Annotated in this window: 239 protein-coding genes and 5 pseudogenes (2 of these 244 cut by a window edge); 73 read left to right on the top strand and 171 right to left on the bottom strand. The window is 48.8% G+C overall.

Going from position 1 to position 230,686, the window contains the following annotated elements; genetic code table 11:
• On the top strand, positions 1-263 hold the 3' end of the coding sequence (locus tag C8J48_RS01770) for an NAD(P)H-dependent oxidoreductase (RefSeq protein ID WP_107724671.1). The gene continues 298 nt to the left of window position 1, outside the view; the window shows 263 of its 561 coding nt (coding positions 299-561); the start codon falls outside the window, past its left edge; it ends in the stop codon at positions 261-263.
• Between the two features lie 86 nt (positions 264-349).
• On the opposite strand, the gene C8J48_RS01765 is transcribed toward C8J48_RS01770, so the two are convergent.
• The 10 genes from C8J48_RS01765 to C8J48_RS01715 all read right to left on the bottom strand — a co-directional run bounded on the left by C8J48_RS01765 (position 350) and on the right by C8J48_RS01715 (position 9,628).
• Positions 350-709 (bottom strand): winged helix-turn-helix transcriptional regulator, encoded by a 360-nt coding sequence (locus C8J48_RS01765; protein WP_107724670.1) that lies wholly within the window; start codon positions 707-709, stop codon positions 350-352.
• A 421-nt stretch (positions 710-1,130) separates the two neighbouring features.
• On the bottom strand, positions 1,131-2,153 hold the full coding sequence (locus C8J48_RS01755) for an NADH:flavin oxidoreductase/NADH oxidase (RefSeq protein WP_107724669.1): 1,023 nt from the start codon (positions 2,151-2,153) through the stop codon (positions 1,131-1,133).
• Positions 2,154-2,406: 253 nt separating this feature from the next.
• Entirely contained in the window at positions 2,407-2,832 is a 426-nt protein-coding gene (locus C8J48_RS01750; protein WP_170105063.1) for a MarR family winged helix-turn-helix transcriptional regulator, read from the bottom strand.
• A 289-nt stretch (positions 2,833-3,121) separates the two neighbouring features.
• A complete protein-coding gene (locus C8J48_RS01745; RefSeq protein ID WP_107724667.1) occupies positions 3,122-3,433 on the bottom strand; it encodes a PTS sugar transporter subunit IIA in 312 nt (103 codons plus the stop codon).
• A gap of 194 nt (positions 3,434-3,627) precedes the next feature.
• Entirely contained in the window at positions 3,628-4,674 is a 1,047-nt protein-coding gene (locus C8J48_RS01740; RefSeq protein WP_107724666.1) for an NAD(P)-dependent alcohol dehydrogenase, read from the bottom strand.
• 176 nt (positions 4,675-4,850) lie between these two features.
• Complete coding sequence (locus C8J48_RS01735) at positions 4,851-5,270, bottom strand: MerR family transcriptional regulator (protein WP_107724665.1); 420 nt, start codon at positions 5,268-5,270, stop codon at positions 4,851-4,853.
• 253 nt (positions 5,271-5,523) lie between these two features.
• The gene (locus C8J48_RS01730) at positions 5,524-6,150 is read right to left on the bottom strand and encodes a flavin reductase family protein (RefSeq protein ID WP_107724664.1); all 627 of its coding nucleotides are present in this window, start codon (positions 6,148-6,150) and stop codon (positions 5,524-5,526) included.
• Positions 6,143-6,802, bottom strand: coding sequence for a bifunctional transcriptional activator/DNA repair enzyme AdaA (locus C8J48_RS01725; protein ID WP_107724663.1), 660 nt, complete (start codon positions 6,800-6,802; stop codon positions 6,143-6,145). Before C8J48_RS01725 ends, C8J48_RS01730 begins: the two co-directional genes overlap by 8 nt.
• 248 nt (positions 6,803-7,050) lie before the next feature.
• On the bottom strand, positions 7,051-8,406 hold the full coding sequence (locus C8J48_RS01720) for a GntP family permease (protein ID WP_107724662.1): 1,356 nt from the start codon (positions 8,404-8,406) through the stop codon (positions 7,051-7,053).
• Between the two features lie 19 nt (positions 8,407-8,425).
• Positions 8,426-9,628 carry a glycerate kinase gene (locus C8J48_RS01715; RefSeq protein ID WP_245891037.1) on the bottom strand — a complete coding sequence of 401 codons (1,203 nt, stop codon included), beginning with the start codon at positions 9,626-9,628 and terminating at the stop codon, positions 8,426-8,428.
• A gap of 289 nt (positions 9,629-9,917) precedes the next feature.
• Here C8J48_RS01715 and C8J48_RS01710 point away from each other — a divergent pair, with 289 nt between their 5' ends.
• Entirely contained in the window at positions 9,918-10,769 is an 852-nt protein-coding gene (locus C8J48_RS01710) for a hypothetical protein (protein ID WP_107724661.1), read from the top strand.
• A gap of 12 nt (positions 10,770-10,781) precedes the next feature.
• Here the strand turns inward: C8J48_RS01710 and C8J48_RS01705 are convergent, their stop codons facing one another.
• Complete coding sequence (locus tag C8J48_RS01705; protein ID WP_107724660.1) at positions 10,782-11,444, bottom strand: GntR family transcriptional regulator; 663 nt, start codon at positions 11,442-11,444, stop codon at positions 10,782-10,784.
• Between the two features lie 198 nt (positions 11,445-11,642).
• Positions 11,643-12,560: an arginase family protein gene (locus tag C8J48_RS01700; RefSeq protein WP_107724659.1), complete on the bottom strand. Its 918-nt coding sequence runs from the start codon at positions 12,558-12,560 to the stop codon at positions 11,643-11,645.
• Between the two features lie 112 nt (positions 12,561-12,672).
• On the opposite strand from C8J48_RS01700, the gene C8J48_RS01695 reads away from it, so the two are divergent.
• Positions 12,673-13,224 (top strand): CGNR zinc finger domain-containing protein, encoded by a 552-nt coding sequence (locus tag C8J48_RS01695; protein ID WP_170105061.1) that lies wholly within the window; start codon positions 12,673-12,675, stop codon positions 13,222-13,224.
• A 158-nt stretch (positions 13,225-13,382) separates the two neighbouring features.
• Here the strand turns inward: C8J48_RS01695 and C8J48_RS01690 are convergent, their stop codons facing one another.
• The 6 genes from C8J48_RS01690 to C8J48_RS01660 all read right to left on the bottom strand — a co-directional run bounded on the left by C8J48_RS01690 (position 13,383) and on the right by C8J48_RS01660 (position 17,940).
• Entirely contained in the window at positions 13,383-14,381 is a 999-nt protein-coding gene (locus C8J48_RS01690) for a pectate lyase family protein (RefSeq protein ID WP_107724657.1), read from the bottom strand.
• Positions 14,382-14,777: 396 nt separating this feature from the next.
• Complete coding sequence (locus C8J48_RS01680; protein WP_107727534.1) at positions 14,778-15,125, bottom strand: DMT family transporter; 348 nt, start codon at positions 15,123-15,125, stop codon at positions 14,778-14,780.
• A gap of 46 nt (positions 15,126-15,171) precedes the next feature.
• Positions 15,172-15,489 carry a DMT family transporter gene (locus C8J48_RS01675; RefSeq protein WP_107724655.1) on the bottom strand — a complete coding sequence of 106 codons (318 nt, stop codon included), beginning with the start codon at positions 15,487-15,489 and terminating at the stop codon, positions 15,172-15,174.
• Positions 15,486-16,031: a TetR/AcrR family transcriptional regulator gene (locus tag C8J48_RS01670; protein WP_425430437.1), complete on the bottom strand. Its 546-nt coding sequence runs from the start codon at positions 16,029-16,031 to the stop codon at positions 15,486-15,488. Before C8J48_RS01670 ends, C8J48_RS01675 begins: the two co-directional genes overlap by 4 nt.
• A 207-nt stretch (positions 16,032-16,238) precedes the next feature.
• On the bottom strand, positions 16,239-16,442 hold the full coding sequence (locus tag C8J48_RS01665) for a Gfo/Idh/MocA family oxidoreductase (RefSeq protein ID WP_281261210.1): 204 nt from the start codon (positions 16,440-16,442) through the stop codon (positions 16,239-16,241).
• 277 nt (positions 16,443-16,719) lie between these two features.
• Entirely contained in the window at positions 16,720-17,940 is a 1,221-nt protein-coding gene (locus C8J48_RS01660; protein WP_107724653.1) for a cytochrome P450, read from the bottom strand.
• Positions 17,941-18,038: 98 nt separating this feature from the next.
• Here C8J48_RS01660 and C8J48_RS01655 point away from each other — a divergent pair, with 98 nt between their 5' ends.
• A complete protein-coding gene (locus C8J48_RS01655; protein WP_107724652.1) occupies positions 18,039-18,554 on the top strand; it encodes a PadR family transcriptional regulator in 516 nt (171 codons plus the stop codon).
• A gap of 49 nt (positions 18,555-18,603) precedes the next feature.
• On the opposite strand, the gene C8J48_RS19010 is transcribed toward C8J48_RS01655, so the two are convergent.
• A complete protein-coding gene (locus C8J48_RS19010; RefSeq protein WP_245891036.1) occupies positions 18,604-18,783 on the bottom strand; it encodes a LysR substrate-binding domain-containing protein in 180 nt (59 codons plus the stop codon).
• Between the two features lie 65 nt (positions 18,784-18,848).
• Here C8J48_RS19010 and C8J48_RS01645 point away from each other — a divergent pair.
• Positions 18,849-19,289, top strand: a pseudogene (locus C8J48_RS01645) (alpha/beta hydrolase family protein); the annotation flags it as partial.
• A gap of 153 nt (positions 19,290-19,442) precedes the next feature.
• On the opposite strand, the gene C8J48_RS01640 reads toward C8J48_RS01645, so the two are convergent.
• On the bottom strand, positions 19,443-20,849 hold the full coding sequence (locus C8J48_RS01640) for a NucA/NucB deoxyribonuclease domain-containing protein (RefSeq protein ID WP_170105059.1): 1,407 nt from the start codon (positions 20,847-20,849) through the stop codon (positions 19,443-19,445).
• A gap of 242 nt (positions 20,850-21,091) precedes the next feature.
• A complete protein-coding gene (locus C8J48_RS01635) occupies positions 21,092-21,541 on the bottom strand; it encodes a glycosyl-4,4'-diaponeurosporenoate acyltransferase CrtO family protein (RefSeq protein ID WP_107724650.1) in 450 nt (149 codons plus the stop codon).
• A gap of 414 nt (positions 21,542-21,955) precedes the next feature.
• Here C8J48_RS01635 and C8J48_RS01630 point away from each other — a divergent pair, with 414 nt between their 5' ends.
• Positions 21,956-23,173: a multidrug effflux MFS transporter gene (locus C8J48_RS01630; protein ID WP_107724649.1), complete on the top strand. Its 1,218-nt coding sequence runs from the start codon at positions 21,956-21,958 to the stop codon at positions 23,171-23,173.
• 144 nt (positions 23,174-23,317) lie between these two features.
• Here C8J48_RS01630 and C8J48_RS01625 read toward each other — a convergent pair whose 3' ends face one another.
• From C8J48_RS01625 to C8J48_RS01605, 5 genes are all read right to left on the bottom strand, one after another.
• Positions 23,318-23,929: a LysE family translocator gene (locus C8J48_RS01625; protein ID WP_107724648.1), complete on the bottom strand. Its 612-nt coding sequence runs from the start codon at positions 23,927-23,929 to the stop codon at positions 23,318-23,320.
• A 416-nt stretch (positions 23,930-24,345) separates the two neighbouring features.
• Positions 24,346-24,630, bottom strand: coding sequence for a hypothetical protein (locus C8J48_RS19265; RefSeq protein ID WP_342748205.1), 285 nt, complete (start codon positions 24,628-24,630; stop codon positions 24,346-24,348).
• A 216-nt stretch (positions 24,631-24,846) separates the two neighbouring features.
• Positions 24,847-27,579, bottom strand: a complete 2,733-nt coding sequence (acnA, locus tag C8J48_RS01615) for an aconitate hydratase AcnA (protein WP_107724647.1) — start codon at positions 27,577-27,579, stop codon at positions 24,847-24,849.
• Between the two features lie 14 nt (positions 27,580-27,593).
• A complete protein-coding gene (locus C8J48_RS01610; protein WP_107724646.1) occupies positions 27,594-28,730 on the bottom strand; it encodes a PrpF domain-containing protein in 1,137 nt (378 codons plus the stop codon).
• 352 nt (positions 28,731-29,082) lie between these two features.
• Positions 29,083-29,943, bottom strand: a complete 861-nt coding sequence (locus C8J48_RS01605) for a LysR family transcriptional regulator (protein ID WP_107724645.1) — start codon at positions 29,941-29,943, stop codon at positions 29,083-29,085.
• 108 nt (positions 29,944-30,051) lie between these two features.
• On the opposite strand from C8J48_RS01605, the gene C8J48_RS01600 reads away from it, so the two are divergent.
• Entirely contained in the window at positions 30,052-30,684 is a 633-nt protein-coding gene (locus C8J48_RS01600; protein ID WP_107724644.1) for an RraA family protein, read from the top strand.
• Between the two features lie 395 nt (positions 30,685-31,079).
• On the opposite strand, the gene C8J48_RS01595 is transcribed toward C8J48_RS01600, so the two are convergent.
• Positions 31,080-32,486, bottom strand: a complete 1,407-nt coding sequence (locus C8J48_RS01595; RefSeq protein ID WP_107724643.1) for a cytochrome P450 — start codon at positions 32,484-32,486, stop codon at positions 31,080-31,082.
• Between the two features lie 147 nt (positions 32,487-32,633).
• On the opposite strand from C8J48_RS01595, the gene C8J48_RS01590 reads away from it, so the two are divergent.
• The gene (locus C8J48_RS01590) at positions 32,634-33,248 is read left to right on the top strand and encodes a TetR/AcrR family transcriptional regulator (RefSeq protein WP_107724642.1); all 615 of its coding nucleotides are present in this window, start codon (positions 32,634-32,636) and stop codon (positions 33,246-33,248) included.
• A gap of 314 nt (positions 33,249-33,562) precedes the next feature.
• Here the strand turns inward: C8J48_RS01590 and C8J48_RS01585 are convergent, their stop codons facing one another.
• Positions 33,563-34,423 carry a hypothetical protein gene (locus C8J48_RS01585; RefSeq protein WP_107724641.1) on the bottom strand — a complete coding sequence of 287 codons (861 nt, stop codon included), beginning with the start codon at positions 34,421-34,423 and terminating at the stop codon, positions 33,563-33,565.
• A 238-nt stretch (positions 34,424-34,661) separates the two neighbouring features.
• On the opposite strand from C8J48_RS01585, the gene C8J48_RS01580 reads away from it, so the two are divergent.
• Positions 34,662-35,360 carry a DUF421 domain-containing protein gene (locus tag C8J48_RS01580; RefSeq protein ID WP_107724640.1) on the top strand — a complete coding sequence of 233 codons (699 nt, stop codon included), beginning with the start codon at positions 34,662-34,664 and terminating at the stop codon, positions 35,358-35,360.
• A 36-nt stretch (positions 35,361-35,396) separates the two neighbouring features.
• On the opposite strand, the gene C8J48_RS01575 is transcribed toward C8J48_RS01580, so the two are convergent.
• A complete protein-coding gene (locus tag C8J48_RS01575) occupies positions 35,397-35,840 on the bottom strand; it encodes a YhcN/YlaJ family sporulation lipoprotein (RefSeq protein ID WP_146160432.1) in 444 nt (147 codons plus the stop codon).
• Between the two features lie 100 nt (positions 35,841-35,940).
• On the opposite strand from C8J48_RS01575, the gene C8J48_RS01570 reads away from it, so the two are divergent.
• Genes C8J48_RS01570 through C8J48_RS01545 form a run of 6 tightly spaced genes read left to right on the top strand, consistent with a single transcriptional unit; the run spans position 35,941 to position 39,586 of the window.
• The gene (locus tag C8J48_RS01570; RefSeq protein ID WP_107724638.1) at positions 35,941-36,147 is read left to right on the top strand and encodes a DUF1657 domain-containing protein; all 207 of its coding nucleotides are present in this window, start codon (positions 35,941-35,943) and stop codon (positions 36,145-36,147) included.
• Positions 36,148-36,164: 17 nt separating this feature from the next.
• On the top strand, positions 36,165-37,022 hold the full coding sequence (locus C8J48_RS01565; RefSeq protein ID WP_107724637.1) for a DUF421 domain-containing protein: 858 nt from the start codon (positions 36,165-36,167) through the stop codon (positions 37,020-37,022).
• Between the two features lie 18 nt (positions 37,023-37,040).
• Complete coding sequence (gene spoVAC, locus C8J48_RS01560; protein ID WP_107724636.1) at positions 37,041-37,523, top strand: stage V sporulation protein AC; 483 nt, start codon at positions 37,041-37,043, stop codon at positions 37,521-37,523.
• A complete protein-coding gene (gene spoVAD / locus C8J48_RS01555) occupies positions 37,524-38,540 on the top strand; it encodes a stage V sporulation protein AD (RefSeq protein ID WP_107724635.1) in 1,017 nt (338 codons plus the stop codon).
• Positions 38,537-38,887: a stage V sporulation protein AE gene (spoVAE, locus tag C8J48_RS01550; RefSeq protein ID WP_107724634.1), complete on the top strand. Its 351-nt coding sequence runs from the start codon at positions 38,537-38,539 to the stop codon at positions 38,885-38,887. The genes spoVAD and spoVAE overlap by 4 nt, the downstream gene beginning before the upstream one ends.
• A gap of 30 nt (positions 38,888-38,917) precedes the next feature.
• Positions 38,918-39,586 (top strand): DUF421 domain-containing protein, encoded by a 669-nt coding sequence (locus tag C8J48_RS01545; protein ID WP_107724633.1) that lies wholly within the window; start codon positions 38,918-38,920, stop codon positions 39,584-39,586.
• Between the two features lie 41 nt (positions 39,587-39,627).
• Here the strand turns inward: C8J48_RS01545 and C8J48_RS01540 are convergent, their stop codons facing one another.
• The 4 genes from C8J48_RS01540 to C8J48_RS01525 form a co-directional block, all read right to left on the bottom strand.
• Complete coding sequence (locus C8J48_RS01540; RefSeq protein WP_107724632.1) at positions 39,628-39,831, bottom strand: DUF1657 domain-containing protein; 204 nt, start codon at positions 39,829-39,831, stop codon at positions 39,628-39,630.
• Between the two features lie 72 nt (positions 39,832-39,903).
• Positions 39,904-40,569 carry a L,D-transpeptidase family protein gene (locus tag C8J48_RS01535; protein ID WP_107724631.1) on the bottom strand — a complete coding sequence of 222 codons (666 nt, stop codon included), beginning with the start codon at positions 40,567-40,569 and terminating at the stop codon, positions 39,904-39,906.
• A 247-nt stretch (positions 40,570-40,816) separates the two neighbouring features.
• The gene (locus C8J48_RS01530; protein WP_107724630.1) at positions 40,817-41,485 is read right to left on the bottom strand and encodes a permease prefix domain 1-containing protein; all 669 of its coding nucleotides are present in this window, start codon (positions 41,483-41,485) and stop codon (positions 40,817-40,819) included.
• The gene (locus C8J48_RS01525; RefSeq protein WP_107724629.1) at positions 41,472-41,825 is read right to left on the bottom strand and encodes a PadR family transcriptional regulator; all 354 of its coding nucleotides are present in this window, start codon (positions 41,823-41,825) and stop codon (positions 41,472-41,474) included. Before C8J48_RS01525 ends, C8J48_RS01530 begins: the two co-directional genes overlap by 14 nt.
• 209 nt (positions 41,826-42,034) lie before the next feature.
• Here C8J48_RS01525 and C8J48_RS01520 point away from each other — a divergent pair, with 209 nt between their 5' ends.
• A complete protein-coding gene (locus C8J48_RS01520) occupies positions 42,035-42,391 on the top strand; it encodes a winged helix-turn-helix transcriptional regulator (RefSeq protein ID WP_107724628.1) in 357 nt (118 codons plus the stop codon).
• Between the two features lie 310 nt (positions 42,392-42,701).
• Positions 42,702-44,060, top strand: a complete 1,359-nt coding sequence (locus tag C8J48_RS01515) for an amidohydrolase family protein (RefSeq protein ID WP_107724627.1) — start codon at positions 42,702-42,704, stop codon at positions 44,058-44,060.
• A gap of 186 nt (positions 44,061-44,246) precedes the next feature.
• On the opposite strand, the gene C8J48_RS01510 is transcribed toward C8J48_RS01515, so the two are convergent.
• Entirely contained in the window at positions 44,247-44,828 is a 582-nt protein-coding gene (locus tag C8J48_RS01510; protein ID WP_107724626.1) for a hypothetical protein, read from the bottom strand.
• Between the two features lie 337 nt (positions 44,829-45,165).
• Between C8J48_RS01510 and C8J48_RS01505 the strand changes: the two genes are divergently transcribed.
• The gene (locus C8J48_RS01505; RefSeq protein WP_107724625.1) at positions 45,166-46,335 is read left to right on the top strand and encodes a S1C family serine protease; all 1,170 of its coding nucleotides are present in this window, start codon (positions 45,166-45,168) and stop codon (positions 46,333-46,335) included.
• A 105-nt stretch (positions 46,336-46,440) separates the two neighbouring features.
• Here the strand turns inward: C8J48_RS01505 and C8J48_RS01500 are convergent, their stop codons facing one another.
• The 5 genes from C8J48_RS01500 to C8J48_RS01480 all read right to left on the bottom strand — a co-directional run bounded on the left by C8J48_RS01500 (position 46,441) and on the right by C8J48_RS01480 (position 53,462).
• Positions 46,441-47,673 (bottom strand): sensor histidine kinase, encoded by a 1,233-nt coding sequence (locus C8J48_RS01500; RefSeq protein WP_107724624.1) that lies wholly within the window; start codon positions 47,671-47,673, stop codon positions 46,441-46,443.
• A complete protein-coding gene (locus tag C8J48_RS01495; protein WP_107724623.1) occupies positions 47,673-48,347 on the bottom strand; it encodes a response regulator transcription factor in 675 nt (224 codons plus the stop codon). Before C8J48_RS01495 ends, C8J48_RS01500 begins: the two co-directional genes overlap by 1 nt.
• Before the next feature lie 456 nt (positions 48,348-48,803).
• On the bottom strand, positions 48,804-50,135 hold the full coding sequence (locus tag C8J48_RS01490) for an MFS transporter (protein ID WP_107724622.1): 1,332 nt from the start codon (positions 50,133-50,135) through the stop codon (positions 48,804-48,806).
• A complete protein-coding gene (locus C8J48_RS01485) occupies positions 50,132-52,690 on the bottom strand; it encodes a PEP/pyruvate-binding domain-containing protein (protein ID WP_146160431.1) in 2,559 nt (852 codons plus the stop codon). The genes C8J48_RS01490 and C8J48_RS01485 overlap by 4 nt, the downstream gene beginning before the upstream one ends.
• A gap of 196 nt (positions 52,691-52,886) precedes the next feature.
• Complete coding sequence (locus C8J48_RS01480; RefSeq protein WP_170105057.1) at positions 52,887-53,462, bottom strand: TetR/AcrR family transcriptional regulator; 576 nt, start codon at positions 53,460-53,462, stop codon at positions 52,887-52,889.
• Between the two features lie 188 nt (positions 53,463-53,650).
• Here C8J48_RS01480 and C8J48_RS01475 point away from each other — a divergent pair, with 188 nt between their 5' ends.
• Positions 53,651-54,112, top strand: coding sequence for a macro domain-containing protein (locus tag C8J48_RS01475; RefSeq protein ID WP_170105055.1), 462 nt, complete (start codon positions 53,651-53,653; stop codon positions 54,110-54,112).
• Positions 54,113-54,209: 97 nt separating this feature from the next.
• Here C8J48_RS01475 and C8J48_RS01470 read toward each other — a convergent pair whose 3' ends face one another.
• Entirely contained in the window at positions 54,210-54,734 is a 525-nt protein-coding gene (locus tag C8J48_RS01470) for a hypothetical protein (protein ID WP_107724618.1), read from the bottom strand.
• A 294-nt stretch (positions 54,735-55,028) separates the two neighbouring features.
• Between C8J48_RS01470 and C8J48_RS01465 the strand changes: the two genes are divergently transcribed.
• Positions 55,029-55,547: a divergent PAP2 family protein gene (locus C8J48_RS01465; RefSeq protein WP_245891035.1), complete on the top strand. Its 519-nt coding sequence runs from the start codon at positions 55,029-55,031 to the stop codon at positions 55,545-55,547.
• Between the two features lie 5 nt (positions 55,548-55,552).
• Here C8J48_RS01465 and C8J48_RS01460 read toward each other — a convergent pair whose 3' ends face one another.
• Positions 55,553-56,116, bottom strand: a complete 564-nt coding sequence (locus C8J48_RS01460) for a GNAT family N-acetyltransferase (protein WP_107724617.1) — start codon at positions 56,114-56,116, stop codon at positions 55,553-55,555.
• A 59-nt stretch (positions 56,117-56,175) separates the two neighbouring features.
• Between C8J48_RS01460 and C8J48_RS01455 the strand changes: the two genes are divergently transcribed.
• Entirely contained in the window at positions 56,176-56,982 is an 807-nt protein-coding gene (locus C8J48_RS01455; protein ID WP_107724616.1) for a cobalamin-binding protein, read from the top strand.
• A 99-nt stretch (positions 56,983-57,081) separates the two neighbouring features.
• On the opposite strand, the gene C8J48_RS01450 is transcribed toward C8J48_RS01455, so the two are convergent.
• Complete coding sequence (locus C8J48_RS01450; protein ID WP_245891034.1) at positions 57,082-57,345, bottom strand: YuiB family protein; 264 nt, start codon at positions 57,343-57,345, stop codon at positions 57,082-57,084.
• Positions 57,346-57,617: 272 nt separating this feature from the next.
• Between C8J48_RS01450 and C8J48_RS01445 the strand changes: the two genes are divergently transcribed.
• Entirely contained in the window at positions 57,618-58,388 is a 771-nt protein-coding gene (locus tag C8J48_RS01445) for a chlorite dismutase family protein (protein WP_245891033.1), read from the top strand.
• 432 nt (positions 58,389-58,820) lie between these two features.
• Here C8J48_RS01445 and C8J48_RS01440 read toward each other — a convergent pair whose 3' ends face one another.
• From C8J48_RS01440 to C8J48_RS01435, 3 genes are all read right to left on the bottom strand, one after another.
• On the bottom strand, positions 58,821-59,273 hold the full coding sequence (locus C8J48_RS01440) for a VOC family protein (RefSeq protein ID WP_107724615.1): 453 nt from the start codon (positions 59,271-59,273) through the stop codon (positions 58,821-58,823).
• A 164-nt stretch (positions 59,274-59,437) separates the two neighbouring features.
• Positions 59,438-59,575 carry a YuiA family protein gene (locus C8J48_RS18595; RefSeq protein ID WP_170105053.1) on the bottom strand — a complete coding sequence of 46 codons (138 nt, stop codon included), beginning with the start codon at positions 59,573-59,575 and terminating at the stop codon, positions 59,438-59,440.
• A 160-nt stretch (positions 59,576-59,735) separates the two neighbouring features.
• On the bottom strand, positions 59,736-60,926 hold the full coding sequence (locus C8J48_RS01435; protein WP_107724614.1) for an NAD(P)/FAD-dependent oxidoreductase: 1,191 nt from the start codon (positions 60,924-60,926) through the stop codon (positions 59,736-59,738).
• Positions 60,927-61,357: 431 nt separating this feature from the next.
• Here C8J48_RS01435 and C8J48_RS01430 point away from each other — a divergent pair, with 431 nt between their 5' ends.
• The 3 genes from C8J48_RS01430 (at position 61,358) to C8J48_RS01420 (ending at position 62,908) form a co-directional block, all read left to right on the top strand.
• The gene (locus C8J48_RS01430) at positions 61,358-62,356 is read left to right on the top strand and encodes an NAD(P)/FAD-dependent oxidoreductase (protein WP_107724613.1); all 999 of its coding nucleotides are present in this window, start codon (positions 61,358-61,360) and stop codon (positions 62,354-62,356) included.
• 97 nt (positions 62,357-62,453) lie between these two features.
• Positions 62,454-62,651, top strand: coding sequence for a hypothetical protein (locus C8J48_RS01425; RefSeq protein WP_107724612.1), 198 nt, complete (start codon positions 62,454-62,456; stop codon positions 62,649-62,651).
• Positions 62,651-62,908: a hypothetical protein gene (locus C8J48_RS01420; protein ID WP_107724611.1), complete on the top strand. Its 258-nt coding sequence runs from the start codon at positions 62,651-62,653 to the stop codon at positions 62,906-62,908. The genes C8J48_RS01425 and C8J48_RS01420 overlap by 1 nt, the downstream gene beginning before the upstream one ends.
• A gap of 175 nt (positions 62,909-63,083) precedes the next feature.
• Here the strand turns inward: C8J48_RS01420 and C8J48_RS01415 are convergent, their stop codons facing one another.
• From C8J48_RS01415 to C8J48_RS01395, 5 genes are all read right to left on the bottom strand, one after another.
• Positions 63,084-63,593 (bottom strand): DUF2179 domain-containing protein, encoded by a 510-nt coding sequence (locus C8J48_RS01415; RefSeq protein ID WP_211316572.1) that lies wholly within the window; start codon positions 63,591-63,593, stop codon positions 63,084-63,086.
• A 112-nt stretch (positions 63,594-63,705) separates the two neighbouring features.
• A complete protein-coding gene (locus C8J48_RS01410; RefSeq protein ID WP_107724609.1) occupies positions 63,706-63,987 on the bottom strand; it encodes a hypothetical protein in 282 nt (93 codons plus the stop codon).
• A gap of 268 nt (positions 63,988-64,255) precedes the next feature.
• On the bottom strand, positions 64,256-64,609 hold the full coding sequence (locus C8J48_RS01405; protein ID WP_107724608.1) for a HesB/IscA family protein: 354 nt from the start codon (positions 64,607-64,609) through the stop codon (positions 64,256-64,258).
• A 98-nt stretch (positions 64,610-64,707) separates the two neighbouring features.
• Entirely contained in the window at positions 64,708-64,932 is a 225-nt protein-coding gene (locus tag C8J48_RS01400) for an aspartyl-phosphate phosphatase Spo0E family protein (RefSeq protein ID WP_107724607.1), read from the bottom strand.
• A 282-nt stretch (positions 64,933-65,214) separates the two neighbouring features.
• Positions 65,215-65,475, bottom strand: a complete 261-nt coding sequence (locus C8J48_RS01395; RefSeq protein WP_107724606.1) for a DUF1450 domain-containing protein — start codon at positions 65,473-65,475, stop codon at positions 65,215-65,217.
• Between the two features lie 181 nt (positions 65,476-65,656).
• Between C8J48_RS01395 and C8J48_RS01390 the strand changes: the two genes are divergently transcribed.
• Positions 65,657-66,298 (top strand): class D sortase, encoded by a 642-nt coding sequence (locus tag C8J48_RS01390; protein WP_107724605.1) that lies wholly within the window; start codon positions 65,657-65,659, stop codon positions 66,296-66,298.
• 28 nt (positions 66,299-66,326) lie between these two features.
• Here C8J48_RS01390 and C8J48_RS01385 read toward each other — a convergent pair whose 3' ends face one another.
• The 4 genes from C8J48_RS01385 to C8J48_RS01370 form a co-directional block, all read right to left on the bottom strand.
• Positions 66,327-66,629: an HPr family phosphocarrier protein gene (locus C8J48_RS01385; protein ID WP_170105051.1), complete on the bottom strand. Its 303-nt coding sequence runs from the start codon at positions 66,627-66,629 to the stop codon at positions 66,327-66,329.
• 220 nt (positions 66,630-66,849) lie between these two features.
• On the bottom strand, positions 66,850-67,179 hold the full coding sequence (locus tag C8J48_RS01380; protein WP_107724603.1) for a YuzD family protein: 330 nt from the start codon (positions 67,177-67,179) through the stop codon (positions 66,850-66,852).
• Positions 67,180-67,195: 16 nt separating this feature from the next.
• Complete coding sequence (locus C8J48_RS01375; RefSeq protein WP_107724602.1) at positions 67,196-68,332, bottom strand: bifunctional cystathionine gamma-lyase/homocysteine desulfhydrase; 1,137 nt, start codon at positions 68,330-68,332, stop codon at positions 67,196-67,198.
• A 5-nt stretch (positions 68,333-68,337) separates the two neighbouring features.
• Complete coding sequence (locus C8J48_RS01370) at positions 68,338-69,261, bottom strand: PLP-dependent cysteine synthase family protein (protein WP_107724601.1); 924 nt, start codon at positions 69,259-69,261, stop codon at positions 68,338-68,340.
• 348 nt (positions 69,262-69,609) lie between these two features.
• Between C8J48_RS01370 and C8J48_RS01365 the strand changes: the two genes are divergently transcribed.
• Entirely contained in the window at positions 69,610-69,831 is a 222-nt protein-coding gene (locus C8J48_RS01365; protein ID WP_107724600.1) for a NifU family protein, read from the top strand.
• A 193-nt stretch (positions 69,832-70,024) separates the two neighbouring features.
• Here C8J48_RS01365 and C8J48_RS01360 read toward each other — a convergent pair whose 3' ends face one another.
• The 6 genes and pseudogenes from C8J48_RS01360 to C8J48_RS01335 form a co-directional block, all read right to left on the bottom strand.
• Positions 70,025-71,026 (bottom strand): ABC transporter ATP-binding protein, encoded by a 1,002-nt coding sequence (locus C8J48_RS01360; RefSeq protein ID WP_107724599.1) that lies wholly within the window; start codon positions 71,024-71,026, stop codon positions 70,025-70,027.
• A complete protein-coding gene (locus C8J48_RS01355) occupies positions 71,023-72,057 on the bottom strand; it encodes an ABC transporter ATP-binding protein (RefSeq protein ID WP_107724598.1) in 1,035 nt (344 codons plus the stop codon). Before C8J48_RS01355 ends, C8J48_RS01360 begins: the two co-directional genes overlap by 4 nt.
• Positions 72,058-72,075: 18 nt before the next feature.
• Entirely contained in the window at positions 72,076-72,996 is a 921-nt protein-coding gene (locus C8J48_RS01350) for an ABC transporter permease (protein ID WP_107724597.1), read from the bottom strand.
• Between the two features lie 6 nt (positions 72,997-73,002).
• Positions 73,003-73,933, bottom strand: a pseudogene (locus C8J48_RS01345) (ABC transporter permease).
• A gap of 126 nt (positions 73,934-74,059) precedes the next feature.
• The gene (locus C8J48_RS01340; protein ID WP_107724596.1) at positions 74,060-75,676 is read right to left on the bottom strand and encodes a peptide ABC transporter substrate-binding protein; all 1,617 of its coding nucleotides are present in this window, start codon (positions 75,674-75,676) and stop codon (positions 74,060-74,062) included.
• 338 nt (positions 75,677-76,014) lie between these two features.
• Positions 76,015-77,640: a peptide ABC transporter substrate-binding protein gene (locus tag C8J48_RS01335; RefSeq protein ID WP_245891032.1), complete on the bottom strand. Its 1,626-nt coding sequence runs from the start codon at positions 77,638-77,640 to the stop codon at positions 76,015-76,017.
• A gap of 282 nt (positions 77,641-77,922) precedes the next feature.
• On the opposite strand from C8J48_RS01335, the gene C8J48_RS01325 reads away from it, so the two are divergent.
• The 4 genes from C8J48_RS01325 (at position 77,923) to C8J48_RS01310 (ending at position 81,920) form a co-directional block, all read left to right on the top strand.
• Positions 77,923-78,288, top strand: a complete 366-nt coding sequence (locus C8J48_RS01325; RefSeq protein ID WP_107724593.1) for a DUF3899 domain-containing protein — start codon at positions 77,923-77,925, stop codon at positions 78,286-78,288.
• A gap of 439 nt (positions 78,289-78,727) precedes the next feature.
• On the top strand, positions 78,728-80,137 hold the full coding sequence (locus C8J48_RS01320) for an FAD-binding oxidoreductase (RefSeq protein ID WP_107724592.1): 1,410 nt from the start codon (positions 78,728-78,730) through the stop codon (positions 80,135-80,137).
• Positions 80,138-81,529 (top strand): (Fe-S)-binding protein, encoded by a 1,392-nt coding sequence (locus C8J48_RS01315; protein ID WP_245891031.1) that lies wholly within the window; start codon positions 80,138-80,140, stop codon positions 81,527-81,529. It abuts the gene before it with no gap.
• Positions 81,504-81,920 (top strand): DnaJ family domain-containing protein, encoded by a 417-nt coding sequence (locus C8J48_RS01310; RefSeq protein WP_107724591.1) that lies wholly within the window; start codon positions 81,504-81,506, stop codon positions 81,918-81,920. The genes C8J48_RS01315 and C8J48_RS01310 overlap by 26 nt, the downstream gene beginning before the upstream one ends.
• A 314-nt stretch (positions 81,921-82,234) precedes the next feature.
• Here C8J48_RS01310 and C8J48_RS01305 read toward each other — a convergent pair whose 3' ends face one another.
• The gene (locus C8J48_RS01305; protein ID WP_107724590.1) at positions 82,235-82,531 is read right to left on the bottom strand and encodes a HesB/YadR/YfhF family protein; all 297 of its coding nucleotides are present in this window, start codon (positions 82,529-82,531) and stop codon (positions 82,235-82,237) included.
• A gap of 107 nt (positions 82,532-82,638) precedes the next feature.
• On the opposite strand from C8J48_RS01305, the gene C8J48_RS01300 reads away from it, so the two are divergent.
• The gene (locus C8J48_RS01300) at positions 82,639-82,893 is read left to right on the top strand and encodes a PD-(D/E)XK nuclease family transposase (RefSeq protein ID WP_107724589.1); all 255 of its coding nucleotides are present in this window, start codon (positions 82,639-82,641) and stop codon (positions 82,891-82,893) included.
• 227 nt (positions 82,894-83,120) lie between these two features.
• On the opposite strand, the gene abc-f is transcribed toward C8J48_RS01300, so the two are convergent.
• From abc-f to C8J48_RS01265, 8 genes are all read right to left on the bottom strand, one after another.
• Positions 83,121-84,767, bottom strand: coding sequence for a ribosomal protection-like ABC-F family protein (abc-f, locus tag C8J48_RS01295; protein WP_245891030.1), 1,647 nt, complete (start codon positions 84,765-84,767; stop codon positions 83,121-83,123).
• Between the two features lie 87 nt (positions 84,768-84,854).
• Positions 84,855-84,977: a hypothetical protein gene (locus C8J48_RS19165; RefSeq protein ID WP_281261180.1), complete on the bottom strand. Its 123-nt coding sequence runs from the start codon at positions 84,975-84,977 to the stop codon at positions 84,855-84,857.
• Between the two features lie 79 nt (positions 84,978-85,056).
• Positions 85,057-85,758 carry a DNA/RNA nuclease SfsA gene (sfsA, locus tag C8J48_RS01290; protein ID WP_107724588.1) on the bottom strand — a complete coding sequence of 234 codons (702 nt, stop codon included), beginning with the start codon at positions 85,756-85,758 and terminating at the stop codon, positions 85,057-85,059.
• A gap of 46 nt (positions 85,759-85,804) precedes the next feature.
• Positions 85,805-86,380 (bottom strand): YdcF family protein, encoded by a 576-nt coding sequence (locus tag C8J48_RS01285; protein WP_107724587.1) that lies wholly within the window; start codon positions 86,378-86,380, stop codon positions 85,805-85,807.
• A gap of 282 nt (positions 86,381-86,662) precedes the next feature.
• Positions 86,663-88,174 (bottom strand): class I adenylate-forming enzyme family protein, encoded by a 1,512-nt coding sequence (locus C8J48_RS01280; protein ID WP_107724586.1) that lies wholly within the window; start codon positions 88,172-88,174, stop codon positions 86,663-86,665.
• A gap of 161 nt (positions 88,175-88,335) precedes the next feature.
• Positions 88,336-89,190 carry an arylamine N-acetyltransferase gene (locus C8J48_RS01275; RefSeq protein ID WP_107724585.1) on the bottom strand — a complete coding sequence of 285 codons (855 nt, stop codon included), beginning with the start codon at positions 89,188-89,190 and terminating at the stop codon, positions 88,336-88,338.
• A gap of 51 nt (positions 89,191-89,241) precedes the next feature.
• Entirely contained in the window at positions 89,242-91,002 is a 1,761-nt protein-coding gene (locus C8J48_RS01270) for a Rieske (2Fe-2S) protein (RefSeq protein WP_107724584.1), read from the bottom strand.
• A complete protein-coding gene (locus C8J48_RS01265; RefSeq protein ID WP_146160429.1) occupies positions 90,972-91,151 on the bottom strand; it encodes a hypothetical protein in 180 nt (59 codons plus the stop codon). Before C8J48_RS01265 ends, C8J48_RS01270 begins: the two co-directional genes overlap by 31 nt.
• A 260-nt stretch (positions 91,152-91,411) precedes the next feature.
• Here C8J48_RS01265 and trhA point away from each other — a divergent pair, with 260 nt between their 5' ends.
• The gene (gene trhA / locus C8J48_RS01260) at positions 91,412-92,059 is read left to right on the top strand and encodes a PAQR family membrane homeostasis protein TrhA (protein WP_245891029.1); all 648 of its coding nucleotides are present in this window, start codon (positions 91,412-91,414) and stop codon (positions 92,057-92,059) included.
• Between the two features lie 207 nt (positions 92,060-92,266).
• Here the strand turns inward: trhA and C8J48_RS01255 are convergent, their stop codons facing one another.
• Genes C8J48_RS01255 through C8J48_RS01245 form a run of 3 tightly spaced genes read right to left on the bottom strand, consistent with a single transcriptional unit; the run spans position 92,267 to position 93,681 of the window.
• Complete coding sequence (locus C8J48_RS01255; RefSeq protein WP_107724582.1) at positions 92,267-92,881, bottom strand: DUF4291 domain-containing protein; 615 nt, start codon at positions 92,879-92,881, stop codon at positions 92,267-92,269.
• Positions 92,882-92,900: 19 nt separating this feature from the next.
• Positions 92,901-93,308, bottom strand: coding sequence for a nucleoside 2-deoxyribosyltransferase (locus C8J48_RS01250; protein ID WP_107724581.1), 408 nt, complete (start codon positions 93,306-93,308; stop codon positions 92,901-92,903).
• Positions 93,309-93,333: 25 nt separating this feature from the next.
• Positions 93,334-93,681 (bottom strand): winged helix-turn-helix transcriptional regulator, encoded by a 348-nt coding sequence (locus tag C8J48_RS01245; protein WP_107724580.1) that lies wholly within the window; start codon positions 93,679-93,681, stop codon positions 93,334-93,336.
• Positions 93,682-93,947: 266 nt separating this feature from the next.
• Here C8J48_RS01245 and C8J48_RS01240 point away from each other — a divergent pair, with 266 nt between their 5' ends.
• Entirely contained in the window at positions 93,948-94,691 is a 744-nt protein-coding gene (locus C8J48_RS01240) for an SDR family NAD(P)-dependent oxidoreductase (protein WP_107724579.1), read from the top strand.
• 5 nt (positions 94,692-94,696) lie between these two features.
• Complete coding sequence (locus tag C8J48_RS01235; RefSeq protein ID WP_107724578.1) at positions 94,697-95,014, top strand: DMT family transporter; 318 nt, start codon at positions 94,697-94,699, stop codon at positions 95,012-95,014.
• 272 nt (positions 95,015-95,286) lie between these two features.
• Here C8J48_RS01235 and C8J48_RS01230 read toward each other — a convergent pair whose 3' ends face one another.
• The 10 genes from C8J48_RS01230 to C8J48_RS01185 form a co-directional block, all read right to left on the bottom strand.
• Positions 95,287-96,099 carry a YwqG family protein gene (locus C8J48_RS01230; protein ID WP_107724577.1) on the bottom strand — a complete coding sequence of 271 codons (813 nt, stop codon included), beginning with the start codon at positions 96,097-96,099 and terminating at the stop codon, positions 95,287-95,289.
• Positions 96,100-96,309: 210 nt separating this feature from the next.
• Complete coding sequence (locus C8J48_RS01225) at positions 96,310-96,810, bottom strand: glutathione peroxidase (protein ID WP_107724576.1); 501 nt, start codon at positions 96,808-96,810, stop codon at positions 96,310-96,312.
• A gap of 184 nt (positions 96,811-96,994) precedes the next feature.
• Entirely contained in the window at positions 96,995-97,633 is a 639-nt protein-coding gene (locus C8J48_RS01215; RefSeq protein ID WP_107724575.1) for a response regulator, read from the bottom strand.
• A complete protein-coding gene (locus C8J48_RS01210; RefSeq protein ID WP_107724574.1) occupies positions 97,630-99,255 on the bottom strand; it encodes a sensor histidine kinase in 1,626 nt (541 codons plus the stop codon). The genes C8J48_RS01215 and C8J48_RS01210 overlap by 4 nt, the downstream gene beginning before the upstream one ends.
• Before the next feature lie 39 nt (positions 99,256-99,294).
• Positions 99,295-99,462 carry a hypothetical protein gene (locus tag C8J48_RS18590; RefSeq protein ID WP_170105048.1) on the bottom strand — a complete coding sequence of 56 codons (168 nt, stop codon included), beginning with the start codon at positions 99,460-99,462 and terminating at the stop codon, positions 99,295-99,297.
• 97 nt (positions 99,463-99,559) lie between these two features.
• Positions 99,560-100,660: a phosphotransferase gene (locus C8J48_RS01205; RefSeq protein WP_107724573.1), complete on the bottom strand. Its 1,101-nt coding sequence runs from the start codon at positions 100,658-100,660 to the stop codon at positions 99,560-99,562.
• Between the two features lie 66 nt (positions 100,661-100,726).
• Complete coding sequence (locus tag C8J48_RS01200; protein WP_107724572.1) at positions 100,727-101,527, bottom strand: SDR family oxidoreductase; 801 nt, start codon at positions 101,525-101,527, stop codon at positions 100,727-100,729.
• 165 nt (positions 101,528-101,692) lie between these two features.
• Complete coding sequence (locus tag C8J48_RS01195; protein ID WP_107724571.1) at positions 101,693-102,652, bottom strand: MBL fold metallo-hydrolase; 960 nt, start codon at positions 102,650-102,652, stop codon at positions 101,693-101,695.
• 57 nt (positions 102,653-102,709) lie between these two features.
• Positions 102,710-104,098 (bottom strand): sensor histidine kinase, encoded by a 1,389-nt coding sequence (locus C8J48_RS01190; protein WP_107724570.1) that lies wholly within the window; start codon positions 104,096-104,098, stop codon positions 102,710-102,712.
• Entirely contained in the window at positions 104,095-104,781 is a 687-nt protein-coding gene (locus tag C8J48_RS01185) for a response regulator transcription factor (protein ID WP_107724569.1), read from the bottom strand. The genes C8J48_RS01190 and C8J48_RS01185 overlap by 4 nt, the downstream gene beginning before the upstream one ends.
• Before the next feature lie 206 nt (positions 104,782-104,987).
• Between C8J48_RS01185 and C8J48_RS01180 the strand changes: the two genes are divergently transcribed.
• Positions 104,988-105,500 carry a hypothetical protein gene (locus C8J48_RS01180; protein ID WP_107724568.1) on the top strand — a complete coding sequence of 171 codons (513 nt, stop codon included), beginning with the start codon at positions 104,988-104,990 and terminating at the stop codon, positions 105,498-105,500.
• 278 nt (positions 105,501-105,778) lie between these two features.
• On the opposite strand, the gene C8J48_RS01175 is transcribed toward C8J48_RS01180, so the two are convergent.
• From C8J48_RS01175 to C8J48_RS01165, 3 genes are all read right to left on the bottom strand, one after another.
• Positions 105,779-106,549, bottom strand: a complete 771-nt coding sequence (locus tag C8J48_RS01175; RefSeq protein WP_107724567.1) for a TIGR01457 family HAD-type hydrolase — start codon at positions 106,547-106,549, stop codon at positions 105,779-105,781.
• Entirely contained in the window at positions 106,546-107,277 is a 732-nt protein-coding gene (locus C8J48_RS01170; protein ID WP_107724566.1) for a class I SAM-dependent methyltransferase, read from the bottom strand. Before C8J48_RS01170 ends, C8J48_RS01175 begins: the two co-directional genes overlap by 4 nt.
• Positions 107,278-107,612: 335 nt before the next feature.
• Entirely contained in the window at positions 107,613-108,044 is a 432-nt protein-coding gene (locus C8J48_RS01165) for a DUF86 domain-containing protein (protein ID WP_107724565.1), read from the bottom strand.
• A 131-nt stretch (positions 108,045-108,175) separates the two neighbouring features.
• On the opposite strand from C8J48_RS01165, the gene C8J48_RS01160 reads away from it, so the two are divergent.
• From C8J48_RS01160 to C8J48_RS01135, 6 genes are all read left to right on the top strand, one after another.
• The gene (locus C8J48_RS01160; RefSeq protein WP_170105002.1) at positions 108,176-108,418 is read left to right on the top strand and encodes a hypothetical protein; all 243 of its coding nucleotides are present in this window, start codon (positions 108,176-108,178) and stop codon (positions 108,416-108,418) included.
• A 12-nt stretch (positions 108,419-108,430) separates the two neighbouring features.
• Complete coding sequence (locus tag C8J48_RS01155) at positions 108,431-108,784, top strand: spore coat protein (RefSeq protein ID WP_107724564.1); 354 nt, start codon at positions 108,431-108,433, stop codon at positions 108,782-108,784.
• A 263-nt stretch (positions 108,785-109,047) separates the two neighbouring features.
• On the top strand, positions 109,048-110,127 hold the full coding sequence (locus tag C8J48_RS01150) for an acyltransferase family protein (protein WP_170105046.1): 1,080 nt from the start codon (positions 109,048-109,050) through the stop codon (positions 110,125-110,127).
• A 180-nt stretch (positions 110,128-110,307) separates the two neighbouring features.
• Positions 110,308-110,967 (top strand): MerR family transcriptional regulator, encoded by a 660-nt coding sequence (locus C8J48_RS01145; RefSeq protein ID WP_107724562.1) that lies wholly within the window; start codon positions 110,308-110,310, stop codon positions 110,965-110,967.
• A gap of 61 nt (positions 110,968-111,028) precedes the next feature.
• Entirely contained in the window at positions 111,029-111,301 is a 273-nt protein-coding gene (locus tag C8J48_RS01140; RefSeq protein ID WP_107724561.1) for a DUF3055 domain-containing protein, read from the top strand.
• Positions 111,302-111,357: 56 nt separating this feature from the next.
• Positions 111,358-111,624, top strand: a complete 267-nt coding sequence (locus tag C8J48_RS01135; RefSeq protein ID WP_107724560.1) for a hypothetical protein — start codon at positions 111,358-111,360, stop codon at positions 111,622-111,624.
• 52 nt (positions 111,625-111,676) lie between these two features.
• On the opposite strand, the gene C8J48_RS01130 is transcribed toward C8J48_RS01135, so the two are convergent.
• Positions 111,677-112,027 carry a YutD family protein gene (locus C8J48_RS01130; RefSeq protein ID WP_107724559.1) on the bottom strand — a complete coding sequence of 117 codons (351 nt, stop codon included), beginning with the start codon at positions 112,025-112,027 and terminating at the stop codon, positions 111,677-111,679.
• Between the two features lie 176 nt (positions 112,028-112,203).
• Here C8J48_RS01130 and C8J48_RS01125 point away from each other — a divergent pair, with 176 nt between their 5' ends.
• Positions 112,204-112,884: a YhcN/YlaJ family sporulation lipoprotein gene (locus tag C8J48_RS01125; protein ID WP_107724558.1), complete on the top strand. Its 681-nt coding sequence runs from the start codon at positions 112,204-112,206 to the stop codon at positions 112,882-112,884.
• Between the two features lie 140 nt (positions 112,885-113,024).
• On the opposite strand, the gene lipA is transcribed toward C8J48_RS01125, so the two are convergent.
• Positions 113,025-113,912, bottom strand: coding sequence for a lipoyl synthase (gene lipA, locus C8J48_RS01120; RefSeq protein WP_107724557.1), 888 nt, complete (start codon positions 113,910-113,912; stop codon positions 113,025-113,027).
• Positions 113,913-114,762: 850 nt separating this feature from the next.
• Here lipA and C8J48_RS01115 point away from each other — a divergent pair.
• The 3 genes from C8J48_RS01115 (at position 114,763) to C8J48_RS01105 (ending at position 117,311) form a co-directional block, all read left to right on the top strand.
• Entirely contained in the window at positions 114,763-115,785 is a 1,023-nt protein-coding gene (locus tag C8J48_RS01115; protein ID WP_107724556.1) for a M23 family metallopeptidase, read from the top strand.
• Positions 115,786-115,955: 170 nt separating this feature from the next.
• Positions 115,956-116,510: a DUF6385 domain-containing protein gene (locus C8J48_RS01110; protein ID WP_107724555.1), complete on the top strand. Its 555-nt coding sequence runs from the start codon at positions 115,956-115,958 to the stop codon at positions 116,508-116,510.
• A gap of 15 nt (positions 116,511-116,525) precedes the next feature.
• Positions 116,526-117,311 carry a hypothetical protein gene (locus C8J48_RS01105; protein ID WP_107724554.1) on the top strand — a complete coding sequence of 262 codons (786 nt, stop codon included), beginning with the start codon at positions 116,526-116,528 and terminating at the stop codon, positions 117,309-117,311.
• A gap of 250 nt (positions 117,312-117,561) precedes the next feature.
• On the opposite strand, the gene C8J48_RS01100 is transcribed toward C8J48_RS01105, so the two are convergent.
• The 8 genes from C8J48_RS01100 to rplK all read right to left on the bottom strand — a co-directional run bounded on the left by C8J48_RS01100 (position 117,562) and on the right by rplK (position 124,421).
• On the bottom strand, positions 117,562-117,669 hold the full coding sequence (locus C8J48_RS01100; RefSeq protein ID WP_107724553.1) for a MetS family NSS transporter small subunit: 108 nt from the start codon (positions 117,667-117,669) through the stop codon (positions 117,562-117,564).
• Positions 117,669-119,186: a sodium-dependent transporter gene (locus C8J48_RS01095; protein WP_107724552.1), complete on the bottom strand. Its 1,518-nt coding sequence runs from the start codon at positions 119,184-119,186 to the stop codon at positions 117,669-117,671. Before C8J48_RS01095 ends, C8J48_RS01100 begins: the two co-directional genes overlap by 1 nt.
• Before the next feature lie 146 nt (positions 119,187-119,332).
• Entirely contained in the window at positions 119,333-119,455 is a 123-nt protein-coding gene (locus C8J48_RS01090) for a MetS family NSS transporter small subunit (RefSeq protein WP_107724551.1), read from the bottom strand.
• The gene (locus C8J48_RS01085; protein ID WP_107724550.1) at positions 119,455-120,951 is read right to left on the bottom strand and encodes a sodium-dependent transporter; all 1,497 of its coding nucleotides are present in this window, start codon (positions 120,949-120,951) and stop codon (positions 119,455-119,457) included. The genes C8J48_RS01090 and C8J48_RS01085 overlap by 1 nt, the downstream gene beginning before the upstream one ends.
• Positions 120,952-121,598: 647 nt before the next feature.
• Complete coding sequence (locus C8J48_RS01080; protein ID WP_107724549.1) at positions 121,599-121,829, bottom strand: glutaredoxin family protein; 231 nt, start codon at positions 121,827-121,829, stop codon at positions 121,599-121,601.
• Between the two features lie 22 nt (positions 121,830-121,851).
• Entirely contained in the window at positions 121,852-122,811 is a 960-nt protein-coding gene (locus C8J48_RS01075; protein ID WP_425430436.1) for an MBL fold metallo-hydrolase, read from the bottom strand.
• A 377-nt stretch (positions 122,812-123,188) separates the two neighbouring features.
• Entirely contained in the window at positions 123,189-123,944 is a 756-nt protein-coding gene (locus C8J48_RS01070; RefSeq protein ID WP_107724548.1) for a MerR family transcriptional regulator, read from the bottom strand.
• A 51-nt stretch (positions 123,945-123,995) separates the two neighbouring features.
• Positions 123,996-124,421, bottom strand: a complete 426-nt coding sequence (gene rplK / locus C8J48_RS01065; RefSeq protein ID WP_107724547.1) for a 50S ribosomal protein L11 — start codon at positions 124,419-124,421, stop codon at positions 123,996-123,998.
• A gap of 147 nt (positions 124,422-124,568) precedes the next feature.
• Here rplK and C8J48_RS01060 point away from each other — a divergent pair.
• Both C8J48_RS01060 and C8J48_RS01055 read left to right on the top strand, forming a co-directional pair.
• Positions 124,569-124,679 (top strand): annotated as a pseudogene (locus tag C8J48_RS01060) (ABC transporter permease); the annotation flags it as partial.
• A gap of 110 nt (positions 124,680-124,789) precedes the next feature.
• Positions 124,790-125,788, top strand: a complete 999-nt coding sequence (locus C8J48_RS01055; protein WP_107724546.1) for a ketoacyl-ACP synthase III — start codon at positions 124,790-124,792, stop codon at positions 125,786-125,788.
• A 25-nt stretch (positions 125,789-125,813) separates the two neighbouring features.
• On the opposite strand, the gene nikC is transcribed toward C8J48_RS01055, so the two are convergent.
• The 6 genes from nikC to yunB form a co-directional block, all read right to left on the bottom strand.
• On the bottom strand, positions 125,814-126,716 hold the full coding sequence (nikC, locus tag C8J48_RS01050) for a nickel transporter permease (RefSeq protein WP_107724545.1): 903 nt from the start codon (positions 126,714-126,716) through the stop codon (positions 125,814-125,816).
• A 5-nt stretch (positions 126,717-126,721) separates the two neighbouring features.
• Complete coding sequence (locus C8J48_RS01045; RefSeq protein ID WP_107727524.1) at positions 126,722-127,732, bottom strand: ABC transporter permease; 1,011 nt, start codon at positions 127,730-127,732, stop codon at positions 126,722-126,724.
• A gap of 274 nt (positions 127,733-128,006) precedes the next feature.
• Positions 128,007-129,617 carry an ABC transporter substrate-binding protein gene (locus C8J48_RS01040; RefSeq protein ID WP_107724544.1) on the bottom strand — a complete coding sequence of 537 codons (1,611 nt, stop codon included), beginning with the start codon at positions 129,615-129,617 and terminating at the stop codon, positions 128,007-128,009.
• Positions 129,618-129,830: 213 nt separating this feature from the next.
• Positions 129,831-130,808, bottom strand: a complete 978-nt coding sequence (locus C8J48_RS01030) for an ABC transporter ATP-binding protein (RefSeq protein ID WP_107724542.1) — start codon at positions 130,806-130,808, stop codon at positions 129,831-129,833.
• A complete protein-coding gene (locus C8J48_RS01025; RefSeq protein WP_107724541.1) occupies positions 130,783-131,790 on the bottom strand; it encodes an ABC transporter ATP-binding protein in 1,008 nt (335 codons plus the stop codon). Before C8J48_RS01025 ends, C8J48_RS01030 begins: the two co-directional genes overlap by 26 nt.
• Positions 131,791-131,996: 206 nt before the next feature.
• Entirely contained in the window at positions 131,997-132,797 is an 801-nt protein-coding gene (gene yunB / locus C8J48_RS01020) for a sporulation protein YunB (protein WP_107724540.1), read from the bottom strand.
• Between the two features lie 303 nt (positions 132,798-133,100).
• Between yunB and C8J48_RS01015 the strand changes: the two genes are divergently transcribed.
• Positions 133,101-134,591 carry an FAD-dependent thymidylate synthase gene (locus C8J48_RS01015; protein WP_170105044.1) on the top strand — a complete coding sequence of 497 codons (1,491 nt, stop codon included), beginning with the start codon at positions 133,101-133,103 and terminating at the stop codon, positions 134,589-134,591.
• A 199-nt stretch (positions 134,592-134,790) separates the two neighbouring features.
• On the opposite strand, the gene C8J48_RS01010 is transcribed toward C8J48_RS01015, so the two are convergent.
• Both C8J48_RS01010 and C8J48_RS01005 read right to left on the bottom strand, forming a co-directional pair.
• On the bottom strand, positions 134,791-135,867 hold the full coding sequence (locus tag C8J48_RS01010) for an acyltransferase family protein (RefSeq protein WP_170105042.1): 1,077 nt from the start codon (positions 135,865-135,867) through the stop codon (positions 134,791-134,793).
• A 189-nt stretch (positions 135,868-136,056) separates the two neighbouring features.
• A complete protein-coding gene (locus C8J48_RS01005; RefSeq protein ID WP_107724537.1) occupies positions 136,057-137,001 on the bottom strand; it encodes a helix-turn-helix transcriptional regulator in 945 nt (314 codons plus the stop codon).
• Between the two features lie 360 nt (positions 137,002-137,361).
• On the opposite strand from C8J48_RS01005, the gene C8J48_RS01000 reads away from it, so the two are divergent.
• On the top strand, positions 137,362-138,276 hold the full coding sequence (locus C8J48_RS01000) for a LysR family transcriptional regulator (protein ID WP_170105040.1): 915 nt from the start codon (positions 137,362-137,364) through the stop codon (positions 138,274-138,276).
• Between the two features lie 212 nt (positions 138,277-138,488).
• Here C8J48_RS01000 and C8J48_RS00995 read toward each other — a convergent pair whose 3' ends face one another.
• A complete protein-coding gene (locus C8J48_RS00995; RefSeq protein ID WP_107724535.1) occupies positions 138,489-138,797 on the bottom strand; it encodes a hypothetical protein in 309 nt (102 codons plus the stop codon).
• A 105-nt stretch (positions 138,798-138,902) separates the two neighbouring features.
• The gene (locus tag C8J48_RS00990; protein WP_107724534.1) at positions 138,903-139,253 is read right to left on the bottom strand and encodes a YunG family protein; all 351 of its coding nucleotides are present in this window, start codon (positions 139,251-139,253) and stop codon (positions 138,903-138,905) included.
• 203 nt (positions 139,254-139,456) lie between these two features.
• Between C8J48_RS00990 and C8J48_RS19160 the strand changes: the two genes are divergently transcribed.
• The gene (locus tag C8J48_RS19160) at positions 139,457-140,812 is read left to right on the top strand and encodes a M20/M25/M40 family metallo-hydrolase (RefSeq protein ID WP_281261179.1); all 1,356 of its coding nucleotides are present in this window, start codon (positions 139,457-139,459) and stop codon (positions 140,810-140,812) included.
• A 179-nt stretch (positions 140,813-140,991) separates the two neighbouring features.
• On the opposite strand, the gene C8J48_RS00980 is transcribed toward C8J48_RS19160, so the two are convergent.
• Positions 140,992-141,786 (bottom strand): glucose 1-dehydrogenase, encoded by a 795-nt coding sequence (locus C8J48_RS00980; RefSeq protein WP_107724532.1) that lies wholly within the window; start codon positions 141,784-141,786, stop codon positions 140,992-140,994.
• A 191-nt stretch (positions 141,787-141,977) separates the two neighbouring features.
• Between C8J48_RS00980 and C8J48_RS00975 the strand changes: the two genes are divergently transcribed.
• Both C8J48_RS00975 and C8J48_RS00970 read left to right on the top strand, forming a co-directional pair.
• The gene (locus C8J48_RS00975; protein WP_107724531.1) at positions 141,978-143,960 is read left to right on the top strand and encodes an elongation factor G; all 1,983 of its coding nucleotides are present in this window, start codon (positions 141,978-141,980) and stop codon (positions 143,958-143,960) included.
• 274 nt (positions 143,961-144,234) lie between these two features.
• Entirely contained in the window at positions 144,235-145,041 is an 807-nt protein-coding gene (locus C8J48_RS00970) for an alpha/beta fold hydrolase (RefSeq protein ID WP_107724530.1), read from the top strand.
• Between the two features lie 90 nt (positions 145,042-145,131).
• On the opposite strand, the gene C8J48_RS00965 is transcribed toward C8J48_RS00970, so the two are convergent.
• From C8J48_RS00965 to C8J48_RS00945, 5 genes are all read right to left on the bottom strand, one after another.
• A complete protein-coding gene (locus tag C8J48_RS00965) occupies positions 145,132-145,368 on the bottom strand; it encodes a ChaB family protein (protein WP_245891159.1) in 237 nt (78 codons plus the stop codon).
• Between the two features lie 273 nt (positions 145,369-145,641).
• Complete coding sequence (locus C8J48_RS00960) at positions 145,642-146,205, bottom strand: suppressor of fused domain protein (protein WP_107724528.1); 564 nt, start codon at positions 146,203-146,205, stop codon at positions 145,642-145,644.
• Between the two features lie 423 nt (positions 146,206-146,628).
• Positions 146,629-147,195 (bottom strand): isoprenylcysteine carboxyl methyltransferase family protein, encoded by a 567-nt coding sequence (locus tag C8J48_RS00955; RefSeq protein WP_107724527.1) that lies wholly within the window; start codon positions 147,193-147,195, stop codon positions 146,629-146,631.
• A 13-nt stretch (positions 147,196-147,208) separates the two neighbouring features.
• Complete coding sequence (locus C8J48_RS00950; protein WP_107724526.1) at positions 147,209-148,333, bottom strand: type III polyketide synthase; 1,125 nt, start codon at positions 148,331-148,333, stop codon at positions 147,209-147,211.
• A gap of 276 nt (positions 148,334-148,609) precedes the next feature.
• Complete coding sequence (locus C8J48_RS00945; protein WP_107724525.1) at positions 148,610-149,110, bottom strand: GNAT family N-acetyltransferase; 501 nt, start codon at positions 149,108-149,110, stop codon at positions 148,610-148,612.
• A gap of 172 nt (positions 149,111-149,282) precedes the next feature.
• Here C8J48_RS00945 and C8J48_RS00940 point away from each other — a divergent pair, with 172 nt between their 5' ends.
• Both C8J48_RS00940 and C8J48_RS00935 read left to right on the top strand, forming a co-directional pair.
• Positions 149,283-150,617, top strand: coding sequence for a purine-cytosine permease family protein (locus C8J48_RS00940; protein WP_170105037.1), 1,335 nt, complete (start codon positions 149,283-149,285; stop codon positions 150,615-150,617).
• Positions 150,610-151,347: a hypothetical protein gene (locus tag C8J48_RS00935; protein WP_107724523.1), complete on the top strand. Its 738-nt coding sequence runs from the start codon at positions 150,610-150,612 to the stop codon at positions 151,345-151,347. The genes C8J48_RS00940 and C8J48_RS00935 overlap by 8 nt, the downstream gene beginning before the upstream one ends.
• A 263-nt stretch (positions 151,348-151,610) precedes the next feature.
• Here C8J48_RS00935 and C8J48_RS00930 read toward each other — a convergent pair whose 3' ends face one another.
• The 12 genes from C8J48_RS00930 to C8J48_RS00875 all read right to left on the bottom strand — a co-directional run bounded on the left by C8J48_RS00930 (position 151,611) and on the right by C8J48_RS00875 (position 162,445).
• The gene (locus tag C8J48_RS00930; protein WP_107724522.1) at positions 151,611-152,069 is read right to left on the bottom strand and encodes a hypothetical protein; all 459 of its coding nucleotides are present in this window, start codon (positions 152,067-152,069) and stop codon (positions 151,611-151,613) included.
• Positions 152,070-152,188: 119 nt separating this feature from the next.
• Positions 152,189-152,890, bottom strand: coding sequence for a response regulator (locus C8J48_RS00925; protein ID WP_107724521.1), 702 nt, complete (start codon positions 152,888-152,890; stop codon positions 152,189-152,191).
• Complete coding sequence (locus C8J48_RS00920; protein ID WP_107724520.1) at positions 152,883-154,523, bottom strand: ATP-binding protein; 1,641 nt, start codon at positions 154,521-154,523, stop codon at positions 152,883-152,885. Before C8J48_RS00920 ends, C8J48_RS00925 begins: the two co-directional genes overlap by 8 nt.
• A gap of 60 nt (positions 154,524-154,583) precedes the next feature.
• Positions 154,584-155,600, bottom strand: a complete 1,017-nt coding sequence (locus tag C8J48_RS00915; protein WP_245891026.1) for an ArsA family ATPase — start codon at positions 155,598-155,600, stop codon at positions 154,584-154,586.
• On the bottom strand, positions 155,543-155,821 hold the full coding sequence (locus C8J48_RS00910; protein WP_245891025.1) for a cory-CC-star protein: 279 nt from the start codon (positions 155,819-155,821) through the stop codon (positions 155,543-155,545). The genes C8J48_RS00915 and C8J48_RS00910 overlap by 58 nt, the downstream gene beginning before the upstream one ends.
• A gap of 14 nt (positions 155,822-155,835) precedes the next feature.
• Positions 155,836-157,530, bottom strand: a complete 1,695-nt coding sequence (locus C8J48_RS00905) for a carbon starvation CstA family protein (RefSeq protein WP_107724518.1) — start codon at positions 157,528-157,530, stop codon at positions 155,836-155,838.
• Between the two features lie 304 nt (positions 157,531-157,834).
• On the bottom strand, positions 157,835-158,566 hold the full coding sequence (locus C8J48_RS00900) for an SIS domain-containing protein (RefSeq protein WP_107724517.1): 732 nt from the start codon (positions 158,564-158,566) through the stop codon (positions 157,835-157,837).
• A gap of 79 nt (positions 158,567-158,645) precedes the next feature.
• Positions 158,646-159,392: a creatininase family protein gene (locus C8J48_RS00895; RefSeq protein WP_107724516.1), complete on the bottom strand. Its 747-nt coding sequence runs from the start codon at positions 159,390-159,392 to the stop codon at positions 158,646-158,648.
• A 15-nt stretch (positions 159,393-159,407) separates the two neighbouring features.
• The gene (locus tag C8J48_RS00890; RefSeq protein ID WP_107724515.1) at positions 159,408-160,400 is read right to left on the bottom strand and encodes a phosphotriesterase family protein; all 993 of its coding nucleotides are present in this window, start codon (positions 160,398-160,400) and stop codon (positions 159,408-159,410) included.
• Positions 160,401-160,415: 15 nt separating this feature from the next.
• Positions 160,416-161,714 (bottom strand): PTS ascorbate transporter subunit IIC, encoded by a 1,299-nt coding sequence (locus C8J48_RS00885; protein ID WP_107724514.1) that lies wholly within the window; start codon positions 161,712-161,714, stop codon positions 160,416-160,418.
• Positions 161,715-161,738: 24 nt separating this feature from the next.
• Positions 161,739-162,005: a PTS sugar transporter subunit IIB gene (locus C8J48_RS00880; protein WP_107724513.1), complete on the bottom strand. Its 267-nt coding sequence runs from the start codon at positions 162,003-162,005 to the stop codon at positions 161,739-161,741.
• On the bottom strand, positions 162,002-162,445 hold the full coding sequence (locus tag C8J48_RS00875; RefSeq protein ID WP_107724512.1) for a PTS sugar transporter subunit IIA: 444 nt from the start codon (positions 162,443-162,445) through the stop codon (positions 162,002-162,004). Before C8J48_RS00875 ends, C8J48_RS00880 begins: the two co-directional genes overlap by 4 nt.
• Before the next feature lie 142 nt (positions 162,446-162,587).
• On the opposite strand from C8J48_RS00875, the gene nagB reads away from it, so the two are divergent.
• Together nagB and C8J48_RS00865 are read left to right on the top strand one after the other, a co-directional pair.
• Complete coding sequence (gene nagB / locus C8J48_RS00870) at positions 162,588-163,349, top strand: glucosamine-6-phosphate deaminase (protein WP_107724511.1); 762 nt, start codon at positions 162,588-162,590, stop codon at positions 163,347-163,349.
• Complete coding sequence (locus C8J48_RS00865) at positions 163,339-164,064, top strand: GntR family transcriptional regulator (RefSeq protein WP_107724510.1); 726 nt, start codon at positions 163,339-163,341, stop codon at positions 164,062-164,064. The genes nagB and C8J48_RS00865 overlap by 11 nt, the downstream gene beginning before the upstream one ends.
• A gap of 258 nt (positions 164,065-164,322) precedes the next feature.
• Here C8J48_RS00865 and C8J48_RS00860 read toward each other — a convergent pair whose 3' ends face one another.
• From C8J48_RS00860 to C8J48_RS00835, 5 genes are all read right to left on the bottom strand, one after another.
• The gene (locus C8J48_RS00860) at positions 164,323-166,131 is read right to left on the bottom strand and encodes an ABC transporter ATP-binding protein (protein ID WP_107724509.1); all 1,809 of its coding nucleotides are present in this window, start codon (positions 166,129-166,131) and stop codon (positions 164,323-164,325) included.
• Positions 166,132-166,143: 12 nt separating this feature from the next.
• Positions 166,144-167,889 carry an ABC transporter ATP-binding protein gene (locus C8J48_RS00855; RefSeq protein ID WP_107724508.1) on the bottom strand — a complete coding sequence of 582 codons (1,746 nt, stop codon included), beginning with the start codon at positions 167,887-167,889 and terminating at the stop codon, positions 166,144-166,146.
• 824 nt (positions 167,890-168,713) lie between these two features.
• A complete protein-coding gene (locus C8J48_RS00845) occupies positions 168,714-169,580 on the bottom strand; it encodes a lipoate--protein ligase family protein (RefSeq protein ID WP_107724506.1) in 867 nt (288 codons plus the stop codon).
• A gap of 421 nt (positions 169,581-170,001) precedes the next feature.
• On the bottom strand, positions 170,002-170,211 hold the full coding sequence (locus C8J48_RS00840) for a hypothetical protein (protein WP_107724505.1): 210 nt from the start codon (positions 170,209-170,211) through the stop codon (positions 170,002-170,004).
• Between the two features lie 196 nt (positions 170,212-170,407).
• Positions 170,408-171,385: a metal ABC transporter substrate-binding protein gene (locus tag C8J48_RS00835; RefSeq protein WP_211316571.1), complete on the bottom strand. Its 978-nt coding sequence runs from the start codon at positions 171,383-171,385 to the stop codon at positions 170,408-170,410.
• A gap of 374 nt (positions 171,386-171,759) precedes the next feature.
• Here C8J48_RS00835 and C8J48_RS00830 point away from each other — a divergent pair, with 374 nt between their 5' ends.
• Both C8J48_RS00830 and C8J48_RS00825 read left to right on the top strand, forming a co-directional pair.
• The gene (locus C8J48_RS00830) at positions 171,760-172,851 is read left to right on the top strand and encodes a permease (RefSeq protein WP_170105035.1); all 1,092 of its coding nucleotides are present in this window, start codon (positions 171,760-171,762) and stop codon (positions 172,849-172,851) included.
• Between the two features lie 15 nt (positions 172,852-172,866).
• Positions 172,867-173,706, top strand: a complete 840-nt coding sequence (locus C8J48_RS00825; protein WP_107724503.1) for a TIGR03943 family putative permease subunit — start codon at positions 172,867-172,869, stop codon at positions 173,704-173,706.
• A gap of 78 nt (positions 173,707-173,784) precedes the next feature.
• Here the strand turns inward: C8J48_RS00825 and C8J48_RS00820 are convergent, their stop codons facing one another.
• From C8J48_RS00820 to pabB, 4 genes are all read right to left on the bottom strand, one after another.
• Positions 173,785-174,444, bottom strand: a complete 660-nt coding sequence (locus C8J48_RS00820) for an SCO family protein (protein ID WP_107724502.1) — start codon at positions 174,442-174,444, stop codon at positions 173,785-173,787.
• Positions 174,445-174,476: 32 nt separating this feature from the next.
• A complete protein-coding gene (locus C8J48_RS00815) occupies positions 174,477-174,908 on the bottom strand; it encodes a FixH family protein (protein ID WP_211316570.1) in 432 nt (143 codons plus the stop codon).
• Between the two features lie 132 nt (positions 174,909-175,040).
• Positions 175,041-175,982, bottom strand: a complete 942-nt coding sequence (locus C8J48_RS00810) for an aminotransferase class IV (RefSeq protein WP_107727521.1) — start codon at positions 175,980-175,982, stop codon at positions 175,041-175,043.
• On the bottom strand, positions 175,955-177,319 hold the full coding sequence (pabB, locus tag C8J48_RS00805; protein ID WP_107724500.1) for an aminodeoxychorismate synthase component I: 1,365 nt from the start codon (positions 177,317-177,319) through the stop codon (positions 175,955-175,957). Before pabB ends, C8J48_RS00810 begins: the two co-directional genes overlap by 28 nt.
• 420 nt (positions 177,320-177,739) lie before the next feature.
• Here pabB and C8J48_RS00800 point away from each other — a divergent pair, with 420 nt between their 5' ends.
• Positions 177,740-178,888, top strand: coding sequence for a DUF3238 domain-containing protein (locus tag C8J48_RS00800; RefSeq protein WP_107724499.1), 1,149 nt, complete (start codon positions 177,740-177,742; stop codon positions 178,886-178,888).
• A gap of 1,246 nt (positions 178,889-180,134) precedes the next feature.
• Here C8J48_RS00800 and queC read toward each other — a convergent pair.
• The 6 genes from queC to C8J48_RS00765 all read right to left on the bottom strand — a co-directional run bounded on the left by queC (position 180,135) and on the right by C8J48_RS00765 (position 184,672).
• Complete coding sequence (gene queC / locus C8J48_RS00790) at positions 180,135-180,824, bottom strand: 7-cyano-7-deazaguanine synthase QueC (RefSeq protein ID WP_107724497.1); 690 nt, start codon at positions 180,822-180,824, stop codon at positions 180,135-180,137.
• Between the two features lie 2 nt (positions 180,825-180,826).
• A complete protein-coding gene (locus C8J48_RS00785) occupies positions 180,827-181,555 on the bottom strand; it encodes a 7-carboxy-7-deazaguanine synthase QueE (RefSeq protein ID WP_107724496.1) in 729 nt (242 codons plus the stop codon).
• Complete coding sequence (gene queD, locus C8J48_RS00780) at positions 181,548-182,024, bottom strand: 6-carboxytetrahydropterin synthase QueD (RefSeq protein WP_107724495.1); 477 nt, start codon at positions 182,022-182,024, stop codon at positions 181,548-181,550. The genes C8J48_RS00785 and queD overlap by 8 nt, the downstream gene beginning before the upstream one ends.
• Positions 182,025-182,397: 373 nt before the next feature.
• Positions 182,398-182,979, bottom strand: coding sequence for an RNA 2',3'-cyclic phosphodiesterase (gene thpR / locus C8J48_RS00775; RefSeq protein ID WP_107724494.1), 582 nt, complete (start codon positions 182,977-182,979; stop codon positions 182,398-182,400).
• Between the two features lie 148 nt (positions 182,980-183,127).
• On the bottom strand, positions 183,128-183,643 hold the full coding sequence (gene tpx / locus C8J48_RS00770) for a thiol peroxidase (RefSeq protein WP_107724493.1): 516 nt from the start codon (positions 183,641-183,643) through the stop codon (positions 183,128-183,130).
• A gap of 150 nt (positions 183,644-183,793) precedes the next feature.
• Positions 183,794-184,672, bottom strand: a complete 879-nt coding sequence (locus C8J48_RS00765) for an SDR family oxidoreductase (protein ID WP_107724492.1) — start codon at positions 184,670-184,672, stop codon at positions 183,794-183,796.
• A gap of 145 nt (positions 184,673-184,817) precedes the next feature.
• Between C8J48_RS00765 and C8J48_RS00760 the strand changes: the two genes are divergently transcribed.
• Positions 184,818-185,546 (top strand): hypothetical protein, encoded by a 729-nt coding sequence (locus C8J48_RS00760; protein WP_107724491.1) that lies wholly within the window; start codon positions 184,818-184,820, stop codon positions 185,544-185,546.
• A 79-nt stretch (positions 185,547-185,625) separates the two neighbouring features.
• Here C8J48_RS00760 and C8J48_RS18585 read toward each other — a convergent pair whose 3' ends face one another.
• From C8J48_RS18585 to C8J48_RS00730, 7 genes are all read right to left on the bottom strand, one after another.
• A complete protein-coding gene (locus C8J48_RS18585; protein WP_170105033.1) occupies positions 185,626-185,766 on the bottom strand; it encodes a hypothetical protein in 141 nt (46 codons plus the stop codon).
• Positions 185,767-185,799: 33 nt separating this feature from the next.
• Positions 185,800-186,639 carry a gamma-glutamylcyclotransferase family protein gene (locus tag C8J48_RS00755; RefSeq protein WP_245891158.1) on the bottom strand — a complete coding sequence of 280 codons (840 nt, stop codon included), beginning with the start codon at positions 186,637-186,639 and terminating at the stop codon, positions 185,800-185,802.
• A 33-nt stretch (positions 186,640-186,672) separates the two neighbouring features.
• Positions 186,673-187,404: an SIR2 family NAD-dependent protein deacylase gene (locus C8J48_RS00750; protein WP_245891024.1), complete on the bottom strand. Its 732-nt coding sequence runs from the start codon at positions 187,402-187,404 to the stop codon at positions 186,673-186,675.
• A gap of 328 nt (positions 187,405-187,732) precedes the next feature.
• Positions 187,733-188,338, bottom strand: coding sequence for a class I SAM-dependent methyltransferase (locus C8J48_RS00745; protein WP_107724489.1), 606 nt, complete (start codon positions 188,336-188,338; stop codon positions 187,733-187,735).
• 112 nt (positions 188,339-188,450) lie between these two features.
• Positions 188,451-188,999: a DUF420 domain-containing protein gene (locus C8J48_RS00740; RefSeq protein WP_107724488.1), complete on the bottom strand. Its 549-nt coding sequence runs from the start codon at positions 188,997-188,999 to the stop codon at positions 188,451-188,453.
• A 217-nt stretch (positions 189,000-189,216) separates the two neighbouring features.
• Positions 189,217-189,945 carry an FxLYD domain-containing protein gene (locus C8J48_RS00735; RefSeq protein WP_107724487.1) on the bottom strand — a complete coding sequence of 243 codons (729 nt, stop codon included), beginning with the start codon at positions 189,943-189,945 and terminating at the stop codon, positions 189,217-189,219.
• A gap of 146 nt (positions 189,946-190,091) precedes the next feature.
• Positions 190,092-191,099 carry an acrylyl-CoA reductase family protein gene (locus C8J48_RS00730; protein ID WP_107727519.1) on the bottom strand — a complete coding sequence of 336 codons (1,008 nt, stop codon included), beginning with the start codon at positions 191,097-191,099 and terminating at the stop codon, positions 190,092-190,094.
• 123 nt (positions 191,100-191,222) lie between these two features.
• Here C8J48_RS00730 and C8J48_RS00725 point away from each other — a divergent pair, with 123 nt between their 5' ends.
• Together C8J48_RS00725 and C8J48_RS00720 are read left to right on the top strand one after the other, a co-directional pair.
• Complete coding sequence (locus tag C8J48_RS00725; protein WP_107724486.1) at positions 191,223-191,558, top strand: hypothetical protein; 336 nt, start codon at positions 191,223-191,225, stop codon at positions 191,556-191,558.
• Complete coding sequence (locus C8J48_RS00720; protein ID WP_107724485.1) at positions 191,555-192,124, top strand: YdcF family protein; 570 nt, start codon at positions 191,555-191,557, stop codon at positions 192,122-192,124. Before C8J48_RS00725 ends, C8J48_RS00720 begins: the two co-directional genes overlap by 4 nt.
• Before the next feature lie 59 nt (positions 192,125-192,183).
• Here C8J48_RS00720 and C8J48_RS00715 read toward each other — a convergent pair whose 3' ends face one another.
• Positions 192,184-192,615: a DUF309 domain-containing protein gene (locus C8J48_RS00715; protein WP_245891023.1), complete on the bottom strand. Its 432-nt coding sequence runs from the start codon at positions 192,613-192,615 to the stop codon at positions 192,184-192,186.
• 168 nt (positions 192,616-192,783) lie between these two features.
• Here C8J48_RS00715 and C8J48_RS00710 point away from each other — a divergent pair, with 168 nt between their 5' ends.
• Positions 192,784-193,014, top strand: coding sequence for a DUF1128 domain-containing protein (locus C8J48_RS00710; protein WP_107724484.1), 231 nt, complete (start codon positions 192,784-192,786; stop codon positions 193,012-193,014).
• A gap of 6 nt (positions 193,015-193,020) precedes the next feature.
• Here the strand turns inward: C8J48_RS00710 and C8J48_RS00705 are convergent, their stop codons facing one another.
• The 3 genes and pseudogenes from C8J48_RS00705 to C8J48_RS19300 all read right to left on the bottom strand — a co-directional run.
• Complete coding sequence (locus tag C8J48_RS00705; protein WP_107724483.1) at positions 193,021-193,425, bottom strand: acyl-CoA thioesterase; 405 nt, start codon at positions 193,423-193,425, stop codon at positions 193,021-193,023.
• Positions 193,426-193,593: 168 nt separating this feature from the next.
• Positions 193,594-194,716 (bottom strand): annotated as a pseudogene (locus C8J48_RS00700) (RNA-guided endonuclease InsQ/TnpB family protein).
• A pseudogene (locus tag C8J48_RS19300) lies at positions 194,709-194,963 on the bottom strand (recombinase family protein); the annotation flags it as partial. The pseudogenes C8J48_RS19300 and C8J48_RS00700, both read right to left, overlap by 8 nt.
• A 243-nt stretch (positions 194,964-195,206) precedes the next feature.
• Here C8J48_RS19300 and C8J48_RS18580 point away from each other — a divergent pair.
• Positions 195,207-195,362: a hypothetical protein gene (locus C8J48_RS18580; protein WP_170105031.1), complete on the top strand. Its 156-nt coding sequence runs from the start codon at positions 195,207-195,209 to the stop codon at positions 195,360-195,362.
• A gap of 376 nt (positions 195,363-195,738) precedes the next feature.
• Here C8J48_RS18580 and lpdA read toward each other — a convergent pair whose 3' ends face one another.
• The 6 genes from lpdA to C8J48_RS00665 form a co-directional block, all read right to left on the bottom strand.
• A complete protein-coding gene (gene lpdA, locus C8J48_RS00690) occupies positions 195,739-197,151 on the bottom strand; it encodes a dihydrolipoyl dehydrogenase (RefSeq protein ID WP_107724482.1) in 1,413 nt (470 codons plus the stop codon).
• A gap of 1 nt (position 197,152) precedes the next feature.
• Positions 197,153-198,433 carry a dihydrolipoamide acetyltransferase family protein gene (locus tag C8J48_RS00685; protein ID WP_170105029.1) on the bottom strand — a complete coding sequence of 427 codons (1,281 nt, stop codon included), beginning with the start codon at positions 198,431-198,433 and terminating at the stop codon, positions 197,153-197,155.
• Positions 198,434-198,453: 20 nt separating this feature from the next.
• Positions 198,454-199,434 (bottom strand): alpha-ketoacid dehydrogenase subunit beta, encoded by a 981-nt coding sequence (locus tag C8J48_RS00680; protein WP_107724480.1) that lies wholly within the window; start codon positions 199,432-199,434, stop codon positions 198,454-198,456.
• A 3-nt stretch (positions 199,435-199,437) separates the two neighbouring features.
• Positions 199,438-200,523, bottom strand: a complete 1,086-nt coding sequence (pdhA, locus tag C8J48_RS00675) for a pyruvate dehydrogenase (acetyl-transferring) E1 component subunit alpha (protein WP_107724479.1) — start codon at positions 200,521-200,523, stop codon at positions 199,438-199,440.
• 482 nt (positions 200,524-201,005) lie between these two features.
• On the bottom strand, positions 201,006-201,875 hold the full coding sequence (locus C8J48_RS00670; RefSeq protein ID WP_107724478.1) for a DUF6612 family protein: 870 nt from the start codon (positions 201,873-201,875) through the stop codon (positions 201,006-201,008).
• Positions 201,876-202,003: 128 nt separating this feature from the next.
• Complete coding sequence (locus tag C8J48_RS00665; RefSeq protein ID WP_107724477.1) at positions 202,004-202,435, bottom strand: ferritin-like domain-containing protein; 432 nt, start codon at positions 202,433-202,435, stop codon at positions 202,004-202,006.
• A gap of 125 nt (positions 202,436-202,560) precedes the next feature.
• Between C8J48_RS00665 and mnmL the strand changes: the two genes are divergently transcribed.
• Together mnmL and mnmM are read left to right on the top strand one after the other, a co-directional pair.
• Positions 202,561-203,559: a tRNA modification radical SAM protein MnmL/YtqA gene (mnmL, locus tag C8J48_RS00660; protein ID WP_107724476.1), complete on the top strand. Its 999-nt coding sequence runs from the start codon at positions 202,561-202,563 to the stop codon at positions 203,557-203,559.
• Complete coding sequence (gene mnmM / locus C8J48_RS00655; protein WP_245891022.1) at positions 203,559-204,122, top strand: tRNA 5-(aminomethyl)-2-thiouridylate-methyltransferase MnmM; 564 nt, start codon at positions 203,559-203,561, stop codon at positions 204,120-204,122. Before mnmL ends, mnmM begins: the two co-directional genes overlap by 1 nt.
• 295 nt (positions 204,123-204,417) lie before the next feature.
• Here the strand turns inward: mnmM and C8J48_RS00650 are convergent, their stop codons facing one another.
• The 7 genes from C8J48_RS00650 to C8J48_RS00625 all read right to left on the bottom strand — a co-directional run bounded on the left by C8J48_RS00650 (position 204,418) and on the right by C8J48_RS00625 (position 213,249).
• Positions 204,418-205,962 (bottom strand): protein kinase domain-containing protein, encoded by a 1,545-nt coding sequence (locus C8J48_RS00650; RefSeq protein ID WP_107724474.1) that lies wholly within the window; start codon positions 205,960-205,962, stop codon positions 204,418-204,420.
• 112 nt (positions 205,963-206,074) lie between these two features.
• The gene (locus C8J48_RS00645; protein ID WP_107724473.1) at positions 206,075-207,595 is read right to left on the bottom strand and encodes a protein kinase domain-containing protein; all 1,521 of its coding nucleotides are present in this window, start codon (positions 207,593-207,595) and stop codon (positions 206,075-206,077) included.
• Positions 207,596-207,868: 273 nt separating this feature from the next.
• The gene (locus tag C8J48_RS18505) at positions 207,869-208,114 is read right to left on the bottom strand and encodes a hypothetical protein (protein ID WP_146160427.1); all 246 of its coding nucleotides are present in this window, start codon (positions 208,112-208,114) and stop codon (positions 207,869-207,871) included.
• Between the two features lie 213 nt (positions 208,115-208,327).
• Complete coding sequence (locus C8J48_RS00640; protein WP_107724472.1) at positions 208,328-208,897, bottom strand: hypothetical protein; 570 nt, start codon at positions 208,895-208,897, stop codon at positions 208,328-208,330.
• 237 nt (positions 208,898-209,134) lie between these two features.
• A complete protein-coding gene (locus tag C8J48_RS00635; RefSeq protein WP_107724471.1) occupies positions 209,135-210,982 on the bottom strand; it encodes a protein kinase domain-containing protein in 1,848 nt (615 codons plus the stop codon).
• 240 nt (positions 210,983-211,222) lie between these two features.
• Positions 211,223-212,683: a protein kinase domain-containing protein gene (locus C8J48_RS00630; RefSeq protein ID WP_107724470.1), complete on the bottom strand. Its 1,461-nt coding sequence runs from the start codon at positions 212,681-212,683 to the stop codon at positions 211,223-211,225.
• A 194-nt stretch (positions 212,684-212,877) separates the two neighbouring features.
• Complete coding sequence (locus tag C8J48_RS00625) at positions 212,878-213,249, bottom strand: S1 RNA-binding domain-containing protein (RefSeq protein ID WP_107724469.1); 372 nt, start codon at positions 213,247-213,249, stop codon at positions 212,878-212,880.
• A 213-nt stretch (positions 213,250-213,462) separates the two neighbouring features.
• Here C8J48_RS00625 and pckA point away from each other — a divergent pair, with 213 nt between their 5' ends.
• A complete protein-coding gene (pckA, locus tag C8J48_RS00620; protein WP_107724468.1) occupies positions 213,463-215,046 on the top strand; it encodes a phosphoenolpyruvate carboxykinase (ATP) in 1,584 nt (527 codons plus the stop codon).
• A 44-nt stretch (positions 215,047-215,090) separates the two neighbouring features.
• Here pckA and C8J48_RS00615 read toward each other — a convergent pair whose 3' ends face one another.
• On the bottom strand, positions 215,091-215,558 hold the full coding sequence (locus C8J48_RS00615) for a thermonuclease family protein (RefSeq protein WP_107724467.1): 468 nt from the start codon (positions 215,556-215,558) through the stop codon (positions 215,091-215,093).
• A gap of 309 nt (positions 215,559-215,867) precedes the next feature.
• Here C8J48_RS00615 and C8J48_RS00610 point away from each other — a divergent pair, with 309 nt between their 5' ends.
• The 3 genes from C8J48_RS00610 to C8J48_RS00600 are packed head-to-tail and all read left to right on the top strand — an operon-like array spanning position 215,868 to position 219,789.
• Positions 215,868-217,457: a spore germination protein gene (locus C8J48_RS00610; RefSeq protein ID WP_107724466.1), complete on the top strand. Its 1,590-nt coding sequence runs from the start codon at positions 215,868-215,870 to the stop codon at positions 217,455-217,457.
• Positions 217,450-218,658, top strand: a complete 1,209-nt coding sequence (locus C8J48_RS00605) for a Ger(x)C family spore germination protein (protein ID WP_170105027.1) — start codon at positions 217,450-217,452, stop codon at positions 218,656-218,658. Before C8J48_RS00610 ends, C8J48_RS00605 begins: the two co-directional genes overlap by 8 nt.
• Before the next feature lie 6 nt (positions 218,659-218,664).
• Entirely contained in the window at positions 218,665-219,789 is a 1,125-nt protein-coding gene (locus C8J48_RS00600; RefSeq protein ID WP_107724464.1) for a GerAB/ArcD/ProY family transporter, read from the top strand.
• Here C8J48_RS00600 and C8J48_RS00595 read toward each other — a convergent pair.
• The 6 genes from C8J48_RS00595 to C8J48_RS00570 form a co-directional block, all read right to left on the bottom strand.
• Positions 219,749-219,967, bottom strand: coding sequence for a YczF family membrane protein (locus C8J48_RS00595; RefSeq protein WP_107724463.1), 219 nt, complete (start codon positions 219,965-219,967; stop codon positions 219,749-219,751). The two genes, C8J48_RS00600 and C8J48_RS00595, sit on opposite strands and share 41 nt — an antisense overlap.
• Positions 219,968-220,183: 216 nt before the next feature.
• Positions 220,184-222,295 (bottom strand): heavy metal translocating P-type ATPase, encoded by a 2,112-nt coding sequence (locus tag C8J48_RS00590; RefSeq protein WP_107724462.1) that lies wholly within the window; start codon positions 222,293-222,295, stop codon positions 220,184-220,186.
• A 20-nt stretch (positions 222,296-222,315) separates the two neighbouring features.
• Positions 222,316-222,642 carry an ArsR/SmtB family transcription factor gene (locus C8J48_RS00585; protein WP_107724461.1) on the bottom strand — a complete coding sequence of 109 codons (327 nt, stop codon included), beginning with the start codon at positions 222,640-222,642 and terminating at the stop codon, positions 222,316-222,318.
• 275 nt (positions 222,643-222,917) lie between these two features.
• On the bottom strand, positions 222,918-224,318 hold the full coding sequence (locus tag C8J48_RS00580) for a PTS fructose transporter subunit IIC (RefSeq protein WP_107724460.1): 1,401 nt from the start codon (positions 224,316-224,318) through the stop codon (positions 222,918-222,920).
• A gap of 96 nt (positions 224,319-224,414) precedes the next feature.
• On the bottom strand, positions 224,415-225,362 hold the full coding sequence (gene pfkB, locus C8J48_RS00575; protein ID WP_107724459.1) for a 1-phosphofructokinase: 948 nt from the start codon (positions 225,360-225,362) through the stop codon (positions 224,415-224,417).
• Positions 225,359-226,135, bottom strand: a complete 777-nt coding sequence (locus tag C8J48_RS00570) for a DeoR/GlpR family DNA-binding transcription regulator (RefSeq protein WP_107724458.1) — start codon at positions 226,133-226,135, stop codon at positions 225,359-225,361. The genes pfkB and C8J48_RS00570 overlap by 4 nt, the downstream gene beginning before the upstream one ends.
• 153 nt (positions 226,136-226,288) lie before the next feature.
• Here C8J48_RS00570 and udk point away from each other — a divergent pair, with 153 nt between their 5' ends.
• Together udk and C8J48_RS00560 are read left to right on the top strand one after the other, a co-directional pair.
• Positions 226,289-226,924 carry a uridine kinase gene (gene udk, locus C8J48_RS00565; protein ID WP_107724457.1) on the top strand — a complete coding sequence of 212 codons (636 nt, stop codon included), beginning with the start codon at positions 226,289-226,291 and terminating at the stop codon, positions 226,922-226,924.
• Positions 226,925-227,006: 82 nt separating this feature from the next.
• Positions 227,007-228,173 carry an iron-containing alcohol dehydrogenase gene (locus C8J48_RS00560; protein WP_107724456.1) on the top strand — a complete coding sequence of 389 codons (1,167 nt, stop codon included), beginning with the start codon at positions 227,007-227,009 and terminating at the stop codon, positions 228,171-228,173.
• 79 nt (positions 228,174-228,252) lie between these two features.
• Here C8J48_RS00560 and lhgO read toward each other — a convergent pair whose 3' ends face one another.
• Both lhgO and C8J48_RS00550 read right to left on the bottom strand, forming a co-directional pair.
• Entirely contained in the window at positions 228,253-229,455 is a 1,203-nt protein-coding gene (gene lhgO, locus C8J48_RS00555; protein ID WP_107724455.1) for an L-2-hydroxyglutarate oxidase, read from the bottom strand.
• 80 nt (positions 229,456-229,535) lie between these two features.
• Positions 229,536-230,686 carry the 3' portion of a (Fe-S)-binding protein gene (locus C8J48_RS00550; RefSeq protein WP_107724454.1) on the bottom strand. It continues 133 nt past the right edge of the window, so the window shows 1,151 of its 1,284 coding nt (coding positions 134-1,284); the start codon falls outside the window, past its right edge; its stop codon occupies positions 229,536-229,538.

The raw sequence follows: 230,686 nt of genomic DNA, 5'->3' as shown, positions 1-230,686 counted from the left end.
ATCGTAAAGTTGCTTTAGGGGTATCTGCAGGAATCAAAAAAGAGGACTATAGCGAAAACGGAAGATATCGGTATACACTTGAGCAAATATTAGTTCCGTTTGAAACGACATTCCTGTATTGCAATGCAGATTATCGTTCGTTCTTTGCAAATTATGGCAAAGAAAGTGCACCAGGTGGAAGCGAAGAGGAAGAAAATGAGTTGGGTACAAGCGAATTGGAAAAAAGCGCTCAGGAGTATTTAAATTTTATTGACAACCTGTGATTAGTAGCTTATTAAAGCCACAAAAAAGGAGTATCCCTTGAATAGGGGAATACTCCTTTTGATTGAAACAAAATAACTAACGAAGCCTACCGCTGTTCAGCTTCCAAAACTGGCAAACGGTTTTTCTCTCCCCACTCGCACATCATATTTAACAGTGGAATAAGAGAACGTCCCCGATCCGATAATGAATATTCAACTTTTGGAGGTATTTGGGGAAATTCCTTACGTATGATCAGGCCATCTGCCTCCAGCTCTTTTAACATCATGCTTAGCGTCTTAAATGAAATGGTACCGATGCTTCGCTGTAGTTCATTAAATCGCATCACCTTATTTTCAGACAGCCAATACAGAATGATCATTTTATATTTACCGCCTACTAGGGACAACGTATATCCAAAACCGGTCTCTTTTAGATTCACACCACTCGGAACACAGGTTTCGCGCATCAGTTACACTCTCCTTTCGGTAAGTAACCATCGACGAACTCCTAGTCCTCAATATAAATAGGAAATCATCCCTTTGCAAACTTTTTTTTCATTTTACATAAAGTCTTCATGCACGATCGATTAATAACAATCGATAATGGTAAATGGTGGAGATCACCAGTTTCGAGAAGATAACAATTCCGAAATGGTTATTCATACACAAAAGCCCTCCACTCTTTTAATGACGGTCGGAGGGCTTTTGTTCATATCAAATGAGATCCCTTAGCTGCTTCGCTAAGCCGATCCCCCTCTTCTTCGATGGCAATCAACTGGCTGATTAAATCATCGGCAGGATGTCGACGTTTGTCGGCCACTAGCTGCGCCGTATATTCGCCGAAGGCTCGTAAATGCTCCGCGACTCTCGGCTTTTGCAGTCAAAACATCAAAAAGCTCGTTCGTATTGTCGGGGGAGCACCGGGTCGTGACCCAACTCGATAGCAGCTTCATTGGCCCAGTAAGGATTTCGCAGCATGCCTCTGCCGATGGCCACCATATCCGCCTGTTCATTTTGCAATACCATCTCGGCCACCTTGGGATCATCCAGATTGCCCACGGCGATCACCGGCACGTTAACAGCCTGCCGGACCGCTTCGGCAAACGGAACCTGGTAACCCGGCAAGGAGGTGCGAATCGGCCCAGGGCCGCCAGGCGCTTCACCTCCGGAGCTGAGGTCGAAGGCGTCCACTCCCAACTCCCGAAACAATCGGACCCGTTCGATCGTCTCTTCCAGATCGTACCCTCCTTCCGCATACTCCACGGCGGACAAACGCATCAACAGCGGCATCTCCTCGGGAATCCGTTTCCGGATCGCCTGAATCACCTCGGAAGCGAATTGATTGGCTTCCCCATATTTATCCGTCCGTTTATTGGAAATCCGAGAGATAAACTGATGGATCAAATAACCGTGCGCTCCGTGGATTTCGATTGTGTCCGCACCCGCCTGGACAGCTCTTTCCGCTCCCTGGGCAAATCGTTCCACCATCGCTTCCACTTCGTCCTGACTCATTTCATGGGGAACGCGAAACTTCTCACTAAATGGGATCGCCGAAGGGGCGGAGGGATTGAGGCTTTCCGATTCCGCCTTTCGACCCGCGTGGGCGATCTGGATGCCTACCTTGGTCCCGTATTCTTTGCATGCTTCAATCACGCGACGGAAAGCGGGAATATGATCGTCGGACCATATCCCCAAGTCCCGGTCGGAGATCCGGCCATCGGGATGAACATCGGTCATCTCTATCATAATCAACCCTGCCCCACCGACAGCCCGGGAAACATAATGGACATAGTGCCAATCCTCCGGTCGCCCATCCCTGGCCTCCACGCTATACTGGCACATGGGAGACATCATAATCCGATTCTTTACGGTAAGTCCTTTAAAGGTAAAGGAATCAAACAACCCTGGCATCTTCAATCACTCCTACTCTTTTTGATCGGTTTCTAAAGTGAAGAGAGGATGGCGCTTTGCTTTGATATTCCCTTTGGAGCCGCTTCAAACAACACCGAAATAACAATGATGCATAACCAAATTTGCATGCACATGCATATACTAAACTCCAGTATAAATAAACCACTTCCATTAGTCAAACCCCCTAGATAGAACAGAATCATCCGTCTTGGAAAAAATAAAGGTTGGTAAGGAAGGGTTGAAAAAGATCGGCTTACTCTTGGTTTGGATTCATCAACAACAAGAGATGGTCAATTTCTTCTTGGGAAAAACATTCCCTCAACGTTTGGTTGACCGTATTCATGATTTCATTGATACGAACCTCTCCCCGATCCGTCAGGACCGCACATACTCCGCGTTTGTCATCATCGTAACCACTCCTTCGTATGACACCACATGATTTTTGTTCCATACGCGCTGCAAGTCTGGACATGGCACTCTGACTAAGCCCCACCATCTGTTGCAACTGGGAAAGGCGCAGCTTTTGGTCCGGCGCTTCAGAGAGAAAGAGCAACACATAAAACTCTTTTAATGCGATCTGATATTGTTTTTGTAGGACATGATCCAGCTTTCGCTGAATTTTTGTATGAAAGTTAGTAAATTGCAACCAGGACTTAATAATATCATCATGCTTATTCAACTCTATCGCCTTCCCGATTCGATGATGCCCTTAGTATACCCCATTCTTATTAAGGGTGTACAATTCCACTCTCCGTTCAGGAAGCATCATCTACCTCGTAAAAGTACAAAAACTGCACCTTTGTGGCGCGGTTCCTTCTCAATGCAAAGCCGATTTAGCACTTCGTTACGATAAAGGAGAAGAATGTACAGGGGCTATCTGTATTGAAGGGACAGTCATCGTGTATAAACCCTTTCATCGGCTCGGAAATCCACTGCCCCCCACCACCAAACGGCTAACTCTCATGATCTCATCCTTTAGATGATTGGAGGCTCTCATGCAATTCAACAATCTCGTTTGCCAGATCCTTCATGGTGATGGCATTCATCAGATGATCCTGAGCATGAATCATCAACAGGGAAATATCACTTTTACCCCCGTTTATCTCCTCTTGGATCAAAGAGGTCTGGTATTGATGCGCTTTGTGCAGTTCCTCTACAGCTTGTACCAGCTTCTCTCTCGCTTCCGTAAATCTTCCCTCTTTAGCTGCTCCGATCGCCTCCATGGCAAAACTTCTGCCGTTTCCTCCGTGCACGATGATCTGAAGGGTTATTTCCTCCATGTTTTCGATGGGTATCTCCCCCTAACCGCTCCTTGATTATGGCGCGGCTTCGATCATATTTCTCCATCCGTGACACTACGGCAAGCGTACTCATGTAATCATGGTAGACTCTTCCTGTTCGCTGGGGTTTCACAGGCGTCTATTACAGCTTTAACTCCTCAGCACGGTACATGAGGCCGGCATTGGTAGCATGGTTAAGCCGTCATTGTGATGATGTCGATCACAAAGCGATACCGCACATTGGAAGCCAGTACTCGCTCATATGCCTCGTCGATCTCGTCGGCGGAGATAACTTCGATCTCGGCGCCGATGTTGTGTTTGGCGCAGAAGTCCAGCATTTCCTGAGTCTCGCGGATGCCACCGATCATCGAACCGGCGAAGGACCGACGCTGGTCGAGGAGATTGAACACATTGAGTGACAACGGCTCCGCCGGTGCACCGACGTTGACTAAAGTGCCGTCCAGCGACAACAACGAAAGGTAAGCATTGACGTCGACCTTCGCACTTACCGTATTAATGATGAGGTCAAAGGTCCCGGCCAGTTTCTCAAATGTTTCCGAATCGCTCGCGGCATAGTAATGATCCGCACCAATCCGTAAACCGTCCTCTTTTTTCTTCAGGGATTGTGACAGGACGGTGACCTCAGCACCCATGGCGTGTGCAATCTTAACGGCCATGTGTCCAAGCCCGCCGAGGCCAACAACCGCTACCTTTTTGCCGGGGCCCGCATGCCAGCGGCGTAGCGGCGAGTACGTTGTGATGCCAGCGCACAGCAGTGGTGCGGCAACGTCAAGTCCAACTCCCTCAGGGATTTTGAGGACGAAATCTTCGGTCACAACGATGTGGGTAGAATAACCGCCCTGAGTACGCTGGCCGTATTTGTCGACGTCAGCGTAGGTAAGGGTATTTCCATTGAGGCAGTACTGCTCCTCACCCTTCTGACAGTTTTCGCATTCACGGCAGGAATCAACCATACAGCCGACACCGACCCGGTCACCGATGGCAAACTTCGTAACCTTGGAACCGACCGCGGTGACAATTCCAGCGATCTCGTGGCCGGGAACGAGGGGATAGTTCACTGGCCCCCATTCGCTACGAGCAGTGTGAATGTCAGAATGACAGATACCGGCGTACTTAATCTCGATGAGGACATCATGAGGGTCGAGATCACGGCGATCGATCGTGGTCGCTTTGAATGCATCACTCGGGCCATAGACAGCGCGTGCATTGGCAGTAATCATATAAAACGAAACCTCCTTAGCTGATTCTATAGAGGAGTTTATAACTTGGAGTTAACTTCAAGTCAATATACAGCTTTAATTTTTAAATTATCTTGAGTGTATCCTATCGTTCACAAACAAAAAAATATGCCTACGATCATAAGGCTAAACGACTTTGTCCATAGACGTTCTACCCTTCATTCCTCCTTGGACGAAAGATCCCGTGCGTTAATCCTCCCCGGTATTTTTAGTGTTTTTTCTGTTTTAACGACGTTCTCTTCATAACTTGCAATTTTATTATCCAAGCGCTCCAACGTTTCCTGCATGTCTTCCAGTCTTTTTAGCAGTTGTTTGCGCTGCTCAATCAAGAGATCTTTTCTTGCCTCAATCGTTTCATCACCCTGTTGAAACAATCCAACATACTCAATTAACATTTCAATCGGAAGCCCTGCCCCGCGCATACAGAGGATAAATTCGATCCACTTACAATCCTCTTCCGAATAGTCTCGGATTCCGCTTTTATTGCGACTGACACGAGGAATCAGTCCGATGCGTTCATAATAGCGGAGTGTATCTGGTGAAATATTGAATTTTTCGCTTACCATTGCAATCATCATTTGGATGCACCTCCTGACACGGTATTATTACACTTGGAGTTAACTCCAAGTCAAGAGGATGCGATTGACAAAAACCAATCAGAAATGGTTTATTCTTTAAACGCTAAAACCCTCCACCTTTCAGTGATGTAGGAGGGTTTTGTTCATGATTTTAGGTCTATGGCCATTTGAAAAGTGTAGTGATCAAAGGGATTGTGGGGAAAATAAACGACATACTACCTTCACAATCAAGTCAAGAAACTCCCGGATATGTTCAATTGTTATAAGCTGCATCCATAAAAGGTTTCGCTAACTTAGAAGGGTGCAGCTTAGATCCGAGACTGAAGAACTCACAAAAATTCATAATCAGAGGTTTCCATTCATCGGGGTTGATATAGTTCTTCTCTCTACCCGTCAGGAGTTTTTCATCAATATGCACACGGAGTATCTTTACCTCCATGGCTACTAACGAGCTAGGCTCTTCAAAGGAATGGCTTTTCACCAGTTGCGCTTCCAACTGAACAGGACATTCTTTAACAAGTGGGGCCCGAACCAAATCCGATGAAATCGGAGTAAGTCCAGATGCACCAAATTTATCGGGTTCATATCGATATCCCATTTTTCTTTTTTTCTCGGGGACCGGATTCTTCCCGGTTAGCAATGCTAGTCGGTCGACAGCACTGACAAGTTCTGACGATGGCAGGTTTAAGACACATTCTCGCTCCCGTTTCAAGTTCTGAATGGTTTGTGAATTGGAACTCATTCCAAGCATACAAGACTGATTAAGCCACCATGCAGATGACATCGGTGCCAGATTTGCTGATCCGTTTTCGTTCATTGTGCTGATAAGAACAACAGGGGTTCCAAAATACAAAATTTTAGGTTCAATCGTTTTATGCATTTTTGATACTTCCTTCACCTTCATGATAACTTCTTTCCTTCTCTTTCATTCTTCGGCGATACTCGGTTGGTGTAAGGCCCAATTTTTTTTGAAATAGTGTTGAAAAATGAGCAGCATTTGGAATGCCTACGGAAACGGCAATATCCATAACAGAGTGATTGCTGGAAGAGAGATGCTTCATGGCCGTGGAAATTCTTATCTGTTGCACATATTCGGCAACCGTTCTTCCCTTGATACGCTTGAATGTGCGATGCAGGTGGTAGGGACTAACATGGAACCGCTCTGCAAGGTTTTGAAGTGTCAAGGTTTCATGATAGTGGCAATCAATCCATTTTACAATCTGATTTATCCACTCCTCATCTGGAAGTTGTATTTCATCCGGTCTGCACCGTTTACAGGGACGAAAATGCTCCGCCAGTGCTTGTTGGGCATGTTTAAAAATCCGTACGTTCTCTCTGTTTGGAACCCTCGATTTACACGAAGGACGACAAAATATACCAGTGGTTTCTACAGCGTAAAAAAAAGTTCTATCGAAAGCTGAGTCATTTTGGATAATGGCTTGCCAATATTCTTCGTTGACAGCATCTTGATTTTCATCGAGGTTGGGCTCATTTTGCACATTCCTCTGAGATTGCTGATTCTCAGTTGCCATGAAAATCACCCCCATGGACATAGTATAACCCCAGATTAAGGCGAATGTCAGTCTCTGGGAATGGGAGAGCAAGAATACAAAAGCGACACAGATGCGAGAAGTAACCCGCACACCTTTGCCAAGGGACGGGTTACCTCTTTTTAAGCGCCTGATACTCGGTATAAACAGAACACGGCTTTACACTTCTTCTCAACAAACAACCCCCCCACAAATCCGGAGGGTTGTTTGCTACTCAATCATATTCCGCTTTAAACCAAGATCACCCACAAAATAAATACCGTCACAAACGCCGTGATACCTTGTAATAACGTCGCTGCGGTTTGTGCGCGATAGGCGTCTGTCACTTTCATGCCGCTAAACTGGGTCACCACCCAGAAATAGCTGTCGTTGACATGGCTGACAGTCATCGCACCGGCTCCAATCGCCATCACAACCAGTGCCAGCGGCAAAGCACCATCAATCCCCACTTCTACCAGCAAGGGGGCAACCAGTGCAGAGGTGATCACCAGAGCGGCGGTGGAAGAACCTTGCGCTGTCTTTAAAGCGGCGGCAACACCAAAGGGAATCAATAAGAACAGAGCGCCGCTCCATGTACCTCCTTCCGCTAATCCTTGAATTAGATCAGTTACCGGCGTCTCCCGAATCACCGCTCCAAACGCACCGCCGGCACCGGTGATCAACAAGATACCGGCTGCGTCTTTTAAGGCATTGCCCACCCATCCGGTCAAGGTTTCCTCATTCCATTTCGGCAATAAGGCGAAAGAAGCGAACACGCCGAGCAGCAACGCTACGGTGGGTGAACCCAAAAAGAGAAGTAGGGTTGCTAAACCGCCTTCCCATCCGACAAAAGTAGTGACGGTTCCAAGCCCGATGAGCAAAATGGGCAATAGGATCGGAGCAAAGGATAAAAAGGATGAAGGCAGATGTCCAAACTCTTTTACAATTTCGTCATAGTCCAGCCCCTCATGCTCTCCTTCGATCCGAATCCGACTGGCAAACCGCGTCGCCCACAGATAGCCCACAACTACGGTAGGTACAGCAACAATCAACCCCATCAAAATCACGGTGCCTAGATAAGCTTCCGCTCCGATGTTACCAGCTGCCGCTATCGGGCCGGGTGTCGGTGGGATCAAGGTGTGGGTGGCGTATAAGCCCGTTGCTAATGCGACCGCCATCGAAGCCAGGGGGACCATGGCTCGCTTGGCCAACGCTTTTTTTAAGCTGGATAAGATCACATACCCCGAATCACAAAAAACGGGAACACTGACGATAGAACCGATGAGCGACATCGCTAACTGTGGCCGCTTTTCTCCTACCAGGCGCAGCACCACTTCCGCCATGCGCAAAGCCGCTCCTGTTTTTTCTAAAATATGACCAATGATCGTTCCCGCTACAATTACAATGCCGATCGATCCCATCAATCCCCCAAACCCGTCATTGACGGCGGTAACCACGTCCGGCAGCGGCATTCCCACTGCAATCCCCACAGCAAAAGCAGCCGTCAGCAGAGCCAAAAACGGATGTAGTCTCCACTTAGCTGTCGCAAACACAATAAATAAAACACTACACAATAAGACCAAAAAGAGTAGCGGTCCACTCAACATGACATCTTCCCCCTCACCATTAACGGTTCGTCTCCACTACCCGAATCAGTCTCCCAACCTCTCTGGCCGTTTCAAATAACAACGATTCGGCGTTTTCTATGGCTTGCTCCAGTGACATCGGCCGTCGAACAATGGCATGCATGCTTACGAAGTACGGATACAAGGGTTCCACGTCGGACCCGATGCTGCCGGAAATTAGGAGTGGTTTGGCCCCGTGTCTTTGCGCCATCTTTGCAACTGTGATGGGTAACTTACCGTACTGTGTCTGATAATCGGTCTTCCCCTCCCCAGTGATCACCCAGTCGGCGTGACGAATTTTCTCTTCCAGTCCCGCTGCCTCCGCAATCAACTGTGCACCGGGAATCAGCTTTGCACCTAAAAACAGCAGAGCAAAACCCAACCCACCTGCCGCTCCTGCACCAGGGAAATCCCGTAGGGATTCTCCCCGATTCACTTCCAATAATTGAGCAAAATGGGCCAATCCACGATCCAACTGCCGAATCTGCTCCGCTGTCGCCCCTTTCTGGGGACCAAATACCTTAGAACTTCCTTGCTCTCCGCAGAGGGGGTTGGTAACATCCGTTGCAACGAGGATTTCGCATTCCCTGAGGCGGGGATCGAGAGAGTTCAAGTCGACACGATCGATTTCTCTGAGAGAACCTCCTACCGGGATAACCGTTTGGCCGTTTTGATCATGAAAGTCAGCACCGAGGGCCTGTAACATTCCCAAACCGCCATCGTTGGTGGCGCTTCCGCCCAAGCCGATAATAAAGCGGCGATAGCCCTGATCTAGGGCGTGTGACCAGACTTGGCCTACACCAAAAGTGGAAGTATGAAGCGGATTTCTCTCCTCCTTTTTCACCATGGTTAAACCGGCGATGTTGGCCACTTCAAGGACAACCGTCTCCCCGTCTCCCAAGATTCCATAACCCGTATCAACCGGCTGTAACAACGGCCCCTTCGTCTGTACCGTTTCAATCCTCCCATTCATCGCAAAGACGAGCGCTTCCATCGTCCCTTCTCCTCCATCTGCCATCGGGACGAACGTAATCTGGGCTCCTTCCAGCTCAACCGCAAGCGCTTTCAAAATGGTGCCGCCTACCTCTTTCGCTGTTAAGCTGCCCTTATAGGAATCCGGTGCAACAACGATATTCAGTTCTTTTGTGTGCTTATATTTGTTATCCATAGTTTGATAGTACAACACTTTGGTTGATAGGGTCATGATAACGCTACCTTTTTTTCTGTTAGCGCTTTCATTCTTTGTCGGTTGCGCTGATGGTGTTGAGAGAATCTTGATTGTTTTGAACCCCTATGCTATTCTGTGGATGGAAACCATAACGGCGGCAGGTGGATCCCTACCACCAACCTAACATAAATGAGCGGCTAATAATGCAAGAAGAAGTAACCCGCAATCCTTTGCCGAAGGGAGGCGGGTTACTTTCTTTTTATACGGCACATACCAACCATTTTTTGTATCATTTCATATCAAACTTTCATAAGGGAGATTAAACATGTTGAATCGTATTCTTATATTTTTGATATCCATGGTTTTAGTGTTGACCACCCACCTTCCCAGTGCGTCCGCAGAAAATAAGGAATCGATTCGTCATGAAGTCAAATACCGTATAATATCCGACGATTTGGTAGAAGTCCAAATGATTGTACATGCAGAAACCGATGGAGAATGGACGCTTTCCATCAATGGTGTAGAAGCTGATAAGATCGAAAGAGGAGGAGAGGATGGCCATAATAGCTGGGCAAAGGCCCAGATTCCCGTGAGGAAGACAAAGAATGATCAATACCGTATTCACACCCAATATACCGGCGGCGTTGATCCCTATTTCGACGGGGCATTTGCGGAAGTTGTTACGCTGGAGAATGAACTTACCTTCAGTATGAAGGATTGGCAATTTGAATTTGAGCCTATTGTGGTCGAAAAAAACAGACTGGGCGGCAAGTTTATTGATGCAGATCAGGTTAAGGGCAGTTGGTTTATACACGTTTACGAACCGGATGTGGAAATCAAAGCCGGAGTCGGCAGCATTTGCGCCGGTGGAAAACGTGATTACTCAGGTACCCAGTTCAGTACACCTTTTTATTGCTGGAAAAACGAAAACAAGCCCGGAAAATACCGAATGCAGGTTATGTTTGACGGAAAAGTGGATGGACAAGACATCTCACTGAAAAAAAGCCGCCTTATTCTTGTTGATGAGGATGGGGAAATCTTTTATGCCGATGGGGAGCCGAAGGAGTCAGATCCTGACCCTGACTACAACTATTCCCTTCTTGTTTTAACAGGGCTTCTCGTCACAGTCCTAGGAGTGATGGGGTGGTGGTGGCTAAGGAAAAGGTCCCATCAATGAGCCGAAACAACATCAGTCATTACGTTCAGACAAGATTTCCACTAAATGATCAAGATCCAACTGTAAATGCTCAACCATGGCTTTCGCCGCCTGTTCATCATTTCTGTGTTTGATATGATGAAAGATTTGACGGTGTTGTTCCAAAATGTCTTCGGCACGTTTTTCCCCTTCAAAATTTAAAATACGGAAGTAGTATATCAACCCTTTTAAATCATAAAGCTGTTTTCGCAATCGATTATTTCGGGTGTATTGAATGATCAACTCATGGAAGCGTTCATTTAACTCGATGATAGGATCGGGATCGATTGCTTGTTGAATAGCTACTTCCGTCTTTTGCAGGACGTCCTCGATTTTACCCAATTCCTCAGCCGATGCGCTTCTCGTCGTTAACCCTGTCGCAAAGGATTCCAGTGCCATACGACAAAAGTAAATCTCTTCAACATCCTTTATCGTCGGTTTATAAACCATCACTCTTGAGTCAATGGTCACAAGTCCCTCTTTTTCCAGAACCCTGATCGCTTCTCTTAAGGGGCTTTTACTGACACCCAACTCCTTAGCCAGCTTCGCTTCCGCGATTCGTTCTCCGGGCTTTAATTTTCCTTCAAATATCATTTGTTTAATGACACGATAAGCTTGTTCATAATATGGAACTGGCTTCTCAATCACTTCTCTCATCCTTATCAACCTGTTTTTCCGGCCGTTTATTTTTGTCTCAGCCTTGCAACAATCTCTTGGATATGGAATCCGGTCGACTGAATCCATTTAATATGCTATCAGTAACCAATGGATTTGACAAGTCATATTTTTAATTGTTCGAAAAGGGATAACAGATCAAGGGGAGAATGCTCCCTTATTTCCCGGTTCTTTTCCTGATTAAAAACTAGGAATGCGATCCGCCCTCAACACGTTGGTTAATAACTCAGAAAAAGTTTGCGTCACCTTACGCATAGGGTCCAGATCAGGATCCAAAATAGTTACATCCATCCCGATTACTTTGGGTGAAGATAGTAGTAGTTTCAGCAGGAGAGTTAATTCTTTCCACAGTAGACCATGGGGTTCCGGGCAATCAACACAAGGCATGATCGTGGCATCCAGTATGTCGGCGTCCAAATGAATCCAAAAACCGGCAACTTCCGTTCGATTGATGAAATTTATAAAGTCTGTTGCTACTTTTTCACTTCCAAGTTGATGCAATCTGGCCGCACTCCAACAGGTAATACCAGCGGCGATTGCTTCCTGTATGATCTCCTGTTCAGGATCCGTTTCACGGTAACCAAAACTGATGATGTCCTCACCGTGTACGTATGGTCTTCGATTTTCAAGGTTTGTGAGAATTTCCGTTCCTTTACCCGAAACTATTGCCAAAGCCATTCCGGCCACAGCCGCTTGATTTCGATTATTTTTATGATAGTAATCTGGATGGGCATCAAGATGAATCAGCCCGTATCTACCTTTACGCTTTAAAGCCAGGGCACTCCCGACGAGAATACTGCAATCCCCACCCAACACAAGCGGAAACTCTTGGCACGTCAACGCTTTTTCCACTTCATCAGCCAGTGTAATCGAAAAAGGAGCGATGTGGCGACCGTTTAAAGCACCTTCATCAAAATGGTCATATGCCGGATAGTCCGGTTGAGGGAGTTTGATCACGGCATTGGGTTCAATTGAACGATGCAAACCGCTTCTTTCAAGAGCTTCCGGCAGCTTACCGCACCCTCGCTCTTTACCGTCAGCATGTCTTCTTAAACCGAGATTGATCGGGGCATGAATGATGCGAATATTCTTTCCCATAAGCTCACTTCCCTTTCAATTTTTTCGAATCGGGGTTGCCTTACCTATTTGTAATACTTAAAATGTACTCTGGGTATTACATTATAACAAGACCATGAAGGAGTCAATAAAAATGAAGTACGATAGAGAACAGTGGCTCGCATTTACTTGTCACATGCTAAACACATATGATCCCTTTTTTAAACAACCGGAGTTGCTTGACAGCCCGAAACAGTTGAAAGAACTTCTAAACAAATACGGGCTGTTTGCAGGAATACCGATTTCGGCAGACGAGCTTCAAAGAACACGATCCTATCGGGATCAACTCAGAAATCACATCGCTCTGGAAAATGATACAAAACTGGTCCAACTCTTGAATGGTTTTGAAAAACGATCTCCGGTACAACCCCGCTTACAGATCAAGGGAGATGGATCATTCGATTATCTGTTTGAACAGCACCACGACAGTAAAAGTAGTTTGGCCGACCGCATCGGTGCGATCTGTGCGTTCACATTGGGAAGAATGCTTGTGGAATACGGAAGAGCACGGCTCAAAATTTGTACTTCCTCTCCCTGTGAGGAGATCTATGTAGACCGATCAAAAAACGGGTTGCAGCGATTTTGTAGCAAACGCTGCGCCACCCGTTTTCATGTAAAAAAACACCGACAGTCTAATAAAACCTAGCGGCTGTGTCATCATGCACTTGAACTGTCATTGACATCGTTCAAACAAAAAGGCACCCTTTGGGTGAAGCCTCACAGAATCGGTATCCACTACAAATTGTGAACAATTACAAAAATACCCCAGAGCTATTTGGCTCCAGGGTATTGATCGATTTCAATTCAGTTGATCACACCGACACCCGCATTTCGCATGACGATGGATTTCACGTCTTCCGTCGCATCCAGCTCATATGCATAAGGCACGGTATAGTTCGTCGTAGAAGAAGTGGGCTGACTGCCGGTGCAATTTTGATAAATATTACCGGACAGGTTCCAATAGCCCACTTCATCACTGTACTGGGAAGAGATCGGATCATTCACGTTTTCAAAGTAATTGTTTTCAATCAATAATTCCGCGCCCATGCGGGCGTTAATGGCCGAGCTTTCTATATTGTTGAAATAATTGTTGAAGAGATGGGCTTTTCCAAATCGATAACTGGGTACACGGGAGTTAAGGTTTTCAAACCAGTTGTGATGGTACGTAATGTTGCGATCATGATTGTCTCCGTCCGAAGATCCGACCAGCATCGTTTTCCAGCTGTCGTGTACACGATTCCAGGAAAACGTGATGTTGCGGGAGTCCCCCTTTACATCAAACAAACCGTCATAATAATCTTTGTCTACCCCTTGGTATTCGTTGTACAGATCATTGTGATCCACCCATACATTTCTGACGTCGCCCTCAATCCCAATCGCATCTTTATCTCCCTGGTTCACATGATGGATGGTCAGATTGCGAACAATAATATTGCTGGCACGCCATATTTTGATACCGATCCCATTTAGTTCACCGTTTGTACCGACACCGATAATGGATACATCGTCGACATCTTTGACATCGATTTTATTGGCGTCGGTATTGGAGGCATTGATCGTTCCGTCCACATATATGGTTAGAGGCGTATTCGGATCTTTATTTTTTAATGCGTTTACCAGATCGTTTCCATTATTGACAGTGATGGTGTCTCCGCCTGCACCACCAGTCGTTCCGCCATCCATCGTCGCAAAACCGACCATACCCTCTTGCATGATCACACTCTCAGCAGCATTCCCCTGCGCTGGAGAAAACAAAGCCACAGTCATACAGAACACAAAAAATAGACTAAGCCAACGTTTCATCCCATACACCCTTTCATTTTATTTATTTGATGGCCTGACGCCTTTTTTTAGCTCCTTAAAATCTATTCCATGAAGAATAGTGATTAAAGAGCAAAACATGAACTTGCAAACCCTCCTTTTTGACCATCAGGCCAGCCAAACCAACTGATTGGAAAGATACAGAGCAAATTGACCCAATTTTAGAATATCTGGGTCAAGAGTGGGATTATTTTCGCGCATCAAAATGACAACGTTTTCATTTTGGTGTATACCTAAAATAACATTAAAACGGTCGAGATTCCATATCAAAAAAGCATTTTTTTTGCCGAATGTTGTCGCTCTCAATAGACGAGAACAAAAAACACCCCCAACCGCACAGAGGGTAATTTTTAACAGATTAGACATATAGCAAAAATGTTATTTTTGACCTTCTATTGCACTTCCTGGGCGCTTAGCGGAATTTACGACGACGACGCCCGCGATGATTAACACGATTCCAAAAGCTGTCATAACGCTAAAGGGCTCTTTCCATATCAATAAACCGATCAACGCCGTTAAAGCCGTCCCTACTCCCGCCCATATGGCATAAGCGGTGCCTAACGGAATCACTTTCAAACTAATGGATAGAAAATAAAAGGCAGTTCCAAAACCTAACATAAAACCAATGGAAGGAATCACATTTGTAAACCCCTCCGATAATTTAAGCATGGAGGTGCCGACAACTTCTCCAATAATTGCAATTGCTAATGGGATGTACCCTTTCATCAAATCGCCATCGCCTCTCATCATAATCTCCTCTTTTCTATTGATTTCACCCGGCGAGTTTTATAATCACAACGCCACCAATAATGAGGACCATACCAAAGAATTTTTGGACATGGAAACTCTCCTTCCAAAATAAAACGCCCACCAATGCCGTTAAAGCCGTCCCTACTCCCGCCCAGATGGCATAAGCGGTACCTAATGGAATACTCTTTAGAGCCAAAGAAAGACAATAGAAAGAAGATCCCATGCCAACAACAACCCCGATAGAAGCAAATACTTTCTGAAAACCATTTGATAGCTTAAGCATGGAGCTACCAAAAATTTCACTTAAAATAGCAGCCGCCAATAAAATATATGGATTCAAGATGATATCTCCTCACTCGTCATCTCTTTCAAATATCGGATTACTTTTTCCCGTAATTCCTCATCCAGATTTCCCATTCCAAATATCTCTGCAAACCATAAACCATCTGCTGCTAATCGGACAATCGTTGACCGTACTTGGTCAATTCCGTCGTTCTCGATATTTTTTTGCCAAAGGAAATACTCCTTTTGTTGTTTAGCGAGCAATTCCGGATTTGAAAACAATGTAGCGATCAAAGCGGTACTAAGTTTATTTCCTTCCCTCACATCTTCAACAGTAGCTTCCAGATATGCGCGGCTCCATCTGCCATTGTCAGTAGTCTTAGTCACCCTGTCATGAATGTCTGCCACAAAATCGTTTACCGACTCTTCTACCATGGCTTTGATCAATGCATGTTTATTGGGAAAGTGATAAAGCAAACCACCCTTACTAATCCCCGCTTCTTTTGCAACTGCCTCCAGTGTCAGTTTTTCAACACCATCGGTTTTTACGATCAATAAAGCAGCGGATAAGATATTCATCCGTTTGGAATTACGATTCACTTGGTTCACCTCTAGAATTAGTATACCGTCTGGACGGTTTTTTCGTCAATGAAATGGAACGTGAAACCAGCATACCCGATCGTGAAACGACGGGTTGGTCCAGAAAAAAGCATATGAAGGAACAATCGAAAATAAAAAACCGCACAATCATGCGGTTGCATGAGTATTCTTGGCTTGAATGCCACTCCTGGGACGTCGATCCACCCATCACACGGTTGATTTTACCGATTGAACCTCGCTGATTTTTACCGGTCGTCCCTCTTTTAATGATCGATTTGCCGCATGGGCAATCAGCTCCGCTTGTAAACCATCGTTCCCATTGGCAAGAACTTCTTGATTATCCGTAATCGACTGAATAAATGCTCTCATTTCCGCTTGAAAGGCATCGTGATATCTTTCAAGAAAAAATATTTGGGCCTATTCCGATAGATCCCTTGCTCCGTGCTTAATACTGCCGTGTGATGAAAGTCATTGCCTACTACTATACTCCCTTTTGACCCAAACACTTCCACCCGCTGATCATAGCCATACACAGACCAATCCGACGATTGGTCTATCCAAAAACCCCCCTATCAATTACGACAGGGGGGTTGGACTGTTTACGGTACGTTGGCGTACCATTTATACTAAATCAGGCTACACCTAGCCTGTATGGAGAGTTAGCTAATTATCACACTTCGCCCTTATTTCATCCTTGTTCTAATCGAATGGGGAAGCTTTCGAGTGATTGCCCGATCGCTGAATCGATTAGATGCTCCGTCACTTCAAAGTTCTCCACCAGACCAATGTCGGCAAACCGCTTCACAAATGAAGTTAAAGCGATGTTCGCCTCCATGCGGGCAAGGGGAGCACCCAAACAGAAATGGGGGCCGGCTCCAAAGGTGAGGTGGCGTTGATTGCCCGGACGGTGGATGTCAAACTCTTCGCCATGGGCAAACTGTGCCTCATCCCGATTGGCAGCGCCAACCCAGGCCACAACCACTTGTCCCTGCTTCATCTCAGGCCCGAAGACATCCGTATCTTGCGCCACTTTGCGGTCCATAGCCGCCGGAAAGCGGAAGCGGAGCACCTCTTCGGTCAGCTTGGGTACCAATGACTGATCCGATCGCAATTCCTGATAAACACCAGGTTTGTCCACCAACATCGAGTAGAACATGTTGGAAATAAGCATTGTCGTAGTTTCATTTCCCGCACCCAGCAGTCCGATCCCCGACAGTACCACTTCTTCGTCGTTCAATCGTTCGCCATCAAGCTCGGCCTTGGTCAAATCAGAGAGGATGTCATCCGCGGGATGCTTCCGCTTTTCCTTTACGATAGGAAGCAAGTACTCATGAAACTCCTTCATAGCCTGTGCTTTCTCTGCGACAACGTCGCTATAGGTATCTTTGGCGTAGGGCATAAAGAGAATGTCCGACCAGGATTTGATCTGATGCCGGTCTTTGGTAGGGGCTCCCAACAATTCAGCGATGACAGTCACCGGCAAAGGAATCGCCAGCTCCTGTACGATATCCACGGTATCCCGGCCTTCCATTTCCGCGATCAATTCATCGACAATCATATGGATACGGGGTTCCCACTCTTTGAGATTGCGAGGAGTAAAGGCTTTAGCGAGAAGGGCGCGTCGATTTCGATGTTCCGGTGGATCGACAAAGTTAACATTGGCACGGTTATCTTCTCGGGGTGTGGGAATCAAACTTCGCTCTTTTTTGTTGGAGAATAACGCATGGTCAAACAATACACGCTTGGCATGATCATACAAAAACACATTCCATACATCTTGTTCAGCATCATAAAACACCGGATTATTTTCCCTCATCTCTTGATACCAAGCAAAAGGGTCCCATTGCGCTTCCTTTGTTTGAAGCTTCGATATTTCATGCACAAGGATGGTTTGACTCGCCGCCTTCACAACAACCCCTCCTTATAGGTTAATCTTACATATGTTATTTTAACATATGGAAAAAGACAACGACGCGTTTTCACAAAAATTACACAAAGGTGATGCCGATGTATGCGGAGATTTTAATATTAAGCCAGCTGCTCTCTGGCCCTAAACACGGTTATGAAATCAAAAAAAACATTCAAGAAGCCCTCGGAGAAGAGTTTGAAATCAATAATAATCTGTTGTATCCCACGTTGCGCCGTTTTCTGGAAATGGGCGCCATCACCAAAGAAGTCGTAACCTCCGTAGGAAAGCCCAATCGCCATGTCTACCTGTTGACGGATATGGGGGAAGAGATCTTTAATGAAATGATCGGCGATTTTCCACGCAAATTGGCTACCAACCAACTTGAATTTCTGGTAAGGGTAGCATTATTCGACCGCTTGGAATTGGACAAGCAGCAGGAGATTTTGCAAAAGAGGCAGGAAGTATTGGAAGAGAAATTACGCCATTGTCACCATATCGAGAATACCCGTCCGCGAAATCCCTTTACGGTAGAGGTTTTTCATTTTCAAAAGTCTCAGCTTGAAAACGAACTAGCCTTGATTGCAAACTTAAAAAACAAAGTGAATCCGATATAGCAAAAATGGCAGGAATAAAGGATATAGCCTTTACTCCTGCCATCTTCGATTAAAGCTGCTCCTTGGATGGAAAGCTACAGATGGTTCGTGCAACATCTAAAAACGCGTTGATCGCAGGCGATAGCCATTTTTCTTTGTGCCAAACCATTTGTGTCACAATACTTAGGTCCGGCATTTCCCACGGCAGTGAAACCAGTTCACCGCGCTCCAGTTCGGTCTTTACCGCCATCTCTGGGAGAAAGGCTACGCCGATTCCGGCGATCGCGCACTGTAAACGAAGCGGAATCTTCCACCACCGGGCTTCGAGCCGTTGGACGCGTCTATGCCGGATGGGGTTTCTCCCAGGCATTTTATCACGAAGAGCAGTTCCGTCAATTGGGCTATCCGACGCTGGATGAATTTCTTACCGGCTTCTGGGAAAATAACTTTGTCAGCCTGGATCCTCATAACCTGCTGTCCATGCTCTGGACCGGGCAACACGGCGATATCAGCACCAATGCCATGTACGATGGCGACTTTGAGAAAGCACTCGGCAGCATTAAAGCCCGAGCGGTCGTCATGCCGGGGGCAACAGACCTGTACTTTACCCCGGAAGATAGCCAGTATGAGACAGAACGGATGCCGAACGCCATCTTTCGTCCCATCCAATCTGTTTGGGGCCACTTCGCCGGCCGTGGCATCAACCCGAAGGATACGACATTCATTGACGACCAATTGAAACAATTGCTTGCTTAATTCAACGAGTCCTCTCTGCAAAACAAACCGTCTCCGGGTTCAAAGTTCCCAGCCGAAAAAATAGCTTTTGCTTTTAAAAAAACACTCCCTTAGGACAAGTGCCCTGACGGAGTGTTTTTATAATGGGAACAGCATGAGTTGCTAGTAGCTGTTCTATTGATTTACTCTCACATGGAAATACTCACCGGGATACGTCCTTCCATCGATGATACGGTCATAAGCATACCAAGCCCCCAACCATCTGCCGGCTGCATTATTATCATCAGCTGAAATCATGCGGATGGAGAAGTTACCGTCAGCAAAAGCAGTACCCTCCCACGTTGAGGCAAAAGGGAACTCGTCGCATTGGTTATTTTCTGGTCTATCCGGGAACCATCGATCACACTCGGATCGCGTCCGATTCCGATTTTGATTATATTCATCAGGATGGTGCCGGCGGGTCAACCGATGAAGCGGTCGATCCCCCTCCGCTCCAGGTATCTGTTTGTTTACCTTTGGTGGAACAGTGGAACCGGGCCGCTCCATTGCATCCTTATAATGCTGAGCTGCTTCGTTCATCGCCGGTTCACTGAGCGAATATTGGAGAACGGGCTTTGCGCGAGGAAAGATGGCGCCGTGTGGGAAATATTGTCTCGGATAAAAAACAAACATATACCGAGCCGAATCAAACCGGACTTCTTCTCTCGGACTGTCCTGTGTTCGTGTCGGTAGACCGGAAGGAGAAACCGTTGACCGAGCCCAGAACTCCAAATATCCCAACCGATCGGGGTTATAGTCTGTTATTTCAGGAGGGATGGAGTACAGTTTCTTCGTTCCAAAGCCATTATTTTTCCATTGGGCAACCGTTCGTTCAACGGCAGGAGTGCTCGCATCCTCGCGACAATCCCCTGGATTGACCAAGGCAGCACAGTTGACATCAATCTTCAGTTTGGCCCCATTCATCCGGGGATGAGTCACTTGAATGTTATCCACATAATAGTCAAACTGCGCTTCCCGTTTTCCGTTTGAGCCAAAGCCAATTAGTGTCAATCGGTATTGAACCCCATAAGTAGTACACCTTATAAACGGCCACCATCCCCGACATTGCACCTCTACATAGCTAAAGTTACCCGCTCGACAAAAGGCATACCGGTTTTTAGCCCAGCCTTCTAAAGTACCGCCAGCTGGATTATCCAAACACTCCTGTTTAGCAATATAGTCGTACCGAAATTGTGGAGGATTCCAAGTGTCGGCCGTCTTGACAGGGGGATCCATATTCACGGTGTACGGTTGTTTCTTTTGCTTGGACTCCTCCTGTATTTCTTCCAACGTTCGTAACGGTTCTGATTTCGATTTTCCTTGTAACAAGCCCAACTCTTCCGGTGATTTCCCCTCTTCTAGCTGCCGTTTAATCTCCTCTTCGTTTTCTAAATCCATGGGGAGATAAGTAAACGAGCCGTGAGAATCAATCTCTTCTGCAGTATCCGGCTTCTTCGCTTCCACCTCCGCACTTGGTGCAATGAGCAAAGTGAGCAGAAGCACAACGATCAGCATTTGTTCCCACATCTTTTTTCGGTGCATCGGATCACTCCTTTCGGAAGATAAGGTTATATTTTCTAGATTTAATTGATGAAACCTTCCAAAAAACAAAAAAATACGTTTCATATTGACGAAACGGTTTCAGTAAAGAAGTGATTTTGCCCGTAAACAAATAAACCGCCAATTTTAAAAGGTCGGCGGTATTAATCGACGATACATTTCACTTTGGCGTGAGTTATTCTATAAAAGTACGGACACCCCAGATATTTTGCAGTCTAAAAATCTTAAATATCGTAACATCGGCGCTTATTCAAAAGTTGATTGATTCTTATTCGATTGTATCTTTGCAAACAAAAGGGGTATATATTGATGATGATATTTAGTAAGAGAAAAAACAGCAAAAATAGAACATCAAAAATGCCGTTTATAAACATCGCTATTCGAAGCGTATACAATAACATCACTACTGCTATGAGCAGATGAGCCCTTTCACTCTTCCTGGTTTTTCTTTCAAATGCTTTTAATCCGTCAATCGAATATTCGGTTAAAAAATAGTTTTTAAACGGAAATTCGTTTCTTCTTTTTTTAGCAATAAGCAGTAGTTTCTTTTTAAAATGATTGATTCCGATCGATTCATAAATCTTCCCTTCTTGTTCCCACCGTTTAACCCTAAAATACTGATCGCCAAATATTATATCTAATATTTTTTTAGGATGTCGATTCGGATCTTCCATCAGGTCACATCCTTTTTCGGGAAGTTGGTAGATGTAACAAAGCTAAGCTTAACCGAAAAAGTAACCGAAGGGAAATGCGTTTGCTCTCGCTGAAACAACAACTGAAGCGCATAATATCCTTAGGAGTTGGAAATCGAGCCGACGGTTCGGTTTTTCTTCGCACATCCTCACCATCTCAGCCAATCAGTCCGTTTTAAATCGGGTCAAATGGGAAACCGCCGATCTTGAACGGATCGGCGATTTATTTATTTTCTAACCCTAATTATTTCCGTTGCGAAAAAATAACGATTCCCCTTATAATTGATCACATGTACTTTTGCCACGACACTTCGCTGCCAGTCGGCAAAAAGGCCGGTTTAAAGCGGAGGTTTTTTATATTTTTATCCAAGAAGGTATGTAGAAAGGTTGTATATCATGCAAACGCAAGTATCCACAAAACCGCTTATCCAGCAAAGCCGAGGGATGATGGCACTCATCCTGGGAGCGCTGTGCGCTTTTGGACCTCTCTCCATCGATATGTATCTCCCTTCACTACCGGAGATTGCAAACCAACTGCATACCGGGACTTCCCTGGTTCAGGTAAGTTTGACGGCCTGTCTGTTGGGGTTGGCTTTGGGACAATTGGTCGCCGGTTCCCTCAGTGATACTCATGGCCGCCTCACCCCTTTGAAGATCGCATTGATCGTTTATGCCATCGCTTCGATTCTTTGCGCCGTCAGCCCTTCCATCGAGTTATTGATCGCCTTTCGATTCATCCAGGGAACGGCTGGCGCTGCGGGTATTGTGATCTCCCGGGCCGTCGTCCGCGATCTCTATTCGGGGGTGGAGATGACCAAATTCTTTACTCTTCTTATGCTGGTTAACGGTTTGGCCCCGATTTTCGCCCCTATATTGGGAGGGGCTTTACTGATGGTGACCTCCTGGCGAGGGGTATTTGTCGTATTGGGACTCTTCGGTATCCTAATGCTCCTGGTTGTCACCACCTCTCTTCCCGAGACACTTCCGCAAGAACGCCGATCCGCTGGCGGCATCCGAGAAACCGTATCCATTTTTAGCCGCCTGCTGAAGGACCGCATGTTTATGGGGTACACCTTGATACAAGGATGTGCCATGGCCGCCGTCTTTGGCTATGTATCCGGCTCTCCCTTTGTGATGCAAGAAATCTTCGGAGTATCTCCCCAGGTATTCAGCCTGCTCTTCGGCATTAACGGTCTTGGCTTAATCATTGTCAGCCAGATCACGGGCCGCCTTGCGGGTCGAATCCCTGAGAGGAACATTCTAGTCGCTGGCCTGTGCTGCGCCCTTTGCGGCGGTCTGGGCTTATTGATCACCGTTTTGGCAGGAGGAGGGATCTTTCTGGTTGCGCTGTGTCTTTTTTTCGTCGTCGCCAGCGTCGGATTTATCAATCCGACAGCCTTCTCCCTAGCAATGCAGGAACAGGGACAATCAGCAGGCAGTGCCGCCGCTTTGCTGGGTATGTTCACTTTTATCACCGGCGCCTTGTCGGCACCTTTGGTCGGCCTCGGCGGCAGCGGTACAGCAGTCCCGATGGGCATCGTAATCGCCGTCGCCGAAGTGGGGGCCGTGCTGTCCTACCTTTTATTAATCCGACGTGAGTTGAAAGCGTCTTGATTCGTCCCCATTCAGCCAAATGGATACTTATCCGTAGCCAAACAGCCCTTCCAAAGTGGAAGGGCTGTTTGCTTCTGACAAGGTTAAACGTTCGTCGAAAAAATGATACACCTTTACACAAGAACCGTCTTTCTAAGGTTTCGTTCAATTCCGTTGTTGAAAAGCCATTTGTACACCTAAACCGAGGTAGACAGAACCAACTACCTTACCTTGCCAGCGAGCAATCCTTTGATTCCGTGACAGCCATTTTACAAATGATCCGGCAACAATGGCTATCAAGGTTGTATACAATATGCTCAAGACAACAAAAGTTATCCCAAGGAACAATAATTGAGTGACGATTGGTCCTTTTTCCGGATGAACAAATTGAGGGAGAAACGATAGGAAAAATAAAGCCGTTTTGGGATTTAGGATTTCAGTTAAAACCGCTTGATGAAAAACCCGTCGGCCATCAACGCGATGGATTGATGCGATGTGGATACTTTCCGTTTTTTGAAGAAAAGTACGCATTCCTAAATAAACCAGATAGGCTGCACCTAGATATTTTATAATCTCAAAGGCAGTGGCGGATGTCATTATAATAGCAGAAAGACCAAGCACTAAAGCGATTGTATGAATCAAATCACCGACACCGATTCCAATCCCCGTAAATATTCCACTCTTCCTCCCTCCATTCACACTTTGAGCAAGTGTTAACATCACGGCTGGACCAGGGATTATAAGTAGTGCCAATACAACCAATACAAATGTAACCATGATAATTCTCCTTCATGACATTTACTATGATATATCGCAATTATCTTACCACATACAATAACATAACCACCGTGTTGTATAGATGGCGATTTAATGCCTCATCCCCTTCACAAACCGATGTTTTTTCCATTATTAACGCCGTTACCATCAAAATCACTTACCAATCCTGAGAATATGATATGCTCCTGGCAGAAAGCGAAAATCCGTAGGTATTAGCTCCACCGTGACGCCTTGTTGTTTGAAGGTATCCATCAATTTATCCAAATGCGGATACGGTTCTCTTTTGAATCCGACCAAGGGATAAAGGCGAATTTCACCACCCTTACGGCAGATCCGGATTAACTCACTAATCGCTTCCAAATGGTAGGTATAATCAAATTGCTCTTGGTATAAAAACAAAAAATGGCTACAAAGGATCAGTGAAGATGTTGGATTTGATCGATTTTTTCAGTAGTTGAGACGATCTCATCTCCTCCCCGTTCCTTTATCTCCTCACTGCTCAGTTTATAGAGTGGATCCACGGCAAAAGCCGCATACCCCCTGCCGTTGGCTTCCGCCACAAAGGAGGAAGCCCCCGCTGCCACATCCAGTATTTCCCCTTGTGACATCACGCCATGGTCCAAAGCAAACATCGTTTGATACTCATCAAAGGAACGGCAGGTCATGGCTACCCCGATTTGCTCGTAGTGTTCTGTACTCATAATACTTCACTCCTCCCACCTCAACATGGCACCTTAATTGGATTATATCACCATGGAAACCAACACAGTAAAAGTATAAAGTGTACCGTCAACATAAAAGGGGGTGGGGGTGAAAACGGCAGCAAACAACCAAAAAACCCCTCGGTCAATCGCTGGGTTCCCCTACCAACACAAAAAAAAGCACCCTTTGTTGGATGCCTCTCTGCGTCGCGATCATCATTTCTTTTCTTCTTCTTTTGCCAAGTGCTTTCGTAAAACCATCGGCAACACACCGCCATGACGATAAATATCCACTTCCGCTTCTGTGTCAAATCGGATCATCGCTTCAAACGCTGTCCGACGTCCCTCTTCATCCACAGTGGTCACGGTTATCGATTGATGCGGCTGGAGATCTGCACCGATGGGGATGTCGTAAGACTCCCTTCCTGTTAAGCCTAGACGATCCGCATTTTCTCCCTCTCTAAATTGCAGCGGAAGCACCCCCATCAAGGCGAGGTTGCTGCGATGAATCCGTTCAAAACTCTGAGCGAGCACGACCTTTACACCGAGGAGTTGCGTCGCTTTTGCCGCCCAGTCCCGTGAACTTCCCATCCCGTAGTCCAACCCGGCGATAATGAGCAGTCCGGTTCCATCTGCTTGATATTTCATCGCCGCCTCATAGATAGACAACACTTCTCCAGTCGGAAAATGGGTGGTAAAACCCCCTTCCGTTTCCGGAGAGATCTGATTGCGGAGGCGGATATTGGAGAAGCCCCCACGAATCATCACATGGTGATTTCCGCGACGAGCGCCATAAGAGCTTAACTCCTCTCTTGGAACCTCTTTTTCCAATAAATATCGACCGGCTACACTGTTTGCCGGAATCGTCCCTCCCGCCGGGGAAATATGGTCAGTCGTGATGGAATCCCCCAGTTTGGCGAGCACCCGTAACCCTTGAAGTGGTCGGATATTACCCGGATCTCGTGTTAGGTTTTGAACGTATGGCGGATTTTGCAAATAAGTAGAGGTTTGCTCCCACTCATACAGAGGGGTATGGCTCGCTTCCAACCGGTTCCAAGAGCGATTTCCGGTAAAGATTTTCTCTTTTTGAGCAGCAAAGAGATCAGGCGTAACCGCTTCCGCTATCGCTTTCTGAATCTCAGCCGCCGTCGGCCACAGATCCGCCAAGTATACCTCATTGTCGTCTTGATCCTGTCCAAGCGGTTGATGCTGAAGGCCAATATTGACCGTCCCGGCAATGGCGAAAGCGACCACAAGCGGCGGGGAGGCGAGGAAATTGGCCTTGATGAGCGGATGGATCCGGCCTTCAAAGTTGCGGTTGCCGGACAAAACACTTGCGACAATCAACTCTTGCTCCAGAATGGCATTAGCCACTTCTTCCGGTAGCGGACCGGAGTTGCCGACGCATGTTGTACATCCGTATCCAACCAAATAAAATCCCAGCTTCTCCAGGTATGGTAAAAGATTCGCCTTTCGTAAATACTCCGTCACCACCCTAGAACCTGGTGAAAGGCTTGTCTTGACATAAGGAGGAACCGTTAACCCCTTTTCCACCGCTTTTTTCGCCAGCAGACCCGCTCCGATCATCACATGGGGATTGGACGTATTGGTACAGCTAGTGATCGCAGCCAAGACGATGGATCCGGTTTTCAGGGTAGAGGTTATCCCATTTTGATGGGCGATGACCGCTGTTTTATCGATTTCATTGTCATTCAGACCGTATCCATGATTGCCTGCTTTATGGGTGAGCGCCTGTTGAAATGAATCCTTTACATCCGATAGGCGAATTAAATCTTGGGGACGTTTGGGACCGGCAACACTTGTTTCAATCGTCGACAGATCGATCTCGATCACATCGGAATAAACCGGTTCTTCCGCATCGGGGGTAAAGAACAACCCGTTTGCTTTGCAATAAGCTTCCACCAACCGTACATGCTCCTCCGATCTTCCGGAGAGGCGGAGATAATGTAACGTCTCCTCATCGACGGGAAAAAACGTGACGGTTGCCCCATTTTCCGGAGACATATTGGAAACCGTCGCTCTGTCCGCCAAGGATAAGGTAGAGACTCCTTCGCCGAAAAATTCCACAAATTTATCCACTACCTTTTTCTTACGAAGAAGGTGGGTGATCGTAAGCGCCAGATCGGTGCCCGTTGTCGTAAGCGGCAATTTTCCTTTGAGCCGAATCCCGATCACTTCAGGCGCCGGAAAGCGGGAGGGCTGACCCAACATCGCCGCTTCCGCTTCAATTCCGCCGACTCCCCAACCCAATACACCTGCACCATTGATCATCGGTGTATGAGAATCGGTACCAAAGCACGTATCCGGGAAAGCCAGATATTCTCCTGACTCCTCCTCCCGACAATGGACCAAGGAAGCCAAGTATTCCAAGTTGGCTTGATGAATGATCGATGTCGACGGAGGCACCGCTCGAAAATGCCGGAAGGAATGAGTGGCCCATTTAAAAAATCGATAACGCTCCTCATTCAATTGAAACCCGCGATCCACATTATATTGCAATGCATCGGGGGTCCCAAACCGATCGACCTGCTCCGCATGATCCATCACCAAGTCCACCGGAATTTCCGGATTGATCTGTTCGGGATCTCCCCCCATGGCCGCCATCGCCGTTCGTAGCGATGCCAGATCGACGACAACGGGTACCCCTGTAAAATCCTGCATCACGATGCGGGCCGGCCGAAAGGGCACATCTACATCCTTTTGTGCCTGATCGCTTCCCCATCTTACCAAGCTTTCGATATGTTTGCGTGTAATCATCGATCCGTCATACTGACGCAGTACCGACTCCAACAAGATCTTAATCGAGTAGGGCAAGCGGGAGACATTCCCTACTCCTGCCTCCGCTAACGCTTGCAAGCGATAGTAGTAAACGTTCTTCCCGTTGACCGAAAAAGTTGAACGAGCATGGAAAACATCCTTTTGTGCCATCACGGTCTCCCCCTTTATGCGGGAATATACAACTCACCCTTCATAATTCGCCTCGCAGTTCGATCGATGCCGACCAAAGCTACATCGCTGCCATCTTCCATCAAAGCGGCACGAACTTCCGTCACGCCTTCTGGATGCCCCATGCGAATCAGGGCTGTCCCCGTCGCGTCCGCCTTTTTCGTGTATCGGTTCGGGATCGTACCCAGAATCAAAGCCGCAGCCGCGATGCAATAAAAACCACTTCCCGCAAAGGTGCGATGAAATTTCCCCATTGACAACATCTTGGCAACCACATCTACATCCTCCGCTTTGATCGCTTTTCCCGCTGATGTGGTGTAATCTTGCGGATGAGTCACAAGCGCGATTTTAGGAATGGCAGGGGTTTGTTTCGCTTCTTCCGCCGTCTGCGCCATTCCAGCGGCAACTGCTGCTTGGAGGCGGATATTCTCTAGCTCTTGTAAAAGTGCGGCATCCGCTGCCAGGGCGCTATTGGGCTCTGTTCCCTTCAGGCCGAGATCCGCAGCGGATACAAAGACAAACGGATTTACAATATCGATAAAGGAGACTTCATAGGTCCTCGATTCCGTCGCGATCGTCGCCTTTACCCCCAACGGCAGGGTACTCCCGGTTTTACCACCGCCGGGTGACAGGATATCGACGGAATACTTGGCTCCGGCTTGATGAAGACCCGGCATCAAAAAATTTCCCGTTACCTTGGCTTTGCCATTAACCACCGGAACCGTAATGTGTAACGTCTTTCCGATGTTGGTGTTAAAGATGGAAACCTTCACTTCACGGTCGGAAGGATCAACTTGTACATAGCCTTCATCAACGGCAAAAGCACCGACACCGGCCATCAGGTTGCCACAAGTCCCTCTGTCATCCACCACCTCTTCACCGATGCCGATCTGGTAAAACGTGAAATCGACATCAGCTCCCCCCATCGTCGAAGGAGAAATGACACACACCTTGCTGGAATGGGACGTACCCGCTCCCAAGCCGTCAATTTGCGAGGGATTATACGCATCGATCCCAGCCATAAAAATCTTCTTTTGTTGTACCATCTCTTCAGGTAAATCATGCTTATGAAAAAAGAGACCCCGGCTTGTTCCACCACGATAAACGGCACATGGCACCGTAAATTGAGACATTCCTATCCCTCTCCCATCATGATGTTTAATTTGATTATAAGCCAACGTTAGATCCCAAAAAAAATATCGATATCTGATACTTAACCATAACCAATGGGAATGGCTCATCGATATTAAAGAGCTGTTCTCAACCGCTAGAGGGAAATTTTAAGAAGCAAAGTATCTACGGATTACATAAGCGAGAAGTAGTAGACGGTCTGTTCCGACCCATGTACAAAATTGGCATGTTGCTTGCTTAGGGATTCTGATATCTCCCGATCTTTGATCGAGTGTATGAGCAAACCCTGATACACCCAGAAGTGTCTGCACTCCTTAGACCACAAACCTCCTCCCTTCGCGTTGGGCGGGAAGTTCATTCCTGAGTATCCGTCATAAATCGGACAAAGGCCCGTACGGAATGGAGGTGTAGCGATTCTTGATAATAAAACATCCATGTTTGCCTTAATAAAGGGTTTCCCGCTGCATCCGTAATGTTTATCTTATTTACATCCGCTACTCCGTCCAACATCGCTCGGGGGACAATCGCGTATCCTAGGCCATTGATAATCATTTCCCGACACGTATCCACCTTGTCCACATTCATGCCGACGAGGGGTGGTTCGGTGTAATTTTCCGTCCACCAGTTATCCATCAACTTCTGAAACGGAGATTCCGTTTGATAGTTAATTCGCGGGTGTGTGGGAAGCTCTTTTAGATCGATCGTTTCAACCGATGCGATACAGATGGGTTCCTCAAACAGCAGATGCTTTTGATCGGGCCAGCTGTAATCCCCGCGTACAAACCCAATGTGAACCTCACGGTTATATACCAACTGATGCACTTCCCGGGACCAACCGGTGGTTACTTGAAACTCAACCTGAGGATATCGACTTTTAAACGCTTTCAATATACCCGGCAATTTAAACTTGGTAAAGTAATTAGAAACTCCTAATCGCAGAGGTCCGGCGACCTTGTCATCAATATTTTGTACCTGTTCTTTAATTTGGCGAAGATTAAACAGCATCTCCTTTGCAGCCTTTGCCAAGTACTCTCCCTGCGGGGTAAAGTGAACACCCCTTCTCCCTCTCTGTACAATTTTCACTCCCAATTCTTTCTCGATGTGACGCAGCCGTTTAGTCAATGAAGGCTGGGATATAAATAATGCCTGAGCGGTTCGTGTAATATTTTTGTATTTGTAGAGCTCTTGTAACACCACCCAATCGCGATCCTCCATCGCTCGCCCATCCCTCCTTACTATTCGTGAGATGCAAATCGGTTATAACCAACCATCACCATTATATATTTTATAAATAAACAATTTTATATTACATTTGCTCATAAGATGAAGGAGGGATCCACTTTGACAAACATCATAAGCCAGTTCGGTAAAATCCCTACCCCCTGCATTTCCGACGCAATGCAAGGCTTAAATAACATGAACTCCTCCATTAAACCTTTAAAAGAGAGCCATAAGCTTGTCGGAAGAGCGTTTCCCGTCAAAATGCCGGTGGGAGACAATCGTGTCGTTCTGCAAGCCATTCGTGAAGCGCAACCGGGAGACGTTCTTGTCATTGACGCAAAAGGAGATACGTATCGAGCAGTTGCCGGTGACTTTGTTGTAGGAATGGCACAAGCGTTGGGAATCAAGGGACTAATCGTGGATGGTGTCATTCGTGATATTCAAGGAATCAAGGAGCTAGACTATCCCGTCTTTTGTAAAGGGACCACTGTAGCAGCCAGCGGTAAAGCCGGGGCGGGGGAGATCAATGTTCCCATTTCCTGCGGTGGAGTCACCGTTCACCCCGGCGATCTGATCGTAGGGGATGTTGACGGTGTAGTAGTGGTCCCACAAACAAAAGAACAATCCATCTTGGCAAAAGCAATGGAGAAAATGGAAAAAGATCAGAAACGGGCCACTCTACTCTCTTCACATCCCGATGAGATCCGAAAGTATCTTGATGATTTGCTTGGATGATATCAGAAATAACAGGTTAAAGATCAGTTAAAACTTGTGTAGAAATAATAACGGCGGTAAGGGAAATCCCTACCGCCGATCGTATGTAACCGCCATCCTTTTATTTCTATTCATTATCGTATCTCTCCCTACACCCTATAAAAGGAGATACCCGTCTACTTCCACTTTCGCGAATTTGGCTGTTGAAACCCGTTTACTTCCGATTCATTCGATTGAAAGGGAATTGGCTTAATATTTCAGCGGTGAATTAACCGTCTTTCAAATGGTGAGCTAGGCGGTTATGGCGGCGGTCTAACACGCAAAAAGTGGCTGATTGCTCATGAAAAACGCGAAGGATTAGCTTGAAAAAAATGATCCACATCAACGTGGATCATTTTTTCGTTTTCACACCCTACTCAAAAATCGATCCAGCGATGAATCGTTCCTCGGACAGGAACGCGTTGGAACTGTCGGTCTTGGGGAACGACATGCATCGGCATCCCATGAACGGGTCGCATCATCAGATTGGGAGAGATTTTGGCGTTGTGAACCGCCGAGAAGCGATACCGTTGGAGCAAGATGGCCAGCACCACCTTCATCTCTTGTGTGGCAAAGTTCCAGCCGATGCACATATGTTCCCCTGCACTAAAGGGTAGATATTCAAAAGGGGTTCGTTTCATCGTGCTCCAGCGTTGCGGTTTAAAGCGATCAGGCTCATCGTAAAGGTCCGGCAAGCGGTGGGTAACCATTTGACTGAAGTAAACATTGGTCCCTTTCGGGATCTCATACCCGCCTAACTCACACGTATCAGCAGTGATACGAACACCGATCCCCGCCGGTGGTAATAAGCGTAAGCTCTCCTTTATCACACTGTCGAGCAATGTTAAGGAAGCAAGCTTTTCCAAGGTGGGATCGCTACCACCCAGTGCCCCATCCAATTCTTCCAGGAGATCCGATAGTATATCTGGATGCTGACTGAGTAAAAAAATGGACCATGTTAACGCATTGGCGGTTGTTTCATGCCCTGCGACATATAACGTAAAAGCATGACCCACCAGCTCATCATCCGTGAGAAAAGAACCATCCTCATCACGCGCTTGAACCAGGGATGCCAATACATCGGTTGCATCGGTTTCCGCTCGTTTTTTTGTAATCATGGACCGAATATGATGATTCAGTTGTTCGGCGATTCGCAATGCGCGGCGATAAGGCGTTCCAGGGAGGTTAATGGGTGCAGCCGTTGCAAATACCAACGACTTCGTCAACCCATCGATCAGCTTACCCATCCGCTCCAATTCCGCTTCATTATACAAGCCAAAGAGCGTTTTCACCGCGATGTATTGGGTCAACTTCTTCATCTCATGATTCAGTTCAACCTCCGCTTGCCCCTGCCAACTGTCACTGATGCGATGGGTTAGTTGCACCATGTCTTCACAATACGCTCGGATCTGTTGCCGATGAAAAGCGGGTTGCATCAGCCTGCGATGTTGCCTGTGCTTCTCTCCCGTCATTAATAAGAGGTTATTAAAATACATTCGTCCCAGTACGGTATCTCTCGGTATCTTGACAAGTGAATCACTCGCCCCAAACCGATCCGGATCGGTGAGAATCTGTTTATTTAGTTCCGGTCCAAAGGCGAACACATGGGAAGGCTTTTTGCTCGATCCCAAAGCGACCACGTTGCCGTAGGTTTGATACAACCAACGGGAATACACCAATGGATTTCGATAAAAACGAACCATATTCATCTGCGCACCGAATATTGATCGTGGACCCGGAATGCTTTTCTGTATGGCCGTGCGATCCCCTTTGATTTCACCCATGTGAACACCCTCTTTTTAATAAAATGAAATGTTTACATCTTTATTATTCATTTTATAGCGAAAGAGCATCAGATGTAAATATCTTTTTGGATGAAATTGATTGATTGGTTACAAATCATTTAGTATAGTATTGCTGAGGTGACAAACATGGATGGATATCAACTCCGCACCGAAAAGAAAAAAGAACAAATCCTAAAAACAACCTTTGAGCTGATCTGTACCTTTGGCGCCAACAAGACAAGTATCGCTGAAGTCGCCAAAAAAGCGAATGTCTCACCGGTTTCCATTTATAACTATTTTGGTAGCAAAGATCAATTGATTCAAAAGTCATTGCTGCGCTTTGTGGAGAAAAAAATCGAGGAATATGAAGCGATCTTGGAGCAAGATATTCCCTTTTCACAAAAGATGGATCAAATCATGTTTGATGGTGGAGAGGCCGCCAAAAATATCGAGCAAGATCTATATCGGGCAAATATCGATGATACCGTGATCCAAGCGTACATCGAAGAATGTTACCAAACAAAAACGATCCCTTTTTTTAAGAAGCTGGTGGACCAAGGAAAAAAAGAGGGCGTAATCGATCCGCACCTTTCGTTGGAATCGGTCTTGCTCTTTATCCAAATGTTTAAAGAGGCATTCGCCCGACCTGGATTTTTTGCCCATGCCACCCCAGCAATGCTGCGCGATATCGAGCACCTGTTATACTATGGCCTGATCGGCAAAGCACAGATGGACCAAAACAATCCTCATTCAGAAGGATGAACCCTGCCATCGGACTATGTTCGAGTATCTCACATGACAAACCCGGCTTCCCTAACAATCAGAAGCCGGGTTGTTCATATAAAAACAAGACACCTAATTACGGGTGTCATTGTTTTTCGCTTAGTTGTTCTTGTAAATCCAACAACCGCCGTTCCAGATCGTTTATACGCCGTAGGAGAGGTAGCCCTGGCGCACCAGACTTTAAACCTACTTTTACTTTTTGTTTGGGATTTTTGATTTGATACAAATAAACAAAGGTATCTATCAATTTAAGCAGATACCTTTGTTTATACCGTCATTTTAGCATGCTGGTTTTAAAACCCGTTAACTTGCGACATAAGTTGGAGAGGATCCGACGCAGCCATCGATTCCATGCCACCATATGTCCAGGAAGAGCGCAGATCGGCACGCCAGCCGTTGTTGGGGAAATAGTTATGGATGATAAAAGCAGGGCCCATGCCTTTGGCCAATATGTTATCCCGTTCGATCCTCAATTCCATCGGCCCGCCGACGTTTCCATTGTCATTGTTGTCTTTCCACACCTCGTATTGCTTGATGCAGGTTTGGTTTTGAAAGTATTTGTTTTCGCAGTTACCCGGTGGGAACCAAACTTGCTTGTGATAGAAGTCGACGTTTGTTCCATTGGGGATGATGATTTCTCCCCACGCCTCCAGGCAGTATGGCTCAGACTGGATGTCCCATTTCACATAATGCTGCTTTCCACCCTCAACCTCAGGCAGGGGCTGCATATTTTCACATTTGACATCTCCAATCTGCTCACGGGTAACACGCTGTTCCAAAAAACCGCTATGATTGCCAAATCCGTCAAGCAAAACCCATTCTCCGTCATCACTCAGTTCAAATTTCTCATAATCTTTCGGTGGCCAATGGTCAGGATCTCCCCATCGAATGTACGACACACCGTCACCCTGAGGCTCCCATGCCCACTGATTGCGCCACGTGTCGGCCCAAAATTGTCCTGCGCTCTGCTCAAACATACGGGAATAATCCCCATAAGTTCCCAACGATTCTGCCTGGGCACTTTCAGCGGAAAAGCCGACCAACAATACGGTTACCACAGAAAGAATCGCCATCGCTTTTATCTTCATTCTGCCAAAAACCTCCTTGTCGTTCCATACCGGCTTCTCTTCTTGTTCACCTGCCGATCCTTCCACCCAAACCAAGCCTCTTGCTTAGGTGTTACTATTCGGGAGTATTTTCCCATTACCGCCAATTTTGAAGCTTCATACTTCCCTTGTCAATGCATGGAGTCTCTTTTTAAACTAGTGAATTATCCCTACTAATACCTTGGAGTTAATCGCATGCATATCAAAAATTCATTCCAACTTACTTTTTATGTATAAAACCAAAACAGAAAACCAATACAAAAGTTAGGAAAAAAGGGGGCGTTAGATGGAATACTTACAAATCCTTTTGCAAACCGTAATCGCTTTTGCCACCATTTTGGTAATCACCATGATCTTAGGGAAGCAACAAATTGCCGAAATGACTTATTTTGAATATGTCAACGGCATCACCTTCGGTTCCATTGCAGGTACCCTTGCTACCGATTTGGATCATAGTATGGGCTACCATTGGGTTGGGTTGGTTGCGTTTGGAGTCTTAACCTTTACGATGTCCTATCTCGCTATGAAAAGCCGAAAAGCGCGAAAGTGGCTGGAAGGAGAGCCCTTGGTCGTCATTTCCGGTGGTAAAGTGATGGAAGACAATATGCGAAAAACCCGCTTTACCATGGGCGAAATCATGCAGTTATTGCGGAAGAAAGAAGTATTTGATCTGTCCCAGGTACAGTTTGGCATCTTGGAAAACGACGGCTCCCTGTCAGTATTGATGAAGCCGGATTACCAACCGACCACTCCAAAGAATATCTTTCAGCCATCTAACGTTCCCCAGCTTCCCATCGAATTGGTGATCGACGGTCAGATCATCCAAGATGGTCTGCAAAAATTGGGACAGTCGGAACAGTGGCTACTTGAGCAGATTCAAAAACAAAAATCCGTCCATTCCATTGAGGAAGTGTTTTACGCCCGCATGGAAACTGACGGAAAGCTAAAAGTGGATTTACGGGACGATGGCAAGAAAAAACATTAAACCTGTCCCCCATGATACAGGGGGACAGGTTTTTTATTACCCTTTCATATCCTCATTTATTTTTTTCAGCTTTTGTTGTGCAGCTTTTGTACGGTATGAAGGATTTTTCCTCTGTTCGGACTCCATTTTTTTTAGTTCAGCAAATAACTTGTTATCGGTGGTGACCTGTATTTGGTATGGCTTAGGAAACTGTTTTTTTAGGCGATCATGATTCTCTTTACGAATGCGTTTAAGGAAAAAGCGATTAAAGTTACTAACCTTCAAACCGACGGAAAGCTCATGATCCACAATCACCGCTGTCGCTTCATCTACCCGTTGATCCTGGCGGACGAGCCGTTTTGCCGTATCCATTCGCTGAAGATCGTCATTCCCTTTTGCAGCGATGGAATGAGGAGCAGCGGGCTGCAATTTTTCCTGTGACTGTTGCGCACAACCGGTCACGATGAAAAAAACGATCATCCCCATACAAAACCACTTCAAGCGATCCACTTCCTCCTTGGCCAAAACTTTTTCCTTTAGTATGTCCCAGGTATAAAATCATCTGTTCAATACCAAAATTTACATTTAGAGGGGTGATTGCATGACCACCTATTCCAAAGTGAAACAAACCCTGGTCAGCCTGCAAGGAGCCAAAGCTACGATGGAGTCATACGCCCAATTGGCCCAAGACGAGGGGACTCGAAAATCCTTCCGTCGAAATGCTGAACGCTTGGATGAAGTTTTGGCAAGACTAAAACGGCGGATTCAATCCATGGAATTTGAAGAACCGCAATACAAAGGATTTTAAATCAAGGGGGGAAGGCAATGCCGGATTGGCTTCAGATCATTTTACGATCACTGGGGGTCATCATCGTATTAGTCGTTTTGATGCGATTGCTGGGCAGAAAGATTGCGGCTAGAATGACCTTTTTTGATGTAGGCTACACCGTCGGCATTGGAGTGATCGCCGCCGTGTTATCGTTAAATCTCGTACACCCCCCGCTGTTGGGATGGATGGCCCTGTTGACATGGGGGTTGACAGGGATCGTTCTCAGTTTTCTCTCTCTTAAAAGCAAAATGGTGCGGGAGTGGATCCATGGACAGGAGAGCGTGGTTATTAAGCATGGGAAGGTGATGGAAGACCAATTAAAAAAAATGCGATACTCTCCCGAGGATCTGCTGCAACAACTGCGAAGCAAACAGATTTTCAACCTGGCTGATGTGGAGTTTGCCGTTATGGAAGCCAATGGAGAGATTAATGCCTTGTTAAAAGCCAATCGGCAACCCCTTAACGCCAAACATCTCGGTGTGGAAACTTCACCGGAAACCGGAACCCAGACTGTGATCATAGATGGAAACATGATGGACGAACCGTTGGCTACCATGGGATTAAATCGGGGATGGCTGCAGACGGAATTGGATAAAATCGGCGTCTCGCCGGAAAATGTTTTTCTGGGACAAGTGGATGCGATGGGAGAGCTATATGTCGATCTGTTTGATGATGCCATCCAAGTACCAAAACCGACCACACGCCAACTCTTATTGGCCACCTTGGAAAAAGCCAAGGCGGATCTGGATTCCTTCTCTTTGGATACCGACAATCCCAAAGCAAAAAAGATGTACCAGCACAGCGCCAAAGAAGTGGCTTCGATCCTTTCCGATGTACGGTCGCTGTTGAAATAAATCCAAGGAGGAAACGAGATGTCCGATAAAAAGAAGAAAAAGTTGACACCGACCCAGCAAGAGTATCAGGCATTTGTAAAAAAGCGGGAGCCACAGCGGCCCATCGTGCGAAACTGCATTTTGGCTTTTTTGTTCGGAGGGGCGATTTGTATGCTTGGCCAGCTGATTTCTCTCTTTTACACCCATTACTTTGATTTCACCGAAAAAACAGCGGGAAATCCCACAGTCGCCACGCTGATTTTTGTGTCGGTCCTGTTAACCGGACTGGGAGTGTACGACCATATTGCGCAATGGGCCGGTGCCGGTACCGCCATCCCGGTTACGGGCTTTGCCAACTCCCTCGCTTCAGCCGCGATTGAACACCGTTCAGAAGGGTTTGTGCTGGGAGTGGGCGGCAACATGTTTAAATTAGCCGGTTCGGTGATTGTATTTGGAACTTTTTCTGCGTTTGTAGTAGCCATCGTAAAGGTGTTGATCTTAAAGGGGATGGGAGGGTTTTAAGTGATTCAGGGACGGACTTGGCTGTTTCATCGTCAACCCGCCATCGTTTCTTCAGCGACGGTCGGAGGCCCGTTTGAAGCGAAAGGCCCCTTAGCCAATGATTTTGATTTACTCCATGAAGACTTATGGCTGGGGCAAGACAGCTTTGAAAAAGCCGAAAAAAAAATGCTGGAACAAGCCTGTGAACGGGCCGTCGATAAAGCGGGATTAAAAAAAGAAGATATTCAGTTTTTGCTGGCAGGCGATCTCATGAATCAGATCATCTCCAGCAGTTTTGCCGCTCGTACCTTGGCTACCCCTTACCTCGGGCTGTTTGGCGCCTGTTCCACCTCGATGGAAAGCCTGGCATTGGGAGCGCTGTTGGTAGACGGGGGTTATGCGCAACGCGTACTGGTGGGAACCTCCAGCCATAACGCCTCTGTAGAAAAGCAATTTCGCTATCCGACGGAATATGGGTCGCAAAAGCCTCCTACTGCCCAATGGACCGTCACCGGCGCCGGGGCTGCGGTCGTCTCAGCGGAGGGAGAAGGGTTAAGCGTTACTGCAGCCACCATCGGCCGGGTAGTCGATATGGGCATCCAAGATCCCTTTAATATGGGAGCAGCAATGGCGCCAGCCGCCGTTGATACGATTGAAGCTCATTTTCGCGATTTGCGTATCTCCCCCTCATCCTATGATCTCATTTTAACTGGGGATTTAGGGGAAATCGGGCACCGCACGGCGGCGGATTTACTGGAGAAGCACGGGCTAAAACTGCCGCAAGATCGCTTTGGCGATTGCGGTTTAATGATTTACGACAAAAATCAGCCGGTCCAAGCCGGAGCCAGCGGCTGTGCCTGTTCCGCCTGTGTCACCTATGGACATGTATTGAATCGGATGCGCAAAGGTGAATTGCATAAAGTGCTAATTATCGCTACGGGAGCTTTACTTTCTCCCCTTAGTTTTCAACAAAAAGAGAGTATCCCCTGTATTGCCCATGCTGTCGCGATTGAATCAAAGGAAGGAGAATCCACATGATCTTCTTATGGGCGTTTGTAGTAGGCGGTTTATTTTGTGTGATTGGTCAGCTCTTGATGGACGGACTGCGGCTGACGCCAGCCCACACCGTCAGCTCAATGGTGGTGGCCGGGGCGATCTTGAGTGGGCTCGGTCTGTATGAACCGCTGATCGACTTTGCCGGAGCAGGAGCCAGTGTTCCCATCACCAGCTTTGGCAATCAACTAGTCCACGGCGCGATGGCTGAAGCGGAACAACACGGCCTCGTCGGGGTGATCACCGGCATTTTTGAAGTAACCAGTGCCGGCATCTCCTCCGCCATCGTATTTAGCTTTTTGGCGGCATTAATTTTTAAACCAAAGGGGTAATGCCTCTATTTTAAGGATCGGTGAGTTTTTATGGTCTACGTTTTAAAAGTAATCACCTTATTTACCTTGGCCATTACCGTTTTACGTTTTATGGGGAAATCAACGCTGGCACAAGTCACTCCACACGATCTGATGGCGATTGTGATTATTGCGGCGTTAGCCACCAATCCCATCCTGGTGGATGATTACGTCAAAACAGTGCTGGCGATAATCCTGGTGGCTGTGATCCATATTCTCTTCGCCAAACTAACCCTGTATAAATGGGTCAATCGGCTCATCCTCGGGGAACCTACCATTTTAGTTAAACACGGCAAAATCATTAAGCAAAACCTGCGTCGCTGTGAAATCTCTCTCACAGAATTACTAGCGGATATCCGAGCCAAGGGATATCCGGATATCCGTGAGGTACAGTATGCCATTCTCGAACCGACAGGCACCATCAGCATCTTGCCGCGGGATGACCTATATCCAGCAACACCAAAGGATTTAAAGATCGAAGTTCCTTATCGGGGATTGGCCCTTTCTCTTGTCGTCGATGGACGAATCCAAAAGCAGAACCTTAAACTGATCGGAAAAAGCAACTACTGGTTGCAAGAAGAATTAAAAAAGAAAGGATATCACAATGTGAACAACGTGATGTATGCTGCAACCCGAGACCATGAGCCAAATATCTTCGTCGACAATGGAGCCGGGCGCTAAACAAAAAAATCCGGGTAGGGTCTCCCCGCCCGGATTCGTGGTTATTGATTGTATTGCGGCTCTTCAGACATTACCTGTTGTTCGCGTGTTTTCAACTGTTGTACAATGGAATCCATGTTTTGCGCCAGTTGATTGTACACCTGTTTTGCCTGTTGATTATCCGTATCCAATGCAAAGGTTTTCAGGCTTGCCGCCACACTTTCCGCACTGGCAATCGTTTGCTTAATTTTTGTTCCAACCGTCATTGAGTTAACCCCTTTCTCACTTTGTATGATTCAAGCAGTATCATGTACATACTGGCAGAAAATATTCATGGACTATTCCAGTAAGCCGAATTGAAGATATTCGGGGAGATGAATTTGGCCTGTTACAGACAGATGATGATCCCGTTGATATCGCTTAACGGCTGATTCCAACGTACGCCCAAAGATGCCATCAAAGGGACCTTGATAATAACCGGCGGTTCCTAGCCGATTTTGGACCAACATCACCAATGTACCCCGGTCCCCTTTTACGAGCGGTTTGAACTTCCAATCTTCTCGACCGAAAATAGGCCCTTCGATGTGAACGGTCGCTCCCACCGGAATCCGCTGATACAGTTGTTCAACATCGGGATTTAACATACGAATACAGCCATGGCTGGCATCGCGACCGATCGAAGCCGGCCGGTTTGTACCGTGTATCCCATACATGCCCCAAGGAACATTTAGACCGAGCCAACGGGTGCCAAAGCCACCTCCCCAGCCCTTCGATTTTTTGATGATCTTCCACTTTCCGATCGGCGTAGGAAACTGTTCCCTTCCCGTTGCAATCGGGAAAGCTTCCAGAATCCGATCTCCTTCCACGATATAGAGCCTTCGTTGCCATAAATCAATTTTTACCCATCGATCTTTCTCAATATCGGGTTTACCAAGAGCATGCACTGGAACAATCGCAAATAACAAATAGGCAAATGCCGCCCATCCCACTAGCCATCGTTTCATCCTTTCCACCTCCTTCTCATGATCGTGGTTTTTTGTTTTTTCTATACCAGTCGGCCAGCAGTATTTTTTCCCATACCGTTATTCCACCAATAGGTATACTTGTATGTAGAGGCCATTCTCTTTTGAGGAGAATACTAAAACCCCCTCTCAAGTGAGAGGGGATGAGATTGAACGAAGGAGACCCGAGTCCCGATTATCAGGGTTTGTTATTAATCTGAGGGGCAAAATGAAAGGATTTATCGCCTTTTCACCGGTCAGTTTGATTTTTACGCCGATCCGTTCCCGTCAGGATCAAGCTTAACAACAAACCGGCTCCGCCGAGAAAGAAGACCATTGTTGCGGCAATTGCACTATATGTTTCACCGGTGGCAAATCTTGTGATCAGACCGGTAAACAGGCTGAAAAGGAGAAGCCCCACTGCCAATGCATAAAAAGCTGCCCGTATTTTGTTCATACCAAATCGTTTGCGCGTCTCTCTTGTCAATACGCTGTAAGTGAATAGCGTTCCGCCTGCTACGACGAAAATGCCGCTCCCGATCACTTCATTTCCAGACAGATTCATAAAATACAACATCGCAGAAGTAAAGAGCCCAAATAATATCAGCAACACTCCTGCAACAGTTCCAGCGGTAGAAATACGTGCCGTCATCGTCGAATAAACCGCTTGCTTCGCCGTATCCTGTCCCCGTTTACGCATATCCTCCACCAATCCGCTCAAATCCCCCATTGAGATGACAGCCTCTTTAAAAGCTTGCTCCCCTTCCATGCCCCGCGCATGATAGTCCGCAATTTTTTCTTTCATATTGGTCGCAAGCTCTTCTTTGAGATCAAACAGCTGCTGTGTTTCTCCAACCCCGGAAAACAGATTGTCAATGTACGCTTTTACTTTGCCGTCGATCGGTTTATTTTTTTTCATCCTCTAACCCTCCCTTAATCAAACGATCCAACACCTCTTTGGCAAAGTCCCAACCTTGTCTACGCTCTTCATATTGTTTCTTTCCTTCATCAGTAATACGGTAATATTTGCGTCTGCCCCCCTGTGTTTCATCGCCCCAATAGGAGAAGATATAACCCTCCTTCTCCAAACGGCGAAAAGCGGTATACAAGGTGGCTTCCTTCAATTCATACTGATTACCGCTTAAAGCGATGATGGTTTTGTATATCTCGTATCCATAGCTGTCACCTTGACGCAGGATGTTTAAAATCACCGTATCGGTATGACCGCGGATCAAATCGGTTGAAATCGTGGAACTCATCATACCCCCCCTTCCACAATACATCCTACACCATATTACTATGTATGTCAAAGTAATATGGTGATTAAAAATATCGGCTAGTGGGCGTTATGGATGATCGACGATTTTTCTGGGAGTCGTGCTTGAAGTTCATATCCTGATACAACATGAGTGTAAGTAGAATTAAATATTGTATAGTAGACACAAAGGCACGACGATGAGGTGGTAAAGTGGAGTGGAATAAAGAAAATCCAGAACAATGCAAAGTGGTTGTCGCTCTCGATGCAGTCGTCGGTAAATGGAAGCCTCTTATTCTCCTCCATCTATTGAGTAAAGGAACATTGCGATACAATGAAATAAAAAGATTAATTCCGGATGTTACACAAAGGGTGCTTACCCTACATCTACGTCAACTAGAAGAGCAGGGGATTGTAAAGCGAGTCGTCTACCGCCAAGTGCCACCAAAAGTGGAATATTCATTAACCGAACATGGCCAAACATTAAAGCCGGTTTTGGAAGCCATGCATGCATGGGGCCTTTCCCATCTAGAGCATTTGGAAAACTTCAAGAACACTCAATCGGAGTAACACAGGACTGATTTCCAACGAAATCAGCTTAAAATTTAGAACAAAGCCCTGACGCTTTTCAGCGCAGGGCTTTGTTCGGTTATCAAAGACAGACTTTATTATCGAAACCCTTTAGTATACTTTTTTATCCTATCCCACTTTTATGTGCGTACTTAATAAAAGTGGGATATTGAATTTATAATGATGGGGCAACGTCATCTAGGAGGTTTTTTAATATGAATATTAGAAAATATCGTGATATACGGAAGTAAACTCAAAACTAAAATATCCGTGTGCAAAAACATTATGAAAAATCAGTGGAGGGATAAACATGTCAAAAAGAACATTGTTCAAAAACGGAATGGTGATTACTCTTGACAATACAATTGGCGACTTTAAGCGAGCGGACGTCTTAATCGAAGGAAATAAAATTGTAGCGATACAACCCGATCTATCCATAGACGATTGTGAGATCATTGACGCGGAAAACCAGATTGTGTTGCCCGGTTTTGTCGATACCCATCGCCACACCTGGGAATCCCTGATCCGCAACATCGGGGCTGATTGGTCGTTGAATACTTACTTACAAAATATATACTTCGGAAATATCGGCAGCCGCTTACGTCCGCTTGACGGATATATCGGCAATTGGATCGGGTCATTGGAAGCACTGGAAGCGGGTGTAACCACCATTTTGGACTGGTCGATGATCGAGTCACCGGAACATGCGGATGAATGGATTCGGGGATTGCAGGAAGCGGGAATCCGGGCTGTGTTTGCATATGGTATTTCTGGAGATGGTGAGTATTGGAACCGAGAGAGTAAACTGCGCCACCCCGAAGATAGCAAACGGGTCAAGCAGCAGTATTTTTCCTCTACCGATCAATTGCTTACCATGGGATTGGCGATTCGCGGACCTGAATTTAGCCACTGGGAAGCAGCCGTATCCGATATTCAGTTGGCACGGGAGTTAGATATCATCTGTTCCATGCATTTGGGCTTTGGAACATGGGGTTCAGTCGATCGATCGATTGAAAAGCTGCACAAAGCCGGTCTATTAGGACCCGATCTTAACTTTGTCCACGCCAATACCATCCATTACGACGAGTTTAAGATGATTGCCGCTTCAGGTGCGTCGATATCCGTCACACCAGAAGTGGAAATGATGATGGGACATGGCTATCCGGCTACCGGTTTATTTCTGGAACAAGGAGGAAGGCCCACGATCGGTGTCGATGTCGTGACATCGACGGGCGGTGATCTGTTTGCTCAGATGAAGTTCACCCTGCAGGCGGAACGCTCCCGCATCAACGAACAGCTTCTAAAAGAGGGAAAAATGCCGGAACAACTGGCGCTCTCCGCGCGGGATGTCCTGGAATTTGCCACGATTGACGGCGCGCGTGCGTTAGGTTTGGATCACAAGATCGGCTCATTAACACCAGGGAAAGAAGCGGATATCGTGATGATCGATCTGACGCATTTAAACCTGTTCCCCCTCAATGACCCCGTAGGTGCGGTGGTACAATGCGCAAATACCCATAATGTCGATTCGGTGTTTGTGGCTGGAAAAGCGATCAAACGGAGAGGAAAGATGTTGGATATCGATATGAATCGACTCCATCAACGGGCCGCAGAATCCCGTAACCATCTCTTAACCGAAGCGCCTGTTGGATATCAGACAAACAAATAATCAATCTACTACAAAAAACAGGTTGATCCAAAAGGGCACTTCAGTACCCTTTTGGATCAACCCCTTTTCACAACAACTCGCCTCAGCTTACTGCTGATTTGTGATACACGATAGAACACACGTTTACAAAGAAGGGTTTCAACATTTGTCATTCAAAGCATCCCCTCGAACTGCACTCGTTCGTTCTTATAAAGTACCAGCCACTTTCACTCGAATTCGAACGGCGTTACCGGGGAGGTAAGCCAATGGAATATCCTCCATATCGACAATGGCGACAGTTTCCGGATCCGCTCCGGCCTGAACCGCGTCCTGTATCGCCGTTTTTTTGGCATATTCCATTGCTTCCTCTCTGCTCTGTTTATCCAAGGCAAAGACGCGATCCACTTGTCCACTTACTTGGCCGATGGCGGCACCGATGGCATTAGCCACATCGTAGTCACCATGGCGGATCACCTCTGATACCCCTTCCAATCGATCCGGCAATAAAATACTGCCACCACCTACCAAAATAGCCGGCACCGGAGCGGCACTCGTTTTCATCCGGTCAATCGCCTCTTCTACTGTTGCCACCATCTGCTGATACGCCTGTTCGCACCAGCGGATATCCGCTGTAACCAGCTGTGAATCTGCCCACTCTACCCGCCCTAAGGCGACGGCCACATCGGTGGCGGTCCAGGTATCACCACCAGAAACACGTGCGTTGGGATATAGACGGTAACCAACGCTATCCGGCCCCAATACAATCGATCCCAACTCTCCCCGGACCACCGTTCCACCACCCGGTAACTTACCATGATGGCCCCCTTATTTTGTAATCGTTCTTCGTTTGGATCACTTTTGTTCATCTGGACACAGATATCTTTTGCCTCCTTGCCCATTCTACCGAAAAAAAATCTAGTCAGGCCTCTTTTTCTTGAAAAATGGAAATACTATCGATATAACTTTTCAAAGGAAAAACCAAGATTGTTCCTTCATCATTGGTAATGTTCCCGATTGCAATGGTGTGTGTTATACCGAAGTGGGAGATGGAGTGTCGAAGGAAAAACCACCGTTGCTACGGGTTACTTATAATCGCGAAAGTTAAAAAGATCAAGGAGGGTAACTCATGGGTTATTACAAGAGTTCCAAAAGCTTTCCCCTCGCCATCGTTTTGGTGACCGCCTTGATTACCGGTGTTGTCAGTTCCATCTTAACCCTAACCATTTCCCCCGCTTTTACCGGAGAAGGGATCTTCTCTAGGAATCATTCCAGCACGAATTCCAACCAACCCGCAGAAACCGTAGACACGCAACCGGTTAGCGTCGATGTAAACAGTGATGTGACCAAGGCAGTGGAAAAAGCGTTGCCTGCGGTGGTTGGTGTGATCAATGTTCAAGACAGCGGAGATCCTTTTAGCCCTCAAGAGCAAGATCGCGGAAGTGGCTCCGGTATCGTCTATGCCAAAGAAAATGGAAAAGCCTTGATTGTAACCAATCACCATGTTATCGCTGGAGCAAATGAGGTTCGTATTGTGCTCTCTGATGACAAAAATGAAAAAACCGTCACAGCCAATGTGTTGGGTAGCGATGAGGCGACTGATCTAGCGGTTTTAGAAATCCCCGATGACGGGGTAGGGGCTGTAGCCGAATGGGGAAACTCCGACACCATTAAAGCCGGAGAACCTGCGATTGCGATCGGCAATCCCATTGGGATGCAGTTTTACCAATCGGTTACCTCTGGGATCATCAGTTCTCCCAAACGACAAATCTCCATTTCCAGCAATCAAACGATGGACGTGATCCAAACGGATGCTGCCATCAACCCCGGTAACAGCGGTGGAGCCCTGGTCAACGGTGCCGGTCAAGTGATCGGGATCAACAGCATGAAGGTCGCACAAACGGGGGTTGAGGGAATCGGATTTGCTATCCCCATTAATGAAGCCAAACCGATTATCCAAGATCTGATCCAACACGGCAAAGTACAGCGGCCATTTATGGGAATCGCAATGCGGGATCTGGATACCATTTCTGAAAGTGATCGAGAATCAAAGCTAAACCTCCCCACTTCCGTTACCCAGGGGGTTGTGCTGCTAGAAGTATCGTCCGGAAGTAGTGCCGCCAAAGCAGGGCTGAATCGTCTCGATGTCATCGTGGAGCTGGATGGAAAGAAAGTGCAGAGCGCAGCTGATGTCCAATCCTACCTGTGGAAGGAAAAAGAGGTGAGAGACAACATCAAAATCTCGTACTACCGTGACGGCAGTAAGAAAACTGCCTCCACCGAACTGCAGGAAAGATAAGTATCCCTAAAAATGGGTTCCCTCGTATCGAGGGAGCCCATTTTTTGCAGAGCGTCGGTTTGTCGACAGTCTTTTGATATCAAACCAATCGGTTTGATCTCTTCTTCACCGCTCGACGGCGGCCGCCAGCTTTACCGTCACTGTCGTCCCATTCTCAGGAATGCTTGCTACCGAGATCTGACCGCGGTGTTCATCCACAATCCATTTGGCGATGCTCAAGCCTAAACCGGTTCCGCCATGTGCACGACTTCGTGCCTTATCCCCACGGTAAAAGCGCTCAAAAATTTTGGGCAGATCTTTTGCAGCGATCCCTGTACCAGTATCCGTTACTTCAATCGTAAGGGTGTTTCCCTTTTTTGCACAGGAGAGTTGAACCGTTCCCCCACTAGGTGTGTAAGTAATCGCGTTATCCAACAAAATAACGAGTAACTGATGAATTCTTTCCCGATCCCCGTAGCACCATAAATTCGATTCAATCCGGGTATGGAAGGAGAGATCTGCCAGTGCCGCCAATTCGGTAAAGTGTTGGGATACTTCCTCTGCCAGTTCATCCAACCGAAACCGCTTGCGTTCGATTTGCAGTTGGTCGGAATCACTACGGGCCAATGTAAGTAAGTCGGCCACCAGTTTTCGCATGCGGCGGGTTTCGCGATAGATGGTAGAGATATCATCGCTGTTTTCCCGAATCAATTGCTCAGGGTTTTTCAGCATCAGCTCCGTCCTCATCTGAATGACGGAAAGCGGTGTCCGCAATTCATGGGAAGCGTCCGCCACAAATTGCTGTTGGGCTTCCCAGGAGCGGCGGATGGGTACCAATGCCCGTCGAGCCAGGGTATATCCCGCCACCACGGCCACGATCGCCGCCAGGATACAACCGATGACGATGTTGGTGCGCATCGCTTGCAAGGTCATCATTTCAGCGTCGATATTGCGGAGGGCTTGGACGGTCCAGGTACCGCTGGTGGTTTCAACGGAAATAGCCAAGGAACGAAAAGTAAACCCTTCAACTTGAAGGGTGTGCACTTTTCCATCAGCTTTTTGCGGATACAGCTGTTCAATTTTCTCCAAAAACGCAGCCGGCATACGACTGTAGACCACGCCGTGCTCCTCATCCCAGATGATTTTGCCGATGAGCGGGTCCAAGGTTTTATCCGCAGCCAGATCCACTCCCAGCATGCGCGCTTCCTCTAATTGCGCTTGCAACAACAGAGCGCGATCAATTTTATCGTATGATTGCTTCTCCATATACCAATAAAAAGAAGCCCCGAAAATACTGATAATCAGCAAAAAGACAGCGGCATTTTGCAGGGTTAACATCAGCTGTGTTTTACGAAACATCACACGTCTTCCTTTAACATATAGCCCACACCTCGGATGGTATGAATCATTCCACTCACACCGTGTTTGGACAATTTTTTGCGCAGGTAATGAACATACAATTCCACAATGGAGAGGGATGTAACCGCATCAAAGCCCCATACCCGGTCATACAATTGCTCACGGGTTAAAATCTGCTCCGCATTTTGCAGCAAATACTCCAACATCGAAAACTCTTTTACCGTCAGCTGCAGCGGGGAACCGTCAACATACCCCTCCTGCTCCTTTAAGCGCAATTGAATCGGTCCGTATTGTAAGAGGCCCTCCTGCTTAAGGCTACCCTTGCGGCGCAGAAGGGCGCGTACCCGGGCCAGCAACTCCGGCATGGCAAAAGGTTTTACCAGGTAATCGTCAGCCCCTCGCTCCAACCCGGTCACCCTGTCCTCCACACTGTCCCTGGCGGTCAACAATAAAACCGGAACCTCGATGTTCTGTTTGCGTAAAGCGGTTAAAATATCCAAACCATCGATTTCCGGCAGCATAATATCGAGAACGATACAATCAACAATATCCTGCTCAGCCAAATACAACCCTTCATCCCCGGATGTCGCCGTCTCCACCTCAAATTCCGTCGCCAATATCCGTTGTAGCGATTCCAATAGGGGACGATCATCCTCGATAATTAAAATTTTCATCCCAATCCCCCTCCACCAAGGGAGCTGTTATTTTATTGATACCGAAAGTGTCGATCAAATTCAAGCACAAAGGAATGCAATCCTAGGGTATCGACTCTTTCTTGGTATTTTCTTAGAATGACCACAAAAAAATCCCCTTTATAGAGAGGGGGCAGATAGATGACAAACCTTGATCACGGGAGGAGGGGAGCGATTTCCGGTGTAGCGACCTTTGCACTAAAGTACAAGTCTCGCTATAGTCACTTCGTTCCTTAGTCTCGCACTGCCGACTACCCAGCGGAGTCTCCGTAGACCCCAACCGTTAGCGGCCACATATGCTTTTCTTTTGGCCGCTGGTTGGGGACGGAGGAGATGGAGCGGACAGCCCCACATCCTTGAAATGGAAAGTGGAGCGAAACGGAAATCGGGACCCGGGCCCACTTTGTCATCAAGCTGATCCTTCGTATAGAGGGGGATTTACGCCGCTCGTTGTGATTCGGCCGACGGATGTTTTCTGATTCCTAGAGAAATGACGATCCCAGCGAATGCGGCGGCCACAAAGCAGCCGAACAAAAATGATGATCCTGCGGTAATGGCGATAAGCGCGGAAGCGATCATGCTGCCGAAGTAGCGGAAGGTGGAAAAGATCCCTGAAGCGATGCCCGATTTTTCCTGTTCCACCGCATCCAAAGAGGAAAGTTGCATCGCCCCCATCCCGATACCACAACCAACCCCAGCCACGACCAAGGAAACAACCACCAGGGAGAGTGAGCCCATCGGGATAACCACCCAAAGCAAAACGGCAGCAATGGTCGTCAATACAAAGGAGGTGATTACCATCGGCCTTTTTCCCAGCCGATCCGTTAAGTAGCCACCCAATGGGGAAATGAGCGTCATCGACAGAGTAAGTGCAACCAAGACATAGCCGATTTGGCTCTCATCCATCTGAAATTGACTCTCCAACAACAATGGCATCGCCAATAAAATTCCGTACATCACAAAATTGCTGCATAGGATCGAGAGATTTGCACTAACAAACGGAAGGCGTTTAAACAGCGCAAAATCGATCAGTGGCTCCGATATCCGTCTCTCGTGCCGAGTAAATAGAACAGCGGAGATGAGCAAACCCAACACCATCAACAGTGAGACAAAGCCACTCTGTCCTTTGAAAAGCAGAATCAAAAGCGTAAACCCCACCGCCAGATAGACCGATCCCAGGAGATCCAAAGGAACGCGATCCTTCCGAGCAGTAGCGGGTAGTGCCCAGATACAGGCGAGGATCGAAAAGACTAAAAAGGGAACATTGACCCAAAACATCGATTGCCAGCCCCAGGTACCGATTAAGAGGGAACCAATCAGAGGACCAGCAGCCGCCCCAAGACCCGCTGTCAATCCAAACGTCCCCATTACGGTCCCTAAACGCTCCCGTGGAACCGTAAAGCGGATCAGAGCAATCGCATTTGGTGTCATTAATGCCCCACCCAATGCCTGCACACCCCGAAACACAATCAACCACAGCGGATGAAACGAGAATGCACAGGCGATGGATGCGACTAAAAAACAGACTAAACCTGCCATCAAAACCTTTCCGTTGCCATAAATATCCCCCAGTTTACCGGCGATCGGCTGCGTCACAGCCATCACGATCAAATAAACCGTTACCACCCAGGAGATTTGTGACAGGCTTTCCCCAAAGGTGGAGGCAATCGCAGACAGACCGACGGCGATGATGGTTGAATTGACTGGAACCAACATTGATGCCGCCAAGATGGCGGCAATCATTGTCCATTCCTTACCTGTCAGTTTCAACGACGCTCCTCCCGTCTTACTGCTACTGTGGCAGCCGCTTCATTTAGAACCGCCTCTACCACCGTGACGGTGCCGTGGGTACCATCAACCATCACCTTATCGCCATCTTGCAGCCTTTGCGTCGCCACTTTTGTTCCCAACACCGCCGGCAGGCCGTATTCTCGGGCGATAATGCCGGTGTGGGAGAGAACACCGCCTCCGTCAGTCACCACCGCCCCCGCCGTAGCAAAGAGGGTCATCCATGTCGGGGTAGTCGTTTTACAAACCAAAACTTCCCCCTCTTGCAACTTCCCAAACTCCGCCGGACCCTGGATCACTTTTACCACACCGGTGTAAGTTCCGCTCGATGCGGCGTTACCTACAATCAAATCATCTGTACTTTTCACTTCGATCGAGCCAAAAAGCTCCTTCATCATCGGGTTCTCTTTTAATGCCGCCGGTATTTCACCAAAGTAGGAGGGAAGAGATCGATGTTGATTTTGGTGATGCTCTTCTTTTCGCCTCTCTACCTCTTCTACCATCGATTGTGGTTTTTGCAAGCAATCGAGCAGTTCATCCCAATACAGATACAGGATATCTTGCGGAGCGGCCAACACCCTGTGCCGAACCAGTGTCTTTCCGACATTGAGCAAAAAGAGATGGGAGTACGCCGGTAGCATCGCATCGATATAAAAATGATGGTCATCTCGGACGCAGGCGGCATCCAACGCCCACTGATGCAACTGCATAAACCGTTGCTTTCCTTCCCCTTCCGGTATCCTGCGCAACACTTCCTCTACCCGAGCTTGGCGCTTCTCCACTCCCTGTTGAAACTCTGCGTCAAAATCATAATCCCTCTCCACATAGCTGGCGATCGCTCTCATGGCATGGGTTGGGTTTTCCACCCAGGTTTCACTGATGCGATGATCATGGATGGGACGATAGCCATAAACCGAGAGAAAATCTTTGACAGCGGCCAGAAAGGATTCACCCTGTGCAGAGTTGGAAAGGAGCGACCACAACTTCTCCGGTTCATTCTCGCGGAAAAGCGCGTATAATTCAGGTTCCGCCTTTACCTGTTCAGCCAGTTTGCACAGCTCTCGCTCCGTTTCCAGGAACTTATTCATCGTCCCTGTCAATAATTCGTGGACTGCGGTTGTATCTTCTTCTCCCAACAGTTCCTGGTAAGTTTTCGCCAAAGCCATATTGAGGGCACCCTGTGGTATAACGACTTCAAAATGGACCTGCCACGCTTTCTTGTGAAATTCATATAGCTCCTGCACCTTCTTCCATGCTTCCTCCAATGCGAGCGGGTTGTGCGCTTCTTCTTCAAAGCGGCGGTATTGCGGGAGCAGATGGGTGTTGATCGCATCCATCATCCGTTGCTGCAAATGGGGAAACAAAGGGGCCATCTTTTTATACTGTTCCGCCATCATTTTTTCCATATCCATTTCCTCTGCCCCTGGTGGCGGGCTCATGAAAGTGTAAACATGACCCTTGTACAATTTCATTTTCATCGGCATCGGTTGATTTTCCGCTTGCATGGCCACTGGCACGATTGGAATGAGGAAAGAAGCATCCAAAGGGGTAAGCGCCCCCGTCAGATTGTCAAACTGAACCCAGCATCCATCCTGTCTCTCCGCTTCTCCCAGTGTGATCGACTGTTGAAATTCAGAGAGGGGCTTTGCAGTTAAACCAGTGATTGGACGCGCCTGCAACAGATAGATTTGACCATCTTTAAGGGCAAACTCCACATCGACAGCATGTCCGTATAATTCCTCTATCCTTTGTGTCAACTGCACCAATGCAAAAATCGGTTCCTCCTCCAGGCAAAATCGGTCCCGATCCTCCAACGGAGTCGCTAGCGTTTTCGTTCCCCTAACATCCGGATGGATTTCTACTTCTTTACTACCTAATTCTTTCGCGATCGTTGTTCCATCCTCTTTCCTTACCGTCCACAGATCGGGGGAGACCACACCAGAAACGATCCCTTCCCCCAAGCCATAACTGGCATTGATCATCATTTCCTCAGCGTTATTGGAAACCGGATTGGTGCTAAATATAACACCAGACACATCTGATTTTACCAACCCTTGAACGATGACACCCATCGGCAATACAGTGGTATCCATCTCCATCTGCTGTAGATATTGTACAACCGCTGGAGCAAACATCGACGCCCAACATGCCTTTAATTTCTCCTGCAATTCTGCAAAGGTACGGATATGGAGAAAGGTTTCATACTGTCCCGCAAACGAAGCTCCTTCTAAATCTTCCGCTTCAGAAGAGGAGCGAACAGCGACAGAACCGTAAGTATCCAGCAACGGTTGAAAAGCGTTTTCCAACTCTGTTTGCACTTCTAATGGAATCTGAAGTGTTGAAAGTTTTTGACCCCATTCCTCCGTATTCTCAAAGCAGAGCTCGTTTTCTTCTAATACCCGGAGGAAGGCATCCATCGTTACAACAAATCCAGCCGGAACCGGAAAACCATGCTCAACCAAAAACGAGAGATTTTCTGCTTTTGCCCCTACTTTTGCATCAGTCTGACCGATGTCACCAAAGGATACGGTGTACACAACAAACAACCCCTTTTTTGTATCCAGCTTTTTTATATATCCTTACTGCTAGTGGGTACTAACTATCAGTAAGGACGGAAAAGAGCGAACCTTTTTTATCGAAACGGAACAAACCATCCGAAAAAACATTCACAGATGGACGTTTCACTTTAATATCAGGCTCGCTCTAGCTCCCGAGGTTATTTCAGCTATTGGCTTATGGCGTAAGCCCTCTGGCAAAAATTTTGATGTTATCAGTGATGAAATGATCGGCGGTCACATCTGTGAAAAGCATTTCCACATCAAACGTTCCGACTACGCACAGGGAAACCACTGCCATCGCAGGCACTTCTGGGGCGGTTTGAATCATCTTCCCCATCTCCTGCATCCGTGTAAAATAATCGACCAACAATCGCCTGAGCTTTTGGGGATTTTTGCATATCATTTTATCCTCCAGATCAGGAAAATGTCTAATCTCTTGTATGATTATACGAAACGCTTTTTTATTCTTCTTCATCAGTTTTTGACACTCTTGACTAAACATCAACAGATCCTTTTCTAGATCCCAAGTAATTTGTTCCTGAAAAATTTTTTGCATGGGAACATCATGAGAAAATTTATCGATGGCATAATCCAAGATGTTTTTTTTAGTGCCAAAATGACGGAAAACCGTCATTTCACTGACGGAAGCTCTCTTGGCGATTTCAATTGTGGTAACGGCACGAAAACCTTTCTCGGCAAACAAATCGATAGCTGCAAACAAAATTTTGTCCCTTGTTTTGATGGCATCCATAACCGATGAAACCCTCCACGACCGAATGTTAGTATTCACTAACATCAATATGATGGTATCAATATTTTTCTCCACCGTCAAATGAAATTATAATCCCCAAAAGTTCATCGAATCCATATTTCTCAACTGTTATATTAAAATGAATTGATATCGATTGACCACTTTTAAACATGATCGGAGTGAGGAAAGTGCTTTCTATCCATCACGGTGATCTTCTGCAAAGCGATTGTACCGTTATCGGCCATCAGGCCAATTGTTTCGCTACCATGGGGGCAGGCATCGCCAAACAAATCGCCAAACGTTACCCTGAAGCGTTTCAAACGGACAAAGAATACCCAGTTCCAGTCGGCTCGCGAGAACGGTTAGGGAGTCTCTCCTATGCTTGGCACCGCGATCAGCGACTCATCTTTAACCTTTACGGTCAGTATCACTATGGCCGCGGTAAACAGACCGATTATGAAGCATTCCGCTCTGCGCTTCGCTCGATGTTTCATCACTTAGAAGGAATGGAAGACCAAGATTTTATCAAAGTCGGCCTTCCCTATAACATCGGGTGCGGATTGGCCGGTGGGGATTGGAAGAGAATAGAATCAATCATTTACTCCGTATCAGAGCAATTTCAGCGCGGTGTTCATTTATATAAGTTGTAACGATATTTTTGGCCGGGAAAAAGAAACCCGGCCTTTTCCATCAACCATCTTGCGGAGGAAGGAGAGATTCTTGAGTCAACATGTTATTGCAATGCTGTTATTCGGACATTTTTCGCATCAGGAAGACGGGAGTGCCGGTACTTTTCACTTGGCGAATAATCGCCTCCCGTTCTTGATCCGCCAATCCTTCCAACCATGAAGCAGCCGACTCATTTGGGATAAAACCGCCGCTACCGACCCATTTCCCATCGGCGTATACCCGGACCTCTCCACCTTGGTCATAGCCCTTTAGTCGTTTGAGTCCCTCTCCTACTGCTTGTTGAATTATCCCTGGTTCCGATTGAGCGATGGAAATATGAAGACGAACCCAACCCGGTCTCGTTTCCATCGTCTCTTTTTCAATCGACAACGGCAAGCTTTTCCCGGTGGATAACCCGGTTCTTCCCGACAACTCTCCTTCTCCAAACCACTCCCAGCTGTCGTCGCTGCCGGATGGAGTCGCAACCGTTTGAATTTCCGAGCTGGAGTCCATCCTGGAATTAAGTTGAAATAATACCCAGATGATTACCGCTAACAAACTCAATACTGTCAACAATCCGATCATAAGCCAAGATAGGGACATAACCCCCCACTCCTTCTCTCTTTTTAAGATTGGATCAGCACTGTTGGAAAAATACACCCTTCCATTTTTGTATGGAGCTTTGAGGCGGCTCTTTATTTGGATTATCGCCTACTTTGAGACTAGTCAAAGGCAGAGCACCGGTCAAGAAAAAGGAGAAGGGGACTGGAGATAATCGGTTCAATTGCGATAAACTGAAGTATAAGGTTGTAATTATGGACTTCATACCTCCCTAAATAGCTGTCCATCCCATAAATCTCAGCGTAAAATGTGCAAAAAACTGAGGGGATAACGTTCATGTCGGAGGGAGAATCGAGAAAGGACGAGAAGAAACGCATGTTGGAACTACTTAACAATTATCCATTGTGGGCGTCTCTCACCGCCCTCACCCTAGCCCAATTCCTTAAAGTACCATGGAACTACACGATTACGCGTCGATGGGATTGGAATTGGCTCTTTAACACCGGCGGTATGCCTAGTGGGCATACCGCCGCCGTCACCTCCCTAGCTACAGCGATCGGCATCTGGGAAGGATTTGGGTCTCCTTTATTTGCGATTACTACCATCCTCGCCCTGATTGTGATGTATGACGCCACTGGCGTACGGCGTCATGCCGGGATGCAGGCTCAGGTGCTCAACCAACTGGCGGAAGACTTTGCGGTAATGCTGTCCGAAATCCGCCACATCAAAGAAAAAAACCCGCAGGAAACACGGGTTAAGTTAAAAGAAATTCTCGGCCATCAGCCGATTGAAGTGTTTATGGGGGCATGGTTTGGTATCGCCATCGCCCTGCTGATGTTTTGGTTGTGGGTATAATTCAGTTACAAAAACAAACTCATATAAACTTCATCCACATACTTCCCGTGAAGAATCGCTTGTTTACGCAGACGTCCCTCCACCTTGAAACCGTATTTTTTATACAGTTCAATCGCGCGATCATTGGAGGACCAGACATCAAGATTGATTTTTTCCACTTCCTGGGTGCGGGCCCAAGCAATCGTATATTCCATCAATTTTCTTCCTAAACCCATTCCACGATAACCAGGGGTGAGCCAAGTGCGGAACCGTGCCGTATGACGGCTAATCCCTCGGTTTCCCCTTTTTAGAATGGCAGCACCGGCAATCTCTCCATCCACTTCCACTACCGTATACATACCGCCGGCATCCTGAATTTCCTGGATCTCTTCTTTTTTCTCCTGTTTATCGGGAAGGGAATCGGGCGTTTCATCCAAATAGACACCCTCGCGCACAACACGGGCCAATCGCCGCCGTAACTCCTCTGCATCACGAGGGATTGCAGGGCGTAACATTACCTGTCTTCCTTTGGCTTTCATTTTTTGCCGTTCCGAAAAAGGTGCCGTTCTCTCTTTTACATCAGCAGCCATATTAGGTTGGAAGCTCCTTTCAACTTTTTAAACTCTTCTTTCTCAAGGAGGCGAGTTCCATGCAACGAATCGTTTCCATCTGTCCCAGCAATACTGAACTTCTGACAGCACTGGATTTGACGGAATGCTTAGTCGGATTGGACAATTACTCAGACTGGCCTTCCACGGTCCAAAACCTCCCCCGAGTGGGACCGGATCTCAATATTGACATGGAAAAAGTGAAAGCGTTAAAGCCGGATTGGGTATTGGCGTCTGTTAGTGTTCCCGGAATGGAAAAAAACATTGAGGCTTTGGAGCAGGAAGGCATCCCTTATCTTGTTCTTTACCCCGATCGCATTCAAGGTATCCCTCAAGATTTTATACGGGTAGCGGAACGGGCGGGAGTAGCCGAACGGGGGCATGATTTGGCACATCGTTTTTGGCTAAAATTGGATGAGATAAAAAGCAAAATCCCAGCCGATCAACACGTACACCGGCTTTATTGGGAATGGTGGCCCAAACCCGTCTTTACCCCAGGGCGAGATAATTGGCTCACCGATGTAAGTGAATGGGTGGGCGGAGTCAATGTATTTGGAGAAGAGAAGGGGCAAAGTGTGCAGACCGATTGGGCAGAAGTCGCTCGCCGACAACCGGATCGGGTACTCGCTGTCTGGACCGGGGTTCCCATGAATCGCGTCAAAAAGGAAAAGATTCTATCACGGCCCCCATGGCAAGGAAAACCGTTTGCGCAGCCTGATCGAATTCATATTTTAGAAGAAGGTTGGTATTGTCGACCGTCACAGCGAATTTTAACCGGCATCGAATACCTGGCCCATCTCCTTTATCCGGATCGATTCGATCCGCCTGATCCCGACCGGCCCATCTAAAAAACCGCTTATCCTTTGGATAAACGGTGAAGTGATTACCAACTGAAAGCGGGAGTGCAGAGCCGGCTCTCCGCCTTTAGACCACTGCTGCTCCCGCGTTTAAAACATCCGATATCCCTTTTTACGCAAATATTGAATCGCCCAACTGCCGATCCCGATTCCTATCAGTCCGATGAAAAGCATCAGCCAATCCCCAGTTTTGATACTTTCCATCCGAAAGACGATCACGCCCACCAGGATGACATAAAGTGCCATCGGCAACCAGGTCGTCTTTAGGATCATATTCAAAATAAAAGAGATACCAAATCCCAAAAAAGCGAATAGCGGAACCGCCACTAGATATTGTGGAATATACATATCCATCAACCCTCACCCTCCGATGGAACCCTTTTTTATCCCGATCCATCCGTTCTACCCTTAAAATCCATTCACGGGGATTATAAGGGTTCTTATCAACGCCACTTACATTATACCAGCCGCGTTTCTACTTGCAACTGAACCGATTTGCTGTCTTTGCGACATTCTCGTGAACAGTAGGGATATGTGGCGGTCTTCCGACACTTGTACCGTTGGTTTGCGACTGCTATTTCATTTGGATACAATGAAAGGGAAGCGTTCACAAGGAGGAAAACTGCATGCGACCACAAACCGGAGGAAGACCTCCCATGGGACGGCCCGCGAGCAATCCGTCCGGCGGTGACGGCCAAGCCAAACCAAAACTGCCGACCCAGTTTGTCAATTTTCTCTTCTTGAAAGTTGACCCCGCCTGGCGCCGACTGAGCCAAGAAGAGCAAGAGCGTGGCAAACAGGAATTTGCCGATGTGATCAATGAATACCACGGCAAAAACGGGATGATGGTCCTTTCCTATTCTACCGTCGGCATTCGCGCTGACGCCGATCTCGTACTGTGGCGAATCGCCAAGGATGTGGAATCCTTTCAAGCGATGAGCCATAAACTGCTACACACCGGCTTAGGGAAATATTTGGAGATTACCTACTCCTATCTTTCCTTCACCAAGCGAAGTGTGTACGTCGATAAAATGGACCCCGAACATCAGAATCCACGGGTTTATATCATCCCAGGGGCGAAAAAATATCTGTTCGTCTATCCCTTTATTAAGACGAGGGATTGGTACCAGCTCTCCTACCCCACTCGCCAAGGTATGATGGACGAGCATATCCAAGTGGGAAGCAAATACCCGTCGGTAAAGTTAAACACCACCTACAGCTTTGGTATCGACGACCATGAATTTGTCGTCGCCTTTGAAACGGATGAAATCACCGATTTCTCCCTGTTGGTGCAGGAGCTGCGCGAATCGGAAGCAAGCCGCTACACCCTGCGCGATGTGCCGATGTTCACCTGTATCCATCACAACGAGATCATGGATGCACTAAATACCCTGTAACCAAGCACCCCCGGCTGTTAAAACCGGGGGTGTTTTAATACAAAGGCTATGTTAAATCCTGATGTTGATTTTTACGATAAGAAAACCGCCTCGTTGAAGAGGCGGCTTATTGAGCTATTGTACCCGTTAGAGTTGAGTCCCTTTAATTTGGTTTTGCATTGATTTCCGTTAAAGTTCATGCATCACGATGTCCCACCGAGTTAAGGCAGCTTGCTGCCGACCGCGATGCGGTTAGTCGGCGCGGATGTGTCCCGGCAATTACTTCCTCGTTCCTTGTTTCCGGGACCGAGGGTCGCCCAGACCCCGAGCGTGAATGCGGTGTTTATGTGATTGATGCACCCGACTTCTTCGAGATACTTTCACACTGCTTTTCTGTTTCTATTTTTTACTCTAGTAATGTATATTTCAGTTAAGTCTTCTTTTAAACGTCACTTATTTATTACTGACTTGTTCCGCCAAACCGATTAGAAGTCCTTCAATTCCACGAATGTAGCAGAGCCGATACGAGTCCTCGTACTGAACCACTTCGCCAACGAGCTGAGCACCATACTTAGTGAGTCTGGATACCATTTCGTCAATGTCTTCAACTGTGAACATGACGCGTAGATAACCGAGGGCATTTACAGGAGCAGTTCGGTGATCTGATATAGTAGGTGGGGTGAGAAATCGCGAAAGTTCAAGTCGACTGTGACCATCTGGGGTAACCATCATAGCAATCTCTACACACTGTGAACCCAGCCCGGTTACGCGACCAGCCCATTCACCTTCGACAGTAGCTCGCCCTTCGAGCTTCAAGCCAATCTCCTCGAAGAAAGAGATTGCTTCATCAAGGGATTCTACAACGATGCCAACATTGTCCATTCTTAGTAATTTGTTTTTTGCCATAATTTTTATCTCCTTATGTGTACAAATTTATTACCTGATCATCTTCATATTTATTTTATTCAATAATTACTAATTACCCCCAAACAATTAAAATATCAACACCAAAGTATAACATAGCCAATACAAAAAGACGCCAAATATCTTGACGCCATTTATTGCGACCATTACTTTTTCTGCTTCGATTTGCCCGTACCCTTGCAATGTTGACAAGTTTCCGAACCGCCCAGCAACAGTTGATTATATCCATCACCGCCACAATATTGGCAAGTATCTTCTGTTGTTGTGACAATGTGCGTTGCCATGAGGATCAATCCCCCTTCTGTTGTTGTCACTATTTTTTGTTTATTAGTTAATCATGATAACCGATTTTTCACAAAAAGGGAATAGGGAAAAGATGTAAAAACTAATCAACCTTTCCGATAAAAATAAAAAACCCCGTCAAAGACGGGGAAAATCAACGGTTTAGAACTTCATCTTCTTAAACATGAGCGAGACGCCACCCAGTAAAAAGAACCACCTTAAGTCGTTGGCTTTTTTCAGGAAAGACGCGACTTTACCGTATACCTTCTTTGTACCCACCAGTCCCATCGCAGTGCTGCCTCCCAAGGAAGCCAATGTCCCTTTACTTTCAAACCGGAAAGACTTCATCTCCCCACCGCGCAATTGGGCCAACAGGTTTTTGGCCAATAGCTGCCCCTGTTGGGTTGCCATTTGGGCCGTCGGTGGATAAGGACGTTCTTGATCATTGAAAATCAGCGAGCTGTCTCCAATCACAAAGATATTCTCATGCCCAGGAACACGTAGATATTCATCTACTTTGACCCGACCGCGCATTGTCTCGATCCCGGACTCTTCCAGCAATACATGACCGCGTACCCCTCCGGTCCAAACCACCAGGGAAGATTGAATCTCCTCTCCCCCTTTGAGAACGACACCTTCTGGTGTGCACTCTTCAATCGGGGTGTTGATCTTAAATTCGACGCCTTTTTCTTCCAGGTATTTCACCGCGTAATCAACTAAGTCTTTGTCAAAACCAGGCAATACCGTCGGTGCCGCTTCAATATTGATCAGTCGTACCTTTTCCTGCGGGATGCCATGTTGTGCACAAAGCTCAGGAATCCGATCCACCAATTCACCCACATACTCGATTCCAGTAAAGCCTGCACCACCTACAACGATATTAAGCGGCTCATCCGACCCATCTTGGGGTTTATACTGGGTAAATAGTTGCTCCATCCGTTCCCGAATCACTGCGACTCCATCCAAGTTGCGAATAAAATAGGCGTTTTCCAGCAACCCTTTGATGCCAAAGGTTTCCGGTGCACTCCCCAAAGCGAATACAAGGGTATCATAGGGGAGAGGATCGCCTTGTTCTAGCTGCACCTGCTTGTTCTCCACATCCAGCTTGGTTACCCGATCTTGTACAAACTTTACTTTGTTCGGGTTGATAACCTCATCCAAAGAAACGCGAACGTATTCCGGATCCAGCGTCCCTGCAGCCGGTTCATGCAGCTTGGTGGTCACATAATGATACGGGTTTTGATTAACCAGCGTCACTTCGGCTTCTTCTAGATTCAGTTGTTTTTGGAGACCGACGACTGTCATTAGTCCACCATAACCGGCCCCCAACACGACAATTTTAGGAAGACCCATCTGTACCACATCCAATTAAGTGTATGTTAAAAAAATCACAAATAAAGCTGTAAGCCCGATAAGACACATGCACTAGTTATCATGATAAAATTATCGCTTCTATTTGACAAGGGGTCTATTTGTTTTCATTGTACCCTTTTGTCGATTCCTCACCCATGGCACAAGTTGGTGAAATTCGTCACAATAATAGTCCCAATTTGAACGAATGGATAAAAAACTTGTAGCATCACGGGAGTAACTATACAATGATGGAGGGAAGGAAAGGTGACACAATGCCTCCACCTTGCCTTTATACTGCCAATCTCTAGTAAACATCCCTCATTCGTGATAAAATACGGCTGGAAAATGATAACCACTTACACAATTATATAAAAAGCCTTAAGCCTTACTCAAACCTAATCTCAAGCATAGATTCTCGGAGGTGCATCTCATTGGAAACGATCCGGTCCCAAAACATCCCAGATATCACCATCATCGGCGGAGGACCTGCCGGCCTGTTTGCCGCCTTTTACGCAGGCATGCGCAATGCCAGTGTAAAAGTAATCGAAAGCATGCCACAGCTGGGGGGACAGTTGTCGGCTCTTTACCCCGAAAAATATATCTATGATGTCGCCGGCTTTCCTAAAGTACTGGCACAGGATCTCGTCGACAATCTCATCGAACAGTGCAAACTGTTTGAGCCCCAGTTTTGCCTTGACGAAAAAGTACTTCAGGTAAGTAAAGATGAGGATGGAATTTTTACGATCACTACCGATAAGGATACACATTTATCCAAAACCATCATCATCACAGCTGGTTGTGGCGCCTTTCAACCACGTAAATTGGCGCTTCCGGATATGGAGCGCTTTGAAGAGAAGAGCCTTTTCTACTTTGTCAAAGATTTAAAACAATTTACCGGAAAACGGGTTCTGATCGCCGGTGGTGGGGATTCTGCCGTTGACTGGGCCAATATGCTGGAACCGATAGCTAAAAAGGTTACCGTCATCCATCGGCGAGATAAATTCCGCGCTCATGAAACCAGTGTTGACCAGATGCGGAGCTCTTCCGTCGATGTGCGTACTCCCCGTGAAATCTTCGCCTTACAGGGATCCGATTCCATCCAAAAGGCGATTATCGGTGATAAGAAAAGTGGTGTAAAAGAAGAGTTGGATGTCGATGCGGTCATCGTCAGCTTTGGATTTGTCTCTTCTCTCGGCCCGATCCAGGAATGGGGACTGGAAATCGAAAAAGGCTCCATCGTGGTCAACTCCCGTATGGAAACCAATATTCCCGGTATTTATGCCGCCGGCGATATTGCAACCTACCCTGGCAAAGTAAAATTGATCGCTGTCGGTTTCGGAGAAGCGCCAACAGCCGTAAACAACGCCAAACAATACATCGATCCCAAAGCTCGGCTGCAGCCTGGTCACAGTTCCAACATGAATTTATAATCAATACACACCAACGCTCCCAAAAGGGGCGTTTTTTTATGTATGAACCACTGAAATGAAGATCACGCTAACATTATACCTTGGAGGTGATTGTGAGATGGATCGGACGCGCACAATCCCATTGCTTTACCATTTGCTGCTGATCTTGTCCACTGTAGGAATTCCACTCTTAATTCTATTTGCATTTCAAGGTTCTGGTGCTTACGCCGGCTACGGTTGGATAGTCGCCGCTGCATCGTTTCTCGTTTTATTGGCTTATACCCTGATCACCAATCGAAACCGGAGACAATCCTGATGAATACGTCAACGGGCTGCCCCATCTGTAACGGTTTTGATCTGTTAGAAGCGATGTGCCCCCATTGCGGGGAAAGAATGGAAGATTGCGGTCGCTCTTTTGACTTGTTGGCAGACTACAGCCCTTACCGTCCCATCGATGATATGAAGCACAACGACGGGTTATTGGATTTAAACCCACAACGCTGTCCTCATATTTTGTATTGTCGCTCTTGTGGCTATGATGAGCACCACCTGGTGAATGAACAGCCTCTATGACTATCCCAGGGTTGTTCAATCCCAAACATTTCGCTATAGGCCGCTTGATCCTCGGAAGAACTGCATCGATCCAACCTTAAAATGTCGCTTCCCTCGACTTCGCCGATGATTTCCTTCTGTATTGACAGTGACGTTTCATTTTTACCGGATCAACCACATGGGGCCTTTTATAACATCACTGCGTTCGCCGTACCCAAAATCCACCGATGAAGGTTTTGGGCTCCGAGGAAACAACAAACGCTTGACTGTCAATCTCTTTTATTTTATTAACCAGCTCCGCTTGACGCCGCCGCTTGGTTAATACCATCAACACCAGCCGCTCCCCGCTAAGGCCTTCTCCCAGCCAAGAGGTTACACCAAAGCCTGCGTTGCGCAACTGCTGTGGCATATCGGAATCTTCTTTGCGGGTGATCACTTGCACGGTGACATAGCCCATCGCCATCTTCTCTTCAATCAGGGAGCCGGTATAAACCCCTAAGGCAAAGCCAAAACAGTACACAACGACATTTAGCCAATTGTCGATGTTGTCCAATACCGTCGCTAAGCCCAGCAAATAGATAAAGACTTCTCCAAAACTGATGATGGAAGCTAGCTTTGCATTCCCTTTCATCATGACAATCAAGCGTAAGGTAGAAGTGGTCACATACGCGATTTGAATGAAAAAAATAAAAAGAAGAACACCCATCAGCAGCATTACCTCCTTAATTTGGAGAAATCACATTAAATCTCTCCCATCATACAACAGGTGTTCATCCGTGTGAAGATCCCAAGAATCAATCAATAACGGCACACTTCACTTACTCCAAGGACGAATCGCCTTCCACATGCGATTCGTCAATCAACCCCGACCGCTTGCCTACCTGACCGCCGCCCAACCCTTCGTTCACCATCCGATCCACATCCATATCAAAGCGATGACGCCCGTTAACGTCCACGTCTTTCCGCTGGGCTTCCTGGCGGTTTTGTTCCAGGATTTCTTCCTGCTCAGTATCCATTTGCCCATCGTCTTCAGTTTCACTCTCTTTAGCAATCGCTTCCATCTCCTGATTTTTACTCTCTCCCCACTGATTTCGGCTCATGGTTTACCCTCCTTTAACATTGAGTTTATTCTACAGATAGTTTTTCACATGAGAAAAGATGTTAAACGACAACATGAAGAATCGATACAAGAATTCACTTTAACTTTAAAAAGACCTAAAGGGCGTCCAGATTAATAACAAAGTACTAAAATAAAACGCCTCCCTCCGGTATTTACCGTTAGGAGACGTGCAGTATCAGCGAATGTTAGGAGTTGATAACGGCCATGATCACCGTTGAATTATTTACTCTTACACCTCATTCACACCGTCAACACTTCTCGGGTGTACCTTCTTTCGTCGCTGTGCGGAAGGAGGTACCACAACCGCAGGTGGCGATGGCATTGGGGTTGTGGATGGTGAAGCCCCCACCCATCATCGATTCTTTATAATCGATTTGGAGACCTTGAATCAGTGGTTCACTTTCCTTATCCACCAAGATGCGGATCCCTTGTAGCTCCACTTCTTTATCAGCGGCAGATTTATTGGGATCAAACCCCATGCTATAGGTAAACCCGCTGCAACCTCCGCCTTTGACGCCGACACGGAGGTATTGATTGTGATCCTCTTCATCCTGAAGCATTTCCTGGATTTTGTGACCGGCACGCTCCGACAATTCAATCACGCAACATCCCTCCTTCTTTATGAGTGGCGTGATCGTGGTTCTTTTATTATACCCAGTCGTTAAGTGGAACACAACCGGACCGATATCCGTTAAATCCGTTAAACCCGACAGACTGCAACTTCTCTAATTTTAGAAGTATAAGATCGAATTGTGTAGGTTTTTTCCTCTATTTGCTTTATGCGATTCCATTCATTATGAAGCTCGTCCAATTGTTGGCTAATATGAACCACACGGGGGTGGTGTAACCCCAGCTTTTCCGCTTCCCGTTCCATACAGGATCGCAATCGCTCCATTTCCCGTTCCACCCGCTTCAGCCCAATCATGTTCGCCCCCTTTTCCAGCTAACTGCATCATAACCGACAAATATCGAAAATTAAATACATATATACGAAATTACGCTACAATTGTTATGTATTTACTTCTAAGGATGTATTCGCAATCTCGACAGTAAGAGACAACAACCATCAAGAACATTCGTTTCCATATTACCGAATAAAACCAATTATTTCAATCTTTTTATCGAGGATCAAACAAAACCCAGCGTCATCATTGTGACACTGGGTTTTGTTTATGATTTATGGTTGGTAGCCGATTTTTCAAGACCCTTAAAGCAGATCAAATAGGTCTTCCATCTGTTTTTGCTGCTTTTCGATTTCAGCGTAAATATTGGCAAGTAGTTCTTGTTGGGTTTCACCTGTCACAATCTCCCCATTGACCATCGCGTAAGGAGTTTGTGCGCACAATTCACAATTACCCAAACAAGGGCTTTCCAACACCTCAATCTCCGGATCCCGTTCCAACTCTTCCTTCACTTTTAATACATCGGGAGTTAACCGGCTCAAACAAAACTCAACCATCGGTTGCATCCCACTCACTCCTATCAAAGGGAGTTTCTTGGCTAAGCCGTTCTCCCCTCTCTATTTTAACGCAAAAAAGATCGACAAATAACCGGTTTTATTTGTGACATATGATGCGCCATGATAAGATAAATTCGATTCAAATGCAAATCCTTTCTTCTTATAAAATCGAAGGAGGAAGCTGTCAGTGATGCGGAAAGTGGCCATTCTCTTAATTCTCAGCGGAGGAATTATCCTCATTTTCAATGGCTATCAATGGTGGGATCAGTTGCGCGTCGTGATCCGTGATCCACAACTGGCCATGGCTGTATCCGATAACTGGAATGATACTCAGGCTCAGCCCACTCTGGAAAAAGGCACCGACAAAACATGGACTCCTGAACGGGGAGAGTTGATCGGGGAATTGGTTATCCCCCGTATCGGCGCCATTCTCCCCATCGTTTATGGAACCGATGATGAGGAGTTAGCCAAAGGGGTTGGACAGTATATCGGTTATGGTACAGTCTTGGCCGGTCAAACGGGGCATAGCGTCCTAGCCGGACATCGGGAGACCGTCTTCCGCCGCGCCGGTGAAATTGAAGTGGGAGATCGCCTCTATGTGAAAATGAACGGTTATACCTATACTTACCAAGTACGTAAGCAATGGATCGTCGATGAAGACGACCGCACGGTGATCGTTCCTCTAAAAGAACCTGCACTCACATTAATCACCTGTTATCCCTTTAATCTGGTTGGCAGCGCTCCACAACGGTACCTGATCCGGGCTGAGTTAATCGAAAGCGTCAAAGACCCCAACCAAACCGCCTTGCACCGATCATCCGTACAACAATAAGATCCAGCCAATGGCTGGATCTTATTCGTTATAGGGTATGAGAAACACAGTTCTGATTTTTGGGATCTGCCACAATCCCAAGCGGTAGCTGCTTTAGTAGAGCAGCCATCGCATCGGAAGCCCCAGAGCCGGATACCACCAAACGAATGGTTTCACCGGTAGTCACTTTCATCATCAGGGAGACGATACCCAGCAATCCTTTTCCGTTCGCTGTACCGGAACGATATTCCAACGTGATGGGGTTATCCAGTTCCCGCGCCATACTAACAAATACAGCCATCTCCTGAATACTCCAAATTCGTTCCACATATAAAGTCCGCTCTACCCGCATTGTTTGGATCCCTCCTAACATTCTTGTTAGTTTTTATGACATTAAACACGTTATACCCGAGTATAAACTTTTTATGTAAGATTATTTTACATTTATCTTTGTTTATCGTCAATGGCATCTTTTGCGGATGACAATTCGATCGACCAAATAAAAAACCCCGGATAGTGAGCGTGCTCACCACCAGGGATATCTTATCCAACAATAATATCATTGGGCACAATTATTTACCGTCAACCGGTAATACCCCCACCGATTCCAATTTTTGTTGAATCGATTTTAGTTTGGGATTGCCTTCTCCCACAATCTCCCCTTCAATCACCACAACGGGATACCAGAGATCTTCCTCGATTACCCGACGAGAAAATGCTGCTTCTTCTTCTCCTTGTGGCTGATTGATGTCAACATAATGGACGTGAACCGCATCCTGGTATTTTCTACCTAATGCGGCCTCCAACCACGAAGCCGTCTCCTGAGCGGAAGGAAAATTGACACAGCTGGCGCATAACTCTTCCGCTCCATACACTACGACTTCCACAGGGAATTTGCTCATGGATTGTTCTCCTTTCTCAGGTGTTGAGAGCTTGTTCCAAATCTTCTTTTAGATCGTCGATATCCTCAACCCCGACGGATATCCGAATCAAGCCATCACTGATTCCCAACTCACGTCGACGTTCAACAGGGATAGAAGCGTGGGTCATCCGTGCCGGTACGGAGATCAGGCTTTCCACGGCGCCTAAGCTTTCCGCCAGTGTAAACCAACGCGTATTTTCCAGTACCCGTTCTGCCCGTTTTCCATCCCCAACATCAAAAGAGATCATCCCTCCAAATCCTCGGGCCTGACGACGGGCGATATCGTAACCGGGATGGTTGGACAGCCCCGGATAGTAGACCGTGGTAATATCCTCTCTTGCCGCCAACCATTCCGCCAACTGGTGTGCACTCTCCTCATGTTGCCGCATCCGTAACCCTAAAGTTTTGATGCCACGCATCAATAGCCACGAGTCGTGAGGCGGTAAAATTCCACCGATAGAGTTTTGCAGAAAGTGAATCGATTCACCCAGCTCTTCATCCTTTACTACCACCAAACCGGCCACCACATCGCTGTGTCCGCCTAAGTACTTAGTCGCGCTATGAAGCACAATATCGGCTCCAAGGTCGAGCGGATTTTGCCAATAAGGCGTCAGGAATGTATTATCGACGATCAACAGAAGCTCCTGTTCGCGGCAGATCCCAGCAACAGCGGCAATATCCGTCACCTTGAGAAGCGGATTGCTGGGAGTCTCCAGGAATACTGCCTTTGTGTGAGGCTGTACGGCCTTCTGGATCGCGCTCACATCGCTGGTATCCACAAAGGTAACCGCTACCCCTAAACGATTAAACACACGGCTAAGAACGCGATAAGTCCCTCCGTAAACATCATCCCCCACCACTAGATGATCGCCTTGATCAAACAGCGACAGCACCGTAGAGATGGCGGCCATTCCGGAGGAGAAAGCAAAACCACGCTTTCCATTCTCCAATTCAGCAATTAATAGTTCCAGTGCTTCTCGGGTTGGGTTACCGGTACGAGAATATTCATAGCCCCGATGTTGACCGATGGCATCTTGTTTATAAGTGGAGACCTGGTAGATGGGAACGCTAACTGCACCGGTCCGTTCATCTGCAAACACGCCTCCATGGATCAGCTTCGTATCCATCCGCATGATTGTCACTCTCCTCCATAGATCTGTTGGCTCATATATCGTTCACTGCTGTCTGGAAAGATAACAGCAATCGTGGTACCAGCAGGTGCGATGCGTGCTTCCTGTAAAGCGGCATAAAAAGCCGCCCCGGAGGAGCTGGCGGCCAGCACCCCTTCCCGTCGTGCCAATTCGGCTACCATCTGAAACGCATCCTCATCTTTTACGGTATAAATGGCATCAAAGTAAGTAGGTTCCATATAATCCGGCAAAAACTCCATCCCAATTCCTTCTGTTCGGTGTGGACCCGACTCCCCACCCCCTAAAATGGAGCCCTCCGGTTCCACGATCACCGTTTTGATAGATGGATTTTTTTCCTTTAGATAACGGGCACATCCCATAAACGTACCACCAGTTCCAGCACCGGCCACAAAAATGTCCACGTTTCCGTTTAGTTGTTCCCAGATTTCAGGGCCGGTTGTACGATAATGGATCTCCGGATTGGCCGGGTTTCCAAACTGCTGGGGGCAATAGGCGCCCACAATGCGGCCTTCCAACTCCCGCGCTTTTGCGATTGCCCCTTTCATCCCATCTTCGGTGGGTGTGTTCACCACTTCCGCCCCCAACGCTCGCATCAACTGTTGTTTTTCCTGGGAAAACTTCTCCGGCACAACCACAATCACCCGATAATCCGTGCCAATGGCGGCCAACGCCAATCCGATTCCCGTATTACCTGCAGTCGGTTCAATAATCGTTCCACCCGGACGCAGCTTCCCATTTTCTTCCGCTGCCCGTATCAGAGCGACACCAAGTCGATCCTTTACACTGCCGCCAGGATTATACGCTTCCAACTTCGCATAGATTTTAACTCCATGTGGCAGATCAAACCGTTTTAGCCGTACCGTCGGTGTAGCGCCGATTAATTCTTTTATATCCTCAACCGCTTTGCGCATAACAATATCCACATCCCCCTTATCAATTTGGAGGCAAATACCCTTTTCATCTTATCATGACTGTTCGCGCTCACAAAACACTTTATTCGGATGAGAATGATATGGTTAATCGACGAGACAAGTTTATATTGAGAGCACAAAAGACTCAAAAATCCCTTCCCCTCCATCCGAAATATGGCTATCAACAAGTCTAAAGCGAGACATCTTATGATACATCCGTTATAATGATAATAGGAATCATTCCGCAAGCGACGGATTGATTTGTGCATCAAAACTGACTACAATAGCGATAGAAGCGAAATGATCGGATCGGGGTTCAAACCGAACCTCTGAAAGGAGATAGCATCGATGGAGACACAAGTACAGGAAGTCCTGGATAAACTGCGCCCCTTTATTCAACGTGACGGCGGCGATGTTGAACTGGTGGAAATCGTAGATGGCGTCGTCCGCGTTCGACTGTTGGGAGCATGCGGCAGTTGCCCCAGCTCCACCATTACGCTAAAAGCCGGGATTGAACGGGCTTTGGTGGAAGAAGTCCCTGGCGTAACCGAAGTGGAACAAGTGCTCTAAACTAAAGCGATTTCGCTCCCCTTTCGTACGGAAAGGGGAGTTTCTATATTTTTTGGGAGCGGGAAAACCCCTTAAGTAATCGATGGGGATAAGGCGTCGTTTAGTATCCCCCAAGATTTTTATTTACGCATGGGTGCAACTTCCCAAAATAAAACATCCTCCGTTTTGTTGGAGGATGTTTTTTGTACGCTTTTTACTTTCCGTCTTTTTTAAGCGATTCCTCCTGATACAGATGACAGGAAACCCAATGCATCGGCCGCACTTCCTGCCATTGGGGCGCTTCCTGACCACAGATGTCCATCGCTTTCGGACAGCGGGTACGGAAACGGCAGCCGCTGGGAGGATCGATGGGGCTGGGAACGTCTCCCTTTAGGATAATGCGCTCTTTCTTCCCTTCCTGCTGCGGATCGGGAATCGGCACTGCCGACAGAAGCGCCTCTGTGTAAGGATGGAGCGGATTGTCGTAGAGTTCCTGACTCTCCGCCAACTCCACCAGGTTACCCAGATACATCACCCCGACACGGTCGCTGATATATTTCACCATCGATAAATCATGGGCGATAAAGAGATAGGTGAGCCCTTTTTCCCGTTGCAGCTTTTTCATCAGATTGACCACTTGCGCTTGGATCGATACATCCAGGGCGGAAATAGGCTCATCGGCAATGATAAAATCAGGGTCTACCGCCAGTGCGCGGGCAATCCCGATTCGCTGCCGTTGGCCGCCGCTAAATTCATGGGGGAAGCGCTCCGCATGCTCCTCATTGAGCCCCACTGTTTCCAACAGCTCCACCACGCGTGCACGCCGTTCTTTTCCCTTGGCCAAATCATGAATGTCCAACCCTTCGGCGATAATGTCACCAACCGTCATACGCGGATTAAGGGAAGCGTAAGGGTCCTGGAAGATCATCTGCATCTCGCGGTTAAATTCCTTTAAGCTACGTCCCTTTAGTTTTTTGGTGGTGCGGCCCTTAAAGCGGATATCCCCGTCCGTCGCTTCATACAGACGGATAATCGTCCGCCCGATCGTCGACTTCCCGCAGCCGGATTCGCCGACAAGACCCAGGGTTTCCCCTTTATACACATCGAAGCTGACATCATCCACTGCTTTGACGACTTGGCCGCCGCCCATATGAAAATGCTTTTTCACGTTTTTTACTTCCAAAACTTTTTCCACGCGGGGCTCTTTTACGCTCATTTGGATCCCCCTCCCACTACTTCAGCCGGCGGTTGCACCGCTGGTGCCATCGGATGTTCCAACCAACATGCCACTTGCTGTGAGCCGCCCTCACCAACAGCAGTCGTCTCCGGCATCTCTTGGGTACAAATCTTCATGGCATGCTGACAGCGGGCAGCGAAGGGGCAGCCCTGAGGCGGTGACAGTAGATCCGGAGGCGTCCCCTTGATTGGGCTAAGTTCTTGTGTCCGTTTTTGATCCAGGCGTGGCATCGAGCCCATCAATCCCCATGTATACGGGTGGCGCGGTTGGCGGAAGATCTCCTCTACTGTACCCGATTCAATCACTTTCCCAGCATACATCACCACAACACGGTCGGCGGTCTCCGCCACGACACCAAGATCGTGAGTGATCAAGATGATGGAAGTGTTCAGCTTCTCTTTTAGCTCGTTCATCAAGTCCAAAATCTGTGCCTGAATGGTCACATCCAGGGCCGTAGTCGGCTCATCGGCAATCAATAGTTGCGGTGCACACGCCAAGGCGATGGCGATCATCGCCCGTTGGCGCATCCCGCCGCTAAACTGGTGCGGGTATTGGTTGATGCGGGACTCGGGACTGGGGATTCCCACCAAACGCAACATTTCCAATGCCCGTGCTTTGGCTTTATCCTTGGACATTTTTTGATGTTTGATCAACCCTTCCATGATCTGTCGGCCGATAGTCATCGTCGGGTTGAGCGAAGTCATCGGATCCTGGAAAATCATCGCAATCTCTTTTCCGCGAATTTTTTCCATCTCTTTTTCCGATAGCTTGGTCAAATCTTTGCCATTAAATCGAATTTCCCCCTGCTTTAATATTCCCGGCGGCTGTGGAATCAGACGCATAATCGTTTGCGAGGTGACACTTTTGCCGCAGCCGGATTCCCCCACCACCGCAACAGTCTCCCCTTTACGCACATCAAAGCTGACGCCGCGCACTGCCTTTACTTCTCCATTGTATGTGGCAAAGGAAACATGTAGATCCTTTACTTGTAACAACGCGTTTTGTTCCATCTTTCTTCCCCTCCTTTCTTATTGGCGCAATTTGGGATCCAGTGCATCCCGCAGGCCGTCGCCCAGCAAGTTAAAACTAAACATCAACAAGGACAATACCGCCGCCGGGATAAAGGTTTGATACGGATATAGCTGTAGCATCTTAAAACCGTCATTGATCAACACGCCTAAACTAGCCTCAGGCGGGTTTAGACCTAAACCGATAAACCCAAGAAAAGCCTCAAAGAAGATGGCCGTGGGAATCGTAAACATAATGGTGATAATGACCGGCCCAAATACATTGGGCAACATATGTTTAAACAGCATGCGCCGGGTACCGGCTCCTAAGGTGCGGGCAGCCAACACATACTCTTGGGATTTCAGCTTTAACATTTGAGCCCGTACAATCCGTGACATCGGCACCCATCCGGTTAACGCAATCGCCAGTGCGATGGCAAAGATCCCCGGTTCCAGCACCAACAGCAGCAAAATAATCACAATCAGATTCGGAATTCCGTACAACACCTCAACTACCCGTTGCATCCAGGTGTCCACCCGACCGCCGAAATAACCGGAGATGGATCCGTAGGTCAACCCAACGGTCAAATCGATTCCTGCCGCAATAAAGGCGATCAAGAGAGAGATACCGGCACCGTACCAAGTACGGGTCCACAAATCTCTGCCCAATGAATCAGTACCAAACCAATAATCGCCAAACGACGACGCATTGAGGTAATCATACTGTTGTTGGTTGATGGTATGGTCGTTCAGATGCGGTCCCACAATCGCCAGGATCCCGATGACTAAAATGATAGCCAGTCCAGTCATCGCTCCCCAGTTGGAGCGAAAGCGGCGCCAGGCATCCTGCCAAAAGCTGAGCCGTTTGCGGTAAACTTTCTCCTGCTCCGCTGATTGGATATCAGCCGGTTCAAACAGTTCCGGGGTCAAGTTTTTCGCCATATTCATTCACTCCTTCGCTCCGGCTACACGGATCCGTGGGTCGATAATGCCGTATAAAATATCAATAATAAACATGCTGACGATAATCAGGAAGCTATAAAAAAATGGTCACACCCATGATCAACGTGTAGTCGTTGGTTTGGATGGAATCAACAAAGATCCAACCCATCCCCGGTACGGCAAAAATCTTTTCAACGACTAATGAACCCGTAATCAGACCAACCGCCAACGGACCTAGGATGGTAATCGCCGGAATGAGGGAATTGCGCAATGCATGACGTACAATCGCCGTCCCTCGCGACAAGCCCTTGGCTTTGGCTGTTTTCATATAATCCTGGCCCAACACTTCTAACATTTCCGTGCGAATATAACGGGAGATCTGTGCAACGACCATCCCAGCCAAGGCCAGTGACGGTAGGATCGAATACTCCCACCCGTTCCACAGCCCTGGCGGAAGAATGCCCCACTTAACGCCCACATAATACGATAAGAGTGCCGCCAACACAAAGCTGGGGATGGAGTAACCCAGTACCGCCACAATCGTAGCAGAGCTATCCACCCATGTACCGCGGCGCAAGGCTGCGATACAGCCTAGACTTACACCGAGCAGGGTGCCAAGGATTAGGGCTTGTACACCAAGCTGAGCAGAGGCCGGAAAGCCTTGCAAAATCATCTCCGATACGGAGCGGCCATCATATTTATAGGAGACCCCTAAATCCCCTTGCAACAGATTACCCATGTATTGGACATATCGCACCGGCAACGGCTGATCCAACCCATACTCATGCAAGATTTGCTCTTTTAGTTCAGGGGGGATACGATCTTCATTGGCGAGAGGGGAACCTGGGAGCAAGTTCATTAGGAAAAATGTAATCGTAATAATGACCCACAGGGTGATTACCATATAGATGGCGCGCTGCAAGATATATCGCCTCATGGCTTCACTCCCCTTTCCATTTGAATTCAAAAATCAACCAATTCAATCATGAGCGCACAGAAGGTATATGACCCATACCGGACCATATACCTTCTTGCGCTGCTTCCTATGACTAAACGGTTTGGGTTACTTCTCGACGCTAGCCCATTTAAACGAGCGATCCGCACCAAAGGGATGACGGTATATGTCTTTAACCGTATCGTTTTGCAGATTCAAGCGGGAACGGAAGTAGAGCGGTGCTACGCCCATCTCATCAATCAGAATCTTTTCCGCTTCAACCAAATCATCGGCCCGCTTTTCAAAGTCCGGGTTGGTCATCGATTTCTTCACTAACTTATCATAATCTTCGTTGCTCCATCCACCCCGGTTATAAGAACCACCGGTTAGCATGACATCTAGATAGGTCATCGGATCGTTGTAGTCGGCACCCCAACCAGCAAAGCTTGCTTGGAAATCACCGTTGGATTCCCGATCCAATTTTTGAGCGAAAGGCAATACTTGCAACTTCACTTTAATGCCCAACGCGCTTTCCAGCGCTTCTTTGATATATTCTTGTTCCTTTTTAGCAATAGCGGTATCGTAACCAAGGATCTCAATCGTCGGCAATTTATCCATGCCCACTTCTTTTAAGCCTTTTTCCAGTAGCTTTTTCGCTTCTTTGGGATCAGCTTTGGGGCTGATCAATTCACCGGAGACTTCACGGAAAGGCTTTTCATTGACATCGATTGGAGTCGGTACAAATCCGGTCGCCGGTTGAGAACCGTCTTTGCGCAATTTGTCGGTAATCGTCTCACGATCGATCGCCATAGAGAGCGCTTTACGGATATTGGCGTTGGCAAAATACTCTTCATCTTGATTAAATTGCAGATAGAAGGTGCTTGCTTCCGGAACCGGAACAACCTCATCTTTACCTGCATACTTATCGACAAAGTCATCGCTTAAGTTTGCTACATCCAATTTGTCGGACTCAAACAGGTTAACGCCGGTAGCCACATCTTTCACAATGTCAAAGGTGATCTCATCCAGCTTGACGGTATCCTTATCCCAATACTTCTCGTTTTTAGCCAGTTTATAGCTCTTTGCGTGCTGCCACTCTGAGAGGACAAATGGTCCGTTGTACACCATTTTATTCGTTTCGGTCGCATACTTGTTGCCGTGCTCCTCCACGATATCCTGCCGTTGCGGATAATAGGTGGTAAAGGTGAGCAGGCTTTCAAAGTATGGGATCGGTGCTTCCAGTTTCACTTCCAGAGTTTTCTCATCCAGCGCTTTGACAGCTACATCTTTTGCTTTTCCGTCTCCGGTGTTATAAGCTTCAGCACCCTCGATGTGGTACAAAAGGAACGCATATTCCGATTTGCTTTTTGGGTCTAGCGCCCGCTTCCATGCATATTCAAAGTTTTCCGCCGTCACCGGCTCCCCATCGCTCCACTCTGCATCGCGCAGGGTAAAGGTATAGGTTTTTTTATCTTTGCTGATCTTTACGTCTTCAGCCATCCCTTCCGTCGGATGGTTATCCTTATCCAGACGGTAAAGACCTTCCATTACATTGTTTAACAGCTCATTGGAAATGGCGTCGGTAGTAGTCGCACTATCCAACCCCGGCGGCTCATCCGTCTGCATCAGCCGTAGCACTTGTTTGCCGTCGCCACTGCCGGCATCTTGGTCAACACCGCCACAGGCACTCAAAAATAGACTGGCGACCAATAAGATAGCCAGTGAGAGTTGAAACTTCTTGTTCACTGGGAATTCCCCCCTTGAAAATGAATTCTATTTATGTCATGGGCAAAACGCCATAACATCAAAGGATAATAAAGGAATAGATAGGCCAAAAGCTACCCAACTAACCCAATTCGACTGGAAGTTTCTAATTCCTTCCCGAAATTAAATATACATTTTATACCTATTTGGTAGAAAACGTACTAAATTTCACAAAAATTTGGGCGTAATATATTTCACAAGCCAAATCTATCATAGCTTGAAATGAATAAAAAATCAAAGACGAACAGCATAAGAACACCGCTTTTTTCTATAGTAAAAAAAGGAACTCCTATAAAAGAGGAGTTCCTTTTCCTAAACCATTACTTTTCTTTTCCATCCAAATACGCCCATTTGAGGCTTAATTCAGCACCGACAGGGTGGCGGTAGATTCCTTTGACATATTGTTTTTGTAGGTAGATTTTACCTGCGTAGGTGATAGGAGCGATTGGCGCTTCCTCCATCAAGATCTTTTCCGCTTCGACGAGGTTTTTCGTCCGCTCTTCATTGTTTGGGTTGCCGATGGAGCTCTTAATCAACTCATCGTACTTTTCGTTAGACCATTGTGCCCAGTTGTAGGCTCCATCACTCACATAAATGTCAAGGAATGTTTGCGGATCATTAAAGTCCGCTCCCCAACCGGCAAAGGTGATTTCAAAGTCGCCTTCCAGTTCACGATCCAACTTTTGCTTAAAAGGCTTGGGATCAATCCGTACCTCTAAATCCAGATTGCTGCGCAATTGCTCCTGCATAAATACGGCGGCATCTTTGCGATGATCATCATAACTTAACATCGTCAGGCTCGGAGTGGAAGTAAGCCCCAACTCCGCCATCCCTTCCTGCAACAACCGTTTCGCTTCCTGGGGGTTATACTGATGTTGGTCGGAAGCTTCCTCACGGAAAACTTTATTATCGCTGGTAAAGATCGTAGGCGGCACAAAACCGTAAGCGGGCTCGGAACCATCCTTCATAATTTTAACGAGTGAATCTCGATCGATCGCGTAGCTCAGGGCTTTACGAATATTGGGATTAGACAGGAACTGATTGGTGGTGTTAAAAACCAAATACTGTGTCGTCGAGCCTGTGTAAGGCAAATACTCCGGGCTTTTCTTAAACGCATCTGCCAACTCGGAACTCAATTCAACCACATCGGCTTCGTTTCCCGTATACAAGTTGGCCGCCAGGGAAGTCTCTTTGACGATATTCAAGTTGGCGAGCTCCAGACGGACCGCGTTCCGATCCCAGTAGGTATCACTTTTTTTCAATTGTACATTTTGTTCATGCTTCCACTCGGACACATGAAAGGGACCGTTGTACACCATTTTATCCGCTTCTGTTCCGTATTTTTCCCCAAATTCTTCAACTGCGGATTGATTTTGCGGAAGGTAGTTGCTAAAAGCGGTCAAACTGAGAAAGTATGGACTGGGTGCTTCCAATTCCACTTCCAGTGTTTTTTCGTCTAAGGCTTTCACACCTACCTCATCGGCGGAAGCCTCACCTGTATTGTATGCTTCGGCATTTTTGATCGAGTAGAGAATATAAGCATATTCCGCCGTGGTTTCCGGATTCAACGTACGTTTCCAAGAATACTCAAAGTCTTGGGCGGTTACCGCATCACCATTGCTCCATTTGGCATCGCGCAAGGTGAAAGTATAGGTTTTCTTATCCTCAGAGATCTCTACACCGGAAGCAATCGCCGGCTCCGGTTTGTTGTCTTTGTTAATCCGGTATAACCCTTCCATCACATTGTTCAATACATCGGAGGAAACGGCATCAGCCACCAACGACGGATCCAACGTCGCCGGTTCCGCCCGCAAGGTCATGTTCAGCACTTGGTTTTGATCGACACCTTCTTGATTGGGAGAGCCGGATTGTAACCCTCCACACCCCGCCAACACCAAGCTGATTGCGCTCAGCAGGGTGATTGTCACGGTCAATCGTTTCTTCATCAATATCCTCCCCATTCGGATTTATGTTCAATTGAAAAAGTAATATTTCCCTTAATCATTACTCAGAAGATTTATATAGAAGCAGTGTATATTATAAATGAAATTCATAGGCCAGAAAAGAGTTGTCGCAAAAATTATCAGAGATTTTAAGATTAGTGGAAGGTGGACCCCTTGTTCATCTGAAAAAAAGGTGATTGTCCATCACTGTGGAAAAAATATAGACACTGTTAAGCCTTTGCCGATGGGTGGGTTAGAATTGATTGCACAGAAGGGAGAATAAACATGTTACAAAGCCGAAATCGCTGGGTGGCTATCAGCAGTTTGCTGATTACGGGAGTGTGTTATGCGGCGGCAGGCGGAAGTATCATTCGGTTGATCAACAATTTATTTATGGTAGGGATGATCTTGTTGATGGTGGCGGGACTTTATACTGTCATCTCCGGCGGTTTTTTCACGCTGTTTTCCAAAGGGTTCCGCTCACTCTTCCTATCCAAGTCGGAACGGGAATATGGCGGATATGACGAACCGCTAAATGATGACGGCGCTCAACCGCAGAGTCGCTCTCAACAGGTGAAACAAGTGGCTGCCATCGCCTTTATTACCGGCCTGATCCTCACGGTCCTTTCTTTTTTATTGATTTTGATTTGAAAGTGTAGCAAAAAGTCCCCGATCAGTAGTCGGAGATCCTGTAGACACTCTGCTTGATTGTCACTGGCGACAGGAGCTGTACCGGAAACCGGGCCCTGTCGCTAGGTTTCATGATCACACAGGAAAAAGAGAGAGCGGGATCAGAAACATCCATGGGGCGGTAATCACCGCCATCGCCCAGGCGATGCGAGTAACCGTTTGCCGCGGTACATCGTTTTTTTGAGCAAGCCGACGATTAAAGAACCAAATCAATGCCGCAGCGAGGGTTGTTCATTCGGCTCGTCCTGCCTTGTACTCCCTCCCTGAAATCGTTTTCAGTTTTATCCCAATATGATAGTGTGGTATCAAAGAGCATTGGCGTCTTAAAAACCGCAATAGGATGGCTCTTGTTGAAGGTCTCGCCATAATCTAAGAAGCGTGCGAAGGAGGAAACCTCCTCATGTTAAAGTCGGAAATGAAAGCGGAGTTGGTAGCGGTCCTGGGGGATGCTCATGTACGAGACGATACCGAGTCGCGTGTCAGCTACTCCTATGACGCTACTCCCCTGTATCAGTCCATGCCCGATGGCGTTGTCTTCCCATCCACCACGCAAGAGGTACAGAGCGTGCTTCGCATCGCCTCCAAATATAACACTCCTGTTATTGGACGGGGATCTGGAAGCAATCTAAGCGCCGACACCGTCCCCGTTAACGGTGGGCTGGTCATGGTGATGACCCGTATGAATCGCATTTTGGAGATCGATAAGGAAAACCTGACGGCGACCGTGCAACCAGGGGTCTATACACAAGCGCTACATCAAGCGGTAGAAAAGGAAGGCCTTTTTTATCCCCCTGATCCCAGCAGCATGAAAATCTCCACACTCGGCGGTAATATCGCGGAATGCTCCGGTGGTTTGCGCGGCTTAAAGTATGGCACGACCAAAGATTACGTCCTTGGGCTGGAAGCGGTGTTGGCCAATGGCGAAATCCTGCGCACAGGCGGAAAACTGTATAAAGATGTGGCCGGATATGATCTCACCAAATTATTGATTGGGTCAGAGGGCACCCTGGCCATTATCACCGAAGCCACCCTAAAACTGATCCCGCTCCCGCAAAGTCGTCGCGCACTAGTCGCACACTTTGACGATTTAGATGCCGCCGCCCGTACGGTATCCGCCATTATCGCCGCTGGTATCATCCCCTGCACCCTGGAATTTATGGACCGGAAAACCATACAGGTAGTAGAGGAATACGCCCGGATCGGGCTGCCTCAGGAGATGGACGCAATCCTGTTAATTGAACAGGATGGACCGCCAGTGCTCGTGGAGCAAGATATCCAATGTATTCACCGGATTGCTGCCGACAATGGTGCCGCTCACATCGCCATCGCCGAGACGGAAGCGGATGGGTCGCGCTTGTTGGCCGCCCGTCGCAGTGCTCTCTCCGCTCTGGCCCGCCTCCGCCCCACTTTGATCCTGGAGGATACGACCGTACCACGCTCCCGCATTGCCGATATGGTGCGGGCGATCAATCGCATCGCCGCTGAATACAATCTTGAGATCTGCACCTTTGGCCATGCAGGCGACGGCAATCTGCATCCCACCTTTTTAACCGATGCCCGTAATCAAGCAGAAATCGAACGAGTGGAGCAAGCGTTTGCCGATATGGTTGAAACCGCCCTCCAACTAGGGGGGACTATCACCGGGGAACACGGCGTCGGCATGGCCAAAGCTCCGTTTTTAGAATGGCAGGTGGGTAAAACCGGGATTGAGGTAATGAAAGGGATTAAGCGAGCATTTGATCCACAGGGCATCTTAAACCCCGGCAAGATTTTTAGCGACCGTTCCCTCCCGCGAAAGGGGGGAACGTAAATGACACAAACCGCTCCAACAAAAGCCAAAATGGTCAATCACAACGCTGCCGCTTCCCCTTGGAACGAACTGGGGAGGAAGCTCGCCCTCACCCTGGATACGGAGGAGTTAACCAACTGCATGCGCTGCGGCTTCTGTCTCCCCGCCTGTCCCACCTACCGCGAAACCGGATTGGAAGCCGCTTCTCCCCGGGGACGAATCGCCCTGATGAAAGCGGCTCACGACGGCTGGATGATGCCGGATCCCGCTTTTCAACAGCAGATGGACTTTTGTCTCGGCTGCCGTGCATGTGAAAGCGCTTGCCCCGCCGATGTCCGCTTTGGCCGCTTATTGGAGCAATCCCGGGCCGCCATCGCGGAACATGCCCCGCAATCTCAACGGGAAAAAGGATTGCGAAAGCTCTTTTTGAGGGGACTCTTCCCCCATCGCTACCGCTTACGCCTGATGGGAGCGACGCTGGCCTTATACCGAAAAACAGGATTACACTGGTTTGTACACAAAAGCGGGTTGGCGCGAATCTTGCCTTTACATTTGCGCCAGCTGGATCGTATCCTTCCCGCCGCATCTTCACAGGGAGTTGTGGAGCGAATCGGAACCGTCATCCCGGCACAAGGGAAGAAACGGGGGCGAGTCGGCCTTTTTCGCGGCTGCATCATGGATGTCGTTTTTGCTGATACCAATGAAAACACCGCCCGTCTGCTGGCCGCCGCCGGATATGAGGTGGTAATTCCGCCTGAGCAAACCTGCTGTGGTGCCTTACACGCCCACTCTGGAGAGGAAGGGGAAGCTCTGGAGTTAGCCCGTCACAATATCCAAACCTTTCGCCAAGCGGATGTGGATTGGATTGCCTCCAACGCCGGCGGATGTGGCGCCCAATTGATGGAAACCTCCTATTTGCTAAAGGATGACGCTAAGTGGCAAGCGGATGCTCATTGGTTTTCCACTCGCATCCGGGATATTAGCCAGCTGTTGCTGGCAGGCAATCCTCTCCCGCTGCAATCGCTACCGAAACGAATCACCTACCAGCACTCCTGCCATCTCCAAAACGGCATGAAGGTGGCCGGCGCTCCGGAATCCTTGATACGATCCATTCCTGATGCTACTTATGTCGACTTATTTGAGGGGGATCGTTGCTGTGGTTCTGCGGGCATTTATAACTTGACTCATCCTGAAACCTCCATGAACATCCTTGACGAAAAGATGAATCACGTCAAAGAAACCGCCGCCGACATCCTCGTCACCACCAATCCCGGCTGTCTCTTACAAATGAAACTGGGCATTGAACGGGCAGGATTGCATGATCGTATGGAGGCTCTTCATCTGGTGGATCTCTTGATGCAATCGATGAAGAAAGGGGAAAACGCACATGAAAGAACAGAAAAAGCCCAATGAGAAAAAACAAACTTCCACCCAATCCGGTGACATCATCGATCAGATCGTAGAGCAAAGCGTAAAAGAACACGCACAAAAAGGAGAGTTTAAGCACCTTTCCGGCATGGGAAAACCGATTCCACCAAAAAACCTAAAGGGAGACGCCTTTAGCAACATCCTCAAAAACGCCAACTACAAGCCGCCATGGGTGGAACTACAACACCAGATACGGGATCACATCCGGGAAGCACAGCAACAGTTGCATGAGGAACCCTCACCCGCCGATCATGAACAAATCGATACCATCAACCGCATGATCCGTAAATATAATCAAATGTGCCCACACCCTTCACTACAGAAGGGATTGGTTTCGATCGATAATTTAGATGTAGCGCTACAGCGATGGGAATGAGGGGAGAGGGGGAGAGGGGCTGAGAAGGAGGGGAAGGGGAGGGGATAACAACGACATACACTCTCTCTATCTCCATATAACCCAGACATACCCTCAATCTTCGAAGTTTTGAACTTTATTTTGACCCTCCCCTCTCAGACAAGCATCACTTAATCCACTTGAAATGGACATCATAATGAATCACAGGCTAGGATCCAGTTCTCAACCCAAGATATTCACAAGAAAAGCGCCTATCTCCATTCTTTGGATGTAGACGCCATTTCTTTTACTATTAGTGGGGTATTGCGTTTTCACGAATCCCAGCAGTGGATACCTTAGGACGTAACAAAACGTACCATCTCACGCCGTTCATCCCATTCCACCCGCAAATTCTTGCCGTCAAAGAACCAGAGTTCATCCTCTTCCACAAAGAAACGAATCCCACCGGTCACCACACTCACTCCTGGTCGCCTGGACGGCTCCACCGTCAAACGCAAAGAAAAGCCGTGTTTATCCCGCTCCGCTGAGTGCGCATCGTCATAACGGATGTGAAACCGCAATTCATCCCCCGCGACCAGTCCCATTTCCTGCTGAAACCAAGCAAGCGCTTTTGGGGTAATATGAATGTCCATCGATGATTCCCCTTTCTAGCCGTTAACAAAACTCTCTTCATCCTACTTGTTTAGCGGAAAATGTTCAAATGCGCAATTGGATAAAACGGATGATCGAAAGTGAATAGATGGGGAACATTTGGAAAGAAGAATGGGGTGAACTGGCCATGGAAAAGCCGGAATTGAAAAAAGCGATGACTACCTTGGAACTTCTTAGCCAAGATAAAGAAGCACGGCTCCTTTATGAATCACGCCAAAAAGCTTTGTTGGACGAGCGATCCAGACTACACTCCGCCAAGATGGAAGGTAAGATGGAAGGCTTTTATTCTGTCGCAAAAAAATGCTGGCCAAAGGCATGGACCTTGCAACCATCATGGAAGTGACCGGTTTATCTGAGGCGGAGTTGCAAGCGCTACGGAAAAAGGAGAAGCATTAATCGTGAAAAAAGCTAGCACCACAACAGGTGCCAGCTTTTTTATTCCGTGTTGCCACAACTATGGCAGCTTCAGCTGGATTCACCCCGGAACCCACCATGGTAGTTCATCGATCGGTAAGTTAAATCTCCTTCACCCTCTTTTGCTAAGTCGAGGATAAAAGCAGGAGCGGTTCATTATTCCGCCCCAATGCCGCGCCGTTTCCACTCCGCCTTCATTTCATCGTAGTTGCCCTCAAACCGGGTCAATGTTCCCTGCTGCAACCAGTATGTGGGGGCAAACAATTTGTTGAGGAAATAGCGATCATGGGAGACGGCGATAATGCTGCCGGGGAATTCGGCCAAGGCCTCCTCCAAGACCTCACGGGAATCGATGTCTAGATGGTTGGTCGGTTCATCCAACACCAGCGCATTGAGATCCTGATGCATCAACTGTGCCAAACGGAGGCGCATCCGTTCACCACCGCTCAGATCTTTCACTTTGCGAAAGACGGCATAGCCGTAGAATAAAAACCGAGCCAACAGCTGACGCGCTTTCCCCTCATCCACCGCCACTTCTTCACGGAAGGCATCCACCACTGTGGTTTCACCGTCTCCTTCCCACCCTTGTTGCGATAGATATCCCACATGCACCGACGGACCCTGCACGGCGTCTCCTAAGTCCGGCTCCATCTCCCCCAACAAAATTTTGAGCAAAGTGGATTTGCCGCTGCCGTTTTCCCCGATGATGGCCGCCTTTTCTCCAAACCGTATCTGTAGGTTGACATCTTCCAACACCGTACGCTCTCCAAATTCTTTATAAACCTCCTGACAACGGAATACCTCTTGCCCGCTGCGCTCACCGACGGCAAAAGTAAGATCGATCTTCTTTCGCTCCAGTTGTGGCCGTTGAATTTTCTCTATCCGTTCCAGCGCTTTTTCCATGCTGGCAGCCCGACGGTACATCTTTTCGTTATCGCCTTGATGAGCCCATTGGCGTAACCGTTTAATCGCCTCTTTCATCTTTTTAATCTTTTTCTGCTGTTCCTGGTAAGCGTGAAACTCCGCCAACAGCCGCTCTTCCTTTCGTTTGACGAAAGCGGTATAGCCACAATCGGGATAACGGACGCACTCCCCGTTTTCCAAATCAACGATCGCTGTCGCGATGCGGTCGAGAAAATAGCGATCATGAGAGACCACTACCACTGCCCCTCGATGTTGACGAATCGTCTCCTCCAACCACTCCATCGCCCTTAGATCCAAGTGGTTAGTCGGCTCATCCAACAGCAACAACTCTGGCTCCTGCAACAGCACCCGTCCCAATTCCACTTTGGTTTTTTCACCTCCACTCAGACGATGAAAAGGGCTCTCCAGCATTCCGGAGGGCAGATGAAGCCCTTGCACCACCCGTTCCATTTTGGCTTCCATTTCATAGCCACCACGTCGCTCCCACTCTTCCTGACAGGATTGGTATCGGTTCAAAATCCGTTCCAACTCCTGTGTTGACAAGGTGGGATCGGACATCTCCGTTTCCAACTGTTCCATTTTTCGTCCCAGATCAATCAAATCGGCAAAAGCGGAACGCAATACCTGCTCGACTCTCTTTTCCTCATCTTGAACGGGAATTTGCCGCAAATAACCCACTTGTACCCCTTTTCCATAGAAGAGATCGCCTTGATCAGGGGGATCCTCGCCACTCAACAGCCGTAGCAGCGTACTTTTACCGCAGCCATTGGGTCCAACCAGACCGATCCGCTCTCCTTCCCGTATCTCCAAGGACAGATCCTGAAAAATCCAATTGCCGCCCCACATTTTCCCCACACGGTTAGCCGCACACACAATCATGCTGATTCCTCCTTTTTTGCACACAAAAAAACCACAGGCAAGATCCCTCGCCTGTAGTTGGTTTTAATCTTCCTTCAGGATAGGTTCTTACGCTTGTTTTGGAATATGCGAATGGCTAAAAAAGGGCATACGAATCCCGTGTGCGGCCATTACATGGGTGATATTGGCAACTGACACGGTATACCATTCACGGCATATTCCGATGGACAAGCGTTTTCCCTCCTTTGATTCCCACTGGAAGTGGGTGAATACGTTTAGTATATAACAAACAGGATTCCATCACTAGGGTTTATACCGATCCGCCTGACAAATCCACTGGAATCTCATCCACGATTTCGATGGCGTCAAAATCGATGGAACAACGATAGGCATCAATGCGAATTCCTTGATCGCGGGCTTGACGCAGTTTTCGCGCCAAAGCGGGATCGATGGCGGTGTGAGGCGTGAAGCGGTGGACGAAATCCATAAAGGCAACAAAGACAATCGCGCCTCGATCCCCTGACTGAACGACATGCATCAATTCATTCACATGCTTTTGTCCGCGGGTGGTAGGAGCGTCAGGGAACATGGCCACCCCGTTCTCCTCAAAAGTAACACATTTTACTTCCACCCAAGTGGGAGGATCTCCGTCGACGCGAAAATCCATGCGACTCTCCCCGTACTTCACTTCGCCACGCAAAGAACCCTGTACCCACTTGATCTGTCCCGATTCAACCCCATCACGGAAGACGCGGTTGGCCAGAGCGGAGTAGATACAGATCCAGTGACCATTTTTATTGACAAAGCGCAGACCGTAGCGATGTTTTCGTTTGGGGTTGTCGGACCGTTCCAACACCACCGGGGTGCCCGGAAAAAGCATCTCATCCATGCGCCCGGTGTTGGGCACATGAACCGTCTCCCGCTCCCCGTCAATCTCCACCACCGCCTGAAATCGGTTGGGGCGGTCGATAAAGATTGCTTCCACTTTTTCTCCTGGAATGATAACGGCCATTGGTTCACCTCTAATTTATCTACTTGGACGTTTTGTTTGTTCACCGTTAGCCATTTACCAGATAATACTTGATCAACGCCAAGCTTTCACGGGTTTTATGATAAGGCTTAAACAACACACGGGAGTGAACGGACACTGGTTGCGCCTCTAGCTGCAACTCCGCTGCGATTTTCATCGCCCGGTACATATGGTAATCATGTGTGACGATATAAACCTCCGTCAATCCCGCCTCTTTTAATATTGCTTGCGAAAAGGAAAGATTCTCCTGTGTGTTAGCCGCCTCTTCTTCCAACAACAGATCATCGGCCGGAACCCCACGTGCGGTCAGGTATCGTTTCATCCCTTCCGCCTCACTGATCCCATCGTTCCCTTCACCGCCGGATAAAATGATCCGTGCAACCAATCCATCCTCATACAGTTGCAAAGCTGCTTCCAATCGCTCTCGCAGCGCAGGACTGGGTTCTCCATCCCACAACGCCGCCCCCAGTACAATCGCTACTTCTCTCTTCGCGGAGGGATCGGTTTGTTCATCATACTGCGATACAAGCGACCACAGATAAATCCAACCGATAAACAGGCATCCGAGTAATAGACAGACAGTAATCAGCACGATCTTTCTCATCCCCGCCTCCTTTGTACCTACTATCTTATGATAGTGCAACTCACTTCTCCATAAAAGAAACAGGACAACAAAAAACCGCCCTTAACGGCGGTGAAGATTGATGGCAAAGTAGGCCCGGGTCACGATTTCCGTTTCGCTCCTCTTTCCCTTTCAAGGATGTAGGGATGTCCGCTCCATCTCCTCCGTCCCCAGCCAGCGGCCAAAGAAAAGCATGTGTGGCCGCTATACGGTTGGGGGTCTACGGAGATTCCGCTGGGTAGTCAGAGAAAGCATCAATCCGCCTTAGATTTCCTGTACAGCATGATCACGCAACACATATTTCATCACTTTGCCCATCCCATTTCGCGGCAACTCGCCAACAAAAACCACTTCGCGCAATTTATGTTCCGCCAAATGTTGGTGAACATGGGCCAAGACCTGTTCCTCGGTAAGGGTGCCACCTTCGGTTTGAACGATATAAGCACGAGCCAGCTCGCCCCAAACATCATGCTTAACACCGACTACCGCCGATTCAGCTACTTGATCCAGCTGTTGAATCACCGCCTCCACTTCCGCCGGGAAAACATTTTCTCCGCTGGTAATAATCATATCCCGCAGGCGGTCCACGATGTAGAGGAAGCCCTCTTCATCCATCCAACCCACATCCCGCGTATGCAGCCAACCGTTTTGAATGACCTCCTCTGTCGCTTCCGGATTGTTCCAATAGCCGGAAAAAATCAGATCCCCTCGGCAGACCACTTCCCCCATCTCCCCGGGTGGCACCGCTTCATTGGTCGTGGGGTCTACAATTTTCAACTCGGTAAGATAGACGGCTTTTCCGACCGAACCGCAATTTTCGATTCCCATTTCCGGGATCCAGTATGTAATCGCTCCTGAGTATTCCGTTGCTCCATATACCTGGGCGATCGGGTAACCCATCTCGTTAAAGGCATGAATCAACTGTGTGGGAACGAGAGAGCCACCACACAAGATCCAACGCAGGGAAAGCGGATCCGATTCGCGGGCTTGCAGGGTTTGAAGCATATAGGGCAACATCGAAGGGACGGACATCATCGCCGTCACTCGTTCTTTTTCAATTTGATTCCATATTTCAACCGGATGAAACTGGGTACCTAACACCAGCGTAATCCCCCGTACACAGACACCAACAGTAAAGATCATCCCACTGATATGAAAGAGAGGAGTCACAAACAAAAAGCGATCGCCCATACGCAGATCGAGCGTATTGTTGTTGGATAAACAAGCGTTGTAAACATTTCGGTGAGTACAGATCACCCCTTTGGGTTTTCCGGTTGTGCCAGAGGTATAGATGATAAGGGCGGGATCCTCCTCCAACACGAGTACCGTTGGCTCCGTAGGCGGTAAGGAAGCAAAACGCTCGCGAAAAGAATCATAAATCCGCTCCCCGGTTCCGACACAGATGGCCTGTTTGAGAAAAGGAAGGTTTAAAAGGGGTTCCACCTGTTCAAACTCCTCGTGATAGAAGAGCATACAGGGCTTACAATCCTCCAAAATCCATTGTATTTCAGCCGTTTTGAGGCGCCAATTGATCGGGATGATGACCGCACCCACCTTGGCCGCCGCCATAAAGAGGAGGGGAAAGGGAATGGAATTGTTACAGACTAAAGCGATCCGATCCCCCTTTTCCACTTGATGAGAAATAAAATAGTGTGCCAGTTGATTCACCATCTGGTTAAAATCAGCAAAAGTAATACGATTATCACCGGAAACAACCGCTTCTATTTGCGGGGAGAGCCGTGCGCGGTGACGAATACATTCACCGATGGTAGCCATAGGATACCTCCCAACGTTTTTTTATTGATCGCCATATAATATTATCCTGGAACTTGTTGTTCTTTTCAATAATTCGACACAATTGAAATAAAAAAGACGGGACATTGGTCCCGTATCAATCAGTTGCGTATCAATTTCCCAATGGGAACAGTCGTGCTCGATTATGATGCACCCTTTTCCTGAAAGAGATCGACCCCTCGTGCCTCTAAAATCCCCATTACCTGCTTTGTCGGAAAATCGGGATAACCAAACTCCTCCACCAGTACCCGATGGATCGCTTCCCCGTCGGTTAATGTTCGTTTCTCGACAGTCCCATCCTGATAACGAATTCGAAAACGGTTATTGACCAGGGAAAGACTTCTTTTTTGCTCCCACTGCCATACCTGACAGCGTAGCAAATTCATAAAGGCGCCATCCGTTTGATAAGAACGGTCTATGACATCGGCAAACGCCTCGATCGATGAAGCCGTATTATCAAGCTGAAAGGTCCAGATTGGATCACCCAATTGTCCATCGAAATAACTTGTGTACTGCCATTGCCTTGTCTTCTCCCCTACCGAGCGCAATCGCACCTCATGACCGCCAAACCCTGTGCTGTTTTCGGTCTCTTTTTCAAAACGTACCGGCTGAAATAAAGGAGCAGCTGAACCTACATCCACATAAACCCGCTCTCCCTCCGGCAATCGCACCAATATCGCCAGATGGTCTTCCCCTAGCAGCAACAGATCACAATCAAATCCCACCGCTCGCAACAGCTGAAACAAATGATAGTTGAGAATATAACAGGTACCGCCCAACTGGTACTGACGACGCCTCTCTAAAAATTCCTCCACCGTCGGAACCAGCCGGGAGCGATGACTCCCCTCGGAATAATCAAGCAGTTTACCGACATTTTCAAAGGGAAAAATAGCGAGATGCCGACGACAAATCTTCCCCAGATAGGATAACGTCGGTTGTTCCCGCGGCAATTGCAATAGATCCAGGTAATTCGCCACCCACGACGGCTCCTGTGACATATCGATTCCTCCTCGTATTCAGGTCTGTTCGGGAATCAACAGACCACAAAATCAGGTAACCTCCGGCTCCGTCTCTTCCTCAAACAATTTCTCCCCTCGGTGCAAGCGCCATGCGATCCGCGCGATATGGGGCACTTCGCGAGAAGTGGGAGCATGAGCGGCCAGGTATCGCGTCATCGCCAGGATCATGGTTTCCTGTGCGGACTCTGCCCATTCGCCTTCCTCTTCTGTCCAACGGTCATGTTCCATCATCGCCGCCTCTACCGCCTGATAGGTGTGAAAATCGGCATCTTCCCGTAACAGCGCTTCTCCCAGCGTGCGGAAAAGTTCCTTTTTATCTCCGCCACGATCGAGATAAACCTTCACCCACTGGGCCGCTTCCGCCACTTGCTGCTGTTTATCCATAATCGCCAGCAATTCTTTCGGGTGGGGTGCCACCTTTCCTTCAGCGAAATCTCCTTTCGGTTCCCGTGCCGCCGGGATATTGAGAAAGCGATCCAGATACACACTCATGGCGGCATGAAAGATTCCACGAATCAGCTCTGGTGACACCGAGCGCCGCAAGCTCTCATGGACGGCATGGGCATGGGTAAAGGTGTGCAGGGCCGTATCCCAATCGCGAAAATCATTTTGTACATGGAAGTGGCGAATACGGGTGGCTGCCGCCAGCGTAACCAACTGCGCCAACCGCCTGGGATCGATACCCTCCTGTAAAGCCGACACCAGTTCTGCCACCGTCGCCTGCGGATCATCTCCCAAAATCGTTTGCACTAATTCCTTTTCTCCCGCCCCGCCGCGGTCATTGCCAAAGGTGAGATTCTCCACTTTGGTGAAAGCCTGCTGCAACGGTGTCACCAAATCAACCGGGGATTGCCAGCTGTGTAGCTCCTCACTCCGTTCCGCCCCTGCAAACTGCGGAAGAAGAGAGACAAGCACCCGTTCACGCTGGTCCGCTCCAATCTTGGCTAATACCTCAAAAGCCTTGTTGTGGAAATCAAGGGAATGGCCCACATCCATATAAAAATGATCCGTCACTGCCGCCATCGTCATATCAGACAATTGTTCATCGCTAAAACCGGCCCGAATCGCCGTCAATAAAACTCGTTCCGCTCCCTGCACATCCCGTACCTCGACACAATGACGATACCAGCGCATCAATCGGACCGGATCCGCATCTTTTACAGGCAGCGGCTCCAACTGAAAACGTGTCCCCATGCCGGCACTTTCCTGGGCAATCCAGCGCAAGCCCTGATACAATGCCAACACTTGACCGCGCCGATCCAGCTTGGGCAATAGATTCACCATGGCGCTCAGTATGGTCAACCCGGAGCGCCACCCGCCTCGACGATGAGTCGTCCCAAATTCCACCCCGATCGCCGCGATATTCTCCGGTGACTCGCCACCCTCCATTAGAGCGACGACCGCCTTGGCGATCACTAAGCTTAAGTTTTGTTCCAATCCTTCGCGTAGACGGTCACGATGGTGTTGAAGCCGCTTTCGATTTTGAGGTAGGGTCTGCACCCAGACGACACCCTCCCGAATTTCTGTGCGATATGTCGGGACATCATCCGCCCAGGGGTCTAGTGTTCCGCCGCTTTCCAGATCAAAGCGGGCATGGTGCCAATGACAGGTTAATATTCCGTCACACAGCGATCCCATATGCAGCGGAAAACCCATATGGGGACACCGATTATCCACTGCCCGAACTTTTCCCTCATGATAAAAGACCGCGATCCCTACCTGCTCTCCCTTGACCACCTGAGGCTCCTCTTTTAAATCATCTAACCAACCGACCCGGATCCACTCTGCCATTTTCCATTTCTCCTTTGGAATTTCTTCACCGCAACGAAAAGCCGATCCTTTTGTTGGAGGTGTAGCAACTTCCATGTGTGTCGATTCACTCGATCCAGTCTGTTTTGGATCGCTTGTTGTTGTACTTCCAGATCGATTTGATGATTCATCGTCGCTCGACCCCCTCCAGTATCGGCTTCCTCTTTATCGTAAAAAATCAGGGAAATCAATTCTTCCACACACAGCCGGAGCCGATAGCCGGAAAATAGTCTTGCTCCTGCAAGTGACAAGTCTTAAGACCAACGACCGATTGACGGGAAGCTAGAAGGGATAATTTTCGCGCCAATCTCCGCATCCCTTTCACTGATGTGTGTTATGATGAAAGTTAAGCATATTCCTTCATGAACGATGGAGCGAGGAGCGAATTAGTATGAACCGACTAAAGATGAAGGAACCGGTTAACACGTGGACCCATTTCATCACCTTTCTGGTTGCCATTGTCGGTTTGGTTTTTTTAATTTTGCTATCCAAAGACAACATGTCCAAACTGGTAACCATGACCATTTACGGAACCAGTGTCATCCTGCTGTATGGGGCCAGCTCGTTATACCACTGGGTGCGAACCACCCCCAGCAAGGAGCTGCTACTAAAAAAACTGGACCATATCGCGATCTATCTCCTGATCGCCGGCTCCTACACACCCGTCTTTTATTACGGCTTGGAAGGCGCCTGGAAATGGACGATGCTAACGGCCGTTTGGCTACTAGCCGTGATCGGGGCCTTTCTGAAACTATGGCTCGTCAAAGCTCCCCGCTACCTTTCCACCACCTTCTATGTCACGCTGGGGTGGATCGCGGTCATTCCGTTTTTCCAACTGGTGGGCCATCTGTCCACGGGGGCGATTATCCTGATGATCGCTGGCGGAGTTGCTTATACCATTGGGGCGATCATCTACGCTACCAAATGCTTTGACTTCTTTCCCAACCGTTTTGGCTTCCATGAAGTGTTCCACTTATTCGTTATGGCTGGCACCGCCATCCATTTTGTTATGATGATGGTCTACATTATGCCGCTTTGACCAAAAAAAGCGCACGGAACTGATTGATAACCCTATCGTGGGGCAATCGGAATAGTTATCCGTCTCCACTCCAAAGCACAAGTCTCGCCTCTTCCCTTCGCTTCTGGGTCTCACTTTGCATGACAGAGTCTTTCACCGGAAAACTTCTCCTTCCGGTTTTCTCATTCGTTAACAAACCCCGGAACCAAGCGGTGGCTCCGGGGTTTGTTATTTCCATTCACTCTTCATAGGATAGACCTCTTCTTTTGGCACAATCAGCGCATCATATTTGTCGGGATAGGCATTTTCCCGCTGTTCGCGCACAAATGGGGAGAGATCCTGGATATCGATAATCCAATCTTTTGCATATTGTGCCAGCACCGATCCACGTAAACCGAGTTGGATCGCCCGCCGATCACATTTCGCCCCCGTCGGATCGTGATCGGGGTCCCATTGTGTCAAAACCTCTGCGCGTTTAAGCGCTTTTTTCCATTCCGATATATTTGAATAACGCGTATGATCATACGAGGTAGAAACCGCCATACTCAAAAGTTGATCAAATGCCGATCGCTTGATTTTGACGGCTAAAACCGATTCCTGATCCGTTTTGCTCCCCCAGCCGCAACGATACATCATCCACAAAAAATTGGGCTTAATCCAGCTCATACGGGTCAAGCGAAACTCCCCGCCAAAATATCCGTTTTGAACCGCAAACCGGCCAATGGAAGGCCGATACGCTTGATAAACGACAATAGCATCGGCATCAAACTGGGCTAACACATGGCGTCCCGTCTGCGGCCATCGTTTCACCTGTTGTAAATAAGGTTCTATCTTCAATTCCACCTGCCATCCTCCTCAATTTTCAGTCCCATTCGCTTGTCCAAGTCGGAAAAAGAGCCGTCAATGGCTGGGTGTAGCTCGCTAGATTGGGGTCTTGAACCGGTTCAACCGTCAGAATACGGATTCCGTTGGCGGCTGCATAACCCATCTCAAAAACGGTCGCTTTGCCTAAGTAGCCATTCACATTGGCCACTATAACAAAGGTGGATTGTCGTATATGGGCAAAAATAGCGTCCTGAACCGTACGTACATCCACATCTGGATCACCTTCCAAACGAGCAAACTCCTCGCCGGGATTGACAATTTTCGTCCCCAAAGGCGATAAAATATAAACCCCTTGCTGCTCCAAAAAATTGCGAATTCGGAGGATATCTTCCCAATGCTTGCGATAGGAGCCGCAAATAACCGTCGTCAACAACGGTGAGTTCATGCACTTCCCTCTTTTCTGTCCGACATTAACGAGCAGATTGATTGGTATACTCACTATGCATGTATCCCCAATCACACATATCCTTTAAGACAGACTTTAACGTCTTGCCATGATCGGATAAGGAGTATTCGACACGTGGTGGCACTTCCGGATACACCACTCGTGTCACGAGTCCATCACGCTCCAGCTCCCGCAGCTGATTAGTCAGCATGCCTTGGGTTACATGTGGCAAGAGACGCCTTAATTCCCCGAACCTTTTTGTCCCTTCTTCCAACAAGATAAACAAAATCAACGGCTTCCACTTTCCGCCTATGGCATGAAGTGTCGTTACGATCCCATGAGTAGTCGCGGAATTGCTGTTCAACTCCCTCATTCGATTTCACTCCTACATCGGAAAATCTTAATACCCTCATTATGACGGAGTACCAGCACGAGTAAAAGTACTCTTTTTAAACGTACAGAGTACGAAAATAAGGACTAAAACATCATCAAAAAATGAAAGCACAGATTCGCTTAGGAACGCATTTTACTGTTTTTTCGTACCAAGTATGAAAAAAATGCGTACTTTTTAGCTGTTGGGACTTCATGCATAATCGACAGGGAAATCGTAAACGCAAAAAATGGGAGGATGATTAGACGATGAACCTGTCACTATCTGGGAAAGTGGCGATTGTTACAGGAGGAAGCCGTGGAATCGGTGCAGCGATTGTGAAGCAGTTGGCGCAGCACGGTGCAGATGTCGTACTGACCTACGTGAACGCTGCAGAAAAAGCTGACGCAATTATCTCAGAGATCGAAGCAATGGGACGGCGGGGTCTTGCGATCAAAGCTGATAGTGCAAATCCGAAAGAAGTCGTCGGGGTCGTAGAGAGCGCCATCGATGCGTTCGGCAAGCTTGACATTCTGATCAATAACGCCGGGATCTTTCCCTACGGACCACTTGAAGACGTGAGGCTTGAGGAGGTTGACCGGACGCTTGCAATCCATGTGCGGGCCGTTTTCGTCGCCGCACAAGCCGCAGCACGTCACATGAGCTCCGGTGGCCGCATTATTAGCATCGGCAGCTGCCTGGCCGAGCGAGTACCAAGTCCCGGACTCAGCCTCTACGCCATGAGCAAGTCGGCCCTGATCGGACTTACCAAAGGGCTTGCCCGCGATCTCGGGGAACGTGGTATTACGGCCAATCTGGTTCATCCCGGACCGACGGATACAGACATGAATCCAGCCAACAGCCCTGGGGCAGACGAAGAACGACGCCACACTGTTCTCGGCCATTATGGCAGCAGTGAGGACATCGCAGCGACCGTTGTTCATCTCGCCGGTGAAGGTGGACGCTACATCACGGGGGAAGCAATCGCCGTCGACGGTGGCTACGGAGTTTAACACAGATGCCTTGGATTATACTTGTCATGGCGGCGCTGTTGGAAATCGTATGGGGAATTGCTCTAAAATACGCCAATGGCTTCACTCGGCTCTGGCCCAGCGTGATTGGTGTAACAGCGGCCGTGATCAGCTTCTACATGCTTTCGATCGCACTGAAAAATCTGCCTGTTGGTACCGCTTATGCCATCTGGGTTGGCATCGGCATGCTCGGTGTAGTGATTGTCGGCATTGTTGTGTTCGGCGAAAGCGCCACCCCGCTCCGTCTTAGCTTTCTGATGCTCATACTGATCGGCATTATCGGTCTGCGCATGGTTGAGGGATAACTACTAGTTTTTGATTTTCAAAGTCTGACTTTAAACTAATTTGTATCTTGAGAACCGAATCGTATGGGGTTGTGGTGAGGAAGGAACAGTCACCACGTCAAACGATTCCTGTCACTTGGGCAAGACCCACAAAACGTTTTCAACATGTACTGTAGGAACTACGGGAAGTTACGCTCGTGGAGAGGACTCGTTGTTAGAGATTCGATGAATCGAGAAACTCTACCACTTCAGTGGAGAGCAGTTCACTAAAGTTCCCTACATCCTGCTAAGCGTTATCCCATTTGCGCCGTATACACCGTCTCAGCAAAATTCCGTTTCCGCAAATCCTCTAACGGAATCAAAAAATACAGGGTTCCACAATCACCCCAAGACATCTCGAGACGATTATCACAATCCAGTTGTAGGAGTAGCACCATCTCTTTGCCTTTCAGCTCCGGAAAATCAAATTTGTGCAATTCTTCTATCACAGGCCCCTGTTGAGGAATAGGAGTACCTAAGAGTTGGTGGCCAAGATCAATCTCACAAAGTTCCATTAAATCACTAAAAGCATAGGCTAACATGCCGGCGGGGGCTCCCCCTTCGTTGGCTTCTTCTTTCTCAATATCAAATCCTAATCGTCCAAGGTTGCCAGTATAGATTTCCTCAAACCCGATTTCCGTTTGCGGGTAATGTTTGATTTCTTCGATATCATAAGGGCGAAGAAGTGAGGGATCATCTTCCTCCCTATAGATGACACGCCATCCATCCCGTTCATTTTTCAACCCGAGTGGGAAAGGTTCTCCATCGTGTTCTTCATGGTGAAAGAAGTATAACATCCCTTTCTGTGGCAGCTCACGAGCGACGGGAAATGAAGCGAAGTCCGCTAGACGGTATTGAGCAAGAAAGACGAGCCGCTCTCCTTCATAAAGGGGATAGGTGAAATCGAGAGGAAGGTCTGGTTTTCCCCCGAATTTTGAGCTGCCGATCGAGAGCTGCTCATTCCGCTTTGTTTGAATTCTCAATGCAGGTTGTAGCTCAGCGAAAATTCGCTCTTTGTACGCATCCAATTCCAATTCATGAATCGCTGCTAGTAGCTGTTCCTTCATCTTTTAACTCCCCTTCTCTTCGGTCTACGTTATAATAAGTTCGCACAATACACTTATCAAAGTTTTGTTTCCGTAAATCCTCTAACGAAGTCACGAAATAGAGAATTTCACTCTCCTCGGCGAAACGATCAAGTTGTAGGAGTAGCACCATCTCTTCATCTTTTCAATCACTGCCCCTATTGGCCAAAAAGGAGTACCTAAGAGTTAAATTTAGTGTGAATGATTTTGTCCATTTTGCTCCAACAGCAGACGAATATCCGCTTCCATTTGGGCGGGATTTACATTTGGTGCAAATCGTTGATAGACATGACCCTTTCGATCGATCAGAAATTTGGTGAAATTCCATTTAACCGCATCCGTTAGCAGCCCTTTACTTTCCTTTGTCAAATATTGAAACAGGGGGTGAATGTTTTTTCCCTTAACGTCCACCTTGGCATACAGCGGAAAGGTAACACCATAGTTTAAGCGACAAAAGGATTCAATCTCGTCATTACTGCCCGGTTCTTGGTTCATAAACTGGTTGCTGGGAAATCCGAGCACCACCAGGCCCTGATCCCGATATGTTTCATACAGCTGTTGCAACCCTTGATACTGGGGAGTAAAGCCGCACTTGCTGGCGGTGTTGACGATTAGTAAAACCTTACCTTCATACTCCACCAGGGATTGTTCCTTACCGTCAATTGTTACAGCAGAAAATTGATAAACGCTCACAAAAAATCCTCCTTGATATCGATATTAATTATCTGCATCCTTCTAGTGTAAAGTTCATAAGATTCCCTATCAAATAAAATAAGCGGCATTGACGATCGCATCCACCTTTTCTTTTGTAATATCTCCCTGCTTGATAACCAAGCGGGTAGTACCCACTTTCTTTTGCATTCCCCTGCCGCCCCCTTCACCCAAACCATCCCTGTTTCATCGCATATACCGCCGCCTGGGTACGATCCTGCAGATCCAATTTTCCCAAGATGCTGCTCACATGGGTTTTTACCGTTTTTTCCGCGATAGAAAGGTGAGCAGCGATCTCTTTGTTGCTTTTACCGGCCGTAATCAGTTGCAGTACTTCCCGTTCCCGCGGTGTCAATACCTGTATGTTGGATCGTTCGTCATCCGGTTCGTGGGTCGTCTGGGAAACGAGATGACTCGCCGCCTCGGGGTGAAGCTGGGTCATACCCAAGTGAGCTGCCCGAATTGTCATGGCTAGCGCATCCGCATCAATCTCTTTGAGCTGGTAGCCTGCGGCACCGGCTTGAATCGCCGGGAGTACGTGGTCCCGATCGGAAAAGCTGGTCAATACAATCACTTTCACCTCCGGATGATCCGCCTTGATACGACGCGTCGCTTCCACTCCGTCCATCACCGGCATCGACAGATCCATCAACACGACATCCGGCCGCTCGGTTTTCACTGCTTGCAGTGCTCCCTCTCCGTTGGACGCTTCGCCCACAATTTCCATATCCTTCTGTGTCTGTAAAAACAGGCGTAACCCTTTTAGCACCATTGGATGATCATCCACCAACAACACCCGGATCATCGTTCCCCCTCCTCTTCTCCGACCTGTAGCGGCAACTGGGCCACCACTTCGGTTCCTTCTCCCACACGACTATTCACTTCCACATGTCCTCCGATGAGTTCCGCCCGCTCCCGCATACTGATAATCCCCATGGAATCAAGACGGCCATCCTCATCAACAGCAAAACCTCGACCACGATCCGTCACTCGTAACCACACGCGATCCTGTGTCACCGTCAACGACAGTTGGACCCGGTCGACACCGGCATGCTTTCGCACATTGTTCAAGGCCTCCTGCCCAATTCGCCACAATGCTTCTTCTACCGGTCGGTCCATCGTGGCCACACCGGTGACTTCCATATCCACCGTTAACCCGAGGCGATTTCCATACTCTTTTAGGGCTGTGACCACCCCCTCTTCTAAACCTGGTGGCCGCAGTTGCCAGATCAGCGTGCGCATTTCGCGCAGGGCTTCATGCGACCAGGTGTGGATATCCTCCAAGCTTTCCCTCAACAGCTCATGTTGCTCCGTCGAAAGCTGTTGTGCCGCACGTGCCGTCAGCGATAGAGAAAAGAGCTTCTGATTGACCGAATCGTGCAAATCCCTAGCCAGCCGATTCCGTTCTCGGGATAGGGTTAATTCTTGCCGTTCCCTTTCCAGGCGGGCGCTCTCCAAAGCGAGAGAGACATGTTCACCTACCGCTTTTAGCACTTGTAGATCACTCTCCCCCCAGTGGTTGGGATCGGGACTACCGATTGCCAGTACCCCGATGTATTCGCGACCGGCAGACAGCGGAACCGCCGCCACCGACTGCCAGCGTCGTCCCTCTTCCCCCAAGTGGGGGAGTCGCTTCCCTCGTGCAGCCCGTTGATGGACAAAGGAAGCTCCTACCACCCCCCACTCTCCAGCGGGATAAGTGATACCTGGGCTTTGGTTACGGCCGTCGGAAACATATGCTGCCAAAGTCAGACGATCCCCATGGAGAAGCCAGCAGCCGACAAAAGGCCAACCCAAATGGGTACTGATCTCCGCCACACATTGTTGCGGCAATCCTTTCGCATCCCGCACCGACCAGATTTTGCGGCTGGCTTCATCCAAGCGGGCAAACAACTCCGCCCGTCGGCGCTGGGCCTGGATCAAGCGATTTTTTTGGACAGCGGTTCCAATTTGATAGGCAACTGATTGTAGTAAGGATAGCTCTTCCTCGCTAAAACGTTCCTTACCGGGGGCAGCCACATTAAGAAGGCCGATCCGCTCTTCCCCCGCGACCAGTGGGACGGTGGCATGGTGAGTAATGCCCTGGGTATCACCCCACTCATACTTCACTGCATCATCCAAACGTTTACATTCCATGACATTGACGGCGCGATCCAGCTCCCCGCTCCAGTAATCCACTAAACAATAACAAGAGCCTTGGCACATGGGACGTCCTTCTTCCCAGGAGAGAGCCGGTGGCAATCCGTGCATCGCCGGTGTCGCATAGTTCGCTTTTCCCTGGGATAAAAAAATCCAGCCGGTGGTTAATCCGGTCACATCTAGCAACGCTTTTAACACCGACTGCAACATCTTTTCCACATCGGTGGAACGGTTTAAGGTTTCGGCGATCGTTTTTAAGATTTCCCGCTCCCGCAAGTTCCCCGTCATCCTTATCCCTCTTTTCGAAACTGAGCACTCTCTCTTCCATCATAAACGAATGTTCCACAAAAAGAAAAAGCCGCTGATCGCGGCGGAGGCTGCTGACAAACTGATCCCGGAACGGCCGGGGTGGTTATCCGTCTCGCTCCATGCACTCCCACACACTGGTCTCGCCTCGGTCGCTTCGCCCCCCGTCTCGCTTTGCGCGGCAACCACCCCTCCCTGTTATTTATAACCATTCCAGTACTTTGTCCTCAATCTGAGCCGTTTATCAATGACAAAATTGACCCGGATCAGATAATCTCCGTTAGTCTCAACCGGTCACCATTCCCTCTTCTCGGCTGTTTTTTAGCCAATCCACTTCAGGAATGGTAACGCCAAATTCCTGTTTGATGGTAGTGGGAAATTGGCGCAATAGTTGCAGCTTCGTCTCCTCCTGGTCAATCGAGGCAGAAAGGTGGCCCTTGGCCAGATAGGCGGGAACTTTTCGCTCCTGGTAGATATCGTGGAGAGAGCGCATCAGGCGATGGGGAAACAACAGCTGGGCGTAGATCAGCCCATATTCCTCCTCCTTCAACGGGGAATACTCTTGATAGGCCCGCAAAGAGGCGGTCACAGCTTCCATGCCCCCGGTTCGAGCAAAAGCGTGCAAAAGGTAACGGGCCAAGTCACGGGTCCGTACATCTAGCACGACACAATTCCAGTCGATGAAACATGGGTTCTCTCCCTGCCACAACACATTTTTCCCATGAATGTTAAGGTGGCATGCTTCTCCGGTTCGCCGCGTCTCTGCCACCAGTTCATCTCCGCCCGTTTTATCCAAGTAGCGAAGCGCCGTCTCCAGCATCCCTTCTGCAAAGGCACACTGTCTGATCCACAACCGATCGACTGCGGCGTACTCTTCACCCAGATCCGCCGCCAGCTTAAACATCTCCACCTGTTGCTGCATACGAGACCAGATCTTTTTCCACTCTCCCGCATGATTAAGACCGCGCAGGGTTGTAGAGGGAACAAAGCCCTTGGATGCCAAATGAAAGCGGGCCAAATGCTCCGCCACCCGCATCCACCCTCGTTGATCCCATGGGCGGTGTTCCCCTTCAATCCAGGGAAGCAGCACATACGAGCGCTTAAATCCGGCAAATGTACGCTGTCCCTGGCGTGTTTTCTGCGGGATCGGAATCTGGACTTCTCCCGCCGCTTGAATATGCTTAGCCAGTTCCTCCACCAATTGCCACCGTTTCTCTTCTCGGTCCCGCGCCCGTTTAAGGGCATATACCCCTTGCTCAGTTGACAATTTGAGCACCCCTCCAACGGGGTGAGCATCCCTCAGTTGAAACCCATAGCGATAATCCAACACTTGGAGCAAACGCGGTTCATCCGTCCATTCCTTGATACGGGTGGCTGTGTCGCTCATCCCTTTCCCCTCCGCTCCATCAACATTCTACCCTATGTATAAGCGTGGAGGGACGCAGCTATGCGTTCATCGCTCACTTTCTCCCAGCGGCGCCTTGGAGACGGGGTGGATCACATCGAGGGCACCCGTGACCGCAATCACGTTTCCGGTGGTAAAATCAGCATCCCGCGCACATAAAAAACGGATGACACGGGCCACATCCTCACCAGAGCCGGGACGACCCAACGGTGTTTCTTCATCGCTTCGATCGCGCACATCTCGGATGCGCCGTTCTTTGTTTTCTCCCACAATATCCCCCGGACACACCATGTTGACGGTGATACCAAAGGACGCCTCTTCCACCGCTACCGTCTTGGTGAAAGAGGCCAACCCTGTCTTGGCTGCTGCATATACCGCCCGATCCGGCCACGCCGGCACCTCACCTACCCGCCCAAAGCCAAACAGCACAATCCGGCCAAATCGAGATTGTCGCATCACAGGTAAAGCCGCATGTACGGTCATCATAGCACTGGTGAGATTGCCGGTTACCAACGATTCCACCTCTTCTTGGCGATAATCGGCAAAACGACGTCGTTCCCGCACAAAGGGGCCGACCGCATAGACAAGCGCATCCAGCCGTCCCCACTTCTCTACGACTTGATCCACCAATCGCTTCGGAGTACCGGATTGCAACAGATCTCCTTGGAATAGATGCGCTTGTCCCCCGCGATTACAAATGCGGGATACTACTTCTCTTCCTTTCTCCTCGGAATCGCGATGGTGCACCGCCACCGTCCACCCGGCCTCCGCCAGCACCAGGGCTGTCATCTTCCCCAATCCGTAGGAGCTTCCCGTCACCAGTACAACGGGATTATGATATTCTCCCATGCCATCACTCCTTTTAGGGGGAGGGTTTTTGTTTGTACCGCTGATCCTCTACAAAGGTAAGAAAAAGCCGCCTCTTCAGCTGCAAAGGGAAACGAAAAAACGCTGTCCCTTCTGAATGTTTCCTTCTACGATCCTATATTTTTAAGATGCCGCTATGTCGTTGTTTTAAGCAGAATAGCGCCAATGGCCCTCTCGTTTTTGGCGATCGCTCTCTCCCTGCTGACGTAGATACTCCAAATGGGCCAACGTTTCCGCCAAGGCGAAGCGCAGATTGTGAATCGATAAATTTTGACCGAATTCGCGAAAGCAAACTTCCGTCGCTGTAAGCTCCTCCTGTTCCACCCACTGGCGCATGGAACGAAGGCGTTTTTGATGATGTTGTTCCAGCTGTTCAATCCGTTCGCGGTAATGTTCAAACATTTCGCCATGGGCGGGAAACACCCGTTTAACCGGAAGGGATTTCATGCGATTGAGGGTAGAGAGGTATGTGTGGAGTGGATTGGGATCACAACCCGGCCACAGGCTGATATTAGGCGTAATTCTAGGCAACAGGAAGTCGCCCCCGAGTAGCCAACCGCGCTCTGAGTCATAAAAGCTGAGATGACCGTCCGCATGCCCTGGAGTATGCAAGATTTCGTATGTACGATCTCCCAAGCGAATCGTCTCGCCCGCTTCCAGCCATACCGGCTGCGGATGGGGTGTGATCCAGCGGTTAAACCGGCGCAGATGAGCGGGAATCTGATCAGCCCATTCCTGCTCTAATCCATGCTCCCGGTAAAAAGCGGCCATCGCCTCCGGCTGACGACTCCCATCACCCCAGAATAGCTGCGCTTGGTCAAAATCAGTGCGTGAGATGCGCACCGGTGCACCGGTTTGCAGCTGTAACCACCCGGATAAACCGTAATGATCCGGATGATAATGGGTGAGCACAATTTGTTCCACATCCTCCCACTGAAAGCCCTCCTGTTTCCGTATCGCTTCCCATGTCTGTATCCCCTCTGAACTGTGTAAGCCGGTATCCACAATCGTCCATCCCGTGCAACCCCTGATTAGATACGCTTTTACCACCTGTAGCGGAAACGGCAAGGGCAAACGCACTTCCAATACATCATCCCATCGATTCATGGGAACCCTCCTCGACTCAAACGATCGATTAAAATTGTAAAGTTGCACAACTTTTCTTTAAACCGACGAGCTTGTACCCGATGATGATGCTTTCTTTCCATCAGGCAATCGAATGATGAAAGTCGTGCCCTGACCAGGCTGACTCTCCACTTCAATGGTTCCATTATGGGCCACCACAAGTTCCTTTGCAATTGCCAAACCCAACCCTGTCCCGCCGCTATTTCGCGTCCGTGCTTCATCGGTTCGATAAAAACGATCGAATAGAAAAGGAAGCTGATCGGGTGCAATGCCGATTCCAGTATCAGCAATCACAACCCGCAGAAAATCGTTCCCTTGATTCTCCTCTGGCTCCTCCTCTACGGTGACCGTCACACTCCCTCCTGCAGGAGTATAGCGAAGAGCGTTGACAAGCAAGTTGAGGAACACTTGTGTCATACGATTCGGGTCGACAAACACCACCGCTGCATCAACACGACTCACCAGCGCAATCTTCACCCCTGCCTCTTCCGCGTCAGAGGCGATCCGATCGAGAATTCGACGCAACAGGATAAGAAGATCTGTCGGTTTCCGTTCAAGCGGCAGTCTGTTTGCCTCCGCCAGTGATAATTGATGAAGATCGTCGACGAGACGGGTTAAACGGATCAGTTCATCTTGCAGTGGCAGCAAGCTTTCCGGATTGACAGAACGGCCGCTTTGCTGAAGGAGATCCAGCTTCCCTCGAATTATGGTTAACGGTGTCCGCAGTTCGTGTGCAACATCTGCAACCAGATTGCGGCGGACTTCTTCCGCCCGTTGCAGCTGTTTGGACATATGGTTAAAGCCGTTTGCAATCGTACCGTACTCATCCTTGGTTCGTACAGGAGCCTGAACCCCCAATTCTCCTTGTCCCAGACGATCGATTACCGGCACAATCTCCTGCAAGGGCGCTGTCAGTCGTTTAGACAACCAATAGGCGACCAGAAGAGAAACCGCGACAAAGACGATGGCACTGGTAAGCAACAGGAAGGTAACAGAGCTGCTGATCCCGATCTGCAACTTGGAAATATTGGCGACTTCCGAATCGAGATAATACAGGGTGGCAATGGTTTCTCCGTCTATCTTTACCTCGTCTGGAATGCCTAATCGCTTCACAATGGTATAATCGGTGTCCTCTGACTCGTACAACAACTTTTGATCAGGAGAGAGCAATAAAAACTGGACATCGCGATGGAGATTTTCAGCTTCACTCCCGATGCGAAGCTGTTGCACGCCCTCCCATGAATCGTCGTTTTTTTGATAGTAGTCGATAAACCGATTGGACAACTGCTCAATCTCTTTCCTTCGATCTGCCAAATCCATGTGTTCAAGGGAGGCCTTAATGACAAACTGGGTCACAAGAGTGAAGAACACGCCCATCGCGAGTATCAAGAAAGCCATCGCGAGAAACAGTTTTCTTCTGACGCTCATAAGCGGTCACCAAAGCGGTATCCAAAGCCATAGACGGTTTGGATGTAGACGGGAGACGACGGATTCTCTTCGATTTTTTTGCGAAGACGGCTGATATGGGCATCCACTGTCCGTTCATCATTGAGGTAATCATCTTCCAACGCCGACTGTAACAGCTGAAGCCGGCTATAGACGATACCCGGCCGCAACGCTAACGTGACCAACAGCTTAAACTCCGTCGGAGTCAAGAGGACCTCTTTCTCCCCTTTCCATACACGATATTGCGACTCCGATATCGTTAATGCACCTCGCTGCAGTGGACGATCTTTGAGCTCTCGCCCCTCCATTCGGCGCAACACGGAACGAATGCGGGCAGCCAGTTCCCGTAAGGAAAACGGCTTTGTGATATAGTCATCTGCGCCCACTTCCAGTCCGATAATCTTATCCGTTTCTTCCGTCCGAGCCGTCACCATAATAATGCCCATCTGGCTGATTTTGCGCAGCTCTCGGCATACCTCGATTCCGCTCATTTCCGGCAGCATCCAATCCAACACAACGAGGGAAGGTTGTTGTTCTTTCGCTTTTCGTAAGGCGTCTTTTCCGGTTTTAGCCGTTATAATTTGAAATCCTTCTTGACGTAAAAATGGCTCCATAAATTCCAGCACTTTTTCTTCATCATCCACCAATAATATTCGTTGTGCCACGCTTATTCACTTCCTTTCCCAAACGATCCGCTCGCACTACCCCCATCTTCTTTAGTTTCTCATATCTCAACCCGTTTTCATGTGATTTTTGGAAATTTCATCAAACCCGTAAGCCGTCGTCAAACGATTGCAACATTTTTTCACTAAGATACACACAGATCCGATGATTGGAAATCAAACAGAAGAAATGTAAGGAGGAATCACATATGAAAAAGCGATCCATTGGATTCGCGTTCGGTTTGCTTCATTTTTGGGTCTTGGTTATTTTATTGGGTGCCATAATTTTTGAGACATGGATCATCTATCCGAATATTTTCCATGACATCCCCCGTTCCTTTGAGGTTGGAATGGATTTTATGACAGTGAACGGGCCCCATGATTTTTTTCCGCCGCTCGGGTTACTTTCGCTGGTTTTAGGTGTGGGTTCCTTACTCTTCAATTGGCGTATCAAGTCTATACGATACTTGATTTTGGGAAGTATACTCATCCTATTTGTATGTAACCTTCTTCTGTCGATGGCTTATCTCTGGCCCCGCAACACGATCATGTTTATCGAAGGTGCTGCCGTTCATCCCGTTTCCTTTCTACAGCAAACGGCGTTGGAGTTTCAGCGCGCTCATAAGTTTCGGGTTCTAGGGGTAGCAGCAACTTCAGTGATGGCTTTCCTGGCGTTTTTGCGAATGTATCGCCATGGACACACAACAAAAACCACCCCGTAAGTCCTGGTGGTTTTTGCAGCAAATCAATATCGGTCGAGTCATCATCCTTCGATTTAACCTGATATCCCCTTGATTCCAGGCATACAGGAACCTTTAGAAAAAGTGATGGTACCTAATCTTGTATGAAGGTTCTCTGATGTGCCTGGTACCCCATCAGTAAAAGTTGTTCTTGCTCATAGGCCGGAAAGGATATCCGCCTTTCGCTACATGCAGGGCAGAGTCACTCATACAGAAATCCATCTCTCCCTAAATAGTAGTCAAAGATACCGGATGAGGCCCTAGAGATACTCCCACTCCCGCAGATCATCGCAGGTATGGGTGGCTTGAATGGTTGCCTGTCGGTATTCTGCAGGCGTGGTCACCCCGCTAAATACCAGCAAAGTATCAATGCCGGCGTTGACACCGGCCTGGATATCAGTCATCAAATTATCTCCGACAACCAAGGTCTCCTCCGGAGCGGTACCCAGCCGTTCCAAAGCAAAATCCATGATGGGCCGTTCCGGCTTCCCAATCAAAACCGGTTGTGTGCCGGTAGCTGCAGCCACCCCTGCGATCAAGGAGCCATTTCCAGGCAAAAGCCCCTCATCCGTCGGCAGGGCCAGATCGCCATTGGTTCCGATAAAACGGGCACCGGCGCGAATCGCCAAACAGGCCGTCTTCATCTTCTCGTAAGAATAAGAGCGGTCAATCCCCATCACAACCGCATCGGGCTGCTGTTCACTGAAAGTGCATCCCGCTTCTCGCAAAGCTTCTTGTAACCCTTCTTCCCCAATGGCGTAGACGGCGGGACGGTGGAATCTCTCCCTCATCCAATGGGCCGTTGCCTGAGCCGAGGTAACCACCTGTTCCGGTTGGGCGGGATAGCCAAATGCTTGCAGCCTTTCCGCCACCTGCTCCGGCCTGCGGGAAGCGTTGTTGGTGAGATAGAGATACGGAATCCCCCGTTTTTCCAAGCCCATAATCAAGGAAAGCCCTCCCTCGATCACTTCCCGTCCCCGAAACAAGGTTCCGTCTAGGTCGATTAAATATCCACGGTAGCGCTGATTCATCCTTTTACACTCCCCGTAAAAATCATGCGGGGACTAGTCGCTTCCGCGTAATCGCTTGAATCGAAATCCCCTTTTACCTTCTCTATCACCAACCCGGCCGCAGTCATCATCGTCTCCATCTGTTCGCGGGTGTAAAGTTTCACCCGTTCCAGATAACGCCGCTTCCCTTCGTTATCTTCCACCTCAATCTCTTTTTTGACAAAGCCTTCTTCAGTCCAACGCTTTTCTCGGATCACTACTTCCTCTTCCATACGCTCACTCTGGGGAACCAGCCCCTCTTTTACAACCGCATGATTGAGATAGTCAATCACAAAGCGGCCTCCCGGCTTTACCACACGGGCGATTTCGCGCAATACTCTCTCATTTTCCCGATCATCCGCAAAATACCCGAAGGAGGTAAACAGATTGACCAGACCATCGAACTGATTATCCTGAAATGGAAGATCCCGCATATCTCCCTGGTGAAAAGAGATATCCAATCCCTCTGCTTCTTCCTCCGCCACCTGCAATAATACCGGCGAGAGATCTACTCCCGTCACACAGAATCCATGCCGGTGAAGCGGAATGGAATGACGACCAGTGCCACAGCATAAGTCAAGCAACGAAGTCCCCTGTTTCAATTGCAGCCAGCGCACAACCGCCTCAATCTCCCGGTCGGCCCTCCGTCGGCTACGGTGCTTATACACCAGTAAATAATCTTCCCCAAAGCTTTCCTCATACCAAGGCATCCCAATTCCCCCCATGTTGTTCCTCACTATGTAGCAGCATATCAAAAAACGACACCGCACCGTGTCGCTCCCTAGTGGCCCAATTAGCAAAGTTTGTTTTTGCAATCATTGTAGGGCGGTCGGGCGTGGATTTGCGCCTTCACTCTATGCACTCTAAAAGCACTAGTCTCGCCTTGGTCACTTCGTTCCCAGGTCTCGCTTAGCACTCCAAAGCACTAGTCTCGCCTTGGTCACTTCGTTCCCAGGTCTCGCTTAGCCTGACTAGAGTCGAACAGAAGGAAATCCACCCCTCCCTCAATACCATTAACGTTACCTTATGGGGCACCGAAGTGTGATCAATGGTTGCGTCCCAATTCCCGCTCTAAATACTGTTGTACCCAACGGATAAAAGATCGAAAAAGCTCCTTTTCCGCCATCACCGCCCTCAGCTCATCCGGTGATACTTCGGTATAGTGGCGAAGGCAACGATCGCGCAGCGACACCCATTCCTTTAATTGCCGCGCACCTGCCGCCGGAATTACCCGCTCATCCTCCATAATATCAATAATATCCTCATATCCACCGGGATCTCGCATAATAAACCCATCGATCATTACACTTCCCACATCAATCACACATTCCATCGCAATATGTACCGCGCGGGAGGCGGCGAAAAAGGCGGTCTCATTCGGCAAGTCCTGCACCTGATCCATCACCTGGCAACAGCGCTCCAAATATGCTAATTGTGCTTGAATTCTGGCTGTATCTACTTCGTACAACAGTAACATCCCTTTCCCCGTTTCTATCGATACTCTTATTTCATTATAACCCAAGTCCAACGATCATCGTCCATGCATGATTTAACGCGAAAAACCAAACAATGACAGAGAAGCCACCTTACAAAAAAAGGAGGATATCCATGCAACTCAGCACAAAAGATCTCAACTATTTAAAGGATGAGCTTTCCTGGGAGCTGTTAGCGTTTAAGAAATGTCACCATTATGCTCAGGAATGCCAGGATCAACAGGTAAAACAGTTGATTGACCAAATGGGACGGATGCATCAGCAACATTATCAGCAATTGTTGAACCATCTGAATACCGGTGGCGTCATGCCTACCCCTGCACAGGGACCAACCAACCCTAAGCCGATGAGCCAATAAGGAGGATCGATGATGCAGCAGCAAAACAATCAAGCACAAAACCAACAGCAAGCCACTCCGCAGCACTCCACCGGCCTACCTCAGGTGAAAGGGCCAGAGATGAACGATCGCGATCGTATCAATGATGTGCTCGCGATGGAAAAGTATATGACTACCGCTTACAATATCGCCGTAAATGAAGCCAGCACCGATCCATTGTATCAAACACAGATGAGCATCTTAACAAACCTGCACCGAGCGCAACGTGATTTATACAACGCAATGTCGGCTAAAGGATGGTATAAAACCGATCCCGCCGATGTGCAGAAAGTGAATCAGGCTTTTCAGCAGTTTAACAACTATCACACCCAATTCCCTTACTCGTAATCGACACTTAAAAAACCATAAAAATTTTCGACCCTATTCGCCCGTTTCCAGGGAGCGGCATGACGCCGGTCCCCCTTTTTCTGTTGCCGGTTATACCATCATTGGTTTAGTGGACGTGTTTCCATGGGTATGTTACCATAAACCCGACTTTGCTATCACTTAAAAAAACTCGTTACTGCATATGGCTTGATGCTTGTAGAATAGAGACATCCGCTATCGGCATGGAATGCCACAATCAGTTAGGGGGTTCCGCAAAAAAGATTATGAGCAATCCAAAGCCAGATATAAGTAAAAATAAGGAACGGGATTATTTCTTTGACAATGTCAAATTTCTTTTGATCACCTTGGTGGTGATCGGGCATGCCTATCGTCCTCTCATCGGTGATAGTTCACTGATGAAAACGTTGTATCTGGCAATTTACACCTTTCATATGCCTCTATTCATCCTACTCGCAGGCTATTTCGCAAAAAGCTTCCACAAAGACGGCCAAAATAAAAAAGTGATCGCCACGATTCTTATCCCCTATTTCATCTTTGAAATTTTGTACTCGGTTTATGATCACTTGATTTATCGAACGGACCAGATCGACATCTCCATTTTGGAGCCTTATTGGTTAATGTGGTTCCTGTTCAGCCTATTTTTATGGCGACTCATTTTACCCTATTTCGTCAATCTAAAATATCCCTTGGCCACCGCTTTTGTTTTAGCCATTTTAATCGGTTATGTCGACGACGCTGATCGCTATCTCAGCCTGTCACGTACCGTCGCATTCTTCCCCTTCTTTCTGCTCGGGTATTACCTACAACGGCATCATTTTGACCAGTTATTTCAACGTGTCAAACGGTGGGTTGCCTGGATCGGATTGGCTGCCGTTATTCCCTTGATGTACTGGATGGACTTTCTTGCTCCCATAGACACTAGCTGGCGTCGCTGGTTGTACTTTGTCTTCCCTTACGAAGATGTGGGCCACTCCGAATGGTATGCAGGGTTGATTCGGGTGGGGTTGATTATTCTCGCCTTGGTCGTATCCGCGCTGTTCTTGGTCGTTGTCCCCCGCGGAAAGACGTTTTTCAGCGAATGGGGCGCTCGCTCCATCTATGTATATCTGTTGCACGGTTTCTTCATCCGCGCCTACAGTGGACTGGACTGGTACGATCACATCTCTGGGATTGCTCTATATACCTCGGTAACAGTCACATCCGTCTTGCTTGCCGTCTTTCTCTCATCCAAGTGGGTGATGGCGGTCACTCATCCTCTCGTTCAACCCAAGGTACACTGGATCTTTCGCGAAAAACGGGATCCTCGCCACTTGAACAAACCTAAAAACGTCGTCTCTTCCTAGCAGTAACACCACCGGCCCGATGGGCCGGATTTTTTGCGGATTCCTTGAGGATCGAAAAGTAACGATGTCAACTAAGCACTTTGTTTGTCACAGAGTGACATCCTTTGTCGGCAAGGAAGGATTCCAACTGATTTTCCCGAAAAATGGGTATAAAACCTGTTTTTCGGGGAGGATTCCGCCATGGCTGAACAAGCGTACATAACCACACGGGAGGCCTCCGAACGCCTCCATGTTCACGCCCGCACGATTCGTAAATGGATCGACGTTTTTGAAGAATACATCTCTCCCGATGTAAACGATCGAGGACATTACTTGTTGACGGAGGAAAGTTTTCATCGCCTAGAAATTATTCAACAACGTTTACAGGAAAACAAATCAATGCGTCAAATCCGACAAGATCTCATGAAAGAAGGGGAATGGGAGGTAGAAAGAATCTCCGAGGAATCCCCTCTACCGGAAAAAGAGGAGGCGGTTTCCCCTGCCCTGCCCTTTAATCAAGATATACCCGTTCATCGCATTGTGGGAAGCTTGGATGAAATCGGAGAAATGATGGAAACCGTCTTTACCCGGCTAGACCAATTGGAAGATCATGTATTTACGATTTTTGATGTTATGGAAGAAATGGATAAAAGTATCACTGCCGCCCAAGCTACACAAAAACAGAGCATGGTCCCAGCATCAACCGTTCAACACATGATCGATGAAATCGGAAAAAAACACGACCAGCTCAAAATTGAATTACGCAACGCAACCTTTTCTCATCGACTCGCTTCCGCCACTACTGAACAACAGATTACACCGCGACGACAGAAAAAAGCCCGCTTTCTGGGAATCTTCTAACGAATCCACCCTTGCGATCGTGTATAATGATGGAAGCACGGCATCAAAAGGGGTTAGGGATATGTCCAGCGAAGAAACAATATTTTTGTACGATGATGTAGAAGAGACGCGCACCCGGTTTGTCAGTTTTGTTGGCGACAATAGTCGCTTTGATTTAGGAATTACCACCACGCAACGATTTTACGGTAAGCTGTTAGTTTTTAACATCCAATCCAATCGCTACGCTTTGATTGGTTCAGACGATTTGGAAGAACCGGGTTATCTGGAGCATGTTTATGCAATCAGCGAAGAGGAAGCGGCAGAGCTGAAGGATTTTCTTTACTCCTTACTATGATGTTCCCACACATAAAAACCACCTGTCGATCCAACCTAAGATCGGAGGTGGTTTTTATGACCCGTCGCAAAAATACCCCATACCATGACGTCAGCACGGTTGAATCGCAACATAACGATCTTTTTCCGGAAGAGTTTCCCGAAGGCCCTTACGGCGCATCTACCAATGAGAACGTCTTGGGAAAGGAATCCCCTTGGCGCGCATCCCAACACGCCGCGCCTCAATTTACGTATGAAATGAGACGGCTGCACGAAGGAATCCCTCGCCAACAACCCGGTAGCCATCCCACTCACGATGACCCGGACCGCAATGAAGAGCTATAGGTCCGCAATGCAAAAAAACCGGCCACTACCTGTGACCGGTTTTTTCTGCCTCTTAACGAATATGGGTGGAGTTTTTATGCCGCTGGCGTCCCCGATTACGTCCCCGTTTCTGTGATATGGGCAGTGGTTTCAGTCGACGCAGGACAAAATAGGCACATCCGAAGTTGCAAAACTCGTGCAGGTATTCCTCAAAGTGACCGATTTTGGTTTCCCGTGTGGCACGGGGATGCTTATCGGTAAAAAACCCCTTTAACCGCAGCTGACCGTATCCCCAATCTCCCACAATGAACTCGTATTTATCCAAGACTTCACTGTATCGCTTCTGAAAAGCTTCCGGGTTCCAGCCGTTTTTATGGTTTTTAACCAATTCATACGACGTTCCCTCTATTTCTAATCGCTCCATCATTCATCAACCTCGGCCTGTTCCGGGATTGTTTTTATGTTACCACATCTTTAGGTAAACCATCATGTTTACCTGTTTTCGCGATTGATTTTGAATATCCTTCTTTTCCCATCCGTTCGTATGGCCGGGTAACCGATTATAAAGAGGACATTCTAATGTTAGGAGGTGATTGATGCATGAGAAAAAGAGCGGCCTTTCTCTTGTTTGCTTTGTTATGGCTGGTTACATCCTGTACACCTTCGGCACGCCCCGATGACGGATATGACGAATCCCTTAACAAAGACGGCAACAATGAAGCGTTGGACTTTGTCAGCGACGGTAGGCGCCCTCAAGGAAAACGGTTTAATATGATCGGTTACAGCCGTCAGTCCGGAAATGAACTTTACAATGCCACCGATGGCGGTGCGGTTCCCGGTCCTGATGTTTATATTGATCGGACTGTTTTGGCTCGACAAATTGCCTTTTTGACCAATAAACTTCCCAAGGTGGATGAAACTGCCGTGTTGGTAACCGATGATCAGGTATTAATCGGGGTAAAGGGAAAAGAGGAAAAACCAGATGAAAATACATTATATGAAGCAAAACGAACCGCCCTCAGCCTCACTCCCCGTTATTTTAAAATCAATGTCACCGGAGATCCAGAGGCTCGCGAGCAAATCATCCGCATTGGATCACAAACGGGATCCACTCGTGAGCGTGTGAAATTTAATCAGCAAGAGATGGAGCGTTTAATCGAACGGATGGATCGCACCCCTCTCGACTTAAAACGAGGTCGAGAAGGTGAGTTTTATTCGCAAAAAGGCAAACCGATGAGCCATAAGCGTTTCACTCCGTCTGCCGGAGATCTGTCCCATTAAATGACAAAGCCCTGTTAATGCAGGGCTTATTTCTTTTAGCTTATCAAGACACCCCTTTCATAAGCAACGCCTTAAAAAAAAGCCGATATCTCCAAGGATGGAAATATCGGCTGCAGTGATTTAATCAACCCCGTCAGCGATCAATTTGCTGCAATCGACTTTTTCGCCGATTGTACTTGTTCATGGGCATGATACGAACTGCGTACCAAGGGACCCGATTCCACATGATCAAAACCTCGGTTCATCCCCTCTTCTTTCAACTGGCGGAATTCCTGGGGCGTATAATACTTCTCCAGCTTGAGATGTTTTTTCGTCGGTTGTAGATATTGCCCGATCGTCATAATGTTGCAGTCGACGGAACGAAGATCGTCCATTGTCTCTAGGATCTCGTTCCACTCCTCTCCCACTCCGATCATGATGCTGGATTTGGTGGGAATATCCGGTTGCATCTCTTTTGCCCGTTTTAACAACTCCAGAGAGCGATCGTATTTGGCTTTGGAACGAACACGGTCCGAACGTCGTCGCACCGTTTCCATGTTGTGGTTTAACACATCAGGACGAGCATCCATCACCGTTTGCAGGGCATCACGATCTCCCTGAAAATCAGGGATCAACACCTCCACACTGGTAAGAGGGTTACGCTCACGCACAGCACGAATAGTAGCAGCAAAAATGGCCGCTCCACCGTCTTTTAAATCATCGCGAGCCACCGATGTAATCACCGTATGTTTAAGCCCCATCTGTTCCACTGCTTCCGCTACCCGTTCCGGCTCCTGCCAATCCAGCTCGGTCGGCAGTCCTGTTTTCACCGCACAAAAACGGCAAGCCCGGGTGCAGATATCTCCCAAGATCATAAATGTAGCTGTTCGGTGCACCGCCCAACACTCGTGGATATTGGGGCACTTTGCCTCTTCGCAGACGGTATGTAGCGTTTTACCCCGCATCATTCGCTTAATTTCGCGAAAGTTTTCGTTTACCGTCAGTTTTGTTTTTAGCCATTCCGGTTTTCGTTGAATCGGTGTAGCCAACGCTTCTCTCCTCCTCCACAAAAAAATGAAATTCCCATGTACGGGAACCATTGATTAAGTAATGTTAAAAGCAAACCATATCCAACTGCTCATGTCCAGTTTACCACAAACCATTTATCGATACGCCATCGGTTGTATCAATTAGTCAAAGCCTATGTTAAAGTGCATAATAAAAACACCTTCCATATTAAGTAAGAAAGGCGAGGTTAAAACAAAACGATCATACCATTCATCCCATAGCATTAGTTGGAATCTTATTGTTGCCGTAAATATCGACGTATACGGGTTTGATTTTTGGCAGCCGTACATACTATAATAAGTGTGAGGAACAAAACGGAGTCGCACCCATACGGGAACGCGATCCTAAAATCACACAAGAAGTGACCCTAGGTTGTCAGGCCGGAGGGGTCACTTTTTTTGTGACGTAATGACATATACCACATAAACAACCTGCACGATCAGCGCAAGTAGCAAGATGGTTTCCGCCATTGACATCACCTCTTCCTTGTCCCGGTTGGACAAAGAAGGATCGCGCCCCGCCCAGGCCCTTCCCCGAGTTGCCCCTCTTTTTCCTTAATACGACATCAATCGAGCCAAATCCTCTTTTTGTGACTTAATATTGATAAGCACACACTCCTTTAAAACAGTTATCCACAAGTAATTGTGAGGATTGTGCGAAAATACAGTCGAAATTTATTGCTGAATCGGATCACAATTGGGTGGAGATAAACGTCCCACAACCTTTCGATGTATCGATCCAAAACAATTTTTACCAATCATTACAAACATGAAGTAGCAAAATTACACCCACACTAGATGGAAACAGCATGGAAAACGGTGGTTACTTTTTATGGATAATAGAAATCGAATTTGTCTGGCTGTCTTGTTGGTGTGCACCTGTTTGTTGCAAGGGTTCCCTACTCCGGTAAATGCCGACCCCAACGAAAAGGAAGAACGCCGATACCTGCTGGACAAAGTTGAAACGTTAACGGGTGTTCCTTGGTATGTGTTGGCCGCCATGGATCAATATGAGCGCAACATCCAACGGGTTCGCCGCGATTTAACTGAAAAAAAAGGGCCGATTGCCATTCGCGTTCCGCCGGAACAGTGGAGCGGCTACACCAATCCCGATCCATATGATACCGTACCGGAGTCGATCCGCTTTTTTGGGGGAATCGGCCGGGATGGAAACCGAGACGGCATTGCAGACCCGGATGACCCCATCGATGTACTGTTTACTGTTACCCAGTTTCTACGTGTATATGGTTTGTCCCGAGATGATCTGCGCAATGGGATCTGGCACTATTACCACCATCCTGTCACGGTAGACATCGTTTCTCACCTTGCGGATATTTACCGTCATTTTGGAACGACGGACTTGGATCGACACGCTTTTCCGATCCCGCTGCGCTACAATTACACCTACCATAACACCTGGGGTGCTCGCCGCGGTTGGGGTGGTTTGCGCATTCATGAGGGGAGCGATATCTTTGCCGATTACGGAACTCCGCTGTTGTCTACCTGTTATGGCTATGTGGAACTAAAGGGATGGAACCGCTTTGGCGGCTGGCGTATCGGCATTCGCGATACACGGAACAATTATCATTATTACGCCCATCTGAGCCGGTTTAATAAGCAATTAAAGAAGGGATCCATCGTGCAACCGGGACAGATCATCGGTTATGTCGGCTCCTCCGGTTACGGACCTCCAGGCACCTCGGGCAAATTCCCACCTCATCTTCACTATGGGCTCTATAAGTTTAACGGCCGCACCACCTTCTCCTACGATCCATATCCGTATCTGAAGGCTTGGGAACGGGCGGCGTATAAAAAGCTGCGGGAAGAACGAAAAGCGAAAAAAACGAAGAAATAGGCAGACAGAAACCTACATTCTTTCCCCTTGGGGGGTGTAGGTTTTTTGAATAGAAAAATAGACGTCTAACCCCTTACTTCAGACATATACCTCACTTTTAATTTGGGTATCCCTCGTATTGGACAGCCAACATAAAATAGAAAAGCGATCTTACGAAGGGAGGAAAGATTATGGGGGCCTTTTCAAGATGCAGAACAAAAAGAAAACGACATCCAAAAAAACATTCCAATAAAAAAATGAACCATGTATTGATTTATGGAAAAAACGGAAAACGGACAGTGCCCATCAAAACCGATCCAAAGGGACGGCCGATGGTTAAGTGTTCCAAGCTAAAACGACCGTCTTGCTGGAAAAAAAGGCGATCATTCCGAATCCCAAACAACTTTCGGAGCGATGTCCTTTTTTCTGAGGAAAAAATAGAAAATATCCATGTCAGTTCCAGTATAGCTCTCCCTTCGCAAGACACCTCTCACCAGTTAGTGTATTCCTATGCCATCGTTAACAAAGGGGATTACCCCGTAAAAGCAGTTGTACAGATCAGTCCCGATAATTCCCATTTCGCAAGGGATGGCGATGACGTCATACCTGCCGGTAAAACCAAAGCTCTCGTTCCTAACCGTTTTCTCCGTTTTACCCGCTTAGTTCTTTCTCCAACAGCGGAAGGCCACCCAACGACAGTTGATGTTTATTTCCAAACTCAAACCAATGGAAGAAAAATTCATTAGGAGAGGAGGAGCTCCATGCCCAATCATGCCGTTTTTCAATCTGATCCGGATAACTTACGAACCCTGATTTACGGCCGCGATCCAGGAGGAACGCCACAAGCCATTTTGACAGACGCCGCCGGTCGGATCAACAACATCACCATTGACGGTACACTTTCTAGCATTTTAGGAACGACAATTACTGCTGGGACGTTGGACAGTGTTCTTACGGTTGGCACTATCGAAAGCATACTTGGGGTCACGATCACCGCCGGAACTGTCAGTGTGGGCACGATTAACAATATCGGCACCATCTCCAATGTCCTCGGCGCCACTATTACCGCAGGCACATTGGATTCCGTCACCAATGTGGGCACCATCTCCGATGTGTTGGGGGCTACCATTACCGCAGGCACTTTGGACTCTGTCACAGACGTGGGTACTGTCTCCGATGTGTTGGGCGCCACCATTACCGCGGGGACTCTCTCCGATGTGGTTAATGTCGGCACCGTTACCAGCATCCTTGGCGCCACGATCACCGCCGGGACCGTCGATGTGGGCACAGTCACCAATATCGGCACCATCTCCAATGTCCTCGGGGCCACCATTACTGCGGGGACTCTCACCTCCGTCATCAATGTGGGGACGGTCTCCAGCATTCTCGAGCTACCGTCACTGCGGGCACCCTCAACACCGTCTCAAACGTCGGCACCATCTCCAACGTCCTCGGGGCTACCATCACTGCGGGGACTCTCACCTCCGTCATCAATGTGGGGACGGTCTCTAGTGTTCTTGGGGCAACGATTACAGCCGGTACATTAAACTCCGTCTCAAACGTCGGCACCGTCTCCAGCCTTCTCGGGGCTACCGTCACTGCGGGCACCCTCAACACCGTCTCAAACGTCGGCACCGTCAAAGCCGCTCCCCAACAATTTTGATAATCTTGTCGATCCATTTTCTCATCCATCCCACATTCCACCCTTTTAGCCAATTGCATTGTGACCCCTCCTAAGGTATTGGGATAATACGTTCAATATTCCACAAAAGAAAAAGCCCCGTAAAGGGGCTTCCACTACTCTGTATTCCCTCTTTTACGAAAAGCCACCCACAAAAAGTAGGCAAGACCACCCCATAATCCAACGGCTCCGATGATCAACATCACCCAAGCACTGACTCCCATCAGGCTCCCTCCTTCAAATGGTAGAAGAGATCCAACATCTCCGTATTTGCTTTCCATTGCATTCGAGAAACGATGATCCCCATAAGCAGACTGAGGAAAAATACTCCCCATCCCATGGATAAGTTCCCCATCATCGGATAACCTTCATAGTTCAACATAAAGTTATCCGCAAGGTTTTGTGTCAACATAAACAACAGCATAATCGGAGTGATATATTTGACGGAAATTTTCCACCATGCCCCGATATAAACATCGGATATTTGGTTGATATGACCTTGCATATTATCCAGTTGATTGTTGACCCAGGCTACGGCAGTGATCATGGCAAGCGCACCAAACAATAATCCGTATTGGTTGATGAAATTGTCCACCACATCCAAATACATAATGCCGCCACCCGTGGTATACAAAAGACTGACAAGAGCAGCACCGCCACAAACCCAATTAACCGCCGCAGTTCGGGTGAGATTAAATTTATCGCGCAGAGCGGCTACCCCTGGCTCCAGCAGTGATACCGCAGAAGTGAGACCGGCAAATGTAAGGCTGCCGAAAAACAGTAAACCGAAGAAGTCGTTAAGGCCAGGGAATGTATTAATAATTTGCGGAAAGACGACAAAAGCGAGACCGATTCCGCTTGCCACTACTTCATTGACATTGCTTCCCGACACATGTGCCAAATACCCCAAAGCGCCGAAAATGCCCAAAGCCGCCAAGAACTCAAAGCCGGAATTGGACAACGCAGCGATAAAGCCGCTGTTGGAAAGATCCGTTTTCTTATCCAGATAGCTGGCATAGGTGATCATGGTAGCAAAACCGACACTAAGAGAGAAAAACACCTGCCCATATGCGGCCACCCAGACACTCGGATTGGTCAAAGCGGAAAAGTCAGGCGTCAACAGGACATTTAACCCCTCAGTCGCACCTTCCAGCGTCACCCCACGAATGGTGATCATAATCAACATCACAATCAGCGCCGGTAATAAAAAACGGTTAAGACGCTCAATTCCTTTGTGGGCTTGCTGACGCATGACAAAGTAGACAAAAATCCAAACAAGTATAACCGGAAGCAGCACTTTCCACTGCAGTCCTCCGAAATCCCAGAAAGAATCCGAAGTATTGAGATAGTTGCCAAAAAAGAAGGCGTTGGTATCGTCTCCCCATTGTGTACCGACAGAGAAGTAGGTGTAGCTTAAAGCCCAGCCAATGATAATGGTATAGTAGGTAACGATAAAGAACGCCATAAACACCTGCCACCATCCAACCCATTCCCACTTTTTCGACAGGCGCCGGTAAGAGAGAGGTGCTGCTCCCTTAAAGCGATGACCCAGTGAATACTCCAACAGTAACAGCGGAATCCCCGCAGTCAAAAGGGCGACAAAATACGGAATCAGAAATGCTCCCCCGCCGTTCTCATACACCGTGTACGGATAGCGCCAAATATTGCCCAACCCAATTGCCGAACCCATCGCCACCAGGATAAAGCCGGCGCGTGAGCTCCATTGATCTCGTGTTGCCATTGATCCTTTTCCCCCTTGAGGTGGATGGCTTGTAAATCCATCCCCGTTAAATTTATATTCGACGTTTTCTGAATTAATCCTTTAATACTAAAAAGCGACAAAAAGTAATGGGGGTCCCCCTGCCCTCACGAACAAGGGGACATTTTTTATCCTTGTGAAGCATTACTTTTTTTCTTTTCAGCACGATAAGCGTGAAAAAGGAAATAGGCGAGACCACCCCACAACCCCGTTCCTCCGACGATGAGCATAATAATGGCTTCCGAATTCATCACTGTTCCTCCTTCTGTTGCGTCGATTGCCGCCAACCGATCGATTGAAAGACGAAAGCCAACAGGATGACCCAGATAGCTGCCCCCCAACCCATAAGGAGCAATCCGTTTAGCGGATAGTCTTCATAAGGCGTTTGCCATTCTTGAAAGAGATTAAAGACCGCCATCACTGTCAACACAATCGGCGTAAGGAGGGATAAGGCCAACTGCCACGATTTCCCGACTCGAACATCGGAGACAGCATTGATATGTTGGCGCATATCCACCAGTTTTCTCGTGATCCACGCGATCAAGATCAGTTCAACCAGGCCAGCCAAAGCAATCCCATATGAGTTGATAAAGTGATCAACGGTATCCAGGTAGCGAATTCCACCTTTCGTCGCAAACAACAGACTAGCGAGAAAAGCCGCGCCACATACACCATTAACCGCCGCTCGTCGGGACAGATTTAGTTTCTCTTTAAAACCGGCAATCACCGGTTCCAAAATGGAAACCGCCGATGTTAATCCTGCAAACAAGAGTGAACCAAAAAACAAAACACCAAACAAAGAGTTTAAGGCTGGAAATTGGTTGATAATCTGCGGGAAAACGACAAAGGCCAGCGCCGGACCAGCATTGACGACTTCGTCGACTCCAAGCCCCTGCTGAACCGCTAAAAATCCGAGAGCGCCAAACACACCAATCGCCGCCATAAACTCAAAGCCACTGTTGGCAAGACCGGCTATCAATCCGCTGTTGGCCAAATCGGATCGCTTCGGCAAATAACTGGAATAGGTGATCATAATGCCAAAACCAATACTAAGCGAGAAAAAGACCTGACCATACGCTGCAAGCCACACCTCTGCTTTGGTAAGGGCGCTGAAATCCGGTGTCAACAGCACATTTAACCCTTCCAAGGCGCCGGGCAAGGTAACCGCACGAAGTGTAATCGCCACCATCATCAAGATCAGTACCGGCATCAATACTTTACTCAATCGTTCGATCCCACCGCGCACACCGCGCAACATCGTCCAGTAAACAACCGCCCACACAAGCACTACCGGCAGCAATACCTTCCACTGAAAACCGCCAAATTGCCAAAAATCATCGGTGACCCCCAGATAATTGTTAAAAAAGAACGATTCCGTATCTGTTCCCCATTGTGTTCCAAAAGAGAAAAAGGTAAAGCTAAGCGCCCAGCCGATGATGACCATATAAAAGCTAACGATCACAAAGGAGATAAAGACCTGCCACCAACCCAACCATTCCCATCGGCGTGACAACGCTCGAAAAACATGAGGCGCGGATCCCCGAAAACGATGGCCCAAGGAATATTCTAAGATGAGAATCGGAATCCCCGCAGTCAGCAATGCGATAAAATACGGCAACAGAAAAGCACCGCCGCCATTTTCATATGCGATATAGGGATATCGCCAGATATTACCCAGCCCGATCGCCGAACCGATCGCAGCCAACAAAAAGCCTGTTTTTGTACTCCACTCTTCCCGAACATTCAATGATATTGCCTCCTATTAGATAAAACCGTGTCCATTTCATGTTGTCCAAAAAGGAATGAAATATAGCTTGACATGAAGCGATTGAATAAAATGAAAATTAAAACGGATAGGGTATGAATATGATTCCTTTGCCTCCCACCCTTATAGGTATTTTTATCGAATTTTAACTCAAAGTCCAACCAGTGTCCATTCTTTTTGTATAGCAAATAAGAAGGTTAATAATGCTAATTATTTACAGGCATTGAATCGTCGCGAAAGATCATCGATCCTGCTATAAATAAAAACCCGCACACGGCGGGTTTTTATAGACAAATCAATGAACCTATACAACTATCTATTATCTTTTGGCTTAACAAACCTAATAACGCGGTACAGCAAATAACCAATAAGCCCAATACCGATAACCAAAGTGACAAGACCGATAGGGTTTATTGTTTGTAGTGACATCTCTTTCCTCCTAAGGGTTTCTTTCCTGATTGTAATACCCCAAAGAAACGCTTTAAATCGCTCCATTCCATAAAGGGATGGGGTGATGGGCATTATACGCAAAAATTACGGAGGTTGGTCAATTCCTCGATCGAAAGATGCCGATGATTACCTAAGTATCCTTCAACTCTAAGCAGAGGTGGTAGTAGTGTACAATTCTGTCATTTTCTTCGCAAATGTTGTAGTAACTTTTCCGGCTGTAATCCTTGGATCGGTTCGCCGTTGATCACGGTTACCGGAACGCCTAAGAAGCCCATTGCTTTTACTTCTTCCAGATATGCCGGATTGGAGCCGCAATCCTTCACTTCATACTCCACTTGATGATCATTTAAAAAGCGTTTAACCAGATTGCATTCCAAGCAATGCGGTTTGGAATAAACCGTCACTTTCATCATTTTTCGCTCCTATGCAAATTTATCGATTATGCGTTTCCGCCTGTTTCCGTAAATAGTGCTCAAGCCCCATCGCACAGACGTTCATATCCAATTTTAACCCTTCCCACACCGGGTGATCCAGCCCACACCCTCGTTGTTCCGAAGCAACACGGTAGCGTTCCACCAACCGCCGTTCAATCCCCTCTGCTCCTTCGCCGGCTGTCATCGCCTCCGTTGCAATCGCCACAAAATGATCCAACTCCGCCGTCACTTGGCGAAACACTTCCTTCGGTTCATTCGACATGCCAAAATGGCCAAAGAAGAGACGTTCCGGTTTTCGTTCCGCCATCCGTTTGATCGATTGCTTCATCGCATCAGGATCAAACTGGTTGGGAGAAGTGGAGGGCAAATAAAAGGAAAAACCGAGATCCTCCGTTTGATGATAACGCACTCCGGCGGTATCGCCGGTAAACCAGCCACGGCTAAGCGGATCAAAAAATGAAAAGTGGTGAGCGGCATGTCCCGGTGAATCGATAAACCCCAACCGTCGTCCCCCGCCCAAATCAAGAGAATCGCCGTCTTCTTTGACAATAAGCCGCTCTTCTGGAATCGGAACAATCGGATCAAATAATTGGTCAAACTGTTCTCCATACACCATGCGCGCTCCCTGGACCAATCGGGTGGGATCGGCCAAATGGCGTTTCCCCCGGGGATGGACCACTACCTTCGCCTGAGGACAGCTCTGGAGCAACAACCCGGCTCCTCCCGCATGATCCAGATGGATATGAGTGACGATGATATAGCGGATATCCGCCGGAGAATAGCCTAATTCCTGTAAACCTGCTTTTATATAGGGAATCGAAGGGGCTGGGCCGGTTTCCACCAAGGCAGGCGCATCCCCTTCCAGCACATAAATCCCGGTGCGTCCCGGTATACCCAGATCATAACCGTCGATCATATGAACCCCATATCCCCAATCGAACAATCGGGTTGGTTGCAAATGAATCCTCCTCTCAGTACATTGGACTCTCCTGTCATCATATCGCACTTGGGAAACAGACGGAATGTAAACTGCGCGAAAAACATATCCTCTTCCCATACAAAAAGCGGCCGATATTCGGCCGCTCAGATTGATGACAAAGTGGGCCCGGGTCCCGATTTCCGTCTTCGCGCCTCTTTCCCTTGCAAGGATGTAGGGCTGTCCGCTCCGCCTCCTCCGTCCCCAACCAGCGGCCAAAAGAAAAGCATGTGTGGTCGCTAGGCGGTTGGGGACTGCGGAGACTTCGCTAGGTAGTCGGTCAAAGGGCGCTACACCGGATATCGCTCCCCTCTTCCCAATAAGTTTGTCAGCAGCCTCAGCGACCGATATTCGGCCGCTTACTTATCCTGTGATGCGCGATAGATTTCCAAGGCGCGCTGGATCAATTGTTCTCCTTTTTCCCCATACGGTTTTTTACACTGACTCTCCTCTGAACAGTACATCTTATTTAGTCCCTTAAAGATTCCTTTATCCCCTTGGATAAATTCCTGGATCAACCCCCACCAACGTCGGGCCACTTCCTGGACCTGGGGATCGGCAGGGTCTTTGTCCTCTTCAGCCAATCGCTTTAAATCGGCGATCACTTCATTCCAACGGGCGGCATCCCGCATCGCATCTTCTTCGGTATAATGCTTTTGCCGCTCTTCCAGCTTTTGCACCTGTTCCTCTGTATAATACTTTTTCCACCAATCTTTTTTTGGTTCCATTTGCATCACCTGGATCACATGGATCAGCGATTCCCATTCCGGTTTGCCGTAGCGGGATAAGCCTTCCACCCATTCAATCGCCCGAATCACGCGATCCAAGTGGTGACGCTGCTCTTTCATCATCTCTTTTTGTCTTGCCAGGGAGTCAAGGATGTTATCCGGTTCTTTCTGTAAAAACTGACTGATTTCATCCAGGGAGAGCCCCAAGAACTTTAACGCTAAAATCTGTTCCAGCCGTATCAGATCATGATCCGTATACAGCCGGTGACCCGCATCCGATACTTGGCTGGGTTTTAGTAAGCCCACCCGATCATACCAACGCAACGTGCGCACCGTTACTGCTGCCCGAGAGGCAAATTCGCCGGTCCGGTAATGCTTCCGATCCAAGGTGTTTCCTCCTCTCTACCGTGTATTATATCGCAGGTCTCTGCCTGTCACTTACCTACCTTCGCGCACCGCAATCCCCATGTTACGAGCCGTTCCTTCAATCATGCGCATCGCCGCTTCCAGATCGGAGGTATTTAAGTCTGGTAGCTTGATGCGTGCCACTTCTTCCACCTGTTTCCGGGTCACACTGCCGACTACCTCGGACCCTGGCCGGGCTGCACCTTTATCCACACCCGCCGCCCGCTTCAGGAGAAATGCGGTAGGAGGGGTCTTCGTTTGTATGGTAAAGCTGCGATCTTCAAAAATGGTGACTTCCGCCGGAATCACCAAGCCCTTCTGTTTGGCGGTCTTTTCGTTGTATTGTTGGCAGAAACCGAGCAGGTTGATCCCTGTCGGCCCCAAATCTTTCCCCACAGTAGCCGGATTGGCTGCTCCGGCTTGCAATTCGATCTTTAACGTCTTGACGACTTTCTTCATGTTTGTTCACCCTTTATCCTTTCAATTGCAGGCTCAAAATCTAGGATAAAGGGTGACGTAACGTCAGCCGCAAGTTTTTGTCTCAAGTTTTTACACTTAGTGGTCAACCATCCGGATCGGAGTATATGTGTTGTTCACTTCACTCCAACATTGTCTACTGCGATTATTGCCCGTATGACCCGTTCCAGCATGTTGGAAGTGATGGGTTCCGACTACATCCGTACGGCACGGGCCAAAGGGGTGAGTGAAGGGATCATTTGCTCGGCTTCTGCCTAAGAATGCCGTCCCAAAGCATCGAAAAATAAATTTAGTACCAACCTTTAATACCAGGTGATATAATTGTAGCAAAGTGTGAAGGAGTGACAGCATTGCAATCAAAAGCGACGATAACGGCGATTGGAATCCATGTACCTGAAGAAGTAATCGGCAATGATTACTTTGAAACGATTGTCGATACCAGTGACGAGTGGATCGTTCAACGCACAGGCATCCGGGAACGCCGATTTGCTGGGAAACAGGAGTTTACTTCCGATCTTGCGATCACAGCAGTCACAAACATGATACAGCAATACGACATAAAAGTAGACGATGTCGATATGATCCTCGTCGCCACCTCCACTCCTGATCATGTCTTTCCCAGTGTCGCCAGTCGGATTCAATCCCATTTTGAGATCAAACATACGGGTGCCATTGATCTCCACGCTACTTGCGCCGGGTTTGTATATGGGCTCAATATGGCCAATGCCTTGGTCACAGCAGGGATGAACCGGAAAGTGCTGGTGATCGGTGCGGAAACGTTGTCAAAGACGACCGACTTTAGCGATCGGACAACCTGTATCCTTTTCGGTGATGGGGCAGGGGCTGCTTTGGTGGAATACACGGAGGAGAACCCTGGATTTCTTGCCAGCTATATTGGTGCCACCAAAGGGGAAGGGGGAATTCATCTATACCGCACCCACCTATCCGATCAGCTGGACGGTCAACCCGTAAAAGATCACGGACAGATCGTGCAAAACGGGCGTGAGGTTTATCGCTGGGCTGTCACAACGGTTCCAACAGGTATGCACAGCCTCATGGATCAGACAGAGCTTTCCCTGGATGATGTCGATTGGTTTATCCCTCATAGTGCCAATGCCCGCATGATTGAAACCATATGCGAAAAAAGCGGCTTTCCATTGGAAAAAACGCTCATGAGCATGGAGAGATACGGCAATACCTCTGCTGCCACCATTCCGCTCGCTTTGGCAGGCGGCATCCGAGAAGGTAAAGTTCAATCAGGGGATACCTTACTCCTCTATGGATTTGGTGGTGGACTGGTACACGCAGGCCTATTATTAAAATGGCTCCCAACAAAAACCCCTCGGTGACCATAGGATCACCAGGGGTTTTTGCTCACTGTTTCATCCGCGGGTCAAACACATCACGTAAACCGTCGCCCAACAGGTTGAATCCCAAGACGGTAAGCATAATGGCTAAACCGGGAAAAATCATCGTCCAGGGAGCCGTTTGGATAAAACCGCGGGAATCCGCCAACATCTTGCCCCACTCCGGATCCGGCGGTTGTGCGCCTAAGCCGATAAAGCCGAGGGCAGCAGCTTCCAACACAGCTGTGGCAAAACCGAGCGTACCCTGCACCATGATCGGGGTCCAGGAGTTAGGGAGAATGTGGTGAAACAAAATGCGTGTATTCCTCATTCCCACCGCTTTAGCCGCCAAAACGTAATCTTCATTTTTGATGCTGATCACCCGGGATCGCAGCAAGCGGCCAAATGTGGGAATGTTAATAATAGCAATGGCGTACATGGCGTTTTGTAGATTGGGACCCAGCATGGCTACAATCGCGATCGCCAGCAGAATGGATGGAAACGCCAATAGGATATCGAAGATGCGGGATATCACGGCATCACGCCATCCCCCGTAATATCCTGCGATCAAGCCGAGAAGCGATCCGACCACTATGGAGCCGGTAATGGCGAATAAACCCACCCACAACGAGATGCGGGCGCCGTACACCACCCGAGCAAAGATATCCCGCCCCATATCGTCGGTTCCAAACCAGTGTTCCGCCGATGGAGCTTCCAAACGGTTATTGGCGTCGATTTGGTTGTATCCATACGGGAGGAGCAACGGTGCGATCAAGGCCATGATGACAAAGCAAAGGATGATCATACCACCGATCACCGCAGAACGATGGCGCAACAGTGCACGCCATGTATCGCGGATAGGAGTCTCCGCCAGTTGGCTTTCTTCCTTTGGGGACGGATCAGGCAGGATCGTTGGAACATTAAGAGACATCCTCTTCACTCCTTCCCATAGTGAATACGGGGATCGATATAAGCATAGAGTAGATCCACGATCAAATTGATTAAGACAAAGATTGTCGCCACCACCAGGATGCCGGATTGAATCACCGGGTAATCACGGGCATTGATGGCGTCATATAAGTAACGTCCTACCCCCGGCCAGCTAAAGATTGTCTCTGTCAACACCGCTCCACCCAGCAACATTCCCATCTGCAGACCAAACACCGTCACAATGGGGATAAAAGCGTTTTTTAAAGCGTGCTTATAAACGACGATTCCTTCACTAACCCCTTTGGCCCGTGCCGTACGGATATAATCGGAGCCCATCACTTCCAACATGCTGGAACGGGTCATACGGGCGATAATAGCCAACGGAATCGTCCCCAGGGCGATGGCAGGCAACAACAGATGACTGAGCACTTCTTGCAACGCGACAAAATCTCCTCGCAACAACGCATCCAAAAAATAAAAATTAGTGATCGATTCAAAGCCCATCCGCGGGTCAATCCGCCCGTTGGAAGGCAGCCACCCCAGTTCTTGTGCAAATATCCACTGTTCCATTAACCCTAACCAAAAAATCGGCATCGACACCCCGACCAAGGCGATAATCATCCCAGTGTAATCGATAACGCTATTATGACGCCAAGCGGATAAAATACCGAGATTGACACCAAAAAAAATGGCAAAAGCCATGGCGAAAAAAGCCAATTCAAACGTCGCCGCCAGATAGGGCCCCATCTCTTCCACGATCGGTCGTCCCGTCTTCAGCGATGTGCCGAAATCCCCTTGGAGCAGGTTGCCGACATAGCGAAAATATTGAATCGTTAACGGATCATTGAGTCCCATTTTTTCGTTCAGTTGCGCTATCGCTTCCGGAGTGGCGCGCTCACCCAAGATCGCCTGAGCGGGACCTCCCGGGATCGCATGAACGATGGAAAACGTGATGATGGACATGCCGATTAAAACAGGTATCAGCATTAGCAGTCTTCGTATGGTGTACGCAATCATCGGCTTTTCACCATCCTCCATTTGTGGGATGTCCTGTACTGCCACGTTCCAGTTGCCATTTTGAAAAGAGGCGATGGCTGTCCGCTCTGAATCTTTCAGTCGGGCAGGGGCAAAACCTTGCGAAAGCATTACAGAGAAGAATGCTGCCCCTTAACGCCCTCCTTCCAGATTCTTCGCTGAGTAGAATGGCGAAAGGTCGTTTTAGCAATACACGACTCCCTCCCTTTGATAAAAAGAAGACAGCGTTGCGGTCAGCAACGCCGCCCTGTTATTGTCACTGACCGATGTCCACTTCTTTCAATTTATCGGAACCTTTGGGATGGGGGGTGAAGCCTTCCACATTGGATTGTGCTGCCAAGGTGGGATTGGCGTAAACCAACGGCACCCAGGGTGCGTCATTATTGATGATTTCCTGCGCTTCCTGGTACAGTTCGCTGCGCTTATCCTGATCCGTCTCCCGCTGTGCTTTGATCAGGATATCGTGTAACTTGTCGCTTTTGTAGAAAGCAATATTGTTGGCCGGTTTCCGGGCGTTGTCTTTGTCCAACAATACATACAGGAAGTTGTCAGGGTCGCCGTTATCTCCTGTCCAGCCAAGTAACGCCATATCATGCTTGCCTTGATTGGTCTCTTCCAGATAAGTAGTCCACTCCGGGCTGACGATTTTTGTCTTTACTCCGATTTTTTCAAAATCGGCTTGTATATACTCCGCAATTTTCCTGCCGTCAGGCATATAGGGGCGGGGAGCTGGCATCGCGTGAAACTCCACTTCAAATCCGTCTTTATAACCGGCTTCTTCCAACAGTTCCTTCGCTTTCTCCAAATCATACTCATAACCTTCGATATCCTGATTAAATCCCCAGATCGATGGCGGCATCGGATTGGTGGCCGGTTCCGCCTTACCGCCGTAGAAGCTCTTAATCAATCCTTCTTTGTTGACGGCATGATTTAACGCTTGCCGTACTTTACGATCCTTAAACGGTTCCTTTTCCACATTGAAAGCAAGATACCCCACATTCATCGGTGGCCGCTCATACAGTTGAAATTGGTCGTTGGCGGAGACCGTCTCACTGTCGTCCGGGTTGAGACCGTCCATGATGTCGATATCACCGGATTGTAGTGCAGTCAAACGGGCCGAATTATCTGGAATCGACTGAAAGATTACCTTATCTAGCTTGGGCAACCCTTCTTCCCAGTAATCTTCGTTTTTAACGACGGTGATCGTATCGCCCTTTTTCCAGCTTTCAAACTTGAAAGGACCGGTTCCTACCGGATTTTCTGCAAACTTCTTCGGGTCCCCCTTCACTGCAGTGGGAGAAGCGAGCCCAAAGGGAGACATCGCCAGGTTGGCCAAAAAGGGCCCTTGGGGTTCTTTCAGTTTAAATTGGACGGTGGTTTCATCCAGCGCTGTCACGCTCTCGATGATGTGACCCTCGTCTCCTTCATAGCCGCCAAACATGGAACCATAATAGATATAAGCATCTTTCTCGGTGGGGAGGAGTTCCTGTTTCGCCCAACGCTCAAAGTTAAACACCACCGCATCGGCATTAAAGTCGGTCCCGTCGTGAAACTTTACCCCTTCCCGCAGTTGAAAGGTCCACGTTTTGCCGTCATCCGACTCTTCCCAGGACTCAGCCAACGCCGGCACGACTTCCATACTGTCCTTCTCAAAGCCGAGCAAACCGTTAAAGACGTTCTCCGTCACAATAAACGATTCTCCATCTGTCACCAGCGATGGATCCAACATGGTGGAATCCGCCCCGCGCCCATAGATCAAGGTTTTTCCGTTATGATCTGCGCCACTCCCGCCGCCACAAGCGACCAATACTGACGAACAGACGAGCAAAACTGCCAATGATAGCATCCAGCATTTTTGTTTTTTCATGAGATTGATTGACCCCCAAACTGATCATTGATAGCATCCTTCAAACACAGCAAAACTGCTTTCCCTTACAAAACACAACTTTCTGTTGCGGATACAAACAAAATTGTTGAACCATCCACCATTAAAACAAAACCTCCCCCTGCCCGCCCAATTTTCCGGCACTCCTGCTACTATCTCGGTCCTGTTTCCCTTTCTCACCTCCTCACCTGCCATTTACTTCTCCGTCAGATGACAAGCGGCGAAGTGTCCGCCACCCTGATTCCGAAACAAAGGGCGCTCCTGGCGACAAATCTCCATCACATAGGGACAGCGGGTATGAAAAGCGCATCCGCTCGGCGGATCTTTCGGGTTAGGAACATCCCCCTGCAAGACGATGCGCTCCCGTTTGGCAGCGGGATTGGGTATTGGCACCGCCGATAGAAGCGCTTGGGTGTAGGGGTGGATCGGATGATCGTATAGTTCATCCCGTTCTGCCAGTTCCACCATCCGCCCCAGATACATCACACCGATCCGATCGCTGATATGACGCACCACACTTAAATCGTGAGCGATAAAGATATAGGTTAAATCGAATGATTCCTGTAAATCTTCCAATAAATTAAGCACCTGCGATTGAATCGATACATCTAGCGCGGAAACCGGCTCATCTGCGACGATCAGTTTGGGTCGCACCGCCAAGGCGCGAGCAATGCCGATACGCTGCCGCTGCCCTCCGCTAAACTGATGAGGAAAGCGTTCTGCGTGATATGAATCAAGTCCGACCACATGCAAAAGTTCTTGCACCTGTTGCCTTCTTTCCTTAGCGTCTCCGATTCCATGCACCAACAGCGGCTCTTCGATAATCGCCCCCGCCTTTTTGCGCGGATTGAGCGAAGCAAAGGGGTCCTGGAACACCATCTGTAACTGCCGTCGCATCTGTCGCATCGCTTCGGCATGGAGGGAAGGAAGCGATATCCCTTTAAAGCGAACATCTCCCGCCGTCGGCTCCTCCAAGCGTAAAATTGCCCGTCCGGTTGTGGATTTCCCGCACCCTGATTCCCCTACGATCCCCAGAGTTTCGCCTGCACGGACGGAGAAGGAGACGCCATCCACCGCTTTTACATCACCGGTGCGGCGACCGAAAACCCCACCGCGAATCGGATAATATTTTTTTAGACCTTCTACCTCAAGCAGTGTCGGTGTGGCTGTCATGTTCCGTCCCCCCTTGCCCGTCATGGAGCCAGCAACGGCTAAGCTGTCCCTCTCCCAATGTAAAGAGGGGAGGCTCCTGTTCACGACAGCGATCCATCGCCAATTCACACCGCGGCGCAAAGCGACACCCCGACGGCATCTGCCGCGGATTAGGAACATTTCCCGGGATGGAATAGAGGCGTTCCTTCCGCTTGTCCAATTGTGGAATTGATTGCATCAATCCCCGGGTATAGGGATGACGGGGATCGCGGAATAATGTGCGCACATCCGCTTCTTCTACGACCTGCCCAGCATACATCACAACGATCCGATCACAGATCTCCGCCACAACCCCCAGATCATGGGTAATCATCAGAATGGCGGTACCCGTCTCCCGATTGAGGCGGCGCATCAGATCCAATATCTGAGCCTGGATCGTCACATCCAGCGCGGTGGTGGGTTCATCCGCAATCAACAACTTCGGTCTACACACCATCGCCATGGCAATCATCACGCGCTGCCGCATCCCGCCGGACAGCTGGTGGGGATATTCGTTTAGGATACCTTCCCGGGAGATTCCCACCTCTTTCAACGCAATAAGCGCCCGTTTGCACGCTTCCGTTTTACTTTCGTCATGGTGTTGCCGGATGGCTTCCACCATCTGATTGCCGATGGTAAAGACAGGATTGAGGGAAGTCATCGGTTCCTGAAAAATCATGGAGACCTCATTGCCACGAACCTGTTGCCACTGTTTACCGCTGAGCGAGGTTAACTCTTTACCCGCCAAGCGGATAACCCCACCAGCAACCTTACCTGGAGGTTGGGGGACCAACCCCATAATCGACAGGGAAGTGACACTCTTGCCACAGCCGGACTCCCCCACCAAGCCCACCACTTCTCCTTCGTTTACCGTCATATCGATACCATCGACCGCCTTCACTACTCCCTTATCCGTATGAAAGTGCATCTGAAAGCGGGAAATCTCCAATAACGCCTCCGCCATGAAGTCACCTCAAATCTTGTTGAAATTTAAAGGATAATTAGTTCAAGACAAAATATGAAAAAATTTTATAAATAAATAGATTCGCGATCAGCCGCTCAAATCCCTTGGTCTTTCGCTGTAAAATACACAATTGGACAGGTATGTTAATCATCCAAATGATTGAAGTGTGATAAGCAGATAGGCACCTACAGTCTTTATAATCAACCTCAGTCCGTTTGCACGGGAGGCAGAATTGGAGGAACCGGCGGATGCTCTTGTGAAGAGGGTGTCTGCCCCTGATTTCCCGCCCCTCTTCCCGTGTTTCCTTGGGAAGGTGTCCCTTTTTGGATGCTGCCTCCCATATCGTTGTAGTAATAGAACTGCGGTACTTCTCCTACAACCACAGCTTGAGCCAGCGGAATCTCTGTATCGACATTGACGGTTTCCGTGGTAAAGGGAACCACCACACTCATCTCAATTCGGATATCCATCATCAGTGTCACCATGACATTGTTTACCCCTGCCGCTTCCATTCGGGGGTGCAGATCGATATGTGGGGCTCCCTTGGGCCACATTTCAACGGGAATCTGCGGTCCGTATTGCGCCAAAACATTACTCTGTAATGCTTGCCCCAACGTAATTCCGACACTTTCATTTTCCAATCGGTGAATCACATCCTGTATACTGGTTCTAGTCCGTTCATATACTTTGGCTTGCACTTGCTGATCGATCTGCACAAACGAAATCGTGTTATCCTGGTTCCGTTCAACCACCATGATATCGTTCATCTCTTCCCCCATCGCCACTTGTTCTCGAGCGGCTTCAGTCACTGCCTCTTCTGCAATCTGCTTCACTTGTGTTTGGGCGATATGAATCAACGTTGGTTGCAATTTGGTCTCCAACAGCCACAATACTTGAAAGAGTACCGCGAAGAGAATGGCGAAGGCCAAAAACCAAATGCCGCCCCGCCTGCGCCAACGCAAGCCGCTATAGGATTGTTTTCGCAAGCGGAACCGCCGAAAACCCATTGTCCATCCCTCCTTGTACCACTGTTATGCGGCTGTGCCTGTCCTTTTTCCCAAGGATTGAGAATAGGCTTGGCCGATACCCCTTGATACAATAAAAGGGACTGATCTGTCGCTTCCACAGAAAAACAGGCCAATCGGGAGCAAAATCGAGATGTTAAACCCCGAGAAAAGGGATTGGATGGCTGAGAAAGAAAGAGTCTATCATAACCGCTTGTCAGTAATCTCGGGATGACACAGGGCCATTACAATGGAACACAGGGAAAATCCAGTTTTTATTTCCCAGGAAACGGAGGAGAGTCATTAATGGATACCCAAGCTAACAGAGTCGATTTAACCCGTTATGTTTCCAATCTGGATCGCAATGTTTATGCCATCTATAATTTGCCGGAGGAAGTCATCGCTGTCATCTTCGCCTATGTCAGTCGCAGTCCGGCCAGCTTCCGCGATAACCTGGCAAAGCTCTTACAGGATGAGGAGCTGGCCGTCAGTGCAACCGCCGGTGGCATGGCGACGGTAAATTCGCAAAAAGCGGCGCGTTTTCATGAAAAATGGGTAGTAGGTTATGGACACAGCAGTGTGGCAGAACATGCCGTTGCCCACTTGGGTGTGGAGCAGATCAGCCGTTTGGCTTCTGCTGAACTGGAACTGGCCAACACTTTCAACAGCTTTACCGAATACAGCCAGCGCTACCAGCGCCCGCAGCGTGGAGCCGTCTACATACCTGCCTCACTGCCGGAGCGGGAACGGCAGGAGTATCTCGCATTGCAGGAAGCAGCCTTTGATACCTATGAAGCGCTGTTGCAAGGGTTGATCCCTCATTTATCCCAAACACTCTCCCGTCAAGAAGGAGAATCGGACAAACGCTTTCAATCCCGGGTGGAGAAAATCGCCTTTGAGGACGCCCGTTATGTTCTCACCCTTGCCACCTACACCAGTCTGGGATTAACCGGCAATGGACGAGCCCTGCGTGATACCCTGGTTCGACTTTTATCCAGTCCCAACCTGGAATCGCGTCAATTGGCCCAAGATCTGGAACGGGAGATCAGCCAAGTGATCCCTACCCTGCTCAAACATGTCAAACCGAGTCAATACCACTTGGAAACCCGGCGTGAACTGGATCAACTGCCGTTGAATCCACCGGGCTCCGATTTACAAGGAGAATCGTTTACCGGCCCCCGTGCCCGTTTTGTTGACCTGATCGATTACGATCAAGCTTTGACTCATGTCTGTATCCAGCTTCTGATCAGCCATAAAGGGATGGACCGTGCTACGGTGGCTGAAACGGTACAAAGCTGGAGCCGGGAGCTGAAAGAAGATTGCGTAGAGCGGGCGTTAAAACACTTGCGCTTTTTTGATAACCCCCGGGACGAATTTCGCCATCTCTCTTACCATATGGAGATGCAGTTGTCGGAAGCAAACTGGCACCAACTATTGCGTCACAATCGGGGTACGCACTTCTCCTTTGCTGAACCCACCATTCGCTTCGGTTATACCATCCCGCCTCATATCCGGGAAGCAGGCTTAACGGAGACTTATCAACAATTTATCGCGCGTGCGGAAGACCATTATATGCGCATCAAAGATGAGCATCCGGAGGCGGCTCCCTATTGTGTCACCAATGCCCATCATCGCCAAATCACTGCCACGGCCAGTCTGTGGGAAATGTATCACCTCATTAACCTTCGCACCTCTCCTGAAGCGCAGTGGGATATCCGAGAAACCTTTGCCCAATTGCACCACCAGCTGAGTAAACACCACCCCGCTCTGGCACGGTATGCACAACGGCGAATGTAGACAATAACAAAAGAGGCGTGTCGGCACATCAGCCAACATGCCTCTTTTTTTGTAAGCCGGGAATCCGCTTTATGGAGATCTCCACTAACGCATGTAGCCGACTCGATATCAACAGCAAAGGTACATCTCGGGAATACTCGCATCAAACTTCCGCTACTCACCATGCGAAAAGGTCACCTTTCCAAAGCCTGACTTTCACTTAAGCACTGCTCCATCCCCGTTCGGAGGAGTGTGAAGTGGAATCGACCGTTGGCTTTCCTTTTTGCAGCTTGCCCACCAAATACGATCCCAAGGGCATTTGATTAAGCAACCATGTGAGGGCGATCGGAAGTAATATTCCAGCCGTAAATAAGATGACGGCGTAGAGGGACATCGGTAAATCAAGCGGCAACCAAGGCTTGATCATACGGTGTTGAACCAAAGGATGCAACAGATAGATCCCAAAGGAAAACTGACTGATCCATACGATCCAGTGCGGAATCTGACGCAGTTTCATACCGATCCAAAACAGAAGACAGAACACCAAGCATGTATAGATCATCACATCGGGACGTTTTGAGGAAGTGGAAAAAATCATCCCCGAACCCTTCAAATAGACAACGATGCCCATGGCGAGGATCACACCGGCAAATATCCACGCTTGATAACGCTCCACTCCCCGTCGAAACGCCGCCAGATTGCGACCGATATAGTAAGAAGCGGTAAAATAAAAAATCCAACCTGGAAACGGAATATAAGAAGCCATTCCAAAAGGCATGGAAGTAGGTGGATTTTCCAGATAAAGAACATTGATAAAAAACGACACCAACAAGATCGGCACCATCCACCGGTTTTTTACCCAGCGGATAAAGAATAGATGCAATAGATAAAACTGAAAGATGATTATAATGAAGTAACCATGCCATTTACCCAACAACACCATATCCGAAAACCGGTTCCACAGCGAGAGCGGATCAGTCGGATGTTGAATAAGCGCATATACAAATGCCATTGTAAAAAAAGGGATCAAAAGATACTTGACCCGCTTGATCCAAAACGATTTGGGCGCCTGATCCGGATAAGCATGAGCCAGCAACAGCTCCGAGATACAGACAAAGAGCGGTGTTGCGTACATAAAGATGATCTGAAACGTTTGTACCGCCAAAACCCCACGGTCTGACAAAGGGTATTGTCCATAGGTGATTGAGATGGCATGAATCCAAACAACACTGAGGCATGCCACCATTCGCAGCAAATAGATTTCCTGAATAACTCCTTTATTCCCGTTAACGCTCATGCTTTCACCCATTTACCATCGGAGTTTGTAATCTAACCGTAACATGGGTGAGGCCGGTATCATGGGGTTTTAATAAAATCTTTACAACATCTTTTCAATTTTAAGGAAATATTCCGCTATAGGGGTAGGGATTTTTAACAGCAAAGGCACTTTGCTTTCAAAAACCCCTTCTATCATTGAGAGCGTCGTTCACGGTTGATAAACGGATAAAATCTTTTCCGCATGCTGGATCAGCATTTTCCGAAGGGAAGCCGGTTCTTCCACTACCACCCGATCGGCGAGAGCGACGAGATGGACACAAGCATCCTCTTCACAGTCATATCGCACCTCCACCACTTTCCATCCATGAGAATCCCCCTTCATTTCATAAGGGAGGCGACGAATATGGGCCAAGGCATTAGGATGGATACGAATGCGGCAGCGATATTGACGCAATCCACTGATAAACGCCGCTTGGGATTTTTTCCAATATGCGGCTAGATCAAAGTCGGCGGGACGGATAAACGCCTCTGGTGTCACGGTTGCCTCTAAGATGCGGGAGGCGCGGTAAGAACGGAATCCGTCATCGGTATGCGCCACCAAATACCACGTTCGCCCTTTGACCACAAGCCCCAAGGGATCAACGGTCCGTTCCACTTTAGTGCCATCCCCGCGTCGATAAATCATACGCATGCGTCGCTCTTTCCAAATCGCCTCCTGTAACACCGAAAACAACGGAATATCTTCGCGACCTTCGTGCCAGCCCGGCTGATCCACATAAATTCGTTGCCGCACCTGCTCTCCCACCCGTCGAAATTCCGCCGGCAGAGCAGCCAACAATTTGACATATGCCCCTTGCTCCGTCCCTTCTTTCCACCCCAGATCCGCCAATACCTGCGGAGGTACCGATAAAAACAAGGTCTGCACCTCTGGTTCGCGTAACCCCGTCAACTGGGTGCGATAACCTCCCATCAAGCTCCAGCCTCCGTTTTTCCCGCGCTCGGCCACCACCGGCACCCCCGCCGCCCCCAATGCCTCCATATCACGGTAGATCGTGCGCTCCGACACTTCCAACCGCTCCGCCAACTCGGCCGCCGTCATCCGTTGATAGATTTGCAACAACAATAGGATGGAGATCAATCGATCCGCCCGCATTACCCATTCCTCCTTCTCATCTTATTGTAACCTGAAAAGTTGACAATAGTTGTCATGAAGGGGAGGGCAAGAAATCTCCGCCTCTTAGCGTTAGCGCAGGCGGGGGAGGCTCATTTCGGTTTTATTGCATCGATGATCAACGATACAAAAACTAGTTTTCCCTTTTGATTGCGAGGGATCGGTAGATCATACCCTCGTCTGAATCCCGGAATGGATTTTCATTAAAATTTACTCCCCTTCATAATGGAGAAATTTTAGGCGAGATACCCCCTCACAAGTTGAATCATAATCAAAATCTATTTATGATATCCTTGAGATAACATTTACTTATATCATCACTTACAAAGGAGTCATCGGATGATGGAGTTAAGACAACTTCGATACTTTGTAGAGGCAGCCCGATTGTCCAATTTTACGCGGGCGGCGGAGCGGCTCCGGGTAGCCCAGCCGGCCTTGTCGCAGCAGATTGGAAACTTAGAGAGGGAGCTGGGGGTTGCTCTGTTTGACCGCTCCCGTCGCGGGGTGAAGCTTACTGAGGTGGGAGAAGCTTTTTTAATCGGGGCCGAGAGGACCCTCACCGAAGCGCAAAGAGCGGAAGACGAGGCAAAAGGATTTGTGGGACTGCCACGCGGGAAGGTTACTGTCGGCGCACTGGGATCGTTGGTGCAAGCCAAGCTCCCGCAAATGTTGGTAGCATTCAGGCAAGCATACCCGGAAGTGGAAGTATCGATCTGGGAAGAGACCACATTTCTGTTGTTTGGTGCATTACAGACCGGTGATCTGGATTTGGCAATTATACATGTTTTAGATGGAGCATTCCCCCGTCAAGTCGCTGGCCTAAAGCCACCACCAGGCGTTGTGGTCACACCTTTGTATGAGGATGAGCTGGTATTGGTGGTTGCAGAAAATCATCCATTGGCAAAGAGGGAAAAAGTTTCATTCAGGGAATTGCAGGAGCAACCTTTCGTCTGCTTTCGGGAAGGCTCAGGAATTCGGGCGATTTTGCTGGCGGCGTGCGCCGAGGAAGGATTCCAACCCCATATCCCCTATGAAAGCACGACACCACGATCATTGGTAGCTGCAGGGCTGGGGGTTGCTGTGCTTTCACGTTCCATGGTTAAGCTACCCGGTCCGCCCGTTGCAGTCGTATCGTTGGAGCCACCCCTTTCGCGATCCGTTGCCATTTTTCGTATCAAGGGACGTTATCTTTCACCTGCAGCGGAGACATTTCTGCGTTATGCGGAAAATTACCTCACGTCCAAGCAACTTGGTTAGTATCCTGGGGACAAAGGTAATGATTAAGTGCTATGGGATTTTCCCCTTTCGTTCCAACTCTCACGATGCGTTGTTGCGTCAATCATTCAAAGATTAACCCTCAGGGATTTACCCGATACAACGAGATACCGAGCCTTAACCCCAAAGATAGTTCTCGATTCCGCCGGTTGGATGGTTGAAGTCGCTTCGCCGTTTGATCGACATCAAACAACCTAATGTAGCCGTATTTTCAACTGCTGGCGCACGCTTTGTTCAATCGCTTTCCAACAGGGATACTCTTCCTTTGAAATCAGCGAAATAAAAGCAGGAGGCATCTCACCACGAAAATGTTCCGGCTTCTTTTGGTTCTTTAATTGAATTTGGATATATCCTTTCAACCAAAACACCGGTTTGTGGATTTCAAAAGTTACAATATCCTGGATCAAAAATGTATGCTTCATCTGATTTTGATTCACCAGTACCAAAGTCCCATTCTCCACGATGATCATCCATTTTTTTGAAATCATCGATAACCGTTCCATGGGTTTTAAGGCTCTCCTTTCCTGTTGCCGCGCCCCCATGATACTACGGTCTTTCAAATAAGTGAAAAACATAATTGCGATATCAGATATAAGGATTACTTATCATTAATCAGCCTCATCCATTTGCATGAATACCCCTTTCCGTAGAGAACGGTATTGCTCCTTGTTTGTATCGGCAAACGCCTCTGTACGATCGGAGGGGATATCCTGATAATCGATCATTTCCGTAAACTGGGATGCACTAAAATCCATCCGTCTTCCTTCAATCTTATTGTAAAAATGCCACCCTTCAGGCAACGGTGTTTTTAAAATTTCCCCACCCAAAATATCGTGGACGACAAGCGCTGTCACGCCACATTGTCCCCGTGCCGGATTGTCGGTAGTATACTTGGTGCTCGTTTGAATGGACCAACTGTGAGCCAGTACCTGCTGCAATCGCTTTGTGTGTATTCCCACTCTTTTTCACCCTTTTATCAAGTGTCTTCATTAAGGTTCTAATCTTTCATTATCTATTGTCAACCACCGCCACTACTTCGGCGGTGGTTCGTTTATTACAGCGACTTTCTCTTATGTTTTCTATCATTATTATTGACAAAATTGAAGCGAAAATTAATAATATACGGCGTAGTAAAAATGAGAGACTGTGGGAGGGGAAGCGTTTGAAACGAAAGAGTTGGTTTTTCGGGGTACTCACGTTGGCCGTGGCTTTGATCTTTTCCCAATCGGCATATGCTGCACCGGTATATACCGACAGTGTTGCGAACAACGTATCGGCGGATCGTATTTACGACCATATCGACCAATTGACGAAAAACCCGCGTGTCACCGGTTTTCCGGAAGAGCATGAGGCAGCGGATTATATCGCAGACCAACTGGAAGACTACGGTTTGGAAGTAGAACGGCAAACCTTTCCGGTTGTCGCTTTTAAGAGTAACGGCGCCACTTTGACGATCACTGCACCGGAAGAGCGCTCTATCGAAGCAGAACCCTTTTCTTATACCCCGGCAACACCGGAAGAGGGATTAACCAGTGAAATCGTTTATGCCGGACTGGGACGCTCGCAGGATTTTTCCGATGTAGATGTCAAAGGGAAAATCGCCCTGATCCAGCGGGGGGAAATCACCTTTTATGAAAAAGCAAAAAACGCCGCTGACGCCGGGGCCGTTGGTACGATCATCTACAATAATGTGGACGGTGAGCTAAACGGCACCTTGGGCGAGCCCGGTTCCATTCCCACGGTATCTTTGAGTAAAAACGACGGTGAAACATTAAAAGGAATACTCGATTCCGGGGAAACGGTTGAAACACATCTGATAACCGATGTGGAACTCAACCCCAGCTACTCCCAAAATGTGATCGGCACGATCAAAGCGAAAAAAGGGGATACCCGTAAAGCAAAAACGATCGTGGTAGGCGCTCACTATGACAGCGTTCAAGGTTCTCCCGGCGCCAATGACAACGCCTCCGGCAGCGCTACTTTGCTGGAACTGGCACAAGTGTTGTCCAAAGAGAAACTGCATCATGATGTGCGCGTCATCTTCTTTGGTGCGGAAGAGATCGGGTTAGTCGGTTCCGCCCGCTATGTACAATCCCTTGATGCAGATCAATTGGACAATATCGCTGCAATGATCAACCTGGACATGGTGGGTGTCGGTGATACGATCCATGTGCTGACCGCCGCTGAAGAAGATAAATCTTTTGTCGCCGATTTGGCGGAAGATTATATACAGACTTACGGTTACCAATATGAACGGGGCACTTCTTTGAGCAGCGATCATGTTCCTTTTGCCGAAGCGGGTATTCCGGTAGCCTTCCTCCACTACTCACCGGATCCCAATTACCATACCCCGGAAGATTCACTAGACAAGATCTCCAAGCAAAATCTTTATCGAGCCGGCACCTTGACCACTTTGCTCACTCACAATCTCGCCAATGACACCAAACTGAGCAAACCGGCGAAAACGAAAAAGCAGAATCAATCCTCTTTCCACAATCCTGAGTATGATCAGCAGTAACATCACAAAAGCACCGGTTACCCCGGTGCTTTCGTTTATCATTCTTTTCCGTGGAGACCGTAGATCAGTCCCCTTTTATTTTGCCTTATATACTGGCGGGGGTTCTTCATCAATCTCACAACCGAGAAATGTAAAAGAAGATCCATACCAGAGGCAGAAAAACTCATGGGCTCTATAATCTACTCTTCATATATCATCTTTACCGTCATCCCCCCGTCCACCACTAGGTTGGTTCCGGTAATAAAATCCGCTTCCGCCGATGCTAAAAAACGGACCGCCTTCATAATATCCTCCGGTCGACCGACCCGGCCAGCAGGGTGCTGCCGGTGATCTTCCCGGGAGAGTTTACTCAACTGACGATTGGATCGTTTCTGCCACGATGTAACATCGATCCAGCCTGGACTGATGGCATTGACACGGATGTCCGGTCCGAGAGAGACGGCCAAGGCATGGGTTAAGGCCAGGATACCCCCTTTGGAGGCGGCATACGATTCCGTGTGTGGCTCCGACATCAAGGCACGGGTGGAAGCGATTTGGATGATGCAGCCTCCACCCCCTTTGCGCAGTAGAGGTGCCGCTGCTTGTGCAGCTAGAAATGCTCCCCCCAGATTCACTTGTAAGACGCGGTTCCACTCCTCCCACGTCAACTCCTCCAAGGGGCGATTCACCATGATGCCGACGTTATTGACCAACAGATCCAACGCCCCTTCTTTTTCCCCTATGGTAGCCATCCACCCTTTAACATCCTGCGGCTGAGATATATCCCCTTGAGTAAAGAAAGCTGTTTTGCGCTCAGCTAACTCCGTCACACATTCCTCCCCTGCTTCCCGGTCCACCTCCAGAAAATAGACGCGATCCCCCTGCTCAGCAAAAGATTCTACCAGACAGCGTCCAATCCCCTGCCCTCCACCAGTGACGGCAATTCGTTTCGGTTGTGCTTCCACTTTGTTCCCTCCGTTTATCGAGCAATGCATCACTTACGATTACGATTTTGCAACAGGCGGATAATCAATTGTGATCATTCTACTTCCCTCATTTCCATGATACCCCGATAAGCGTGTGATTGGTATAATAAGGTTAACTTGAATGAGGAGCGTGATGGACATGCGGCAATTGAACAACATACGAGAGGAGAATTTGATGAGAGAAACGAGGAATTATTTGAATGAAAAGTATCAACATTGGGATTGTGGCACACGTAGACGCTGGAAAGACAAGCCTGACTGAGCGCATTTTGTTTGAGACCCAAGTGATCGATGCGATTGGGCGGGTCGACCACGGCAATACCCAGACCGATTCGCTGGAGTTAGAGAAAAAAAGGGGCATCACCATTAAGTCAGCGGTTGTGTCGTTTACCGTCAACGGAATGAAGGTCAATTTGATCGATACCCCTGGGCATGCTGATTTTATCGCCGAAGTGGAGCGTTCGCTCTCTGTCCTGGACGGCGTTATCCTAGTTGTTTCCGCTGTAGAAGGGGTGCAGGCGCAAACCAAAGTATTGATGACGGTCTTGCTGAAGTTAGGCATACCCACAATCATATTTGTCAACAAGATCGATCGCATGGGGGCTCAATCCGATTCGATCATTACCCAAATTCAGGAAAAGCTCACTTCCAACGTCATTCCCCTCTATCGAGTGGAACAGATCGGCACCAAACAGGCTTCTCTAGTGGAAAATCGCTTTGATTGGTCGACCGATGCTTCTTTTTTGGAGCTGTGCATTGAACGGATTGCGGATACGGGCCAGGAACAATTATTGGCGTCCTATATCAACGAGGAAGCGATCAGGGAAGATCAGGTTAAAGTAGCGTTAGCGGATCAGGTGAGGAGTGCCCATCTCTATCCCGTTTATTTTGGCTCCGCTGTCACTGGAATCGGGGTGCCAGAATTGTTATCCGGCGTGACGGAATGGTTTCCGTTCAATCAACAGGAAGCAGAAGCCCCTTTAGCAGGAATCGTCTTTAAGATTGAGAAAGAAGATTCAGGCGAAAAAATCGCTTATATCCGACTGTTTTCCGGCCGCCTACAAGTGAGAGAACAAGTCCACCTCCAACGTGAAAACCAAGCGGGGAAGGTGGCGGCACGCATCGATAAGGTGAAAAAGCTCCATACCTTTTGCAATGGAAAATCGGTCATCGCCGATGAGGTACACTCTGGTGATCTGGCAAAAGTGTGGGGATGGCGGGATGTACAGATCGGGGATATCGTCGGTACACGCTCTCACCACATCAAGCGCGTCCGCTTTGCGGCTCCGCATATGGAAACACGCGTAGAAGTAGCGGACAAAAAGAAGGCATATCAGCTGTATCAAGCGCTTCATAATCTTGCCGATGAAGACCCCTTAATCGAAGTGATAAAAGATCGGTTGCACCAAGATCTCACTATTCGCATTTTTGGTGAAGTGCAAAAAGAAGTAATCGCCGCAACACTGAAGGAACGCTACGATGTCGATGTCCGCTTTTCACAATTGAGAATCGTCTGTATCGAAAAACCGCGCAGCCATGGCCATGCCTTTGAGGTGATGGGAGCGGCGGATAATCCGTTTTATGCCACCGTCGGTTTTCGCATCGAACCCGGCTATTCCGACAGCGGGGTGGACTACCGCTTGGAAGTAGAGCTAGGCTCACTTCCGTTGTCTTTTCACAAAGCAATTGAAGAGACGGTGTATGATACCTTAAAGCAAGGGCTGTACGGCTGGGAAGTGAACGACCTCATCGTCACCCTGACCCATACCGGCTATGCAAGCCCGGTCACGACAGCGGGTGATTTTAGAAAGCTGGTTCCGTTAGTGTTGATGGAGGCGTTGACGCAAGCGGGTACTGATGTTTATGAGCCGATTCATCAATTTGAAGTGTCAGTTCCCGCCGATATGATGAGCAAAACCATCTATCAATTAACCGGTATGAAGGCTACGATCACCGAATCGACCGTACACAAAAACACCTGCCTGATCAAAGGTACTCTCCCCGTGGCAGCGGCAGAAAAATTTAGAAGAAGCCTGCACTCGTTTACCCAAGGCGAAGGGGTGATGGTGGTTGAGCCCGGTGGTTATACCAAAATCGACGGCAATGTACCGACAAGGGCACGAACCGACTATAATCCACTCAATCGCAGCGAATACCTGCTCCATATTTTTCGTGATTATTGAGGGGGTTGGAGTGGTACTCAAACGGAAAGAGAAGATGGTGCAGGAAGACGGAAAGCGGAACTCGGCCCACTTTGTCATCGGTTGACCGATCCTTGGCTGGATCGGTTTTCCTTATGATCGGAGTAAACAGAAGGAAATGAAACCAAGCACCCATGAGCTGATGGAATTACATGTTGAAACACTGTATTGCTAATTATTCTCAATATCTACCGCCCGGCATATACATTGGTGATCGCAAGATCACGCCATCTGAAATCAAAAAGGCGGGTTGGATATGGATATTGAAGTCGAAAATGGAGTCCGCATTTTTGTGCATGACCTTAACCCGGACGAAGGAAGTCGTCCGGTATTGTTTATTCACGGCTGGCCCGTCAATCACAAAATGTTTGAATACCAGTTCAATGTGTTGCCTCACTATGGATACCGCTGCCTCGGCCTGGATGTTCGTGGCTTCGGCCGCTCCGATAAACCCTGGCACGGCTATTCGTATGACCGACTGGCCGATGATTTATATATGGTCCTGGAAACGATGGCGTTACAAGATGTCACGTTAATCGGTTTTTCTATCGGTGGGGCGATCGCCATCCGCTACATGGCTCGTCACCATGGACGCCGAATCGCACGACTTGCATTGGTGTCAGCAGCAGCCCCCGTTTTTACAAAACGACCCGATTATCCGTACGGGCTACCGGTGGATCAGGTAAACACCTTGATCCGTCAAACCTACAAAGATCGCCCGCAAATGCTGGCAGATTTCGGCCGAATGTTTTTTAATCGAAGTAGCAGCTGCCCGTTCTCGGACTGGTTTCACACTCTTGGACTGGAAGCGTCCTCCCATGCTACCATAGCGGCCGCAACATCACTCAGGAATGAGGATTTACGGGCTGATCTTCCATGGATTCGGGTACCGACCGCTATTTTTCACGGACTTCATGATCAGATCGTTCCTTTTCCATCTGCCCAGGCATTGCAACGGGGAATCGCCGGATCATGCCTTTATCCCTTCAGCAACAGCGGCCACGGTGTGATCATTGATGAAATGGACTCGTTTAACGCCGCTTTACTCGGGTTTCTTTCGTAGCGTTTAAACTTAACCCCATATTAGAAAACAATAAACAAAATAAAAAACGCCCCCCACTTTATACGTGAAAGACGTTCCTTCGCCATCCAGTCATTTCTTTTTTAACGCAAACACTTCCGGATCGATCTGCTTCAAGCCTCGATGGGATCGGATATACTCCTGCTTTAAGCGATCCCAAGCCACTTGGTGCGCGATTTGTTGCCGTTCCAATCGTTCCCCCTGGGTATGAACCCAGACCATATGAAAAGATGACGTATAAATTTCCCTGGCCCGTTCAGTCAGATGTGCCGCAATGGTATCGTGTAGCGGTAACTCTTCCACATCCATCGTCAATCGGCTCACTCCTCGCAAAGCTATGTTTCATCTTTTAAAAATCCTATTGCCAACATGATTATTCGCTGTCGACTGCTTTCATCCTCCCATTAAATCGAAAATGTTTCCAAAAAACAAGGCACCTTTTTAAAACCGCTACCAGCTACGAAAGGGAAGCCAGCACCGATGCCCTGTCATCGCCTGTAGTGATTGAGGAATATTTGGCTGAACGAATCAGGCGGTTCGATCGCCGGAGATGTGTGCAAGAGACCTGGGGCTTGGTGTGACCTAGACGGCAGAGTGGCGGCGGACGTCAAGAATATTCGTTCGATTGAGGTGGAAAACCTCGAAAAGCATGTCTGCACCTTCTTTTTGGACAAAGTCGACCTCAAAGGCGGTGATTGGTACCAGGGAGATAATCTGTAGGGTAGGGGTGTTGCTGTCTGGAAAAAGGTTGAGAGCCTCGTCGAACAGCGGGCTGGTATGTGCGATCACGGCAGTAATCTCGGTTTCCTCGATAATGGGTTGTCTGTTGTCAAATATCGAGCCATACTCCATACCCTGCTTGTTTCGGATGATCAACGAAGCGATGGAGTCAACGAGGTAATGTGCGATGTGTAGCTGATCGGAGCGAAGGGAGCAGACGAGTTCTTCAGGAAGCATCGAGGTGATGGACTGAAACCGCAGTCCATTCGTTACAACTGTGGTGATAGGTGGTTCATCTACCCGATAGAAAGCCAGATCGTAGCCACGATTTCCTTGGTCCGACCTCGCAGATTCCACTTTCTGAACGGAGCCAAGGCGTTGTTCAAGGTGTTCGAAAAGCCCTGGGAACGGCTGGTTCTCCAACACGGGTTCTCTCCTCCTTTCCCGGTGGTGTCCGTCGTCTAAGGAGTTTGACTTCGTTCGTTATGAGGAAATTGGGCTAGCGATCAATTCGTTGACGCTAGGTGTACGCTTCAGATAGTACGGTAAGGATTTGAAAATAGCAATAGTACGCTTCGCTTCTATTTGAGCGATATATGTCGTGGCCGAAATATCAGCCTTTTTGCATATTCATAAGAAATCCCGATGGGGTTAAATACAAATAAAGACAGACAAACCGAATGGATTAGCCGATTGGTCCAAGAGTTATCCGAATTTCTCAATGAGGAGGTAGAACTTGTTGATCAATCGTTTCCCTAGGATGAGTCATTCTCCTGTTTGATTCGAAGTTGGCCGCCGTGGGTTCTCAAATCACCGATATTATGGTAACTGATCGCCGTTTAAAAACCCCTACCGACTGCGAAAGGGAAGCCAGCGATGATGCCCTGCCATCGTCTCCTGGTAATCGGTATACTCCGCTAGAGCCGCCTCCTCTGTTGGAATGCGAAAGCGCATCAATACCCACAGATTGAGCAACGACACCGTGATCGCGGTCACCCACGCCCCCAAGGCTAAGGGCAGGGTCAATAATTCAATCACCACCACCACATAGTTGGGATGGCGCAAATAACGATATGGCCCTCGGGTGACCGGAGGATGAGCGGGAATCACCCAAATGCGTGTGTTCCAGTAAGGGCCCAAAGCGACCAGACACCAGATGCGAAGCGCTTGGGCCAACAGGAATAGCGCCAGCGGCAGCGGCCACCAATCCGGTGGGGATGTCGCAAACCCTATCACTTCTACTGCCAATCCCACAAAAAACAAGAGATGAACCCCCACCAACAGCGAGTAATGTTCTCGCCCCGCTTCCACGCCTCCCTGAGCACGAGCCCAAGCCGAATGACGGCGCGCCACCCACAATTCTAATCCCCGTTGCAACCCTAACACTGCCAAAATCCAACCGATTCCCGCACTCATGGCATCTCCTCCTTTAATCCCACTCCAGCAACATCAACTCTGAACTAAACCCCGGTCCGAGTGCCGTCAGCAATCCAACCGTACCCGCTTGATGGCTTTCCTGCAACTCCCGCTCCAATACAAACAAAACCGTAGCGGAAGACATATTGCCGTATTGGTTTAAGACGGTGCGGGAATGATGCATCGACTGCGGACGCAACTCCAGCGCTTCTTCATAGGCGGCCAATACCTTGGCACCACCGGGATGGGCAATGATGCGCTGCAACCGCCCCAAACTTAAGCCGCTTCGTTCCAAAAACGCCTCCACCGCCGGACGTACTTCCCGTTGTACAATTGCCGGGATATCCCGGGAGAAAACCACTTTCAGCCCGTCATCGACGACATCCCAACCCATTACATCGAGGGAGTCAGGCCAGGTGGTGCTCATGGCGTCCACCACACGCGGATATCGTTTCGCTGAATGCGGGAGACTCACTTGATCCCCCGCCACCAATACCGCCGCCGCTCCATCTGCAAACAAGGATGTGGCCACTAGATTGCTTTTGCTGTGGTCACGTCGCCGAAAAGTTAAACTGCACAATTCCACCGCCAGTAACACCACCATACTATCGGGAAAAGCGCGAGCATACTCATATGCCCGGGATAGACCAACCGCACCACCAGCACATCCTAGTCCCCAGATGGGTGTTCGTTTGATATGCCGCTGAAACTCCAGCTGATTCATCAACCGAGCATCCAAGCTGGGCGTGGCCAACCCTGACGTAGAGACAACGATCAGGTGATCCACATCAGTCGCAGAGAGTTCTACCGCTTGCAAACACCGTCGGATCGCCTCTTCACCTAGATGGCAAGCCACTTCCGTATAAATGCGGTTCCGTTCCGCAAACCCGTGCTCCTGTTCAAACCAGGTGCGCGGGCGGCTAAAGCGGCGCGTTTGAATCGCAGCATGATCAAAGATCGGGAGGTACCGTTCGATATCGGAAAAAGAATCGTGAAAGCAATTATAGGCAAACTGGCGCGCCTCATGCTGATTTAACTCATATTCAGGTACCGCTGTTCCGACTGCGAGGATACGGGGCATACAGGTTCCTCCGTTTCGCTGGGATGATCGATCCCAGCCCCTATTTCCTCTTATCATGGCCTGCACATCTGGAAATATACGGTATGAATTTATTTAAGCCCTTTAAACAATGGATTCCTATCGACTTCATCCACTAACTACTCATCCTGGTAGATTCCCTATCAGGATAACGTTTAATATTTACAAGACTAGGAATGAGGATTTCTGATGGGATAAATAGAAAAAAAGACTCTGCCGTCATGCTTTTTGATAAAGTAAAACTGCCATCTGTGGCGAGGTCTCACAGATAGCAGTTTTACTGATTGGGCATAGATACATCAATTTGATTAGACATTACTCATCCAATGTCAACTGATAAAAATAAACATCCTGCCATGCACCAAACTTCCACCCCACTTGCTGCAAGCAGCCCACTTCGCGAAATCCAAATCGTCGATGTAGGCGAACACTGCCGCCGTTTCCCCCTGTTATCCCCGCCAGAACCGCATGATGTCCTGCTTCACGAGCTCGCTCCAGTAAATCCGCCATCAAAGCAGATCCCACTCCTTTTCCCTGAAAAGCGGGATCGACATATACGGATAACTCTACGGTACGAGCGTATGCCGGCTTACTGCGATAGGGTGACAAGCACGCGTATCCCGCTACTGCTCCCTCCATTTCAGCCACCAACAGTGGATAAGTATCGAAATTAAAGCTCTCTATCCACTTTTTCCGTTGCTCCAACGTTTGCTCTTCTAAATCAAACGTAGCCGTCGTGTGAGTAACTGCATGGTTATAAATCGCTGTCAGGGAAATAAGATCTTTTGCTTCTGCATGACGAATCTGGATGTTCATCTTTTTCTCTCCCTCGGGCTTATTTTTATATCTGTCATTCTATCATGTGTTTCTTTTGATCGTGGGTTTTCCATGAAAACATTATGAAGGATATGCTTTTAGTAAAGATTTTGATATGGTAGAATTTTATCGTTGACTTAGGAAAGAAATTTCTTCTTGGGGGTATTTTGAGGTGAAACTCAGCTTTTTTGCGAAGGATGATTTTGCTCGCCAACCGGTTCCACTATCGGAAAGGCGGAGTTGGATTCCGCTCACGTTGGTCTGGTTTGCCTTGGGAACCGACATTATTGCTGCGTTAATCGGCGCTTCATTAGCAACAGGGCAGACTGTCGCGAATGCGATGATCGTAGTCTCTGTCTCTAGCTTAATCCTGGGTTTGCTTGGTGGGCTTGGCTCCTATGTGGGCAGCACAACGGGCTTATCGACCGGTCTTATTTCTCAATTTGCTTTTGGCAATATCGGTGGACGGATCGTCACTACTTTTATCGCCATTGTGTTCTTTATTAGCTTCGGGGTATATGTCGGCGCTTTTGGTGAATCATTTCAGCACCTACTGCAAAGCGTGTTTGGTATTAATCTATCGGTATCCTGGGCTGCTGTGATCGGTGGAGCCATGATGACGATCACGGCCACGATTGGCTATAAAGCAATTGAGCGGCTGAGCGCGATTTCTTTTCCCTTGATGCTGTTTCTTTTGAGTGGATTAGCTGGAACCATTATCGGAACTGAGGCGAAAGGGGAATGGTTTTTCGTTGAACCCGCTGGCGGGACCACCATGACGATCTTGGCGGGGATTTCTTTCATTCTGGCGGGATGGGCACCCATCGTCGTCATTTCCCCAGATATCGCACGTTGGGCCAAATCGCCGCGAGACGCTTTTTTATCCGGTTTTCTTGGGTTCTTGTTGGGTAACTTTTTTATGATTAGCCTAACGGTGATGATGGTACGGATCACAGGAATTGAAAATGTAATTCAGATCATGTTGTCATTGAATTGGGGTATTCTTGCGATAACCATTTTGGTTCTTGCCCAATGGACCACCAATGATAACCTCTTATATTCCAGTGGTTTGGCTTTATCTAGTCTGATCCGAAACACACCGAAATACATACTAACTTTGATCACGGGGGTTGTGGGGGCGATCCTTGCCTATTTCCAACTTCACAATCACTTGTTGACGGTTTTTTCGATCACAGGCGTTTTGATCGCACCGGTAGCCTCCATCTACATGGTGGAATTTTTCCTGCTGAATCGTCATCGGTTTATGTTTACATTCATTCAAAATAAAAAAATCCCTTCGATTTACTGGACTGCGATCGTTTCCTGGATTATTGCCAGTACAGTGGGATTAATGACAATCCCCGCTGCTGATTATGGGCTAGAACTATTTGAATTAACTGGCGCTTCAAGCCTTGACACCTTTTTGGTTGCCGGTTTGGTGCACTTTCTCCTCGGTAAACTAGCAATACGAAACGAATCACAAGAAAAGGGTGTAACCAATGCATAATCGTTATCGAGCCGTTACCATTGACGATCAACCTGATTTGCTTTTACGGATCGATCAGTTAGGGCGTCAATCTTTCCCTCGATTTCTCTTTGAAGGGGATTCCGTCTTTAATGCCGGGTGGGATCGGATTTTAAAGGAGTTTCCAGTGTGCCAATTTGCCCTATTTGAAGGGGAAGAGATGGTGGGAGGCGGGATAACCGTACCGCTATACTGGGATGGCACGATGGAGGGGTTGCCAAATGTGATCGATGAACTATTCCCTACGGATCAGAAGGAGCCCAATGTCCTTTGCGCCATCGCTGGTTTGGTGGTGGAACAACATCAAGGAAAAGGCATCAGTCGGGATATTTTGGTCACAATGAAAAGGATCGCCGAAAAGCTTCGCTTCCGCTCGCTGCTGGCTCCCGTTCGACCAAACTGGAAGGAAAAATACCCCTTGACACCCATTGAAGACTACATGCACTGGAAACGGGAGGACGGGTTGGCTTATGATCCATGGATTCGGGTTCATCAGCGGCTTGAAGCACCCTTGCTCCGCGTGATGCCCAAGTGCATTGTATCGACGGCGACGATTCAGCAATGGCAAGAATGGACGGGGTTACGCTTTTTTCAGAGCGGTTCCTATGTGGTGCCCGGTGCACTCAATACGGTGGAAATCAATGCGGAAGAGGACCGGGGAACATATATTGAACCGGCGGTGTGGATGGAACATACCGTGCGGAACGGTTAGATCATTCGTTTGACGATATTAAAGACAGCCCCTGCCGGGATGCCTGATTTGAAAGATGGCAGGGGCTTGATATTTTGTGATGGGTGTCAATAAATCGCGTCAACTGCTCAATACCAGCATGGATTCGATGCTAAGGTCCAAGTGAGTTGCTACATCAGTAGGTAAATGTGAACGCAGTTTTTCTAGTTGGTTATCCATTTCGGTTAATCATTCCTTATTATAGAGCAAATGGAATTTGAACTGATGTGATCAAATCAATCCCCCTAAACTTCCTTCATCATGATCCCTTCCGAATAATCGTCTAAACGATCCTCATTGAGCCAAGAAGGGCCATTTCGTTTCTTGTAAAAGCGAAGAATAACTTCCTCATAATCACAGGTCAGGATAAAGACAAAATGAGACAATGGATATTCCATTTTTATTTTACAGGGCCATATCTCTAACAATCTCATTCCAATAAACAACTTTTCATAAACAGAGAGGTGATCATCATCAAGATAATCTTGGAGGTGTATGTGATTCACAAATGACTCAACTTCAATTTCATCAAAAAAACGTTCATAATCTAATTTTCCGGCCTTTTTATATTCCTGCGCCAAAAATATATAGCCATCAACCTCAATAAAATGGGGCCAAAATAACTGACAGAACTCTTTCATTTCATCATCCGTTTTACTTTTCGCTTTTTCCATCAATGCTTTCATCTTTTTATTTTCCTTCACTTGAACCACCTCCTTTTCAAGGCAAAATCATTCCTATACCACACTGCACTCACATCAAAAAAATTGACGCCTGCAGAGTACAGACGACAACAGTTGCTTGTGTAAAGCTTCCCTTATGCCTACCGCAAGCGATAGCGCCGCTCGGGACGGCCGATACCGCCATAGGAGACATCGGCGGTCGCTTTATCGATGGCGACGAGGTATTCCAGATAGCGACGGGCGGTGGAGCGGCTGGCACCGATAGCCTTGCCGGTCTCTTCCGCCGTTTTGCCGTTGGAATCCGTTTGTAGCGCTTGCTTTACTTTATCTAAGGTGATGGGATCGATTCCCTTTGGTACTGGTGGGGATTCGTCTGCTAAAGAACGGGTTGCTTGGGTGACACTCCTCAGGGCGTCAATCTGATCCTGATCCATCGATCGCGTTTTGGCGAGCTGTTCTCGGTCCATACGATACTGTTCCAAACTGGTGCGGAAACGCTCAAACGCGATCGGTTTCACCATATAATCCACCACACCTCCCCGCATCGCCTCCTGTACCAAGTCGGTTTCCCCCGCCGCCGTGATCATAATCACATCCGTTTTACGGGTATACTCCCGGATAAACCATAACAAATCAGTCCCTTTCATATCCGGCAGATAAATATCCAGCAATACCAAATCCGGTTGAAAGATACGCAGCCACTCTTGTGCTTCTTCACCGCTATGAGCCGTGCCAGCGACATGGAACCCTTCCACCTTTTCCGCGAACCGACGGTGGATTCCCGCTACGCGCCGGTCGTCTTCTACGATTAACACTTCAATAGGATCATTTCGATCAGCCATCGGTATTCCCTCCTTCTCGCCTCTCCCCACCATGGATACGGGGTACGGCGACCACAAACAGCGCCCCACCCAATTCACCCCGCTCCAGAGCAATATAGCCCCCCATATCTTCTACTGTTTCCTTTACCTTGGGGAGGCCGAATCCCCGTTTCTCCCCCTTTTTGGTGGAATACCCCCGCTCCCAGATCCGAACAGTGTCACCATCCGTTATTCCCTGTCCCGAATCCTCCACTTCCAATAAGATCTCTCCTCCCGTATCACCGATATACAGTCGGACTTGGCGTTGGTCTGGAGGATTTTTGTCGACAGCTTCAAAGGCGTTGGTGATCAAATTACCGATGATATGGACCAATCCTTGCCGATCAAAGTCAGCGGGCAATGGCTGCAAGCGACTGTCCTCATCCAGGGAAAAGTCCACCTTTCGCTCTTTTGCCCGATTGAAAAAACCGAGCAGAATTCCGCCCAGGCGAGGATCGGGGATGCCCTTGACGATTCGCTGAATCCGATCTTGATTTTCCACGGTCTCTTGGTGGATCATTGCCAACGCTTCTTTGTAGGAACCCAACTGGATTAAGCCGGAGATGGTATAGAGCGTATTGTGAAACTCATGGGTTTGTGCACGCAATGCCTCGGTATACCGGGAGACTTGGGAGAGCTGTTCATTTAACTCATCCATATCCGACTTTAAGCGGAAGCTGGCTACCGCTCCTACCACCCGCTCCCCTTCCGGTGAGCGAATGGGATAACGGTTGACTACGATTTCACGCCCGTTTATTTGGATGCGCCGATCCAACTCCTTTTCCCCGCTTTCAACCACATAGGGTAACCGTGTATCGGGCAAGAGCTCTTTCAACTCCCTCCCTCGCACATCTGCTCCCTTTGACAAGCCGAGTATACGGGAAGCAGCCCGGTTTACCAGGGTAACTTTACCATCCCCATCCACGACAATAATCCCTTCCCGCACCGCCTCAATCACGGCGCTTCGCTCTTTATACAACGATGCGATCTCATCCGGTTCCAAGCCCGATGTGGCGTGTTTAATGCTGCGTGCCAGCCAGATCGCTCCCCCTACTCCCACCACAAACGCCAACAGAAAAAACCACACCATTTTCATCAGGTAGGCGAGGGTCATATCGGCCACACTCTCCATCAAAAAGCCGACAGAAACTAACCCGATCACTTCCCCCGATTCATCGATAATCGGCGTTTTTCCGCGCAGGGAGGGGCCTAAACTGCCCGTCGCTTTAGAGACATATGATTCTTTATTCACCAGGGCACGGTCATTGTCCCCACCCACCATCGAGCGGCCGATACGCTCCGGAATCGGGTGGGAGTAACGAATCCCCTGCCGGTTTCCCACCACCACAAATTGTGCACCGGATTGTTTGCGGATGCGTTCTGCCATCGGTTGAATCTTTGTCCAAGGCTCCGGCTCTTGAAAGGCCGCAATCAACTCCGGATCCCCCGCCAACGTCTCCGCCAGGTTTAATGCGCGCTGCCCCGTCTCCTTTTCGACGATCGCCACCATCTGCGAGTAAATGGATACCCCCATCAATCCCACGATCAACAACAACAAACCCGACACCATCAGAATGGTGCGCGTCTGCAGGCGCAGCTTCCACCGTTTACCCATCGGTCTCCCTCCCTTCCTTATGGAAAAACGCCCCCGTCCGGAGGCGTGATCATCGCTTATTTACAAAGAACCAAAGCGATTTCGATTCATCCACTCACCAATTTCCGCCACTCCGGCCAGCCCACGGATATCCTCCGCCTGCATCGGAATGTGCAACTGCTGCCGGTTGGAAAAGCGCTCCGCGATTTCCTGTAGATACTGTGCCTCCTGTTCCCTCCGCTTCGCTAGGAAGCTGCCGTCAACATCGGCGGGTAACACCCGGTTGACGATTACTCCCCCGGTTGAGACGCCGTATTTCTGCAACAACGCCATCGCTTTCGCGGACTCCAGGATAGACAGGCGTTCAGGATTGAGTACAAAGTAAAAGGACGTCGCTTTTTCATCCAAGAGGCGCTTGCGCGCAGCGGCAAAACGATTCTTCCGCCGCTCCAACAACTCATACACCTGATCCCGCGGCTCCTCCACCTCGCTCACACCGGCTACATTGTGCCACATGCGGTGCAATTCCTTCGTTTTAGCGCGACGGGCTAACATTCCCTCCACCCAAACACTCATCAGCTCCGGCAACGACAACAGACGCAACGTATGCCCTGTAGGCGCGGTGTCAAACACAATACGATCGTATTCCGACTCCGCTGTCAGTATAGTGGAAACCATATCGTCAAACAAGGCCGCCTCATCGGCGCCGGGAGAAGCGGCGGCAAAATCCATTTGCCGCTCCACCTCTTTCCATAAAGAGGGGGCCGCCAGCCCGCGCATATTTCCCTTTACTTCATTTAGATATCGATAGGAAGCTTCCTCTGGATCAATCTCTCGTACCCACAACTGATCGGCTACCTCTACCGCTTCCGGCCCTGCTTTCACTTCCAGCAAATCCCCGACGGAATGAGCAGGATCAGTGGAAACCAGCAAAGTCTTTAACCCTTTATTTGCTAAGGCAAAGGCATAGGCGCTGGAGCAAGTCGTCTTCCCCACACCGCCTTTGCCCCCGAAGAAAGCGATCGACTCGGAGCGTTTGCTCAACAACATTTGAACCCGTCCAAAGGCGATCGTTCCATCCCCATTCGCTGATGCCATTCATGGAAATCCTCCAACATAAACGGCAACAGCTCCATGGTGTAATAGGAAACGGGATTGGGTAGACCCAGCATTTCAGAGAAAGCCAACAGTTTAAATACATCTTCCTCGTTCCGAATCTCTCTTAACATGGTACGGCGGTACGGGGCGAAGTACATTTCTTCGTAAAAGATTTTAAACTGCTCCCACATCTCGCGGGCCCGATCCGCAGTCCGTTCCATCCGCTTCACTCCTCTCAAGCAGAGGTTCCCGGCTTAATCGGCACATCACGTCCGCGCCGCCATGCCAGAATTCCCTCCAACACCAACCAAACATTAAGTGCCAGCACCAAAATCCCCACCACCGTCAACAGGGTATTTCCTTGGGAAATGTAGTTCATGATGTTTAACACCATTCCCCATGTCGTCATCCCAACAATAAACACTAGCGGGATTAGGGAGATCATGTAGTTGCGCCCCCATTTCCACAGCATCAGTGTAATCACGATCAGGGAAAGACCGGCGGTCAATTGGTTGGTGGTACCAAACAGCGGCCACAGCACCATTCCACCCTGCCCCGGATTGGAGGGATCGGCGAGAAAAGCGAGAGCGACACAGGCCAGAAAGGCGATCACGGTAGCCACATCGATGTTTTTCAGCGGAGCCACTTTGTACTGTTCCCCGATCTCACCTAGAATAAAGCGTTGTAGACGCATCGAGGTATCGAGGGTAGTAGCGGCAAACGCTACGATCATAATGGAGATAAAGGTAGTCCCCACTTCCGGCGGAATTCCCAAACTGGCGATAAAGTTGCCGGCACCGGTGACGAAGGCGCCTACACCGCCGCCATTGGCCGTCTCCCATGAACCGTAATGTTCGTTCCAATTGTCGATGGTGGCAAACCCGGCAGCCGTTGCCATGATGGCGATCAGTGCCAACAATCCTTCGCCCATCGCCCCAAAATAGCCGACAAAGCGAGCATCGGTCTCTTTATCCAACTGTTTGGAAGAGGTTCCCGATCCGACCAAGCCATGAAAACCGGAGATAGCACCGCAAGCGATCGTCACAAACAACAGCGGCAACAACGGTGGTGTCCCTTCCGGTACCGCATCATTGAAGAAAGGGGCGTTAAACTCCGGCTGTGTCACAAACAGACCCAGATATAACACCGCTAATCCTAAAAACAACATATGAGAATTAATATAATCCCGCGGTTGCAGCAACAGCCATACCGGCAAGCGCGATGCGAGCGCGCCGTACAAGAGCATCACGATGACCCAAAAACCGGTGGAAGGAATGCCAAACACCGTCTCCGGCATCGATACCGGATTGGATACGCCAACAAAGATAAATAGAAACAAGAGCGCAAGCCCCGCCAACGACGGTCCCAACAGTGGAATCCCCCGTTTATACACCAGATACCCGATTGTCATGGCCACCGGAATCTGAAGCCAATATGGGATGACGCTACTGGGAAAACTGGTAAACAGATTGGCGATCACCACTGCGAATACGGCATTAACCAGCAACAATAAAAAGAAGATGATGAGCAAAAATAGCCCTTTTGCCCTTTCCCCCATCACGGTATTGGTGATGACGCCGATTGATTTCCCTTTATTGCGCACCGAAGCCCACAATGTGCCTAAGTCATGCATGCCGGCAAAGAAAATCGTCCCTAGCACCACCCACACCAGCGCCGGTCCCCATCCCCAAATAACGGCGATAGCCGGACCCACGATCGGGGAAGCCCCGGCAACAGAACTAAAGTGATGTCCCCACAAGACAAATTTGTTGGTGGGTACATGATCCACCCCGTCCCGAAATTCATGAGCCGGCGTCTGAAAATTAGGGTCCAACCGATAAATCCGTTCCGAAAGATAGCGTGAATAAAAACGAAAGCCCAAAAAGAACAACAGCAATGAACCGAGCGTTAACCACACTGGTCCTGTCACAGTATACCCTCCCCCCCAGTCTGAAAGCGATTACAGCTTATTATACAGAAAAATAGCGCAATCAATTTACACCTACCCTTAATATTAATGAACGGTTAGACCGAAAGCAATAGAAGACGCCTAGAAACCGATTGGGGGAGCATCGGAAATCTTTGCCGACCCTAACTCCTGGGGAGAGCGCCGTTCACGACATTTCTCTTTCATGTAAGGTTGGTAGGAAGCTGGGAGCGGATAGAATTTCGATTATCGCATTTCCAGTCATACGTTCAGCAAGACCGGTAGTTATCCCCCTGCAACCTGCCCTTCAACGAAGGTTTGAAATCCGCCCCCGGTATTGGGCTACCAGACGCTGATTGTGTTCATCCGCTCCTTCATTGTTTCCGCTCAACAGAATGGGAGGGGTAAATCCTCGTTCGGCCATCATTTGAATCGTCTCTGCAAACATTCCTTGCAAAATAGCCGCTCCCACCACCGTCGAACCGGAGCCAAAGGGGACCTCGACTTCCGGATGCGACAACAAGGCGTCTCCTTTGGGTATATGATTATCGATACTGAGATCCACACATTGATAGAGGAGCTTGCCACTTTTGTGCCTGGATGGCACTTGTGCGTAATCAGCGGAAGTGATGCCGATCACATAAGCACCCCGATCCTTTGCGATCAGGGCAACATCGATGGGAACAGGATTGCGGCCGGAGGTGGAGATGACGATCACCACATCCTCCTTCCCGATATCCTCCTGTTCCATAAACTTTGCAGCATAATCGTTTTGCCGTTCCAACTTAGAGGAGCTGAGCGCCCCTTCATGCAACATCAAGGGTTCATGCAGAATGGGATGGATCGGGACTAACCCACCCGCCCGGTAGAAGACCTCTTCCGTCAACAGGTGGGAATGGCCACAGCCGAACAAATGAATCAGCCCTCCCTGTTGAATCGCTTCCGCCACCCGCTCCGCCCCTTGCCGGATCACGTCTTGTTCCGACTCCAGGATTTGTTTGAGCAGCAAATCCACTTTGGCAAAATACGCTTCAATCACGTCTACACCTCCGTTTGAATGGACACTCACAAGAGCTGGCATTGTCCACTGAACAGGCCCCCGAGGGAGGAACACCGCGCTAGCCGCGATCAAGATCCTCCAAGTCCTCTTTGGCCTGAAGCACGATCTCCGTCATGCGGTCCAATGCAGTTTCAATCACGCGCTCTCCCTTTTCTCGTGTGGCTAACGTGGCATACCCCAATACAGCGGATTGGGTGAAGGTACTCCAGGGGGTCGGCGTCACTTCGGATTCCGGCGGAATATCCGGAACATCATCGATCGCTTGGGACATATCCACTTTTTCTCCAGCCAGATACAACATATAAGAGGTCTCCATCTCACAAGCATGAAAATAGGTGGGATGAACAGGCGGCTTTTCTCTCACTTCCGAGATGGCCGCTTGTGTTCCCGGGTAGAAAAAATAGAAAACCCGGAAATCCGGGTGACATTCATACAGTTGCCGTGCCGCCTCTTTGACTGCGACGGCGTTTCCGAGGTGAGCATTCAGGATCACCCAGATGCGAAAGCCTTGACGAACCAAGCTGTCCCCCAGATCTGTCAACAGACGGATGAGGGTTTCATTCGATACAGATAAGCTTCCGGGAAAATCGGACAAACTCCATACCTGTCCATAAGGAAGGGTAGGCAAAACCCAACCGTTCACTCGTTTCGCCAGCCGTTTGGAAAGCTCCTCAGCCAAGTCGTTATCCGTTCCCAGAGGTAAATGCGGACCATGTGCCTCCACCGCTCCCAAGGGAAGAATAGCGAGCGGGGAGGATTGAATCTGTTCTCGGATTCGTGCGGATGTCTGCTCTTGAAATTGCAATTGCAACCTCCCCTTTCAGTCCTTAAATGCAAAGCAGCGGGCAGGGTTTTCCACAAAGAATTTATTGACCAACCGCTCCCCGTCCAACCCTCTTTGCTCCGCTTCATCGATGAAGCGCGGAACCCAACGGTTGATGATATACCCCAGTCCCAATCCATGATCGTAAGTTTTGTAATAGCTTTTTCTGGCCGTATCGCCACTGATCAAAATTTGATCCTCATATCCTTTTTCCACTAGCCCCAGAATGCAATCAATACGGGTACTTTCCGGGGCGTACTTGATTTTGGCGATGCCGTCAAAGCAGAGAAAGGCGCCGGTACGGGCAATCTGTTCATGATAAAAAGGATCGGGATTGCGATCCATATGACCAAAGCTGACAAAGGCGGGATTCACATTTTCCTGACGCAGGATCTCCAGTTGCTCCAAAGCCATCGTCCCCGCTTCCGTGTGGGAGTGAATCGGAGCACGAGTGACATGGTGTGCCCGGGCGACCGCACGAATCGTTTTTACTTCCAAGGGGGTGATCCGATTATAACCGGTGCCAAACTTCACCTGTCCCGCCCGATACGGTGTTCCTTCCAGCCCTACTTCCACTTCCCGCACGACAAAGTCCGTCAACGCTTCCACCGTCGCCTCGACGATCCACTCCTCATAAGTGGAGTAGTCTCCGACCAACCGCTTTAAATCATCTTTGAGCGGAGCGGTCCATAAAAAACTTTTATTAAATCCAGCCGTCCCTAGGATGTTGAGGCCGGTTTCACGCGCCAGTTGCACCACAGCTGGAACATCGCGACCATAATCGACCGCTGTGGCGTCCACAACGCTGTTTCCGCCACCTTTTTGAAACTCCAACAGATCGGATCTGGTTTTTTCTGGATCATCCAGGAGCAGGTCGTCCTCTCCTTTTTCCTGCCAATAGGGAGGACGGCATACCAAATGCTCGTGGGAATAAGTAAATCCGAGCTGGTGTGGTTCAATCTCCCCTGTCAATGTTCGTATTCGACCCATCGACCTTTCCTCCAATCAAAAGAGAAGCTCAGCCAACAGTTTGACAATCGGCCCCAGGATAAACATATCCGAGTCTGCCGCCCACATGGCGGTATCGGGAATGGTGTCAGGCAGCAACATCCGCACCATCGCAAACTGACCAAAAGCGACCACTGTCGCTGTGGCAAACCCGCCCAACAGCGCACCGCGAACGCCACCGGTCGTATTTCCAAAGACCCCCGCCGCAGCACTGTGGAAAAAGAGGACGATCATAGTGGGCACAAACACATAACCGATGGTTTGACCCAGTACCAACAGCCACAACAGTGCGCCGACCAGCGTACCGAGAAAACCCAGGGTGACCGCATTGGGCGCATAAGGAAAGACAACGGGAACATCCAACGCCGGTTTTGCTCCCGGCACAATTTTGGTGGCGATTCCCCTAAAAGCCGGTACCAGTTCACCGATAAACATGCGCACCCCCATCAATACGATGGCAATCCCCCCGGCAAAGGTCAGCGCCTGCACGATTGAGTAGACCAAGAAATTTTGCTCCCCTGCCGCTGCAATCAACTCTTGCGCTCCCGGCGTTCCCTTGGTGGAAACCATAATCGCCCCCACCAAAAACAGCACACCCATGGATAGAGCGGTAATCACATTGGAATCACGTAAAAATTCCAACCCTGAGGGTAATTTAATCTTCTCCGAGTCGTTTTCCCGATTACCAAACAGTTTCCCCAGCCCGGCTCCCAACAGAGCCACTGACGCCGACGTATGCCCAAGAGCAATCTGATCGTTTCCGGTGATGCGACGCATCAACGGTTGGGTTAAAGCCGGTTGCAATGTCCAATAAAGGCCCATAAATAAGCTTAAAAACAGAACCAACTTCCAGAAGGGTGCATCTGTACCCGCCGATTGGATAATGATTCCCGCAAAGATGGTTGTGGTCCAAAACATCATATGCCCGGTTAGATAGATATACTTAAAGCGGGTAAAGCGGGCCAAGGCCACATTTAACAAAAATCCGAGAGCCATCGCTAAAGTGACAGCGCTTCCAAAACGGTTATTGAACGCTTCCTGTCCGATAAAGCCGGAAAAGCTCTTATCGGTGATGCCAAACACTTCTTTCCACATCGGTTCAAACAAATTTAACGCGCTGATGATGACCTGGGCACCGGCCCCGATGATTAAAAAACCGATAATGGCCTTAAAGGTTCCGCTAATCACCTGGCTGACATTCTTCTTTTGCAGCAGTAGCCCGATTAGGACGATAAAACCGAGCAAGATCGCGGGTGTTCCAAAGACATTGGTTGCAATCCAAACAATCACATCCATGACCATCCACCACCCTCAATCGAATTAGAGATGTTCGTTTAGCGCTGAACGTATCTCATTGACATCGAAAAAGTTTTGTACTGTCACCACCCGAGCCTCCCCGTTTTGCAGGTTTTGCGCCAACTCCCGGCTGGTTACGATCAGATCCGCCGTCATACTGGAGGCGGCGGAAACATCCACATGCTCCACCTCCGCTTGTACGCCTTCTTCACTGAGAACTTGCTCAATGTTCATCTTTAATATCAAGCTCGTTCCTTGCCCTAATCCACATACCGCCAATATCTTTTTCATATGGAGTTCTCCTTCAAAAAATTTCGAATTTCATTGGGTGCCTTTGCGTTTCGCAATCGCTCCACATTTTCTTCATTCCCCAAAAGAAGGGACAGTCTCTGCAACAATTGTAGATGGTTTTGATTGGAATCTGCAGCCAGTGCAAAAATCAGATAGACGGGGTCATTGGCTTCACTTCCAAAGGCAACACCCTCTGTCATTTGCACCATGGAAACCGCTGCACGAATCACCCCGTCTTCCGGTCGAGCATGGGGAACCGCGATACCGGGTGCAATGACAAAATAAGGACCATGCTTCTGATAGGCAGCCACCATGGCATCTACATACCGCGCCTCTACATGATTGTTTTTCTGTAAAAGATCACCGGCGATACGAATCGCATCCTGTGGCTCACCTATCGGTTCCTGGAGTCGAATCAAGGAAGGTTGTAAAAAAGCCATAAAACCCCTCCTTTCAAGGATAAAAGCTTCTCAGTTTTTAGAATATCATTTAAACGGCTAGTTGTCTATACCACTACTTTTGCTTTATAATGGAAGAAAGGTTTTGATCGATGGGCACAAAGATTCGTTGTAGTGGAGGGGTATGGACATGCGAGTCATTCAAGTTCCAAACGCACAGGAGATGAACCGCTGGGCTGCTGCGCACATCATCCAGCTGGTTCAAACTCAACCACCTTCCGTGCTGGGATTTGCCACCGGCAGCACTCCAGAGGGGATTTATCGCGAATTGGTAGCGGATCATCGCCAAAACGGAACGTCCTACAAAGAGGTGGTCACGTTTAATCTAGATGAATACGTCGGCTTGAAACGAGATCACCCCAATAGCTATCATACCTATATGCAAACCCGTCTCTTTGACCACCTGGATTGTGTGTCACATCGGACGCACATTCCCGCTGGAGATGCAACCGATCTCGCTGCGGAGTGTCACCGCTATGAACAGCAGATTTCCCGTTATGGCGGAATCGATTTACAACTACTGGGAATCGGCCGCAACGGACATATCGGATTTAACGAACCGGGTACTTCCTTTGACTCTCGCACACATGTGGTTAAACTGACGGAATCTACCCGCAATGCCAATGCCCACTTTTTCCAGCGAAAAGAGGAGATCCCCACCCATGCGATCACCATGGGAATCGCCTCGATTTTAAGCAGTCGCCAAATCTTACTTTTGGCCGCGGGCCACACCAAAGCGGAAGCAATTGCCCGTCTAATCGAAGGGCCTGTGGATGCAGACTTTCCTGCATCAGCCTTAAAACAACACTCGGATGTTACCGTCTTAGCCGATGAATCTGCCTGTCAGCACCTCGCAAAAAAGGGGAAGATCTTTGATGTTGGATAAAAACTCGCCCATCCCGGTTTACTATCAGTTGGAAGAACGCTTAAAAGACTCGATCGAAAAACGGGAACTAAAAGAAGGGGATATGATTCCGTCTGAACGTGTCTTATCGGAACAATATAGGATCAGCCGGATGACCGTGCGACAAGCGATTAACAACCTGGTCCGCGATGGGTATCTCTACCGAATCAAAGGGAAAGGAACGTTTGTCGCCAGCAATAAAATCGAACAACCACTGCAAGGTTTGACCAGTTTTACGGAAGACATGCTTTCCCGCGGGCTAAAGCCGGAAACCCGCTTACTCCAGTTCACCGTAGAACCGGCACAGGGAAAGATCATACAAAGGTTAAAATTAGCGGAAGGGGAGCCCGTCAATGTGATCAAACGGGTTCGGCTGGCGGATAACCTGCCCATGGCTTTAGAAACCACTTTTTTGCCGGTAAAATTGATTTCCGGTTTGACGGAAGCCCACGTCTATGGATCGCTATATGAATATATCGAAACCCAGCTAGGTCTCAAAATCGGGCATGCCACGCAAACCCTAGAAGCGACGGTGGCACGAGCGAGTGAAACCGAACATTTACAAATTCAAAAAGGCTCTCCTGTTCTACTGATTGAGCGCTCCAGTTACCTTGCGAATCAACACCCGCTTGAACTGGTTAAATCCGTCTACCGCGGCGATCGATACAAATTTAATGTTCACTTGCAACGGCCATGATCTTTTCTTCATTTTACAGTAAGTTACCATCTGAAAGCCCACTGTTTCAATCATAGATTGGAAAACGGCATTGCTCGAACCCCCTTTTTGGGGAGTGGTAAGAGCAACTCGTTTCTTACCAGGGTTCAACAATCTTAGCCTACATCAACCCTCTTCGGACACACAAAAACGGGGATGCTCAGATCTGAGCATCCCACATTTTATTGGCAAAGCTTGATCATTCCTAAGAGGTAGGGCCGTTTCCGACTCTACACTCCCTCACCCCACATCCAATACCCGAAACTGAGCGGTGACGAGGTTGTGGTATTCACCTCGCCGTTCCATCAGCTGATGATGATCACCCTGTTCAATGATGCGACCGTTTTCCAGGACGACGATATTGTCGGCGTCGCGGATGGTGGACAGCCGGTGGGCGATCAAAATGGCGGTACGTCCGGCCAAGAGGGTTTTCATCGCCTCTTGGATTTTTAGCTCCGTCTCCGTATCAATGCTGGCTGTCGCTTCATCCAGGATAATAATGCGCGGATCAGCCAGCAAGGTACGGGCAAAGCTCAACAGTTGCCGCTCTCCGGTGGATAAGATGTTGCCACGCTCTTCCACTTCGGTGTCATAACCTTTGGGCAGACGCTGGATAAAGGCATTAGCTCCTACCGCTTCTGCCGCCGCTTTTACTTCCTCATCAGTTGCTGCCGGACGTCCAAAGCGAATATTTTCCATGATCGTACCGGAAAAGATAAACGTCTCCTGTAACACAATACTCACCTGGGAGCGCAAGTCATCCAGTTTGAGATCGCGCAGATCATGACCGTCGATACGGACACTTCCCGCTGTCGGATCATAGAAGCGGCAGATCAAGTTAACGATGGAGGTTTTGCCAGAGCCGGTATGGCCGACCAGTGCCACTTTTTGTCCCGGCTGGAAAGTGAGTTCGATTCCGTCCAGCGCCCGCCGCTTGCCGTCATAGGAGAAAACCACACCATCTAGCTCCACCCGGCCTTGGATTTGTCCCAGGGATTGGGCGTCGTTTTTCTCCGGCACCGACGGCTTTTCATCCAGAAATTCAAAGATGCGCTCAGTAGAAGCCATCGCCATCAGCAGTTGGTTATACACTTGACCCAGACGGGAGATCGGCTCCCAAAAGTTGCCGATGTAGATGGCAAAGCCGACCAATGCCCCTACAGTAAGGGCGTCGACTCGCACCAGATAAGAGCCGTAAACGATCAGAATCGCTGTACCGATGGCCCCTGTCATCTCCACAAACGGGCGAAAGACGGCACTTTTTTTGCTAGCGTCGTTCCAAGCATCAAAATTGTCTTGGTTAAGCCGCGTAAAAAAGCTCATATTCTCCTTTTCTTGGGTAAAGGACTGGGTGACGCGCATCCCTTGAATGCTTTCGTTGAGATGGGAGTTGATAATCGACTGTTTCATGCGCACATTTTGCCAGGAACGGCGGATTAGGCGGCGCAATTTGACCGAGATTAAAAACATCAACGGCAGTACCACAAGGATCGCCGCCGTCAGGTTGGGACTGAGCACGGTTAGCATCACAATAATCCCCACCAACAGGAGAATATCCATGATCACATTGACAATCCCGTTGGTCAGCAACTCCTGAAGCGAGTTGATGTCGTTGGTGATCCGTACCAGAATCGACCCTGCCGACCGCTGATCAAAAAAGCGGTGGGAAAGGCGTTGGATATGTTGAAACAGATGCTGGCGCAGATCGTAGATAACCGACTGCCCCAATTGTTGCGTCCAGCGGATGCGGAGTGTGTTGGCAAGCCAGTTGAGAATGTACATCGCGGCGATTACACTGACAAAAATGGTCAACAGTTGCCCGTCTTTATTCACCAAAGCATGGTCAATCGCCAAGCTGATCATCAACGGAGCAAACAACCGGGCCGCGGTGGAGACCAACACCGCCAGGATCGCCAGCGGCAACAGGCGGGTGGTATACGGTTTAATATATTGAAACAGGCGGGCCATGAGCGACCAGTTGAAGGGTTTGTCGATTACCATTTCATTGGAGTATTGGAACCGTTCCCGCCGTGGTTTGGATGGTGTCATCCTTTCACCCCCTTAAGTAGTGTGGACCGCTTGCCGGTCTTTAAATTGAATATCAAAAATACGGCGATAGAGACCTTCGTTTTGCAACAATTCGTCGTGAGTTCCCCGTTCCACAACCCTACCCTGATCCAGCACCAGGATTTCATCCGCTTGTTTGACGGAGGAGATACGGTGGGCGATGATAAATGTGGTTCGCCCTTTCATCACTTCGCGGAAAGCAGCTTGAATCTTGTGTTCTGTCTCCATATCGACCGCGCTGGTAGCATCATCCAGGATAAGGATACTGGGGTTGATCACCAACGCGCGGGCGATTGCCAGTCGTTGCTTCTGCCCTCCGGAAAGACCCAGCCCCCGCTCGCCCAACATGGTGTCATATTGCTCGGGAAAGCCCATGATAAAATCGTGAGCCTGGGCACGCCGGGCCGCTTGCTGGATCTCCTCCATGCTGATATTGGGATTGCCGTAAGCAATGTTGTCACGGATGGTGGAGGAAAACAGGAACGACTCCTGGAACACCACCCCGATGTTTTTCCGAAGCGAATGGAGATCGTATTCCTTAATCGGGCGGCCATCGATCAGAAGTTCACCGGAGGTCGCCTCATAGAAGCGGGAGATTAACTGGGTAAGCGAAGTTTTACCCGCTCCCGTGGATCCGATCAAACCAATCACTTTGCCGGGAGGCGCATCCAGATCGATTCCTTGCAATGCCCACTCTTCTGTCCCTGGATAGCGATGGGAGACATTACGGAACGTGACATGCCCCCTCAGGCGGTCCTGCGTTACCGCTCCCGCTTCGTTTTGAATATCTTCCGGTTCGTCCAACACCTCCAGCAACCGTTCACCCGCCGCCTTGGACTGGGAGAAGGTGTTGATGATAAATCCCAGGAACATCAACGGCCCGATAATATACCAGACAAGGCTGAAAAAGGCGACCAGCTCTCCCAGCAGCAGATTCCCTTCAATCACCATCCAGCCGCCATAAGCCAGTAAAACGACGACACAGATACTGCCGATCAGCTCCATCAACGGCATATAGGTGCCCCAGATGTTGCCGGTTTCGATGTTGGTCTGTTTATATTGCTGGTTGCGTCGATGGAATTTGTCTATCTCAAAATCTTCCCGCGCCATCGCCTTCACTGTGTTCATCCCGCTGATGTTTTCCTGCACCTTTGTCGTCAGATCGGCAAAGGAGCGGCGGATGCTTTTAAAGGCGGGATGCACTTTTTGATCGAAGCGATACACTACCACCGACAAAAACGGTAGTGCCAACAGTGTCACAATCGCTAACGACGGGCTCAGCCACAACATAATCCCCAGTCCAAAGGTAACCATCAGGATAAAGTTGATAAACTGGGCAAAGCCAAAGGAGAGAAAGAAGCGAAACGCTTCCACATCCGCGGTTAAACGAGACATCAAGTCACCGGTCTTGGCGTTATCATAAAAGCGAAACGGCAACCGCTCCAACTTTTGATACAATGCATTTCGAAGCTCATATACCGCACGGATTCCAAACAGATCCCCGTAGTACTGGTGAAAAAAAGACGCCACCGCTTTTAACCCCATGAGGAGTAAAAAGCCGATGGCAATCCAGGGCACCAATTCGTATCTTCCCGCCCCGATCACGTCGTCAATGGTGACTTTTAACACCAATGGATAGACGACCGTAACCCCGGTTACCAACAACAATGTAAAGATCGATATGAGAAAATTACCTTTGTACGGCCAAAAAAAGGCCTTCAATCGCTTGAAGGTGTTCAAACCCCGTCACTCCTTTTATTCGTATCGCATCGATCAGCGCTGTTGTGGTATTGTGGTATCGCTCGCCAAACGATGCTATCGTGTTCCATTCCCACGTGATCTCTCATATCAGCATCACAAGGATAAGAATCAGTATCAAGTTCCTGCCTGCTTGTTACCTAATTACATTTTCCACACCTAATCCCTCTTTTCTATGGTAAACACCATCACTAAGCTACAATCATTGTAACAAGCGTCAATCATTGACGCTTCCGGCAACAGGACGACCAGCGGCTACAACAAAGCGCTGATTCGTTTGTAAGACCTTGACTCAGACTTAAGTCTGAGAAGGTTTAAACTCCTCAAATCACAATAAATCCTCCTCATTTTCGCGTCGCTATTTATTCGACGAACGAAACGGTATTTCCTTCAGGAAACGAGCAAAATTTCCTTTGGAAAAAACAAGAATTTATCCCAATCGAAAACCGATAAGCTCTTTTCAAAGATATGACAGGATGGTGATGACATTCCTGTCTGATATGAAAACAGCTGCATCCCACAAAAATAACCCGAAAAAATTTCGGGTAGGAGAGAGACATCGATTTCAGAGGCAGTATGGTCCTTGTAGCCCAAACCCCCTCCGTCTTTTCGTATGATGGGGGATGTTCACTGAAATAATCCTTTTATCAATCGAACCATTCCTTTTAATATAAATCCGATTCCCCTTACAAGCAACTCCCACCAAAAATGGTTTCTTATCTCTCGTAGGATATAACTCATCAATGATCCTTTTTTCTCGTTCTCGTTTTCCTTTATCGCTGCCATCTTTTCTTCCCTCTCGTTGTTTAAGAAGGTTTTTTGCGATAGGTTTCAGGATCGGCATTTTCATCGTATTTCGGCCCCGCTTCCCGTTCCTGTGGGGTTGGTTCCTGTTCCAAGCGATAATTTTTCACGAGAGAGCGGATCGCTTCCAGCAGTGCGGATACCACCGGCTTATCCTGCGCTTGTGCCGGTGGAACAAAGCTGGCCAAAGTAGCCACCGTATCGATATAGACAGGACGTGTTCCTTCCGCCATCTGATACCAGGCATTTAAAGCGGATACCGCTTGTTCGCGGTCGATGGTGGTAAGGAGCGTAGCATGAGCCAAAATATACCCTGGCCGTTTGGATGTCAGCCCTGCCGGTCCGCCTTTCCATACCTGCGAAGTGCCGACGATTTTTTTCCCCTGCACCACGACATTAAAACGGCCGTCGCAAAAAGAGCCAGGAACCTCGCCAAAATAAGGCTCCAATCCGTAAGCATCCCGCAACATCCGTATTAGAGGAAGCCCCAACCCCCGATAGATATCATCGATGGTCCATTCGATTTTGCGGGGGCGCGGAAGAAATAAGGACAGATTCACGGTTCCCGCCCCATGAGGCACTGCTGTCCCGCCGCTTTGCCGCACATAGACAGGCCAATCCACCTGCTTCATCATCCCCGCTGCATCCACCGCTCGCTGCTGACGCAGATCTTTTTTGGCCACCACCAACGCCTGTGGCCCCCGCCAGATTCGCAGCGTCGGAGGTACCACTTCCCGTGCCACCGCTTCCCCTACCGCCTCTTCTACACCGTAGGCAAGCGGGGTAGGCTCATCCAGCGATTCCGCCAATACTCGCCAGGATGGGTATTGTTGATAGATCGATTCTGCTACAGAGAAATCCTCGTCCATGTCGTCTTCCCACCCTTTCCACGCAAATCGTCATCATTATACCTCATGGGAGACCGGAGATCACCTTTGCGGTTTCGTTATGCAATGTTACAGAATATTAAAGGTGGATTACAAATGATCGAACCCCCTTCCCCTCACACTTTGAACCGATATAATAAAAATAACAAACGACGGGGGTGTCTTTCATGAACCAAGTCATCGGTCTGATCAATGCAATGATGCTAAGTATTCCATGTTGGCTGGCAATTGTTTACACCCTGCGAATCTTTTTATAAACCCGCTCCAGCTTCGATCCGTAAGGGAAAGCCGGGTGAACCCCTTGCTGATCCATTAGACGGATGTGTGACGAAAAACGGCCGACCCGGAAGGCATGCAGGTGCAATTCCTGCCATCCGTAATCGTAAAAAACGACCCCACAATCCTACGGGATCATGGGGTCGTTTTTCGGTTGCGCGTATAATAATTCTTCCAACACTCGTTCTAACAACAACGATTCATCACGATAACGCTTAATACTTCGCCCCAAACGGTCCCCTTCCATCAATTTACGGCGACATTCGCGATAACGCCGTTCAATGCAAGCGACAGCCGCGTCATACTCATCTCTGGTAAGGTTGATCTCCACTCTCATGCCAACGCTCCCTCCCCCGGTCAATCCTGTACCAGTGTATGAATGCAGCGCAAAAAAGATGGGATATTTTTGTGCTAAATGTAAATTAGAGTTGGATGTTTTAACTGAATACTAACTTTAAACTACCAAAGGGGAGGTGGGATGATGAGTCCACCTCCCCTTTGATTTGATTCAATTGATTTACAAAAACCCTTCCTCACTCCGCCTCTAAAGCCTTTGCCAGATTATCGGCATTGGCTTCCATCAGGGAGAAATAATCTTCCCCATCTTGTTCCTGCTTTTTTGTCAATCCTTCCAGCGGATTGAGGACAAGGGCTTCGGCGCCTACTTCATTTTTGACGGCTTCTGCCACTTTTCCACTGACCAAGGTTTCAAAGAAGATATAGTCGACCTTTTGCTCCTTCGCCGTATCGACGATCTCTTTCATCTTTTTGGCGCTGGGTTCAGCGGAAGGGGATAAACCAGAGATGGCTACTTGCTTAAAACCGTAGCGGTCAGCCAGGTAGGAAAAAGCGTCATGGGATACAACAATGGTATCCTTTTTCCCCGATTTAACCACTTCTTCAAATTTGGCATCCAACTCATCAAAGCGGGATTCCAATGCTTTGTAATTTTCCTCGTAAGTCGATTGATGATCCGGGTCTTTTTTGATCAACACATCGCGAATCGCTTCCGCCTGTTGCTTGGCGCGATTGGGATCCAGCCAGACATGGGGGTCGGTATCACCATGGTCGTGGCCATCATCATGATCAGCCTCATCGGCATGTTCTTCATCGTCGTGGCCGTGTTCATCGTGCTCATCAACGGCAATCAGATCCACGTGTTGGGACAGGTCGACCACTTCCGTCTGTTCTTGATTGACGATTCCTTTTGCTTTATCGACCCAGCCTTCAAACCCGGCACCATTATATAGAAAAATGTCTGATTCACTCAATCGGGCTAATTCTTTAGCTGTCGGTTCAAAATCGTGTGGATCTACACCTGCGGGAACCATGTTGATCACTTCTACCTGGTCTCCGCCGATTTTTTGTGCAAAGTCAGCCAGCGGATAGACACTGGCGTAAACGGTCAGCTTTTCCTTTTGCTCCGACTCCTGAGCCCCGGTGCTACATCCGGCAATCATCAAAGTGACCGCCATAAATAATATGGTGAGCGCTTTAACGCTTCTTTCCAATCTTTACACCCCCGTTGATTACTGGAACGACGTTGTTTTCATTTCCAACCCTATTATAGAATGAATACGATTTGTTGTAAATCGAAATTATTACGATAAACTTGGATTCATACTTTTGACGGGTATAATAAGAGCGACAGTTCTTGTACAATTGTGTTGCTTCAACGCAATTTCGTTCTATTTTTCCGAATGTCTCTTATTTACGAGAATAGAATAGTACCCCATCAACAAAAGTTGGGCGGTCGGGAGTGGATTTCCGACTTCGCTCCATGCGTGGCAAAGTCGCTCATTCGGAAATCCATCCCTCCCATAACACAATCAAAGATACCAGATGGGGCACTAGTAACAAACAGGCAGCGGGAGGGTTAATCGGCATGTTAAAATGGCTACGGGAATATTATGTGGAGATTACGGGTCTACTGGTGTTGCTGGGCTTTCTCTATCTGATTATGTTCGGCATCGATACAATCGCTCAGTTAAGCTGGCCGGATGCTTGGTCTCTGCCTGAAATGCCGCTAAAAGTACAAACGGTGGCGACAATCTTTCTCAGTATCTTTATCGAAGGTATTCCTTTTATCCTGATCGGCGTATTGGTCTCCAGCCTAATCCATATCTATGTAAATGAAGAGATGGTGTGGCGCTGGGTGCCGAAAAACCCTTTGCTGTCGATCCCCTTTGCTTCCTGTCTGGGGCTGTTGCTGCCTGTTTGCGAATGTGGCGTGGTACCCGTTAGCAAACGGCTCATTCAAAAAGGATTGCCTCCGTATATCGCCTTTACCTTTCTGTTGGCCGCACCTGTAATCAATCCGGTCACCATCGTATCCACGTATATCGCTTTCGGCAATGCATGGGATATGACCTTGGCTCGCCTGTTGTTGGCCGCCTTTGTCGCCTGGGTAATGGGTGTCCTCTTTTTCTGGTTTTTTAAGCGGGACGTATTAAAGCCGGAAGTATCAAAAGTACATACGGATCAGTGCGATCATGATCATGACCATAACCATGACCATAACCATGATCACGATCATCATCACGACTGTCATGACCACAGTGGCATCAAGAAAGACCGTTTTGGCCATGCGCTTTATCATTCCGTCTTTGAGTTTATGGATATGGGCAAATACTTCGTCATGGGAGCTTTGATCGCCGCCTCCTTTCAAACCTTTGTCGGGATGGGTGCCATCCGCGATTTCGCTGAAAACGAATGGTTAGCCATCCTGCTGATGATGGGATTAGCTTTTGGGATGTCCCTCTGTTCCTCTGCTGACGCCTTTGTAGCCGCTTCGTTCCGCACGGCGATGGGGCCGGCTCCCTTGCTGGCATTTATGGTGTATGGACCAATGTTGGACTTAAAAAATGTATTGATGATGTCAGGCACCTTTAAGCGAAGTGTGATGCTGTTTTTTATCGTCGCATCCACGCTGTTGACGCTGGTTGCGATCGGGTTGTACATCTTAATGGGATTCTAAAGGGGGACTTCTCTGATGGGCGCTTTCTTACGTATCGTCATCTGTTTTGGAACGGCATTGATGTTAATGACGTTAGTCGTCAGCGGTCAGATCGGCCTCTTTATCAACCCGCGGCTGCTTCCCTTTGTCGTTGTGGGCACCGTTTTGTTAATGTTGTTGGGCATGGTGCAGATATGGAACGTCAAAAACGCCGCTCTGCATCCTGTTGGAAAATGGGGCTATTTGATGCTGCTATTGCCAGTTGCCGCCTATTTATTTGCCCAACCCGGTGAATTGGACGCCTCGATGGCTAGCAAGAAGGGAGTCAATTACCTTTCTCCCGAAGCGATGCAACAACAACAACGCGTCCTTACAAAAGAGGAGACAGAGATGCGGCAGGGAGAACGGAGCCCGGAAGAGGTGTCGGACTCCAACCCCTCCACAGACGCGGACACCCAGCCGCTCGATGCCAATTCTTATTATGACGACTTGTTGAATGAACTAAAAAGTGCCAACGTGATCACCTTTAAGGATGATAACTACATCGACCGTCTCACTACCGTTCAGATGTATACCGATGAATTAAGCGACAAACCGACACAAATCAAAGGTTTTGTCTTTCGGGCGAAAGATATGCCTGATGATGTAATTCTCGTCTCCCGCTACGCCATGACTTGTTGTGCCGCTGATGCCAGCGTCATCGGGATCTTTGCCTCTATTCCCGGCTCCGATTCGTTAAAAGAGGGGGACTGGATCGAGGTGACGGGGCCGTTGGGTGAAGTAACGACGAACCAAGGTCAGCTCCCCCGGATCAAGGCGGTGGAATACCGCAAGATTGAAGCGCCAAAGGACCCCTATGTATATGCCAACTATTGATGAAAACAAAAAAATCCCCCTTCAAGCCGTCAAGCTACTTGAAGGGGGATTTTTTTGTGAAGACAATCCAATCGCTTTTTACTGTTTCTTCGCCATCAATCCATCCGCTCCACCTAAAGCCATCACATCACGGACGATGGCATCCATATCCGGTTGCAGTCCATCATAGCTGGTGATCACACGACCAGTGGGATCCATCACATACAGACGGGTGGAATGATCGATCGTCAACGGTTCTTCGCCCGCGAGTGATGTTACCTCTACCGGTGCCTGAAACGACGTCTGTAAAAAGCGATGCATCACCGTCGGCTCATCATGGGTGAGGAAGTTCCAGTTGGAAAAATCGGCACGTAAGTTATTTCCGTACTGTTTCAATACTTGTGGTGTATCATGGAGTGGATCGACACTAAAAGAGACCAACTCCACTTCCGCTCCCTCTTCCTTTAACTGCTCCTGAATTCGGGTCAAATTGGCCGTCATCGGTGAGCCCACATCCGGACACCGAGAAAACACAATGTTGGCGATCCACACTTTCCCCTTCAACTGGGAAAAACCAAAGGCTTCCCCATCCTGATTGGTATACGTAAACTCCGGTATCGGTTCACTGTTGATCCCGACTGCACTTGTCGGCTGTGTGATCGGTTGGGGTACGTGATCCAGCCACCACCAGCTTCCTACCACAATCACGCCTGCTGTCAACGCCAACCAAACGCTCCATCGCTCCCGTCCCACCTTCATTCCCCTCTTTCCTCAGGGAAAGGCGCTCCTATTTAAGGCTGGACAGACACTTCGACCGTATCCATCCGATGATCACCCCGAGCGGTGATATGGTACATCACATGGTACTCACCCGCTTCAGGAAAGGAGTAGGTCCCTTGGTAAGCACCATTCACCAGCTCAGTTTCCACTTTTTCTCGTTCTTCTGCTGAGGTACCTTCAGGCCAGACGTCGAAGCTAACTTGATTCGCATCCTTAACCGTTTCTCCGTTTTGCGTGATTTCGATTCGGACGGTCGTCTCTTCTCCCGCTTGTACTGTTTCCGGCGCAAACGTGACTGTTGTTTCAAGGGGCGCTTCCACATCGGCATCCTGCGTTTGCTCTTTTCCATGATCCTGATGATCATGTTCTGTCGCGGCACCACAAGCGGTTAACACTACCACCGCCACCATCCAGCATAGGAGGTGCAACCCTTCCCTTTTCATCAAATTCATCCTATCCGATCCTTTCCATTTCAATCTATGGACGTGCCTGTGGGATTATTCCTTAAATGTGACCAAGGGGCCCCTAATCATCCTGAGTCTATCCTTTTCCTTTTTTTCCTGCAATCAACCCTCTCACTCTTTCTGTGAAAAAGTGTTGACGTTTGCATCAAATGAAGCTGAATGATTCTTTCTATCCGCCTCGATCTGGGCAGCCACTTCCTCTTGCCATTGCTCCATCCATTTACAGGTATAAGGCCCCGGCTTCCCGCTATCTATCGTTACACCATCCACCGCCACACAGGGAAACGGCCCCCAGGTGGAATTGGTAAAAAACAACTCATCGGCTGCCGTTAATTCACCCGGCTGGAGCGATCGCTCCACAACGGTAAGACCGAGACGTGCCGCGGTGGCCAGCACCCACCCCCGCACCACACCCGGCAGCGGTCCACAAGCAAGGGATGGAGTATAGCAGACTCCTTTTTTCACCAGAAACAGATTGGCGGAAGCCCCTTCCGACACCGCTTCATCTGTAGTGAGAAAAATCGCTTCGTCCGCCCCACGATCCCGTGCTTCCTGTTTGGCCAGCACGTTTTCTAAAAAGTTGAGGGACTTCACTCGGCGCAAGCGGGAATGAGGGTTTAGGCAGGTGGAGGCGACGATCGCTTCTACCCCATGCTCCAATACACCCATTTGCAATGGCATTGACCGTGCCTCTACCCACCAAACCGGCTCTGTCAACGCCGCCAAGGGCTGAGCAAATGAACCCGTCCCCCGGGTGACGGTAAGGCGGAGATAGCCGCTCTCAACGCCATTCACCACAAGAGCCTGCCGGATTCCGGCGATAAGCTCCTTCTCATCCGGCATCACAGCAAATCGTAAGATTTGCATCCCTTCCCGCAACCGCTTCAGGTGTTCCCGCATAAACAACGGTACTCCTTGCTCCACCCGAAAAGTTTCAAACAGCCCGTCCCCCAGCAGTGCCCCTCTATCTCCAAACGATAACCCCGCATCCCCTTCTGGTACGATTTCTCCATTGACGATCCACTTCATTGTTTCACCTTTTTCGCCGACCATTGCTGAATCGCCTCCAACATGCCACGCCCTTTAGCCAGGGTCTCCTCATACTCCGCATCGGGGTCTGAATCCCACACAATCCCGCCCCCCACGTGATAAGAGAGATTCGCTTCCCGGCCGCCGGCCCAGATCATGGTACGGATGGCGATATTCCATTCGGCGGAACCACGGGGGTCGATATATCCAATCGAGCCGGTATATATCCCTCTGCGCCCAGTTTCCATATCGTGAATCACTTGCATGGAGCGCAATTTGGGTGCCCCAGTGATGGAACCCCCCGGAAATATGGCACCAAAGATATCCCTGGGTTTGACCCCAGACTTTAGCCGTCCTTCCACTGCCGCCACTTGGTGCCATACCGTCGGATGGGGCTCCAACTCAAACAGCCGCGGCACCCGGATCGAGCCGATTTCACACACCTGCCCCAGATCGTTTCTCTCCAGATCGACGATCATCACCAATTCAGCCTGATCCTTTTCACTGGCAGCCAATCTCGCCTTCTCTTTCGCATCTGCCACCGGAGTGGCACCACGGGGACGGGTTCCTTTGATCGGTTTGGTTTCAATGTGGTCTCCCGACCAGCGCACAAATTGTTCCGGCGAGGAAGAAAGGATAGCGTAACCTTCCCCTTCGATATAAGCCGCATAGGCACCGGGGTTGGTACGGCGCAACACCTGAAACAATTCCCACGGTGTTCCCATCACCTGCCCCTGTACACGGTAGGTAAAGTTGGCCTGGTAAATATCCCCCCGTGCAATCGCATCTTTAATATGTCCGATTTGGTGACGATAGTGCTGGCGGGTAATCACGGGTGTCACAGGTGTCAGAATTTCCCCAGTCTGTTGGCATGCCTCCGTTTCTCCCTGCAACTGAAGTAGCTGTTTTGACAGGTGCGCCAGCTTCGTTTCCGGGTCTGTCTCATCCAGCACACAGATCCATGCTTCATCCAAACGGGCATCCAGGACAATCACTTTGCGCGGAACCATCCACATTCCGTCAGGCAGGGGGAGGTGACGGGGTTTCGGCTGTCCGATCCGGTGCCAGCGCCAGGCCAGCTCATAGCCCAGCCAACCAAGCACTCCCATTAAAAAAGGGGGCGCCTCCTTCGGCGCATTTACACAGGGAAGGTGAGCCAACACCTCTTCCAACGCCTCCATCGGATCATCTCCTCCGACATCCCACAGTGGTATCTGCTTCCACGGCTCCCACGCCATCACCGTATAGCGCCCTTTGCCACAGCTATCCAGCAGCCAACGCTCACTACATCCCGCTGTGATTTGCTGAAACAGCAGCTCTGTATCCCATATCCCCTTGAATTTATCCACAGCTACACGCATCTATACTTTCACTCCCATTCCAACATTACCTGTTCCCCATTACCGAATATTGTTGCGCGACAGCAAACATGTTTTTTAGAAAGCTTATCATTCCCTGAATTCGTTCTCTCTCCAATAGAAAGGCGATCATCTTTCCTATGATGTTGCTCCTATTGTACACAAAAAAAGGGCCCCATCATGAATGAAAGAGAAGAGAAGGAGCGAGGGCTTCTTAACAGGAAAGAGCTGGTCAAGCGCTACTTCAAGCGTCTTTGACGTAAAGAAGCATATAGAGAGAACGTTCTACCTAAAAGGAGGTTAGAAGATGGTTCAATCAACGAAAAAAGAGGTGAGCTGACGGATCAGAACTTAAAGTCTGATCAACCCTACATATATAGGGTTGAGGCGTATGATGAAAAAAACAAGATTGATGAAATTGTGATGCATACATCAACGTTGAAAGATGAACAACAAATAGCTAAAGAGTTGGAAGCGAATGAAGATATGTTTTCCAAATCGTCGAAGAGTACAGCTAATACATCAAAGGTTCATCATGAGATGGTTAACAGTAACATCAATACCGTTGTTGGATCAGACCATATTAAGATCACATGGTCAGGAGTACCAGATGAAGATGGTGTTTACGAAATTCATCGTAATGGTAAGAAGGTAGTCAATGTTGAGGGTAATACGTATATTGATAAGAATATAAAGGAAAATGAGGTCTATCAATATAACGTAATTGGTCGCAAAAAGCTTCCTGAGGAAGAAATTAATAAAATAAAAGAGGCACTCGGAAAGAAAGTAAAGGACATTTCGGAAGAGCAACAAGAAATGCTATTTTACGAGAAGAAAGTTGCTGGAACAGTTATTCGTTCCTCTACAGAAACTGCAGTTGAATTTAGATTTGACAAACACAAAAACAACAATAAAAAGTCAATCAGCAAAGCATCTTCCAGTAATGTAAATTGGCCAGTGGATCCAGGATTTTGGTTAAGATATAGTACATTTATCCCTATGGATAAAGCACCTAACCCATTCTGCGAACTTTTAAATTTGTGTGGGTATGAGGAGTTTTCTGGGGATAACCGATCGTTCGACCTGATGGGGACTTCTTATCGTACTCGAACAGATGCTTTCATTACTTACAATGTTGGAGGATCAGGGGGGATTACGCCAAATGAAATCGAGTTTTATCCGCAAACTGGGATAACAAAAGGCTATAGAAATGGTGAAGAAGTTGATGAAGGTAAGGCACCAGAGTCTGATATGGAGATTAGAAATGTAGAGTATGGCGATAATTATGTTTATCACAGAATGTTTATGGCTTCCGGAAATCCCCTGCTTCCTCTTGCTCCAGACATTGACGCGTTTTATTATGCAAAGGTTTTTCAAGATGGACGAGGTGAGTTTTATGGTGTCCATGACCAGGCTCCATCTCATGAATTTTACTTTGTATTGTATTGGGGTGGAGGTGGTGGTTTTTGGGAGGAAGACATTATAGAGGTCCATACCCAAGAACATGTTGATTTTTTTATGTTATTTCCTTTCACACCTAAGACAGAGTTTAACGTCAATGTAAGCCTATAAAGCAAAAAACCGGCATTTAACGCCGGTTTTTTGCTTTGGTGTGCTTGGGCATAGGCAAGATAAAAGCCTCAAGCGGTGAGGGTGCAGTAGCGATTAAATTAAGCGAGTGTGCCATATGAGGTGACGACCCCATTATTTATTGGGGAATGCTCTTTTCATTCCTTGGTCAATAGCCCAAAAGGACATTGAAAAGAATGAAAAGAATATAGCGAAGTGGATACTTAGTTTTGTTATCGATTCAAGATCACCCTTTAGCATTAAAATAATAGCTGGAAATATGAAACCTGCTATTGCATGATATAAAAGCGAAAGCCATACATTTTCATTAGAAAGCTTGTCAGCTAAGAATGACATGGGTACTCCATAGAGGAATATAGAAATAGTAGATAGAAATACAACTATAACTATTGGAAAAAAATTAATGTTAGATGATCCGAAATAAACATAAATAATTGTCCACAATGAGAGGATCGAGGCTGATACAATTTTTCTTTTGAACAATTGATAGGCCTCCTAGTTCAATTGAATCGAATCTAGTGCCCCTTTTTGCAATCTGGATTGCGTTATCTGGGGGGGAGGCTTGGTTTTCCGGCGAAGTGACTTACCACTGCATCGGAATGGAGACGGATAACCAAGTCGACCGACTTCACGGCGTGATCGGGAAAGAAAAACAGAACAATATTGCCTGATGGGGTACCGCGAACAAAAGGTAATGTTTAATCGTACTCTTAGTTTATCACCTTGGGTATCGATCCACCACAACGAAAGAGTTTAAATGGACAATAAAAAGTGCGTAAGACGTTGAATCTTTGTCGTCGATCACCAGTAGCGTAAAAACCCCTGGGGATAGACGAACAATATCTCGGTCGTGAAAAAGCTTGTGGAATGCCTGTTTTCAAAAATTTGGGGTGTTAATTAAGTGAGGATTGTGGTATTCTGCATTCGACGGGAAAAGCTATTCGTAATGGGCTTTTGATGGGTTTAGAACGTACCTATAAGGAATTGAAACCCAATCCACAGTGCCGTGGCTTTCCTCCTTTGCGGTGTTTAGAACGTATCCATAAGGAATTAGGTTTATTTTCTATCGCGGAAACTGGCAGTAAGAGTTTAACATCCTCCAATTTGTTGTCTTTCGTGATACACGGTTAAGCGGCGCACTCGTAATGAAGGGGTCGGGGGTTCAAATCCCTCCATCAGCACCAACCGAAGAACAGGGGAAACCTGAGAGCCGTAATGGCTCTTTATTTTATCCTCCAGCTTTCACCCCGTCGACATATGGAATCGGATCGATCGCTTCCGCATCGGCAAAACCTTTGCGACGAAGGCGGCAGCTGTCACAGACACCACAAGCTACCTCTCCACCTTGGTAGCAGGAGGTGGTCAAATGATAAGGAACATGCAAACGGAGACCTTCCCGGATCGTCTCTCCTTTGCTGAGGTGGATTAAGGGTGTTACCAACCGGATCGGGCGGCCTTCCTCTCCCGCTTTGGTCGCACGGCAAATCGTCTCTTCCAAGTGGGAAATAAACTGGGGACGACAATCGGGATAGCCGCTGTAGTCGACAGCGGAAACCCCGGTGTAGACCGCTTCCGCCTCGATTACTTCCGCATAGGCGGCAGCAAGGGAGAGAAAGATCAGATTACGTGCCGGAACATAGGTGGTGGGAATCCCTTCCTCTTCTTCCGTCGGCACGGAGATGGAATCCTCCGTCAAGGCGCTGCCGCCAATCTGATTGAGAAAGCCGATGTCCACGATACGGTGCTCTTTCACCTCGTAATGGTGGGCAATCGCCTTGGCCTGTTCCACCTCCCGGTCATGGCGCTGGCCGTAATCGAAGGTGAGTGGGTACAATTCATACCCTTCTGCCTGTGCCAAGCCCATACAGGTGGTACTATCCAGCCCACCTGACAACACGATAACTGCTTTTTTCCCCATCGTTACACACCCCTTTCCGCAGGATCCCAGATAAATTTATGCAATTGCAGATTGACACGGACATGAGGGAGAGGTTCAGCCAACACCCACTCCACCAACGTTCGCGGCGGCAAGGTCTCAAAAACAGGGCTAAACAGAATCTGCCCCCGCTGATAGTGACGATTGATCACATCGACGGCAGCACGAAAATCCTGCTCATCTGCGATCACCAATTTGACTTCATCCCGCTGGGTGAGACAGTTGAAGTTGTCAACCAGCATTCGGCTCTCTTCCTTTGACCTTGGCAGTTTCCAATCCATGATAAAACGGACTTTCTCCCCCCACGGTCGCTCCCGGCGTAAGGCATCAAAGGGAGTGAGATCAATCGCGCCGTTGGTCTCGATATGCACATCCTCGATCTTTTCCGGACACGCCAATGCTTCCAGCAGTGCAGCGGACTTCTCCCGATGCATCAAAGGCTCACCACCGGTAAAACAGATGCGGTGGCTGGCATAGCGATGCGCTTCCGCCGCGATTTCCCCCACCGTCGCTTCATACTCCGGTTGTGCCGGTGCATAGCTGTAGGGAGTATCACACCAGGAGCAGCGCAGATTGCAGTGGAAGACGCGGACAAATACCGTTGGCCACCCCGCTGCTGTTCCTTCTCCTTCTACCGTTTCAAACACTTCCACCATCGGCAGTTTCCATTGTCGATACACTGATGGCTCCGGCAGATTCCATCCTTTATTCATCGCCTTCCATCCATTCCCGCCTCAAAGTCGCATAGCTGGTGGGCGTCTCATACAGCACCAGCTCCTCCAGTCGGTGGCCTCGTTTTTTCAACCCCTCCTGCACCAAACGTTCATCCAGGCGTTCCCATATCCAGACAATCATATTTTCCGCCGTGGTATTCATATTGGGTAAAACCTCGTTGAGATAGCGGTGATCCAGACGGGCCTTGATCTCCTCTTGATACATCCGTTTGATATCGCCAAAATCGACGGCAATCCCCACATCGTCCACAAAACCGCTGATAGAGATCACCAGCCGATAGGTGTGTCCATGTAGATTTTTACACTTTCCTTCATACAGATGAAGATGGTGGGCAGCGTCAAAGGTAAACGACTTTGTCACCGCCACCCGCTTTCGATGGTAGCGAAGCTCTTCCCGCTGAATGTCGACACCGAAGCGCTCCACTCGTTCGGGAATTTGAAAATCCATAAAAATACCCCTTTCAAAAAGGGGAACAGCGGAAAAAACACCCGTTTTTACGAACAAACCGATCCGGGAACGGTCGGGTTTTTTATCACGGGTATGGGTATTCGTTTCCGGTTCCCTAGTTTTGTTTAAAGAGTGGTGGGTTTACGACACTCTTTCAGCGGTTATTGTAACATATTCCGGTATGTCTTTGGTTTGATCTTTTTTATATAACCTTCTCGTTCCACAAACAAGCCACAAAACGAACACGACAAAACCCCTGCCAACTATAATTGGCAGGGGTTATCGCTCTTGTTATATCAATAAGCTACATACGGTAAGCAGAGTTAGCGGCTACCGTCATGGTAAACAAGCCGGTAAATCAATCCGCCCTTCATCACCCCGCCCCCACCCCAAAAATCGCTAAGGGTTGATACATGGGCGAACGATAGACATGGGTTTGGTAGAGAATCAGTTCATCCACCGTCCACGGCTTCAGTCCTGCCGATTCCGGGCGAAAGGTGGTATCTACCTCTTCATGGGGGAAATCGTTGCGCTTATATTTTTTGGCTATAGTGATATGGGGGCGATAAAGTCGTTTTTCCTTTGCAAAGCCGACTGGGGAAACGGTGTCCGCCACCGCTTGGTAGAGCTGGTGCAAGCGATCCAAATCTCCATCCAGCCCCGCCCACAAAATACGGGGGTGATCGGCTACTCCAAACCACCCAATTGGGCCCAACGAGAGGGAGAAGGGTTCCATTTCAGTCATCAGGAGCCGAACCCGCTTTTTTACCTCGCGTGCTTGGCGGAAGGTACACTCTCCCAAGAACTGGACGGTAATATGGTAGTCCGATGGATGAACCCATTTTTTAAAGGGCCACTGTTCGGACCGCTCCCGACACCATTCCGCCATCCACTGTCGATGGGGGTCAGGAACGGGGACCGCAATGAACAACCGGTAAAGAGAACGGGAAGACACCGCGATGCACCTGCCTTTCAATTGGATCGGTCAAACGCTCCGCCACAGCGACAAGGGCGTGCCTCACCTCTTTCACAGGTGCTATCTTGTGTTCAATCTTATCCGATTATACAACATAAGCCCAGGACAATCCTGGGCTTATGCTCCATTATGCGCGTTTGGCCGCTTCCACTGCGGCTTCATAATCCGGGTGGTTGGTTGCTTCAGAGACCACTTCAACATGAACCAGCTTATCATTGGCATCGATCACAAATACGGCACGCGCCAGCAGACGCAGTTCTTGGATTACCACTCCATATGCCGTGCCAAAGGAAAGATCGCGATGGTCGGACAGTGTCTGCACCCGTTCGATGCCGGCAGCACCACACCAACGCTTTTGCGCAAAGGGAAGGTCGACGCTGACGGTAAGTACGCGCACATGTTCACCCAGATTGGCGGCCTCTTCGTTAAAACGACGGGTTTGCGCATCACAAACACCGGTATCCAACGACGGAACCACACTGATAATCCGTACCTGACCACGGGTGTCAGCAAGGGTAACCGGGCTAAGATCGTTAGCCAGAACCGTAAAGTCAGGGGCGGTGTCACCCGCTTTTAATTCAGGCCCCACTAGAGTGACGGGGTTTCCTTTAAATGTGATGGCGCCTTCACGTGTTTGTGCCATTGGATCTGCCTCCTCTGTATCGTCTTCGCCTTAATCTTACCACAGAAAAAGCCAACTGAAAGCCAATGTTTTGCCTTTTATCCCACTCTTCAAAGAGCTAAGATTCCCGTCGGCAAAATGAAAGCGCCCCTTACACCTTGCCATTATCAACTAACCGTTCACCACCACACCACCATTGGGGTGAAGCACTTGTCCGCTGATATAGGAAGAGTCAGAGGAGGCGAGAAATACATAACTGGCCGCCAGTTCCGCCGGCTGGCCTGGGCGCCCCATCGGCGTGCTGGATCCAAAAGTGGCCACTTGTTGGGCATCAAAGGTGGAAGGGATCAACGGTGTCCAAATCGGACCTGGAGCGACACCGTTAACGCGAATGCCCTGTTTGACCAGCGATTGCGATAACGAACGCGTAAAGGAGACAATCGCTCCTTTGGTCGCCGAATAATCGAGTAAAACCGGATTTCCCTTATAAGCAGTCACCGATGTTGTATTGATAATGCTCCCGCCTGTAGGCAGATGGGGCAGCGCCGCTTTCGTCAGATAAAAAAAGGAGAAAACATTGGTACGAAAGGTACGCTCCAGTTGCTGCGCGTCGATTTGGTCGATTCCATCTTGGGGATGTTGCTCTGCGGCGTTATTCACCAGGACATCCAACCCACCCAGGCTGTTGACGGTTTGTTGAACCGCGTGCTGACAAAAGATCTCATCACCGATATCGCCGGGGAGCAGTAACGCTTTTCTTCCCAGCTCCTCTACCCGGGCTTTAGTTTCCTGGGCATCACCGTGCTCGTTCAGATAGAGAATGGCGACATCGGCTCCTTCCTTGGCAAAAGCGATGGAGACAGCGCGTCCAATCCCACTGTCCCCTCCAGTGATCAATGCTCGCTTTCCCGCCAATTTGCCGCTTCCGCGATAATCGTCGTCCTCCGCCGTCGGGCGGGGAACCATTTCCGACTCCAATCCTGGTTGTCGATGTTGGTGCTGGGGTGGCTGCAACGGAGTTTGAGACTGCGCCTTTGTCTGCTGAGGCATGATTGCTCCTCCTTTGTCGGTCAAATCAAAGCATACTCTTCCCCCTTTTGCATCCAACCATTCGAAAATAACCCGCTAAATTGTTTCATTCTCCTCATGCGAAATGTTGTAAGATGATATCAAGAAAAAGAAAAGAGGCGAGACGATGACTGCCTTTGAACAGATGCCAAATACTCATCCCCAGGGACAGTGGTTGCGCCGACTGTTACAGGGAAGTCGTTCGATTCTGATAAACGTGCTGCTCCTTACCCTGCCGGTAGTTGTCATCATCCAAGGAATGTCCTTGGTGCGGGTTTGGTTGTATCAAGAACAAGACGCTCTTTATTTCCACGCATATCGGGATACCGCTACCAATTCAGCCTTTATGGTTGCCATTTTAATTTTGTGCCTTTTTTATATACACAGTTTACGCTCAGGGATCCGCGGGTGGCAGGAGTCGTTGCGTCGATTCTTCTTTCCGTTGGCGGTAACGATCCCGTTGCTGGCAATGGTATTGGATTCCTATGTGATGATCAATGAACATGAAATCGTCCATTCCCCGTTTTACTCCCTCGGTGTGGAGCGCATTCATTCCTGGAACGATGTGCAATCGATCAGTGTCAGCTATGCCATCGGTGAAGAGGATGAACTTTTTAACGGCACTTATTCTTTTCATTTTCAAGACGGAACCAGTTTGGAAATATGGAAGAGCGGTGGCATGAATACCCAAAGCCTACAAACGGTCGACCGGGAAGCGATCAAACGGGGAATCCCCTTTTACACAAGCACCCCGCTGTCGGATCAGGCTGTCAATATGCTGAAGGAACGGGGCTGGACCATGGAACAGCAACATTTCATCACAGAATTATTCCAACGGCCGACGAATACACCCTAAACCTCTCCCGCTTTCGCTAACGCGAAGAAGCGGGAGTTTCTTGCCATCGGAAGCAAGAAGCTTTCATGCAACAGAAGGGTTAGTCTTCTACCAATAGATACAAAAGCCACTGATAAAGGGAAAATACGAGTAACCGGCTTAAGCGATCGCCAGACATACTCGCTACCGCAATCAGTGGCAGAAACCCAATCTCTACTTCTTCATAAAAACAAGAACGCAAAGACCCAATGCCCCCACTAACTTGGACAAAGGGTTAAAACGGTACATTCATATAAAAACGATTGAGCAGCCGACGCTTCAGTTTTTGATAGTACGCATCGCTCACGGTCCCATAAGAGCCCCGCAAAATTTCGCGGGCGTAGTGCTCGGGAGGCGCTGTCTCTTCTTTTTTGTCGATTACGAGAAAGGTGAGGGCATCATGGATGCCGTCCTTCATTTCTACTGATACCATCGCCGGACGGTATGTGCCTTCCTGCACTCCTTCCCGCCAATAGAGATAATCCAATCCCCGCGCACCGATACGATAAACTACTCCTTCGGCAATCGCCCCTTTTTTCTCTACCAGATCGGCACGGCCACCGTCGGGGTATGAGAGGGTATAGCGCATATCATACCCGGTTAACACCCCACGACCCAATCGTTCCCGAAACGCATCCGCCACTCCTTGCAAACGAAACCGTTCATCATCCATACAAGATCCATAGGCAAAGTAAAGCAGTGGCAACCGACGCCGCAAATGGTATAACCGCCAATCTCCAAAAGGGATTTCCTTCTCCCTGGCCAGCGATTGTGTATAGAGATATGTCATCGCTCGGCATTCTCCTACATCGGTTCCCACAGTGACGGTAACCCGTTTATACTCATTATCTGGAGTGCCGGGAGTATAATCCTCCAACTCGTCAATCTTCGGAAGCAAACGGTGCGGCACCCGATATAACTCCCCATACACACGCTCCATCCCTTGTAAAAGCAAAGCCGGATACCCCCAACCAGTATCGAGCAGACGACCGTACACCCAAGCCTGGGAAGCTAAGCGTTCAGCCCCTTTCAAATAGTGATGGTTATTTTCACCTTGGCGCAATGTTCCGTACACAAACAAAATGGTGCTCTCCTCTGGCAATGCAACTCACCCTTCCTCTGTTTTGGCTACAATCTGATCGACATGTTGTAACACTTCCCCTGCCTTACCGCTAATCACCAAATCCAATTGACGATCCATCGCCGTCTTGTCCGCATTGATCAATACCGTTTTACCCGGGCACAGCTGCGGCATCTGATTAACCGGATACACTTCGAGACTAGTTCCAATCACCAGCAGCAGATCCGCTTGTTGTACCGCCTCCATCGCCTCGCTCCACGTCGTTTCCGGCAACCATTCGCCAAACAGAATAATATCCGGTCGCAGACGCCCTCCGCAATGCACACAAGGTTTCTGTTGCAAAAAACGGGATCGTTCCGCCGCCTTCTTGCAATCATGGCAGTGAAATTGCAAAATATTTCCGTGCAACTCCCATACCTGCCGGTTACCCGCCCGTTGGTGCAAACGGTCCACATTTTGGGTGGCGATTCCCCGGATGTAGCCCTGCTGCTCCCAGCGGGCCAACACCTGATGACCGGGATGGGGATGGACTCGCTCTAATCCTCTTATGCGCAGACGATAAAAATGGTGAAAAGTCTCATATTCCTCCTCCAAGGCGGATACGGTTGCCACCCGCTGCGGATCGACCCGCTTCCAGAACCCTTCGCGGGAGCGAAAATCGGGAATGCCGCTTTCTGTCGACATACCCGCACCTGTTAAGACTACCGTTCCTTCCGCTGTCTGTATCCACTCCGCCAAACGGTGAATGTTCGTTTCCAATTGGGATTCGCTCCTCATCGTTCTTTTTGGAAAAAGAAAAGGAATTGATCCTTTCGTTGGTGTATAATCAACAACAGAGAAAGAAATTGGGAAAGAGGGTCTGAGAAAATATGAGTGAGTGGCCACCACAGTTGATCATTGGCTTGTTTCTTGGCGTGGGGCTTTTGTTCTCTATCATGGGAACATGGGGGATCGAGCGAATGCTTAAACGGCGAAAGCACTCCCGCAGTCAATCACATTCCGACACGATGGATACTCTGATAGACAACTCCTTGGAACAACACCGTTCTTAACGAAAACGAACTGCCATGAGGCAGTTCGTTTTCTGTTATCCATCCTGGCGCCGTCGCAACACCACCAAGTTTGCTGGCAGCCCTTCACCACCGGCATCGGATACCAAACGTAGCGGCAAAACGGGCCCCCGTTCAAACCATTCCCCAAAATGGCGATCTACCGCCTCCGGCGTCACCGCTACAAACCGATCCCAATTCGCTTCATTCATTCGGCATCCTCGCAAAAAAAGCCGCCCACCGGGTTTTAACACACGAGCTGCTTCCACGGCATAACGATTGCGATCTTCCTCGGGAATCAAGTGAAAGCAACCACGGTCATTGATCAGGTCGACGGTTTGATCGTCCACTGGTAGCCGCAGAACGTTTCCGTGATGCCAATCCACCTCCACTTCGGCTTCCCGCGCACGTTTTGCGGCGATGTGCAGCGCTTCCCGGCTCAGATCCACTCCAACCACGCGGAAGCCGTACTCGGCTAAAAACACTGCCTCTCGACCGGCTCCACAACCCACATCCACCGCACAGGCATCCGGGGGAAAAGCGATGGAAGCGACGAAAGCGACCAACTCTTGTGAGGGATAAGCGTAATCCCAATGATGACTGTACTCTCCACTGGCATACATCTGATCCCAATCGTCAATCATGCATAAATCCCCTTTCGATTCCTTTGCTTATTCACCTATTTTCCTTCGTCACCGCCCCGATCCGTTCCTTCCGCTGGAAAAGCAAAAGCCAACCCTATGGTTGGCCCACTACTCAATAATAAGGAGAGATCATCAGGTAAATGATCACACCGGTAATACTGACATAAAGCCACAAGGGCATCGTCCAGCGCGCGATCTTGCGATGTTTTTCCACTTTCATGTTGATCCCACGGAAAAAAGAGATTAAAGCCAAGGGTACGATGACCGCGGCTAAAATGATGTGTGTGATCAGAATGAAATAATAGATCGCCGCCAGGATGCCACTGCCCCCATAGCGGGTGGACTCCGCCAACCCATGATAAATGAGGTAGGTGATCAAAAACAGGCTCGTCGATCCAAATGCCGCATAGATAAAGCGGCGATGCATCGTAATGTTTTTCCGTTTGATAAAGAAAAGCGCCGCTGCCAGGAATACAGTGGTGAAGCTGTTAAAAATGGCATTCATCATCGGCAGAAAGGTGAGATCGAGGTGGCTAAATCGATCTGCTTCCGGCAAGAGAAACAAGATCAATATGATCAGATTGATGGCAATGGTGAGGCCCACCACCCACGGCGTATAGTGAAACCCTTGATTTTGGTTGTTTTCTGTTTGTTGATCCATTCTTATTTCACCCTTTAATCCGTTCTCTTGTCCCCAGTATATCACGTGTGGCGTCAACCATTTCTCCCCTGTGTCACAAACCCGTGTCAAGTACAGCTCCCCGCGCAGGTGACTGCTGTATGGTCAAATTTCCGACTTCGCGCCAATGTTCCTCCCAACAAACGAAAGCCTGAGCGAGCGGCTCAGGCTTTGATGGTTTATCATCACTCAGTTTGCTCTATTCCTCTTCCCGAAATAAAGGGTACGCCTGGACGTCCACTTCGGAGACTTCTTTTATCGTATCGGCAGGGATGTTTCCACTTCGCAGCTTAAATGCCTCTTTTTCTTCCGGTTTAAGGGAAACATTTAGATAGTCGTTTACCACACCCAGCAATTTTCCTTCCTCATCACGGAGTGAGGCGGTAACGAAGAGATCAGTGACATGTTCCCCGCTACTGTTAATCAAGGAGCCTTCCACTGTTCCCATCTGATCTTGGCCCATTTTCCACTCTACCTGCTTCGCTTCCACATTGGCAGGATCTTTCCATGCCGGCTCCGCTTCAATCGTAGGAGTAACTGTTTCCAGTCTATCCGGATCGGACACCTGCAAATCCGTCGTTGCGCCAATATGCACATTTTCACCCGGTTTGACGATTTTGGGCACCACGGCTAAAATATCTTCCTTTGCCAAAACCTTTCCTTGTTCATCCTTAAAATCCAAGCGCACGGAATGAACCTCAACCGGCGTCTTCCCTTTGTTTTTCAACACAAGCGCTCCGTGTGCTTTTGTTTTACCCTTTTCTTTCCATGCTTGGCTTACCGCTTCATCTGTTTCCAGCTTAACTTTAGGCGGCTCTTTTTTCATTAACTGCTTTCCAATCGACATCTGATCGTCTTCAGTACTCGTTTTGCCGCAACCTCCCAATAACAAAGCACAGGCAGCTACTCCAAGCCATAACCGTTTCACACACTTCTCCCCCTCAACTGACCATCTCTTTCTGTATATACATTCTATATAAAAACGCTTGCTGGAACATATCCAACATCTTACCGAGTTCGTCTGTTTTTGGCAAGTGAGCTCCAGTTATCCATTGAAAAAGAATCGATTACACTTTACTTAGACAAATGAACCAAAGTACGGCCTCGGATTTCGCCCTTTAAAATGGTGGACAGCGAATGAGGCAGCTCTTCCAGTGTCACCTCGGCGGTATGAATCCGTTCCAGCAAGGCTTGGGGCTTTAGGTCTGAAGCTAATCGACCCCATATGCGACGGCGATAATCATTGCCGATATGAGCGGAATCGATCCCCAATAAATTGATCCCCCGTAAAATGAAGGGAAAAACCGTACTGGTAAAAGAGGTTCCACCCGTCAACCCGCTCACCGCCACCGATCCACCAAAACGTGTGGTACTCAACAGATAGGAGAGCGCCTCCCCACCGACAGGGTCCACCGCTCCTCCCCATCGCGCTTTGGCCAGGGGACGCTTGGGGTTCGGCTTTACCTCATCCCGCCGCAAAATCTCAGTGGCGCCTAGATCACGCAGAAACGCATCGGCATCGGTTTTTCCCGTGCTGGCGGCCACGGTATATCCTTTTTGCGCCAGCATGGCAACCGCTGTACTTCCTACACCACCAGTGGCACCAGTCACCAACACTGGTCCCTTTTCCGGAGTCAGTCCGTTTTCCTCCATCCGTTCGACTGACATAGCGGCGGTAAAACCGGCGGTGCCTAGGACCATCGCTTCTTTCAAAGTGAGACCCGCAGGCAACGGCACAATCCAATCCCCCGGCACACGGGCGTATTCACTGTAGCCGCCAAAGTGGGAAACCCCCAATTCAGCACTGGCCACAATCACTTCCTGCCCCACGTGATAACGAGCATCCTGGGATTCGACCACCCGACCGGCCAGATCGATTCCCGGAACCATCGGATAAGATTCCACCACGCGTCCACGAGGTATACTGGCCAATCCGTCTTTGTAGTTGACCCCGGAATATTCCACTTTTACCAATACATCTCCTACAGGCAGATCATTGAGGGTCAGCTCCTTTAGTTCCATGGAAAAGTCATTATCCGCCTGATTCACCATCCATGCGCGAAATGTTTGGGGGTGGCTCATCATCCCGATTCCTCCTTTTATTTGTTTAGTGACTAGTTGCCGCGCTCTTTTGCCCCTCTTCGATATCTGCTATAGTAACGTTGAAGCTGATACCTTGTTAGAAAGCGGAGAGGATCGCGCATCATGAACATTCATATCAGTCAAATGGCCGCCGCTCGTTTAACCGCCCTCTTAATGCAGGAACCGGACGCCGATCGCTTGGCAATCCGTGTGGTACCTCTCACTTCCGGTTGCAGTACCCCCTCTTTTGCCCTTGAAATGACGGAGGTACAACCGGGCATGTTTCAAACGAAAGCTTCGGAGGTTCCTTTTACTTGCCTGCCGCATGAGAAAACATGGCTGGATGGAATTGTGATCGACTGGCAGAAGGAGACGAACACATTTTCCGTCTTTCATCCCCATCCTCCTTTTACTTCCGCTTGCCCGACACCGCGAACGGAAGGGGTTAGTGAGAAATGAACGGGTGGTGGTGGTTTGCCCCGGCAACGCTTCTCTTCCTATTCGTGTTTTTACGGTTATACACCCGTGTTATCGCGTTTCGCCAACAGGCGTTAACCGGATCTACACGCGAATCGGGAATCGTCCTGGGAGCGGCGCTACAAGGCGATCAACCCAGCCCTGCCCTGCAGGAGCGGCTGGATTACGCCCTCGCCCTGTACCAGGAAGGGCGATTTTCCACCTTTCTCTGTTGCGGCGGTTCCCTCCGCCGTCAAATCAGCGAGGCGCAAGCGATGAAGCGATATCTGATCGAGCGCGGAATCCCCGCTCCCGCTATTCTACTGGAGGAAAATTCCGTCAACACCGCGCAAAACCTCGCTTTTGCCCGCCTGATTTTGGAACGGCACCACTTGCGGACATGCTTTTTAATCACTCACGACTATCATATGTACCGTGCCTGTCTACATGCCCGCCGACAGGGAATCGATATCGTGCCGGCCCCTTGTGCCAGCAAACGTCTATGGATCCCCTACCACCGTGTCCGTGAATGTTTCGCTCTCATTCGTTGGTTCTTGTTGCGCCCTTAACATCGAATCCGGCAGCAATTGATCCCCATGACAATGGGTATCCAGCAAGCGGATGGCGTTCACAAGTCCACCTCCCTTCCATTAGAAGCGCTGGCAGTCAACTCCCCCACCCGTTTTTGAAGTTGAGGGTCCAGTATATCGATGGTGAGATTATAAAAGGGAAACGGTTTTTGTTCCACCTGTTCCAGTCGCTCCAAGTACCTTGTGCAATCTTGGCGCAAACGGGCCAAATTGATCCCCAAGCTGTCTCCCGGTTGTTGACGCAGTTTGGCCAACGCCTTACGAAACAACTTGCGGGCGCCATTATCATTGCCGTTACGACAATGGAACAAAGCGACAGCCACTTGCAACAGTCCTTGGTACAGAGGATCTCTCCCTTCCTCCATCCACAGCTCCTCCAACACTTCATGACACTCATAATAATCGCGGTCAACATTGAAATGGTAGAGAAACTGTGTAAACAGAGGTGACTCTCGCGCATCCGGCTGCACTGCACTCACCTCCATGACACAATTCTCAGTCAGATTCGTTCCCACAATTGTTTGCAAACAGCAAGAGCACGCAGACTTAAAAATCCCTTCCCCCCTTTCAACATGGGTAGGCAAGTTGCGTGATTTCTAATACAATGAGAAAAGCTGAGCAGCGAGAGGAGCGGTTTGATGAATTTAGAGCAACCGAGCAAGGAAAACATCACCTATATGATCGAAGCGATAAAAGGGCACTTAAAGCTGGTCAATGCCGGTTTAATCGATCCCGATGATTTTGAACTGGATCAGTACGAAGAGATCAAAGATCTATACGACATGGTGGAAAGAAAAAAAGGAAATCTCACGATGATGGAATTGGACGGTATACTGGCGGAACTGGGCGATCTGCGCAAATCCCGGTGACGATGGTTAACCATCTCGAGCGTCAAATCGTTGCGCCAACGGCGTCGGCAACGGGACGCTCTTTCTTTTTTCTAAATCGATGGTAACACTGGTCACCGTCGCATCCGCCACCCGCTCCCCCTGTTCGTTGATGATGATATGTTCCAACACATAACTGGTGCGTCCTTTTTGAATCGGGCGAGTAAAAATCGTCAACTTTTCTCCCAGTCGCGCCTCTTTGCGATAATTGATGTTGATGTTGACGGTCACTGTACCGATATTCATTTCGGTAAATACATCAAAGGGAAGCCCGCTCCGGTTGTACCAGTCTTCCCGACTCCACTCCATATATTCCAGGTATTTTGCATTGTTTACATGGCCCATCACATCAATCTCTGTCGGTCGTACCTCAATCTGGATGGATGTTTCCATGGCGTACCGTTACGAAAAACTTACAAAACTCTACAAAGAGTTTATGTTTTCTTCCTGATTCATCGTGTCCCGCTTCGGCACTTACTCCCTACAACGGTTTGCTATAACACTCCACAGGCATAAATTTCCATGTAACTCACGGTACATATTAGCGTTGTCTTGTAATGACTAAGACGCTAATTTAGCTAAGTTAATCGCGGCATTTAAGTCCCGATCTATGTTGAGCCCGCAGTCGCATTTCATCCAACGGTCTGATAACTTCAGTTCTTTATGGATTTGACCACAACTAGAACATGTTTTGCTTGAGGGATACCAACGATCAACAATCATTAGCTCAACGTTGTACCACTTGCATTTATACTCCAGTTGCTGTCTGATTTCATAGAAGTTGCACTGTTGAATGTGCTTTGCAAGGTGTTTTTTCTTCATCATCCCGTTGACATTCAAATCCTCAATGACAATATGAGAAGGCTTGGTTTTCACGATCTCAGTTGTCATTTGATGAATGAAGTTCTTTCGGGTGTTGTTGATGCGGCTTCTTAACTTAGCTATGCTCTTTTCGAGTTTTATAAGGTTGCGTGTTTTCCGGTAACGGTTTCCCTCCTTGTTCAGTTGGTATTTACGAGAAGCCCTCCTTTGCAACCGTTTGAAACGCTTCTCTAGTCGTTTCACTTTGCCTGATTTATTGATGTTTTTAAATGCCTTACTTGTGCTGAGTGTGGCGAGTGTTTTTATCCCTAAGTCCACCCCGACGGGCTGATTAGTGGGCTTGGAATGATCCACGTAATCAGGAATTTCTACTGTGATGGAAACAAACCAATGGATTCCTTCTTTGCTGATCCGATAGGATAACGGCTTAAATTCTTCTGGCAAGTAACCTGTTTCTGCTAACCGTATCCAACCGATCTTTTCGAGTCGGATTCGGTTTGGTTCCAACTTCACTTTGTATGGGTCGTTGTAGAAACTCCACTTTGATTGTCTTCGGCTCTTAAATCTCGGGAACCTCGATAGGCCCTTAAAAAACCGTTTAAATGCTTCATCACAATCTTTGATTGCCTGTTTGGTTATGTTGTTGCTGAACTTGTATAACCACTTGTATTCATCCGTTTTTTTCAGTTGAGTCAGATGTTTCCGCAAATCTCCTTGGTTATAGCTCTTTCGTCTCCTTATAATGGGATTTTTTCTGATTCAGTGCCCAGTTGTATGCCCATCTTGCTACATGTGCCGATTGTTCTAACTGTGTACGCTGTTTATTGCTAGGGGTTAATCGGATTTTGTAGGCTTTAATCATCGTTAGCCAACTCCTTGACTAACCTTTTGGCTTTATTAGCACGCTTGCCGTGTAACTTACAACTAGACACTGTCACGATTTGAACTAGATCTTCTACAAGTTCTTGTTCTTCTGTTTTCTCTGTGTGATCAATGATCTCGATCTGACAATCATACAAAGATGCTATATATTCGATTAGCTCAAATCCCAAACGTATCAGACGATCTTTGTAAAGAACTACAACTCGATCCACTTCCCCCTGTGTTATTTATACACTTGAATTAACTGTTACTATCCCTCCTCATTTGTACTTCACCAGCAACGTTGTCTGTTAACGCTTTATTTTCCGTACTTCCCATCCCTTTTTCCCTTTTGCAAAATAAAAAAACCGAAAAAAGGGCATACTTCTCAAAAAAACCTATTGACATCTCGTTATAAGAAGTTATCTTTTAGGTAGGGAGTATTACTCCCGATCACAACTTTTTGCTACAGAAAGAAAGGAGTGCCCACCATGCGTTTCGTTCGCAAGCAACCCATCAGCCCTGTTCAGGAAGAGCTGCCGGTGCCTGCCGGGATTATCCCCCACTTCTTGTTGAAGCGCAAGAAAAAAGCCGCTCCCCTCGCACAGGGACCGGCCAATCATGCAGCGCAAAAGAAAGTTCATTAAAAGTTGTTATTAATACAGTAACAAAAGATCACTCCTGTGCCAATGCACCCCGAACCCGGGGTGCTTACTTATGACCGGAAAATCGGGGAGGATACCGGATCAGTCGAAAGTATCCCCACTTTGTCTCCAGATATAGCGCATATGGTTTCGTATGCTCCTCCGTTGTGGACATCGTCTAAGCATTTTTTAAAAATGGGCGCACATTGCGACTCAACACGATTCTTGGATAGATGTCCTCGATCCATTTTTCGTTTCCGATGACTCCCACGTTTTTAGGTTTTCCATACTCGCTAACCAAGGCTTACAGACGAGGCAACTTACTATCATAATAAAAACACCCTCGAACATATCCGAGGGTGTTGTCGTTACTATAGGCTTATTTGTTCACCATATGAATGGCGTTTCCGACGATTCCCTCTGCTGCTTCCATAAAGGTTTCCGGCAGGGAGGGATGAGCATGGATCGTCAAGGCGATATCTTCGGCGTTGGCTCCCATCTCGATCGCCAGTACCACTTCAGAGATCAAACTGGATGCTTCTGGACCCACGATTTGAGCGCCGATAATCTGTTTCGTCTCTTTGTCGGCAACCACTTGGAAATAACCGTCGGCGGCATCCAAAGAGAGTGCACGACCGTTGGCGGCAAAGGAGAATCGGCTGACACTGACGTCATAGCCCTGCTCTTTTGCCTCTTGCTCCGTCAGGCCGGTATAGGCCAGTTCCGGATCGGAGAAGATGACGTAAGGCATCGCGCGGTAATCCACTTCACTGGGTTCACCGGCGATCGCTTCCGCCGCCACTTTGCCTTCATAGCTAGCTTTGTGGGCCAACATCGGTTGGCCGGCAATATCACCGATGGCAAAAATGCGCTCATTTTTGGTACGCATCTGTTTATCAGTGGGAACAAAGCGACCATCCAGCTCGATCCCAGCATGTTCCAGACCCAACTCATCGGTGTTAGGGGTACGACCGACGGACACCAACACTTTATCCGCAGAGAAGGTTTTTTCTTCTCCTTTTACTTCGGCAGTAACAGTGACACCATTGCCAGAGGTGTCTGCCCCTTGCACCATGGCATTGGTCACCACGTCGACACCCAGCTTTTTCAGGTTGCGCTTCACCATGCGCACCATGCCCGGGTCGGTACCTGGCAGCAAGCTGTCGGTCCCTTCCAGGATGGTCACTTCCGCCCCCAACTTAGCATAGGCGGTACCCAACTCCAAGCCGATATAGCCGCCACCGACTACGATCAGCTTTTCCGGTACGGCTTGCAGGTTGAGCGCTTCGGTGGAAGAGATGATTTTTTCTCCGTCAAACGGCAACGACGGAATCTGGGTCGGGCGGGAGCCTGTCGCCAAGATGCAGTGCTCAAACTGATAAGTGGTACTGTTATCCTCGGTTGCGACCTTGACGGTGTTTTCTCCGGAGAAGTAGACTTCCCCTTGTACCACTTCCACTTTATTTCCCTTCAAAAGCTGACCGACACCGCCTGTCAGCTTTTTCACCACTTGATCTTTCCACTGAATCGTTTTGGGGAAGTCAAGCTTGACTCCATCCACTTCGATGCCCATGTGGGAGGCGTTTTTCATTTTGTTTACTTCATCTGCCGCATGGATTAACGCTTTGGAAGGAATACAACCCCGATTGAGGCAGACTCCGCCCAGTTCCGCTTTATCCACTAAAGTTACTTTTTTCCCCAGTTGGGCGGCACGGATGGCGGCAACATAGCCGCCAGGACCGCCACCGACGACAAGAACGTCAACTTCGGTTGCAAAGTCTCCTACTACCATATCAGCTCATCTCCATCATCAAGAGTTTCGGGTTTTCCAGCAACTCTTTGACACGATTGAGGAAGCGGGCGGCCACATCGCCGTCGATCAGGCGGTGATCGATGGACAGCGAGATGTTCATAATGGGCTTGATTACCACTTCTCCATCGACTGCCATCGGACGATCCGCCATTTTGCCCATACCGAAGATCGCCACTTCCGGATAGTTGATAATCGGGGTGAAGAATTGGCCGCCGAAGGCTCCGATGTTGGTAATGGTGAAGGTGCTGCCCTTCAGGTCTTCCACACCGGCTTTCCGCTCCCGTGTGCGTTTAATCAAGTCGCTCATCTCATCCGCCAGTTGGAACATCGATTTGCGATCCACATCTTTTAATACCGGTACTAACAAACCGTCTTCGGTGGCTGCTGCAATCCCCATATGGTAGTACTTCTTGATGATGATCTCTTCTTTCTCATCATCGATGGAAGCGTTTAAAGTGGGGAATTCATGCAAAGCGGCAACCAGAGCCTTGATGATAAAAGGCATGTAGGTCAGCTTGATGCCGCGCTGTTCCGCCATCGGCTTCGCCCATTTGCGCATTTCGATCAGCTCGGATGCATCCACCTCATCCATAATCGTCACATGGGGAGCGGTGTAGACGCTTTGTGCCATCCGCTTGGCGATGGTACGACGCATACCGCGCAGCGGAATACGCTCTTCGTTTCCTTGTGGCGCCTGTGCTGCGGGCGCAGGCGCGGCAGCTTCTTTCGCTGCAGGAGCCGGAGCTGCTTGCTCCGCTTCCGGTTGGGCTTCTTGTTTAGCACCGCCTGCTTGGAAGTTCTCCAGATCTTCCAAGGTGATGCGGCCACGGGGGCCGGAACCTGCTACCTGGCTGATATCGATGCCCAGCTCCCGGGCTTTTTTGCGGATGGAAGGCATCGCCAACACCTGCTTGCCGGTGGCGGCGGGAGCAGCAGGAGCTTCTTCTTTCTTCTCTTCTGCCGGGGCAGGGGTTTCTTCCGCTTTTGCCTCTTCGGTTGCCGTCTCTTCCGCTGCGTCTCCATCGCCGGTGTCAAAGACAGCCAATACGGAGCCGACTTCGATCACTTCGCCTTCAGCGGCGTTCAGTTTTTTGACGGTACCGGTCACGGGGGAGGGGATCTCCACCACCGCTTTATCCGTCTGCACTTCAGCGAGCACATCATCTTCGTTGATGGAATCGCCTTCTTTAACATGAAACTTCACGATTTCGCCTTCGTGGATCCCTTCACCTACATCAGGCAATTTAAATTCAAAAGCCACGATCGGGTACCTCCTTTCAATTAAAAGTCCAGCGTTTTGTAGATACCGGCACAGATTCGGTCCACTGTCGGTAAGTATTCGTCTTCGATCGCTGTCAACGGGTACGGGGTGTCAAAACCAGTCACACGCACCACCGGCGCTTCCAGAGAGAGGATCGCTTCTTCGTGGATGCGAGCGGACAATTCCGCACCAACACCGCCGGTTTGGGCCGCTTCATGGATGACAACAGCGCGATGGGTTTTGGTGACGGAGCCGATGATCGTCTCCAGATCAAAGGGAGAAATCGTGCGCAAGTCGATCACTTCCGCTTTTACACCACGCTCTTTCTCCGCTTGTGCCGCCGCTTTTTCCGCGGTATGAACCATAGCGCCGTAAGCGATCAGGGTAACGTCGGTGCCTTCCCGGACCACGTTGGCTTTGCCCAAGGGCACGGTGTATGCTTCCTCCGGCACATCGGCTTTAATGGAGCGATACAGCTTCATCGATTCATAGAAGATGACCGGGTCATCGTCCCGGATGGCGGAGATCAGCAAGCCTTTGGCGTCATAAGGGGTAGAGGGGATCACCACTTTTACCCCAGGGCTGTGCATAAACAATGCTTCCAGGCTGTCGGAGTGCATTTCCGGCGTTTTTACGCCGCCGCCGAAGGGAACGCGGACGGTGATGGGAGCGTTGAAACGTCCACCGGAACGCATGCGGATCCGAGCGGCTTGCGTCGAGATTTGGTCCATACACTCATAGACAAATCCGGCAAACTGGATCTCGGGAACCGGACGGAAGCCGTGGTTGGCGAGACCGATCGCCGTACCGATGATCGCGGACTCCGCCAGCGGGGTGTCAAAGGAACGCTTCTCGCCGAAGGTTTGGTACAGATCGGCGGTTGCACGGAAAACACCGCCGTTCACCCCGACGTCTTCACCCATGACGAGTACGTTTTTATCCCGTTCCATTTCGACGCTAAGTGCTTGGTTGATGGCTTGAATATAGGTCATGGTAGCCATGGCTTATTTGCCCTCCTTCCAGGAGAGGTATTCATCTTTTTGCTTTTTAAGGAGTGCCGGAGTTTCAGCATAGAGATCGTCGATCAATTCAGCGACGGTCCCTTTCGGTGCTTTCTCCACTTTTTTGATCGCTTCGTTCATCTCGTTCAGCACTTCTTCTTGTACCTGCTCTTCCTCGGCATCAGACCAGAGGCCTTTGGAATCCAGGTATTGACGGAGGCGCTTGAGCGGATCACGCTTAGAGGTCCAGGTCTCTTCCTCTTCTTTCGTGCGGTAGCGACCCGGGTCATCACCCGCCATGGTGTGCGGTCCAACACGGTAGGTAACCGCTTCGATCAAGGTCGGTCCTTCCCCTTTGCGGGCACGTTCAGCCGCTTGTTTGGTCGCCTCATAGACGGCCAAGGCATCGTTGCCGTCGACGCGAATGCCGGCGATGCCGTAAGCGACAGCTTTTTGGGCGATCGTCTCGGAACGCATCTGTTTATGAAGCGGCACACTGATGGCGTATTGGTTGTTTTGACAGAAGAAAATGGAGTTGGCATCGTAGACGGCGGCAAAGTTGAGTCCTTCGTGGAAGTCCCCTTCTGAGGTCGCCCCGTCTCCGAAGAAACAGATCGCAACATGATCTTCATCCCGCAGGCGGAAAGCCCAACCGGAACCGGCACAGTGAAGAACTTGAGCGGCGATGATGATTTGCGGCGGGTAAGCGTTTACGCCCTCCGGCGTTTTCATGCCCGTAATCTGACCACGGGAATTGAGGAAAACATTTTCCATCGGCAATCCATGATACATAGCGGTACCGACATCACGATAGCTGGGATACAGCATATCGCTCTTCTTTAGCGCAGCCATCGATGCGATCTGGCACGCTTCCTGGCCTGCCATCGGCGCATAAAAACCTAAGCGTCCCTGACGGTTCAGCTTAATGGCACGCCCGTCAAACGTACGGATTCGCAACATCCAGCGATAAATGTCTTTCAGTTCGTCATCGGAGAGATCTGGTGCTTGTTGCCCTTCGACAATCTCACCGTTTTCATTTAGGATTTGAAACATTTCCGAACCCTGCTTCAACTCCATTACTTTAGGCACAATTGCACACCTCGTTTCTTAATGCTCCTCACCGGGCTAATATGATCCGTTCATCTCCTTATCCTGCCAAGTTTACCCGTTGTCCATGCGAACAACAGGAATATGGGATGAATAGGAGAGAAACAGTCTCAGAAGTACCTTCCCTTCATACCGGACGCAAAAACTGTTAAATCCTGTCCGCCTTGCCGCTAAAACGGTTTGGGTTTCCTTGAGCCAACCATTACTCCTGTTTGGTTACAACCCATACATTTGAATGATACACCCCACGATATACTCCGTCAATACCAGCGAAATACAAGATATTTACTATATGATACATGGTTGCAACAGGTTATGATACAGTTTTTTATATATCATTGATACAGATAAAAAGTGCTATAGCATCCCGGCAAAAACCATATAAAACAGAAAAAAACCACCTCTTTGAGATGGCATTTTAAAGTAGGGTAGGCGGCCACACCAGGGAACCCCTGTTTGAGAGTCTATTTGTCTTGGGAACTTCTTGTGACCTCCGCTGGTATGGTGATCGATCGTGTCGATTCACCAGCATAAGTGATTACCATATTTTGTTCTAGCGTGATGGAACCTTTTTCTAACGGAATTTCCCAGATGGTTGCATGATCGATCTGCTTTGGTATAAATGTCTCCTTGTCAATGGAAAAGCGACGATTAAACTGAACAATCCTGGCTTCCGCTTGCCTAGCGGTAAGACCGATTTCTTCCCAAGACGGCTCCAATTTCTTTTTCAGATTTTTATAATCGTCACCCCACTCTTTTTTCAATCCTTCCTCTGTTACATTCAGTTCTAATACATATGCATCTTCTTCGTTAGAAAAATGCACCCTTGAACTGTCATTGGATTCCTCAATCATCCGCCGAAACTGTTGCAACGATTCTGCTGGGAGCAAATTTTGCCCCTGCCCATTTCCGAAGGAGGGAATAGTGGAGCGAGTCCAGTCCCCTTCATCCATGCGGCTATACCAGATACCCTGTGCCAAATACAACTCAACGGGTACAGTGTCGGTATCCGTATTGATATTCCCTTTTAAATGGATGGCAAATGGCTTCTGATCCAACTGTAAGGCCGCATTAAAATCCATTGTGGCCGCTTTATTTTTTCCGTCTTTTTCGATCACGAGCGATTGATCACCGACAATATCATAACGAACCCCACTCGTGTCGGTCATCGAGGCTTCCGCTTTCTGAAGGATTTCCTCTGCAGACAGAGATCCGTTTTTATCCACGCTGTCATCCGACTTCTCCGACTCAGTACCCGCAAACAGGGAGCAGCCCGACACCATCACAAATAATAATAGAACCAACCATAAAAATAAGTGCAAATGCTTTTTCATCAAATAAACCTCACCTCTCCTGCCCTGACCAACACTTCCGACAGGCTTCGATCTTTTTTACGCTTCCAGCATACCCGGCATACAAAAAAACCGCAACACATGACGCGTTGCGGTTTTTCACTCATTCCTTATAAGCGAGGATCGTTCAACAAGCGCTGCAACTCTTCCTTATGGTTGGACTCATCGGCCACCATATCCTCTAAATCCACCTTTAAACCGTACTGGGCGGCTTTTTCCGCTTGCTCAATCCGTTTCATATAGCGATGAATGGTAGCATCCTCATCAGCGATGGCATTTTCCAACATTTCCCTTACGCTGGAAGTCTGCTTTACCTCCGCCGGCTGTACGACCGGTACTCCACCCAGAGCGGCAACTTTCTCCGATAGGTAACTGGCGTGACGAATTTCATCCTGAGCTTCTTCTTCAAAAAACGATTTTAAGACTGGACGGGCTAAACCGGAAACAACGGCAGCATTGTACGTATACGAGATAACCGCTGCATACTCATATGCCAGATCTTCATTCAGTCCGTCGATCAATGTTTGGATATCCGAATTCAAGTATATCTGCTCCTTTCCAGCTGACTCTATAAATATTTTTTCCCAGTCATCGCTGAATCAAACTTGGGATCTCACCACCATGGTGTATAATGGGGAAAGATCGCTTTTATAAGGATGGGTTGTATATGTACGCACCAAAACAACAGAAACCAATTCCTCTCACATGGGGGGATAAACGTTACCATACATGGAACCACCACCTGCGCAGCCACTTCGGAGAAAAGATCTTTAAAGTTCCCTTGGATGGTGGCTTTACTTGTCCCAACCGGGATGGAACTGTCGCCTCCGGTGGCTGCACCTTCTGTAGTCCGCGCGGCTCTGGCGATTTTGCTGGAGATCGACGGCAAGATTTGGTGGAACAGTTTCAACGGGTAAAAGAGCGCATGCACCAAAAATGGCCGCAAGCGAAATATCTCGGTTATTTTCAGGCATTTAGCAATACCTATGCACCGGCGGAGGAACTTCGCCCCATGTATGAATGCATTTTGGAGCAGGAAAATGTGATCGGCCTCTCCATCGCCACCCGGCCGGACTGCTTGCCGGACGATGTGCTGGATTTATTGGAAGAATTAAATGAGCGCACCTATCTCTGGGTGGAGCTGGGCTTGCAGACGGTGCATGACTCCACCTCGGACCTAATCAATCGCGGACACGATTACGCCTGTTTTTTAGAAGGAGTCGCCAAGCTGCGACAGCGAAATATCCGCACCTGCGCCCACATCATTTACGGTCTGCCGCAGGAAACGCCGGAGATGATGCTGGAGACGGGTCGTGCCTGTGCCAATATGGATATCCAAGGCATCAAGATCCATTCCCTCCATCTGTTGAAAAAAACACCGATGGTCAAACAATACAAACAGGGACTGCTTCAGTTTTTGGATCGGGACACCTATGTACGCTTAGTGGTGGATACGTTGGAACTGTTGCCACCGCAGATGGTGATTCACCGAGTGACAGGGGACGGCCCGCCGGATCTGATGATCGGGCCGATGTGGAGTACAAAAAAATGGGAGGCGCTCAACGCCATCGACGATGAGCTAAAGCGGCGCCATTCCTGGCAAGGGAAAAAATGGTCTCCTGCTACCCCCTCACTCTTACCGCAATGGGTAGGTGAAAAAGCCTGATGCTTCCCGGTATTTTGCAACAAACCCACCAATGGGTGGCGGAACGCCTCCCCCCCGGTGGAATCGCCGTCGACGCTACCCTGGGAAACGGCCATGACATTCGCTTTTTGGCCGATCACGTGGGCGATGCCGGACGGGTTTTTGGATTTGACATACAGGAAGAAGCGGTTCGACGCAGCCGCTTACGTTTGGAAAAAGAGTCCTTGGATGGCCGTGTCACGCTCTTTCACGACAGCCACGAAAAGATAAAATTTCATCTCTACAACCGCAGCATTCTCCATATAGATGCCGTCATGTTCAATTTGGGCTACCTCCCTCATGGCGACAAAACGATCACCACCCAAACCGACACCACCCTGGATGCGATGCGGCAAGCGGTGGATATGCTCAACCCCGGCGGCATCCTGACCGCCGTCCTCTACACCGGCCACCCTGGCGGTCGCGAAGAAGCAGAGCAGGTATTGGCGTGGATGAAACAGCTGGATACCGACTATCAAACCGTTCAATATCAAGTTCTCAACCGCGAGCATGCCCCGATATTGACTGCGGTATGTAAGGGATAAGGGGGATGGGGTATAATCTTACTATCACTCGAAAAAACCCGATATCTCTAAATGAAGTCTGACAATTTTTTGGTAGAATCATATTCGCTCGTTGAAAACTGAAGATATGCTACCGAAAATCGGTCTGTAGTGTAAAATCTTCAACCACCCGTCTCTTTGAAGTTGCGAAAACCAAGCTAAGGTAGCAGAGCATTTTTTGTTTTCACCGTGGGACCTACGGGTAGAGCCTGCTAAGATAACTGGTCGTTGGGACTACTGCTCGCAGGAATCCCCTGCGTTTACGCATCGGGAGCGGTCAATCTTTTACCACTGTAAATTCTCGATCGCTGTCCACCGGCAGCGCATCAAGCTCACTTTGGTGAAAATGTGGCGAGATTTTATAGGTTCCTGGGGGGAAGCTTTCCCAATCGGGGATGGTAAACGAAAATGTGTCCCAGTATTTTTCTTCGGATTGATAATGCTGGTAGTATTCTGGCGTATCATCTTTAAACACCCAGATACGAAAATACCCTTCCCCCGGTTGGGTCGCTTTGGCCCGTACCGTCCATGTTGCTTCATCGAAAAATTCCTCAAACTGGGGGACCACCCTTTCCTCTGGTTGCTGCTGTGAAGGGGGAGTGGTAGAGGAAGGCGGGGAATCGTTTTCCTTTTTTTCGTCGGCTGCAGATTGATTCTTCTCAGTCTGGTCGGATGGCTGTTGTTGCTCCCCAGTCTCAGCCTCTGCCGTAACCTCTTGTTCCTGACCGTCTGTTTGCTCCTCCTTTTCTGCTACACCTGCAACTTCCCGCGGCTGTTGGGGCCCATTCTCCCCTCCCTGTGTTTGTACTAATTCCCCGCCTACCCACAGGATAAAAAACGATACCAACACCAGGGGCAATCCGATACCTAACCCAAACCAAAGCCTTCGTTTATGTAGCCACTCGCGCCACCCTTTTCCCTTACCTGATGCAGCATTAGCCACCATCCCTCCCTCCTCCGAAACGGCGGAAACAGGAGCAAAGGCTTGCACCGGTTGGCGCGGAATGTCGAGAAAAGCTTGTTCCAACTCCGCTTTCATCTCTGCTGTGGATTGATAGCGCGTATCGCTCGATTTTTCCATGGCGCGGGCGATCACATGGCACACTCCGTCGGGCAAATCGAGGTTCCATCGGCGCGGATCTGGAATCGGATCGCGCAAATGGGACAAGGCGATGGCAATCCCTTCCTCACTGTTAAAAGGAGGGGTTCCCGTCACCATTTCGTACAAGACCACGCCTAAGGAATACACATCGCTCTGGGGGCCTACCGTTTTACCCTGGGCCTGCTCCGGAGAAAAATAATGAACCGATCCCATCACCTGTCCTGACTGGGTTAGCGCTGTCGCCCCATGACGTTGTGCAATCCCAAAATCACCCAACTTAAACTGTCCGGTGGCGGTCGCCATCATATTGTGCGGTTTGATATCGCGATGGATGATTCCCTGTTGGTGAGCATGTTCCAATCCATCGCAGATCTGGATCGCAATCTCCACCGCTTCACGGGCCGGTATCATTCCCCGTTCCGCAATGCGATCCATCAAGGAAGCTCCTTCCATATACTCCATCACAATATAGTAAATCTCATCTTCTTGCCCAACATCATAAATCGCGATGATATGAGGATGAGAGAGGCTAGCCGCCGCTTGCGCCTCCCGTTCAAAACGGCGAATAAAATCCGTATCATGACCCAGCTCATCGTCCAGCACTTTGATTGCCACTTGCCGCTCCAGCAATCGGTCCTGCGCCAAGTAGACAACAGCCATCCCCCCACCGCCTAGCTGACGCAAAATTTCATAGCGTTGTCCCAACAGCTTCCCTTCCATGTACGAACCCCCTCCTTTCTTACATGTTGTCTCTCCCGCAAAGCCAGTTGATAAACCAATTTCGGCTAAGGAAGAAGGATCTTTTTATTAACCAATACAGATAATTCTCCCATCATTCATCCCCATTGTTTACGCCTTCTTTTTCCACGGTAAACAGGTCAATATAATCCCCCGTATCGACACCTTTGCGCATAAAGTACACATCGATCTCATATTTGCCAGGCTCGTAGTTATCCCATTCCGGAAAACGGTAACGCAGCTGACTCCAGCGTTTCTCCTCTGACGTATAATTGTCGTACATCTCACCTCGATGATATACGCTGATCGCAAAAGTTCCCTCCTGCTCTTGACCGCTCACTTGGAGAGTGCCGGTCTGATCATCGAAGGTAGCCTTCCACCCTGGATCAACAGGAGGTGGCTGTTCTTGATCGGGGGTAGGGGTCGGTTCTACTTCCCTTCGTTCCTTCTCCTCTTCCGCCTCTGCAACCACTTCTTCCTCTTGCTCCACCTCTTCTTCCGGCTCGTCAATGACCGCTTTCTCCTCGTCATCCGCGGTTTCCGGCGGTGGGAAAACGGATGCCGTTTCTGATGGGGTTGATTCATCGAGGGTATTTGAATCGTGCGATTGAATCAAAAAGAAGCATAATAGCATTACACAAGCCATGCCGGTACCCAGTCCAAACCAAACTCTTCGCTTCCCTAAAATCTCTTTCCATCTGTCGTTTTTTTTGTCGCCCACTTCTTCCAGGGCTCTATCCGTACGATCGCTTCCCGTCACTTTCGCTTCAGCGGATAAAGATAGAATAGTTCCGCGAAAAGGAACGGTAAACGCCTGTTCCAAATCGGCTTTCATCTCCGCTGCCGATGGGTAACGCTCCTCTTTTGATTTGGCCATGGCACGGGCGATCACATGGCACACCCCCTCAGGCAACTCCGGATCCCAGTCGCGCGGATTCGGCACCGGTTCCTCCAGATGTTTTAGTGCGATGGCAACTGCTTCATCGCCATCATAGGGCAGCACACCCGTTACCACGTAAAATAGAACCACCCCGAGGGAGTAAATGTCGCTCTGTTTTGTAATATCCCGCCCTCGTGCTTGTTCGGGGGAAAAATAATGGATGGAACCGATCACGGCTCCCGTCTGCGTAATGGCAGTAGCCCCGCTTAAGCGAGAAATCCCAAAATCCCCTAGCTTAAACTGCCCGTCGGCGGTAGCCATGATATTGTGGGGCTTAATGTCGCGATGGATCACTCCCTGTTGGTGAGCATGTTCCAATCCATCGCAGATCTGGATCGCAATCTCCACCGCCTCACGGGTGGCAAGCTTTCCTTTCGCGATGCGATCCATCAGAGAAGCACCTTCCATATATTCCATTACCATATAGTGAATATCGTCTTCCCGACCGACATCATAAACCTTGATTACACCGGGATGGGACATACTGGCCACCGCTTTGGCTTCCCGGTTAAAACGGCGAACCAAGTCCTCATCCCGGCTGAGGGCTTTTTTTAACACTTTGACCGCTACCCGTCTGTCTAGAAAACGATCTTGTGCCAGGTAGACGACTGCCATCCCGCCGCCACCGAGACGGTGGAGAATTTCGTACCGACCTCCCAGTGTTTTCCCTTCCAAGGTGATCATCCTCTCTTTAAACAGCGGACCGAAATCGCGCTCGCTGCTAAAGATTTTACCATTCCATGTGTCCCGGAAAAACGCATTTGTACAAAAGTACACCTCTGGAAATAGAAAAGGCCGCTAAACGCGGCCATAAAACCATCCATTAATGATACATGAGTACTAGAGCATCTTGATCAATGCCCGTAATGCGTCTTTATCGGGTTATGATGATGGTGTCGTTTCCTGCGTTATCGAGACGTTTTACTAACCATTACCAACGGGTTAGATCTAGAATAGATTTTCTAAGGAATGTAAAAATTCTATTCTCTTGAGAGAAATATAATAATAAAAATCAGGAACATAGGGGGAATAGCTGAAAATCATTTCGTCTATAAAAACGCCAAATATAAGGTAGCCAACAAGCATCACAATGACCATCAACCCAAGTAAAACTGCCCCACACCCAATCGCCACGAAACACCCTGTTTTTCCTCTGCTTTTTTTCCCGGAGTTTTGCCGTTCACTTGCACCCAAGGTTAACACCTTCTTTAATATACTAAAATTGGCTTGATGACTTCTTGACTTCAACTCAGTCGGAGACACTGGGAATGTGAGGCTGACGCCATATCCGGTCATCAGCACCGAAAACAGGAAGAAGGTTAGGGCAAGTCCATCAATACTTGCCCTTGGTTCAACGACACCGTGCCAGCATCTCGCCTTTTTAAATGCAGCTTTGTGGTCACACGATTACTCAATCGTTTCTAACAAATATTCCGTGCGTTCTGAACCATCCGGTTTATAAAAAGCGACTTTGATCAAGCCTTGCTCTGGAACATCATCCGACATCATACTCACGGAGACCGTTACTTCTTCTTTTTCTTCACCGAAAGACCCTGTGCCAACATTCTTTTCGCTTACGGTTCGTATGCCTTTGCGATCAGCGACAATAATGTCGTAATGAAACACGAACGAAACCAGACTCTCTCGATCATGGGCATCTAATGTTACTTCATAATTACCGTCTTCACCGGTATGAGCGAAGTTTTGAAAAGTATCATTTTCTTCACTATCGGGGATATCTTTCTTCCAATTATAAGCGTCACCGGCCTGACCAGCGCCGCCTTTACTATCATTGGAACCACCCTGGCCGATCAGTCCTTTACCAAATTCCATGATTGAATCACCAAACAGGAAGTACCCTCCAAGCAAAACAATGATTGTTAATACGATTAATATCGCCACACACCCGAGCGCCACAAAACACCCGATTTTTCCTCCACCTTTTTTTCTGGAGCTCTGTTGTCCATTTGGACTCAAGGTTGTCACCCACTTTCATCAATACTAAAATTAGCTTGATTACCATCGGTACCCCTGAGGGCAGGTGTGCACGACTCCAAATTAACGGAGACACTGGGTATTCAAGACGGCCACTTCATGTGGTTACCAACAGCAATACAAAATATGAAACAAGGGCAAGTCCACACTTGCCCTTGACTCAACGACACCTGTGCCAGTAGTGTCTCTCTTTAAATGTTCTTCGCTACTCTATGCTTACTAAAATTCTTCCAACAGATATTCCGTACGTTCTGAACCGTCCTGTTTATAATAAGCCACTTTGATCAAACCTCCCGGCCCAGGGAGTTCATCCTGTCGCACAAAGATCCAGTTCGATGTTCCTTCCCCATATGATATACCGGTCTGCTTTTCCCGAACGGTTCGTTCTCCATTTTGATCAGAGACGATCACATCGTAGTTATACGCAAAATCATCCATTTTCACATCTAACGTTACAGTATAATTGCCGTTTTCACCTTCATGAGAGAAGTTTTGAAAGGTATCGTTTCCTTCGTTCTCGGGGATATCCTGCTTCCAATTATAACCGTCTGCATCAGAGTCAGTGTCAGTGTCAGCGGAATCCCCATTTTCATCCACCTCATCTGCCTCAGTCTCATCAGACTGATCGTCATCAGCCTGTTCCGCATCGCTTTGATTAGGCTCGTCTTGGTATCCTCCACGAAATCCTTCATTAAACCCTTGTATGAAATCATTAAAAATAAAGTAACCGATAAACAAAATAATTGCCGTCAATCCGATCAATACCGACAGTATAGCCCCGCCCACCAGAAAGCACCCTGTTTTGTCCTTCTCTTTTTTGGGGGTGGAGGCTGTACGTGGAGGCGGTGTCTGCTGCCCGTGTCCGCTTGCATGTGGAGGTGGTGTCTGCTGCCCGTGTTTGCTTGCTTGCGGAGGCGGCGTCTGTTGGCCGTATCCGCTTGCTTGCGGAGGCGGCGTCTGTTGGTTGTGTCCGCTTGTTTGCGGAGGTGGCGCCTGCTGCCCGTATCCGCTTGCTTGCGGAGGCGGCGTCTGTTGGCCGTGTCCGCTTGTTTGCGGAGGTGGCGCCTGTTGGCCATTTTCGTTTGCTTGTGGAGGCGGTGTCTGTTGACCGTTTGGGTTCCAATAGGGAGGCGGTGTCTGTTGTCCGTTTGGGTTCCACCAATAGGGAGCTGGTGTCTGGTAATTTTTCCCCTCCGCTGCAGCAGCACTGTTCTCTCCCATTAACGGAAAGGGGTAACTCCCTGAAGTATGGTTATATAAAAAGTGTTGTAAGCTGACGATCATCTCTTGCGCCGTTTGAAACCGATCTTTTGGATCTTTCTCCATCGCCCGATAGATGATTTGGCAAAAGGACTCAGGGATGTCCGGCTGAATCGCACGGGGGTCAGGCACCGGATCCTGTAAGTGTTGAAGGGCAATACCGATCGCTTCTTCACCATCAAAGGGAATGGTTCCCGTCACCATTTCATATAAGACGATACCGACCGAGTACAGATCCGAAGTGCTGTTCGTTTCCTTTCCTTTGGCTTGTTCAGGAGAAAAATAGTGGACTGTCCCAATTACTGAACCGGTTTGTGTAATGGTAGATGCCTTTGACACACGAGAAATTCCAAAATCGGTCACCTTAAAGCGCCCTTTATCATTAACCATGATATTGTGCGGTTTAATATCACGATGGACGATCCCGTTTTCATGGGCATGTTCCAAACCTTCTAACACCTGGATGGCGATTTGGGCCGCTTCCGAGGCCGGGAGAGAGCCACGCTCTTCGATCAGTTCCATTAAGCTTTTGCCCTTCACCAATTCCATTACGATATAATAGATGTCCTCTTCACTGTCGACATCATACACGTTGACGACGTTGGGATGGGACAGGCTCCCGGCAGCCTTGGCTTCCCGATGAAAACGTTTAATAAATCCTTGATCATGGCTGAGGGAATCATTCATCACCTTGACCGCAACCCGGCGTTCCAACGCCTGGTCGAGAGCCAGGTAAACCGTCGCCATCCCTCCGCCGCCAAGGCGTTCCAGGATTTCGTACCGTCCTCCCAGTACACTCCCTTCCAAACCGATCACCCTCTCTGTATGAACAGCGAACCGAAATCCCGCTCGATACTAGAAAGATTGTATCACTCCAGCCTATCTGGAAAAATATATTCGACCAAAAGTACGCTGCTAGCATTAGAAATAACCGCCGCTGATAATCGAAATGACCGACATCAATACACCACAAGCATTAAGCCGACAAGGCATCGAACATCTCCGAGCGCTTGTCGGCCCCTAACGAGATGACTGCGTTGTACACCTTTATTGCCCGAACGTTCCCAAATGGTGCTCTATACGATTGGAATCATCGGTATAGATTGCTAGCTTGATCAGCCCTTCTTCGGGAAGATCTTTATACGGCAGGGAGACCTGAAACTCAGCATCAGCGTAATCGTCACTTATACTGGTCCATACCGATTTCTTCTCTTCCAATGTGCGCTTTCCATTTCCATCGACTACAATCACATCGTAGAAAAAGTTCGATGCATTGGTCTCTAAAGAAATATGATAATTACCGTCTTCACCGGTATAGTTAATGCTGCGAAAGGTGTTGTTTTGTTCGTAAGGAGGGATATCCTGCTCCCAATTATAATCGCCTATCTCTTCCTCTGCCGCGTTTGAATCATGTTCTTCCGAATCACCATTATCTGCATGCTGAGTCGTATCCGTGCCAAGGAAATCAATCAAGGAACTGATACCGACCACCGTTAAGTACAAAAAAGCCGCCACCAACAATGCCCCGATCACCAGGAACCATCGCTTTTTTCCTCTCCGCTTTCTTTTTTCTGAGAAGCGCGTTTCCCTGAGAGAATCGGAATGGCGAGGGGGTGGGTCAAAGGAGCTTGTCTCTTCTTCCTGCTCCCATTTCTCAGCCTGCGGGGGAGCATGATAAGCGTTGACTGGTTGGCCGTTTAAAAAAGATTCTAAGTCCGTGATCATCTCTTGTGCCGACTGATACCGCGCTTGCGGATCTTTTTCCATCGCTCGAAAAATAATCTGACACAAGGCCTCTGGAATATCCGGTCGAATCACCCGTGGATCCGGAACCGGCTCCTGCAGATGCTTCAGGGCGATAGCAATCGCTTCATCACCGTCAAAAGGGAGTCTACCTGTTACCATTTCATATAAAACGACACCGACTGAATACAAATCCGATGATCGACTTGTCTCCGCTCCCTTGGCCTGTTCCGGAGAAAAATAATGAACCGACCCCATCACATATCCAGTCTGCGTAATGGTGGAAGCACGTGACAAACGAGAAACCCCAAAATCGGTCACCTTGTAGCGCCCATCGTGTGTTGCCATAATGTTGTGTGGTTTTACATCACGATGGACAATCCCGTTATCATGGGCGTGCCCCAATCCCTCTAGCATCTGGATGGCTATACGGACAGCCTCTGTGACCGGAAGAAAACTTCTTCCTTCGATCATTTCCATCAAACTGTTGCCCTTGACCAATTCCATTACAATATAATGGATATCTTGCTCACGGCCGACATCATACACATTGACGACGTTGGGGTGGGACAGGCTCCCGGCAGCTTTGGCTTCCCGCAGAAAACGTTTGATAAAGTCCTGATCATGGCTGAGGGAGTCATTCATCACCTTAACTGCAACACGGCGTTCCAGCGTCTGATCGACCGCCAGATAAACCGTCGCCATCCCGCCACCGCCGATACGATGCATGATTTCGTACCGTCCTCCCAACCGCTTCCCTTCCACCGGCATCCACCTTTCTTGCGTATGAATCCATCCATGTTGCAGAACAACATGGGATGATTTTCTGTTGATAAAGAGTGGTGCTTATTGATTCTATCATTTTATCCCAATTCAAAAAACAATCAATTTGTTGAGCGCAATAAAAAACACCTCCCGAAAGTACCGGAAGATGCCCCTTTATCCAAGCGCACAAACGCTTAGCGCCCCTTTTTTTGTTTGGCCGCCAATGCACTTAAACGCTCTTCGCTGCTTTTCATCCATTTTTTCATCATGTCCTCAAAATCCGGCGCGCCTCCGCGTCCGCGGCGTCCACGAGGGCCGCGAGGACGGTCGTCGCTGAGTGCTTTGATGGAGAGGGAGATTTTTCCGGATGGATCGATGGAAAGCACCTTTGCCTTCACGGTATCCCCCATGGATAATTCATCTTCCACTTTCTCCACAAATTTGGCGGAGATTTGGGAAATATGAATTAGACCAGTCTCCCCTGATTCCAACTTGACAAAAGCCCCAAAGGGTTTTATTGCGACGACTTCTCCGCTTACGACGGCTCCTTCCGCTAGCTGACTCATTCAAACACTCCCGCTAAGGTATTCATTCTGTATGAAGATACCACTTATTGCGGATGAAGTCAATGGGGAAAGAATCCAACCCCATACTCCCTTTTTACGATTAGTCCATCCTATTTCCAATATAACAGCAAATGTGTTATACTCTTTTCATCGTATTGATCAATATAGAACATTATCATACCAATAATGTAACGCAAAAGAAAGGATGGACTGATGGGTACCGAGGTTTCCGTAAACAACTCCGTCGATTGGTCATTTCAAGGATTGATCCACTCAAATCTGTCAACGTCTCAATTGGTTGAACAAGCGCTTCGTCGTGGGGAGGGAACCCTTACTTCCACAGGGGCCTTTTTGGCTACCACCGGAAAATATACGGGCCGCTCCCCCAAGGACAAATATCTGGTGGACGAACCGTCCAGTCACGATCAGATTGAGTGGGGCAGTGTCAATCGCCCGATGCAACCGGCCGTCTTTGACCGTTTATTGGAGCGGGTGCAACATTATTTGTCCGCAAAAGAAGTTTTCATCTTTGACGGTTATGCCGGTAATGATCCTCACTTTCGTTTGCCGTTGCGCGTCATCAATGAATATGCCTGGCATAATCTGTTTGTGCGACAGCTGTTTGTCCGCCCAACAGATCAAGAGCTAAAAGAACATCAACCCGCGTTTACCGTCATCAGTGCGCCCGGCTTTATGGCCGATCCGGAGAAAGACGGAACCCGCTCGGAAACATTTATCGCCGTCAGCTTAGAACGTCGTATCATCCTGATCGGCGGCACCCGCTACGCCGGTGAAATGAAAAAGTCGATTTTTAGCGTCATGAACTATCTGTTGCCGCAACAAGGTGTCTTGCCGATGCACTGTTCCGCTAACCGGGGTCCTACTGGTGACACCGCTCTCTTCTTTGGGCTGTCGGGCACAGGAAAAACTACACTGTCCGCCGACCCCGAACGGCAATTGATCGGGGATGACGAGCACGGTTGGTCTGACAATGGGATCTTTAACATTGAGGGCGGCTGTTATGCCAAATGCATCGGGTTGTCTCAAGAGAAAGAACCCCAGATCTGGAATGCGATTCAGTTTGGAACCGTATTAGAAAATGTCACCGTCGATCACCGTGGTGTGGCCGATTACAGCAGTAACACGCTCACGGAAAACACTCGGGCCGCCTATCCGGTGGAACATATCCCCGGCGCTCGCATCCCCGGTGTAGGGGGGCACCCGGAGACGATCTTATTTTTAACTGCCGACGCCTTCGGTGTACTCCCTCCCATTGCCAAACTGACACCGGAACAAGCCATGTACCACTTTTTATCCGGCTACACCAGCAAACTGGCCGGTACCGAACGGGGAGTGACGGAACCGGAAGCCACCTTCTCCACCTGTTTTGGAGCACCTTTTTTACCGCGGCCGGCCAAGGTATACGCAGAAATGTTGGGTGAAAAGATCGCTCGTCACCGCGCCAGGGTTTACCTGGTCAACACCGGCTGGTCTGGTGGCGCCTACGGTGTCGGGGAGCGCATGAAACTGGCCCACACCCGTGCGATGGTAAAAGCCGCTCTCAACGGCAGCCTCGATCAGGCCACTTTCACCCCTGATCCGGTGTTCGGCGTCTATGTACCCGACTCTTGCCCCGGCGTTCCTGCGAACATCCTGCAACCCCGTCGCACCTGGGCTGACCCGACCGCCTATGACCAAAAAGCGCAGGAACTGGCTCATCGCTTCCAAGAAAACTTCGCTCGGTTTACGGATGTAAGTGAAACGATTCAAAACGCAGGGCCCACTGTAAAAAGTTAAACCAGCTTCAAATAAGGATTCAGTGCTTTCAAGCACTGAATCCTTTAGTTTTCATCCGCTCCCCATATCCCAAGCTCATTTTTTTGAGCGACCTCTTGTGCATCCAGATACGCTTTCACTTTTTCTGGATACTTCTCTGCATATTTAGAGTCTTCGTCTACTCGTAAGTAGCCCTCTTCAATCAATGGAATGGCGATATCTTGATCATCCAGCGTTAAAAAAGCGGGGGCTGATAGATACTTCTCTTTGGCGGAGTCAATAATCGTCGCTGTAACCGTGTGGCCTTTATAGGAATTAAACGCTTTCCGTCCCATCTCTCTTTCTAACACTTCATCTTTTGGAAGTTGAACCAAAGCTAATCGAACTTTCTTTTCCGTGTCCCCGTTTTTCACATTAAAACTTAAACCGTCAACACCATAACTCACTCCATCCACATCCCCATGAAAAACTTCTTCAGATTGACATCCGATCATCATCGACAAGATCAGGACTAGAATAAAAATATTGCGCATTTCTCACAGCCCCTTTATTAAAATATAAAAAAATCAATATTTTTTGTTGATTGTTATTGTTAGTAAATGTTAGCATACAAATGAGGGAAATGGGCAAACATCAGAGGACAAATTAATGACGATGGATATTACTCCTTGACATGGGGTTATCGAACGAAGCTTCGCTCCAGTTTATAATCGTTAGATGGATTTGGCCGTGCGGTTTATCCGCACGGCTTTTTTTATTTATCACCTAAATCGAGGGTCGATGTTTAAAGAAGAATGATATGGAAGACAATAAACGGGATCAACAGGCGAGGAGCGATTTAAGTGCGTTCAAACGGTCGGCGGGAACGTCGCCGCAAACGGAGAAATCATCGACAGCAAGATTCGGTTCACAGTAATCAACCCACGCTTTTCCATGACTTGCACGCCAATCTGGAAAAAATCCGTGAAGAACTGGGTGAGAGCACCGATCTGGTCATTCGCCAATTCCAATCGAAGGGTGACAAACCCATTCCGTTTGCATTGGTATATATCGATGGATTGGTCAACAGTGATCGAATCGGCGATCTTATTATGAAATCCATGCTGTTGGAATCCGAAAGTTACCACCGCACGACACCGGAAAACACCTTTGCACGGGTAAAGACACGCATCTTAGCGATCGGTGAAATAAAAGCGGTTCATGATTGGGACCAATTGTTATTAAGCATTTTATCCGGAGAAACGGCTATTCTGATGGACGGTTGGAATGAAGCTTTTCGCTGTGCGACGAAAGGGGGAGAAAAGAGGGCGGTCGAGGAACCCAGTTCCCAAGCCTCTGTCCGTGGCCCTCGGGACAGCTTCACCGAATTGATCCGCACCAATACCGCCCTGGTTCGGCGACGGATAAAAAGTCCGCGTCTGCGACTGGAAACGAGGCAGATCGGAAAAGAAACACAGACTGACGTCGCCATTATGTACATCAACGGTATAGTAGACGAAAAGCTGGTAGCGGAAGTCCGGCAACGGCTGGATCAAATCGAAATCGATGGTGTACTAGAGTCAGGATATATCGAAGACCTGATCCGGGACGCCACCTTTTCTCCTTTTCCGACTGTATACGCATCGGAAAGACCTGATGTCATCGCCGGAAATTTATTGGAAGGACGGGTCGCCATCTTAGTGGATGGCACCCCTTTCGTGTTAGTTGTGCCGACGATTTTGGTGCAATTTTTTCAAACGCCGGAGGATTACTATCAAAACTTTAATCTCAGCATTTTTTTACGGTTTGTTCGCTATCTATCCTTTACGATTTCCATGTTGTTGCCTGCGCTTTATATCGCAGTAACCACCTATCACCAGGGAATGCTACCCACCCCGTTTTTGATCAGCCTGGCAGCCCAACGGGAGGCGATTCCCTTTCCCGCTTTTATCGAGGCACTCGTCATGGAAGTGATGTTTGAAGTGATGCGGGAAGCAGGAATCCGTTTGCCCCGCCCTGTGGGTCAAGCCGTATCCATTGTTGGAGCGATTGTATTGGGTGAAGCGGCGGTTCGAGCGGGCTTGGTCTCAGCAGCGATGGTAATCGTGGTAGCCATCACCGCTATCGCCAGTTTTACCGCCCCTTCCTACGGTTTTGCCATTCCCGCCCGCCTGCTGCGCTTTCTGTTCATGGTGGCTGGAGCTTCCTTTGGTTTATACGGCATTTTATTGTTGATCACCGCGGTTCTAGCCCATCTGTGTAGCCTTCGTTCCTTCGGAGTCCCTTATTTATCGCCGCTTGCCCCTTTTGTCTTGGCAGACCAAAAGGACACCGTATTCCGTGTTCCATGGTGGTCCATGATCCGGCGTCCCAAATCGATCCACGAAAAACCGATCCGAATGGCGGATGATTTACGCCCGACTCCCTCGAAAGAGCCAAAGGACGGTGAGTAATGTGATTCTTAAAAGGTGGATTACAGTCATCGTGGTCGTCTCGATGCTGACAACCGGTTGCTGGGGGCGACGTGAACTAAACGAACTGGGAATTATGGTCGGCATCGGGGTCGATCTGATCAAACCGGGATTGTACCGGGTTACCTACCAAGAAGTCAATCCATCCGGTGTCTCTCCACAGGGAGGGGGAGGATCGGCAGCCCCGATCAATACCTTTTCCACAACGGGACCGACGCTGGGTGTCGCCAACCGTAAAACGGCTCAGAAAATCTCGCGCCGGATTTTGACTCCCCATGTAAAAATACTGGTAATCGGGGAGAAAGCGGCCCGAGAAGAAGGGATTACAAAAATTATGGATTTGATCGAACGGGATGATAAATTTCGTTGGAACGCACAGTTACTCATTGCCAAGGACGACACAGCGGAAAACATTCTTAAAGTCTTAACCCCTATTCAAAAGATCTCGGCATTGCGATTATCGCAGCAGGTGGCAATGGGAGAAGAATTGTGGGGAGAAGATGTTGCCATCAATGCAATGGATGCCGCCCATGCGATTGCCAGTGCCGGGATGGAACCCGCCATTGGCGGAGTCGAATTAAAAGGCAATCCGAATGAGGGGGCTAAGGATACCAATATAACCAACTCCGCTCCGCCCGCCCATATCGACTTAAACGGAATGGCAATCTTCAAAGGAGACCGGCTCAAACATTGGATGAGAGAATCGGAGTCTCGTGGCTTGACCTGGGCTCTCAATAAAGTTAGCTCAACCATTGTCGTTATCGATTGCCCCCAAAACAAACCCGAACCGATCAATATCGAAATACTGCGTGCACAATCCAAACTAGAGCCGGAAATCGATGGGAAAAAGCCACGTTTTCACATCAAGATCCGTACAGAAGGAAAAGTTGCGGAGGTGCACTGTGCAGCTGACTTAGATAATCGAGCAATCATTGAGCGATTGGAAGAACGGACCGCCCAAGCGATCAAAAAGGACATAGAAGCAGCAGTAAAAGTGGCCCAAAAACATAAAAGCGATATTTTCGGCTTTGGTGAGGCCGTCCATCGCTCCGATCCCAAAAAATGGGATAAACTGAAAAAGAACTGGAACAACCGATTCGCCGAAAGTGATGTCGTTGTTGAGGTGGAAGCATTGCTACGCGGTACAGGGTTGATATCGAACCGTGTGAAAAAGAAGGGGTGAACATTCTTGGAAAAAGCAAAAATCGACCTTTACCAGTTTTTTACCTTGGTCGTTTTGCATATCGTTGGAACCTCTTTGGTCGTGGGACTGTGGACAAAGGCAGAACAGGACGCTTGGTTGACCATCCTGCTCGGCATGACCATTTGCCTTCCATTGATCCCGCTTTACATCTACTTTCACCATCGATATCCGACCCTTCCCCTCACGGGATATGCCCGAATCATTCTCGGCAAGCCCTTGGGAACGCTACTGGGCTATCTGTACATCATCTATTTCCTGTACGGGGCAGCTCGGAATTTACGGGATCTAGCTGACCTTCTCATCCTGTCCACCATGGAGAACTTACCGTTGTTAATCACCATGGTGCTGATGATGCTGGTCCTCATCTACGTCCTTTATCTAGGAATCGAAGTGGTGGCACGGCTAGGAGAAATCTATTTTGTTGTCATCATGCTATTCGGCGCGTTTGCGGTGATGTTAATATTTGCCTCTGGGATTGTAGATACCGATCGTCTGCAACCCATGTTGGAAAATGGATGGACAGCCGTGTTGAAACTCGCTCTTCCTTACCACATTATCCCTTTTGCTGAGATCATCGTATTTACGATGATTCTCCCCTATGTAAACCGACCCCAGTCCGTAATAAAAATGGGTCTGTGGGCAGTCATCTTTAGTGGTATTCTCCATTCCCTTATGGCCGTCCTCACGATCGCGGTGTTGGGTGCCGATCTTGCGGTGCGGTCCACCTTTCCGCTGCTGACCATGGTCAATATCATCAATGTAGCGGATGTTTTCCAAAACATGGAGATCATCTCTGTCTTCATTTTGATCAACGGGGTGTTTTTTCGGATCGCCCTTTACTTTTATAGCGCGTTAATCGGTTTGGCCGATCTGGCTAACATGCCGAAAAACCGGTTGGTGTTTCCGGTGGGAGTCGCGATCCTGCTTTTAGGCTGGATCGTAGCGGATAGCTTTACGGAGCATATGGAAGCGGGATGGGTCGTCATTCCGTATATTCATTTGCCCTTTACGATCCTGATCCCACTTCTTTTATGGGTCGTATCCCTGATCCGGAATCGCAAAAAACCGCTTACGATCGGGACGAGCGAATCTGGGAAAGGATCGGGGTGAGAACCAGCACGACTACCAAAATCATCAATATCCCTTTCTCCATTTTTTCCAAGGCGATAAAATTGTTGTTCAGTTTTGTCACAGCGGCAGGCCAATCCAACCCCAACAACAGATTGGTCACCATAGCGGCCGAAAAAACCGCCACAGCCAAAAACCCATAGATGAGCCATATTTTCATGGTTGCATTTCTCCAGAATGGGGATGTGCTATATACTTTTTATTATTTCCGCACAAAAAAGAAATAAGCCCCATAAGCGGGACTTTCAGTTTGACCACAAATTAGACCTGCATTCCGCCTTCCATTGGCCTCAAATCCCTATAAGCGGGGCTCTCAACCTCTGCTACTACACCTTTCCCTTCTATCGATGCAGTCGGTTCAATAGGGGGTGTTGCCTTAAAACAAAGCAGTTGTAGTGGTTTTAGTCTGCTTTCGTTGCCACAGGATGCTCAGACTGATCACTGTAACCAAAATCGTCGCCCCCATATCGGACAGGATGGCGATCCACAGGGTGAGCCAGCCGGGGATGGTCAATAACAGCGCAAGCAGCTTTAAACCGAGGGCGAGGGTGATATTTAGCCGGATAATCTTATTAACGCGGCGGGCGATCCGAATCGCCGCCGGCAGTTTACCCAGATGATCCTGCATCAGAACCACATCGGCAATCTCAATGGCACTGTCGGTCCCTTTGCCCATAGCAATGCCCAAATCGGCGGAAGCGAGGGCGGGAGAATCGTTGATCCCATCGCCGACCATTGCGGTTTTCCCCTGTGCGGTAAGTGCTTTTACATGTGCTACCTTGTCTTCCGGGAGAAGGCTCGCATGGACGGTGGTAATTCCGATCGCTTTCGCCACCTTTTCCGCTGTACGGGGATGGTCTCCTGTCAACATGACCGTTTCTGTAATCCCTGCAGCGTGAAGGGCGCCAATCACTTCGATACTCTCTACCCGAATCTCATCGGCGAGTCCAAACAACCCCAGCACTTTCTCGTCATCAGCGATCAAGACCAGGGTAAACCCCTTCTCCTTCAGCCTGTTAATATCCCTCTCTACCTCAGCAGGGAAGGTCAAATGGGAGAGAGCCCGCTCGTTTCCGGCCCAGTATTCTTTCCCGTCGATCACCGCCGTTACCCCTTGACCGACAAGGGTATCCAACGCTTCCGCTTCCAGCAGTGGCACCCCTTCCGCTTTTACCTTCTCGATCACTGCCTGGGCCAGAGGATGGGAAGAGTTTTTCTCAATTGCGCCTGCAATTTTGAGAAAATCCGAATGGTATTGCACCATTTCTTCCACATGGGGACGACCTTTGGTCAGGGTACCTGTCTTATCAAAGGCAATCGAGCGCAGTCTACCCAATTGCTCCAAATGGGCGGACCCCTTAACCAGGACCCCGTTGCGCGCATTGCGGGTAATGCCAGCGAGATTGGCAACAGGGGAGGAGAGGATTAGGGCACAGGGGCAGCCGACAATCAAGACAGCCAACCCTTGATAAATCCACGAACCCCAAGCAGCTCCTGTAAACAGCGGCGGCACCGTCATTACCAAGGCGGCAAGAGCCATAATAAGCGGGGTGTAATAACGGGCAAAACGATTGATAAACTGCTCCGTCGGCGTTTTTGCGTTTTGCGCTTCTTTGACCAGTTGCAGAATACGGGAAATGGTTGAATTCTCATACGCTTTTTCAATCCGGATACGGAGAACACCTTCGTTGTTGATACTACCTCCAAACACCTTCTCCCCCGCCAATTTCTCCGTCGGCAAGGATTCCCCGGTAATGGCCGCTTCATTGACGGAACTGCGTCCAGTGGCTACTACCCCGTCAGAAGGGATTTTTTCCCCAGGTCGGACGAGCACGAGATCATCCGCCTTCAGCTCTTGGATGGGCACAACTCGCTCCCCGCTCGCTGTGATTAGGGTAGCCTGACGTGGCGCCACCTGCATCAACTTCTCCAGGGAGCGACGTGCCCGTTCCATTCCTAACCCTTCCAGATATTCGTTTAATCCAAACAGAATGGCGACCAAGGTGCCCTCTTTCCATTCTCCGATGGCAATAGCCCCGATTAGAGCAACGGTCATCAACGTATCGATCGTAAAGCGGAAACGAACAAGATTGATTACCCCTTTGCGAAAGGTTTTATAACCGCTGATTGCCATGGCGGCCAAGTAGAAACCGATCAAAAGCCCCTGATTGACGGTTCCCTCCAACAAAAGGGCGAGCAAATAAAGTGCCGTCGCCGTGATCAGTCCAATTTTGAGGTTCCTGCCGATATCGCTGTGATCTTGGTCTTGATCGCGACCATCGTCACTGCTAGCGGGGGGTACCAATGTAACTCCATCCTTGGAGAGAGCCGACTTCACCTGCTTGAGGTCGGCTCGTTCATCCACTTGGAGCGTTCCACTTCCATATGAGATTTTGGCCGTGTCGCCGTAGGGAAGTTGCTGAAGCGACCGTTCCAAGTCAGCAGCACAATCCGGGCAAGACAATCCTTTTAGCCGATACTCCGTCATGTGTTAGACTCCTTTTCGCTTTAATCATGAAGGGCGTGGTTGATCGATTGCTTCAACAGGTTCATCACATGTTGATCCTCAGGGGAGTAATAGATGGTGGTACCCGCTCGCCGGAATTTGACCAAGCGTAGATTTTTCAGAAAGCGTAACTGATGGGAAACCGTCGATTGAGAAAGAGACAGTGTCTCGGCAATCTCGGTCACGGAGATTTCCCGGTCCGCCAGCAGATGCAGGATGCGCACCCGCGTCGGGTCAGACAACGCTTTAAATGTCTGCGTTACGATAAATAATGTCTCTTCGTCCAACGGATCATAGGGGTGGATTGGATTGGATTCATGATCGGTCATGGCGCTTCCTCCGCTTTTTGTCCGTATGATGTGATACGGTTATGTAGATGCGCGTTTATATGCATTATATGCGCATGTATTCATGTATGTCAACGGCATCGGTTTATATTTTGATGAAAACTAAAGTATTAGAAAACCAGTTCTTTGAACCGATGAAGTTTTCCTCACAAATAAAAAAAGCCAGCGATAAATCGCCAGCTTTATTGAGCAAATCATAACTCCATCGGTATGACATGCTTACAGGTTGTATTATCTTCAGACATCGACGAGAATCCTTAAACAGTAGTCGTCTGATCCGTCGTTACCTTTTTCTTCAATAACATCAGCAATGTAGCAGTTACCACCGTTCCAACCGCCAGCGCTAGAACAAACATCCCCAGGTTACCGACGGCATGGGGAATCGGCAGGACAAAGATACCGCCATGAGGAGCGGCCAGGGTACTGCCCAGTCCCATCGCGATAGCGCCTGCGATAGCGGATCCGGCGATACAGGAAGGAATAACGCGAAGAGGATCGGCAGCGGCGAAGGGGATCGCACCTTCGGTGATAAAGGCGAGTCCCATCACACCGGCGGCTTTACCCGCTTCTCGTTCCTCACGGTTAAACTTCTGTTTCGCCAACAACGTAGCCAGCCAGATCCCCAAGGGAGGAGTCATCCCCGCCACCATCACGGCAGCCATTGGTCCTTCAATTCCGCTTCCCAACAGACCCACACCAAAGGTATAGGCTGCTTTGTTGACAGGACCACCCATATCCACCGCCATCATCGCTCCCAACAGTAACCCCAGCAAAGCAGCGTTACCGGTACCCAATCCCTGTAACCAGGCGGTTAGGCCATCCATGATTCCTTTGACAGGAGTACCGATCACATACACCATCAACAATCCTACCGCCAGGGTGGCGACAAAGGGAATAATCATAATCGGTTTTAAGCCTTCCAACGTTCGCGGTAAGCGAATCACTTTTTTCAGCCACTGTGCCAGATAACCGGCGAGAAATCCGGCTACAATCCCACCGAGAAAACCGGCTCCGGTATGGGAAGCCAGCATCCCGCCGACCAATCCAGGCGCCAACCCTGCTTTGTCGGCGATGGAATAAGCGATAAACCCGGCCAACACCGGCACCATGAGGGCGAAGGCGCTTCCACCGCCAATTTGCATCAATTGAGCAGCAAGTGAACCCTCTTCTTCAGCAGCATGAATACCAAAAGTAAAGGATAACGCAATAATCAGGCCTCCCGCTACCACCAGCGGAAGCATAAAGGAAACCCCGTTCATCAGATGCTGATAAAAACCGGTGCCGGATTTCTTTTTCGCCGACGGAGCAGGGGTGGAATCCGGTTCTTTCTCCACCTTCGTTTGCTCCGGTGCGTCTTCCTGGGCCAACGCCTCTTCGATAATGCGCTCTCCCTCTTTGATCGCCTCACGCAACGCCACCCGTACTATCGGCTTATCGACAAATCGCTCCTCTTCGACATCGACATCAGCGGATAAAATGACCGCATGCGCTTCCAGAATATCCTCTTCCGTCAGACGATTTTCCACTCCTGTCGCCCCACGGGTCTCCACTTTTATCTCAACGTCTTTCACTTGGGCTGCCCGCTGCAAGGATTCCGCCGCCATATAAGTATGAGCGATTCCTGTTGGGCAGCCGGTTACAGCAATTAACTTTTTCACGGTGTGTTCCCTCCTCTAAGTTTTATGAACTGAGTACCCTCCAGTTGATTGATCATCAATAGAGCTGGATTTTCCTCCATATTCCGGTTGTACACCTCAATCCCACCGTTTCAGCGTCACCTGTTCCATCCAGCGGTTAACTTCTGCATGGTTCCCAAACTGAGTACCCGGTTTTGACGCGGCATGGACTCCCGATGCAGTGGCCCAGCGAGCGATATTCGCTGGCGGCATCTCATGATACAACCCCCATACCAGCCCCGCCACCATCGCATCCCCGGCACCGACGGGATGGGCTTCGCTCACTCGCGGCGGATACGTTCGATAAATGCCGTCCATCGTTACAAACCAGGCTCCATCCGCTCCCAAGGAGACGACCACCCATTCCACTCCCTGGTACAGCCAAGCGCGGGCCGCTTTTAACAGATCTTCATCCCCTTGGATCGGCCTACCGAGGAAGTCCTCCAACTCTTCGCGATTCGGCTTAACCACTGTCGGAGCCGCTTCTATCCCTTTCCGCAATGCCTCGCCGGAAGAATCCAATACCACCTGCTTATCACGTGAACGGGCTTCCTGGATTAAATCACGGTACCAATCAGTAGGCGTCCCCGGTGGAAGACTACCGGAAAGGATGACCCATGAAGCTTGTTCCAACCACTCGACATATTGTCGTTTCAGGTGTTTTAAATCTTGATCACTGACGGTAAACCCCGGCTCATTTAAATCGGTGACCCGATTGGATTCCGTTTCTACCATTTTGAGATTGGTTCGGGTTTCCCCATCCACTTCCACAAAAGAAGTGGGGATACTCAACTTTTCCAAACGGTTGATCAGCAATCGACTATTTTCTTTGCCGAGCAAACCGGCAGCCAAAGTATCACCCCCCCATAAAGCGAGGGCACGGGAAACATTGATCCCTTTGCCACCGGGGTCTACCCGGATCGATTGCGCCCGGTTTACTTCCCCAGGCGCCAACAGCGGCAGATTTATCGTCTTGTCCAGAGCTGGGTTTAAGGTGATCGTCAGTATACGCTCAGTCGATGTCATGTTAAAATCACCTCCACCCCTTGTTCTTCCATTTCACGGACGATGTCCGGTGATGCCCCTTTGTCTGTAATCAGGCGGTGGACTGCCTGTAATGGAGCTACATGTGTAAAGGCCGTCTGTCCCAACTTGCTGGAGTCGCAGAGGAGTACAACCTCCCGCGCTGCTTGAATCATTTGTTGTTTGATTCGGGCTTCCAGCAGATGGGGAGTGGTAAGCCCCCGCTCTAGATGAATACCGTTCATCCCTAGAAAAAGGCGATCCACATGAAGCGATTGCAACACTTGTTCCGCAAAAGGACCCACCATCGACTGCATGCTGGACCGTACCATTCCTCCTGTACTGATCAGTTCGATGCTCTCCACCTGGGAAAGCGTTTGCAAAACAGGGTTAGAATTGGTCACCACTTTTACCCCTTCGCTGGAAAGCAACAAGCGAGCCAGTGCATGGACGGTGGTTCCGGAATCCAACAACAATGTCTCTCCCGGTTGAATCAATGCGTATGCCTGCTGAGCGATTCGTTCTTTTTCCTCGGCATAAGCGGATTCCTTTTCTATCATACTGGGTTCAAATGCCGTCTCCGTGCGATTGGATAATGCCCCTCCATGTGTTCGCCGTAACAATCCCTCCTGTTCTAACTCCTTTAGATCCCGCCGTATCGTTACCTCAGATACATCGAAGGCCTCACTCAACTCACCCACCGAAGCACGATCCTGTTGTGCAAGATAATGAAGAATCTGTTGCTTTCGCTCTTCTGCGAACATCGCTACAATCACTCACTTTTCGTTTCTCTTTCATTTATGATTATATATGATCAATTACGATCATTAAAGCGGAACATGATTTCCTTTTTTATACAATCGCTAACTTGAAAAAAACAACCGAAATTGCTATGATCAGCAAAGTGATTACCTGCAGGAAGGATTATCGTGATGAATCGTCCCATTATCATCGGAGTTGCCGGTGGCAGCGGTTCCGGCAAAACAACGGTTGCCCGCAATATCTGTGAGCGATTTGCCGACTCTGTCGCCTTGATTGAACAGGATGCCTACTACAACGACCAAAGTCACCTCACGATGGAGGAGCGGATCGATACCAATTATGATCATCCTCTCGCGTTTGATCATGCGTTGTTGGCACAACATCTACGCCAACTGTTGCAACGACAGCCCATCCAAAAACCGGTATACGATTATACGCTGTATACAAGGTCTCCCAAAAGTATCCTCGTCGAGCCCAAAGATGTGATCATTCTGGAAGGGATTTTGATTTTGGAGGATGAGCGGCTGCGGGAGTTGATGGATATTAAAGTATTTGTCGACACGGACGCCGATGTTCGCATTTTGCGGCGGTTGGAACGGGATATCAAAACGCGTGAGCGCAGCCTTGACTCTGTCATTCAGCAATATTTAACGGTCGTACGCCCCATGCACCAACAGTTTATCGAACCGAGCAAACGATACGCCGATCTGATCATACCCGAAGGGGGTTATAATCAGGTGGCGATCAACCTCTTGGTCAACCAGATTCAAACCATCGTTTCTCGAAGCTCTCATCTCTCCTAAGTAATCCCCTGTCGCTGTTTTTTCTATAGCCTGGATTGACCGCTGTTACTGACGGGTATCAATGTATCGAGGTGATCGATCAATGGACAATTTTACATATCATAACCCTACTCGCCTAATCTTTGGCCAGGGGCAGCTGGAATCGTTAAAAGAAGAAATCCCCGCCGACGCCCGGCGGGTACTCCTGATTTATGGAGGCGGCAGTATCAAGCGAAACGGACTGTACGATCAAGTGGTCAGCCTGCTTCAGCAAACAGGCAAAGAAGTGTATGAACTGGCCGGGGTAGAACCCAACCCCCGCCTCAGCACCGTCCACCGCGGTGTACAACTGTGCCGGGATCATCAAATCGATTTTCTGCTGGCCGTCGGCGGTGGCAGCGTGATCGACTGCACCAAAGCGATTGCCGTCGGTGCGTTCTATGACGGCGACGTTTGGGAGATTATCGCCAAACGGGATGTCGCCTCTGGTGCTCTACCCTTTGGCACGGTGCTGACACTGGCCGCCACCGGTTCTGAGATGAACCCCGGTTCCGTCATCACCAACTGGGAAGCACAGGAGAAGCTGGGCTGGGGTTCGCCCTTCACTTATCCGCGTTTCTCCATCTTAGACCCTGCCCACACCCTTACCGTGCCACGTGATCAGACTGTGTACGGTGCCGTCGATATCATGTCGCACGCCCTGGAACAATATTTTCATCGTTCACCTAATACACCGTTGGTGGAACGTTTTACCGAATCGATCCTGACGACAGTGATTGAAACGACACCCAAACTGGTGGATGATCTGGAAAACTTGGAACTGCGGGAAACTATCCTATATGCCGGCACCATGGCTTTAAACGGCACTCTCTCCATGGGAACACGCGGGGACTGGAGCACCCACCGCATCGAACACGCGGTATCAGCGGTATACGATATTCCCCACGGCGGGGGCTTGGCGATTCTGTTCCCACAATGGATCCGCCATACCGCCCTACACGACCCCAGCAAAGCGAAACAGTTAGCCGTCAACGTCTTTGGTGTCGATCCCAGTGGTAAAACCGATCATGCCGTCGCCGCAGAAGGGGTGGAGCGCCTGCGCGCTTTCTGGGATTCTCTCGGCGCTCCCAATCGTCTCGCCGATTATGATATCGACGATTCGCAATTGGAGCGGATGGTGGATCAAACCATGCTGGGCGCCGAATCCTTTGGGCGCTATCAAACCCTCACCCGCGAGGATGTTACAGCGATTCTACGGGCGTCTTTATAAAAAAACGCACAACCGTACGGTTTGTGCGCTTGGAGGCCGGGTATTCCCGGTCTTTTTTGTTTGAATCACTACTTTCTCACTATGCACTCATCAACAGCCGCTCCGCCACTTTTGCGGCAACTTCCTTACCGATTTCCAGGGATGCGGTGGCGGCAGGGGAGGGAGCGTTGCAGACATGGAGGCTATTTTTGCCGAATACGAGGTGAAAGTCATCCACAAGCGTACCGTCGACAGTTAACGCTTGTGCACGAACACCACTTGGACCGGGGACGAGATCATCCTCCTTGACCTCTGGGATCAGCTCCTGTAGGCTGGCAACAAATTTTTTCTTGCTGACCGATCGGATCATCTCCTCCATGCCTACACGCATATAGTTTCGAGCAATCTTCCAAAATCCTTTATAAGCAAAAACCTCCGCCATATCTCTCCAATCGATATCCGTCTTTTTATAGCCTTCTCGCTTCAGGCTGAGCACTGCATTGGGACCGGCATCCACCTCGCCGTCGATCATACGGGTAAAGTGAACACCGAGAAACGGGAATTTTGGGTTGGGCACCGGATAGATTAAATGCTTGACGAGATCGCGCTTCTCCGGTTTGAGCTTATAATACTCTCCCCGAAACGGAACAATCTTCATCTTTAGCGGGTAGCCCGCCATTTTGGCGATGCGATCGCTGTGAAGCCCAGCACAATTGATCATAAACCGGCTGTGAATGGTTCCTCTGTTGGTCTCGATGGTAACACCATCCACGGTTTCCGCAATCGCCTGCACCATTGTATGGAGTCGAATCTCTCCGCCACGTTCTTCGATCTTTTCCGCCAGCTTCGCTGCCACCTGTTTATAGTCGACAATCCCCGCCATTGGAACGTCAATGGCTGCAAGCCCCTGCACATGAGGTTCTCGTTCCTTCAGTTCTTCCGGGGTTAGTTTTTTTAGATCGAGACCGTTTTGTCTGCCTCTTTCCAGCAAGTTATCCAACAACGGCAGTTGCTCCGGCATTGTCGCTACAATCACTTTGCCGCAAATATCTACCTCAACGCCGTGCTCCTGACAAAAAGCCCGCATCGAACGGCTGCCTGCCTTAGCAAAACGGGCTTTATAGCTACCGGGCTTATAATAGATCCCGGAATGAATCACCCCGCTGTTGCGCCCGGTCTGATGCATCGCAAGGGCCGCTTCTTTTTCTAAAATCATCAGCTTTGCCTGTGGAAATTTCGCCTGTAGGGCATAACCGACGGAGAGACCGACAATGCCTCCACCGATGATGGTGAAATCAATCATGATTTTACCTCCTGTTGAAATAACACTACTTCGTGGGGAAGGGATTTTTGAGACTCTGTGCTGGCCCATCAATCGCATTCCTACAGTCCACAAGCTTCAGCCAACAGTTCAACCAAATGGACCACCTCGATCTGTTCCTCCAGCCCTTCCCGTTTAACACCCATTTTCATTTGTAGATGGCAACCGGGATTGGTGGTAACGATCATTTCCGGTTTGACACGGTGGACCTCTTTCATTTTGTGATCAAGAATCTCCATCGCTTCCCCATAATGCACCAGATTATAGATACCGGCGGAACCGCAGCACATCTCTTTCTGGTTTAAAGGAACATAGGTGATACCGGGGATCAATTGCAGTAATTGCAACGGTTCTGTCGTCCGTTTTTGCACATGGGTCATATGACAAGAGGGCTGATAAGTAGCCACTTTATTGATCTCGGTTGTAAAGGGAAGCAACACCTTCGCCAGAATGACGCTGATATCCACATTTTTAGCGGCAAAGCGCTCGGCCCGTTCGCGCCACTCTTCCTCCTCATGCAACAGTTCCCCGTATTCGATCAGCATCGCCCCGCAACCGCCGATACTGTTGACAACCCAATCAAAGGAATGCTGTTCAAAGGCAGCGATGTTGGCTTTGGCCAGGTTTTTGGCGAGCTCCCGCTCCCCGCTGTGATGCTGGAGGGCACCGCAACAGGTTTGTTCCTCGATCACGGTTACTTCACAGCCTGCCAGCTGCAACAGTTGAATTGCCTGATCGTTGATGGTGGCAAATAGGGTATCCATCAGACAGCCGGTAAAATAGCCGACACGATAACGCGGCTCCCCCTTTGCCTGAAGATGATGGGGGCGTTGTTTTCGCTGCCAAGGTGAGACGGCTGCCGGGGTCACCGCTTCAAAGGAAGCCAGAGCTTCCGGCAGCAGTGAATCCGTCAGCTTTGTCTTTTTCGACAGTTTTGCTGCACCGCTCTGTTGATAAAGATAAAGCCCGGTACCAAGGGTTTGCAAAAGCTGCGGATTCGGCAACACTTTTTCAAAAGCCAGCTGTTGTCCCTTCTTTTTCAGCCATGAGGTGGATGACTTTCTCTCTTCTGTCAGTGCGGTTTTGGCTGAATCTAGTATTTTTCCATACTGGACATTGGTGGGACAGGCGGTTTCACAGGCGCGACAGCCTAAACAGAGATCGATTGGCTCCGCCAATTCCGACAGCGATAGCTTCCCTTCCGCCGCCATCT

It is taken from the genome of Desmospora activa DSM 45169 (assembly GCF_003046315.1).
Classification (GTDB): Bacteria; Bacillota; Bacilli; order Thermoactinomycetales; family DSM-45169; genus Desmospora; species Desmospora activa.
The sequence above is the reverse complement of the archived record's forward strand: the minus strand, read 5'-3'. Positions and strand labels throughout refer to the sequence as shown.

What these genes read in the sequence shown, in the direction of transcription:
- C8J48_RS01765 (WP_107724670.1), bottom strand. Translation starts at nt 709, where the DNA reads ATGCGCGAAACCTGTGTTCCGAGTGGTGTGAATCTAAAAGAGACCGGT.
- C8J48_RS01755 (WP_107724669.1), bottom strand. Translation starts at nt 2,153, where the DNA reads ATGCCAGGGTTGTTTGATTCCTTTACCTTTAAAGGACTTACCGTAAAG.
- C8J48_RS01745 (WP_107724667.1), bottom strand. Translation starts at nt 3,433, where the DNA reads ATGGAGGAAATAACCCTTCAGATCATCGTGCACGGAGGAAACGGCAGA.
- C8J48_RS01740 (WP_107724666.1), bottom strand. Translation starts at nt 4,674, where the DNA reads ATGATTACTGCCAATGCACGCGCTGTCTATGGCCCGAGTGATGCATTC.
- C8J48_RS01735 (WP_107724665.1), bottom strand. Translation starts at nt 5,270, where the DNA reads ATGATGATTGCAATGGTAAGCGAAAAATTCAATATTTCACCAGATACA.
- C8J48_RS01730 (WP_107724664.1), bottom strand. Translation starts at nt 6,150, where the DNA reads ATGCATAAAACGATTGAACCTAAAATTTTGTATTTTGGAACCCCTGTT.
- C8J48_RS01725 (WP_107724663.1), bottom strand. Translation starts at nt 6,802, where the DNA reads ATGGCAACTGAGAATCAGCAATCTCAGAGGAATGTGCAAAATGAGCCC.
- C8J48_RS01720 (WP_107724662.1), bottom strand. Translation starts at nt 8,406, where the DNA reads ATGTTGAGTGGACCGCTACTCTTTTTGGTCTTATTGTGTAGTGTTTTA.
- C8J48_RS01715 (WP_245891037.1), bottom strand. Translation starts at nt 9,628, where the DNA reads ATGACCCTATCAACCAAAGTGTTGTACTATCAAACTATGGATAACAAA.
- C8J48_RS01710 (WP_107724661.1), top strand. Translation starts at nt 9,918, where the DNA reads ATGTTGAATCGTATTCTTATATTTTTGATATCCATGGTTTTAGTGTTG.
- C8J48_RS01705 (WP_107724660.1), bottom strand. Translation starts at nt 11,444, where the DNA reads ATGAGAGAAGTGATTGAGAAGCCAGTTCCATATTATGAACAAGCTTAT.
- C8J48_RS01700 (WP_107724659.1), bottom strand. Translation starts at nt 12,560, where the DNA reads ATGGGAAAGAATATTCGCATCATTCATGCCCCGATCAATCTCGGTTTA.
- C8J48_RS01695 (WP_170105061.1), top strand. Translation starts at nt 12,673, where the DNA reads ATGAAGTACGATAGAGAACAGTGGCTCGCATTTACTTGTCACATGCTA.
- C8J48_RS01690 (WP_107724657.1), bottom strand. Translation starts at nt 14,381, where the DNA reads ATGAAACGTTGGCTTAGTCTATTTTTTGTGTTCTGTATGACTGTGGCT.
- C8J48_RS01680 (WP_107727534.1), bottom strand. Translation starts at nt 15,125, where the DNA reads ATGAAAGGGTACATCCCATTAGCAATTGCAATTATTGGAGAAGTTGTC.
- C8J48_RS01655 (WP_107724652.1), top strand. Translation starts at nt 18,039, where the DNA reads ATGTATGCGGAGATTTTAATATTAAGCCAGCTGCTCTCTGGCCCTAAA.
- C8J48_RS19010 (WP_245891036.1), bottom strand. Translation starts at nt 18,783, where the DNA reads ATGGCGGTAAAGACCGAACTGGAGCGCGGTGAACTGGTTTCACTGCCG.
- C8J48_RS01640 (WP_170105059.1), bottom strand. Translation starts at nt 20,849, where the DNA reads ATGCACCGAAAAAAGATGTGGGAACAAATGCTGATCGTTGTGCTTCTG.
- C8J48_RS01635 (WP_107724650.1), bottom strand. Translation starts at nt 21,541, where the DNA reads ATGGAAGATCCGAATCGACATCCTAAAAAAATATTAGATATAATATTT.
- C8J48_RS01630 (WP_107724649.1), top strand. Translation starts at nt 21,956, where the DNA reads ATGCAAACGCAAGTATCCACAAAACCGCTTATCCAGCAAAGCCGAGGG.
- C8J48_RS01625 (WP_107724648.1), bottom strand. Translation starts at nt 23,929, where the DNA reads ATGGTTACATTTGTATTGGTTGTATTGGCACTACTTATAATCCCTGGT.
- C8J48_RS19265 (WP_342748205.1), bottom strand. Translation starts at nt 24,630, where the DNA reads ATGAGTACAGAACACTACGAGCAAATCGGGGTAGCCATGACCTGCCGT.
- acnA (WP_107724647.1), bottom strand. Translation starts at nt 27,579, where the DNA reads ATGGCACAAAAGGATGTTTTCCATGCTCGTTCAACTTTTTCGGTCAAC.
- C8J48_RS01610 (WP_107724646.1), bottom strand. Translation starts at nt 28,730, where the DNA reads ATGTCTCAATTTACGGTGCCATGTGCCGTTTATCGTGGTGGAACAAGC.
- C8J48_RS01605 (WP_107724645.1), bottom strand. Translation starts at nt 29,943, where the DNA reads ATGGAGGATCGCGATTGGGTGGTGTTACAAGAGCTCTACAAATACAAA.
- C8J48_RS01600 (WP_107724644.1), top strand. Translation starts at nt 30,052, where the DNA reads ATGAAGGAGGGATCCACTTTGACAAACATCATAAGCCAGTTCGGTAAA.
- C8J48_RS01595 (WP_107724643.1), bottom strand. Translation starts at nt 32,486, where the DNA reads ATGGGTGAAATCAAAGGGGATCGCACGGCCATACAGAAAAGCATTCCG.
- C8J48_RS01590 (WP_107724642.1), top strand. Translation starts at nt 32,634, where the DNA reads ATGGATGGATATCAACTCCGCACCGAAAAGAAAAAAGAACAAATCCTA.
- C8J48_RS01580 (WP_107724640.1), top strand. Translation starts at nt 34,662, where the DNA reads ATGGAATACTTACAAATCCTTTTGCAAACCGTAATCGCTTTTGCCACC.
- C8J48_RS01570 (WP_107724638.1), top strand. Translation starts at nt 35,941, where the DNA reads ATGACCACCTATTCCAAAGTGAAACAAACCCTGGTCAGCCTGCAAGGA.
- C8J48_RS01565 (WP_107724637.1), top strand. Translation starts at nt 36,165, where the DNA reads ATGCCGGATTGGCTTCAGATCATTTTACGATCACTGGGGGTCATCATC.
- spoVAC (WP_107724636.1), top strand. Translation starts at nt 37,041, where the DNA reads ATGTCCGATAAAAAGAAGAAAAAGTTGACACCGACCCAGCAAGAGTAT.
- spoVAE (WP_107724634.1), top strand. Translation starts at nt 38,537, where the DNA reads ATGATCTTCTTATGGGCGTTTGTAGTAGGCGGTTTATTTTGTGTGATT.
- C8J48_RS01545 (WP_107724633.1), top strand. Translation starts at nt 38,918, where the DNA reads ATGGTCTACGTTTTAAAAGTAATCACCTTATTTACCTTGGCCATTACC.
- C8J48_RS01540 (WP_107724632.1), bottom strand. Translation starts at nt 39,831, where the DNA reads ATGACGGTTGGAACAAAAATTAAGCAAACGATTGCCAGTGCGGAAAGT.
- C8J48_RS01535 (WP_107724631.1), bottom strand. Translation starts at nt 40,569, where the DNA reads ATGAAACGATGGCTAGTGGGATGGGCGGCATTTGCCTATTTGTTATTT.
- C8J48_RS01530 (WP_107724630.1), bottom strand. Translation starts at nt 41,485, where the DNA reads ATGAAAAAAAATAAACCGATCGACGGCAAAGTAAAAGCGTACATTGAC.
- C8J48_RS01525 (WP_107724629.1), bottom strand. Translation starts at nt 41,825, where the DNA reads ATGAGTTCCACGATTTCAACCGATTTGATCCGCGGTCATACCGATACG.
- C8J48_RS01515 (WP_107724627.1), top strand. Translation starts at nt 42,702, where the DNA reads ATGTCAAAAAGAACATTGTTCAAAAACGGAATGGTGATTACTCTTGAC.
- C8J48_RS01505 (WP_107724625.1), top strand. Translation starts at nt 45,166, where the DNA reads ATGGGTTATTACAAGAGTTCCAAAAGCTTTCCCCTCGCCATCGTTTTG.
- C8J48_RS01500 (WP_107724624.1), bottom strand. Translation starts at nt 47,673, where the DNA reads ATGTTTCGTAAAACACAGCTGATGTTAACCCTGCAAAATGCCGCTGTC.
- C8J48_RS01495 (WP_107724623.1), bottom strand. Translation starts at nt 48,347, where the DNA reads ATGAAAATTTTAATTATCGAGGATGATCGTCCCCTATTGGAATCGCTA.
- C8J48_RS01480 (WP_170105057.1), bottom strand. Translation starts at nt 53,462, where the DNA reads ATGGATGCCATCAAAACAAGGGACAAAATTTTGTTTGCAGCTATCGAT.
- C8J48_RS01470 (WP_107724618.1), bottom strand. Translation starts at nt 54,734, where the DNA reads ATGTCCCTATCTTGGCTTATGATCGGATTGTTGACAGTATTGAGTTTG.
- C8J48_RS01465 (WP_245891035.1), top strand. Translation starts at nt 55,029, where the DNA reads ATGTCGGAGGGAGAATCGAGAAAGGACGAGAAGAAACGCATGTTGGAA.
- C8J48_RS01460 (WP_107724617.1), bottom strand. Translation starts at nt 56,116, where the DNA reads ATGGCTGCTGATGTAAAAGAGAGAACGGCACCTTTTTCGGAACGGCAA.
- C8J48_RS01455 (WP_107724616.1), top strand. Translation starts at nt 56,176, where the DNA reads ATGCAACGAATCGTTTCCATCTGTCCCAGCAATACTGAACTTCTGACA.
- C8J48_RS01450 (WP_245891034.1), bottom strand. Translation starts at nt 57,345, where the DNA reads ATGGATATGTATATTCCACAATATCTAGTGGCGGTTCCGCTATTCGCT.
- C8J48_RS01445 (WP_245891033.1), top strand. Translation starts at nt 57,618, where the DNA reads ATGCGACCACAAACCGGAGGAAGACCTCCCATGGGACGGCCCGCGAGC.
- C8J48_RS01440 (WP_107724615.1), bottom strand. Translation starts at nt 59,273, where the DNA reads ATGGCAAAAAACAAATTACTAAGAATGGACAATGTTGGCATCGTTGTA.
- C8J48_RS18595 (WP_170105053.1), bottom strand. Translation starts at nt 59,575, where the DNA reads ATGGCAACGCACATTGTCACAACAACAGAAGATACTTGCCAATATTGT.
- C8J48_RS01435 (WP_107724614.1), bottom strand. Translation starts at nt 60,926, where the DNA reads ATGGGTCTTCCTAAAATTGTCGTGTTGGGGGCCGGTTATGGTGGACTA.
- C8J48_RS01425 (WP_107724612.1), top strand. Translation starts at nt 62,454, where the DNA reads ATGGATCGGACGCGCACAATCCCATTGCTTTACCATTTGCTGCTGATC.
- C8J48_RS01420 (WP_107724611.1), top strand. Translation starts at nt 62,651, where the DNA reads ATGAATACGTCAACGGGCTGCCCCATCTGTAACGGTTTTGATCTGTTA.
- C8J48_RS01415 (WP_211316572.1), bottom strand. Translation starts at nt 63,593, where the DNA reads ATGGGTGTTCTTCTTTTTATTTTTTTCATTCAAATCGCGTATGTGACC.
- C8J48_RS01410 (WP_107724609.1), bottom strand. Translation starts at nt 63,987, where the DNA reads ATGAGCCGAAATCAGTGGGGAGAGAGTAAAAATCAGGAGATGGAAGCG.
- C8J48_RS01400 (WP_107724607.1), bottom strand. Translation starts at nt 64,932, where the DNA reads ATGATTGGGCTGAAGCGGGTGGAACGGGAAATGGAGCGATTGCGATCC.
- C8J48_RS01395 (WP_107724606.1), bottom strand. Translation starts at nt 65,475, where the DNA reads ATGCAACCGATGGTTGAGTTTTGTTTGAGCCGGTTAACTCCCGATGTA.
- C8J48_RS01390 (WP_107724605.1), top strand. Translation starts at nt 65,657, where the DNA reads ATGCGGAAAGTGGCCATTCTCTTAATTCTCAGCGGAGGAATTATCCTC.
- C8J48_RS01385 (WP_170105051.1), bottom strand. Translation starts at nt 66,629, where the DNA reads ATGCGGGTAGAGCGGACTTTATATGTGGAACGAATTTGGAGTATTCAG.
- C8J48_RS01380 (WP_107724603.1), bottom strand. Translation starts at nt 67,179, where the DNA reads ATGAGCAAATTCCCTGTGGAAGTCGTAGTGTATGGAGCGGAAGAGTTA.
- C8J48_RS01375 (WP_107724602.1), bottom strand. Translation starts at nt 68,332, where the DNA reads ATGCGGATGGATACGAAGCTGATCCATGGAGGCGTGTTTGCAGATGAA.
- C8J48_RS01370 (WP_107724601.1), bottom strand. Translation starts at nt 69,261, where the DNA reads ATGCGCAAAGCGGTTGAGGATATAAAAGAATTAATCGGCGCTACACCG.
- C8J48_RS01365 (WP_107724600.1), top strand. Translation starts at nt 69,610, where the DNA reads ATGGAGACACAAGTACAGGAAGTCCTGGATAAACTGCGCCCCTTTATT.
- C8J48_RS01360 (WP_107724599.1), bottom strand. Translation starts at nt 71,026, where the DNA reads ATGAGCGTAAAAGAGCCCCGCGTGGAAAAAGTTTTGGAAGTAAAAAAC.
- C8J48_RS01355 (WP_107724598.1), bottom strand. Translation starts at nt 72,057, where the DNA reads ATGGAACAAAACGCGTTGTTACAAGTAAAGGATCTACATGTTTCCTTT.
- C8J48_RS01350 (WP_107724597.1), bottom strand. Translation starts at nt 72,996, where the DNA reads ATGGCGAAAAACTTGACCCCGGAACTGTTTGAACCGGCTGATATCCAA.
- C8J48_RS01335 (WP_245891032.1), bottom strand. Translation starts at nt 77,640, where the DNA reads ATGAAGAAACGATTGACCGTGACAATCACCCTGCTGAGCGCAATCAGC.
- C8J48_RS01325 (WP_107724593.1), top strand. Translation starts at nt 77,923, where the DNA reads ATGTTACAAAGCCGAAATCGCTGGGTGGCTATCAGCAGTTTGCTGATT.
- C8J48_RS01320 (WP_107724592.1), top strand. Translation starts at nt 78,728, where the DNA reads ATGTTAAAGTCGGAAATGAAAGCGGAGTTGGTAGCGGTCCTGGGGGAT.
- C8J48_RS01315 (WP_245891031.1), top strand. Translation starts at nt 80,138, where the DNA reads ATGACACAAACCGCTCCAACAAAAGCCAAAATGGTCAATCACAACGCT.
- C8J48_RS01310 (WP_107724591.1), top strand. Translation starts at nt 81,504, where the DNA reads ATGAAAGAACAGAAAAAGCCCAATGAGAAAAAACAAACTTCCACCCAA.
- C8J48_RS01305 (WP_107724590.1), bottom strand. Translation starts at nt 82,531, where the DNA reads ATGGACATTCATATTACCCCAAAAGCGCTTGCTTGGTTTCAGCAGGAA.
- C8J48_RS01300 (WP_107724589.1), top strand. Translation starts at nt 82,639, where the DNA reads ATGGGGAACATTTGGAAAGAAGAATGGGGTGAACTGGCCATGGAAAAG.
- abc-f (WP_245891030.1), bottom strand. Translation starts at nt 84,767, where the DNA reads ATGATTGTGTGTGCGGCTAACCGTGTGGGGAAAATGTGGGGCGGCAAT.
- sfsA (WP_107724588.1), bottom strand. Translation starts at nt 85,758, where the DNA reads ATGGCCGTTATCATTCCAGGAGAAAAAGTGGAAGCAATCTTTATCGAC.
- C8J48_RS01285 (WP_107724587.1), bottom strand. Translation starts at nt 86,380, where the DNA reads ATGAGAAAGATCGTGCTGATTACTGTCTGTCTATTACTCGGATGCCTG.
- C8J48_RS01280 (WP_107724586.1), bottom strand. Translation starts at nt 88,174, where the DNA reads ATGGCTACCATCGGTGAATGTATTCGTCACCGCGCACGGCTCTCCCCG.
- C8J48_RS01275 (WP_107724585.1), bottom strand. Translation starts at nt 89,190, where the DNA reads ATGTCACAGGAGCCGTCGTGGGTGGCGAATTACCTGGATCTATTGCAA.
- C8J48_RS01270 (WP_107724584.1), bottom strand. Translation starts at nt 91,002, where the DNA reads ATGGCAGAGTGGATCCGGGTCGGTTGGTTAGATGATTTAAAAGAGGAG.
- C8J48_RS01265 (WP_146160429.1), bottom strand. Translation starts at nt 91,151, where the DNA reads ATGAATCATCAAATCGATCTGGAAGTACAACAACAAGCGATCCAAAAC.
- trhA (WP_245891029.1), top strand. Translation starts at nt 91,412, where the DNA reads ATGAACCGACTAAAGATGAAGGAACCGGTTAACACGTGGACCCATTTC.
- C8J48_RS01250 (WP_107724581.1), bottom strand. Translation starts at nt 93,308, where the DNA reads ATGAACTCACCGTTGTTGACGACGGTTATTTGCGGCTCCTATCGCAAG.
- C8J48_RS01245 (WP_107724580.1), bottom strand. Translation starts at nt 93,681, where the DNA reads ATGAGGGAGTTGAACAGCAATTCCGCGACTACTCATGGGATCGTAACG.
- C8J48_RS01240 (WP_107724579.1), top strand. Translation starts at nt 93,948, where the DNA reads ATGAACCTGTCACTATCTGGGAAAGTGGCGATTGTTACAGGAGGAAGC.
- C8J48_RS01235 (WP_107724578.1), top strand. Translation starts at nt 94,697, where the DNA reads ATGCCTTGGATTATACTTGTCATGGCGGCGCTGTTGGAAATCGTATGG.
- C8J48_RS01230 (WP_107724577.1), bottom strand. Translation starts at nt 96,099, where the DNA reads ATGAAGGAACAGCTACTAGCAGCGATTCATGAATTGGAATTGGATGCG.
- C8J48_RS01215 (WP_107724575.1), bottom strand. Translation starts at nt 97,633, where the DNA reads ATGATCCGGGTGTTGTTGGTGGATGATCATCCAATGGTGCTAAAAGGG.
- C8J48_RS01210 (WP_107724574.1), bottom strand. Translation starts at nt 99,255, where the DNA reads ATGACGGGGAACTTGCGGGAGCGGGAAATCTTAAAAACGATCGCCGAA.
- C8J48_RS01205 (WP_107724573.1), bottom strand. Translation starts at nt 100,660, where the DNA reads ATGAGCGACACAGCCACCCGTATCAAGGAATGGACGGATGAACCGCGT.
- C8J48_RS01200 (WP_107724572.1), bottom strand. Translation starts at nt 101,527, where the DNA reads ATGGGAGAATATCATAATCCCGTTGTACTGGTGACGGGAAGCTCCTAC.
- C8J48_RS01195 (WP_107724571.1), bottom strand. Translation starts at nt 102,652, where the DNA reads ATGAATCGATGGGATGATGTATTGGAAGTGCGTTTGCCCTTGCCGTTT.
- C8J48_RS01190 (WP_107724570.1), bottom strand. Translation starts at nt 104,098, where the DNA reads ATGAGCGTCAGAAGAAAACTGTTTCTCGCGATGGCTTTCTTGATACTC.
- C8J48_RS01180 (WP_107724568.1), top strand. Translation starts at nt 104,988, where the DNA reads ATGAAAAAGCGATCCATTGGATTCGCGTTCGGTTTGCTTCATTTTTGG.
- C8J48_RS01175 (WP_107724567.1), bottom strand. Translation starts at nt 106,549, where the DNA reads ATGAATCAGCGCTACCGTGGATATTTAATCGACCTAGACGGAACCTTG.
- C8J48_RS01170 (WP_107724566.1), bottom strand. Translation starts at nt 107,277, where the DNA reads ATGCCTTGGTATGAGGAAAGCTTTGGGGAAGATTATTTACTGGTGTAT.
- C8J48_RS01165 (WP_107724565.1), bottom strand. Translation starts at nt 108,044, where the DNA reads ATGTTACTGTTGTACGAAGTAGATACAGCCAGAATTCAAGCACAATTA.
- C8J48_RS01160 (WP_170105002.1), top strand. Translation starts at nt 108,176, where the DNA reads ATGCAACTCAGCACAAAAGATCTCAACTATTTAAAGGATGAGCTTTCC.
- C8J48_RS01155 (WP_107724564.1), top strand. Translation starts at nt 108,431, where the DNA reads ATGCAGCAGCAAAACAATCAAGCACAAAACCAACAGCAAGCCACTCCG.
- C8J48_RS01150 (WP_170105046.1), top strand. Translation starts at nt 109,048, where the DNA reads ATGAGCAATCCAAAGCCAGATATAAGTAAAAATAAGGAACGGGATTAT.
- C8J48_RS01145 (WP_107724562.1), top strand. Translation starts at nt 110,308, where the DNA reads ATGGCTGAACAAGCGTACATAACCACACGGGAGGCCTCCGAACGCCTC.
- C8J48_RS01140 (WP_107724561.1), top strand. Translation starts at nt 111,029, where the DNA reads ATGTCCAGCGAAGAAACAATATTTTTGTACGATGATGTAGAAGAGACG.
- C8J48_RS01135 (WP_107724560.1), top strand. Translation starts at nt 111,358, where the DNA reads ATGACCCGTCGCAAAAATACCCCATACCATGACGTCAGCACGGTTGAA.
- C8J48_RS01130 (WP_107724559.1), bottom strand. Translation starts at nt 112,027, where the DNA reads ATGGAGCGATTAGAAATAGAGGGAACGTCGTATGAATTGGTTAAAAAC.
- C8J48_RS01125 (WP_107724558.1), top strand. Translation starts at nt 112,204, where the DNA reads ATGAGAAAAAGAGCGGCCTTTCTCTTGTTTGCTTTGTTATGGCTGGTT.
- C8J48_RS01115 (WP_107724556.1), top strand. Translation starts at nt 114,763, where the DNA reads ATGGATAATAGAAATCGAATTTGTCTGGCTGTCTTGTTGGTGTGCACC.
- C8J48_RS01110 (WP_107724555.1), top strand. Translation starts at nt 115,956, where the DNA reads ATGGGGGCCTTTTCAAGATGCAGAACAAAAAGAAAACGACATCCAAAA.
- C8J48_RS01105 (WP_107724554.1), top strand. Translation starts at nt 116,526, where the DNA reads ATGCCCAATCATGCCGTTTTTCAATCTGATCCGGATAACTTACGAACC.
- C8J48_RS01100 (WP_107724553.1), bottom strand. Translation starts at nt 117,669, where the DNA reads ATGGGAGTCAGTGCTTGGGTGATGTTGATCATCGGAGCCGTTGGATTA.
- C8J48_RS01095 (WP_107724552.1), bottom strand. Translation starts at nt 119,186, where the DNA reads ATGGCAACACGAGATCAATGGAGCTCACGCGCCGGCTTTATCCTGGTG.
- C8J48_RS01090 (WP_107724551.1), bottom strand. Translation starts at nt 119,455, where the DNA reads ATGAATTCGGAAGCCATTATTATGCTCATCGTCGGAGGAACGGGGTTG.
- C8J48_RS01080 (WP_107724549.1), bottom strand. Translation starts at nt 121,829, where the DNA reads ATGAAAGTGACGGTTTATTCCAAACCGCATTGCTTGGAATGCAATCTG.
- rplK (WP_107724547.1), bottom strand. Translation starts at nt 124,421, where the DNA reads ATGAAGAAAGTCGTCAAGACGTTAAAGATCGAATTGCAAGCCGGAGCA.
- nikC (WP_107724545.1), bottom strand. Translation starts at nt 126,716, where the DNA reads ATGTCTCTTAATGTTCCAACGATCCTGCCTGATCCGTCCCCAAAGGAA.
- C8J48_RS01045 (WP_107727524.1), bottom strand. Translation starts at nt 127,732, where the DNA reads ATGATTGCGTACACCATACGAAGACTGCTAATGCTGATACCTGTTTTA.
- C8J48_RS01040 (WP_107724544.1), bottom strand. Translation starts at nt 129,617, where the DNA reads ATGAAAAAACAAAAATGCTGGATGCTATCATTGGCAGTTTTGCTCGTC.
- C8J48_RS01030 (WP_107724542.1), bottom strand. Translation starts at nt 130,808, where the DNA reads ATGACAGCCACACCGACACTGCTTGAGGTAGAAGGTCTAAAAAAATAT.
- C8J48_RS01025 (WP_107724541.1), bottom strand. Translation starts at nt 131,790, where the DNA reads ATGGCGGAGGCGTTATTGGAGATTTCCCGCTTTCAGATGCACTTTCAT.
- yunB (WP_107724540.1), bottom strand. Translation starts at nt 132,797, where the DNA reads ATGGGTTTTCGGCGGTTCCGCTTGCGAAAACAATCCTATAGCGGCTTG.
- C8J48_RS01015 (WP_170105044.1), top strand. Translation starts at nt 133,101, where the DNA reads ATGGATACCCAAGCTAACAGAGTCGATTTAACCCGTTATGTTTCCAAT.
- C8J48_RS01010 (WP_170105042.1), bottom strand. Translation starts at nt 135,867, where the DNA reads ATGAGCGTTAACGGGAATAAAGGAGTTATTCAGGAAATCTATTTGCTG.
- C8J48_RS01005 (WP_107724537.1), bottom strand. Translation starts at nt 137,001, where the DNA reads ATGCGGGCGGATCGATTGATCTCCATCCTATTGTTGTTGCAAATCTAT.
- C8J48_RS01000 (WP_170105040.1), top strand. Translation starts at nt 137,362, where the DNA reads ATGGAGTTAAGACAACTTCGATACTTTGTAGAGGCAGCCCGATTGTCC.
- C8J48_RS00995 (WP_107724535.1), bottom strand. Translation starts at nt 138,797, where the DNA reads ATGGAACGGTTATCGATGATTTCAAAAAAATGGATGATCATCGTGGAG.
- C8J48_RS00980 (WP_107724532.1), bottom strand. Translation starts at nt 141,786, where the DNA reads ATGCATTGCTCGATAAACGGAGGGAACAAAGTGGAAGCACAACCGAAA.
- C8J48_RS00975 (WP_107724531.1), top strand. Translation starts at nt 141,978, where the DNA reads ATGAAAAGTATCAACATTGGGATTGTGGCACACGTAGACGCTGGAAAG.
- C8J48_RS00970 (WP_107724530.1), top strand. Translation starts at nt 144,235, where the DNA reads ATGGATATTGAAGTCGAAAATGGAGTCCGCATTTTTGTGCATGACCTT.
- C8J48_RS00965 (WP_245891159.1), bottom strand. Translation starts at nt 145,368, where the DNA reads ATGGATGTGGAAGAGTTACCGCTACACGATACCATTGCGGCACATCTG.
- C8J48_RS00955 (WP_107724527.1), bottom strand. Translation starts at nt 147,195, where the DNA reads ATGAGTGCGGGAATCGGTTGGATTTTGGCAGTGTTAGGGTTGCAACGG.
- C8J48_RS00950 (WP_107724526.1), bottom strand. Translation starts at nt 148,333, where the DNA reads ATGATAAGAGGAAATAGGGGCTGGGATCGATCATCCCAGCGAAACGGA.
- C8J48_RS00945 (WP_107724525.1), bottom strand. Translation starts at nt 149,110, where the DNA reads ATGAACATCCAGATTCGTCATGCAGAAGCAAAAGATCTTATTTCCCTG.
- C8J48_RS00935 (WP_107724523.1), top strand. Translation starts at nt 150,610, where the DNA reads ATGCATAATCGTTATCGAGCCGTTACCATTGACGATCAACCTGATTTG.
- C8J48_RS00925 (WP_107724521.1), bottom strand. Translation starts at nt 152,890, where the DNA reads ATGGCTGATCGAAATGATCCTATTGAAGTGTTAATCGTAGAAGACGAC.
- C8J48_RS00920 (WP_107724520.1), bottom strand. Translation starts at nt 154,523, where the DNA reads ATGGGTAAACGGTGGAAGCTGCGCCTGCAGACGCGCACCATTCTGATG.
- C8J48_RS00915 (WP_245891026.1), bottom strand. Translation starts at nt 155,600, where the DNA reads ATGGCATCAGCGAATGGGGATGGAACGATCGCCTTTGGACGGGTTCAA.
- C8J48_RS00910 (WP_245891025.1), bottom strand. Translation starts at nt 155,821, where the DNA reads ATGGAACGGACTGCGGATCGGGCCCGCGAGATGTGGGAGCAGTTTAAA.
- C8J48_RS00890 (WP_107724515.1), bottom strand. Translation starts at nt 160,400, where the DNA reads ATGGGTCGAATACGAACATTGACAGGGGAGATTGAACCACACCAGCTC.
- C8J48_RS00885 (WP_107724514.1), bottom strand. Translation starts at nt 161,714, where the DNA reads ATGGATGTGATTGTTTGGATTGCAACCAATGTCTTTGGAACACCCGCG.
- C8J48_RS00880 (WP_107724513.1), bottom strand. Translation starts at nt 162,005, where the DNA reads ATGAAAAAGATATTGGCGGTATGTGGATTAGGGCAAGGAACGAGCTTG.
- C8J48_RS00875 (WP_107724512.1), bottom strand. Translation starts at nt 162,445, where the DNA reads ATGGCTTTTTTACAACCTTCCTTGATTCGACTCCAGGAACCGATAGGT.
- nagB (WP_107724511.1), top strand. Translation starts at nt 162,588, where the DNA reads ATGGACATGCGAGTCATTCAAGTTCCAAACGCACAGGAGATGAACCGC.
- C8J48_RS00865 (WP_107724510.1), top strand. Translation starts at nt 163,339, where the DNA reads ATGTTGGATAAAAACTCGCCCATCCCGGTTTACTATCAGTTGGAAGAA.
- C8J48_RS00860 (WP_107724509.1), bottom strand. Translation starts at nt 166,131, where the DNA reads ATGACACCATCCAAACCACGGCGGGAACGGTTCCAATACTCCAATGAA.
- C8J48_RS00845 (WP_107724506.1), bottom strand. Translation starts at nt 169,580, where the DNA reads ATGGACGAGGATTTCTCTGTAGCAGAATCGATCTATCAACAATACCCA.
- C8J48_RS00840 (WP_107724505.1), bottom strand. Translation starts at nt 170,211, where the DNA reads ATGAGAGTGGAGATCAACCTTACCAGAGATGAGTATGACGCGGCTGTC.
- C8J48_RS00830 (WP_170105035.1), top strand. Translation starts at nt 171,760, where the DNA reads ATGTTAAAATGGCTACGGGAATATTATGTGGAGATTACGGGTCTACTG.
- C8J48_RS00825 (WP_107724503.1), top strand. Translation starts at nt 172,867, where the DNA reads ATGGGCGCTTTCTTACGTATCGTCATCTGTTTTGGAACGGCATTGATG.
- C8J48_RS00820 (WP_107724502.1), bottom strand. Translation starts at nt 174,444, where the DNA reads ATGAAGGTGGGACGGGAGCGATGGAGCGTTTGGTTGGCGTTGACAGCA.
- C8J48_RS00815 (WP_211316570.1), bottom strand. Translation starts at nt 174,908, where the DNA reads ATGAAAAGGGAAGGGTTGCACCTCCTATGCTGGATGGTGGCGGTGGTA.
- C8J48_RS00810 (WP_107727521.1), bottom strand. Translation starts at nt 175,982, where the DNA reads ATGGTCGGCGAAAAAGGTGAAACAATGAAGTGGATCGTCAATGGAGAA.
- pabB (WP_107724500.1), bottom strand. Translation starts at nt 177,319, where the DNA reads ATGCGTGTAGCTGTGGATAAATTCAAGGGGATATGGGATACAGAGCTG.
- C8J48_RS00800 (WP_107724499.1), top strand. Translation starts at nt 177,740, where the DNA reads ATGCATACATCAACGTTGAAAGATGAACAACAAATAGCTAAAGAGTTG.
- queC (WP_107724497.1), bottom strand. Translation starts at nt 180,824, where the DNA reads ATGGGGAAAAAAGCAGTTATCGTGTTGTCAGGTGGGCTGGATAGTACC.
- C8J48_RS00785 (WP_107724496.1), bottom strand. Translation starts at nt 181,555, where the DNA reads ATGAATAAAGGATGGAATCTGCCGGAGCCATCAGTGTATCGACAATGG.
- queD (WP_107724495.1), bottom strand. Translation starts at nt 182,024, where the DNA reads ATGGATTTTCAAATTCCCGAACGAGTGGAGCGCTTCGGTGTCGACATT.
- tpx (WP_107724493.1), bottom strand. Translation starts at nt 183,643, where the DNA reads ATGGCACAAACACGTGAAGGCGCCATCACATTTAAAGGAAACCCCGTC.
- C8J48_RS00765 (WP_107724492.1), bottom strand. Translation starts at nt 184,672, where the DNA reads ATGCCTCAGCAGACAAAGGCGCAGTCTCAAACTCCGTTGCAGCCACCC.
- C8J48_RS00760 (WP_107724491.1), top strand. Translation starts at nt 184,818, where the DNA reads ATGACTGCCTTTGAACAGATGCCAAATACTCATCCCCAGGGACAGTGG.
- C8J48_RS00745 (WP_107724489.1), bottom strand. Translation starts at nt 188,338, where the DNA reads ATGATTGACGATTGGGATCAGATGTATGCCAGTGGAGAGTACAGTCAT.
- C8J48_RS00740 (WP_107724488.1), bottom strand. Translation starts at nt 188,999, where the DNA reads ATGGATCAACAAACAGAAAACAACCAAAATCAAGGGTTTCACTATACG.
- C8J48_RS00730 (WP_107727519.1), bottom strand. Translation starts at nt 191,099, where the DNA reads ATGAGCCACCCCCAAACATTTCGCGCATGGATGGTGAATCAGGCGGAT.
- C8J48_RS00725 (WP_107724486.1), top strand. Translation starts at nt 191,223, where the DNA reads ATGAACATTCATATCAGTCAAATGGCCGCCGCTCGTTTAACCGCCCTC.
- C8J48_RS00720 (WP_107724485.1), top strand. Translation starts at nt 191,555, where the DNA reads ATGAACGGGTGGTGGTGGTTTGCCCCGGCAACGCTTCTCTTCCTATTC.
- C8J48_RS00710 (WP_107724484.1), top strand. Translation starts at nt 192,784, where the DNA reads ATGAATTTAGAGCAACCGAGCAAGGAAAACATCACCTATATGATCGAA.
- C8J48_RS00705 (WP_107724483.1), bottom strand. Translation starts at nt 193,425, where the DNA reads ATGGAAACATCCATCCAGATTGAGGTACGACCGACAGAGATTGATGTG.
- C8J48_RS18580 (WP_170105031.1), top strand. Translation starts at nt 195,207, where the DNA reads ATGCGTTTCGTTCGCAAGCAACCCATCAGCCCTGTTCAGGAAGAGCTG.
- lpdA (WP_107724482.1), bottom strand. Translation starts at nt 197,151, where the DNA reads ATGGTAGTAGGAGACTTTGCAACCGAAGTTGACGTTCTTGTCGTCGGT.
- C8J48_RS00680 (WP_107724480.1), bottom strand. Translation starts at nt 199,434, where the DNA reads ATGGCTACCATGACCTATATTCAAGCCATCAACCAAGCACTTAGCGTC.
- C8J48_RS00670 (WP_107724478.1), bottom strand. Translation starts at nt 201,875, where the DNA reads ATGAAAAAGCATTTGCACTTATTTTTATGGTTGGTTCTATTATTATTT.
- mnmL (WP_107724476.1), top strand. Translation starts at nt 202,561, where the DNA reads ATGTACGCACCAAAACAACAGAAACCAATTCCTCTCACATGGGGGGAT.
- mnmM (WP_245891022.1), top strand. Translation starts at nt 203,559, where the DNA reads ATGCTTCCCGGTATTTTGCAACAAACCCACCAATGGGTGGCGGAACGC.
- C8J48_RS00650 (WP_107724474.1), bottom strand. Translation starts at nt 205,962, where the DNA reads ATGGAAGGGAAGCTGTTGGGACAACGCTATGAAATTTTGCGTCAGCTA.
- C8J48_RS00625 (WP_107724469.1), bottom strand. Translation starts at nt 213,249, where the DNA reads ATGAGTCAGCTAGCGGAAGGAGCCGTCGTAAGCGGAGAAGTCGTCGCA.
- pckA (WP_107724468.1), top strand. Translation starts at nt 213,463, where the DNA reads ATGGGTACCGAGGTTTCCGTAAACAACTCCGTCGATTGGTCATTTCAA.
- C8J48_RS00615 (WP_107724467.1), bottom strand. Translation starts at nt 215,558, where the DNA reads ATGCGCAATATTTTTATTCTAGTCCTGATCTTGTCGATGATGATCGGA.
- C8J48_RS00595 (WP_107724463.1), bottom strand. Translation starts at nt 219,967, where the DNA reads ATGAAAATATGGCTCATCTATGGGTTTTTGGCTGTGGCGGTTTTTTCG.
- C8J48_RS00590 (WP_107724462.1), bottom strand. Translation starts at nt 222,295, where the DNA reads ATGACGGAGTATCGGCTAAAAGGATTGTCTTGCCCGGATTGTGCTGCT.
- C8J48_RS00585 (WP_107724461.1), bottom strand. Translation starts at nt 222,642, where the DNA reads ATGACCGATCATGAATCCAATCCAATCCACCCCTATGATCCGTTGGAC.
- pfkB (WP_107724459.1), bottom strand. Translation starts at nt 225,362, where the DNA reads ATGACATCGACTGAGCGTATACTGACGATCACCTTAAACCCAGCTCTG.
- C8J48_RS00560 (WP_107724456.1), top strand. Translation starts at nt 227,007, where the DNA reads ATGGACAATTTTACATATCATAACCCTACTCGCCTAATCTTTGGCCAG.
- lhgO (WP_107724455.1), bottom strand. Translation starts at nt 229,455, where the DNA reads ATGATTGATTTCACCATCATCGGTGGAGGCATTGTCGGTCTCTCCGTC.